Source organism: Oryzisolibacter sp. LB2S, from assembly GCF_040732315.1.
Classification (GTDB): domain Bacteria; phylum Pseudomonadota; class Gammaproteobacteria; order Burkholderiales; family Burkholderiaceae_C; genus Alicycliphilus; species Alicycliphilus soli.
The window spans coordinates 2,058,366-2,280,307 of record NZ_CP160388.1 but is presented as its reverse complement, the minus strand read 5'-3'; the positions used below and the strand labels follow the sequence as shown (position 1 = coordinate 2,280,307).

The window sequence follows — 221,942 nt, the reverse complement described above, 5'->3', positions numbered from 1 at the left end:
AGGCCACCCGCGGGCAGGTGGCCGCCGGCGAGCGCAAACAGGTTCTGTACCAGCGGCCAGGCGACGATGTGCGTGGTATTGGCGCTGAACACGGCGTCGTATGCGCCATCGGGCCAGTCGCCGTGGGCCAGGTCCAGCAGCAGCGGCGCGCGCAGATTGGGCGCGGGATGGGCGGCCTGCCAGGCGCGTATGCCGGCGTGGTTCTCGGCCAGGTCGCTGGTCTGCCAGACGAGGTGCGGCAGGCGCGGCGCGAAGTACACGCCATGCTGGCCCGTGCCCGAGCCTATCTCCAGCACCCGGCGGCGGTCGGCAAAGGCCTGCCGCAGCACGGCGAGGATGGGGGCCTGGTTTTTCTCGCAGGACTGGGAGAAGGGTAGATCGGGCGGAGGATGGGGGGATTGAGAGGCGGTCATGGTGGCTGGAGCATGCACCGCCCGATTATTCCCCCTGTCAGTACGCGGCGCTGGGCGGCGGCTCGGCGCCTGCGGGTTGGCCGGCGAGCTCTGCGCGGCGCTTGCGTGCCGCCTGGGTGAACAGCAGCACGTCCACGCCCACGGCGACGAAGGTGCAGCCCAGGTCCAGGTAGCGGCGCGCGAGTTTCGGGTCGGAGGTCAGCGTGCCCGCGGCCTTGCCGCTGGCGATGATGGTCTTCATGGCGGCCTCGATCGCGGCCTGCACCTCGGGGTGGCCGGGGTTGCCGCGGTGGCCCATGGATGCGGCCAGGTCCGCCGGGCCGATGAACACGCCGTGCACGCCATCCACGGCGCAGATGTCCGCCAGGTTGGCGAGCGCCGTGGTGGTCTCCGCCTGGACCAGCAGGCAGATGTCGTCGTCGGCCACGTCCAGGTAGTCGCTGCGGCTGCTCCACTGCGAGGCACGCCCCGTGGCGCTGCCCACGCCGCGCACGCCCAGGGGCGGGTAGCGTGTGGCGGCAGCGACGGCGCGGGCCTGCTCGGCCGTGTCGATCATGGGCACGAGCAGGGTCTTGGCGCCTATGTCCAGCATCTGCTTGATGAGGGCCGTGCTGCCCTCCACCACGCGCACCACGGGCTGGCCCGGGTGGGCGGCCACGGCCTGCAGCGCGGCCAGCGTGCTGCGCAGGTCGTTGGGCGCATGTTCGCCGTCGATCAGCAGCCAGTCATAGCCACAGGTGGCTGCGGCTTCGGCCAGGTAGGGGTCGGCCATGGACAGCCACAGGCCGATCTGGGGCTGGCGCGCGGCCAGGGCGGATTTGAAGGGGTTGTGTGCGGGCATGTTCAGTCCAGCTGGCCTTGGCAGACATATTTGGTGTGCAGGTAGTCGTCCAGTCCGTGCGTCGATCCCTCGCGCCCGTAGCCCGACTCCTTCACACCGCCAAAGGGTGCGGCCTCGGCCGAGATGGCGCCCTCGTTGATGCCGACGATGCCGGTCTCGAGCAGCTCGGCCACGCGCCAGATGCGGCGCACGTCTTGGCTGTAGAAGTAGGCCGCCAGGCCGAAGGGCGTGTCGTTGGCGGCCCGGATCACCTCGTCTTCGCTCTCGAACATGGTCAGCGGTGCCACGGGGCCGAAGGTTTCCTCGCAGGCGCAGGCCATGTCGGCGCTGGCGCCGGTGAGCACGGTGGGCGCGTAGTAGGTGGGGCCGAGCGCGGCCAGGCGCTGGCCGCCGGTGAGCAGGCGGGCGCCCTTGGCGATGGCGTCCTGCACATGGCGCTCGATCTTCTCGACCGCGCGGTCGTTGATCATGGGTCCGATCTGCGAGGCCGGGTCGCTGGCCGGGCCCACCTTGAGCGCGGCCACACGCGCGGCGAGCTTGTGCGCGAACGCGTCGAACACGCCGCGCTGCACGAACACGCGGTTGGGGCAGACGCAGGTCTGGCCGCCGTTTCGGAACTTGGCGGCCATGAAGCCTTCGACGGCGGCGTCCACGTCGGCATCATCGAAGACGATGAAGGGGGCGTTGCCACCGAGCTCGAGCGAGAGCTTTTTCAGCGTGTCGGCGCTGCGCCGCGCCAGGTGTTTGCCTACGGGCGTGGAGCCGGTGAAGGTGACCTTGCGCACGCGGCCGTCGTCGAGCCACACGTCCACCACCTCGGGCGTGTTCTCGCGCGAGGCGGTGACGATGTTGAGCACTCCCGCCGGCACGCCGGCTTCCTGTGCCAGCAGTACCAGGGCCAAGGAGGTGAGCGGCGTGTCCTCGGCGGGCTTGCAGACCACGGTGCAGCCGGCGGCCAGGGCCGGCGCAATCTTGCGCGCGATCATGGCGGCGGGAAAGTTCCAGGGCGTGATGGCGGCCACCACGCCCACGGGCTCGCGCAGCGCGAACATGCGCCGGCCCGGCACGGGCGCGGGGATGATCTCGCCGTTCACGCGCGTGGCCTCCTCGCCAAACCACTCGATGTAGCTGGCGGCGTAGGCGACCTCGCCCTTGCCCTCGGCCAGGGGCTTGCCCTGCTCCAGGGAGATCAGCCTGCCCAGGTCGTCCTGGTGTGCGAGCACCAGGTCATTCCAGCGCTTGATGATGGCCGCGCGCTGCCTGGCCGGTAGCCTGCGCCAGGCGGGGAAGGCAGCGTGCGCGGCATCGAGCGCGGCGCGGGCCTCGGCTGCGCCCGAGTCGGGCACCTCGGTGATGGTGGCGCCGGTGGCCGGGTCGGTGACGGCCAGGCGTGCAGCCGGTGTGGCGGTCCAGGCGCCGTTGATGAAGTTGGCGCTGCGGATCAGGTCGGTGCGGGTCAGGGTCAGAGGCATGAAATTGGTACCAAATGGGCCTCCAGCGCTTATTGGTAAAGCGCTATCAGCTATTAATAATGTAGCGATCAGCTGACGATGCCCAGATGCCAGGGCACGAACTCATTGTCCCCCAGGCCCAGGGCCTCGCTCTTGGTGGGTTCACCACTGGCGTGACGCAGGATCTGCTCGAAGATGCGTCCGCCCATCTCGGGCACCGTGCATTCGCCATCGACGATCAGGCCGCAGTTGATGTCCATGTCCTCCGTCAGACGCTGGTACATGGGCGTGTTCGTGGCCAGCTTGATCGTGGGCGCGGGCTTGCTGCCGAACATCGAGCCGCGCCCGGTGGTAAAGCAGATCAGGTTGGCGCCGCTGGCGATTTGGCCCGTGGTGGCCACGGGGTCGTAGCCGGGCGAGTCCATGAACACGAAGCCGCTTTCGGTGATGGGCTCGGCGTATTCGTAGACTGCGCGCAGCGGCGTGGTGCCGCCCTTCATGGCGCTGCCCAGCGACTTTTCGAAGATGTTGGCCAGGCCGCCGGCCTGGTTGCCATGGCCCACCACGCCGTTGAACTGCGCGTTCTGGCCGCTGGCATATCGTTCCCACCAGGCCAGCCGGTCGAGCAGCTTTTGGCCTACCTCGGGGCTGATGGCGCGGCGCGTGAGCATGAATTCCACGCCGTGGATCTCGGGCGTCTCGCTCAGGATGGCCGTGCCGCCGTGGCGCACCAGGATGTCCATGGCAGCGCCCAGCGCAGGGTTGGCCGTGATGCCCGAGAAGCCGTCCGAGCCGCCGCACTCCAGTCCGATCTTGAGGTGGCTGGCGCTCACCGTCTGGCGCGTGGCCAGATTGGCGATCGGCAGCATTTCCTCGACGGCGCGGATGCCGGCCTCGATGGTCAAGCGGGTGCCGCCCACTTCTTGCATCACCATGGTGCGCAGCAATCGGCCGTTGGCCGGGTCGTCCTTCAGGCCCTGCGACTCCACGAGCGCACTGACCTGGTTGCGCTCGCAGCCCAGGCCTACGATGAGCACGCCGGCCAGGTTGGGGTGGCGCGCATAGCCGGCCAGCGTGCGGCGCAGCACGTCGAAATGCTCGCTGGGCGAGGACATGCCGCAGCCGCTGGTCTGGGCAAAGGCCACGACGCCGTCCACATGGGGATAGGCCGCGAGCCGCTCGGGCGTGAAATGCGCTGCGATATGCCGGATTACCGTGGCCGAGCAGTTCACCGACGACAGAATGCCGATGAAGTTGCGCGTGCCCACCCGGCCGTCGGCGCGCACAAAGCCCTGGAAAGTCGCGCGTTCGCCCTCGGGTACGTAGTCCACGGGCCGCACATCGGCGCCGAAGGCCGGGTCGCGGTAGAAGTCCACGATCTTCAGGTTGTGGCTGTGCACGTAGTCGCCCGGCTCCAGATCGCGCGTGGCCACGCCGATCACGGTGTCGTACTTGCGCACCTGCTCGCCCTCGGCGATGCGGCGCGCGGCGATCTTGTGCCCAGGCGGCACCTGGGCGCGCGTGCGCACGCCCAGTTCGGGAATTTCCTGACCCAGCGCCAGAGCAGTCTTGGCGACGTAGACGTTGTCGTTGGGGTGCAGGTGCAGCAGGACGGGGCTGGTGTGGGGTGTGATCATTGTCGGAGGCCCGTGGGGGGAGAGGTCAGTTGCGCATCAGCTCACGCAGCCTGAGCTTGTCGATGAGCATGGTTTCCTTCTCATAGACCGCGTACACGTATTTTTCGTAGTCTGGGCCATCCAGGTAGAGCAGGGGCGCGTCGAGCTTGTCGGCCACGGCCTTGAACTCGGGGCTGGCCACGGCCTGACGGAAGGCGTCGCGCAGCTTGGCGAGGACGGCTGGATCCAGGCCCTTGGGTGCGCCTATGCCGTTGGGGGCATCGACCACCACGTTGTATCCCAGGTCCTTGAGCGTGGGCGTGTCCTTGAAGCGTGCCGTGCGCTGCTCGCCCCAGGTGGCCAGCAGGCGCAGCTTGCCGGCCTCGACATGCGGTGCCCAGGAGCTGGAGTCGGCGAGCGCATCCACGTGGCCGCCGAGCACGCCCTGCAGCGCCTCTGCGCCGCCCTTGTAGGGCACATGGTTGAGCTGTATGCCCGCGGCCAGGGCGAATTCCTCCATGCCCACATGGGTGGCGCCGCCCACGCCCGCGTGGGCGTAGGTCACCTGGCCGGGCCTGGCCTTGGCGGCGGCCACCAGATCCTGCAGCGTCTTGAACGGCGATGCGGCCGGAACGGCGATGCCGAAGGTCTGGCCCGAGGTGCGAGCGATGTAGCTGAAGTCCTTGCGTGGGTCGGCCTGTAGGGTGCCAAGCTGCGAGAAGCGCGTGACCGAGATCGGGATCTGGCCGATGGTGTAGCCGTCGGGCTTGGCCGACGCCAGGGCCTTGGCGCCGATCATGCCCGAGGCGCCGGCTCGGTTTTCCACCGCGATGGCCTGACCGAGTACGCGGCCAGCCACGGTGCACAGCGCGCGCATCGACTGGTCGGCCGTGCCACCCGCGGGCCAGGGGCAGATGAAGGTGATGGGGCGCTCGGGCCAGCCCTGCGCGAACAGGCGGGGGGAGGCGGCACCGAGGGTGGCGGCGCCAAGGGCGCCGAGGACGAATTGGCGGCGGTTGCTGCGTGGGGTCTGCATGGGGTCTCCTGTGTTTTTGTCTGCGGACGGACTCTGACCAAACGATCGGCCGGAGCGCATTGTTCGGCGCCGTGGCATAACAATCCAATGAAAATACGGACTCGCTTCATTGCAAAACAGTTATGAATATGACGACAGTCAAGAGAGCTTGGCCATGGCACAGATAGACCGCGTACTGCGCAGCAACCTCAAGCTGCGTCACCTGCAGATGCTGGTGGCGCTGGACCAGTTTCACCACCTGGGGCGGGCGGCGGAATTTCTTTCGCTCACGCAGCCGGCTGTCTCCAAGACGCTGGCCGAGATCGAGTCCCTGTTCGGCCTGCCGTTGTTCGAGCGCTCCACGCGCGGCACCCAGCCCACGGCCGCTGGGGCCAGCGTGGTGCGCTTTGCGCGCTCGGTGCTCGCGGGCTACGAGCGCACGCGCGACGAGATCGCCGCCGAGGCCAGCGGCGCCAGCGGCCGCACCAGCGTGGGCGCCATGGTGTCGGCCACGCCAGTGCTGCTGGTTCAGGCCGTGCAGCGGCTCAAGGCGCGCTCGCGCCGGGCCACTGTGCTCATCGAGGAGGGCGACTTGGCGCGCCTCCTGCCAAAGCTGCGCCTGGGAGAGCTGGATCTGTACGTGGGCCGCCTGGAGCCGGCCTACGCCTCGCCCGACCTTGAGACCGAGCCGCTCTACGAGGACCCCATGGTGGCCGTGGTGCACCCGGGCCACGCGCTTGCGCACCAGGGTGCCGTTCAGTGGGCCGATCTGGCCGAGCAGCCCTGCGTGCTGCCGCCGCCCTGGGCCTCGCTGCGTGTGAAGCTCGAGCAGCAGTTCTTCGCCCATGGTCTGCACCCGCCCGTGGACATCATCGAGTCGACCTCCTTTCTTTCGCAACTCAGCTTCATGCAGCAGCGCGGAGCCGTGGCCTTCGTGGCGCGGGCCGTGGCGCTGCACTTCGCAGAGCAGGGCATGCTGGATGTGCTGCGGCTCGACGTGCCGGTGGAGCTGCCACCCGTGGGGTTGATCACGCTGCGCGGCCAGCGGCCCACGCCGGTGACAGCGTTGCTGCTTGATTGTCTGAGGGAGGGAGTGACACGGCCCGCGCGGCGCAGGCGCCTCGCCCCATTACCGGAACTCCGAGCGCGTCGCGGGTTTCCAACCTGAGTCGATGAACACATCGGCGATGCCGGATACGCGGATACCTCGGCACCCAACGCCTACACAGCACGAGGAGTACGAACCATGACATTGCACATGTCGACCGGACTGATGGTCGTAGCCGCAGCCCTTACCCTGGGAGGTGCCACCGGCGCCTGGGCCCAGGTGACGCCCCGGCAGGAAGCTGCCGCCCAGCTCAAGGCCGACGAGGCCGCGCTGGCACGCGAACGCGGGCAGCTGACCCGGGACGCCAGGCAGCTCAAGGCCGACAAGGCCGAGGGCAGGATGGCCGCCGAGTCCAAGGATTCGATGCGTGTCTACCAGGACAGACAGGCGATCCAGGGCGAGAAGAAGGACATTGCCACAGACGGCAAGGGTTCTCTGCAGCGCAAGGAGGACAAGGCCGCGCTGACGCAGGACGAGGCCCGGCTCAAGGCCGATGCACGCCGTCAGCAGCATGACGACCGGCATGGGCGCATGGCCGCTACCTCGCCCGACGCCGAAAAGGTCTATCAGGACCGGCAGGCGATCAAGGGCCAGGAAAAGGCGATTACCGACGACCAGGCCCGGCTGCGCGCCGAGTGAGGTGAGCTCAGGGCGCGGCGCAGGAGTCGCCCAGCCCCGCCATGCCCGCGAGCTTCTGCAGCCGCGTGCGACTGTCCAGGCAGTCCTGTCGCCGCGCCTGCAGCGCCTGCTGCTGCGCCAGCTGTGCGGCCTGTGCGCGCTCGGTCTGCAGCTGGGCGATGCGCGTGCGCAGCTGCGCCAGGGCCGCCTGGGCGGCCTTTTCGCCCTCCCGGATGGCCTGGCGGCGCAGGTGGAAGTCCGTCGGGCCCATGTCCAGCACCTCGGGGCGTATCACCACGTCGGCGCGCGCGAGCTCGGCCTGGCCGAGCCTCTGACCCATGATGGCGATGGACTGGGTGAGCGCGCCCAGCATGTGCTCGGGGGCCTTGCCGCGCGCCTTGTTGGAGATGTCCACGGCCACCACCACGTCGGCGCCGAGCTGGCGCGCCGCATCCACGGGCACGGGGCTGACGATGCCGCCGTCGACGAAATGGAACTTGCCAATGGCCACGGGCTGGAACACGCCCGGGATGCTGCTGGACGCGCGCACCGCCTGGCCCGTGTTGCCGCGCGCGAACACGGTGCGCTCGCCGTCCTCGAGCCTCGTCGATACGGCCACGAAGGGTTTGGGCAGCTGCTCCAGGCTCTTGCGGCGCACCTGCTCGTTCACATAGTCCTCTAGCCTCTGGCCCTGCACCAACCCGCCCGAGGACAGCTGCAGGTCGCGGATGCTGGACTCGTCCAGGGCCACGGCCTTTCGCTGCAGCTCGGCGGCGTTCATGCCGCTCGCGTACAGCGCGCCGACCACGCTGCCCGCGCTGGTGCCGGCCACGACGGCCGGCGCCAGGCCGTTGGCCTCGAGCGTCTTGAGCACGCCGATGTGCGCAAATCCCTTGGCCGCGCCGCCGCCCAGGGCAATGCCGATCTTGATGGGGGCGGGGGCGGTGGCCACCGGGGCCGCCACGGGTGCGGGGTTGTGGCCTGTCGGGCTTCCGGCGCAGGCGGCAAGGCCGGCCAGGCCCAGATAGCTCAAGGGGCGCAAGAGGGCCGCCATGCGCATGGCGAGGGGCCCCGCTTCAGATCCTGTTTTCATCAGGGGCGGGAGTATAGGGCGCGGTGTTTTGCTCCCTTGCGAGCAAGGTTGTTGTGCTATGAAACACTGAGAAAAAATAGCCGCCAGCGCTTATATGGCAAGCGCTGACAGCTATCAATTAAGGAGCATATCAGCCCTTGGCGATCAGCGTCGCGATGGCCTCGCCCACCTGCGTGGTGTTGGCATCGCCGCCCAGGTCGGGCGTGCGTGGCCCGCTCCTGATGACCTCCTCGATGGCCGCGACGATGGCGTCATGCGCCTGCCGGCCCGCGCCCTGGCCGTGGGTCAGAAAGTCCAGCATGAGCGCGCCGGACCAGATCATGGCAATCGGGTTGGCGATATTGCGCCCGTAGATGTCGGGCGCCGAGCCGTGCACGGGCTCGAACAGGCTGGGGAAGGTCCGGTCCGGGTTGAGGTTGGCCGAGGGCGCGAGGCCAATCGTGCCCGTGGTGGCCGGCCCCAGGTCGGAGAGGATGTCGCCGAACAGATTCGTGGCCGCCACCACGTCGAAGCGCCCGGGCTGCAGCACGAAGCGCGCCGTGAGGATGTCGATGTGCTGCCTGTCCAGCGTCACCTCGGGATACTGCTGGGCCACCTCCTCGGCGCGCTGGTCCCACCAGGGCATGCTGATGGCGATGCCGTTGCTCTTGGTGGCGAGCGTCACATGCTTTCTCGCGCGGCTCTGGGCCAGGTCGAAGGCAAATTTGAGCAGGCGGTTGGCGCCGTGGCGCGAGTAGACCGATTCCTGGATCACGACCTCGCGGTCCGTGCCCTCGTACATGATGCCGCCGAGCGATGTGTACTCGCCCTCGGTGTTCTCGCGCACGACCAGGTAGTCGATGTCGCCGGGCTTGCGGCCCGCGAGCGGGCAGGGCACGCCCTCGAACAGGCGCACCGGGCGCAGGTTGATGTACTGGTCGAACTCGCGCCGGAACTTGAGCAGCGACCCCCACAGCGACACATGGTCGGGCACCGTGGCGGGCCAGCCCACGGCACCGTAGTAGATGGCGTCCATGCCCGAGAGCTGGGCCTTCCAGTCGTCGGGCATCATCTTGCCGTGCTGTTGGTAGTAGTCGCAGTGCGCCCAGTCGAAGGGGTGCAGCTCCAGCGCCAGGCCAAAGCGTGCGGCCGCGGCCTGCACGGCGCGCAGGCCCTCAGGCATGACTTCGCGGCCGATGCCGTCGCCGGGCAGGACGGCGATCTTGTAGGTGGTTTGCATGCGGTGGTTCTCCGGGATGTGATGACCGCCATTGTTCACTGATGACGGGATTCATACAATGTGCGATTCTGTGGTTGTACTGTTCACATATCGTGCAGAAAATCCCGCCCACCGACGACCTGCGTGTCTTCTGCACCGTGGTGCGCAAGGCCGGCTTTGCCGCGGCGGCGCAGGCGCTGTCGGCTTCGCCCGCCTACGTGAGCAAGCGCATCCGCCTGCTGGAGCAGGAGCTGGGCGTGCCGCTGCTGCATCGCACCACGCGTCGCGTCACGGTCACCGACCAAGGCGAGCGCGTGTTCCACTGGGCGCAGCGCATCCTCGACGACATGGACCAGCTCTTGCAGGAGGTGGCCGTCACGCGCCGCGAGCCGCAGGGGCTGCTGCGTATCTCCAGCAGCTTCGGCTTCGGGCGCAACGTGGTCGCGCCCGCGCTCTCGCGCCTGGTGCGGCGCCACCCGGGCCTGCAGGTGCGGCTGGAGGTCTTCGACCGGCTCGTTGACGTCGCGGGCGAGGGCTTTGACCTGGACGTGCGCGTGGGCGACGAGATCGCACCGCACCTGATCGCGCGGCGCCTGGCCGACAACCACCGCGTGCTCTGCGCCGCGCCCGAGTACCTCGCGCGCCGGGGCACGCCGCGCAGCCTGGCCGAGCTGCCCGCGCACGACTGCCTGGTGATCAAGGAGCGCGACCACCCGTTCGGCGTGTGGCGCCTGCGCGCGGGAGCGCAGGAGGAGACGGTGAAGGTGACCGGGCCGCTGTCGGCCAACAACGGCGAGATGGTGGTGCAGTGGGCCGTGGATGGCTGTGGTATCGCGCTGCGCTCGCTCTGGGACGTGGGCGCGCACCTGCGCGCGGGGCGTCTCGTGCAGGTGCTGCCCGAATGGCGGCAGGAAGCCAACGTGTGGGCCGTCTATCCCACGCGGCTGCAGCTTTCAGCCAAGGTGCGCGTGTGCGTGGAGTTTCTGCAGGAATACTTTGCGCAGGGGGTTGTGGCATGAGCCGTCCGGTGCGCTCCGCCCGCCTGCTGCAACTGCTGGACGAACTCCGCCGCCGCCGCAGGCCCGTCACCGCCGCCGCGCTGGCCGAGCGCCTGGGCGTGAGCCCGCGCACGCTGTACCGCGACATCAACACCCTGCGCGCGCAGGGCGCCGACGTGGCGGGCGATGCGGGCGTGGGCTACCAGTTGCGCCCCGGCTTCCTGCTGCCGCCGATGATGTTTCCGCCCGAGGAGCTGGAGGCCCTGCTGCTCGGCGCCCGGTGGGTGGCCGCCCACGCCGACCCGCAACTGGCCGCGGCCGCCACGCAGGCCATGGAGCGCATCGCTGGCATCCTGCCCGATGCCCTGCGGCTGGAGGTGGAAACCAGCGGCCTCTTCGCCCCGGGATGGCAGGGCCCGCCGCCCGAGCCCTGGGTCTCCACGCTGCGCCACGCCATCCGCGCGGGCCATGCGGTGCGCATGCGCTATGCCGACGCGGACGGAGCCGTCACCGAGCGGGTGGTGTGGCCCTTTGCCATGGCCTTCCTCGACCAGGTGCGGTTGCTGGCGGGCTGGTGCGAGCTGCGCGGCGACTTCCGCCACTTCCGCGCCGACCGGGTGCTGGCGCTGGAAGACACCGGCCGCCGCTACCCGGCGCAGCGCCACCAGTTGCTGCGGCGCTGGCAGCGGGAAAAGCTGCGCGAGACTGCTGACAGGAATTGACAGCGCCCCGGCGCAGACTGCGGTTCCTTCACCACTTGCAAAGGAGCCCACCATGCGCGACGACACCCTGACCTTCTACACCCATCCCATCTCCCGCGGCCGCGTCACGCGCTGGATGCTGGAGGAAACCGGCCTGCCCTACGAGGAGGTCATCATGGACTACGGCACCACGATGAAGGGGGCTGAATACCTGGCGATCAACCCCATGGGCAAGGTGCCCGCGCTGCGCCACGCTGGCGTGGTCATTACCGAGGGCGCCGCCATCTGCACCCACCTTGCCGACCTGGTGCCGCACAAGGCGCTGCTGCCGCCGCCCGGCACGGCGCCGCGCGGACTGTGCTACCGCTGGCTGTTCTTCGCCGCCGGGCCGCTGGAGTCGTTCCTCACCGCGCGCAAGTACGGCGCGCTGGCGCCCTCATCGCAGGCGGGCTACGGCAACGAGGCCGACCTGATGCGCACGCTGGAGCAGGCCGTGGCCGGCAGGGCGCACCTGGCGGGCGATGGCTTCACCGTGGCCGACCTCTACATGGCCTCGGTGCTCGGTTACTACATGCACTTCGGCATGCTCGAGCGCAAGGCCGTGTTCGAGGACTATGCGCTGCCCCACCTGCAGCGCCCGGCGGCCTTGCGCGCCAACGCCCGCGACGACGCGTTGGCGGCGGCGCATCCGCTTCCGGCGATGGTCGGGTGATCTTGGAGAGAAATGAGCCTGCAGGACCTGCCTATAAAGAGCGAGCAGCTATTTACTTGGTAGCTTTCAGGCGGTTGGATCGACGACCGTGGGCGTCCTCGTCCGCGTCACGGTGGCATGACGCCGTGGATGCCTGGCCCGGGCGCCGCGCCCCGGACTGCCCGCGCTGGGTGTGGCGTTCAGCCCGCCAGCGCGGCCTTGACGGCGGCGGACACCTGGCCCATGTCGGCCTTGCCCGCCAGGCGGGTTTTGACCACGCCCATGACCTTGCCCATGTCGCCCGGGCCCTTGGCGCCGACCTCGGCGACGATGGCCTTGACGGCGTCGAGGATTTCGGACTCGGACATGCGCTCGGGCAGATAGGCCTTGAGCACGTCCAGCTCGGCCTTTTCCTTGTCGGCCAGGTCCTGGCGGCCCGCGCCCTCGAAGGCGGCGATGCTGTCCTTGCGCTGCTTGATGAGCTTGTCCACGATGGCGACGATGGCCGCGTCGTCGAGCGTGATGCGCTCGTCCACTTCCTTTTGCTTCATGGCCGCCTGCAGCAGGCGGATAGTGCCCAGGCGTGCGCTGTCCTTGGCACGCATGGCGGTCTTCATGTCTTCGGTGATCTGGTCTTTGAGGCTCATGGCTGCTTCCGTGAATCAGTGAGTGGCAAACCCGCAAAACAAAAAACCCGCGCTTGGCGTCCCTAGCGCGGGTTGATGGGCGATCCGTGAAAGGACGGCGCCGAAACTGTGCTCAGTACAGCTTCTTGGGCAGCTGCATGCTGCGCACGCGCTTGTAGTGGCGCTTGACGGCGGCGGCCTTCTTGCGCTTGCGCTCGGCGGTGGGCTTCTCGTAGAACTCGCGGGCGCGCAGGTCGGTCAGCAGGCCCAGCTTTTCGATGGTGCGCTTGAAGCGGCGCAGGGCAACGTCAAAAGGTTCGTTTTCTTTAACGCGAATGGTGGTCATTAGCTAATGTGTTTCCAAAATGTGCCCACAGAGGGTTCCCAGGAAGATCGGGCCTGGGTGCCATGTGCGGCGGGTTCCCCGTCTTCTAACTAGTATCCGGCCGACGGGGTATTGCCAGCAAAGCCAAGCATTATAGGCTTACAGAGATTGTTGGCAAGGATTCCGTGGCATCCTGCGCACTGCGGAAATCCCTGATACCTTTACAGGGACAGTCCATCGGTTTGCCGAATTGGCAAAAGATTCATACGATATGAACATTTAAGACAGGCCGCAGCCATGACCTCTGAAACCGTCAACCTGGGCGCGCCGGATGCCGGCGCCGATGCCCAGTCCGTCCAGCAGGCCCCCGCGCTGGAGCAGGCCCTTGCACGCCCCTATCAGCATGGCTTCGTGACCGACATCGAGTCCGACAGCCTGCCGCCGGGCCTGAACGAGGACACGATACGCGCCATCTCGCGCAAGAAGAAGGAGCCCGAGTTCCTGCTCAACTGGCGCCTGGCGGCCTTGAAGCGCTGGCAGGCCATGGAGCTGCCCGACTGGGCGCGGCTGAAGATCGCGCCCATAGACTTCCAGGCGCTGTCCTACTACTCGGCACCGAAGTCCATGAAGGAAAAGCCCAAGAGCTTGGACGAGGTCGATCCGAAGCTGCTCGAGACCTACGAAAAGCTCGGCGTGCCGCTGCACGAGCGCGCGGCGCTCGCCGGCGTGGCCGTGGATGCGGTGTTCGACTCGGTCTCGGTGGGCACGACGTTCCGCAAGCAGCTGGCCGACGTGGGCGTGATCTTCTGCTCGTTCTCGCACGCGGTGCAGAACCACCCCGAGCTGGTCGAAAAATACCTGGGCACGGTGGTGCCGCAGGGCGACAACTTCTACGCCGCGCTCAACTCGGCGGTGTTCTCGGATGGCTCCTTCGTCTACATCCCCAAGGGTGTGCGCTGCCCCATGGAGCTGTCCTCGTACTTCCGCATCAACGCGCAGAACACTGGCCAGTTCGAGCGCACCCTGATCATTGCCGACGAGGGCAGCCAGGTCAGCTACCTCGAGGGCTGCACCGCGCCGCAGCGCGACGAGAACCAGCTGCACGCGGCCGTGGTCGAGCTCATCGCGCATGACGATGCCTTCATCAAGTACTCCACCGTGCAGAACTGGTACCCCGGTGACGAGAACGGTGTGGGCGGCATCTACAACTTCGTGACCAAGCGCGGTCTGGCCGCGGGCAGACGATCGCGCATCGCGTGGACGCAGATCGAGACCGGCTCGGCGATCACCTGGAAGTACCCGAGCGTGGTGCTGCGCGGCGACGAGTCCAATGGCGAGTTCCACTCGATCGCCGTGTCCAACCACTGGCAGCAGGCGGACACGGGCACGAAGATGATCCACCTGGGCAAGAACACCACCAGCCGCATCGTCTCCAAGGGCATCAGCGCGGGCCATGCGCAGAACAGCTACCGTGGCCTGGTGCGCGTCAATCCCGGTGCCGAGGGCGCGCGCAACCACACGCAGTGCGATTCGCTGCTCATAGGCAGCCATTGCGGCGCCCACACCTTCCCCTATGTGGACACGGCGCGCGCCGACGCCGTGGTCGAGCATGAGGCGACGACCACGCGCATCTCCGAGGAGCGGCTGTTCTACTGCGAGCAGCGCGGCATCGACGCGCAGGAGGCCACGGCGCTGATCGTCGGCGGCTTCTGCCAGGCCGTGCTCGAGGAGCTGCCCATGGAGTTCGCGCTCGAGGCCAAGGCCTTGCTCGCCGTGTCGCTCGAAGGCGCGGTCGGCTGATACCGAAATTTGAATAAAAAGCGGCTCCAGCGCTCATCTGGAAAGCGCGGTAAGCTATCAAAAATATAGGAACCCACATGACCCAACCCACCCCTTTGCTGCAAGTGCGCGACCTGCGCGTTCAAGTTGGCGAGCGCACCGTGCTGCACTCGGTATCGCTCGATGTGCAGCCCGGCCAGCTCGTCGTGCTCATGGGCGCCAATGGCAGCGGCAAGAGCACGCTGGGCATGGCGCTGGCGGGCCACCCGCATTACCAGGTGCTGGGCGGGCAGGCGCTGCTCGCCGGCCAGGACCTGCTGCAGCTGCCCGCGCATGAGCGCGCGCGCGCCGGGCTGTTCCTGTCCTTCCAGTCGCCGCCCGATGTGCCGGGCGTGAAGAACAACTTCTTCATCCGCACGGCACTGAACGCCATGCACGAGGCGCGCGGCCAGGAGCCGCTCGACGCCTTCGACTTCCTCTCGAGCGCCAAGAAGGCAGCCAAGGAGCTGGGCCTGCCCGAGGCCATGCTGAACCGACCGGTCAACGAGGGCTTCTCGGGCGGTGAGAGAAAGCGCAACGAGCTCCTGCAGCTGTCGCTGCTCAAGCCCCGCCTTGCCATGCTCGACGAGATCGACTCGGGCATGGACGTGGACGGCGTGCGCGCCGTCGTCGCCCTGGTGCAGAAGCTGCGCGCAAGCGGCACGGCCTTCATCGTCGTCTCGCACTATCTGCAGATGATCGAGCAGCTCGAGCCCGATACCGTGCTGCGCCTGGATCAGGGCTGCATCGCCGAGACCGGCGACCTCGAGCTCGCGCGCGGCATCGCACGCACGGGCTTTGCGCGCGCGCGCCAGACCGTGGAGGCCTGAGGCCATGGACAGCGCAAGAGCCGACATCCTCGCCGCGCGCCAGCACCTGGAGCAGCAGGGCTGGATCGCACGCCACAGCGAAGCCTTCCACCACCTGCCGCCGCCCGCGCTCGCACAGTGGCTGGGCGCGCAGCACGAGCAGGGCTGCGAGGCCCCGGCCCTCGACGGCTCGGGCTGGACGCTGCACCCCATACACAACCAGTTCGGCAACCACGCCTCCAGCGGCATCCACGCGCGCTGGCTCGATGCACTCGCCCCGGCCGAGCGCGCCGAGCTCTTCGCCGGCCTGCCGCTGCCCGGCGACGGCGAGGCCGCGCCCTTTGCCTGGGCGCACCGCGCGCTGTGCCGCCTGGGTCTGCGCCTGCGCATCAGCGCCACGCCCGGGCGCGAGCGCGAACCCGTCTGGCTCGAACTGCGCCACCTGCCGCGCGCCCAGGCCGAGGCGCCGCTGCTCGTGGTCGACGTGGACCCCGGCGTGCAATGCGTGCTCCTGGAAACCCATGAGCGCGAGGCCGGCGCCTGCCACCAGCAGGTCGCGCAGAACCTGCACGCCCATGTGCGCCTGGGCGCGGGCGCCACGATGCAGCACCTGCGCATCGTCCGTCCCGCGGCGGCCGACAGCGTGGCCCACCATGTGCATGTCAGCGTGGCCGCGGGCGCGCAATATGCCCAGGCCCTGGTCGCCACCAGCGGCGGCTACCACCTGCAGCGCAACCACATCACGCTGCAGGGCACGGGGGCACAGGCGCGCAGCTGCGCGCTGCTGCTCGCGGGCGCCGACAAGCTGGACCAGCAGTCCTACACCCGCATCGAGGCCGCGCATGGCGTAAGCAGCGTGCAGACCCTCGCGCTGGCCCAGGGCAGGGCGCATGTGGTGGCCAACGCCCACACCTGGATTGCGCCGGGCGCCGACGAGGCCGACGTGCACCAGCGCCTCACGGGCGTGCCGCTCGCGGGCAACCCGCGCCTGATCCTGCGCCCGCACCTGGAGATCCTGCACGACAACGTGCAGGCCGCGCATGGCGCCACCTGGGGCGCGCTGCCCGAGGAGGCGCTGTTCTACGCGCGCCAGCGCGGCCTGGACGAGGCCAGCGCGCGCGCCCTCATCATCGAGGGCATGGCGCGCGCGCTGCTCGAGCGCTGCCTGGGCTCTGAGGACAACGGCCTGCTGGCCCAGTGGCTGCGCGCCGGCTGGCTCACGCGCGCCGTCGCGGCGCAGCTGCAGGGCGAGGCGGAGGTGCACCATGGCTGAAGTGCTCTCCGTGGCCGATCTGCGCACGCAGTTCCCCATACTCGCCCAGAGCGTGCATGGCCAGCCGCTGGCCTATCTGGACAACGCGGCCACCACGCAGACGCCACTGGCCGTGCAGCAGGCGCTGCAGCGCTTCGAGCAGCATGACCGCGCCAACATCCACCGCGGCGTGCATACGCTGAGCCAGCGCGCCACCGACGCGTTCGAGGCCGCGCGTGTCGAGCTCAAGCGCTTCGTCGGCGCGGGCCGCGCGCACGAGTTCGTCTTCACGAGCGGCACGACCGAGGCCCTCAACATCGTCGCCCAGGGCCTGTGGGCCGCGGGGGCGCCCAAGGCCTGGCTGCGCGCGGGCGACCGCATCATCGTCAGCGGCCTGGAGCACCACGCCAACCTCGTGCCCTGGCAGCAGGCCGCGCGCATGACGGGCGCCGAGCTTGTCGTGCTGCGGCCCGACGCCCAGGGCCGTGTGCATGTGCGGGACCTGGAGGCCCTGCTCACGCCCGCCACGCGCGTGCTGGCCATCACCGCCTGCGCCAACGCCACGGGCGAACGCCCGCCGTACGAGCAGATGCTGAGCCTGGCGCGCGCCGCCGGCGCGCTGACGGTGCTGGACGCCGCCCAGGCCGTGGGCCACGAGATGCCGGCGATCGCCGACCTGGACTGCGACTTCATGGCCTTCTCGGGCCACAAGATCTATGGCCCCATGGGCACGGGCGCCTTGGTAGGCAAGCGCGAGGCGCTACAACTTCTGTATCCGCTGCGCCTGGGCGGCGACATGGTCGACTGGGTCAGCTATGAGGAGGCCGGCTGGGCCCCGCTGCCCGCGCGCCTGGAGGGCGGCACGCCCAACGTCGCCGGCGCCGTGGGGCTGGCGGCGGCCGCGCGCTTCATCGACAGCGTGGGGCGCGGCGCCATCGACGCGCACCTGCACGCGCTGCGTGCGCAGGCCGTGGCGGGGCTGTCGGCGATCGACGGCGTCACCGTGCTCGCGCCGCATGCCACGCAGGCCTCGCTCGTGTCCTTCGTGGCGCGCGACGTGCATCCGCACGACATCGGCACGCTGCTTGACGAGCGCGGCATTGCCGTGCGCACGGGCCACCACTGCGCCCAGCCGCTGCACGACCACCTGGGCCTGGGGCCGACCACGCGCGCCTCGTTCGCCCTGTACAACACCGCCGAGGAGGTCGACCGTCTGGTCGCCGCCGTGGCCCATGCCGTGAAGGTTTTTCAATGAGCAGTGCCGAGAACGACCTGTACCAGGAAGTGGTGCTGGAGCACAAGCGCGCGCCGCGCAACTTCGGCCACCTGGCCGCGCCCACGCACCAGGCACAGGGCACCAACCCCTCCTGCGGCGACCGCATCGCGGTGGAACTGCAGCTCGACGGTGACCGTGTGGCCGACATCCGCTTCACTGGCCAGGGCTGCGCCATCTGCATGGCGTCCACGTCCATGATGACCGAGGCCGTCAAGGGCCGCGACCTGGCCGTGGCGCAGGAGCTGCAGCAGCATTTCCGCGCCGTGCTCACGGGCGAGGAAGACCCCGAGGAGGCGCCGCTGGGCAAGCTCGTGAGCCTGTCGGGCGTGCGCCAGTACCCGAGCCGCATCAAATGCGCGCTGCTCGGCTGGCACGCGCTCATGCACGCCATTGCCGACAACGACGGCCAGCCCGTGTCGACCGAGGAGGGCCAGCCATGATGAACCGCCGCCACCGCGAGGACGTGCTGGTGCGCCGCAACGTCATGGTCGAGACCATCCCGAGCGGCCAGCCCGTGGAGCTCGAGCAGGGCATGCTGGCCCAGATCACGCAGGCGCTGGGCTCGTCGTTCACGCTGCTCGTCGAGGGCCAGCTCATGCGCCTCAAGGGCCAGGACGCCGACGCCATCGGCAAGCAGCCGCCCGAGACCGTCGCCGTGCCCGAGGACCTGCACATCGACGACCTGGAGCCGCTCATCTGGGACACGCTGCGCACCTGCTACGACCCCGAGATCCCGGTCAACATCGTCGATCTGGGACTGGTCTACCGCCTGGACTTCTCGCCGTCGGACGAGGCCGACAAGGTGCGCGTGGTCATCGACATGACGCTCACCGCCCCGGGCTGCGGCATGGGCGAGTCGATCGCCAACGAGGTCTGCGACAAGGTGCTGGCCCTGCCGCGCGTGGCCGACATCACCGTGAACCTGGTGTTCGACCCGCCCTGGGATCGCTCCATGATGAGCGAGGAGGCGCAGCTCGCGCTCGGGCTGTAGGGCTCAACCCTGCGCCAGCGCCTGGGCGCAGGCCGCGGCGCTGGCCCAGGCCCACTGGAAGTTGTAGCCGCCGAGCCAGCCCGTGATGTCAACCACCTCGCCGATGAAGTACAGGCCCGGCTGGGCCTTGGCCTCCATGGTCTGCTGCGACAGCGCGCGCGTGTCCACGCCGCCGAGCGTGACCTCGGCCTTCTTGTAGCCTTCGGTGCCCATGGGCGTGAGCTGCCATTGCGCCAGGCGCTCGGCCAGGCGCGCCAGGGCCTTGTCGCTGGCCTCGTTGATGGGGCGCTGCCAGTCGGCATCGGTGCTGGCCCAGGCCTCGGCCAGGCGGCTGGGCACGAGGGTGGCGAGCTCGTTGGCGATGCGCCTTCTCGACCGTGCCTTGGCCTCGCGCAGCGCCTCGGCCAGGTCCACGCCCGGCGCCAGATTGATGGTGAGCGGCTGTCCGGCCTGCCAGTAGCTCGAGATCTGCAGCACGGCCGGGCCCGACAGGCCGCGGTGGGTGAACAGCAGATCCTCGTGGAAGGCCATGCGCTCCTTCTTCGCGCCGGTGCTGATCTCCACCGGCAGCGCCAGGCCCGCCAGATGCGCATAGGGCGCCCAGTCCGCGCCGTCGAAGGTCAGTGGCACCAGGCCCGGGCGCTGCGCCACGAGCGGCAGGCCGAACTGGCGCGCGAGCCGGTAGCCCAGGTCGCTCGCGCCGATCTTGGGGATGGACAGGCCGCCCGTGGCAATGACCAGGCTGCGCGCCTGCACCGGGCCACGGTCGGTATCGATTTGATAGCTGCCAGCGATTGCCTGCTCTGCGCTGGAGGCCAAAAACGCCACATTCTTCACGCCGCAGGGCTGCCAGCGCTGCACGCCGCCGTCGGCGCATTCGGCGAGCAGCATGGCGATGATGTCCTCGGCCGAATCGTCGGCGAACAGTTGGCCCTTGTGCTTCTCGTGAAAGGCGATGCCGTGGCGCTGCACCAGCGCGATGAAGTCCTGCGGCGTGTAGCGCGACAGGGCCGAGCGGCAGAACTGCGGGTTCTGCCCCACGAAGTGCCGGTGCGGCGCGCGCACGTCGAGGTCGCGGTTGGTGAAGTTGCAGCGCCCGCCGCCCGAGATGCGGATCTTCTCCGCCACCTTGTCGGCATGGTCTATGAGCAGCACCTTGAGCCCGCGCTGGCCCGCCCGCGCGGCGCAGAACAGGCCGGCGGCGCCGGCGCCGATGATGACGGCGTCAAAAAAGGGTGTGGACATGGGGCGGTGCGTGCAGGCAAAGCCCGCCATTGTCGCCGCGTCGCGGCCTGCCAGTTTCTACAATGTTCCGCATGAACCTGCCCGCGCACCAACTCAGCATGACCGTGCTCATGTCGCCCGACATGGCCAACTTCTCCGGCAACGTCCACGGCGGCGCCATCCTCAAGCTGCTCGACCAGGTCGCCTATGCCTGCGCCAGCCGCTACTCGGGCTGCTATGTGGTGACGCTCAGCGTCGATCAGGTGATGTTTCTGCAGCCCATCCATGTGGGCGAGCTCGTCACCTTTCTGGCCAGCGTCAACCACACGGGCAAGTCGTCGATGGAGATAGGCATCAAGGTCGTGGCCGAGAACATCCGCAGCCAGGTGGTGCGGCATGTGAACAGCTGCTTCTTCTCGATGGTGGCGGTGGACGACGCGGGCAAGCCCACGCCCGTGCCGCCGCACACGCCCCAGGGCCACGACGAGCGCCGCCGCTGGGAGGCCGCCGTGCTGCGCAAGTCGCTGCGCCGCGAGCAGGCCGAGCGCTTCGAGCAGATCCGCCAGGCGGCACAGGCCAGCGCGGGGGCGTAAACGGATCCTGTCCCTGCGCTTGCCCCCAGATTTCCAGCAACGCAAGGGCTTCCCCACCTTTGCACGCATTACCTCTCCCTGAGATGGCTTCACCACTTTTTTGCGAGCGCCTCCGGCGCGAAGAGTCTCTACTTCTCAGCACGCTGGATTTGTGGGGGGGATTACCGCGCTTGTGGCTATTGCTCGTGCGTCACTTCGGTGCCATGCGGATGGCGCCGTCGAGGCGGATCACCTCGCCGTTGAGCATGTCGTTCTCGAAGATGTGGCGCACCAGCCGGGCATAGTCCTCGGGGCGGCCCAGGCGGCTGGGGAAGGGGACGCTGGCGGCCAGCGCGTCCTGCACCTCCTGGGGCATGCCGAACAGCATAGGGGTGCCGAAGATGCCCGGGGCGATGGTCATGTTGCGGATGCCGCTCTTGGCCAGGTCGCGCGCAATCGGCAGAGTCATGCCAACCACGCCACCCTTCGATGCCGAATAGGCGGCCTGACCGATCTGCCCATCGTATGCGGCCACGCTGGCCGTGGAGATGAGCACGCCGCGCTCGCCCGTGGCCTCGGGCTCGTTGCGGCTCATGGCCTCGGCCGCGAGGCGGATCATGTTGAACGTGCCCACGAGGTTCACGGCAATCGTCTTGCTGAAGCTGGCCAGCGCATGGGCGCCGCTTTTGCCCACGGTCTTCTCCGCGGGGGCGATGCCGGCGCAGTTGACGAGGCCCATGAGCTTGCCCATGGACAGGGCCTGGGCGACGACGGCCTGGCCGTCGGCCTCGCTGCTCACGTCGCAGCGCACGAAGGCGCCGCCGATCTCCCTGGCCAGTGTCTCGCCCTTGTCGGCCTGCATGTCGGCGATCACGACCTTGCCGCCTGCTGCGGCCAGCATGCGCGCCGTGCCTTCGCCCAGGCCCGAGGCGCCGCCCGTGACGATGAATACCTTGCCCTTGATCTCCATTCGCTGTCTCCTGTGGGTAACGTTGACGTAAACGTCAATTATGGCGGCGATGGGTCGCGTCGCGCAAAAGAAAACCCGGCCGGGGCCGGGTTGTGCAAGGGGGAGGGCCGCCGGATCAGCGGAAGCCGACGCGGTCGAGCATCTGCTGCACCTTGGTGGAGTTGGCGCCCACGGCGCCGATGGGAATGGTCTCGCTCTTGAACGGCTTGCCGCCGGTCATGGCCGTGAGGGCCGGGTTCTCGAGCACGACGCCCTTGGCCGCGGGCCACTCATTGTTGGCGTTGGCAAAGTAGTTCTGTGCCTCGGGGCTGGCCAGGTATTCCAGGAACTTGATGGCGTTGGCCTCATGCTTGGTGTGGCGTGCCACGGCGCCGCCGGCGATGTTCAGGTGCGTGCCCCAGGACTGTTGGTTGGGGAAGACCACACCGACCTTTTCCACGACGGCCTTGTCGGCGGGCTTGTCCGAGCGCATCAGGCGCGCCAGGTAGTAGCTGTTGCTGACCGCGATGTCGCATTCACCGGCCGCCACGGCCTTGATCTGATCGGTGTCACCGCCCTTGGGCCAGCGGGCCATGTTGTCGACCATGCCCTTGAGCCATTGCTCGGTCTTCTGCTCGCCCATGTGCTCCATGACGGCGCCGAACAGGCTCAGGTTGTAGGGGTGCGAGCCGGAGCGGATGCAGAGCTTCTCCTTGTTCTTGGGGGCGCCCAGTTCCTCGTAGGTGTCCACGTCCTCGCGGTTGACGCGGGCCTTGTTGTAGACGATGACGCGGGCCCGGGTGGACAGGCCGAACCACGAAATGCCGCCATCGGCCGTGGGCGTGGCGCGCAGGTTGGCCGGGATCGCGTCCTCGAGCACCTTGGAGCGCACCGGCAGGAACAGGCCATCGACCTCGCCGCGATACAGGCGTGCGGCATCGACGAGCAGGATCACGTCGGCCGGCGATGCAGAACCTTCGGCCTTCAGACGCGCCATGATGCCGGCGTCGTCGGAGTCCACGCGCTGGACCTTGATGCCCGTGGCCTTGGTGAAGCCGCTGTACAGGGCCTCGTCCGTGGGGTAGTGGCGTGCCGAATACAGGTTGATGACTTGCTCCTGTGCGCTGGCAATGCCTGCGGCTGCCAGGATGCCGATGGCCAGCAGGGATTTCACGGTTTTGGACATGAGGGTCGAATCTTTCTCGAAGTAGGCGACAGGGCGATGATAAGGCAAACGAGAATCGTTCTTAAATGTGCGGCGCGGCGCAAGGGGAATCCTGCGGACGCAAAAAAAAGGCCCAGTCTGCGACTGGGCCCTAAGGGATCCATGAAACGCGGAGTTTCGGAGGGATCCAAGGAGACAACTGGTGGGACTTGCCATCAGTGACGACAAGTCCGATGGATCAATTATAGGTGAAAACCCTTATCAACGCTTGCGGGCGGCAACGTCCACGGTCTTGGCGGCGTTGGTGGCCGAGCTGGTGACGGCGTTGAAGTTGGCTTCAGCCACGTCGCTGGCTTGCTTCACGGCCTTTTGCACGGACTCGAAAGCGTTGTTGGCGGCGGAGACGGCGCTCTTGAAGACGGCGACCGTGGTTTCGGAACCGGCAGGAGCGCTCTTGGCGGCGGTGTCCACCAGATTGCTGAAGTTGCGCTGTGCTTCGGCGGCCTGGGCTTCGAAGGCCTTGCTGAACTCGGCGCCGGTGCCCGAGGCGATCTCGTACACATGACGGCTGTAGGCGGCGGCCTTCTCGACCATGGGCTGGAACAGACCGGCTTGCAGGGCCAGCAGCTCTTGTGCGTCCTTGACGGACAGCACGGCCTGGGCGTGGGTGGCGGCCTCGGTCAGGGCGGCGCGCGAGGCGGCAACGTTCAGTTGAACGAACTTTTCCACGCCTTCGAAGGCCTTGTTGCCCAGACCGAACAGGGTCTCGACGTTAGCCTTGTGGGAAGCCAGGATTTGCTCGGGGGTCATCGTCATTTCATTACTCCAGTTGAATGCCCTGAAAGGGCGGGTTAAGAGATCTGCTCTGACTGACTCCTGAGTCATGTTGCAGTGCAGCATGGAGCGAATTTTAGGGATGTCTGCGCGATATGCAAGTCTTTTTTGTTGCGTTGCAACATTTTTAGGGCCGACACCCAAAAAAGGCACTGGCGCATCGGGGCGCGATGCTCTTGGCGCCTGCTGGCACAATGGCCGCCCCATGAGCGCCCACAGCAATTCCCCTCAGTCTCAGGCCTCGGCCGCAGCCGATCCGCGCCATCGTCCCGCGCCATTGCCCAGGCAGGCCTACCGCGTGTTCCGCACGCTCTCGACGCGCTGGATGGACAACGACATCTATGGGCATGTGAACAACGTCGTGTACTACAGCTGGTTCGACACGGCCGTGAACGCCTATCTGATTGAGCAGGGGGCGCTGGACATCCACGGCGGCGCAACCATCGGGCTCGTCGTGGAGACGCAGTGCAACTACTTTGCGCCGCTGGCGTTTCCGCAGCGCATCGATGTCGGGCTGCGCGTGGCGCGGCTGGGCGGCAGCAGCGTGCGCTACGAGGTCGGCATCTTTGCCGAGGGGCAGGAGATGAGCGCGGCCTGCGGTCATTTCGTCCATGTCTATGTCGGGCGCGAGGATCGCCGTCCATGCGCCCTGCCGCAGCGCCTGCGCGAGGTGCTGGCGCCGCTGTGCGTTGCGTCATAGGGCAACGCGGCGACTGGGGGATTGCCGGCTGAGCCAGAATCCCCACCGAGACATTTGCCCATCAGACCCCGGCGATGGCCCGTCGCCGATCCTCCGCGCCGGCCATGGCGCGCGCATCCATGATCATCACCAGCCTGCTCGACACCGACCTGTACAAGTTCACCATGATGCAGGTCGTGCTGCACCAGTTCCCGGGGGCGCAGGTCGAGTACCGCTTCAAGTGCCGCAACCCGGGCGTGCAGCTTGCACCCTATGTGGACGAGATCCGCAGCGAGATCCGGGCGCTGTGCACGCTGCAGTTCCGGGAGGCCGAGCTGGCCTACCTGCGCTCGCTGCGCTTCATCAAGAGTGATTTCGTCGACTTCCTCGGGCTGTTCAGGCTCAACGAGAAGTACATACGCGTGACGGCGCTGCCCTCGGGCGAGATCGACATCACCATCACCGGGCCCTGGTTGCACACCATATTGTTCGAGATCCCGGTGCTGGCCATCGTCAACGAGGTCTACTTTCGCAACCGGCAGAAGGTGGCGAACCTGGCCGAGGGCAGGGCGCGTCTGGCCGCCAAGATCGCGCAGCTGCAGGGCGATGGACTGGAGAGCCTGAAGATCGCTGACTACGGCACGCGTCGGCGCTTCTCGCGTGCCTGGCACGAGGAGCTGCTGCGCGAGCTGTGCACGCGCCTGGGCACGGACGATCGCCACAACGGCAGGGCGGGCCAGCTCGCGGGCACCAGCAATGTGCTCTACGCGATGAACCTGGGCCTCACGCCGCTGGGCACCATGGCGCACGAGTATCTGCAGGCCTGCCAGTCGCTCGGGCCGCGGCTGCGCGACACCCAGGTGTTCGGCTTCGAGATGTGGGCCAAGGAATACCGCGGCGACCTTGGTATTGCGCTGTCGGACGTCTACGGCATGAACGCCTTTCTGCGCGACTTCGACCTGTACTTCTGCAAGCTGTTCGACGGCGCGCGCCATGACAGCGGCGACCCGTTCGCCTGGGGGGAGCGACTGCTGCAGCATTACCGCGACAAGCGCGTCGATCCGCTGACCAAGACGCTGATCTTCAGCGACGCGCTCACCGTGCCGCGCATCATCGAGCTGTACCGGCGCTTTCATGGCCGCTGCCAGCTGGCCTTCGGCATCGGCACGAACCTGACCAACGACCTGGGCTACGAGCCGCTGCAGATCGTCATCAAGATGACGCGCTGCAACGGCCAGCCCGTGGCCAAGCTTTCGGACGCGCCCGGCAAGAACATGTGCGACGACGAGAAATACCTGGCCTATCTGCGCCAGGTATTCGACATTCCCAGTCCCACCTGATGGCTGGCGCCGATGCCCGGTGCCGGCCCGAAGAAGAACCCAGAGAAAAGCCAAGGAGTGACCGCATTCATGAAGCCCTTTCGTACCCCCGCCTTCATCGCCCTCGGGCTGATGCCGGCCCTGGCCGCTGCGGCGGACATCGATGGCAGCCAGCTCTCGGTACTCTGGGGCGTGCCGTTCGCGGGCATTCTGCTGTCGATCGCGCTGCTTCCGCTGCTGGCGCCGATGTTCTGGCACCACCATTTCGGCAAGGTGGCGGCGGCCTGGGCACTGGCCTTTCTGCTGCCGTTTGCCGTTGTGTATGGGCCGGGCGCGGCGGCGGCGGGCTTTGTGCATGCGCTGGTGGCCGAATACATCCCGTTCGTGATCCTGCTCACGGCGCTGTTCACGGTGGCCGGCGGCATCTACATTCGCGGCAACCTGCATGGCAGCCCCGCGCTCAACGTGGGCATCCTGGCCGTGGGGGCGGTGCTGGCCAGCTTCATGGGCACGACGGGCGCGTCCATGCTGCTCATCCGCCCCTTGATTCGCGCCAACGACAACCGCAAACACGTGGCCCATGTCGTGGTGTTCTTCATCTTCATCGTCTCCAACGCGGGCGGCTCGCTCACGCCGCTGGGCGATCCGCCGCTCTTCCTCGGCTTTCTCAAGGGCGTGGACTTCTTCTGGACCCTGAGCCACATCTTCCCCGAGACGCTGTTCCTCGTGGGCGTGCTGCTCGTGCTGTTCTATGTGCTCGACAGCTGGTTTTTCCGCCAGGCCGGGGAGCTGTCGCGCCGCGATCCCACGCCCGACTCGCAGCCCCAGGCGCTGGGCTTTGACGGCAAGATCAACTTCGCGCTGCTGCTGGCCGTGGTGGCGCTGGTGCTGATGAGCGGCGTCTGGAAGTCCGAGCGGCAATGGGACATTGCCGGCACCCCCGTGGGCCTGCCCGGACTGGTGCGCGACCTGGGCCTGATCGCAGTGACGCTGGCCTCGCTCGCGCTCACGCCGCGCCAGGTGCATGCGGACAACCAGTTCGGCTGGGGCCCGATGCAGGAGGTGGCCAAGCTGTTCGCGGGCATCTTCCTGACCATCATTCCGGTCATCGCCATGCTCAAGGCCGGTGTGAACGGGCCGTTCGGCGCCATCGTGTCCGCCGTCACGCGGCCCGATGGCACGCCCGAGCCGGCCATGTACTTCTGGGCCAGCGGCCTGCTCAGCTCGTTCCTGGACAACGCGCCCACCTATCTGGTGTTCTTCAACACCGCGGGCGGCGACCCGGCGGTGCTGATGACCACCCATGCGGCGACGCTGGCGGCGATCTCGGCCGGCGCGGTGTTCATGGGCGCCAATACCTACATCGGCAATGCGCCCAACCTCATGGTCAAGGCCATTGCCGAGGACCGCGGCGTGAAGATGCCGAGCTTCTTCGGCTACATGCTCTGGTCGTTCGGCATCCTCGTGCCGCTGTTCATCATCATGACCTTCATCTGGCTGCGCTGACAGCCCGGGAGTACCGCCATGTCCAAGCCCCGCATCCTGGTGACGCGCCAGGTGTTCCCCGAGATCATCGACCTGCTGTCGCAGCATTTCGAGGTCGAGACCAACCCCGACGACGAGATGTGGAGCCAGGAGGAGCTCGCGCGCCGCCTGGCCGACAAGGACGGCGCCTTCACCACCGGCAGCCACCGCGTGGACGCCGCGCTGCTCGCGGCCTGCCCGCGCCTGAAGATCGTGGCCAACATGGCCGTGGGCTACAACAACTTCGACGTTGACGCCATGACGGCCGCGGGCGTGCAGGGCACGAACACGCCCGATGTGCTCACCGAAACCACGGCCGACTTCGGCTTTGCCCTCGTCATGGCCACGGCGCGGCGCATGGCCGAGGCAGAGCACTATCTGCGCGCCGGCCTGTGGAAGAGCTGGCGCTACGACATGTTTGCCGGCGCCGAGGTGCATGGCAGCACCCTGGCCATCCTGGGCATGGGGCGCATAGGCCAGGGCATTGCCAGGCGCGGCGCGCATGGCTTCGGCATGCGGGTGATCTACCACAACCGCTCGCGCCTCGCGCCCGCGCTGGAGCAGGAGTGCAGGGCGCGCTACGTGAGCAAGGACGAGCTGCTGGCCCAGGCCGACCACCTGGTGCTGGTGCTGCCCTACACGGCCGAGTCGCACCACGCCATTGGCGCGGCCGAGCTCGCACGCATGAAGCCCACGGCCACGCTGGTCAACATCGCGCGCGGCGGCATCGTGGATGACGCGGCGCTGGCCCAGGCGCTCAAGGAGCGGCGCATCGCCGCCGCGGGGCTGGACGTGTTCGAGGGCGAGCCCACCGTGCACCCGGCGCTGCTCGAAGTCCCCAACGTCGTGCTCACGCCGCATATCGCCAGCGCCACCGTGCCCACGCGCCTGGCCATGGCGCGGCTGGCGGCGGACAACCTCATCGCCTTCTTCGACGGGCGCGGCGCGCTCACGCCCGTGAACAGTCCGGCAAAATCTTGATAAAAATCGGCTCCAGCGTCCCATGGACGGGCGCTGACAGCTATCAAAACTGAAGTTTCAAATGACCCTGGAAATGATGGTTGCGCTGGCCCTGCTGGCGCTCGTCGTGCTGTTGCTGTGCGTGCTGCTGCTGCGCCGCCCGCGTGTGGATCTGCCGCCCGAGTGGCCGGCGCGCCTGCAGGCGCTCGAATCCGCCGTACAGGCCACGCAGCTGGCCGTGGCCAAGAACGAGGGCGCGCTCGATGCCATGGGGCAGCAGCTGCGCGCCTTCACGCAGGGCACGCAGGCCCTGATCGATGAACGCCTGGCCCAGGCCGCGCAGGAGTCGCGCACCAGCCGCACCGAGCTGCAGGCCGCGTTCGGCGCGCTGCATGCGCGCCTGGAGCAGGAGCTGGCGCAGGCGCGCGCCGACGCCAGCGGGGCAAGGGGCGAGCAGACGCAGGCGCTCGCGGCCTTTCGCGCCGAGCTCACGCAGACCGCGCAGCTGCTCACGGCCGACAGCCTGCGCACGCGCGAGGCCCTGGCCGAGAGCACGCAGCAGTTTGGCCAGCGCATCCAGGAGCGCTTCGAGGCGCTGACCCAGGCCACGCGCGGCACGCTCGATTCGCTCAAGGGCGATGTGCTGGGGCAGCTCGCCGCCATGTCGGGCGCGCTCAAGGACCAGCTCGCCGGCAACACGCAGCAGCTGCGCAGCCAGTTCTCGGGCCTGCAGGAGGCGGTGTCGCAGCAGCTCACGGGCCTGGTGGCCAGCAGCCAGCACAACGCCGAGGCGCTGCGCGGCACGCTCAACGAGCGCCTGGCGGCGATCCAGGGCGACAACGCGGCCAAGCTCGAGGAGATGCGCCGCACCGTGGACGAGAAACTGCACGCCACGCTGGAGCAGCGCCTGGGCGAGTCCTTCAAGCTCGTCAGCGAGCGCCTGGAGCAGGTGCACAAGGGCCTGGGCGAGATGCAAACCCTGGCCGGCAGCGTGGGGGACTTGAAGCGCGTCATGACCAACGTGAAGACGCGCGGCACCTGGGGCGAGATGCAGCTCGGCGCCATCATCGACAACGTGCTCACGCCCGCGCAGTACGAGAAGAACGTCAAGACCCAGCCCGGCAGCGACGAGCTGGTCGAGTTCGCCATCCGCCTGCCGGGCAAGAGCGAGGAGCAGCCCGTGTGGCTGCCGATCGACTCCAAGTACCCGGTCGAGCATTACCAGCGCCTGGTCGATGCCCAGGAGCAGGCCGACAAGGCGGCGATCGCCGCTGCCGGCAACGCCTTCGAGGCTTCGATCAAGCTGGAGGCGAAAAAGATCTTCGGCAAGTACGTCGCGCCACCCTACACCACGGACTTCGCCGTGCTCTACCTGCCCACCGAGGGCCTGTTCGCCGAGGTCATGCGCCGTCCCGGCCTGGTGGAGGCGGTGCAGAACGACTGCCGCGTGATGATCACCGGCCCGGCCAACCTCGCGGCCATGCTCAGCAGCCTGCAGATGGGCTTCAAGACCCTGGCCATCGAGAAGCGCTCCTCCGAGGTCTGGGGTGTGCTCGGCCAGGTGAAGACCGAGTTCGCCAAGTTCGGCGACGTGGTCGAGGCCACGCGCCGCTCCATCGACGCGGCGGCCAAGAAGTTCGAGCAGGTGGACGTGCGCACGCGCGCCATCCAGCGCCGGCTGCGCGGCGTGCAGGAACTGCCCGCGCCCGAGGCGGGCGCGGGTGCCGTGGGCGCGGAGCAGGTGTCCGGGCTGCTCATCGAGGATGAGGGCGAGTGAACTGGGGCTTTGCGCGCCTGATCCTCGGCCAGATCTGCATCCATGCCGCCATGACCGGCATGCGCATGGCCGCGCCGCTGCTGGCCCTGCGCGAAGGCCACAGCGCGGCCGCCGTGGGCGTGCTGCTGGCGCTGTTCGCGCTCACCCAGGTGTTCCTGGGCCTGCCCGCGGGGCGCTATGCGGACCGGCATGGCCTCAAGCGCCCGGTGCGCCGCGCCGTGGCCGCGGCCATGCTGGGCGCCGGCTCTGCGGCCGTCTGGCCGGTGTTCCCGGTGCTGTGTCTGGCGGCCCTGCTCACGGGCGGGGCCACCGGCGTGGCGATGATTGCGCTGCAGCGTCACGTCGGCCGAGCCGCGCACGACGCCAGCCAGCTCAAGCGCGTGTTCAGCTGGCTCGCCATCGGGCCGGCGGTGTCCAACTTTCTCGGGCCGTTCTGCGCCGGGCTGCTGATAGACCATGCGGGCGCGCAGGCGGGCGCCACCACGGGCTTTCGCGCCGCATTTGCACTGCTGGCCCTGCTGCCCATGACCACCTGGCTGTGGGTGCGCGGCACGCAGGAGCTGCCCCCCGTGGAGCCCAAGGCCGGCGGCGCTGCGCGCGCCTGGGACCTGCTCGCCGAGCCGGGCTTTCGCCGCCTGCTCATCGTCAACTGGGTGCTGTCCTCCTGCTGGGACGTGCACACCTTCGTCGTGCCGCTGCTCGGCTATGAGCGCGGGCTGTCGGCCTCGGTCATAGGCTCCATCCTGGGCGCCTTTGCCATTGCCGCGACGCTGATCCGCATGCTCATGCCGCTCATCGCCGACCACCTGCGCGAGGCGGCCGTGATCACCGCGGCCATGGTGGCCGCGGCGCTGCTGTTCGCCGTCTATCCGCTGCTGCCCAGCGCACTGGCGCTGGGCGCCTGCTCGGTGCTGCTCGGGTTTGCGCTCGGCTCCGTGCAGCCCATGATCATGAGCATGCTGCACCAGATCACGCCCGCGCACCGCCATGGCGAGGCGCTGGGCCTGCGCCTCGTGGCCATCAATGGTTCGAGCGTGGTGATGCCGCTGCTGTTCGGCTCGGCCAGCGCGCTGGTGGGCGTGGCCGGCCTGTTCTGGGTCGTGGGCGCGGTGGTGGGCCTGGGCTCGCGCCTGGCGTGGCGGCTGGGCGCCGGCGCCGCGGCGCAGCGCCATTGACCCCCTGACTACAGCTCGTAAAACGCGCGGATGATCTCCCAGGCCTCGGCCGGGTCGTCCGTGTAGTGGAACAGCTTGAGGTCGTCGGCGGAGACCGTGCCTTGTTCCACCAGCGCCTCGAAGTTGACCAGGCTCTTCCAGAAGGCTGAGCCGAACAGCACGATGGGCGCGGGCTTGGCCTTGCCGGTCTGCACCAGGGTCAGCACCTCGAACAGCTCGTCGAGCGTGCCAAAGCCGCCGGGGAATACCACCAGGGCCTTGGCGCGCATCATGAAGTGCATCTTGCGCAGCGCAAAGTAGTGGAACTTGAATGACAGCGAGGGCGTGATGTAGCGGTTGCCGCTTTGCTCGTGCGGCAGCGTGATGTTCAGGCCTATGGTCGGCGCGCCGGCCTCGTAGGCGCCGCGGTTGGCGGCCTCCATGATGCCGGGGCCGCCGCCCGTGCAGATGTAGATGCGTTCGGCCGCCGGGCGGGTCTGGCTGTAGTCGGCCACCAGGCGCGCAAAGCGCCGGGCTTGGTCGTAGTAGAAGGCGTTCTTCACGGCGCGCTCGGCGCGCCGGATGCGCTCGGCGTCGCCGCTGGCGCGCGCCTGGGTCAGCTGCTCGGCCGCGTCCTCGGGGGCGACGAAGCGTGCGCTGCCATAGACCACCACGGTGTGCTCTATGCCTTGCTCGGCCTGCTCCAGATCGGGCTTGAGCAGCTCGAGCTGAAAGCGGATGCCGCGCGTCTCGCGGCGCAGCATGAACTCGGGGTCGGTGAACGCCAGGCGGTAGGAGTCGGGGTGCAGCGGGTTGCCCGCCACGGCGTAGTTGTGCAGCTCGGCCCAGGCGTTGGCGAGGCGGCTGTCTTGGAGGTCGGTGTTCGCTTGCATGATGAAGGTATCGGAGAAATGGCCGCCCGCTTGAACGGCGGTGCGTTGCCGCAGTGTACGCGGTGATTCTATGGAAACAGGCCTCCAGCGCTTGTGTATTAAGCCCGAGAAGCTATTGAAAAAGTAGTAATAATCAAAGTTTGACCGCGCCGCGCAGCAGGCCCCAGCTGTGCAGTCCGGCCCAGGTCAGGCACAGCGACCCGGCCACATGCAGCAGGCCCAGGCCGAGCGCCAGCGCCACGCGCTGCTGCTGCAGCAGGCCCAGCACCTCGGCCGAGAAGGTGGAGAAGGTGGTCAGTGCGCCCAGAAAGCCTGTGACGAGCAGCAGCCGCCAGGCCGGGTCGAGCTGCGGCAGGGAGTCAAACAGCCCCAGGCACAGGCCTATGAGGTAGCCGCCGATGAGGTTGGCCGCCAGCGTCCCCCAGGGCAGCAGCGTGCCCTGGGTGTTGAGCCACAGGCCCAGCCGCCAGCGCGCCAGGGCGCCGGCACAGGCGCCGAGGCAGATGGCAAGAGCGTGCAGCATCGCGGCATTGTAGGCAGGGGGGGCATGACCCTCCGGCCATCAGCGCGGCGCAATCTCCTGCCAGGCCTGCACGGCCGCGAGCACGGTGTGCATCTGCACCTCGTGGGCGAAGCGAAAGGCCGCGCCGCACACCGTCTCGTCGGGAAACTCGCTGATCAGCGTGACGGGCGCGTCGTGCGCGGTCTGTACCTGCATGCAGGCCGTGCCGTGCAGCACCTCGAAGGGCATGGGGCCGGCGTGGCGCTCATAGAGCGCGCGCTGGCGCGCGTTGAACTCGGCCAGGCCCGGCACCTCGGCCAGGCGCGCGCACACGGCCTCTAGCAGGGCGCGCGCCGGCTGCTGCCAGCCGGCGTGGTGGCGCAGGATGAGGAAGAAGCCCTTGGGCAGCATCCACTGCTCGAAGCCGCGCGGCACATAGCCCGACAGCGGCCGCGTCCACTCGTGCGCGGGGTAGCCGTGCAGGTTCACGTGCAGCCGGGCGCCCGACAGGGCCAGCGCCTGCTGGCGCGCCTCGCGCTCGTACAGCGGGGCGCCGTCGCGGCATTCCACGTCGTCGCCCAGGGCGGTGTAGCGCGCCGCGTGGTGCATGTGGCCCGGGTGCTGGCGGCACAGTTCGCGGTGCAGGGCGTAGCCGTCGGGGTTCTCGAGCGCGATCAGCGCGAAATGCGCGCTCGGCTGCGCAAGCAGCGCCTGGGCCGCGCGCAGCGCCCCCACCACGCCCGAGGTCTCGTTGGCATGCTGGCCGCCGCTGATGAACACCGGCTGCTGAGCGCCGCGCACATATTGCCCCCACACGGCGCGGCCCTGGCGCGTGCGCGCGCCAAAGCGCTCGCCGGGCCAGGCGTTCAGGGTGTGGGCGATGCCGTCGGGCGATGGCGCGGCGCTCAGGTCGGCAAGCGGCGTATTCAGTGCCTCTGCCGGTCCCTGGGCCAGCGCATCCTGCGCCGTGGCGTCAAAGGGCTGCAGGCTGACCTGCACGCGCACCTCGGCCGCGCCCAGGCGCACATCGGGCACGATCTGGCCGGGCTGCAGGCGCCGGTCGCCCACGGGGCGGCCGCTGTGCTGCTGGAAGAACTCGAGCAGCGAGAAATACAGGTCCTCGTGCAGCGCCTCGGCCGTGCTGATCGCCTCATCCGCCCAGGCGATGGGCTGTTCGTAGCCGGGCAGGTCCACGCGCATCTGCAGGCGCTCGAAGTAGGGCTCCTGCCGTGGCCAGGGGTGGTCGCGCACGGTCTGAATGATCTGGGCAAAGGCCTGCTCGTAGTCGGTCGTCTCGGCGCGGTCGAGCAGGTCGGCCGCACCGGCCTGCGTGCCCACGCGCAGCCAGCCCGTGGGCGAGAGCACGGCCGCGCCGGTCACGTCCTGGTGGCTGCGGTTGGGCGCCCACATCTCTTGGTGGATGCGCGTGCCGTCCTGCAGCAGCAGCTCGACGTCGTAGCGGGGCAGGGCGTCGGCGCGCGCCTCGAGCCGCAACGCGTCGCCCGGCAGCAGGGCCGCGAGAGGGTAGGCCTCGAGCCGAAAGCGCTGCGCCGGCCCGGTCTGCGCCGTGGGGTAGCGCACCAGGGCGGAGCGCAGGCGCGCGCAGTCCACCTGGTCGATGAAATGCTGCACCAGCGGCTTGTAGGCGCTGTGCAGGCGCGCATGCACGCCGGCCGCGGCCAGCTGCCGCTCGGCGGCGCGGCGCGCGGCCTGGCCCTCGAACAGCCAGCCCTCGACATGGCGGCCGCGCCATTCGGGCCGCGAGAAGCGCCGCACCCACAGGTCCAGCGTGCGCTCGATGCGCAGATCGAGCAGCGTGCTGCCCTGGTTGGCGTTGGTCATGGCATACCCTGCAGTTGGCGAGAGAGACGATTATGGGCGGCTATGCTGCGGGGCGGCGGCGCGGCCCGGCCGGGCCTGCATGGCGGGTAGATTCAATGCCAAAATGGCCTCTAGCACGCACCAGACAAGCGCGAGCAGCTCTACTTTTTGATTTTCAACAGGAGACCGTGAACATGAAACTCGACTTCCAGGGCCGCGTGGCCATCGTGACGGGCGCCGGCGGCGGCCTGGGCCGCCAGCATGCGCTGGCGCTGGCGGCGCGTGGCGCCAAGGTGCTGGTCAACGATCTGGGCGGGGCCGTGGACGGCAGCGGCGGCTCGGTCGGCGCCGCCCAGGCCGTGGTGGACGAGATCCGCGCCGCGGGCGGCCAGGCGCTGGCCAATGGCGCGTCGGTGACCGACTTCGCCGCCGTGCAGGCCATGGTGCAGCAGGCCGCCGACGCCTGGGGCCGCGTGGACATTCTGGTGAACAACGCCGGCATCCTGCGCGACAAGAGCTTTGCCAAGATGGACATGGCCGACTTCGCCCTCGTGGTGCAGGTGCACCTGATGGGCGCGGCGCATTGCTGCAAGGCCGTGTGGCCGCTGATGCAGGCGCAGAACTACGGCCGCATCGTCATGACGACCTCGTCGACGGGCCTGTACGGCAACTTCGGCCAGGCCAACTACGGCGCGGCCAAGCTCGCCCAGGTGGGGCTGATGCAGACCCTGGCCATCGAGGGCGCCAAGCATGGCATCCACGTGAACGCGCTCGCGCCCACGGCCGCCACGCGCATGACCGAGGGGCTGATGCCCGAAGAGGTGCTGGCGCGGCTCGCGCCCGAGGCCGTGGTGCCCGCCATGCTGGTGCTGGCGCACGAGAGCGCGCCCACGCGCACCATCCTCTGCGCCGGCGCGGGCAGCTTCGAGGCCGCGCACATCACGCTCACCCGCGGCATCCACCTGGGCCAGGGGGGCGATGTGCCCGAGCAGCTGGCCGCGCGCCTGGCCGAGGTGTGCGAGCGCGCGGGCGAGCAGGTGCCGGCCAGCGGCCTGGCCCAGGGCCAGAACGAGATCGGCCTGGCCATGGCGGCCGCGGTGCGGGCGTAGGGCGCAGAGTCCCCGCTGCGCGCCGGCGCTTGCGGCGGCCGTCAGCGGGGCAGCGGCCGGGCGTGCTATGTTCCAGCCCCTTTCAGAACAAGCCAAGCGCACACAATGAGCACATTGCAACAGCGAATCGCAGCCCTGCCGGCCGACCGCCTGGCGGGCATGCGCCGCGGCATGGAAAAAGAAGGTCTGCGCGTCCTGCCCACCGGGGGCCTGGCGCTCACGCCGCATCCGCAGGCGCTGGGCTCGGCCCTCACGCACCCGAGCATCACCACCGACTACAGCGAATCGCAGATCGAACTCATCACCGGCGCGCACCAAAGCGTCGAGGCCTGCCTCGACGAGCTCACCGAGATCCACCAGTACGTGCTGCGCACCCTGCAGCAGGAGGGCGGCGAGCTGCTGTGGGTGTCGAGCATGCCCTGCGGCCTGCCCACGGACGAGACCATTCCCATCGGCCGCTATGGCAACTCGCACATCGGCCGCGCCAAGAGCATCTACCGCATGGGCCTGGCGCACCGCTACGGGCGGCGCATGCAGACCATCTCGGGCATTCACTACAACTGGTCGCTGCCCGGCGTGACGAGCGAGGAATACTTTGCGCTGATCCGCAACTTCCGCCGCAACGCCTTCGTGCTGCTGTACCTGTTTGGCGCCTCGCCCGCGCTCTGCCCCTGCTTCGTCGAGGGCCGCGCGCACAGCCTACAGCCGCTGGGCGACGCGGGCCAGGCGCTGTACCTGCCCCATGCCACCTCGCTGCGCATGGGGCGCCTGGGCTACCAGAGCGACGCCCAGGCCAGCATCGACGTGAGCTACAACGGCCTGTCGGGCTATGCCGACTCGCTGCACGAGGCCTTGACGCAGCCCTATCCGGCCTACGAGGCCATAGGCATACGCAACATCGGCGGCGACTACAACCAGCTCGGCACCAGCCTGCTGCAGATAGAGAACGAGTTCTACGGCACCATCCGCCCCAAGCGCACCGTGCGCCGCGGCGAGCGCCCGCTGCACGCGCTGCGCGAGCGCGGCGTGGAGTATGTCGAAGTGCGCCTCATGGACCTGGACCCGTTCGAGAGCGTGGGCATCACGGCGCAGACCATGCGCCTGCTGGACGTCTTTCTGCTCCACTGCCTGCTGACCGACAGCCCGCCCGACACGCCTGCCGAAATCGCCGAGTGCAAGCACAACCAGCACCAGACGGCCGAACGGGGGCGCGAACCCGGCCTGCTGCTGCAGCAGGGCGGCCAGAGCGTTGCGCTGACCGAATGGGCCGGGCAGATCCTGTCCGAATGCGCGCCCATCGCCGCGGCGCTGGATCGCACCCAGGGCACGGACGACTACGGCCAGGCCCTGCGCCACGCCCAGGCCGTGCTGGCCGACAGCACGCTGGCGCCGTCTGCGCGCGTGCTCGCGGCCATGCGGGAGCAGCCCGGCTGCGGCTTCGAGGCCTTTGCCTTTGCGCGCTCGCAGCAGGCACGCGACCGGCTGCTGGCCCTGCCCTGGAGCGCGGCGCAGCAGGCGCGCTACGAGGCGCTGGCCGCGCAGTCGCTGGCCGACCAGAGGGACATAGAGGCGCAGGACCAGCTGCCCTTCGAGGAATGGCGCCAGCAGTACATGGACCCGCGCCAGCTCGGCTGACCCTTCAGCGACGCGCGCTACATTCGCGCCATGCCCCGCACCTTTGAATCCCGCCTGCGCACGGCGCGCCGCGTGCTGCTGTCGCACTACGTTGCCAATGGCGCCGCGGGGGCGCTGGGGCTGCTCGTCATCTCCACGCTGGTGCATGTGCTGCTCGGCAGCGCCGCAGCGGCCGCCGCCACGGTGGGCGTCATCGCCGCCATCCCGCCGGACACACCCGCGCCGCGCCGCGGCAAGCTGCTGCACATGCTGCCCGCGCCACTCCTGGCCATGCCGCTGTTCCTCGTGGTGCAGCGTCTGCATGACCAGCCCTGGCTGCTGGGCCTGGTCATCGTGCCCGCGGCCTTTCTGGCCTTTCTGGCCATGGCCTGGGGCAAGCGCGGTGCGCCCGTGGCCATAGCCGCGGTGCTGGCCATGGTGTTCTCCATGGCCGTGCCCCCACCACCCGAGGGCGAGGGCTGGCGCGCGGCCCTGGTGACCACTTCCCACTTCGCGCTGGGTGCGCTGCTGTTCCTGCCCGGGGCCGTGCTGGCCAACCACCTGCTCAACGGGCGCTACCGCGTGCAGCTCATCAGCGACGTGCTGCTCTCGCTCGCGGCGCTGATGCGGCTGCAGGCCGTGCAGTTCACGCCCGTGGTCGCCGTGGGCGAGCGCGACAACCCGCTCATGGGATCACTGCTGCTGCGCCAGGCCACGCTGGCCGACCAGCTGCAGTCGGCGCGCGACATCGTCTTCGAAACCCCCGGCAGTGCGCGCCAGCAGGAGCTCGCAGGCATGCTCTTGTGCGCGCTGGAGATGCGCGACCACCTGCTGGCCAGCGCCCTCGATCTGGAGCAGGTGCGCCGCCGCCCCGAGGAGGCCGGCGCCCTGGCGCTGCTGCGCACCGAGCTGCTGGCCCAGGCCGACGCCCTCGAGGCGTTGGCCGACGCGCTGCTGCTCGGGCGCAAGCCCGCGCCGCAGGACAGGCCGCGCCCCGACCTCGGCGCGCTGCAGGCGCCGGCGCAGACAGGCTTCAGCGCGGAGCGCCTGACACGCGCCATGGCCTACCGCATCGGCCATATCCACGACGAGGTGGGCCAGCTCATCGCCCTGGCGCGCGGCGAGCTGGCGCCCGACCTGGCGCTGGTGCGCGTGTACTGGCAGATGTTCGTCAGCCCCACGGGCTGGGGCTGGAAGCCCTTTCTGGGCCTGTGGCGCTGGCGCGCCGCGCCACTGCGCCACGCGCTGCGCGCTGCGCTGGCCATAGGCGCGGGCTTCGCGCTGTCGCAGCTGCTGCCTTGGCGCGAGCATGCCTACTGGATCGTGCTGACCATCGTCGTCGTGCTGCGCGGCAGCCTCGCGCAGACGCTGGAGCGGCGCAACGAGCGCGTGGCCGGTACGCTGCTGGGCTGTGTGCTGGCATCCGCCGTGCTTGCGGCCGAGCTGCCGCATTGGGCGCTGCTGGTCTGCGTGACCGTGGCCCAGGCCGTCACGCACGCGTTCACGCTGCAGCGCTACCTGATCACCGCCGTGGCCGCCACCGTGCTCGGCCTGGTGCAGGCGCATCTGCTGGGCGCGGGCGGCAGCCCGGCCTTCGTGCTGCTCGAGCGCATGGCCGACACGGTGCTCGGCGCCGGCATCGCCTGGGCCTTCGCCTATGTGCTGCCCTCGTGGGAGCGCCAGCAGATCCCGGCCCTGGTGGCGCGCACGCTGGCCGCGCAGACGCGCCACGCGCGCGAGGCCCTGGCCCTGGGCCAACTGCAGGCCGTGGACAACCGGCCGGAACTGGCCTGGCGCCTGGCCCGGCGCGAGGCCTACGACAGCCTGGGCGCCCTGGTGCAGGCCACCGCCCGCGCCTGGAAGGAGCCGCGCGCCGTGCGCCCGCCGCTGGCGCCGCTCGAGCGCATGCAGGCGCATTGCTACCAACTGCTGGCGCAGCTCACCGCCGTCAAATCCATGCTGCTGCTGCGCCGCGGCCACCTGCGCAGCGAGGATGTGCAGGAGCCGCTCGCCGCATCGGCCCAGCAACTGCAGGCCCTGCTGACCGGCGAGACCCAGGCCACCGCACCCGCCGCGGGGCCCGAAGAGGCGGACGGCGCGGCCCAGCTGCCGCCGCTGGTCGAGGCCGACCTGGCCCCCTGGCTGCTGCGCCGCCTGCGCCTGGCCGAGGAACTGGCCGGGCAGCTGCGCGAGGAGGCGATGGCGGTGGTGACGCCGCTCAGGGGCGATGACGCCCGCCCCAACGCCTGATGCCGTAGCGCACCAGCAGCGCACCCCCCAGCACCAGCGCAAACCACCCCGCCAGATACACCTGGGCCATGAGCTCGCGCACGTCGGGCGAGCGTGCCAGGTAGGGCGCGAGCAGGATGATGGCGCCGATCAGCGCGCAGACCGCGCCCTTGAGCAGCAGCTCGGAATCCTGTGTGCGCTTGTCGTGGGAGGTCATGGGGCGATTATCCTTGGCGCCTTCCCCCGTTTTGATCAGTGAAAGTACAGCCCCATGGCCATTCAGTGGTTCCCCGGTCACATGCACCTGACGCGCAAGGCGATAGGCGAGCGCATCAAGGACATCGACGTCGTGATCGAGCTGCTGGACGCGCGCCTGCCGGGCTCGAGCGCCAACCCGCTGCTGGCCGAGCTCACGGGGCACAAGCCCGCGCTCAAGGTGCTCAACAAGCAGGATCTGGCCGACCCCGCGCGCACCACCGCCTGGCTGGCCTGGTACAACGCGCGGCCCGAGACCAGCGCGATTGCGCTCGATGCCTCGGACACCGCGCCCGCGCGCCGGCTTATTGACGCCTGCCGCCAGCTTGCGCCCAATCGGCGCGGTCTCTCGCGGCCCATGCGGGTGCTGATCTGCGGCATCCCCAACGTGGGCAAGTCCACGCTGATCAACACCATGTCGGCCAAGCGCCAGGCCAAGACCGGGGACGAGGCCGGCATTACCAAGCAGGAGCAGCGCATCGTGCTCGACGATGACTTCTACCTCTGGGACACGCCCGGCATGCTGTGGCCGCGCATCATCGTGCCCGAGAGCGGCTATCGCCTGGCCGCCAGCGGGGCCGTGGGTCGCAACGCCTACGACGAGGAGGAGGTGGCGCTGGAGATGCTGGCCTACTTGAAGCACAACTACGCCGCGCTGCTCGATGCGCGCTACAGGCTGGGGCTGGACGCGGCCGCCCTGGCCGGCGTGCATGACGACGAGCTGCTCGCGCTGATCGCACGCAAGCGCGGCGCCGTGATGAGCGGCGGGCGCCTGAACCTGCAAAAGGCCGCCGAGATCGTGCTCACCGACCTGCGCAGCGCCGCCATCGGGCGCGTGACGCTCGAGAGCGTGCAGGACTACGAGGCCTGGCTGGCCGCCGCGCAGGTGCAGGAACAGGCCCGCGCCCAGCGCAAGGCCGAGCAGCGCAAGCGCAACGAGCGCCGCGCGCGCAATGCGCCGCGTGATGAGGCTTGAGGTTGGAGTTATTGGTCAAAACGGGCTCTGACGCTTTGCCAGCAAGCGCAATCAGCTATTGAAACAGTAGCTTTTCAGCCGTTGTCGTGGGCGACATCCGCATCCCCGCCGTCATCCCCGTGCAGGCGGGGATGACCTGGACGGATCAGCGCTTCATGGACTGCCCCGGGATGAAGCCCCGCCTGAGCACGGGTGGTGTGCGCTGCAAGCAGGAACGGGCATCGCCTGCGGCCACCGTCACCACAGGAGCGGCTCCGGCGCGTCGTCCCAGAAGATCAGGCGCCAGGCCTCGACATAGCGTGAGGTGCTGACCAGGTAGGGGTCGGTGGCGCTGCTTCTGCGCAGCAGGACCAGGTAGCCGCCGGCCGTGCCCACGGCCAGGCCGTGGCCGTCCGGTGCGGGGGCGATGTGGCGGATGGCGCCGCCGATCCGGTGGCGCCACAGCACGCCGCCGTCCTGGGCCAGGCCCAGCAGGTCGCCATCGGCGCCGCCGCGCAGCGTCACGCCATGGGCCATGGCCTCGGCTGCGGTGGGCGGGGTGGCCGGCCACTGGTCCCGGGGCAGGGGAGCCGGGCTCTGCCCATCGGCGCCGACCTGCCACCATGTGGATGCGGATTCGGATTCGGATGCAGATGCGGATGCGGCTGGCGATGCGGGTTCGGCCGCGCCCGCATGCGCCGCCACGCGGGCCAGCAGCGTGCCGTCTGCGCGCCACAGCAGCCGCTCCACGGCCCGGCCATGGCCGGCCGCATGGCGCTCATGGGCGCCGGGGGCAAAGCCGAAGCGGCGGTGAAAGCGCGCCCACAGGTCGGCGTCAGCGCGCGCGTGCACGGTGCGGGCCAGTTGCAGCACGGTCGGGGCCAGGGCGACGCGCGGGTCGGCCAGGGGCGGGGGAGCGTCTGCGCCCGGTGCCGAAGTGGCCGCATCGCCGGCAGCGGGCCGGTCCGCCCATTGCGCGCGCACCAAGGCCGCGTGGCTGCGGCCCATGGCCTGCCATTCGTCGGACAGGGCCATGACGGCCGGGCCCAGGACGGTGGCGTCCGGCGCATCCGGGGCATCAGGGGCCGAGGGCGACGGGCATGGCAGGGCCGGGGCGCGTGCGGCGGGATTGGGCTCGCAGGACTGCGGCGCCCGCTGCTCGCGCTCGTGCTCGGTGTGGAGCTGGCGCTCGATGTCGGTGAACAGGCGCAGCAGCCGCGCCATGTGCTGCACGGCGTCGTTGCCCAGCGGGCGGCGCGTGTCGCTCTGGCGCTGGCCGCAGCTGAGCAGCAGGCCCGGTGGGTGGGCCGTGCCCGGGGGCTGGGCGTCGTCGTCCAGCATGTCGATCTGGTAGCAGGCGTGGGCGTCGTCGTCTTCGTCCCCAGGCTGCTCGTTGCCGTTGCGCCAGCACAGCTTGAGCGCGCGGCCCCATTGGCGGGCACCTTGCTGGCCGGGCTGGCGCGCGCCCACCCAGACCTCGCCCTGCCACCAGCCATTGCGCTCGGGGTCGTACCAGTCGTTGTAGCGCAGCGTGAACACGGGCAGCAGCGTGAGGGCCCGCACGCGCTCGGGGGTGAGCGCGGCGTGCAGGCGCGCGCGCAGCGGCCGGCCCGCGCGGCGCTGGCCCTCGGCCAGGCGCCAGTAGTCGATGACGCCGCGCCAGGCCTGGGTGCAGGCCTGCAGGGCGTCGGCGCAGGCGGCGTCCTGCGCGAGCGGCTGCCAGGGGCCGGGCCGGCCGCTGGCGTCGTAGCGGCGGTACTGGCGCTGCAGGCCGTCGACGACTGCAGGCTGCACCGGCTGGCGCAGCCGGGCCCAGGCCTGGCTCAGCAGGTTGGCGCGCGCGGCGCCTGCGTCGGGCAGGCCGAGCCAGAAGTCCCAGCGCTTCCAGATGGTGATGAACAGGGCGTCGTGGTAGGCGTCCTGGTCCTCGTCCACATGGCGGCGCGTGAACAGAAAGTCCGTCTGCCCGAACCAGCCCGCGGCCTTGTGCTGGCCGGCGTCGGGCAGGGCCACGCGCAGCAGCCGGCGCAGGTGGTCGGCATGCAGGGCCTCGCCGGGGCAGAGGCTGTCGTCGCGCGGCAGGTCGGTGTCCTCGGCGTCGGGTGGAATGGGGGCGGCTGTGCGGGCTCGGGTGGGCATGGCGCTTGGGGCTCGGGGTCGGGACAGGGCAGTGCGGGGCGGGGCGGTGCCGTCAGGGGCAGAGCCAGGGCAGGCTGGCCAGGCGCTGCCAGTCCTGCCAGGGTGCGTCGCCCGGCCCCTGTGCGAGGGGCCAGGGCAGGCCGCTGTCTATGGTCAGCAATCGCCCATCCTGCGGGTGGGGCAGCTCCAGGCGCCAGGCATGCAGCCACAGCCGCTGCAGGCCCAGGCGCGCGGCCCACCAGCGGTTGAGCGGGCCCTTGCCATGTGTGGCGTCGCCGAGGATGGGGTGGGCGATGTGCTTGAGGTGCCTGCGGATCTGGTGGCGCCGGCCGGTCGTGGGCTCGGCCAGCACCAGGCTGGCGCGGGTGCTGGCGTGGCGCGCGTCGATGGCCTCGGGGTAGTCGAGCCGCGCCAGGCAGCGCACATGGGTGTGCGCGCTCTGCACCGGGGCGTCGGGCGGGGCGTCATCGGGGCGCAGCGGGTGGTCGACATCGGCGCTGGCCGGCGCCCAGCCGCGCACCAGGGCCAGGTACTGCTTTCTGACCGCGTGGCGCGCAAAGGCATCGGCCAGCGCGCGCGCCGCGGCCGGGTGCAGGGCCATGACGAGCACGCCGCAGGTGCCCTTGTCGAGCCGGTGCACGGGGTAGACATGCTGGCCGATCTGGTCGCGCAGGGCCTGCAGGACGAAGCGCGTCTCGCCGCCGTCGAGCCCGGTGCGGTGCACCAGCCAGCCCGCGGGCTTGTACAGGGCCACCATGTGCGCGTCCTGCCACAGCAAGTGCAGCGGTGGGTGGGGTGGTGAGGGTGGGTGCACGGCGGATGGGGGCAGGGCGGCGGGCACAATGCGCCGCCATGATGATGAGTTCACGTTCCACGATTTTGCCGCTGCCCCTGGTGGCCGCGCCCCACAACGACGACCCCCAACCCCTGGTGCTCTACCACGGCCGCTGCGCCGACGGCTTCTGCGCCGCGCTCGCGGCCTGGCGCTTCTATGGCGGGCAGGTCGAATGCCTGGGCCTGTCGCATGGCCAGGTGAGCTCGCTGGCCGACCTGCCGCCGCTCGATGGCCGCGCCGTCTATGTGCTGGACTTCGCCTTTGCGCCCGCGCTGCTGGCCGAGATCGACGCGCGCGCCGCAAAACTCGTGCTGCTCGACCACCACAAGAGCGCGGCCGAGGAGCTTGCGGGCTTTGCATGCCGCTGCGGCGCGCTGCACTTCGACATGGCCAAGTCCGGCGCGCGCCTGGCCTGGGAGTTCTTCCACCCCGATGCGCCGCTGCCCGACCTGGTGCGCTTTGTCGAGGACCGTGACCTCTGGGCCTGGCAATACCCCGAGACGGCGGGCTTTGTCGCGGCGCTGGACATGGAGCCGTTCGATTTTGCGCGCTGGCAGCAGATAGCGGATTTTGCGCCCGGCGAGACCGCGGCCTTCGTCGCGCGCGGCCAGGCCATGGACGAGAAGTTCCGCCACCTGGCGCAGGACGTGGCCGGCGGCGCGCGGCCCCTCGTCTTCAACGGTCAGCAGGGGCTGATGGTCAACGCCCCGGGGGCCTTTCACAGCCTGGTGGGCGAGATGCTGTCGCGCCAGAGCGGCAGCTTTGCGCTGATGTGGGCCGTGGGCAAGGACGGGCAGGTCAAGGTGGGCCTGCGCTCGCAGCGCGGCTACGACTGCTCGCCCCTGGCCGTGAGCATGGGCGGCGGCGGCCATGCCCAGGCCTGCGGCTTTCGCCTGCCGCCCGAGCGCCTGGGCGAGCTGCTCAGCGGGCGGTTCGATGCCTGAATCCGGTCAATGAGCGGTGGGTGTTGGCGAGAAAGCCGCCGTCATTTCCGCGAGCGCGGGGATCCCGGTGCCAAGCCGTTTTCTGCGTAGACCACGGCGCAGTCATCCCCGCGAAAGCGGGGATCCCGGTGCCGCCCGCGCCGTTGCTTCATGGCTTCTGTGGATCCCCGCTTGCGCGGGGATGACGGGTCAAACACCACGGCGCAGGGCACTTCGGTGGATCCCCGCTTGCGCGGGGATGCCGGGTCTTTTTGCAAGCCGAGCCAGGCAGATCGACAGGTTCTGCTGCTTGTGCCGTTTTGGCAATGAATAGGCCTCCAAGGCTTGTACGGCAAGCGCTGATAGCTATTTAATTGCTAGTGCGCTTGTACTGGCGCCGATAGTCCCAGGGCGCGAGCGGCCGCTTTTGTGACCACAGGCCCGTGCGCCGCCGGCGCGCCTGGCGCTCGAGCGCCACGAGGTCGGGGTGCTGCGCGGCCTGCGGCGCATAGACCCAGGCCAGGCCCGCGCCCACCTGGGCCGCGGCCACGTCGCGGCCCTGGCAGTGCACCTGGGCCAGGGTGCGGCCATAGTGGTCGTGGCCCAGGCGGTACAGGCGCGCCTGCTGGCGAAAGCACAGCTGGGCCAGACCCTGTCTTGCACGCTGGCCAAAGGCCTGGCGGCTCTCGGGCGCGTCGATGGCGGAGATGCGCACGCGCTCGCGCCGCCAGGCGCCGGGGCCGCCGCAGCGCGCGGTGAGGGTGTCGCCATCATGGATGGCGACGACGAGGCAGAGCAGGGCGGCGGCGGATGCGGGCATGGACAGGGCCAAAGAGACAGGCCAAAGAGACAGGCCAAAGAGACAGGCCAAAGGGGCGGCACTATACCCGCGCCAATGGGCTCCGCAGCGGAGCTGCGTGCCTGCCCGAAATTTGGGCAATGCGCCGCAAGCCAATACGGGCGCGGCCTGCGCGGGTTTGTCCCGGTGCTTGTCCACAGGTCGGCCCACAGCCGGTGGGCATAACTTGCGGCGCGATCGCCGACAATCACGGGCTTTGCTTCTTTGCCCCGTCTGCCGTGATCAAAGGCCTGGCCGCGTCCATCGTGGCGTCCGTTCTGTTTGGCGCCATGTACTACCTGGCGCCGCTGCTCGCGCCCCTTGATGGCGAGCAGATCTTTGGCTGGCGCGTGCTGGCCACGCTGCCGTTCACCACGGTGCTGCTGCTCTGGCGCGGGCAATGGCCGCGCGTGCGCCTGCTGGCCCTGCGCGTGCGGCGCCGGCCTGCTCTGGCGCTGGCCCTGCTGGCGAGCGCGGCGCTGCTGGGTGTGCAGCTGTGGCTGTTTCTCTGGGCGCCGCTGCATGGGCGGGCGCTGCCGGTGTCGCTGGGCTACTTTCTGCTGCCGCTGGTGATGGTGCTGGCCGGCAAGCTGATCTACCGCGAGCAGCTCTCGCGCCTGCAGTGGCTGGCCACGCTGCTCGCGGCCCTGGGCGTGGCGCACGAGGTGCTGCGCGCGGGCGGCATGTCGTGGGAGACCTGGCTCGTGGCGCTGGGCTACACGGTGTACTTCGTGCTGCGCCGGCAGCTGTCCACCGACCACCTGGGCGGCCATTGGCTGGACATGCTGCTGCTCGTGCCCGCGGCGCTGTGGTTTGTGCAGCGCGCGCCCTCGTCCGTCGAATTGGTGGCGGGCCATGGCCACCTCTGGGCCATGGTGCCGGTGCTGGGCGTGGTCAGCGCCGTGGCGCTGGCGCTGTACATGGCTGCCAGCCGCCTGCTGCCGCTGGGGCTGTTCGGCCTGTTGAGCTATGTGGAGCCGGTGCTGCTGGCGCTGGTGGCGCTGCTGCTGGGCGAGACCATTGGCCCCGAGCAATGGCCGAGCTACGGGCCCATCTTCGCCGCCGTGGCGGTGCTGGTGCTCGACGGTGCGCTGCGCCTGCGTTCTGCGCCAGAAAAATGAGAGAAAACGGCTTTGGCGCTTGTGGGGCGAGCGCTGTCAGCTATCGTTTTTGGTAGTGTGTGCGGGGCGCGACCACCGGTTTCACCTCGTCCCAATGCCCCGGCGCCAGGCCATCGAGTGTGTACGGCCCTATGGCCGCGCGCACCAGGCGCAGCGTGGGGTGGCCGACGGCGGCGGTCATGCGGCGCACCTGCCGGTTGCGGCCCTCGCGGATGACGAGCTCTATCCAACTGTCCGGGATGCTCTGGCGCACGCGTATCGGCGGGTCGCGCGGCCACAGGGCGGGTGCCGGGTCGAGCCGGCGCACGCGCGCGGGCAGGGTGGGGCCGTCGTTCAGGCGCACGCCGGCGCGCAGGGCGGCGAGCGCGGCGTCGTCGGGAATGCCCTCGACCTGCACCCAGTAGGTCTTCTCCATCTTGTGGCGCGGGTCGCTGATGCGCGCCTGCAGCGCGCCGTCGTCGGTCAGCAGCAGCAGGCCCTCGCTGTCGGCGTCCAGGCGCCCGGCCACGTAGACGCCGGGCAGGGCGATGAAGTCCTTGAGGCCGCGCCAGCGCCCCTCGGGCGTGAACTGGCTGAGCACGCCGTAGGGCTTGTTGAAGCGGATCAGGCGCGCCGTCATGCGGGCAGGAACAGGGCCGGGTCGACCATGGTGCGGTTGAGCATGACGCCCCAGTGCAGGTGCGGCCCGGTCACGCGCCCCGTGGCGCCCACGCGGCAGAAGGCGTCTCCGGTCTGCAGGCTGTCGCCCGGCCGGCAGTCCACGCCGCTCAGGTGGCAGTACATGCTGAGCAGGCCGCCGCCATGGTCGAGCCAGACCGTGCCGCCGTTGAAGAAATAGTCGCCCACGTCGATCACCCGGCCCGCCAGCGGCGCGACGATGGGCGTGCCCGTGGCGGCAGCGATGTCCATGCCGCTGTGCGGATTGCGCGCCTGGCCGTTGAACACGCGGCGCAGGCCGAAGCTGCTTGAGCGCCGGCCGGGCACGGGCTGGATCATCGTGAGCCGCTCGGGCAGCGGCGTGGAGAAGGTGGCCATGACCTGCTGCTGGTGCGCGCGCTCGCGCTCGTGGCGCGCGAGGTCCTCGGGCGCCAGATCCACGGTGCGCGGCGCCACGCTCAGGCGCTGCTCTCGGTACTGCTTGGCCGCCACGCGGTAGGTGATGCGACGCGCGGGCGCGCCGGCCGTCGCCTGCAGCGTCACATGGGCCTGGCCGACGCGGGCCGACAGCGGGATGCCGACGATGGCCGTCCAGGCCAGGGCGTCGCCCAGCACCAGCACCGGGACATCGCCCGCGCGCACCACGGGGCGCTCGGGCGCGGGGCCCAGGTCCAGCAGGGCCACGCCGCCGGGCACATGCAGCGCGCGGGGCCAGGCGTCATTGGAGGCGGGGTGGGCGTGCGCCGGCAGGGCCTGCGTGGGCAGCAGCGCCAGGCCCAGGGCCTGCAGCAGGCTGCGGCGCCGGGCGCCAGGGGGTGGAAGGGGGAGGGAGGGGCGGTCGGGCATGGAATTCACGGCGCGCAGTGTAGTACCCGCAATCACCGTGGTGGTGCATGAGGTTTCGGCGGCCCTGCGCGGCGATGCCTGGCCGATAATCCGGGCCAATGCCCCGGGTGCCAGGTGCCCGGGGCATTGTCACGTGTGGGGCGCGCAGCGCCCCGCTGGTTCAACCTTTTTGTCTGAAAGCAGATTCACCATGCGTCAAGAACATGACTTCATTGGTATCAAGACCATTCCTCCGGACGCCTACTGGGGCGTGCACACGGCCCGCGCCGTCGAGAACTTTCCCATCACCGGCCACAGCGTGGCCCAGATGCCCGCGTTGATCCGGGCCTTTGCCTTCGTCAAGAAGGCCGCCGCCCACGCCAATCTGCAGCTGGGCGTGATCAACACCACCCAAGCCGACGCCATTGCCAAGGCCTGCGACGACCTGATCGCCGGCCAGTTGCACGACCAGTTCGTCGTGGACGTGATCCAGGGCGGCGCCGGCACCTCCACGAACATGAATGCCAATGAGGTGATCGCCAACCGTGCCCTGGAGCACCTGGGATTGCCCAAGGGCCGCTACGACGTGATCCACCCGAACGACCACGTCAACGCATCGCAGAGCACCAACGACACCTATCCCACGGCCGTCAAGATGGCCACCTGGTTCGGCATCCAGGAGCTGCTCACGGCACTGGCGGCGCTGCGCGGCGCCTTCGAGACCAAGGCGCGCGAGTTCGCCACCATCCTGAAGATAGGCCGCACCCAGCTGCAGGACGCCGTGCCCATGACGCTGGGCCAGGAGTTCGAGGCCTTCGCCGCCATGGTCGCCGACGACGAGCGCCGTCTGCGCGAGTCCGCCTCCCTGATGTGCGAGGTCAACATGGGCGGCACGGCCATCGGCACGGGCATCAACGCGCCCGTGGGCTATGTGGACGTTGTCACGCCCCGGCTGGCCGAGCTCTCGGGCGTGCCCGTCAGGGCCGCGAGCAACCTGATCGCCGCGACCTCCGACACCGGCGCCTTCGTCGACATCTCGGGCGTGCTCAAGCGCATCGCGGCCAAGCTGTCCAAGATCAGCAACGACCTGCGCCTGCTGTCCTCGGGCCCGCAGGCCGGCGTGGCCGACATCAAGCTGCCCGCGCGCCAGGCGGGCTCGTCCATCATGCCGGGCAAGGTCAACCCGGTGATCCCCGAGGTGATGAACCAGGTGTGCTTCGAGGTGATTGGCAACGACGCCGCGATCACCATGGCCTGCGAGGCCGGCCAGCTGCAGCTCAACGCCTTCGAACCGCTCGTCGCCTGGGCGCTGCACAAGAGCCTGCACCACCTGGGCCGCGCCTGCCACACGCTGCAGGTCAACTGCGTGGAGGGCATCGTCGCCAACGAGGACCTGCTCGACGAGCGCATTGCCGAGTCCGTGACGCTGGTGACGGCGCTCAACCCGCTGATCGGCTACGAAAAGGCCGCGGCCATCGCCAAGGCCGCCATCGCCACGGGCAAGCCCATCGCCCAGGTGGCCGAGGACCTGGGCATCATGAGCCAGGCCGAGATGCAAAAGCTGCTGGTGGCCGAGCGGCTGACCCACGCTGGCGCCATCAAGTCCAACGACTGACGGACGGTGGGGCTGGGACCGCGCCACACAGCCGCACGCCGCGCAGCATGTCGGACGGCGCATCGAGCGTGGTGGCGGCGGTCATGAAGCCTCCCTGGTACGCACACCTGCCTGCGCACGCCGCCAGGCGCCCGGCGGCAGGCCCGTGGCGCGCTTGAAGGCGCGGGAGAACGCGGCCTCCGAGTCGTAGCCCACGTCGAGGGCAATGGTGGCCACGCTGGTGGGCGTTTCGCGCAGCATGCGCGCGCCGCATTGCATGCGCCAGTTGGCGAGGTATTGCATGGGCGCCAGTCCGGTCAGGGCGACAAAGCGCTCGTGCAGCGCCGAGCGGGACAGGCCCACGCGCTGGCCCAGCTCCTCCAGCGTCCACGCCTGCGCGGGGTCGCTGTGCAGCAGCCCGATGGCACGGCCCACGTGACGGTCGCGCAGCGCGCCCAGCCACCCCTTGGATTCCGGCGGCAGCGCATCGACGTAGCGCCGCGCGCCATCGACGAACACCATTTCACTCAGGCGCTGCAGCAGTGCGGCGCTGCCGGCACGCTGCGCGCCGGACTCGGCGACCGCCTGCTCCAGCACCGGCCCGACCCACGCGCCCAGGCCAGCGGCGGGCAGGTGCAGCAGCCTGGGCAGGGCGCTGACGAGGGGGTTGAAGGGGCGCAGGTCGCAGGCGATGAAGCCGCACACCATGATGGTGCTGGCCTCGTCGCGCGGCATCTGGCCCATCTCCAGCAGGCCGCCGCAGAAGGTCAGGGACAGCGGCTTGCCCGGCGTCATCTTGTCCAGCACCCAGCGGCCGTCGGGCGCTTCCGTCACGCCCGGTGCGCTGGAGATCATGTGCTCGTCGCCGTGCGGCAGCATGACCACGTCGCCCTCGTGCACCTGCAGTGGCGACTCGCCATCCACCGCGATCCAGGCGCTGCCTTTGACGAACAGGTGGTAGCACATCAGATGCTCGGCGTTGAATTCGAGGGCGGGTGCTGCCGTCTTCGCCGGCGGCGCCCACACGGCCCACAGGGCGCGGCAGCTCGCATGGAAGAACACCGCGCCGCGCAGCCGCACGCTGCGCAGTACGTCGGACAGCGGGTCGAGCGTGGTGGCGACGGTCATGGCATTCCCTTGCGCGCAGCGGCGGACGCCTTGCTTCTTGTCACGGCGTCTGCGCGAGCGCACGCAGCACCGCGCGCACGGGCGAGGCGTCGGCCGTGGTGAGTCTGAGCGGCAGGGCGATGAGTTCGTAGTCGCCCTCGGGCACGGTGTCGAGCACCAGGTTCTCGAGCACGCGCAGGCCGCGGCGGCGCAGCACCTGGTGGCTGGGCAGATCGTGGCTGTCGGCCGGATCCACGCTGGCCGTATCTATGCCGACCAGGACCACGCCGGCGTCGGCCAGGCGCTCCAGGGTCTCGGGCGCGATGGCGGTCAGGGCGCCGTCCCAGCGGTCCACGGGCATGCGCGCATAGGTGCGCAGCAGCAGGCGCGGCGGCAGGTCGGCGCCGATCGCGTGGGCGATGTGCTGCCAGCGCACGAACGGCCCGCAGCCCATGGCGTGGACCACGCGGCAGGGGCCGATGAAGGCATCGAGCGGCAGCTCGCCCACGGCCGCGCCGGCGTTGTCGTAGTGCAGCGGCGCGTCGGCATGCGTGCCCACATGCGGCGACAGCGTGAGGCGGCTGACGTTCACCGCGCTGTCCGGGCCCAGGGTGGCGCTCCATTGCTGCTCATAGGGCGCGTCGCCGGGAAACACGGGGCAGCCCTCATGCACGGGCGCGGAGATGTCCCACAGAGCCGTGTGGCGACCGGCATTCATGCGACGAGCCCCTCCAGCGGCGGCAGTTGGTGGCGCAGGCGCACGCGGTTGCAGGCGTCGCTGCCGGCCTCGAACTCACGGCAGGGCGAGGGGCGCCACTCGTAGATGCCGCAGGCCGCCCTCTGGCCCACCTGGCCGGTCAGCGCCGCGCAGCGCGGGCGTGCGTGGTCCGTGCCGCGCATGCGTGCGATGTGCTCGGTCACCTCCACCACCAGCCCCTGGGGCACGGGGCCACCGAGATCCTCGGTCTCATGCACCGAGAAGTCGACGCGGAAGCTCGCGCAGCAGGCGCCGCAGCTCAGGCAGGGATGTGCACTCATGGGGGCTGACAGGTCAAAGAACGGGATTGTGCAGCGCGGCGTGTCTTGCGGTGTATCAGAACGGCAATGGCATGGTTGCCATAAAATGAGAATCACTTTTATTCGGACGTTTCAAGAGATGCAACAGACAGGCAATGGCACAGCCCATGGTCAGCCCCAGGGGCTGGATACCTTGCCGCGCGGCGTTGCGGCCACCGTGGCCGGGCTGCGCCAGGCGCCCGACGGGGATGGGCGCGCACATGCCATGACCCTGCGCCTGATGGAGATCGGTTTTCTGCCCGGCGAGCCGGTCAGCGTGATTGCCAGGGGCTTTCCGGCCGCCGACCCGCTGGCCGTGCGCGTGGGCCAGGCCACGTTTGCGCTGCGCCGCCATGAGGCGGCCCAGATACTGGTGCATGTGAATGGGGCAGGGGGCGCGGCATGACGGGGCAGGCAATGGCCGCGTTCACCCATATCGCCCTGCTGGGCAACCCGAACTGCGGCAAGACGGCGCTGTTCAACGTGCTCACGGGCGCGCGCCAGAAGGTGGCCAACTATGCGGGCGTGACCGTCGAGCGCAAGGAGGGCGTGCTGACCACGCCCGGCGGGCGGCGCGTGCGTGTGCTGGACCTGCCCGGCGCCTACAGCCTGCATGCGCAGAGCCTGGACGAGGCCGTCACGCGCGACGTGGTCACGGGCCGGCGTCCCGGCGAGGCCCGGCCCGAGCTGCTGGTCTGCGTGACCGACGCCACGCATCTGCGCCTGAACCTGCGCCTGGTGCTGGAGGCGCGTGATCTGGGCCTGCCCATGGTGCTGGTGCTGAACATGAGCGACATGGCGCGGCGCCAGGGCATAGAGATAGACCGTGAGCTGCTGGCACGCGAGCTCGGCATGCCCGTGGTGGCCACCGTGGGCGTGCGCGCCGACGGCGCCGACGAGCTGCTGCGCTGGCTCGACGAGGCCAGGCCCGCCGCCGCACCAGCCACCGCCCCCATCCCTGCCCACATGCCCGCCGTGAACGCGCTGGAGGACGACCAGCCCCAGCGCGTGCAGCGCCTGCACCAGGAGGTGCGCCGCATCATCGGCCTGGCCGTGCGCGAGCCGGCCGTGCGCCTGCAGCGCGACGACCGCATCGACGCCGTGGTGCTGCACCCGCTGTGGGGCACGCTGCTGCTGGCCGTGACGTTGTTTCTGATGTTCCAGGCGGTGTTCAGCTGGGCCGAGCTGCCCATGGGCTGGATCGAGAGTGCGACGGCGCTGGCCGCCGAATGGCTCAATGCCCACATGGCCGAGGGGCCGCTGCGCAGCCTGCTGGCCGATGGCGTGATCGCCGGCGTCGGCGGGGTGGTGGTGTTTTTGCCGCAGATCCTGATCCTGTTCTTCTTCATCCTGGCGCTCGAGGAATCGGGCTATCTGCCGCGCGCGGCCTTTCTGCTCGACCGCGTGATGGGCACGGTGGGCCTGTCGGGGCGCTCCTTCATCCCGCTCTTGTCGAGCTTTGCCTGCGCCGTGCCGGGCATCATGGCCACGCGCTCCATTCCCGACTGGCGCGACCGCCTCGTCACCATCCTGATCGCGCCGCTCATGACCTGCTCGGCGCGCCTGCCCGTGTATGCGCTGCTGATCGCGGCCTTCATCCCCGAGCGCACCGTGGCCGGCCTGTTCAACCTGCAGGGCCTGGTGCTGTTCGCGCTCTACCTGGGCGGCATCGTGAGCGCGATGGCCGTGGCCGCCGTGGCGCGGCTGGCGCGCCGGGGCGCAGGCGCGGCGCCGCTGCTCATGGAGCTGCCGGCCTACCGCTGGCCCAGCCCGCGCAACCTGGCCCTGGGCCTGTGGGAGCGCGCGGGCATCTTCATGCGCCGCGTGGGCGGCATCATCCTGGCTGTCACGGTGCTGCTGTGGTTCCTCTCCACTTACCCGGCGCCGCCCGAGGGCGCCACGGGCGCGGCCATCCAGTACAGCTTTGCCGGCCGCCTGGGCGCGCTGCTGGAGATCATTTTTGCGCCGATCGGCTTCAACTGGCAGATCAGCATCGCCCTGGTGCCCGGCATGGCCGCGCGCGAGGTGGCGGTGAGCGCGCTGGGCACGGTATACGCCATCGCCGCCTCGGCCGACGACACGGCCGCGCAGCTCGCGCCCATGCTGGCCGCGCAATGGTCGCTGGCCACGGCGCTGTCGCTGCTGGTGTGGTTCATCTTTGCGCCGCAATGCATCTCGACCATTGCCGCCGTGCGGCGCGAGACCAACGGCTGGCGCTGGCCGCTGGTGATGACGGCCTATCTGTTCGCGCTGGCCTACGGCGCAAGCTTCATCACCTACCGCATTGCGCTCGCATTGCAGGGAGGCTGACATGCTGCAGGAACTCATCGTCGCGCTGATCGTCGTCGTGGCCCTGGCTTACGTGGCCTGGCGCTACCTGCCCGCCGCCTGGCGCCAGCGCCTGGGCCGCGTGCACCCGGGCCTGGCCGCGGGGCCCGGCGGCTGCGGCAGTGGCGGCGGCTGCAGCAGCTGCGGCGGCTGTGCCGCGGGCAGGACGACGCCGGCCGCCGAGGCGGCACGGGCGCATTCGAATACTCCTGAATAGATAGCTTCCAGCGCTTGATGGACGGGCGCTAGAGCTCATTTTCGCTTTAAATGCTATGCGGCCAGCGGATAGTCGTCCCAGGGCAGCTCGAGCGGCGGCAGACCATGGCGCTCTCGCGCCTCGTGGCAGCGCTCGCTGCCCATCTCGAAGGCGCGGCAGGCCGAGGGGCGCTGCGCGTAGATGCCGCAGATCGATTGCTTGCCGCAGCGCCCCATGAGCGCCATGCAGCGCACCGGATGGCGCTCCGTGCCGTCCATGCGCCAGCGGGTGCCATGGACCTCGTGCGCCAGCGCGTCGGGCACGCAGCCACCCATGGATTGCAGCTCGTAGACGGAAAATTCGACGCGGTACTCATGGCAGCAGGCACCGCAGGTGAGGCAGGGGTGATCGGATTCGGACATGATGGTGTGGCTGGCGGATGCCGCGCCATCGGTGTCGTGGGATGTGCCGGCAGACCAGGTGTGTGAGCAACGCGCGAGCGCTGCGGGAGGTGCACAGATGTCCGAAAAATTCAGGGTGGGCGACCGCGTGAGCTGGAACTCCGAGGCCGGGCGCGTGTCCGGCCGCATCATCGCCGTGCATGTGAGCGACTTCGACTACAAGGGCCACCGCCACCGCGCCACGCCCGAGCATCCCCAGTACGAGATTCGCAGCGACAGAACCGAGCACATTGCGGCGCACCGCGGCGAGGTGCTGACGCGCCTGTGACGCCGTGGCCCAGCCATTCTTCACCATAGGGCATTCGAGCCGCAGCCTGGAGGAGTTCCTGGCGCTGCTGTGCGAGAACGGCGTCGCCTGCCTGGTCGACATCCGCAAGCTGCCGGGCTCGCGCGCCCAGCCCCAGTTCAATGCGGCCAGCCTGGGCGCGGCGCTGGCCGGGCAGGGCATGGATTACCTGCATCTGGCGGCGCTCGGCGGCCTGCGCGGCAGAACCGCCGGCGTGGCGCCCGAGTGCAATGGCCTGTGGCGCAACGCCAGCTTTCACCGCTATGCCGACTACGCGCTCACGCCGGCCTTTCGCGCGGGGCTGGAGCAGCTGCTGGCGCTCGGGCGCGAGAGGCGCTGCGCGCTGATGTGCGCCGAGGCCCTCTGGTGGCGCTGCCACCGGCGCATCGTGGCCGACCATCTGCTGGCCCGTGGCGAGGCCGTGCTGCACATCATGGGTCCGGGCAGGCTGGAGCCCGCGCGACTCACGCCGGGGGCCGTGGTGGGAGAGGGTGGGGTGGTGAGCTATCCGCCGGCTTCTTCGGCGTAGGTTACGTTTCCCCGTCATTGCGGCGAAGGGTGAAATCCGGAAGCCGAGTCCCTGGACCCCGGCGTTCGCCGGGGTGACGGAGGGTATGTGCCCGATCAGGCCACCCGACCGAGCAGAAGGTACTCCATGAGTGCCTTCTGCACGTGCATGCGTTTGTGGCTTCGGCGCGCGGCCTGTGGCCGCTTCACATCCGCTGCGCGGATATGAGCCTGCGCCGAAACAGGCTGCCGGCGCTGCGCGCCGCCGGCTTGCATTTCATGCAACCCGGCCGAGCAGAAGGTACTCCATGAGTGCCTTCTGCACGTGCATGCGTTTGTGGCTTCGGCACGCGGCCTGTGGCCGCTTCACATCCGCTGCGCGGATATGAGCCTGCGCCGAAACAGGCTGCCGGCGCTGCGCGCCGCCGGCTTGCATTTCATGCAACCCGGCCGAGCAGAAGGTACTCCATGAGTGCCTTCTGCACGTGCATGCGTTTGTGGCTTCGGCACGCGGCCTGTGGCCGCTTCACATCCGCTGCGCGGATATGAGCCTGCGCCGAAACAGGCTGCCGGCGCTGCGCGCCGCCGGCTTGCATTTCATGCAACCCGGCCGAGCAGAAGGTACTCCATGAGTGCCTTCTGCACGTGCATCCTGTTTTCAGCCTCGTCCCAGACGACGGATTGGGGGCCGTCGATGACGTCGGCCATGACTTCCTCGCCGCGGTGGGCGGGCAGGCAGTGCATGAACAGGGCGCCTTCCTTGGCGGCGGCCATCATCTCGGCGTCCACGCACCAGTCGGCAAAGGCCTTGCGGCGGGCCTCGTTCTCGGCCTCGTAGCCCATGCTGGTCCAGACGTCGGTGGTCACCAGGTCGGCATCCTTGCAGGCATCCATGGGGTTGGCAAAAACCTTGTAGCAGCCCGCGCGCGGCTGGCGGCCGCCGAAGGCCAGTTTCTCATCGACCTCGTAGCCGCCGGGCGTGCTCACATGCACCGTGAAGCCGAGCAGATCGGCCGCCTGCAGCCAGGTGTTGGCCATGTTGTTGCCGTCGCCCACCCAGGCCACGACCTTGCCGGCAATCGAGCCGCGGTGCTCGATGAAGGTGAAGATGTCTGCCATGATCTGGCAGGGGTGGAACTCGTTGGTCAGGCCGTTGATGACGGGCACGCGCGAGTGCTCGGCAAAGCGCTCGATCTTGTCCTGGCCGAAGGTGCGGATCATGACCAGGTCGGTCATGCGGCTGATGACGCGCGCGCTGTCCTCGATGGGCTCGGCGCGGCCGAGCTGGCTGTCGCCCGTGGTCAGATGCACCACGCTGCCGCCGAGCTGGTACATGCCGGCCTCGAACGAGACGCGCGTGCGCGTGCTGGCCTTCTCGAAGATCATGGCCAGCGTGCGGTCGGCCAGCGGGTGGTACTTCTCGTAGCTCTTGAACTTGCCCTTGATGATGGCCGCGCGCGAGAACAGGTAGTTGTATTCGTCGGCGCTGAAGTCGGAGAACTGCAGGTAATGCTTCATGGTGCGGGGTGCTTTCATTCGGCGAGGAAGGCCTCGACCACAGGGGTGAGCAGGGCGACGATTTCGTCGGCCTCGGCACGCGTGAGCGTGAGGGCGGGCACCAGGCGGATGACGCGCTCGGCCGTCACCGACAGCAGCAGGCCGGCCGCGGCCGCGCGCTCGATCAGCACGCCGCAGGGGCGGTCTAGCTCCACCCCGATGATCAGGCCCTGGCCGCGCACCTCGGTCACGCCGGCAAGTGGCAGCAGGGCCTTCTCGAGCGCGCTCTTGAGGTGCTCGCCCACGGTGGCGGCGTTGGCCAGCAGCCCGTCCTCTTCCATGATGCGTATGGTCTCCACACCGGCGCGCATGGCCAGCGGGTTGCCGCCGAAGGTCGAGCCATGGTTGCCGGGCTTGAGCACCTCCGAGGCCGCGCCATGCGCCAGCACCGCGCCCACGGGCACGCCAGAACCCAGGCCCTTGGCCAGCGTCATCACATCGGGGCGGATGCCGGCCCACTGGTGGGCAAACCACTTGCCGGTGCGGCCCATGCCGGCCTGCACCTCGTCGAGCATGAGCAGCCAGCCGTTGGCATCGCACAGCCTGCGCACCTGCTGCAGGTATTCGGCACGCATGGGGTGCAGGCCGCCTTCGCCCTGGATGGGCTCCATGAGCACGGCGACGACGTTGGGGTTGCCCTCGGTGGCCTCCTGCAGCGCCTCGATGTCATTGGGCGCGACGCGGATGAAGCCCTCGAGCAACGGGCCGAAGCCGTTGCGCACCTTGGGGTTGCCCGTGGCCGTCATGGTGGCGATGGAGCGGCCGTGGAAGGCGTGGTCATAGACCACGATCACGGGCTTTTCGATCCCCTTGTCCACGCCGTACTTGCGCGCGATCTTGATGGCGCATTCGTTGGCCTCCAGGCCCGTGCTGCAGAAGAACACGTTGGTCATCTGCGCGCGCTCGGTCAGCAGCCGGGCGAGCTGCTCCTGGCCGGGCACATGGTAGTAGTTGGAGGTGTGGATGAGCCGGGTGAGCTGGTCCTGCAGCGCCGGCACCAGCTTGGGGTGGTTGTGACCCAGCGTGTTGACCGCAATGCCGCCCAGACCGTCGAGGTACTGCTTGCCGTTCACGTCCCACACGCGTACGCCCTGGCCGCGCTCGAGCGCGATGGGCACGCGGCCATAGGTGTTCATCACATGGGGCGATGCGGCCTCAATGAAAGCGGTCATGCGGACTTCTCCTGACAAGAGCGGAACGGAAACTCACAGGCCCTGCGGGCCAAAAGGAAAGCCTGGATTCTAGGGCGTGGCCTGCGGCGCACCATTGAAGAATGCGCATCACAGTCATGCATGGGCGCGGCGCAGTGGTGGGCCTGTCCGCATGCTTCCAGACGTGATCCATCGGGGCTTTGCGGGCCAGCTCTTATATAAGAGTTAGAATCCGCGCCACGCGGGCGCACGAGGCCCGCGCAGCATTTTCGACCGGATCCAGATGGTTGCTCCCACCTCCAAAGAAGTCTTCATCCAAGGCATAACCCATGATGGGAGAACCTTTCGCCCCAGCGACTGGGCAGAGCGCCTGGCCGGCGTCATGAGCCAGTTCCGCCCCGGCGGCGCACGCCCGGGAAGCCACCTGAGCTATTCGCCCTGGTGCGTGCCCACGGCCATGAACGGCGTCAAATGCGTGGTGGTGCACCGCGATCTGCAGGACTACGAGCCCATGGCCTGGGACTTCGTGCTCAACTTCGCCAGGGACAACAACCTGCAGGTGGTCGAGGCCTGCCTGCTGCCCGACGCCCCCGGCTGACGTCCTGGGCAACGCCAACAGCCCCCCAGCCCACAGTCTTCGCCGCTCAACAGGCACAAAAAAACCGCCACGAAGGCGGTTTCCTTGCTTTGCTGACAGCGCACCCGTTACAAACGGCGGGCGGCTGGGCCACCCGGGCTGTTTGCCTGAAGCGTTCAGGCGGCGATTAGGCTGCGGCGGGTGCCAGGGCCTTGACCTTGGCGGACAGGCGGCTCTTGTCGCGAGCGGCCTTGTTCTTGTGGAAGATGCCCTTGTCGGCAATGGTGTCGATGACGGACTGGGCCTTGGCGAACAGCTCGGTGGCCTTGGTCTTGTCGCCGGCCAGCACGGCCTTCTCGACGTTCTTGACTGCCGTGCGGTACTTGGAGCGCAGCGAGGTGTTGGCGGCGTTGAGCTTGACGCCCTGGCGCGCGCGCTTGCGGCCGGAGGCGAGGCGGGGATTCTTCTTGACTGGCTTACCAGATGCCATGATGTGTATTCCTTGTGTCTGAGGATGATGTCAGCAAAGCCGGCAATTATAGCGCGCCTGCTGGTTCGAGGCCAGCGCGGCGCCAAGCGAATACACTTCGCCGGGTGTCACTGCTCAAAGCCGCTTCCACCGTATCCCTGCTGACCCTGGCCTCGCGCGTGACGGGGCTGGTGCGTGATCTGCTCATGGCCTCCATCTTCGGGGCCAATGTGCTCACCGACGCGTTCAACGTCGCGTTTCGCATTCCCAACCTGTTTCGGCGCCTGTTTGCCGAGGGCGCCTTCAGCCAGGCCTTTGTGCCCGTGCTCGCCGCCCACAGGACGCAGCATGGCGAGCAGGCCACGCATGGGCTGATCGACGCCGTGGCCACGGTGCTGTTCTGGGTGCTGTTGCTGACCTGCACGCTGGGCGTGGTGGGGGCGCCGCTGCTGGTCTGGGCGCTGGCCAGCGGGCTGCGCCAGGATCCCCAGGGCTTTGACGCCGCCATCGTCATGACGCGCTGGATGTTCCCCTATATCGGCTTCATGTCGCTGGTGGCGCTGTCGGCCGGCGTGCTCAACACCTGGAAGCGCTTTGCCGTGCCGGCGGCCACGCCCGTGCTGCTGAACCTGTGCATGATCGCCGCGGCCTGGTTCGGTGCGCCGCAGCTCGAGGCGCGCGGCATCGAGCCCATCTATGCCATGGTGGGCGGGGTGATGGCCGGCGGCCTGCTGCAGCTGGGCGTGCAACTGCCCGTGTTGCTGCGCCTCGGGTTGCTGCCGCGCATAGGCATGAGCTGGGCGCGCGTGCAGAGCGCCTGGCGCGACGAGGGGGTGCGGCGCATTCTCAGGCTGATGGCGCCGGCGCTGCTGGGTGTGGGCGTGGCCCAGATCTCGCTCATGATCAACACCCAGATTGCCTCCTATCTGACGCCCGGCAGCGTGACCTGGCTGTTCTACGCCGACCGGCTCATGGAGTTTCCCACGGCCCTGCTCGGGGTGGCGTTGGGCGTGGTGCTCACGCCGCAACTAGCATCGGCCCGGGCTGCGGGCGACGGGGAGCGCTATTCGGCCATGCTCGACTGGGGACTGCGCATCGTGGTGCTGCTGGCCGTGCCCTGCGCCGTGGGGCTGCTGGTCTTTGCCATGCCGCTGGTGGCGACCCTGTTCCACCATGGTGCGCTGACCGATGCCGACGCGAGGCAGATCTCTGTCGCGCTTGCGGGCTATGGCGTGGGCCTGCTCGGGCTGGTTGCCATCAAGGTGCTGGCTCCGGGCTACTACGCCAGCCAGGACATCCGCACGCCGGTGCGCATCGCCATCGTGGTGCTGGTGGCCACGCAGCTGATGAACGTGCTGCTGGTGCCGGTCCTGGCACATGCCGGGCTGGCCCTGTCGATTGGTCTGGGCGCCATCATCAACGCGCTGTGGCTGCTTACCGGGCTGATGCGCCGCGGCAGCTACCGGCCGCTGCCGGGCTGGGGGCGGCTCGGCCTGCAGGTGGCGGCGGCGGGCGCTCTGCTGGCCGTGTTCCTGGCCTGGGCATCGATGCATTTCGACTGGCTGGCGCTGCGTGCCCACAGCATGCAGCGCGTCGGGCTGCTGGCGCTGTTGCTGTGTGCGTCGGCGCTGCTGTACTTTGGCGCCCTGTGGGCCTGCGGCCTCAAGCCGCGCGAGCTGCTGCGCAGGTAGACTGCGGCGCAAGGAGCCCCATATCGCATGACCCTGAGCTACCCCGTACCCACTCCGCTGGAATATTTCGCTTCTCTGGTGCAGGTGGGGCAGGGCGAGGCGATTGCGCTGCTGGAGGCCGCGGCCTGCATCGCGCATGATGCCCATCCCAACATGGATGTGCAGGCCTTTCTCGACGAGATGGACCGCCTGCAGGCCAGGCTTGCGCGGCGCATGCCCGCGGACGCCGAGCCGCTGCTGCGGCTGAACGTGCTCAACCGCTTCTTCTACGGTGAGCTTGGCTTTGGTGCCAATCTCAACGATTTCTACGCGCCCGAGAACAGCTACCTGCACCTGGTGCTGGGCACGCGCCGCGGCATTCCGATCTCGCTGGCCGTGCTGTGGCTGGAGCTGGCCCAGGGTGCCGCGGATCTGAAGGCCTATGGCGTGTCGTTTCCCGGGCATTTCCTGGTCAAGGTGCTGCTGCCGGGCGGGCAGGCGGTGCTCGATCCCGTGACCGGCCATTCGCTCTCGCGCGAGGCGCTGGGCGAGCGGCTCGCGCCGTTTCGCGCGCACGAGGGGGCGTCTGCGCAGGAGGATGTGCCCCTGGGCCTCTACCTGCAGGCAGCCTCGACGCGCGACATCCTGGCGCGCATGCTGCGCAACCTCAAGGAAATCCATCGCACGCGCCAGGATTGGAATGCGCTGGTGGCCGTGCAGCATCGGCTGATCATGCTGCTGCCCGATGCCTGGGATGAGTGGCGCGACCGCGGTCTTGCCTACGCCGAACTCGGCCAGCCATTGCTGGCGCTGGAGGATCTCGAGGCCTATCTGGCGCACGCGACGGGCGCGAGCGATGTGCCGGCCATTGCACGCCATGTGAAGGCGCTGCGCGCCGCGGGTTGATCGGCGCCGGACGCTGCACCACAAAGCAAAACGCCCGCCATGGGGGCGGGCGTTGGAGGGGATGGCCCGCGGCGATCCAGCGGCGATCAGCTGCTTGCCTTGACGGCCAGCACCGGGCAGTCCACGTTGAGCAGAATCTCCTGGGCCATGCTGCCCAGCAGCAACTTGCCCACGGGTGAGCGCTTGCGCAGCCCGATCACCAGCACCGAGACCTGCAGCGCGGCGACCAGCTCCTCGATCTCCTCGATGGCGCTCTTGCCGCGCACGAACTGGCGGAACTCGGCCGTGATGGGCAATGTGGCTAGGCGCTCCTCGACGCGCTCGGCCTCATAGCCGTTGACGATGCTGGGATCTTCCTGGCGACCGCCAGGGCCGGCGTTGATGACGACCAGACGCTCATTGCGCCGGGTCGCGATCTCGATACCCTTGTCCAGCGCGGCCCGGCCCTCGGGGCGGGGAACGTAGGCGACAAGAATGGTCATGCAGCTGTCTCCGTTGTGTGGTTTCGATGGTTGCTGGTGTCCTGGCACCAGAGCCGAAAAGGCTGGAGTGAGTTTACCGCTCGTCAGCCGAGCCTGGGGGCAAGACGCGTCGCCCGTCAGATCAGCTGCGCCGCCTTGAGCTCCTTCTTGAGATAGGCGTAGAACAAGGGAGCGGCCACCAGGCCGGCGGGGCCGAAGATGGCCTCGGCGACGAACATGACCGACAGCAGCTCCCACACGCCGATGTGCGTGCGCCGGCCCACCACCTTGGCGTTGATCACGTATTCGGCCTTGTGGATCAGGATCAGAAAGGCCAGGCAGGCCACCGCGGCGGCCGGCGATACCGACAGGCCGACGACGGTGAGTACGGCGTTGCACAGCAGATTGCCGACGATGGGCACCAGCCCCGCCACAAAGGTCAGGGTGATGAGCGCGGGGGTGTAGGGCAGCTTCAGGTCCCACAGCGGCAGCAGCAGGATCAGAAAGATGGCCGTGAGCACGGTGTTGAACGACGCGATCCAGAACTGCGCGGCCACGATCTGCCGAAACGCCTCGCCCATGCGCGCCACGCGCAGCACGAGCTGCTGGGTGAGCCGGCCGCGCGCCGTCTCCATGCTGCGCACGGCCGCCAGGGCTCCGATCACCAGGCCCACATAGGCATAGAGCAGGCCCGTGAGCCATGCGCGGCCGGCCATGGCCAGGGCGCCGGCCTTGGCCGCCAGGTAGGAGGCGAGGATGCGCTGGATCTCGGCCGTGCCCTCGGGCAGCTGGGCCGCGATGTCGGGCGGCAGCTTCTGGCGCAGCTCCAGCACCGTGCTGGCCAGGAAGTCCAGCAGCTCACGATACTGCTGGGGCGCATCGACGATGTAGGTGCGCGAGTGCGACAGCGCGAACGCCACGAGCAGCAGCGGCGACAGCATGACCAGGGCTGCGGCCACGCTCTGACCGCTGTGGGAGGCATGGCCGCGCCCGCCAGGGAGCAGCCGGCGCAGATGTACCAGCCGCGGCGCCAGCCAGCGTGTGAGCAGAAAGCCCACGCACACGCACAGCAGGCCCGGCAGCAGGCCGTAGCACATGACGAGCAGCAGCGCGGCGGCCATCAGCACATAGCTTGCAATGGCCACGCCGCGAGCGGCGTAGGCGCCCCTGGTCACGGGCATGGGAAAGGCCTCGGGGCCGCGTTGCGGCGTGTGTCCCGACGACATGGCGGACGACCCTGCAGGAGATGCTGGGTCAGGCGACGACGACGGCCGCGCCGGCACCCCGCTCGGCAATCGCGCCAATGGTGTAGACCTGCTCGCCCAGCGCGCGCAGCGTGGCGGCGGTGGCGTCGGCGGCTTCCTGCGGCACGATGACCACCATGCCGATGCCGTTGTTGAAGGTGCGGTTCATTTCCTGGTCGTCGATGCCGGCGGTCTGCTGCAGCCAGGCGAACAGCTCCGTCTTGGGCCAGCTGCCGGCCTTGAGGTGGGCTGCCAGGCCGTCGGGCAGCACGCGCGGGATGTTCTCCAGCAGGCCACCGCCGGTGATGTGCGACAAGGCCTTGATCGGGTGCTGCGCCAGCGCGGCCAGCACGTTCTTCACGTACAGGCGGGTGGGCTCCATGATGGCAGCCTTGAAGGGCTTGCCATCGAGCTGCTCGGGCAGGCTGCCGCTCGCGCTGGCGCGCTCGATGCACTTGCGCACCAGCGAAAAGCCATTGGAATGCACGCCGCTCGAAGCCAGGCCCAGCACCACGTCGCCGGCCTGCACGTTCTGGCCCGTGAGAATCCTGGACTTCTCGACGGCGCCGACGGCAAAGCCCGCCAGGTCGTATTCACCGGCCGGGTACATGCCGGGCATCTCGGCGGTCTCGCCGCCGATGAGGGCGCAGCCCGAGAGTTCGCAGCCTTTGGCGATGCCGCCGACCACGGCTGCGGCCGTGTCCACGTCGAGCTTGCCGCAGGCGAAGTAGTCGAGGAAGAACAGCGGCTCGGCGCCCTGCACCAGCACGTCGTTGACGCTCATGGCGACGAGGTCTATGCCCACGGTGTCGTGCATGTTCCATTCGAACGCCAGCTTGAGCTTGGTGCCCACGCCGTCGGTGCCGGAGACCAGCACCGGCTCCTGGTAGCGCTTGGGCACCTCGAACAGCGCGCCAAAGCCGCCGATGCCGGCCATCACGCCTTCGCGCAGGGTCTTCTTTGCCAGCGGCTTGATGCGCTCGACCAATGCGTCGCCCGCGTCGATGTCAACGCCGGCGTCCTTGTACGAAATGGGTGGGGTGGCAGAGGAGCTCATGAAATTCCAAAGGGGTGGGCGGATCGAACCAAACCCGCGATTTTAGTCGGCAGGGCGCTGGCGCTGCCCATATATGCCTGTGACTATGCCTGCGGCGGGGTGAGGGACGCCACAAAAAGGCCCCGCCAGCGGACGGGGCCTTGGGGTTGCAGCGGGGCTCGCGTGGCCTCAGAGCGAGCCGTCTCCGAGCACGATGCCCTCGCGCCGCGGGTCGGCGCCGCCTTCCAGCAGGGTCTTGCCGTCTTTCGTCACGCGCATGATGGTGGCCACGCCGCTCGACTGGGCGTTGCCGTTGACCGTATGGCCCTTGGCCTTGAGCTCATTGATCAGCGCCGACAGATCCAGCGTGGTGTTGGAGCCATCCACGCCCGTCGTGGGGTTGTTGCTTGCGCCGAAGTTCACGAGGGAGGTGGCCTGCTGCGCGTCCAGCCCCCAGTCGAGTGCGCCGACGAGGGTCTTGGTCACGTACTGGATGATGGCGCCCCCGCCGGGCGAGCCCGTGGCCATGACGAAGTCGCCCGGCGCGCTGCCCCTGAAGACCAGCGTGGGCGCCATGGTGCTGCGCGGGCGCTTGCCCGGTGCGACGCGGTTGGCCACGGGCAGGCCATTGGCGTCCACGGGGCTGGCGGAAAAGTCCGTCAGCTGGTTGGTGAGCAAAAAGCCCTCGACCATGTGGAACGAGCCCATGCTCGATTCCACCGTGGTCGTCATCGACACCACGTTGCCATAGGCGTCGACCACGGACAGGTGGGTGGTGCCATGTTCGTCGGTCTTGTCCACGCCCTGCGGCACGGGGCCGAAGTCGCCGGGTGTGGCCGTGCCCATGCTCTTGTCCGGGCTGATGAGGGCGGCGCGCTGCCTGAGGTAGTCGGGGGCGAGCAGCGAGGTCAGGCCCTGGGCCGGCAGCGGCACGAAATCGGTGTCGGCCACGTACTTGTCGCGGTCGGCGTAGGCCAGGCGCTCGGCCTCCGAGACCAGGTGCACGCCCATCACACTGGGCACGCCGCCCTCGTTGCCCGGGTTGGTGGGGCCGTATTGCGCGAGGTTGAACTGGCCGAGTATGCCCAGCGACTGCGCGATGGCGATGCCGCCGGACGAGGGTGGCGACATGGTGCACACATGGTAGGTGCCGCGGTAGTTGGTGCAGACCGCCTCACGCTTCTTGGCCTTGTAGCCGGACAGGTCGGCAAGCGTCATCAGGCTGGGGGTGATGGGCGTCTTTGCGGCATCGTCGCCCACGGACTGCGCGGCCTTGGCGACGATGGCCTTGGCCAGGTCGCCGCTGTAGAGGGCGTCCGCGCCCTGGGTGGCCAGGGTTTTGAGCGTCCGGGCATAGGGCAGGTTGGTCATGGACTCGCCGGTCTTGCGCGGCGTGCCGTCGGCGTGGAAATAGGTGGCCATGGCGTTGGCGTCGAGCGCCAGGTTGTTGGCATTGCTCGCGATGGCCGCGCCCAACCGGCCCGGGATCAGAAAGCCGTCGGTCGAGAGCTTGATGCCCTGGTCGAACAACTGGCTCCAGGGCAGCTTGCCATGCTCCTTGTGCGCCATGTCGAGCATGCGCATCACGCCGGGCACGCCGATGGAGCGGCCGCTGCGCCGCGCACTCGGCACGGGGGCGGGCGAGGCCGCGTCGTCCTGGTTCTGCCGCACGAGGTAGTAGTTGGTGGCGGCGGCCGGGGCGGTCTCGCGGCCGTCGTAGGCGACGACCTTTTTGCTCTTTGCGTCGTAGTAGATCATGAAGGCGCTGCCCGCGATGGTGCTCGACTGGGGCTCCACCAGCCCCAGCACGGCCTGCATGGCCACGGCGGCGTCCACGGCGGAGCCGCCGGCCTTGAGAATCTCGCAGCCTGCCTTGGTGGCCAGGGGCGTGTTGGCGATGGCCATGTATTTGCTCGAATGCTTGGCCGTGAGCCCCAGGCGGTAGCCCGATGCGGCCTCCGGCGCAGCCGGGTCGCCGCTGACGCCCGAGCCGACGACGACGGCCGCCCCGCCACTGCCGCGCACCGTGCAGCTGGTCGGGTCGCTGTCGACGATGAGCCGGTCGCTGCTGCCACCGCAGCCGGCGAGCAGCGCCGCCGCGGCCAGGGGGGCCAGGGCCCACAGGGTTTTCTGGGACATGTTTCACCTCATGCGTGACGTGTGCGGGGCTGCCTGCGGAGGGGCCGAGGGTGGCTGCCCGGGCAGGCATCCCCGACAGGGTCCCGGGCTTCGTCTGCGCGAAAGAGGCCAAGCTAAACCATGCAGGGCGCGAGCCATGTTGGTGGATACCCTGGCGAACCGTCCTGTGCCGCCGGCGTGCGGTGGGCACCGGGCCGGCGCGTCGCCGACAGACTAGAATGCGTCCCTTTGCCGCCTGCGCGCGGCATGATCAGTCCGGGCTGGGCCTTTCCCTTTCAGTCCGCGACCGCCCTCCTGCACATGCCCATATTTACTGCGCCAGCCGATGTTTGGGGGCTGGCATCCGATTCATGAAGCAACTGGCGCTCGACATCGGCCTGGCGACCGGCCCCACGTTGGGCAACTTCCACGCCGGGCCCAATGCCCAGGCGCTGCAGCATCTGCGCCTGTCGGTGGGCGACGGCGCGGCGCCGCGCTCGCCCGTGCCCACCTATCTGTGGGGCGATGCCGGCACGGGCAAGACGCATCTGCTGCGCGCCACCTACGAGGCCCTGCGCGACCAGGGCGCCAGCGTGGGCTGGCTCGACCCCTCGGTCGCGTTGCCGTCGGCGTTCGACGAGCGCTGGAGCGCCGTGCTGCTCGACGACGTGCAGCTCTACACCACGGCGCAGCAGGCGGCCGCCTTCAACTGGTTCGTCAATGCCATCAACCCCACGGCCGGCGCGCCGCGCTGGGTGCTGGCGGCGGGCGCGCTGCCGCCGGCCGACCTGCCGTTGCGCGACGACCTGCGCACGCGGCTCGGCTGGGGCCATGTGTTCCAGCTGCAGCTGCTCGATGAATCCGAGCGCCGCGCGGTGCTGCGCGAGCAGGCCGACGCGCGCGGCATCCATCTGGCCGATGAGGTCATGGACTACATGCTCACGCGCTTCTCGCGCGACCTGGGCAGCCTCATGCAGCTGCTCGACCGGCTCGACAGCTTTGCCCTGCGTGCCCAGCGTGCCATTACCGTGCCGCTGCTCAAGACCATGCTGCAAAGCGAATAGCGCGCAGGCGTCGTCGCAGCCCGGCCATCTTCCCTCACATCGACTCGCATGACATCCACCCCTTCGGTACCACGCAAACGGCTGGCGCTGTTCGACCTGGACCACACGCTGCTGCCGCTCGACTCGGACTACGAGTGGGGCGAGTTCACCATCCGCATCGGCTGGACCGACCGCGAGGAGTTCGGCCGCCGCAACAAGGCCTTCTACGAGGATTACCTGGCCGGGCGCCTGGACGTGCACGACTACGTGCGCTTTGCCACCGAGGCAGTGCGCCTGCGCGGCGCGGACGCCGCGGCCCAGGCCCATGCGCAGTTCATGCGCGAGGTGATCGCGCCGGCCATCCACGGCGAGGCGCTGGCGCTGCTGCAAAAGCACCGCGACGCGGGCGACGAGGTGCTCATCATCACCGCCACCAATGAATTCATCACCCGCCCCATCGCCCAGGCGCTGGGCGTGGAGCAGCTGCTGGCGCTCGAGCTCGAGCGCGACGCCGATGGCTGGATCACCGGCGACATCCGCGGCGAGCCCACCATGCGCGAGGGCAAGGTGCGGCGCATGCAGGCCTGGCTGGCCGCGCGCGGCCTTTCCTGGGGCGACGTGGACAGCACCTTCTACAGCGACTCCATGAACGACGTGCCGCTCCTGGAGAAGGTCAATCACCCCGTGGCCACCAACCCCGACCCGCGCCTGCGCGCCCTGGCGCAGGAGCGCGGCTGGCCCATCCTGGACCTGTTTGCCTCACAACAACAATGATCAAGACCTTCATCGACAAGCTGCTGGGCAAGGGCGGCGGCGCGGGCCGCGCGGCCAAGCGCCGCTTTGGCAAGCGCGAGGAGCTGCCCGCCTCGGTGCACGGCATCAACCCCGAGCTCGTGGACCGGCGCGCCACCGACGTGGTGCGCACGCTCAAGCAGGCGGGCTTCGAGGCCTACATCGTCGGCGGCGCCGTGCGCGACCTGCTGCTGGGCCTCAAGCCCAAGGACTTCGACGTGGCCACCAACGCCACGCCCGAGCAGGTCAAGGGGCTGTTTCGGCGCGCCTTCATCATCGGCAAGCGCTTTCGCATCGTGCACGTGGTCCATGGGCGCGGGCGCGAGCATGAGGTGATCGAGGTCTCCACCTTCCGCGCCTATCTGGACAACGCAGCGGCCGAGCAGGTCAGCGGCAACGAGCGCACCAGCAAGGCGCAGCTCGCCGGCATGCAGCACGCCGTGGACGCCAGCGGCCGCGTGCTGCGCGACAACGTCTGGGGCCCGCAGGACGAGGACGCCACGCGGCGCGACTTCACCGTCAACGCCATGTACTACGACCCCGAGACCCAGGTCGTGGTGGACTTCCACAAGGGCCTGGACGACGCCAGAAAGCGCGTGCTGCGCATGATCGGCGACCCGGCCACGCGCTACCGCGAGGACCCGGTGCGCATCATCCGCGCCGTGCGCTTCGCCGCCAAGCTCAGTGCGCTGGGCTTCGCCCTCGAGCCCAAGACCGCCAAGCCGCTGCTGGCCTGTGAGCCGCTCTTGCAGGACGTGCCGCAAAGCCGCCTCTTCGACGAAATGCTCAAGCTGCTGCAGACCGGCCATGCGCTGGCCTCCATCGCGCAGCTGAAAAAGCTCGGGTTGGAAAAGGGCATCTACCCGCTGCTCGACGTGGTGGTCGAGCGTGCCGACCATCCCTTCGTGCAGGCGGCGCTCGCCGACACCGACCGCCGCGTGGGCGAGGGCAAGACCGTGGCGCCGAGCTTTCTGCTCGCCTGCGTGCTCTGGCAGGACGTCAAGGCCGGCTGGGAGCAGCGCCTGGCACGCAACGAGCACGCCTTCCCGGCGCTGCAGGATGCCATCGACGAGGTGTTCGACAAGCGCATCGGCGACGTGTCCGGCCGCGGCAAGCTGGCCGCCGACATGCGCGAGATCTGGGTCATGCAGCCGCGCTTCGAAAAGCGCTCGGGCAGCACGCCCTTCAGCATGGTGGCCCATATCCGCTTTCGTGCGGGTTTTGACTTCCTGCGCCTGCGCGCCGACGTCGGCGAGGTCGAGGAAGGGCTGGCCGAATGGTGGCAGCAGTTCTCGCTGGCCGATGATGCGCGCCGCGAGGACATGATCGAGCAGGTGCGCGAGGAGCAGCGCGCCCGCCAGCGCAAGGCCCAGCCCGTGGTGCGGCGCGTGCCCAAGCCCACCGGCGCCGCACCGGCCGAGGCCCCCGCCGAGCCCGACGCCCAGGGCGACGGCGCCGCGCCCAAGAAGCGCCGCCGCCGTCGCCGCAAGCCGGCCGGTGGTGCCAGCGGCCCCGCGGCGGGCGAGGGCGCTTGAGCCCGACCCAGGCGCCGCGGGCCGAGGCCGGCGTCACGGCCTGGATAGGGATGGGCGCCAACCTCGGTGACGCACGCGCCGCCCTGCGCGGCGCCGTGCAGGCCATGGCCGCGTTGCCGGACACGCAGGTCAGCCAGGTCTCGTCGCTGTACCGCAGCGCCCCCGTGGACGCGGGCGGGCCGGACTATCTCAACGCCGTGGCCGTGCTGCAGACCCGCCTTGCGCCGCTCGCGCTGCTGCACGCGCTGCAGGCCCTGGAGCAGGCCGCCGGGCGCGAGCGCCCCTACCGCAACGCGCCGCGCACGCTGGACCTGGATCTGCTGCTCTACGGCGACCTGCGCCTCGAGGGTGCCGAGCTCACCGTGCCCCACCCGCGCATGAACGAGCGCGCCTTTGTGCTCCAACCCCTGGCCGAGCTGGCGCCCGCCATGGTGGACGCCACACGGCTTGCCGCCGTGGCCGATCAGCGCATAGAGCGGGTGCTGGCACCGGCCTGGTGGTGTTGAGGGTGCTCACGGATTCACAGCGCTTTGCACTTGTCAGTAGCCAGTTTCCGCTGACAATCAGATGAAAACGACCGTAGGCTAAGCGCAGACAGCTGGCATTTTTATTGCCCACAGCGGCCGCGATCGATTCGCGTGACCACGGGGCCTGGCACCGCCGAGTCCGTCATCCCCGCGCAGGCGGGGATCCAGAGGCCAGCCCCGCGCCATGTGTTCGTCGCTGCTGTGGATCCCCGCATGCGCGGGGATGACGGCGGTCGTCTGGGATGGAAGCCCCCGTGTATCAAGCGCGAACAGCTATCAATTTTGTATTCAACTGCGGCAACGATGGATTCGCGTGACCCGCCTGGCGCCGCCGACCCCGTCATCCCCGCGCATGCGGGGATCCAGGAGCACATCCCAGTCGATTCATTCGTCGCCGCCGTGGATCCCCGTCCCGGATCAATGTCCGGGATGTCGTTCCTGCGTGGGGATGACGGCGGGCGCGTGTCGGATGGAATCCTCAGTCGACCTTGGCGCCCGAGGCCTTCACCACCTGCTGGTACTTGGCGCGCTCGGCGGCCATGAAGGCGTCGAACTGTTCGGGCGTCGTGGCCACGGGCTCGGCCATCAGGGCCTCGAAGCGGGTCTTGGTCTCGGGGGTCTTGAGTGCGTCGGTGAAGGCCTTGTTGAGTCTGGCGATCACGGGCTTGGGCGTGCCCGCGGGCGCCACCAGGCCCCACCAGGTGTCGATGGCAAAGCCCTTGAAGCTGTTCGACAGCGGCGGCACGCCGGGCAGCATGGGGCTCGCGGCGAGCGAGGTCACGGCCAGGGCCTTGAGCTTGCCTGCCTTGATGTTGGGCGCCGCGGCGGCCAGGTTGTCGAAGTTGAAGTCCACCTCGCCGGCCAGCAGTGCCAGCTGCGCGGGGCTGGCGCCCCGGTAGGGGATGTGCAGCGCGAAGATGCCGGCCTTCTGCTTGAACATCTCGCCCGCCAGATGGCCGGCGCTGCCGTTGCCGCCGCTGCCGTAGTTGAGCTTGCCCGGATTGGCGCGCGCGTAGGCGATCAGATCCTGCACGCTGTGGATCTTGAGCTGCTCGGCGCGTGCGGCGTTGACCACGAGCACGTTGGGCACGCGCACCATCTGCGTGATGCCGGCAAAGTCCTTGGCCGCGTCATAGGGCACGCGGCTGAAGAGCCAGGGGTTGACGGCATGCGTGGCCGTGGCAGCGATGCCAATGGTCAGCCCGTCCGGCGCGGCCTTGGCCACGAGGTCGGCGCCGATGTTGCCGCCCGCGCCGGCCTTGTTGTCCACCACCACGGTTCCCAGTGCGTCGCGCACGCGCTCGGCCAGGACGCGCGAGGTCACGTCCAGCGGCCCGCCCGGCGCGTAGGGCACGATGAGACGGATGGGGCCGTCCTGTGCGTGGCTGAGCGGGCTTGCAAGGGCCGCGCCCAGGGCGGCGAGCGAGAGAAGGTGGCGTCTGCGGTTCATGGATGGTGCGGGTGATGAAAAAATGGTGGGCGGCGCGTCAGCCGCCATGCTTGTCGGCCTCGGAGGTGAAGGCGTCGGCGTAGAACTCCTCGGGTGGCAGGCCGCGCTCGGCGCTGTAGGCCACGCGCGCCGAGTCGACCACGATGGGCGCGCCGCAGGCATAGACTTGGTGGCCGGAGAGATCGGCAAAGTCGTCCATCACGGCCTGGTGCACAAAGCCCGTGCGGCCCGTCCAGCCGTCCTCGGGCAGGGCGTCGGAGACCACGGGCACGTAGCACAGCTGCGGCATCTCGGCCAGGCGCTCGCGCACCCAGGCGTCCATGTACAGGTCGTGCGGACGGCGCCCACCCCAGTAGAGCGTGGCGGGGCGCGCGATGGCCTTGTGCTGCATGTGCTCGATCAGCGCCTTGATGGGCGCAAAGCCCGTGCCCGAGGCCAGGAAGATCATGGGCTTGTCCGAGTCCTCGCGCAGGTAGAAGCTGCCGAACGGCCCCTCCACGCGCAGGATTTCCTTCTCCTTGAGGGCGCCGAACACATGGGTTGTGAACTTGCCTCCCGGCATGTGGCGTATGTGCAGCTCCACGCCGGGCGCGGCCTCCTGGTGGTGCGGCGCCGTGGCCATCGAATAGGCGCGGCGGCTGCCGTCACGCAGGATGAATTCCATGTACTGGCCCGCGTGGTAGCGGAAGATGTCATGCGCCGGCAGCTGCAGGCGCAGCTGCATCACGTCGGGCGAAAGGCGCGTGAGGGTGCTGACGCGTACGGGCAGCTTGCGGATGGGGTAGGCGCTCTCGTCCGTCACCTGGCGCGATTCGAGCACCACGTCGGTCAGGGGCCTGGCGCAGCAGGTGAGCACGTAGCCCGCCTCTTCTTCCTCGACGCTCAGCGCCTTGTGCTGGTGCTCGCCATGCACCACGGATCCGCTCAGCTTTCTGCATTTGCATGAGCCGCAGGCGCCATCCTTGCAGCCGTAGGGCAGGCCCACGCCGCTGCGGATCGCGGCCGTGAGGATGGCCTCGCCGGCCTGGGCCTCGAAGCTGCGGCCGCTGGGCTGTACGCTGATCTGGAATGCGGTCTCGGCGCTGGTCATGACAGTGGGTATCCTCGGGGGCGTTGTCTGGCTATAAGCAAAGCGACCGATTTTGCCCTCAAACCAAAACCCTCTCGGCGCATTACCGGCGCGCTTTCGGCGCCAGCGCCTGCTCATCATCGGCTGCGGCGACGTGGGCCTGCGCGTGGCGCGTGGCCAGGGTCCGCGCGGCCCGCGCGTACTCGCGCTGACCTCCACCCCCGCGCGCTTGCCCGAGCTGCGCGCCGCGGGCATCACGGCGCTCCTGGGCAATCTGGACGACGCGGCCACGCTCGCGCGCCTGGCGGGCCTGGCCACGCGCGTGCTGCACCTGGCGCCGCCACCGGGCCAGAAGGAGGTGGGCCCGCACTGGTGGCTGGACCCGCGCAGCCAGGCGCTGGCGCAGGCCCTGCGCCGGCGCCAGCTGCCGCGGGCGCTGGTCTATGCCTCCACCAGCGGCGTGTATGGCGACTGCGCGGGAGACTGGGTGGCCGAGTCGCGCCCCCTGGCGCCGGCCACGCCGCGCGCCCAGCGCCGCGCGAACGCCGAGGCCGCCATGCGCCACCTGGGGCGCGCGGGTGTGCGCGTGAGCATTCTGCGCGTGCCCGGCATCTATGCGCCGGACCGCGAGGGCGGCACGCCCGAGGCGCGCCTGCGCCGCGCAACACCCGTGCTGGCCGCGCCCGACGATGTCTACACCAACCACATCCACGCCGACGACCTGGCGCGCGCCTGCCAATTGGCCCTGTGGCGGGGGCGCCCCCAGCGCATCTACAACGTGGCCGACGACAGCCAGATGAAGATGGGCGACTACTTCGACCTGGCGGCCGATCTGTACGGCCTGCCGCGCCCCCCGCGCGTGCTGCGCAGCCAGGCGCAGGAGCTGCTGCCGCTGTCGCTGCTGAGCTTCATGGGCGAGTCGCGCCGCCTGGTCACCACGCGCATGGCGCGCGAGCTGCGCCTCGTGCTGCGCTACCCCACGGTGCGCGAGGGATTGACTGCCGCGCCCGATCAGCGCGGGTAGACGTTGCCCTTGCCGTCGTAGCAGCGAAACACGTTGCAGTTGACGATGTCGCGCCGCGGCGGTGGGGCCGGGCGCGGCGGCACGACCACCACGGGCGGGCCGTAGTACGGCGGTTGTGCGGGCTGGTAGCCGCGCCGCTGCTCGGCCCTGGCGTAGTCGGCGGGGCTGAGGCAGGCCAGGTCCGTCTGGCGCTGGGCCGCATCGAGCCGCGACTGTTCGTCATACATGCCACGCCCCAGCGTGGCCAGCACGTCTTGAAGGTTCTGGCGCGCCTGGCGGCATTCGATGGACTGGGAGGGGTCGTTGTGCGGGCGTGTGTGTGCGGCCGCGCGCTCGGCCTGCTGCGACGCGCGGCGCTGCTCGGCCTCGAACAACTGGCGCTCATGCTTGCGCTGCAGGGCCTCGGCCGCCTGGGCGCGTTCCTGGGCGATGTCCTGCGGGCTCCTGCGCGGCTCGACCTCGCGGGCCGCGTCGCCGCGTGGGCAGCCACCATCGGTGTAGGTCACGCCGCCGGTCACGGGGTCGGTGCAGCGCACCACCTGGGCCGCGGCCGGCAGGGCGCAGCACGCGACCAAGAGCAGGCCCAGGCCAAGCGTCATGCGGCGTGGTGTCGGGGCATTCATGCGGTGGATGGCAGGGGCGGCCATGCGGGTCTCAGCGCCAATCGGGGCGCGGCCCGCCCGGCACGAGCCTGATGCCCTGCGGGGGGCGCTGGCCCTGGGGTTCGCGATCGGGGCGCTCGGGGCGCTGGCCTTGCCAGAGATTGGGGCGGGGTCTCTGCGGGCGCTGTGCCTCGCCACGCGGGGGCTCGCCCCCCTGCGGGCGGTGCCCCTCCCAGCGGCCGTCATCATGGCGGTGCTCGTTGTGCCGGTGGCGCTGGGCCTCGCGCCACTGGCGTTCGCGCCAGGCGTCCTCACGCCAGCCGCGCGGCGGCGGTGGGTAGGCGCGCCAGCCCAGAGGGGGAGGCGTGTAGATCACGCCGGGCTGCTCGTACACCGTGATCGACGAGGAGACGCCACCGTAATAGCCGCCGGAATGGCCGCCGTAGCCGCCATATGCGCCGTCGCCATAGTACGGATCGCCGGGCAGCGCCACGCAGCCCGCGGCCAGAAGGCCGGGGGCGCAGATTGCGGCGAGGCGCAGCAGGGGCTGTCGAAACAGGGGCATGGACATCTCCGTTGCCATCACAAACAGGGGCTCGTCGTTGTGAGACGCGCCGCCGTGCCAATTGGTTGACCGGTCGCCACCTGTTGCGACAGGTTTTGCGCGGCCTTCAATATTGTGTCCTGTTGTGTCCTGCGCCGGGGCCCCGCTGTGGGCATGGAGGTCAGTCCAGGGTGAGCTTTTGCTTGTCGACGACGTTCTTGTAAGCCTGGTACTCTGCCTTGATCTCCTGGGCGAACTTCTCGGGCGTGTCGGCGACGATGAGCGAGCCCGTGTCCTCGATGCGCTTGCGCACCGCGGGGTCCTTGAGCACCTTGTGCACGGCGGCGTTGACCTTGTTCACGATGTCCTTGGGCAGGCCCTTGGGGCCGACGATGCCGTAGTAGGCCATGCGGTTCACGTTGGGCAGGCCTTCCTCGGCCAGCGTCGGCACGTCCGGCAGCACGGCCAGGCGCTGGGGCGCGGCCACCACGAGGGCGGTGAGGCGCTTGTCCTTGATGAATGGCAGGGCCGAGGGCAGGTTGTCGAAGGTCAGCGGAATCTGTCCGGCCACGGCGTCGTTCAGGGCCGGGCCCGAGCCGCGGTAGGGCACATGGGTGATCTGTGTGCCCGTCTCCAGCATGAACATTTCCATCATCAGGTGGCCGATGCTGCCGGTGCCGGGTGAGCCGAACGAGTACTTGCCGGGATTCTTCTTGACCTCGGCGAGGAAGGCCTTGTAGTCCTTGCCCGCGAACTGCGGGTTGGCGGCAATCACGTTGGGCGTGGCGGCGATGTTCACGACGGGCGTGAAGTCGGTGAACACGTTGTAGGGAATCTTGGGGTTGATCGCCGGGTTGGTCGCCGTGGTGGAGACGGTGGCCACGCCCAGGTTGTAGCCGTCGGGTGCGGCGCGCGCCGTCTCGGCCGCGCCGATGGCGCCGCCGCCACCGCCCTTGTTCTCCACCACCACGGGCTGACCGAGCTCACGGCCCAGGGGCTCTGCGATGACGCGGGCGATCAGGTCCGTGGTGCCGCCTGCGGCAAACGGCACCAGCAGGCGGATGGGTTTGTTGGGGTAGCCCGACTGCGCGTGGGCGGCGCTGCCCAGCAAGGCCAAAAGGCCCAGGGTGAGGGCGCTGCGACGGATCATGCTTTTGTCTCCTGTTGTGAAATGTGCGAGCACTGTAATGCCGGTGACGGCGGGTTGGGGCGCCGGCTGGCCGGCGCGAAGAAATCAAATCGCCCGCTGCGCCCTGAGCTCGGCGATGGCGCCGGGGCTCAGGCCCAGCTCGCGCAGCACCTCGTCGGTGTGCTGCCCCAGGCCAGGCGGCGCGCTGCGGTAGCTGACGGGTGTGGCCGACAGGCGCATGGGGTTGGCCACGGTGGCCACGCTGGCAATGCCGTCGCCGGCCGTGCGCGGCAGGTCCACGCGCAGGCCGCGCGCGCGCACCTGCGGGTCGTCGAAGGCCTGGGCGATGGTGTTGATGGGTCCACAGGGCACGGCCTTGTCCTCGAGCAGCGCGATCCAGTCGGCGGTGGCGCGCGTGCGCATGAGCGGTTCCATCAGCGCGAGCAGTGCGCCGCGGTGGCGCACGCGTGCGGTGTTGGTCGCAAAGCGCTCATCGCGGGCCCAGGCCTCGTGGCCGACGGCGGCGCAAAAGCGTGCGAACTGCCCGTCGTTGCCAATGGCCAGCAGCACGTTGCCGTCGCTCGTCGCGAAGTCCTGGTAGGGCGCCAGGCTGGGGTGGATGTTGCCGGCGCGGCCCGGTGCCTGGCCCGTGGCGAGAAAGCCCGCGGCCTGGTTGGCGAGCACGGCCATGCCCACGTCCAGCAGCGCCATGTCGATGTACTGGCCCTGGCCGCTGCCGCTGCGCGCGTTGTCACGGGCATTCAGCGCGGCCAGGATGGCGTTGCTGGCGTACAGGCCCGTGAACACGTCGACCACGGCCACGCCGACCTTGAGCGGGCCGCCGCCGGGCGTGCCGTCGGCATGGCCGGTGATGCTCATGAGGCCGCAGGCGGCCTGCACCATCAGGTCGTAGCCGGCGCGCTCGGCGTAGGGGCCGTCCTGGCCGAAGCCGGTGATGGAGCAGTAGACCAGGCGCGGGTTCAGGTCCTTGAGGCTGGCGTAGTCCAGGCCGTATTGGGCCAGGCCGCCGACCTTGAAGTTCTCCACCACCACGTCGGCCTCGGCCGCCATGCGGCGCAGCAGCGCCTGGCCCTCGGGGTGGGCCATGTCCACGGTGATGCTGCGCTTGTTGCGGTTGCAGGCGGTGAAGTAGCTGGCCTCGCGCGTGTCGTTGCCCGCGTCGTCCTTCAGGAACGGCGGGCCCCAGTGGCGCGTGTCGTCGCCGGCCGCGGGGCGCTCGACCTTGACCACGTCCGCGCCCAGATCGGCCAGCATCTGGGTGCACCAGGGGCCGGCCAGCACGCGCGACAGGTCCAGCACCTTGATGCCTGCCAGCGCGCCGGTGGATGCTGTGCTCATGATTTGAATAAAAAGTGCCTCCAGCGCTTGTGTGACAAGCGCGGGAAGCTATGGTTTTTTATCAGTTGGCGAAGGCCGCAATGCCGGTCTGGGCGCGGCCCAGGATGAGGGCGTGCACGTCGTGCGTGCCCTCGTAGGTGTTGACCACCTCCAGGTTCACCAAGTGGCGCGCCACGCCGAACTCGTCGCTGATGCCGTTGCCGCCCATCATGTCGCGCGCCAGGCGGGCGATGTCCAGGGCCTTGCCGCAGTTGTTGCGCTTGATGAGGGACGTGATCTCGACCACGTTCTGGTGCTCGTCCTTCATGCGGCCCACGCGCAGCGCGGCCTGCAGGCCCAGGGTGATCTCGGTCTGCATGTCGGCCAGCTTCTTCTGGATGAGCTGGTTGGCGGCCAGCGGGCGGCCGAACTGCTTGCGGTCCAGCGTGTACTGGCGTGCCGTGTGCCAGCAGAACTCGGCCGCGCCCATGGCGCCCCAGGCGATGCCAAAGCGTGCGCTGTTGAGGCACGTGAACGGGCCCTTCAAGCCACGGATCTCGGGGAAGGCGTTTTCCTCGGGCACGAACACGTCGTCCATGACGATCTCGCCGGTGATGGACGCGCGCAGGCCCACCTTGCCGTGGATGGCCGGGGCCGACAGGCCCTTCATGCCCTTGTCGAGGATGAAGCCGCGGATCTGGCCCACGGTGCCGGATGCCTCGACCTCCTTGGCCCAGACCACGAACACGTCGGCCACGGGGCTGTTGGTGATCCACATCTTGTTGCCCTTGAGGCGGTAGCCGCCATCGACCTTGTAGGCCCGCGTGGCCATGCTGCCGGGGTCGGAGCCATGGTCGGGCTCGGTCAGGCCGAAGCAGCCGATGTATTCGCCCGATGCCAGCTTGGGCAGGTATTTCTGCTTCTGCGCCTCGGAGCCGAACTCGTTGATCGGCACCATGACCAGGGACGACTGCACGGACGCCATGGAGCGGTAGCCCGAGTCCACGCGCTCGATCTCGCGCGCCACCAGGCCGTAGCTCACGTAGTTCAGGCCGGCCCCGCCGTATTGGGTGGGGATGGTCGGGCCAAGCAGGCCGAGCTCGCCCATCTCGCGGAAGATGGTGATGTCGGTCTTCTCGTGGCGGAACATGTCCTGCACGCGGGGTGCGAGCTTGTCCTGGCAGTAGGCGTGGGCGGCGTCACGGATGGCGCGCTCATCGTCCGTGAGCTGCTGGTCGAGGTGGAAGGGGTCGTCCCATTGGAAGGCTGCGCGGGTCATGGTGTCTCCGGTGTGAGTGCGGTTGACGAAAAGGGATGCATGCATTGCAGGCATGGCATCGGCATGGGTGGCATCGTATCCCCGTGATATGCCGCGGTGCAAGCGAGTAATTCGCATCCAGAAATGAGTAGGATGAATATCTGACTAAGATGTGCCCATGCGAAGACATCTGCCATCCACCCAGGCCCTGGCCTGCTTCGAGGCCGCGGCGCGGCACGAGAGCTATACGCGCGCGGCGCAGGAGCTCGCGCTCACGCAGAGCGCGGTGTCGCGCCAGATCCTGGCGCTCGAGGACCAGCTGGGTGTGCAGCTGTTTCGGCGCACGCGCCACGGCGTGCTGCTCACGCCCGCGGGGCGGCACTACGCGCGCCAGGTTGCGCGCCGGCTGCAGGGGCTGGAGCAGGACACGCTGGACGTGATGGCGCACCAGGGCCATGGCGGAGCGCTGTCGCTCGCGGCCGTGGCGACCTTTGCCACGCGCTGGCTGATCCCGCGCCTGCCGCTCTTGGCCGAGCGCCACCCCGAGATCGTGGTGCATATCGAGACGCAGACACGGCCCTTTTTGTTCAGCGACACGGGCTTTGACGCCGCGCTCTACGCCGGTACGCCCGAGCAGGTGGCCAACTGGCCCGGCGTGCAGGCCCAGCTCCTGATGCCCGAGGACGTGCTGCCGGTCTGCAGTCCGCGCCTGCTGGAGCAGGCCGCGCAGCTCTCGGGCATGCCGCGCGGTACCGGGCGCGCGCACCAGGGCGTGGCGCCGCAGGTGCTCGCGCGGCTGCCTTTGATCCAGCAAAGCACGCGGCCCCATGGCTGGCGCCAATGGTTCGACGCCATGGGCGTGCAGGATGCGCCGCGCGCGCTCGACGGGCCTCGCTACGAGCTGTTCTCGATGACGGCCGTGGCGGCGGCGCACGGCCTGGGCGTGGCGCTGATGCCGCCCATGCTCATCGAGGCCGAGATGGCGCGCGGCGAGCTCGTCGTGGCCTGCCAAAAGCCGCTGCGCGGCGAGCGCGGCTACTACCTCATCACCCCGGCGCAGCATCCGCCGCCGGTGCTGCAGGCGTTTGCCGACTGGCTCAGGGACATGGCGGCCACGGGGTAGCGGTCGGTCTGCCTGGGCAACTACAGCCAGGCTACGAAGAGCGGCACCAGCACGGCAGTTGCCACGCCGTTCAATCCCATGGCCAGCGCCGCAAAGGCGCCCGCGGCAGGGTGGGTCTGCAGCTCGCGCGCCGTGCCGATGGCATGGGCCGTGAGGCCCACGGCAAAGCCGCGCACGGCCGGGTCCTGCACGCGCAACAGGCGCAGCAGCGGATCGGCCAGCACGGCGCCCGCAATGCCCGTGATGGCAACGGCCACGGCAGCGAACGAAGGCAGCCCGCCCAGGCGCTCGGCCACGGGCAGGGCGATGGGCATGGTGGCGGACTTCGGCGCGAGCGACAGCAGCGTGTCCATCGACGCGCCCAGCGCCCAGGCGATGCCCACAGCCGAGACAATGGCCGCGCTGCAGCCGGCCAGCAGTGCCAGGCACAGGGGCCGCCACATGGCGCGTATGCGCTGGCGCTGCTCATACAGGGGTAAGGCCAGCGCCACCGTGGCCGGGCCGATCAGAAAGCTCAAAAGCTCCACGCCCTCGCGATAGGTGGCGTAGGGGGTGCCCGTGGCCAGCAGCACGGCGACGATGAGCACGACCGCCGTGAACACCGGAATCAGCAGCGGATGGGCGCCGCTGCGCCGGTACAGCGCCAGCGCGGCCGCATAGGCCAGCAGCGTCAGCAGCAGCCAGGGCAGGGGCGACGCGGCCAGCCAGGGGCCGAGGGCGGATGATGTGGCCATCATCGCCCCTCGGGCGCGTCGCCTGACGGCGCCCCGTGCAGCAGGCGGCGCAGCGTCCAGGCCGTGACCACCAGCGTGATGGCCGCGCCTGCAATGCAGGCGAGCAGAAAGGGCAGCCATTCGCGTGCGATGCGGTCAAAGTGCAGCATCACCCCGGCGACCGCGGGAATGAACAGCAGCATCATGTTGCGCAGCAGGACGCTGGCCGTCTGCTCGAGCGCGTGCGGCACCCGTCCCCCCAGTACCAGGGCGGCGAGCAACAGCAGCATGCCCGCCAGCGCGCCGGGCAGAGGCAGGCGCAGCAGGCGCACCAGGAGTTCGCCAAGCAGCTGGAAGGCGAGGAGGGCGGTGAAGGCGTAGAGCATGAGAGCAGATGTACCCCGAATGGGCCATGAAGGGGCTGCGATCATGGCCCATGCGGCAAGACATGGCGACTTCCCGGGTGATTGGCCGCTTGCGGTCTGCGCCCAGCCGCAATACCCTGACGTGCGTGGCGCCTGACCTGCAGGTGTTGTTGCTGGAACGCATGGGCTGCCACATCATCCAAGCACAGAAGGAGAACACATCATGGCCACTGCCCAGCCCATGTACCACGCACCCACCTTCGAACCCACGGTGGACGAGATCGCCACCCTCAAGCAGCTTGAAATGGGCGAGGCGATTGCCGTGCCGGACGCGCTCAAGCATCACCTGTCCGGGCGCCTGCTCGAATGGGGCTACATCGAGAAATCGGCGGCCGGTGTCTTCAAGATCACCGACATGGGGCGCAAGCTGATCCGGCGCCAGGACAATTGATGGGCCGGGGGCTGCCGACCATGCGTGCACAGCCCGCATCCAGCCACCGTCAGCCGGCCGAGCCGGCCGAGCCGCCCGTGGAGCCCGATGTGCCGGCGCCGCCGCCCGAGCCGGCGGACAAGCCGCCCTACGCCATGTGAGGTCGGGGCCGCGTGCAGGCCACAAAAAAGGCCGCGCAGTTCTGTGGACTGTGCGGCCTTCTGTATGGTGCCGGGGCCGTTTCCAAACTATGCCTTGAAACCCGCATGGATCCTTGATAGTGTCTGAGCCCGGGCGAAATGTGCCCCCAAATATGCCCCCAAACTGTCGAGGATACCCCCCATGAAGTTGACTGATGCCAAGATCCGAACACTGACCGAGCCCGGCAAATACTTTGACGGCGCCGGGCTGTACCTGGAACTCACAAGGGCGGGCGGGAAGTACTGGCGACTGAAATACAGGTTTGGCGGCAAGGAGAAGCGCATGGCGTTTGGCGTGTATCCCGCCGTGGGCCTGAGGGACGCCCGAGCCCTGGCAGCGGCTGCACGCGAGGCGCTACAGGCTGGCGACGACCCGGGCCAGCAACGCAAGGCCGATAGGGCAAGGGTTGCTCATGAGTCGGCCAATACCTTGCAGGCCGTAGCCGCCGATTGGATGAAGCACCAGGCCAGCCGCTGGGAGGCGGAAACCGCCTGCCGTATTCGCGCATCGCTGGAGGCGGATGTATTCCCGACCCTGGGAGCGCGCCCCATGGCAAGCATCAAGCCCGGCGAGGTTATGTCCATGGTGAAGAAGATCGAGGCGCGGGGGGCGGGAGACCAGGCGGGCCGCGTGTTGCAGCGGGTAAAGGCTATCTACCGCTGGGCCGTCACGCATGAGCGGATAGAGGCGAACCCAATGCTTGACTTGGTGCCCGCTGAAATCCTCAAGCCCCGCGAGGTGCAACACCGCGCCGCCCTGGCGCCTGCCGAGCTGCCCGCGTTCCTGGCGAAGCTGGATGCCTATGAGGGCGAGCCCACCACGGTACAGGCCCTGCGCATGGTCATGCTGACGGCCGCCCGGCCGGGCGAGGTGCGCGGCGCCCGCTGGGCAGAATTCGACCTGGCGGCGGCGCTGTGGGTCATCCCCGCCGATCGCATGAAGATGCGCAGCGAACACCGCGTACCGTTGTCACGCCAGGCCCTTGGGGTGTTGGAGGTCATGCAGCCCCTGAGCGGGCATCGGGACCTTGTGTTTCCAAGCCCTACCTATCCCAGCAAGCCCCTAAGCGAAAACACCTTCAACTCGGCTATGGCGCGCATGGGTTACAAGTACACGGCCACAGCCCACGGGTTCCGGGCACTGTTTTCCACGGTGGCGAACGAGTGCGGTTGGAACCCTGACGTGATTGAGCGCCAGTTGGCACACGTGGAGCGCAACAAGATTCGAGCGGCCTATCACCGGAGCACCTACATGGATGAACGCGCCAGGTTGATGCAGTGGTGGGCGGATTACCTGGAAGGCCGCAAGGCCGGCAACGTGGTTCCATTCCCCCAGCGCGCGGCCTGAACACGCGACGACGCAGGCCCCAGAACAACACCCATCGCCCGCCCCGCTGCATGCCAGCCGGGCGGTTTTTTTATGCCCGTGCGCCTGTTTCAGCGGCCTTCACCTGGCGTAGGCGTTGATTTTTGGTGAGACAGTGAGAACAAACCCAAGAATCAAGGATTCATGCGGCCTAGCGGGCAATTTCCAATGTGAACAGAGTGAGAACAGAATGAGAACAGAGTGAGAACAAATCATATTATGAAAAAAATATGTCTCATTCTTGCCAATTTGACCCGTTCAGACCGTCACCCGTCACCCGTCACCCGTCACCCGTCACCCGTCACCCGTCACCCGTCACCCGTCACCCGTCACCCGTCGCCCGTCACCCGTCGCCCGTCACCCGTCGCCCGTCACCTGCGCCCGTCACCTGCGCCCGTCACCTGCGCCCGTCACCTGCGCCCGTCACCTGCGCCCGGCGCCCGGCACCCGGCGCCCGGCGCCCGGCACCCGGCACCCGGCACCCGGCACCCGGCACCTGTGCCCGTCGCCCGTCGCCCTTCGCCCTTCGCCCTTCGCCCGGCGCCTCGTTTGTGGCCGTACTGTTTTGGCCTTTCTCGCACATGCGCGGAATCGAGCGCAAAAGGGGTTCCCCGTGGCGCCTCGGTCAGCCGGCCGTCTGGCGCATGTGCAGGGTGCAAGGCGTTCCGGGGTGCATGCACACGCGTGCACGATGCGCGATGTGTCGCTGTGGATAACTTTTTACGCTGATGTGCTGAAAAAAACAGCAAAACGCAGACGGTCGTAACCCCGCGTGAATACTCATGTTTCCCGGTAAGGTGCAAAAGTTGTCCACATCGCACATTCAATACGACGGGCGTTATGTTAAATACGGTGCGACTTTTGTTTATTGTGCACCGTTACGGGCTTTGTGTCAGAATCCCGAACACCATGAAGGACGCATCTATGACCGTTGATGAATTTGACGCGGCGCTCGCGGCGCTGGGCTGGAAGGTGAGTGAGTTTTGCCGGGCTACGGGCCTGCATCGCAACACCCCCAGCCGCTGGCGCAATGAGGGCGTGGAGATACCCGCCTGGGTGCCCCAGCACCTGGGTTTGCTGTTGGACGTGCGGCGCCTGCATGCCGCTTCCCTGGTGCCTGCCAGCCCCAAGGCAGAGGGCTGGTTGGTGCAGGACCTGGCGCGCCTGTATGCGGCCTATCTGACCCCGCACAGTGGTGGCGATGATGCGGTGTAGGGCTGGAAGGTGCTGGCATGCAGGGTAACAACGTAGGGGAGTGGCGGCTCTACAGCGGTGGGTTTTTCATGCGCACCAAGGAAGGCGAGGGCGGGGAACTTGCCAGGCTGGCCGATGTGCGCGATTGGTTGATGCATCGGTATGCATGGCCCATGGATCGCGCTGCTGATGAAATCATTGGCAAGTTGTGCTACGCAAACAGATCTGGCCTAACTCTGTTCATTGCCGACAAGAAGCGATACGCCACACGGCTGCGACCGGACCAGAGCATGCTGAGTCCTCAGGCGCTCATGGAGCGCGGGGGGCTGCGCGACCTTGATCCACGCTTGCTAGGTTTTGAAGGCGTGTGCAATGCGATTCTGAACGGCTGGATTGGCGAGTATCGCGGGTACACGGAAGTTTCGGCGCGCGTTGATGCTGTATGCGTGCTCGTCGCTGTGGCCGCTGAGCTGTGGGGCTGGGGGACTGTTGCCGAGGCTGGTGGCTTGTCACCATTCAATTTGGCCGACTGGCCTGCACTGGTGGCTTACCGCAAGGCGAACCGCGGCAGTGGTTGGGGTAGAGGGAATCAGATTGACATTCTCGAGGCTGAACTGCGTAGACGGACGGATGCCGGCCAAAACAAAAGCGATGCCCTTGACGCGATGGCGAAGGAACTTGGCTATGCAGGGCGCAGAGCCCTGGAAAATGTTCTCAGTAGAACAAAGGCGGGCCGCAAGCGTGACCAGAAAGCAGCGCCAGCGTTCGCCGTCACCAAGGTGAGAGACGGGCGCAAGATCGCATAGCGCTTGCCCTACGCGCCCGCGCCGCGTACACTACGCGCAAGCCGAAAGGCCCGGTGCTTCAAAACACCTTTTCGCAAAGCGTTGCAGCCCCCACGACAGCGGGGTTTTGTCACGTCTGGATTTCTGCAAATACGGCGCTGTGCCGTGTTTCATGGTTTCGGGCGGGATGGCCAGTCTGGTAACACCTGGCGCACGTCTTTGCGCGTGTTTTGAACATCCCGTCCACCTGCTGCGCTTCAAAACGTGGCCGGTGGTTTCAAGTCTCGCAAAGGAGCATGAAACCATGTCCATGGTGATCCACCTGGCCAGCCGCACGGCTGCGCCGCATCGGCCCGAGCTGGCCACAGCCCACGACCCCGTTCGACTGCATGCCGAGGCGCATAACGCGCTGTCCATGGCCCTGCACTACCTGCGCGAGCCCCAGGACAACACCCGCAGCGCCATGCGCAAGGCCGTGCAGGCCCTGGCCGCGCTGCGCCGCCTTGATGTCCTGCTGCAAAGGGGGGCGGCATGAGCGGAATAACCTTTACCCGTCGCGTTGATGGCGACTTTGGCCGCGTGCGCGAGTCGTCCGCAACGCTGCCCAGCGGTGAGTTTTTGACCATCGGCGCCAGCCTGCACAGTGATCGCATTGATCTGGGATTGATGGGCGACATGGCGCAATGTTGGATGGTGTTCACCGTCGAGCAAGCGCGCAGCGTGGCCGCTGAATTGGTGGCCTGTGCCGATGCGCGCGATGCGGCGCAGGGGAGGGCCTGAGCTATGGCGCGCACGGCAAAACCTACAGCACCCGACGCACTTGCGCGCGGGCCGGTCAACAAGGTTGGCACATCGCCCATCTTTGGCAAGGCGGCCGCCCTGGTGCTGGCCCGGCAGGGGCTTGCCCTGGTGGCTCACAGCCTGCGGCGGCTTGCCGACGAGCGGGCCGATCTTGATCGCCAGGGGCAATGGGACGATGCAAACCTAGGTTGCGCGCTGGCGCTGGAAGTAGTTGCGGACCGTGTTGCCGTTCTGCTCAGTGCCCCACCAACGGAGACCGGCGCGGCCGTGTCGGAGTGGTACCGATTGGGCGCTGTCGTGGCGCTGGCCGCGCGCAGCTACAGCCAGCCGAAAAGCTTCTACGGGCTTTGCCTCGCGGCCCTGGTCAATCACTTTGAGAGCCTGCCCGAGTTGTGGGTCGTGGTTGAAGTGCCGAGAAGATCGTGAACGTGCAGCGAAGGGATATGCCATGAACGAACCAACATCCGTCATCGGGGCTGTCGGCTACCTGGCTGAACGTTGGCCCAATTTGAACGCAGCCGGGCCGGCCGTCATCGTCAACCCCGCCGCATCGCCGGCCGATGTGCTGGCCTGGTGCTGGGGCGAGGTGCAAAGCCTGGCGTGTGCAGCAGAGGCCATTTCAGCGTCACGAAACGGATGCGATGCCGCCGAGTTTGGCGCCGTCTTTGTGCACCGTCTTGGGCCGCTGTCGCGGGTCATGGAACGGGCCGTCACGGCGCTTTCGCAGCAGCCGGCGCATTTGGCGTCACCGGGTAACAAGGCGGGCGAGTAATGGCGGGCAAGTCTGCTGCATCGCGCCGGGCCACGTGGGTTTCGGCGGTGCGGCGGACCGTGTTCCTTGCTCATGGCGCCGCGTTGGGTTGCAAACGCGTGGCATTTGCGTGGCAAACGTGCTGCGCGCTCGCCACGGGTGCGGCCGATCTTCACTCTGTGCGGACGCAGACGCACGCATGCCACGCAAGTGCCACGCGACTTTTTAGCGTGGCATGTCCGACAGTCCTTTCACGCCCGCCGATCCATGTTGGATGTGCGGGAGCTTCAACGGAAAGGAAATCACCGATGCAAGTAGTCCACCAATCCCGCCCGGTCGTCCCGCGTGACCGCCTGGTGCGTTTGCCCGAAGTCGAGGGAATGACGGGGTGCAAGAAGTCCACCATCTATCAGCTCATGAAAGACGGTAAGTTCCCCCGTAGCGTGCGCCTGTCTGCGCGCCACGTGGCTTGGCCAGAGACTGCGGTGTTGCAGTGGGTACAGGACCGCATCGCGGAGGTGCAGTAATGCGCGCCGGGTCCATGAATGCCATGCAGCGCGCAGCGCATCGTATGGCCTGGAACAGTGCCGCCCGCCGTGAGTTCGACGTGCTGGGGTTGCCCCACCTTGCCCCGGAGCAGCTTCAAGAGGCACAGCACAAGGCGCGCTCGCCCTGGCTCAAGGCTGAATATGACGCGACGAAGTGCCTTGAGGCTTTGCGCACCCATCTGCGCACCAATCTGCACACGTGTGCACAGCCGGACCCCAGCGAGGCATTGCGGCTGCTGGATAGGCTCGCCCGGGCAATTTCTGAGGCCGATCATCACGCAAGTGCAATCCGTGCGCTCGTTATCTTGGAGCTCGATTACCTGCGGCCCCTGTGCTTTGGATTTGAGCCGCGCGGTTGAGAGACAGAAAAAGAATGACAACTCCCATTACGCCCGATCTGATCCGCGCCGCCCTTGGACACATCCCTGCAAACCTGCCGCGTGATGAATGGGCGCGGGTGGGGATGGCGATCAAAAGCGAATACCCCGACGAAACAGGCCGGGAACTGTTCGACGGTTGGAGCGCCACGGCAGACGGATACGATGCCAGCGCCACGGCCAGCACCTGGCGCAGCATCAAGGCGGGCGGCGGCGTGACGGTGGCCACGCTGCTGCATATTGCCAAGCAGCACGGGTTTGAACTTCCCAAGGCTGGCAAAGCGCCGGCCGCGCCCAGCGCTGCCGACCAGGCCCGGCGAGATGCCCAGCGCCAGCAGGCTGCACGGGCTGACGCCCAGCGCCAGCAGGCAGCGCACGCGGCCGCCGCCGATTCGGCCCGCGCCCTGTGGGAGAGTGCCAGCCCCACGGGCGCAAGCCCCTACCTCGCACGCAAGAACGTGCAGCCCTACGGCCTGCGCTTCCTGGCCGATGAAACGGCGCTGGTTCCCATGAGGGATGCCGCTGGCGTGCTGTGGAACGTGCAACGCATTGCCCCCGAGCGCCCCGCCAATGGAACGGACAAGCTGTTTCAGAAGGGCGGGCGCAAGTCGGGGCTGTGGCACATGCTGGGCGAGCCCGGCCAGGCGCCGGCCGTGGTGCTGGTGGGCGAGGGGTACGCCACATGCGCCAGCCTGCATGAAGCAGGGCAATGTCTCGGAGGCTGGCCCGTGGCTGTGGCCTTCGACGCGGGCAATCTGTCGCACGTGGCCCGTGAACTGCGGCGCCTGTACCCTGCTGCCTTGCTGGTGCTGTGCGGTGACGACGATCGCGTCACCGAGGCGCGCACCGGCACCAACACCGGCCGCGTGAAGGCCGAAGCCGCCGCCCGTGCTGTACAAGGGCTGGCGGTGTTTCCTGTGATGCCGGCCGACGACGATGCGCCCGGCAATGTGGACTTCAACGACTTGCACCAGGCGCAGGGCCTGGACGCCGTGTGCCAGGCGGTGCGGGCTGTGATAGACGCCCACCAGGCTGACACCGATGCAGCCGCGGCCGCAGGCCAGTACTTCCCGCCCGCCACGCCTGCCACGCCTGCCGGCGCCGATGCCGGCGAGGTACACGACCCCTTCACTGTGGATGATGGCGGCGTGTACTACCACGGCCGTGGCCGCGACGGCGAGCCGCTGCGCCCGCTGTGGCTGTGCTCGCGTCTTGATGTGTCGGCCCTGACCCGCGACCAGGACGGAAACGGCTGGGGCTACCTGCTGCAATTCGCTGACCCGCTGGGCCGTTCCAAGCAGTGGGCCATGCCCTCGCGCATGCTGTCTGGCGATGGTGGCGAGTACCGCGCGGCGCTTCTGAATATGGGACTGCGCATCGCCACATCGCCCACGGCGCGTAACCGCCTTACCGAGTACATACAGACCCGCCGCCCGAGTGAGTTTGCAAGCTGCACTGATCGCATCGGCTGGCACCCTACCGAGGGCGGCGCCGCCTACGTGCTGCCGCACCAAACCATAGGCGACGATGCCGAGCGCATCGTGTTTCAGTCTGACAGCCAGATGGAAAACACCTTTCGCGTGCGCAAGGATGTTGCGGCCTGGCGTGATCGCATCGGCGCCCTGTGCGCTGGCAATAGCCGCTTGGTGTTCGCCGTGTCCTGCGCCTTCGCTGGCCCGCTGCTGCGCCCGGCGAGCATGGAAAGTGGGGGCTTTCACCTGCGCGGCGACAGCAGTAGCGGCAAGACAACCGCGCTACGTGTGGCCGCAAGCGTGAACGGCGGCCCGAGCTACATGCAACGCTGGCGCACCACCGATAACGCCCTGGAGGCCATTGCCGCACAGCACTGCGATGCGCTGCTGATACTTGACGAGCTGGCGCAGGTTGACGGCAAGGTGGCCGGCGAGTGCGCCTACATGCTGGCGAATGAGCAAAGCAAAGCGCGCGCTACGCGTGGTGGTGCGCCACGTGCCCGCCTGTCCTGGCGTCTGCTGTTCTTGAGTGCTGGCGAGCTGGGGTTGGCTGACCACATGGCCGAGGGCATGAAGCGCGCCCGCACCGGCCAGGAGGTGCGCATGGCCGACATACCCGCCGATGCTGGCGCTGGAATGGGCGCCTTTGAGCACATTCATAACCACGCCAGCCCGGCCGCGTTTTCCAGCCATTTGACCCGCGAGGCGCCGGCATGCCACGGCGCCCCGGGGCTGGCCTTCATTGAGTGGGCCTGCGCCCATTGGGCCACGCTGCCGCGTCGCTTGCGCGATGGCGTGCAGGCACTGACGGCCCAATGGCTTCCCGAGGGCGCATCGGGCCAGGTGCAGCGGGTTGCGGCCCGCTTCGCCTTGGTTGCCATGGCGGGCGAGCTGGCGACCGAAGCCGGGTTAACCGGCTGGGATTCCAGTGAATCGGAATGGGCTGCGCGTGCGTGCTTTGACGCGTGGCTCGCGGCCCGAGGTGGCGCCGGCAATGGCGAGGTGCGCAACATGCTGCGCCAGGTGCGGCGCTTCCTTGAGGCGCACGGGGAGGGCCGCTTTACCTGGTGGCACAGGGCGTCAGATGACCACAATGCCAAGACGCTACACCGGGCGGGGTACAGGCGCATGCTGAACGAGCATGGCGAGCCCATCAAGAGCAACGGACAGCACCTAAGCGAGTTTGGCGAAAAGATGCCCGTCGTCCTGGGGGAGGGCGTCAGCGTGGAGTACTTCATTCTGCCCGAGGTGTTCCGGTCCGAAGTCTGCCAGGGCTTCGACTATCAAGCTGTGTGCCGCGTCCTGTTGGAGCATGGCGCCCTTGTGCCTGGTGCTGGCCGTGCCTTCGACTGCCGCCAGCGCCTGCCGGGCCATGGCTTGGCGAACTGTTACCGCATCGCACCCGCCCTGTTTGAGTTGGACATGTAGCGGCCGACCAGGCCGGGCATGCACACGCGAGTACAGCGCCAGCGCCTGGGGCAACGGCCGTTTACTACTCGGTGGCCCGAGTGCACGGCCTGGCCGTGCGTTGCCGGGCGCCTGGTGGGGCGCGGAGCGGGGGCGTCCTTCGCGCCAAAATCAGGCCGATCAATTCTCCAGACTGTGCAACATGGGCGCGGGCCATGCTTCTCACGTGCGATGCCCGCCGATGGCCTTGCATCGTGCGCGCTTCCCGCATATGTGCAAATGCCGTCCATTTCTCCCGTGTTTGTTCACATTGCCCGCGTGAGTGAGAACAGGGTGAGAACAAGAAAACCCAGCATTCATGCGGTTGTCTCACTGTTCACACTGTTCACACGCAAAAACGCGCCCCCCCGAAGGGTTGCATTGATGGCTTGTCAGTGCATAGGCCCTACTTTGCCCGGGAATGTGCATGTGGCGCTCGCTGTGCGCCGGCTGTCGGCTGTCCGAACTGCTGCGGCTGGTGCCCTCGCAAGGCGCTTTGCCGTGCCGCGCCTGGTGCTGTGGCCTGGCGTCCTGTCGGTGTTGTTGGCTAGGCGACTGAGGGCGCAGGCGGGGCGCTGATGCTGCCCGTGGACTGTGGCCTGCTGTGGGCGCATAGCGCATGACAAGCGGGGCCAGTGCGCCGCGCCGGCCGGCATGGGATAGGGGGGGCTAAAAGTCCACCCGCACCCCCCGGAAACCGACCGGTTCCTCTAATTTTTGTGTGCGCAGGTTTTGGGGGGTGGGGGTATTGGTTGCGGCGGGCGATGTGCCCCCAGTTTCACGATTGATGCCCCCGAATGTGCCCCCATATGCCCCCGGATTGCGGCGCACTTCTATGCGCCGATGCGCACGACACAGCAAGGCGCTACAGAGGGGGAAAAGAAAAAGCCGCACGTTCTGGGAACTGTGCGGCCTTGTCTTTGGTGCCCGGGGCCGGAATCGAACCGGCACGCCTTGCGGCGGGGGATTTTGAGATTGAATCCCGAGACTAGCATGAGACTACGCTGGAACCCGCAGAGCCTTGCTGCGCTTGGTTTTCCAAGAGGCTAGTCCCGTTTAGCCTTACGCCTAGACCAGACCGATTGCGGCAGACATTCCGATGCCGTGGCTCCTGGCTGGTTCCTGCGTTCGATCCCGAACTAGGAGGCGTCATGGCCAAGATCAAACTCACCAAATCCGCTGTTGATGCGGCGGAAGTCACCGGCAAGGACTACGAACTGCGGGACACCATTGTCCCTGGCTTTCTCTGCAAAGTGACCGCCCACGGCCGCAAGGTCTTCATGCTCCAGTACCGCACGAACTGGGGCGAGCGTCGCAAGCCGAAGATTGGCCAGTTCGGCGAGCTGACCGTCGAGCAGGCGCGGTCGATCGCGCAGGACTGGTTGGCCGACGTGCGCAAGGGCGACGACCCCAGCGCCGCCAAGCTGGCCGCGCGCATGGCCCCTACGGTCAAGGAGTTGTGCGAACAGTTCATCGAGGAATACTCCAAGCCGCGCAACAAGCCCCGGACGGTCGAATCCTACAAGGCCAACATTGATCGCTACATTCTTCCAGCCTTGGGCAAGCTCAAAGTGCCTGATGTGACGCGGGTGCACATCACAACACTGATGCGGGATATGGCGCGGATCGCCGTCACGGCCAATCGGGTTCTGGCCTGCCTGCGCAAGATGTTCAACTTGGCCGAGGTGTGGGGCTATCGGCTCGACGGTTCGAATCCGTGCCGCCATGTTCCCAAGTACCGGGAAGATGGCGAGACGCGGTACATCACCAACGAGGAACTGGCGCGTCTTTATGCCTATCTTGACCGCGCGGATGCCGAGGGGCTGGAGCATCCAACTGTGACACTGGCGGTTCGCCTGCAATTCGAGTTCTCGGCGCGTATGTCGGAAATCCGCACGCTCGAATGGGAATGGGTCGATTTCTCGAATCGCCGCGTCGTCTGGCCGGACAGCAAGACCGGAAACATTTCCAAGCCGATGAGCGAAACGGCGTATCAACTCCTGTCGAATGCCCCTCGTATCGACGACTCGCCCTATGTGTGCCCGGCCATCTTCGATGCCAGGAAGCCGTTGCCCGACAGCACTTATTACAACGGCTGGAAACGCATCCTGGGCCGCGCGGAGGTGGCGCACGTCGGAACGCATGGCATCCGCCATCGTGCAGTCACCGACATTGCCAACTCCGGTATCCCAATCAAGGTCGGTATGGCGCTGAGCGCGCACAAGACCGTCACTATGTTCATGACGTATGTACATGCGGAGGACGACCCCGTTCGGGCTGCCGCCGAGAAGGTGGCGAGCCTGCGCCGGGACGCCATCGACGGCTGGGTGCCAGCGACGCCGGCTTTCCCATTGACGACGGCCCCCGTCGGGGATGGTGAAAAGACCCGCACGAGCCAAGGCAACTATCGGCCCTATCGCCATCGCAAGAGTCCGACACGCGCCGTGCCGCCCGGCACGAAGCGGGCCGGCAAGCCGGCGTCGCAGGCATTGGAGGTGGTCGTCGGCTGAGCCACGGGAACTGACCCGCTGTTCTTTCGCTTCTTGACTTAAATTCGTATATAAACGAAAATATTCATGTACCGAATTGAGCACTACCTGACGGCCGACAGGCAAAAGGACCTCTACACCGACTGGCTGCGACGTTTGCGGGACATGCAGGCCAAGGTGGCGGTCATCCGGCGCGTGGCTCGCATCGAGCAGGGCAACTTCGGCGACCACAAGTCCTGCCGCGATGGCGTGTGGGAACTGCGCATCGACGTTGGGCCGGGCTACCGGGTGTATTACGGCCAGGCGGGCCGGCGGCTCGTGCTGCTGCTTTGTGGTGGTGACAAGCGCACGCAGGACGCCGACGTAGACCGAGCGGTGGGCTACTGGCAGGACTGGCAACGGAGATTGGATGATGAGAAGCAGACCCCATGACGAAGCGATGGCCGAGCTGTACCGCAGCGATCCGGCACTCGCACTCGAAGTCATCAACGGTATCCTGGTTGATGGTGACCAGGCCGAGCTGATGACCGTGCTGCGCCAACTCGCGCAGGCGGTCGGTGGTGTGCAGATAGTGGCCGAACAGGCGCACCTGAACCCGACACAGCTTTACCGAACGCTGTCGCCGAAGGGCAATCCTGCCCTCAACAGCTTGACCGCCATCCTGAAGGCGATGGGCCTGCGCTTGGCGGTGCAGCCGCTGGCCTCGCCGCCGTCCGCGCACGCGGCTTGATTTTCGGTAGGGAAACGTCCACCGAATTGCGTATCACTGATACGAAAATTCAGAAGCAACTGCCGTTCCTTCGTGCCCTCCATACAGTGGAGCAACAGTGGGGCAAATTCACTGATGGTAAAATTTTCTCGGATGTCCGCTCGAAGCAACCCGTGAAGAAACTGCCGCAATGAATGTAGGCCAAGCCATTCGACTGTGCCGGACGCGGCGGGGAGCATCGCAAAGTGTGATTGCGAATCGGGCCAATTGTTCTGTGTCGTACCTCTCTATGCTTGAAAACAACAAGCGCGATCCGACACTTTCGACGGTCACCAAGATTGCCGAGGCATTGCAGGTGCCCGTCGGGCTGCTGTTCGTTCTGGCGGCCGAACAGAACGAACTGGGTGCGATCGACGAGCACGTCGCCGATCAGTTGATGCAGTCTGCGCTGGAATCGCTGGGAACATCGGGCAACATGACAGCGCAGGTGGGAGGCCACTATGGCTAGTGCCGAACAACTCAAGGCGTTGGTGAAATCCCACATCGAGCGGGATGACCGGCACTTCTATTCCGTTGCCATGCAGGTTGCTGCCCGGGAAGCCAAGGTGGGCCACGGCAAGCTCGCCCAAGAACTGCGCGACATGATCGACGCGGCTAAGGCACGGGTCTCACCGGCTGATGTGGCGGGAAATCTTGTGCCGCTGGCGCGTCCTCGTGGCGAACTGGCGAACCTGCTGACGGTCGCCTATCCGAAGAATCGGCTGGCGGATATGGTGCTCAGCGAGGAAGTGGCCGAGCAGCTCGATCGCATACTGAAGGAGCAGAAGCACCATTCACGCATCCGCGAACACGGCTTGTCACCGCGACGCAAGCTGCTGTTGGTGGGGCCGCCCGGCACGGGCAAGACGATGACGGCCTCCGTGCTTGCGGGTGAGCTTGGCATTCCCTTGTTCTCCGTTCGGCTCGATGCGCTGATTACCAAGTTCATGGGGGAAACGGCCGCCAAGTTGCGCCAGATATTTGACGCTATCAACGAGGTTCGTGGCGTTTACTTTTTCGATGAATTCGATGCCATCGGTTCGCAGCGAGGACTCGCCAACGACGTGGGCGAAATCCGGCGGGTGCTGAACAGCTTTCTGCAGATGATCGAGAGCGATCAGTCCCATAGCCTGATCCTCGCTGCGACCAACCATGTGGAGATACTTGATTACGCGCTTTTCCGTCGATTCGACGACGTGATCGAATACCGGCTGCCGACCGGACCGCAGGCCGCCAAGCTTCTGCAGGCGCGGCTCGGGAAGTTCGCTCCCAAGCCCTTTCCGCTCAAGGCTCTCACGGCGAAGGCGGAGGGGTTGAGTTACGCGGAAATCAGGCGCGCCGTGGACGAGTCGATCAAGGAGGCGGTGATGCACGACGAGGACCGCGTGGAGACGGCCGCGCTGACGCGGGCCTTCGATGAACGCCGGAAATTCAGCATCAGAATGAAGAGGGCCATGCCGAACCATGCCGGATCAACCGCAAGCTAAGCGTCCACACCTCATTCTTCGAGACACATCACGAGCAGTTGAATTCACGGCGAAGTCTTCGCCCGTGAGGCAGATGGACGTCCCGGCTCAGCCCAGGCAACAGCATGGCGCCTCCCTTCAAGCGCAGATCGAGGACTTGAAGCCTGTAGCGGCCGAGGCCGTGCGCGTCCAGCAGGCACTGCAACTGGAAAGCGGGCTGGGCCTGCAGATCCAGTTCACCAGCCAGCCGGATGTTGCGCTGGCGTTCGAGAGCCTGGCGAATGCGACCAAAAAAATCGAACTTCTGAGCGTCCGCGAAGAAGGCAACTGCACCCTCGCCAACGTCTTTGTTCCAGACGGAAAGCTCGCGCACTTCGAGCAGTACGTAGCAGACTACCTGGCAAAGAAGAAAGGCGTCAACGATCAGGCACTCGACCATCGGAAGTTGCTCGACGCCATCGAATCCATCCGGGCAGCCGAGATCAGGGCGTTGTGGACCGATGCGCCTGAATTGCTGCCAGCCGATCCAGCCGCTGCTTTTTGGTGGGAGGTGTGGCTTCCGGTTCGAGGCGCGGGACAGCGGCAGGCTGTGGTGGAGGATTTCAAGAAGCTCGCCCGCCTGGCGGAATGCGTGGTCAGCGACAAGCAGGTCAACTTTCCTGAGCGTACTGTGCTGTTGATGTATGGCTCGCAGCAGCAGCTTTCGCGTTCGGTGATGACCTTGAACTGCGTGGCCGAGCTTCGCTATGCCAAGGAGACCGCCGAGTTCTTCGACGGCATGGATGTGGGAGAGCAGCGCCAATGGGCGGACGATCTGCTGCGGCGCGCCCAGTTGCAACCAGCGGACGATGCGCCGCGGGTCTGCCTGCTGGATTCGGGCGTCACCCGCGCGCACCCGTTGCTGGAGCCCTTGATGGATGCAGGCGACCTGCATACCGTGGAGCCTGCTTGGGGCGTGGATGACCAGGCGGATCACGGCACGGGCTTGGCTGGCCTGGCCGCCTATGGCGACCTGGCAGATGCCTTGTCTTCTGCAGACGCGATCAGCGTCCCGCATCGGCTGGAGTCGGTCAAGTTGGTTCCGGCGGAAGGCACCAACGAGGGCGATGCGCGCCACCATGCCTACCTTTTCATGGAAGGTGTCGCGCGTCCGGAAATTGCTGCTCCGGATCGCTTCCGCGTGTTCACGTCGGCCGTGACGGCTTCGGACTACCGGGATCGGGGTCGGCCCTCGTCATGGTCGGCTGCCGTTGATGGCCTCGCGGCGGATGCGGATGGCGCGGGCGAGAACCCGCGTTTGTTCGTGCTCTCCGCCGGCAACGACCGTGATACTCATGCGTGGGCCACGTATCCCGACTGCCTGGCCACCAACCTTGTGCATGATCCAGGGCAGGCATGGAACGCCATCACCGTGGGCGCTTGCACCAACAAGATCGACACGCAGGGGCATCCGTCCTTAAGGCCCATTGCGGGAGCGGGTGGCCTCAGTCCGTTCACCACCACGACGCGAACCTGGGATCGCGCGTGGCCGCTGAAGCCTGATGTGGTGCTGGAAGGTGGCAATGCGGCCAAGGATGATCGCGGCGCGTCGTGGATGACCAGCCTTAGCCTGTTGACCACCCACAATCAGCCGCAGGAGCGCTTGTTCACGACCAGCAATGCCACGAGCGCGGCATCGGCGCTGTGTGCGGGCATGGCGGCCCGGATCATGGTAGCCTACCCACATCTTCGACCGGGGACCGTACGTGCGTTGTTGGTGTATTCGGCGCAATGGAGCGATGCCATGTGCGCGATGTTCTTGCCGGCCGCGCCGAACAAGGATCACTACGTCAACCTGATCCGCCATTGCGGGTGGGGAGCACCAGACTTGGACCGCGCATTGTGGAGTGCGGGTGATTCCTTGACCCTGGTGGTTGAAGACTTAGTGCATCCTTATGCGAAGGTTCCTGGCAAGGTTGTGACGCGCGATATGAATCTGCATTCCTTGCCGTGGCCGAAAGATGAACTGGAGGCATTGCAGGACACGCCTGTTGAGATGCGCGTCACGCTTTCGTATTTCATCGAGCCCAACCCATCAGCACGGGGTGTTGCGTCGAAGTACCACTACCCTTCGCATCGGCTGCGCTTCGACGTGCAGCGTCCGCTGGATGCGTCCACCGATCAGTTCGTTGCACGGCTGAATGCCGCCGCGCAGCGTGAAGACGATGGCGATGGCGATCCGGTTAATTCTTCCGATCCGAAGTGGCTGCTGGGTGGCCAGCGGCGGCACCGCGGCTCGTTGCACCAGGACATTTGGACAGGCACGGCTGCCGAACTAGCCAGCCGTGGGTTCATCGCCGTCTATCCTTCCGCCGGTTGGTGGCGCACCCGGCCCGCACTGGAGCGCTATGCCTTGCCAGCGCGATATAGCCTCGTGATTTCAATCCGGACGCCACGGACGGACGTAGACCTCTATGCCGCCGTGGCTCAGAAGATCCCCGTGGTCAACGCTGTTGCCGTGGGAACATAAGGCACATCCCGGCGTTCCACCGTCGGGCTCGCGGGCTGCGCCCCGCGCTTCGTGCCGAATCGCGGCCATTCGGCTTTGATCCCTGACGCCTTCGGCCCTCGCGGGCCTGCGCGCTGCGCTTGCCCGAAAGCCATCTGTGTGCAGTGGGCGGGTGTGGGCGGTCTGGCTGTTCCCTTCACCGTATCACGGCGTTCTCGCCGTCAAGGGCGGCGCGCGCTTGTGCGCGCTTGCGTCCTGGCGGCCGTCTGCGACCCCTGACTGCTTGCGCTGCGCCGTGCTGGTCACGGTTCCGGGCAATTCCGCCCGAGCAACCGGAGCACGATCATGTCGCAACTGTCCTTTTCCTCGTTCGATGCCTCGTTGATGGTGCGTGACGCACAGGGGCGCTACCTGCTGGCGACAACTGACCAGATTCTGGAGGCCGCGCGCCAGGCCATCGAGCACAAGATGCGGCGCGGTGCATCGTTCAGTTCGCCGGTGGCGGTCAAGGAGTACCTGAGCGCCAAGTTGGCTGGTTTTGAGCATGAAGTCTTCGCAGTACTGTTCTTGGATACGCAGCATCGCCTGATCGAATACTGCGAGCTTTTCCGAGGCACCATCGACAGTGCATCGGTGTATCCACGCGAGCTGGTCAAGGAGGCGCTGCGGCTCAATGCGGCAGCGGTCATCGTTTCGCACAACCATCCGAGCGGCAATCCAGAGCCGAGCAGGGCCGACGAGGAACTGACCCAGCGGCTCAAGGAGGCGCTGGCGCTGGTGGATGTGCGCACGTTGGATCACATCATCGTGGCGGGCAGCAGCATCACATCGTTTGCCGAACGCGGTCTGATTTGAGCGAGGGGGCTTCGGCCCCCTTTTTGCTGCGATGGGTGGCACGCTCGGGCGCCATCAGCCGTCGGGCATCGGGTTGTTGAAACAGCGCGGTGTCGATATTGGGCAGGTCGATTCTGGATTCAGACACGGCGGCCCTCCGCGTCCACGACGGCTTCGCCATCTTCCTTGCTAAAAGCGCCGCGCTGCGGCTGGGGCAGGATGTCCAGCACCGCTTCCGAAGGTCTGCACAGCAGTGTGCCCAGCGGCGTGGCCACGATGGGGCGGTTGATGAGAATGGGGTGCTGGAGCATGAATCCGATCAACTGCTCGTCGCTCCATTTCGGGTCATCGAGACCCAGCTCCGCATAAGGCGTACCCTTCTCGCGCAGGACGGTGCGTACCGGCACGCCCATGGCGGTGATCAGCGCCGTCAACGTGGCCCGGTCGGGCGGTATCTTCAGGTACTCGATGACGACAGGCTCCTCGCCACTGTTACGAATCATGGCGAGCACGTTGCGCGATGTGCCGCAGGCGGGGTTGTGATAAATAGTGATTGGATTCATTGCTGTATGCCGACTCAGAAATTCGTAGGGTTGGAGATCTGTGTTCCCGTGGCCCAGGCGTATTCGATGGCGGCCAATATGCTGAGCAGCCCAAGTATGAGGTGACCCAGGGCTGGGCCGCTCGGAACGTACAGCGCCATCCAAAGCGGCAGGTAGCGTTCGAATCGGCCCATAGGCGAGGCAGCGTGGGCCATGACACTCTCCTGCTCGCCAAGGTCCACAGGCGCTTTAGTACCCACCGGCTCTTCAGTCATGAGAAATGCGACGGCGTGGTGCCCGGCTTGATGGCTTCGATCGTGGCCGAGACGACGAAGTCGGTGACCTTGCGTCCCGGCGCCCAGTCCTCGATGAAGGTCTTCGACTCGTCTTTCGGCTGGATGCGGATCTGCTCGAATCCGGCGGCACGCATCATTGCCTCCAGATCGGCGATCAGCGATGCGTTGCCCATGCACCCGGTAACGAGCGCGGCGTCATTGCGCATGTCCTCGGGCAGTGGGGCGGTCGCGACCACGTCGGAGATGGCCAACCGCCCTCCGGCCTTAAGGACGCGCCAAGCCTCGCGGAACACCTGGGGCTTGTCCGGCGACAGGTTGATGACACAGTTGGAGATCACCACGTCGGCAGCACCGTCGGCGATGGGCAGGTGCTCGATCTCGCCCAGGCGGAACTCCACGTTCCCGTACTGCCCCTTCAGAGCGTTGGCACGCGCCTTGGAGACCATCTCCGGGGTCATGTCAACGCCGATCACCTGGCCGCTGCGCCCCACCTCGCCAACGGCCAGGAAGCAGTCGAAGCCGCCACCCGATCCCAGATCGACGACTGTTTCGCCCGGCTTCAGTGCGGCAATGGCCTTGGGATTGCCGCAGCCCAGACCCATATCGGCGCCAGCAGGCGCCAGATCCAAGTCGGCCTGGCTGTAACCCAGACGGGTGGAGATGAGCGTGTTGATGGCGCCATCGTCGCTGACGCCGCAGCAACTCGAAGCATTGCCGCCGCTTTGTCCTTTGCCGCTGACCTGAGCCACCTGGGCATAGGCATCTCGCACGGTACGGCGATGCGCATCGTCACTCATTGACGTCAACGATACGTTGGGCTGCGCCGCAGAGGCGCAGCAGGCATTCGGCTTGTCCATAGATGGGCTCCTTAGGTGAGAGGTTCCAGATACCCGTTTGCCGACATTCGTCATAACGCTGCAAAACGCACGCGCGTGCGGTTGGCAAAAGCCACCAGGGACAGCATCACTGGCACCTCGACCAGCACGCCAACCACGGTGGCCAGCGCCGCGCCCGAGTTCAGGCCAAACAGGCCAATAGCCACGGCCACCGCCAACTCGAAGAAGTTGGACGTGCCGATCATTGCGCAGGGTGCGGCAATCGGGTGCGGCAGGCGCCAGGCCCAGGCCCAGGCATAGCCCAGGGCGAAGATGGCGTAGGACTGGATCAGGATGGGCAAGGCAATCAGCGCAATCAGCGTGGGCTGGGCCAGGATCACCGGGCCCTGAAAGCCGAACAGCAGCACCACGGTCAGCAGCAGCCCGAGCATGGAAGCAGGCTTGATGCGCGCGGTGAAGTCCGAGACGGCCGCCTCGCCACCCTGGGCGGTCAGGCGCTTGCGCGTCCACCAGCCGGCGATCAGGGGTAGCACGATGTAAAGCACCACCGACAGCACCAAGGTTTCCCAGGGGGTGGCGATTTCGGTGACGCCCAGCAGCAGGGCGACGATGGGTGCGAACGCCACCACCATCACCAGGTCGTTCACCGAGACCTGCACCAGCGTGTAATTCGGATCGCCCCGAGTCATTTGTGACCACACGAAGACCATGGCGGTGCAAGGCGCGGCGCCCAGCAGGATCAGGCCGGCGATGTATTGCTGAGCATCACCCGGGTTGATCAGATCAGCCAACAGATACTCAAAGAACAGCACCGCCAGCGCCGCCATGGTGAAGGGCTTGATCAGCCAGTTGATCGTCAGCGTGATCACCAGCCCCTTTGGTCGCCGGCCCACGGCCTTGAGCGAACCCAGATCAATGGCGATCATCATCGGGTACACCATGGCCCAGATCAGCACGGCGACGATGAGGTTGACCGAGGCGTATTCGATGGCTGCCAGTGCACTGAACAGCTCTGGCATCAGGTTGCCCAGAGCCAGCCCGGCCAGGATGCACAGCGCGACCCAGAGCGTCAGGTAGCGCTCGAACAGGCCCATGGGCGAGGCAGCGCGGATCATGAAACCCTCCAATTCGCCAAAGCCCGCAGGCGTTCCACACCCACCGGTTCCTCCGTCAGCAGCGGCACGATGGCGTAACGCTGCGCGTGCTTCGTGGCCACAGCGTCGATCTCGCGCAGCTCGTTGCGCGCGCGCTGGCGCAACAGCGGGGAATGCGGGTGCGCGGCCGCCACGCTGTTGTTGACGACCCACGCCCACGGCTCGATACCTGCACGACGCAGGTCGTCTTGCAGGTTGGCCGCTTCCAGCACCGGTGTGGTCTCGGCGAGCGAGACGATGAGCACCTTCGTCTGCTTGGGGTCTTGCAACTGCATCATCGGCGTCGTGAAGTGAACGCCCGTCTCCCCCATCTGCCGGGCAATGTCGCGGTGGTAGGCGCCGGTGGCGTCGAGCAGCAACAAGGTGTGGCCGGTGGGCGCGGTGTCCATCACCACGAACTTCCGTTTCCCTTCGCGGATGGCGCGGGAGAACGCCTGGAACACCGCGATTTCCTCGGTACAGGGCGAACGCAAGTCTTCTTCCAGCAGGGCGCGGCCTTCGGCATCGAGCTGCGCGCCCTTGGTTTCCATCACATGCTGGCGGTAGCGCGCCGTAGCTTCCTGAGGGTCGATACGGCTGAGCGCCAAGTTGGGAAGCGAGCCTTCCAACGTATCGGCCAGGTGCGCGGCCGGGTCGGAGGTGGTGAGGTGCACGGGCAAGCCCCGGCTCGCCAGCTCCACGGCGATGGCAGCGGCCAGCGTGGTCTTGCCCACGCCGCCCTTGCCCATCACCATGACCAGTCCATGTCCATCGGCGGCAATCTCGTTGACCAGGGCGGACAAGTCTGGCGCATTGATCTGGTCGGGCAGCTGGATGGCATCGGCGCCATGCGTGGCGTCGGTATCGACCAGCAGGTGACGCAGGGCATCGAGGCCGACGAGGTTGAACGGCTTGAGCGCGATTTGATCCCGAGGCAAGGCCTGCAGTGCCTGCGGAATGGTGGCCAGTGTGGCTTGCTCTCTTTGGTAGATGGCGGCGGCGAGTGGGTCGTTTTCGGCCTCGCCGGCGGGGAAGACACCGTTGATGACCAAGTGTTGCTGCGACAGGCCGATGGCGGCCAGTTCTTCATGGGTGCGTGCCGCCTCGCGCAGTGTGGGGCGCTGCGCACGGGCCACCAACACCATGCGGCTGCGCAAGGGGTCGGCCAGTGCCTCCACCGCAGCCTTGTACTGACTGCGCTGTTTTTCCAGGCCCGCCAGCGGCCCCAGGCACGACGCATCGCCCTTGCCCGCTTCCAGAAAACCGCTCCACGCGCCCGGAAGTTGCAGCAGGCGGATGGTGTGGCCGGTAGGGGCCGTGTCGAAGATGATGTGCGCGTAATCCTGCGTCAGCGCCGAGTCGGTCAGCAAGGCCGTGAACTCGTCGAAGGCGGCGATTTCCGTGGTGCAGGCACCCGACAGGGATTCTTCGATGCCGCGCACCACGTCGTCGGGCAGCACGCCTCGCACCGGGCCGACAATGCGGTCACGGTAGGCTTGCGCTGCCGCCTGTGGGTCGATCTCCAGCGCCCATAGGTTCGGTACGGCGGGAATCGCCGTGATGTGGTTGCCGATGCGTTCGCCGAAAACCTGCCCCACGTTGGAAGCCGGGTCGGTGCTGACGAGCAGCACGCGCTGGCCCTGGGCCGCCAGTTGTACGGCCGTTGCGCAGGCGATGGAGGTCTTGCCGACGCCCCCTTTGCCGGTGAAAAACAGGAAGCGAGGCGGCTGGGTCAGAAAGTGCATGGGATCTCCTTATTTAGCAGCAGCGGTCGCCAGAGCAGCAGGCGTTTTGGGCTGGCGAGGCTTCGGGCGCCTCAATGCCAGCCCAGCGGGTCAATTCGCTTCGGCTGGGATAGCGGCCGGCCAAAGCCACCTCACCATCGACCAGAACCAGGGGCAGCGCCTCTTGGCCCGAGCGTTGTAAAAAGCCTTTCACTGTCGGGTTTTCGGCGAAAGCGAGGGGTTGCTGTGCCAGGTTGAAACGTTCGACCTGAGCACCGTTTTGCTTGGCCCAATCCACATCGGCGGCGAAGTTCACCAAGTTTTGATCCACTTCAACGCCACATACGCCGGTGCTGCAACACAGCGTCGGGTCGAAAATCTGGATGTTTGGCATGGGGTGTCCTTTCAAGTCTGGTTGTTGATGAGGTGACGCTCTTCACTCTTGGTCGATGTTTCGCAACTCACGGTTCAGGCCATCGACGTGCAGGTGGACGTGGAAGCGCTTCATGGAGAGTTCCTTTCAGCAGGAGGCACAAGTGAAGGGAGATTCAGTGACTTCGCATACGCCGCCCTGGCAGCAGTGCTCGGTCATGTAGCCAAGCAGACTATTCATCTGCGTGAAGTCGGCGCGGTAGATCAGGTTGCGGCCTTGCTGTTCGATAGTGACGAGGCCGGCATGGGCCAGTTCCTTCAAGTGGAAGGACAAAGAGTTGCGGGCCACGTCGAGCTGGTCGGCGAGGACGCTGGGCGTCAGCCCCTCGGAGCCTGCGACGACCAAGGCGCGGAATACGCGCAGGCGTTGGGTGTGAGCTAGGGCGCCGAGGGCGGAAACGGCTTGATCTTCGTTCATGGTTCCATAGTACAACGTTTGTTGAATTATAGCGCAAGCAACCTCATGGCGTCCCGGCGTGCCGCCGTCGGGTTCGCGGGCTGCGCCCCGCGCTTCGTGCCGAATCGCAGCCATTCGGCTTTGGCCCCTGACGCCTCCGGCCCTCTCGGGCCTGCGCGCTCCGCTTGCCCCGAAAGCCGACTGTGTGCAGTGGGCGGGTGTGGGTGGTCTTGCTGTTCCCTTCACCGTATCACGGCGTTCTCGCCGTCAAGGGCGGCGCACGCCATGCGCGCTTGCGTCCGGCTACGCCCCCTGACTGCTTGCGCTGCGCCGTCCTGGCGACGGTTCCGGGCAATTCCGCCTGGTAACCTTTCAGGAGTTCACCATGAACAACGCACTCATCACTGACGAGCAGCGCGTCGTGCTGCTGGCCAATGGCCGCGAATCGCTGGAGAACCCGGACTTCGATCCGGCGCCCGTGGTCAAGCTGTTCACGCCGGATGCCGGCGCGACCTGGCTGCTGACGGAGATTGATCCCGACGACCACGACCACGCCTTTGGTCTTTGCGACCTGGGCCTGGGGATGCCGGAAATCGGCTGGGTCAGCCTGGGCGAACTGGCGACGGTGCGCGGCGGGCTGGGCCTGCCGATCGAGCGCGACCTGTCGTTCCGCGCCGAGAAGCGATTGAGCGCCTATGCGCGCGATGCGCGGCTAGCCGGGCGGGTCATCGTCTGACCCGGCCTTGGGGCGTCGCGGGACGCCCCCTCGCATCGCGCCCATGTGACGCGATGCCTGCGCGCCTTCGGCTTGCACTCCAGGGGAAAGCCCTGCGGGCTATCCCCGCCGCGCAGGCTTGGCGCCTTTGAACACCGCCGACCCGGCTGCGCCGGATCGGCCAGATTCCATTCGCAGCAGATCCACGACGCCTTGCGTGTGCTCGTCCTGATTCTGTTGCATCTTCGGCTTTGAAGGCTGTGCGTCCCCGGCCACCTGGGAGATGGCCGGTCGCGCTGTCGTGCGCGTAGCGCATCGAGCCGCCTGCGGTGTCTCGCCCCTTCGGGCTTCCATCGTTCCCTCGCTCCGCTCGGCTGACGCCTCCGGCCCGGCTTCCAGCTTCGGGCCTGCGCGCTTCGCTTGCCGTGCGGTTCGGCACACAGGGAGGGCCGTTGCCATGTCCAGCCGTCTTCCCTGACCTCATCACCTTGTCCGCGACTGTAGCCCGCGCCCGTGCGCCGTCAAGGCGCGCAGGGCCGTGTCCTCGCTTCGCTGCGGGCCGCACCAACCCTGCGCTTGTCTCCTTGACGGCGCCCGTTCGCGCGCTCCTGACCGTCGCGGGCGATGAACTCAGGAAAGACGGTGGCAACAGGGCCAACCGGGTTCCTCGTGCCGACCGCACCGAACAGCCGAAAGGCTGGGCTCCGAATCTAGGAATCCGGTGTGCGGTGTGAACAGCAAACCTCTTTTCGTCAGGAGAATGACCATGCAACTCGCAAACCGTTTCGCTCCCCATTCCCCGGCACTGCGCAGCGCATACCCGCTGTCCGATGACCAGATTCGCAGGGTGGCCCCGTCCATCTTCGCGGATGCCCCGCACCAAAGCCGTTCCGAGCGGTACGCCTATATCCCCACGGCTGCCGTGCTGACCGAGCTTCGCAAGGAGGGGTTTCAACCGTTCATGGTGACGCAGACCCGCGTGCGCGATGAAGGCAAGCGCGAGCACACGAAACACATGCTGCGCCTGCGCCATGCCAGCCAGATCAACGGCGCGGAAGCTAACGAAATCGTGCTGCTGAACTCCCATGACGGCACGAGCAGCTATCAGATGCTGGCCGGCATGTTCCGCTTCGTTTGCAGCAATGGCCTTGTGTGTGGTGACACCGTGGCCGATGTGCGCGTACCCCACAAAGGCGACGTGGCCGGTTCCGTCATCGAAGGCGCTTTCGAGGTGTTGAGCGGCTTCGAGCGCGTGAAGGAATCCCGCGATGCCATGCGCGCGATCACGCTGGACGAAGGCGAAGCCGAAGTGTTCGCCCGTTCCGCGCTGGCCCTCAAGTACGACCCCACGGACAACAAGCCCGCGCCCATCACCGAATCGCAAATCCTGATGCCGCGCCGGTTCGACGACCGCCGCCCCGACCTGTGGAGTGTGTTCAACCGCACGCAGGAGAACTTGACCAAGGGCGGATTGCATGGCCACAGCGCCAACGGACGCCGCCAGCAAACCCGACCGGTGCAGGGCATTGATTCCGATGTGCGCCTGAATCGCGCCCTCTGGATGCTGGCCGATGGCCTGCGCCAGTTGAAAGCCTGAACCGTTCCCCCGCTGGAGGGGCGGTTCCCCTCCATTCCCTTGCTTCACACGATTGGAGATTCACCATGAACGCCGTTACTCAAACCGAAACCCGCGCCGTCAATACCGCCGCCGCTATCCCGCTGGAAGCTGCCGACCCGACCAAGAACCTGATTCTGGTTCCGCTGTCGCGGCTGGTGCTGCGCCCCACGGGCCGCAACGTGCGCAAGACCCCGCGCATGTCCATCCACGAGCTGGCCGCGAGCATCCAGCGCGTGGGCCTGCTGCAAAACCTGATCGTGATTGCATCCGCCGATGGCGAGCATTACGAAGTCGTGGCCGGTGGCCGACGCCTCGCCGCGTTGAAGCTGCTGGCGAAGAAGCACCGCATCAGCAAGGAATGGGAGGTGCCTTGCCTGCTGGTGGCCGATGGCACCGCCCGCACGGCCAGCCTCACCGAAAACGTGCAGCGTGAAGCCATGCACCCTGCCGACCAGTTCGAGGCTTTCGCCGCGCTGGTGGCCGAAGGCCGACCCATCGAGGACATTGCGGCGGATTTCAGCGTCACGCCGCTGGTGGTGCAGCGCCGTTTGAAGCTGGCGAATGTCTCGCCGCGTCTGATGGCGGACTATCGGGCCGACGCCGTGAGCCTTGACCAGTTGATGGCCCTTTCTATCACCGACGACCACGCCGCGCAGGAAAGCACGTTCTACGATGCGCCGCAGTGGCAGCGCCACCCGTCGCACTTGCGCGAACGCCTCACCGAGCGCGAAATCAACGCTTACCGGCATCCGCTGGTGCGCTTCGTCGGGCTGGACAGCTACGAAGCCGCAGGCGGCGGCATCCGCCGTGACCTGTTCGCGGAAGGCGATGCGGGCGTGTATCTGACCGATGCCGCGCTGCTGGAACGACTGGCGCAAGACAAGCTGGCAGGCATCGCCGCCACTGTCCGCGCCGAGGGTTGGGCGTGGGTGGATGCCACGCCGGGCGTGACCCATGCCGACCTGCACGCCTTCCAGCGTGCGCCGAGGGAACGGCGCGAGCCGAACAAGCGCGAAGCCGCACGCATCGAGAAGCTGCAAGCCAAGATGCAGGAAGTCGCCGAAGCGGTGGATGCCGCGATGGACGCCGACGACGAGGACAAGGTCGACGCCTTGCAGGAGGAAGGCGAAACCCTGGGCGAGCAGTTGCAGGCGCTGGAAGATGGCTTGCAGGGCTACGGCGCGACCGCGCGCGCCGCAGCCGGTGCGATCGTCACCATCGACCGCAGCGGCGAGGCCGTCATTCATCGCGGCTTGATGCGCGAGGCCGAGGCCAAGGCGCTGCGCACACTGGAGCGGCTGCGCCAAGGGTTCAGCGGCGAGGACGCCGAGAACGACGACGAAGGCGAGGACGACGAGCAATCCAAGAGCGCCGCCATGTCTGACCGGCTGGCGCAGCGCCTGAGCGCGCACCGCACCGCCGCGCTGCAAATCGAAGTCGCCCGGCATCCACAAGCGGCGCTGGCCGCTGTGGTGCATGGCATGGTGCAGACCGTCTTGCAGGAAAGCCGCTACGGCCTCAACCGTGATTCTTTGCCGCTGGGCGTGAGCCTGAAAGTGCAAGACCGGCTGGAAGGCATGGCCCCGGACTGGCCGGAATCGCCCGCCGCCGTGGCGCTGCGCGAACTGCAACAGGCGGCGGGCGAAGCCTTGCCGGAGGACAGCGCCGAACTGTTCGCCGCGCTGCTGGCGAAGCCGCAAGACGACCTGGTCAAGCTGCTGGCCGTGTGCGTGGCTTCCACGGTGGACGTGGTGACGCCCCGCGCCACACCGCACCAGCCCGGCGCGGAACTGGCGCAGGCCGTGGGCCTCGACATGGCCGCATGGTGGCAGCCGACCGCCGAAGGCTACTTCAAGCACGTTTCCAAGGCCGTGATTCTGGATGCCGTGGGCGCGTTTGCACCGGAATCCGTCACCCGGCTGGCGAAGCTCAAGAAGGCTGACATTGCCAGCGAGGCCGAGCGGCTGGCCGATGGCACGGGCTGGATGCCCGCCATCTTCAAGGCCGCAGGCCCGCAGGATGCCGCGCAGGAGGCAGGCACGGAGCAGGACGCCCCGGAGGGTGCCGAGGCAATGGCCGATGAACCCGCCGAGGCGCTAGCCGCTTGACCCACGCCGAAGGCAAGCGCCCCGGCCTCGACCGGGGCGCTTCGCTGCAAGGAGAACCCCCCATGACCCGAACCACCACCAGCCACCCGCGCATGGCGGCGATCTACTCTCCCGGCACGGTACGCGCCCGCCGCTGGCACGGCGAGGGCGATGTGCGCGGCTACCGCCCGCCCTCGGGCTGGACGGCCCGTGCCGACCTCACCGACATTCACCCCATCACTGAGCGCGCCTTGCCGCGTGCCGTGTGGTGGATCATCGAGACGAAGGAATAACCGCGTTCAGCACCGCGCCCAGACCGTTCCGTCCTGGGCGCGGTGAAACGCAGAAATCCGGGCGCGGCAGTGGCCGCGCCCGGTGTTCAAGGAAAATCGCCAAATCAGAATTGCGCACTGCAACCATGCGCTCCTTAAAAAGCGGCACCTAAATCACTGAATATTTTGGCTAGATCATCCGAGCCTATAGGCCAATTCTCTCGGGTCTGGGCAGGCGTTTTCTCTGCGAGGAAGTACGCCAGGAGCACAGCAGGTTGATTGAAGAAATGTCGCTGGCCGTTTTGCTCTTTGATCTTTTCAAAAACGTAGTTCTTGGCCGTCAGGAATTCGTCGATGCGAGCGGTGGCGTCCTGTGGCAGAAACTCCATGAAGGCATCGACCACGAGCTGATTGGATCGCTCCTGACCAGGTTCCAGACCAGTGCCCTTCCTGTAGGCGGTACTCAGGTAGTCCAAGAGTTGCCGCTGGGGCTCGCTGGCAGCGGCGAGGTCCTTCATGGCTTGCTCGAAGAATTCGTCCGTAGCCTCGATCAGAGCCATGCTCTTGGCAACAGTGCGCTTGATCGAGGGCTTGGCGGTGGTCTTGGGCTTGTAGAGGGTGTCGTGGGTTAGTTCACTGTGAGCATGCTGCAAGAGCGTGCGGATTTGCACCTCACACGCAAGGCCCTCGGGGAGATTCACCCCATCGATGGACGCCCCCGCCTTGGACCGCAGCACGTAGTGAACCGACTGGTAGGAGAACTCCAAGGGCTTGGCCAGCCGTTCCTCCTCGTAATCCTTGTCCTTGGACCATGACCAGAAGGTTTCGCACTCGGGGCTTTCGATGATCGAGCAGAACGTGTTGATGTGCGTGGTCAACAGTACCACGTACCGCATGCCCACCTTGTCGGTGATGTCCTCATACGGGTTCTTGTAGGGCTTGCTACGGTACAAGGCCTTGTCGATCAGGCTGGTGTCGCCTTTGAGGCGAGGCACCATGGGGACCTTCAAGAAATAGTCCAAGGGCGTGGGAGCAACGATGGGCACAAGTCGCCCTTCGATTTCCTGACTGATGAGTTTGGCCCAAGCCCTATACAAGGGCTTGTCGGCCTCCCACCGCGCAAGGATTTCTTGTTCGTTCACTCTTGGTCTCGGATGTGGTCGCGCACCGTGATCTTGGTCCACTTGGGCACGTTGCCGTGCTCATCGGCATCGCCGTCGATGGACTCGATTCGCACGTAGTTCTCAAACTGATCCGCAGGGGCCGTGAGCTTGATGTCATGCCCGAAGGTGAGTTTTCGCAGCCGCAATTGGCTTTGAACTTCGGAGAGATCCTTGTGGATGGCTGTATTGGGGAAATTCTTTTGCCCCATGTAGGCCGTGTATGCGTCTTGCAGAGCCGCGTCCCCCAGATAATTTTGGGAGAACACATCCACCTGAATCGTGGTAGCCTGATCCGCCTTCAAATAGGTGGTTAGAGCATTTAAGAGGTCGATTTTCTTTTCCGAATCGACATTGGCATTGCGGATGAAATCTTTGGTCAGTGCATGGAATTGTTTGGTCTGAAATGCACTATTGGATGGGAATGCCAGCCCCAAAAAGGACTCGTAAAAATACTGTGCTGCAGAAAGCTTGTTGCCCTGAGTAATCAGATCGTCAAACAAAAAGGCCCTCCAGCCATTGGTGGGCTCTTGGGCCGTAGCTGCCGCAGGGTCTTGTCGCAGGAAGGCTCCGATCTTGTAGAGCTTAGCCTGAGGCGTGAGAATGAGTTCCTTGATGTACTCCAAGGTCAAATGCCCGCCCGCTTGTCGCTTGGTGAAGCCCCCATGAGGCTCGGCTTTGATGACGCACATGAAGGACTTGGCGGGGTTGCCGCAAGTGCCTTCGATGACCACCACGATACCGCCAGGAATGGTGCGATTGGTCTGGGCAACCGCCAGCTTGCTGGCAATGTTTTGGGAGAGATTTACGAATTGGACATCGTTGCCCTGCGCCTGGATGATTTCCTTGGCTTTGTGCCAAGTGCTGTCAGCCCCGGTCTCTCGGATCGTCATTTCGACGCCGTGAGATGATTTCCCGAGAGCATTCGTGATGCGGGCTTGCAAGGCATCCCTCGCGTCTTGAGGGAGCACCAAGAGCTGGTTCCCGTAAGTCGGCTGAACCAAGGCCCTGTCCGCGCCTCGTGCAAAGACTTCGTGGATGATCAGACGGCCAATCGAGAGATTTTCAAAGGACATGAGATTTGGCTGAAAGTATCTTGATGCAACAAAATTTGCATCAAGGATACAACGATGCACCTATGCAGCGAACTTCTGGGCACTCGGTTCGCTGCACGTTTTCACTGATGTGAGCGTGTCGGCGCACTGCGCCGCCGGGCTTTCGGGCTGCGCCCCGTGCCGCCTTTGCTGTCACGGCCATTCGGCTTCAATCCCTCACGCCTTTGCGCCTGCGGCGCTGCGCGCTTCGCTTGCCTCCAGGGGAAAGCCCTGCGGGCTATCCCCGCCGCGCGATGCTTGGCGCCCCTCGATGCCGCCGACCCGGCTGCGCCGGATCGGCCCGGCCTGCGCCCCGCCGCAATGGGCGGGATGCTGGCGAACACGCTGGAGCTGGCTGCGGCAGGTTGTGCAGATGCGTGCCGTCCTCAACGCTGGCGGTTCCTGTCCATCGCGTCACGCAGGACGGTTCACGGACAACCCGCCCGGCATCGCTATGGAGCTTCCACATCGCGCCTCAAGACCGGCGCCGCAAGGTGCGGCAGGGGTTTTCTCGCCTGTCGTCGGGTGGCTGACCTGGTCCGCGTCAAGAAGCGCACCGGAGAAGCCTTCGTGCGGGGATGCCGAGTCGGTCCCATCTCCTTTCGGAGCGGTTCGGCCCAAGGCGTCCTTGTGTTGTTGTGAATCCTGGCGGTGGCGCGGCTGCGCCTCGGGCTTCATGGCTGCAACCGTCCAGCGAAAACAATTTCCCCGCCGCTGCGCGGCTTCCTCGCGCAGCAAATTCTTTTCGCCTTCCGGTTCTCCACTGCGTTGCGACCGCAAGCGGTGCAGCCAGCCCGTCCCCCGCCGGCCGGATCACAACAAGGACGCGATGGGCGCGAACCTTGTTCAACCGAACGGAGAAAACATCATGGCCAACATCGGCACCTTCACCGCAGACAAAGACGGCTACACCGGCACGCTTCGCACCCTGACGCTCAACGTCAAGGTCAAGCTGACTCCCAACGACAAGGGGGACAACGATAAAGCCCCGGACTTCCGTCTCCAGGCCACCAGCCACGATATCGGCGCGGCGTGGAAGAAGACCAGCGAGGCCGGGCGGGAATATCTGTCGGTGACTCTCGACGATCCTTCCTTCGCAGCAACGGTCTATGCCCGCCTGATCGAAGGCGAGAACGGCACGCACGACCTGATCTGGTCGCGTAGCAAGCCCCAGGCGGCGTAATCGCCGCAGCGCCCCGTCCGTTGTGGCGGGGCGCTGTGCAGCTTTCGCAGCAGGGCATGAAGGCAATACCGTCGCTGGAGCGTGGCCCGTGTCGGCCTGCTTCCCGTGTTGAAACTGTGGTTGCACGGACAGCATGGCGTGCCGGTGCTTTGCACCGTCGGGCTTTCGGGCTGCGTCCCGTGCCGGCTACGCCGTCACGGCCATTCGGCTTCAATCCCTCACGCCTTCGCGCCTGCGGCGCTGCGCGCTTCGCTTGCCTCCAGGGGAAAGCCTTGCGGCTATCCCCGCCGCGCAACGCTTGGCGCCCCTCGATACTGCCGAACCGGCGTGCGCCGGATCGGCCAAGCCAGCGACTACGAGCGGCCCCCTGCGAGTTGGCCTTCGGTCTGGCTCATCAGCACCGCTGTGCTGCATTCGAGCGCACCGGCGATCTTGAAGATGATCGCGAGCGTAGGCATATGCTCACCGCGCTCGATCTTGCCCATGTGCGAACGCTCGATGCTGGCCTGGTGCGCCAGTGATTCCTGCGCAATTCCGCGCTCCATCCGCAGCGCACGCACCGCCGCGCCGAAGGCGTGAGCCAACTCGGCGTCATAGGTGGTGGAGCCAGTCGGTCGGCCGCGCTGGACGGATCGCTTCTGCATAGACAGAAGCGTCGAGTCGCAGCACAATTAAAACCACGTTATCTTTAACTCATTCGGTGCAGTCTCACTCTTTTGCGCTTCTACAGAAATCCACATTCACAGATCTCGACAAAGGCGCGCAGCCACGGAATCACATCGGGATGCCGGCGCAAGGCACCGTCAAGCTGTCCGATCTGGCCGGCATCGTCGGGCCGCGCCAGCAGCCTGTGATGCGTGACCGCTACTTCCGCCCCACGCGCACGCTGTCGGAATACACCCGGCTGGCCGAGCGTGATGGAGCCATCCCGGACTGAATACGGCCTACTGTGGCTTTTCCAGTCTGGTGTCATGCCGGGCGGGTCTCAATCGGGATTCTTGCGGCAGAGCCGCTCCAGTCTGATCCAAATAGCCATGATGCCCAGCGCGGGCTGCGATAGCTTGGTCTGTACGGCGTCCCATGGTCGGGACACTGTCGCCGCGGCAAACGCAACGCATCGGAGCCAATCGGACAGACCATCTACCTTCTCAACCCATGACGTTTCGACGATGGCGATGTAGCGCGTAGTCCCCGCCGTGGCGGCGATTCCTGTTCGCAGGAGGAGGCGTCATGGTCGATCCTCACCACGTCGCGCATTGGTATCCGACCGCTGCGTACTTGTATGTCCTTTGGCTGGATGCGCTCGCGCTCGCTTGGGAGTACCTGCGCAGGCATCCCGACTACCGGCTCGACTGGCTGCGCCATCGTCGCCGGCCGCGGGCGGCACAGCAGGCGGCGCAGCGCTGGGGCTTGCGCCTGCTGGAAGACCCGGCACTGGATGCGCGCGACGCGCAACCGGCCTGGCTGCCCGGCCACGATGCCGTGGTGCAGCTCTACCCGGATGCCGATCCGCCCATGGATGTCGAGCGGTTCGCCCTCTGGCGCATCCCCGGCCACAAGCAACTGCTCCACGACGGTAAGAGGCTGGCGCTGATCGCGCGCACCCCCGGCCATTTCCTGCGCTTCTCGTTGGCGCCTGGCCTGGAAGACGGCATGGCCGTGGCCTATGCCTATCGCGGTCGTGGCGCCACGCATGCGCCCGACACGCCCGCGCCAATGGCCCGGCCCAGGCCGCCCCCCCGCCGCACTGCTGGAACTGCACACCTTGCAGGCGCTCGACGCGACCCTGGCGGGCGCGTCCTTGCGCGAGGTTGGCGAAGGCTTATTCGGCGCCGACGCCGTGGCCGATTGGTACAGCGACGGCGGCCTGCGCTCCAAGGTGCGCCGCCTGGTGCGGCGCGGCGATGCGCTGATGCGCGGCGGCTATCACCGCCTAGCACAACTGCCTCCGTTTGAGAAGGGTCGTTTTGATGAGGGTGCAAAACGACCCTGAGCAGGACAGCCGCGTTTTCTGAGACTGCCTCCATCCGGTTGCGCTGTGTGGCCGGAGCCCTGCAACCGATGGAGGTTTTCGCCATGCGTCCCGCTCCCTTGCGGCCTGCCGCCACTGTCTCGACCGCTGCCGCGCAGCCCCAACGCTATCTCACCAACGACGAAGCTGCCGAATACCTGCGCCTGTCGCCGCGTACGCTGGAAAAGCAGCGCGTGATCGGCGGCGGCCCGCGTTTTCGCAAGTTCGGCCGTCGCGTGATGTACGCCGTGGCCGATCTCGATACCTGGGCCGCCGACCGCAGCTTCGAGACGACCTCCGATCCCGAATACGCCGAGTACCACTCGGCCGACAGCCGTGCGCGCTGATCGGCGGCGTGCGGGGGGCCTTCGCCGTGTCCAAACCGTCGCAGGAGCGCGAACAGCTCGACCTGTTCCGCGCTTTGCCCGGCGACATGGCACCGCGCGACAGCCAGGACTTGATGGCCTATCCGTTCTTCTCACTCGGCAAGTCCAAGCGGGTCAAGCCCATCAACTTCCGTGCGGGCAACGTGATGATCCGCGTGGAAGGTACGGCCGAGCATGGCATCGCCACCATTTGGGACGCCGACATCCTGATCTGGGCCGCGAGCCAGATCATGGAAGCCAAGGACGCAGGCCTGCGGCCGTCGCGGCTGATGCGCGCGACGCCCTACGAGATCCTGCGCTTCATCGGGCGCGGCAAGTCGCTGCGCGACTACCAGCGGCTCAAGGCGGCGCTGGATCGTCTGCAATCGACCACCGTGGCTACGTCGATTCGCGAGACGACCGGACGGCGCCTGCACCGCTTCTCGTGGATCAACGAGTGGAAGGAGCTGGCCGATGCCAGCGGCACGCCGCTGGGCATCGAATTGATCCTGCCGGACTGGTTCTATGCCGGCGTGCTCGACGCCGCCCTGGTGCTGACCATCGACCCGGCGTATTTCCGGCTGACGGGCGGCATCGAGCGGTGGCTGTACCGCCTAGTGCGCAAGCACGGTGGCAAGCAGGCATACGGTTGGCAGTTCGATTTTCGCTACCTGCACCAGAAATCGGGCAGTACCGCGAAGCCTTACGACTTCGCCTGCGACCTACGCGCGCTGGTCGCGCGGCAGTCGCTGCCCGGCTACGTCCTGGGCATCGAGCGGATGCCGGACAACGGCATGGAGCTACTGACGTTCCGGCCCGTGCCGCAGACGGCACGGGGATAACTCCGGGAGAGCCTGTGAATGGCGTCGTGCTATTAGGCGTGCGGGGTATCGTGCTATCAGGCGTGGAACTATCGTGCTATCAGGCGTGCCGATCGTCCGCAAACCCGCGCCAGCATTGGGTTTGCGCGCCCTCTAACTTCCCTAACTCAATTTCTCTAACTTTTAGTAGGAAAGCGCCGCTGCGGTGGACAACCGCCACGCGGCCGCAAGCGCAGGAGCAAAAGCCCGGCTTTCCAACGCGGAGGGCCGCGCCATGATCGTCGCTCTGCTCAACCAGAAAGGCGGCGTGGGCAAAACCACGCTCGCCACCCACATCGCCGGCGAGCTGGCGATGCGCGGCCAGCACGTCGTCCTGCTGGATGCCGACCCGCAGGGTTCATCGCTGGACTGGACACAGCGCAGAAGCCAGCAAGGCTTGCCACGGCTGTTCAGTGCCGTGGGCCTCGCACGCGAAACGCTGCACCAAGAGGCGCCAGAACTCGCCAGGCGGGCCGATCACGTCGTCATTGACGGGCCACCACGCATCGCCGCCTTGGCGCGCTCCGCGCTGCTGGCGGCCGAGCACGTGCTGATCCCTGTGCAGCCCAGCCCCTACGACCTGTGGGCCAGTGCCGAGATGGTGGCGCTGATCCGCGAAGCGCAGGTGTTCCGGCCTGCGCTGCGCGCGGCCTTCGTCATCAATCGGCGCGTCAGTACCACGGTGATCGGGCGCGAAGCGCGCCAGGCGCTCGCAGAACAGCCGCTCCCTGCGCTGCGCGCGGAAGTGCATCAGCGCATCGTGTTCGCCGACAGCGTGGCCGCTGGGCGGCTTGCACGCGAGACGGCGCCGGACAGCGCTGCCGCCCGCGAAATCACCGCCCTGGTGGACGAACTGCTGCGGTGGCCGACATGACCGAGAAACCGCTGCCGAACAGCAAACGCACGGCAAAGCGCGTCGGCATCGGCACGCGTCCGCCTGTGAATCCGCATGCCGAGGCGTGGATTCGTCAGGGCGACGCCGATGCGCTGGGCAAGGGCGACCTCTACACGGCTCGCCTCACGCTCGACATCACGCCCGCGATGCGCGCGCGCATCAAGGTATCGGCCTTCACGCAAGGCGTGACCGTGGCCGATCTGCTGCGCGGCCTGCTGGAGCGCGAGTTTCCAGAACACCGCAGGGAGAGCACGCCATGACCGCATTCGCTTCGCCTGCCGCTGTCGCGGCCACGGCTGCGCTGCAACCATCACCGGCCGCGCTCGCTGGCCAGCCTGCCAGCGCACTGCTGACGCGCGTGGCGCTGGCCTACATCGAGCCACGCTTCAAGCTCTATCTGCGCTTCGGCGAGCCTGCGCGCATCATCCGGCTCGACCGCTGGCGGCGCTGCGCCGTATTCCTGCCGAACGCGGTTCTGTGCCGTGTCCGCTGGCAGGCCAACGACTACGGCACCGTGCGCTGGCAGCTCATGGTGATGCAGGCTTGCACGCCGCTCGATGCGGCGCAGCGCATTCCCGGCGTGCAGCCGGGCGCACGCCTGTTCTTGCACGCCGAGGGCGAGAACCAGGTGCGTGCGGTGCTGGAGCGCATCGACGCCATCGAGGCGCTGGGTATCACGCCGTCCGCCGCTTCGCCTGCGTACTGGCGCACGCTCGCCAACCGGCTTGCGGCGCACTTGGCGCTGCCCGAATACAGCGCTGAGCGGCACGCCGCCTGGCTGGCCGGGAGGGCGCTGCCATGACGGCCCATCCTCGCTCCCGCGTGCGCGCTCGCCTCGTACTGGCAGGCCTGTCCGCCTGCGGCCTCGCTGCGCTGGCCTGGGCGTCCTTCGTGCAGCCGCTGCCGCGCCTGATCTACAACCCGTCCGACAGCGTGGCGGTCGGCTGGTATCGCGTCGATCCGCTGAGCCACGGCGCCGGCTCGCTGCCACGTCCCTTGTCCGTGGGCAGCATCGTGCTGGTGTCGCTGCCCGCAGAGGCTGCCGCGCTCGCTGCGCAGCGCGGCTACCTGCCGACACGCGTGCCGCTGCTCAAGCGCGTGGGCGCCGTCGCGTCGCAGGAGGTGTGCATCATGGGTCGCGTCGTCCGCATCGACGGTGTGCCTTCGGCCACCGTGCTGCCCACCGACCGCTGGGGTCGGCCGCTGCCGTCCTGGCAGCAGTGCCAGCGCCTCGAACCCGACGAACTGTTCCTGCTCAGTGTGACCAATCCGGCTTCGTTCGACAGCCGGTATTTCGGGCCGGTCAGCGCAGCCGCCGTGATCGGCGTTGCGCGCCCGGTCTGGCTGGAGTCACGCCCATGATCGCCGCCGATTCGCTGCGCATCATCGTGCTATCGGGCGTGTCGTTCTGCTGGCGGACTCTGTGGTTTGGGCCGTGTCGTCGCGCGTGCAGTGCGGGTGCATTCGCACCGCACTTCGCGCTGCCTCCGGCGCAGCCGTCCAACGTGCAGGCGTCTTGCCTCGAACGCGGCTGGCCTACGGCCATCGCCGTGTTCGCCGGGGTGCTGGCTGCTCACGCAGCAGCGCCACCGGGCCGCCGCTGCCCGGAGCGCCAGCGAGGGGCAAAGGCGGAAGGCAAGACAAAAGGACGCGGCACCGGGCCGCGTCGAAAGCCAGTCTGCACGTGGGGGTTGCGCGGCACGCAGCAGCTTCGCCGCCGTGCCGCGTCGGGTGCGAGGCCCGCGCCGATGCAGGCATGTCCGCGTGCTTCGCACGCCCGGACACGCCATAGCTTGCAGGGAGAGCGGCCATGACCGACCGCCGCGACGACGATTTTCGGGTGCGTCCGAGCGCCCCGAAGAACCGAGGCAAGGGCCAGGGCTTCGTCTCCAAGGTGCTCAAGCAGGCGGGCAAGGTCAGCGGCGGCAAGTCCACGGTGCGCCGCCCTGGTGGCAGCGGCAAGGGCGCCGGCACCGGCCAGCGGCCCGGCTCGCGCCTGGGGCGCGGCCATACGGCGGCGCGCTTCGCGGGCGCGAAGCTCACGCCCATGTCGCGGCGCGTGACCATCAAGACCCTGCTGGTCAATCAGCGCAACGCCAGCCCCCAGTCGCTCGCCAAGCACCTGCGCTACATCGAGCGCGATGGCGTGGGCCGCGATGGCGAACCAGGGCAAGCCTACGGGCCGCAGACCGATGCCACCGACCTCGACGCCTTCAAGGAACGCTGCGCCGACGACCGGCACCATTTCCGCTTCATCCTCTCGCCCGAGGACGGCGCGGAACTGGAAGACTTGCGCACCTATACGCGGCACCTCATGGGCCGCATGGAAGCCGACCTGGGCACGCGGCTGGAATGGGTAGCGGTCGAGCACTGGAACACCGACAATCCGCACACCCACCTGATCGTGCGCGGGCGCGACGACACCGGCAAAGACCTCATCATCGCGGGCGACTACATCGCCGATGGCTTCCGTCATCGCGCCGCCGAACTGGCGACCGAATGGCTGGGGCCGCGCACCGAGCTGGAGATCCAGCGGACCTTGCAGCGCGAGGTGGAGCAGGAGCGCTGGACGAGCCTGGATCGCACTCTGAAGCGCGAGCTTGGCGACGACGGCCAAGTGCAGATTGAACGCTTCAACGAACCGCGGCTGCAACGCCAGCGCCTGCTGCTGATCGGTCGCCTGCAACGCTTGCAGCACCTGGGCCTGGCCGACGAGGTGCAACCGGGAACCTGGGCCGTCCGTGCCGATGCGGAAAAGACGCTGCGCGCCCTGGGCGAGCGTGGCGACATCATCCGCACCATGCAGCGGGCCATGCGCGGCGAGCCGCGCGAGCTGGCGGTGTTCGAGCCGGGGGACGACGGCCGCACCATCCTCGGCCGCGTGGCCGCGAAAGGACTGGCCGACGAACTGCGCGACCGGGGCTATCTAGTTGTCGTTTCCCAAGAGGTTGTTCACCCGAGGTGAAGGAAGATGGCGGTTCTCACGCCAACCAGCTTTCTTCAGGACTCCCCGGATGAACATCCACAAGAATGCCTCATTGACGCCCAAAGGGCGAGCACACTTGATGCAAGAGATCGATCGCATTGGCCTGATGCCGGCGGCCGCGGCCGCCGGCATCAGCACGCACACGGCCCGCAAGTGGCTACGTCGCTACGCGGCCGAGGGCGCTGCCGGTCTGATCGATCGTAGCTCGCGGCCCCGGCGCAGCCCCCGACGCAGCCTGGCGAGCAAGCTCGAGCGTGCCGTGGCGCTGCGACGAATCCAGCGATTGACCTATGAGCGCATTGCCGAGCGCGTGGGCTTGTCGCGCAGCACGGTGGCGCGTGCCTGCAAGGCTGCCGGCGTTACCCATCTGCCTGCCCTGCAGCAGGCGGTGCCTGTGCGGCGCTACGAGCGCGCAGCGCCTGGTGAGCTGCTGCATCTGGACACCAAGAAACTCGCTCGTTTCGACAGACCGGGGCACCGCGTCACGGGTGACCGCACCCAGAACACGCCACATGCGGGCTGGCAAGCGCTGCATGTGGCCATCGACGATCACTCGCGTGTGGGCTTCAGCCTGGTGCTGGCCGATGAGACGGCCAAGAGTGCGTGCACCTTCGTGCTGGCGGCGCTGCGCTACTACAAGAGCCTGGGCGTGAAGATCGAGCAGGTGATGACGGACAACGGCTCGGCCTACAACTCGCGCCGCTTTGCCAAACTGCTGCGCCGCCTGGGCATCCGGCATATCCGCACCCGCCCGTACACGCCACGCACCAACGGCAAGGCTGAGCGCTTCATCCAGACTCTGCTGCGCGAATGGGCCTATGCGTTCGTCTATCCCAGCTCAGAGCTGCGCGCCCGTGAGTTGGCTCCTTGGATGTACCACTACAACTTCAACCGGCCACACTCTGCTACTTCCGGCAAACCGCCCATCACACGCCTCGGCTTCGATGGAAACAACGTGGTGAGAAACTACATCTAGTCATCGACGGCGTGGACGGCAAGGCCCACTACGTCGCGCTCAATGCCCGCGACGAGCTGGCGAACTATCCGACTGGAGCCGTGGTGGAGGTGAAAGGATCGGCCGACGTGCGCGCGGCCGACAAGAACATCGCCGCGCTGGCGAGCGATGGCCTGTACCGCGCCGACCATCACCTTGCCATCGCGCAGGGCCAGGCGGTGCCTGGCCGCGATCCGCAAGAGGTGGTAGCAACCCACGTCCGCCGCCTCGAAGCCCTGCGCCGCGCAGGAATCGTGGAGCGCGTGGCCGAGGGACTATGGAAGGTGCCAGACGACCTGGCCGAACAGGGCCGCCGCTACGACGCACAGCGCCTGGGCGGCGTGGCCGTGGAACTGAAATCGCACCTGCCCATCGAGCGGCAGGCCCGCGTGATCGGAGCCACCTGGCTCGACCAGCAACTGATCGGTGGTGGCTTAGGGCCTGTTAACACATCCGAAGCCCATCAGCGACGAGTACAAAGCTGATGAAGCCGAGGAACATGATGTCGAGTTTCTCGAACCGCGTGAAGATGCGCCGGAAGCCCTTGAGGCGGCGGAATAGACGCTCAACCTCGTTGCGGCGCTTGTACATCTCGCGGTCGTACTCCCAAGGCTCGACGCGGGTACGCAGCGGTGGCACGACGGGGATGTAGCCCAAATCGAGCGCCAACTGGCGCGTCTCGTTGCCCTCGTAGGCCTTGTCCATGAGCAGGTGCAGCGGCCGGTTCGGGGCGCCCAGGCTGGCGAGCAGTTCGCGCCCTTGTGGGGCATCGCCGGCCTGGCCCGGCGACAGTGAGAACGTTATGGCCGTTCGAGCATCCGCGGCAACCATATGAATCTTGGTTGTCCATCCACCTCGAGACTTGCCGATGGATTGGGGGCCGTTTTTTTTAGCGCGCCCGTGCCGTCTGGGTGCACCTTGATGCTTGTGGAGTCCAGTGACACCGCCTCGATCTTGATGCGCACAACCTGAGCCTTCTGCAGTTCCTCGAACATTCTGTCGAGGACCCCAGCCTTGGTCCAGCGGTTCATGCGCGTGTAGATCGTGTGCCAGTTACCGAAGCGCTTGGGCAGTCCACGCCACTTGCAGCCATGCTCGGCTACGTAGAGGATGGCGTTGACGACCTGCAAGTTGCTCAGGCTGACGTTTCCTCGCTGCGTGGGAAGGCAGTGCTCGATCTTGGCGAATTGTTCTGGCGTTATCTCCATGGCTGCCAGTCTGTGCCATGGCGGGCGCAAAAACAATTAGTGTTAACACGCCCTAGGGCTGGGTGGCCTGGGCTTTGGTAGTGAGGTCAAGGACGCACTGCAGAAGCGGGTCGATTTCCTCGCCGAACAGGGACTGGTCGAGCGACGCGGCCAACGCGTCATCCTCGCCCGCAATCTGTTGAACACGCTGCGCAGCCGCGAACTGGCCCAGGTCGCGAAGGATATTGCCGCCGAAACTGGCCTCGAGCATCGCCCGGTGGCCGACGGCCGGCGCGTGGCGGGGATCTACAGGCGTTCCGTCATGCTTGCCAGCGGACGCTACGCCATGCTTGATAACGGCATGGGGTTCAGCCTGGTGCCGTGGAAGCCGGTGATCGAGCAGCGGCTGGGGCAGCAGATTGCGACGACTATGCGCGATGGCGTTGCGTCGTGGGATATGGGGCGGGGACGTGGGATGTCGATCAGATGAACTGAGCGAGAACATAACGTGCAGTCTCAAGCTGCAAGAGGGTTTTGTGCCCATTAATTTCGTCCTTTCTTGTTTCTGAATTCATCGAACACTCAGGTTCCGGCAAGATTCTTGCGGCAGTGCAGCGGCTGGGATGGGAGCAAGGCCTCTGGCACCGAGATGCCAGAGGCCGAGGCAACGATCATGTGCACCGCTCAAATGGATGGAGCCGACTCTCTCGCCACTGTCGACAAGGGCGCTGAGTGCGCCGGTGTCGCGCGCCGCAGCAGCCGCATGGCATTGGCAATCACGATCAATACCGAGCCTTCGTGGAACAGCATGCCGGCGGCCATGGTCACCCCACCCATCAGCACACCGGCCAGCAGGAGGCCGACGGTCGCCAGAGCGATGACGATGTTCTGGCGGATGTTGGAGAGCGTGCGCCGCGCCAGCGAGATGGCCTCGGGCAGCTTGAGCAGGTCGTCGCCCATCAGCGCGATGTCGGCGGTCTCCACCGCCACGGCCGAGCCGGCTGCGCCCATGGCCACGCCGACGTCGGCGGTCGCCAGCGCCGGGGCGTCGTTGACGCCGTCGCCGACCATGGCGACGACGTGGCCGGCGCGCTGCAGGTGGGCGACGATGTCGAGCTTGTCCTCGGGCAGCAGGCCGGCGTGCACCTCGTCGATGCCGGTGGCGGCGGCCACCGCATCGGCCACCGGCTTGACGTCGCCGGTGAGCATGACGACCTTCTTCACACCCGCCTTGTGCAGCGCGGCCACCATGGCGGCGGCGTCGCGCCGGATCTCGTCGGCCACGGCGATCACGCCCAGCACCTGGTCGTCCACGGCAACGATCATGGGCGTGCGCCCCTGGGTGGCGAGTTCGTGTGCCTGGCGGTCCGCGCTCACCGTATCGGCGACGCCAAACTGTTCGAGCAGGGCCAGGTTGCCAATCAGCACCCGCTTGCCATCGACGTGCGCGGTGATGCCCTTGCCGATCACAGGCTCGATCTTCTCGGGCAGCGCGGCCACCGCGATGCCTGCTTGCTCCGCCGCTTCCAGGATGGGACGAGCCAGCGGATGCTCGGAGCCGGCCTCGGCGCGAGCGGCCCAGGCCAGCACCTGGTTCTTGTCCATGCCCGGGGCCAGCGCCACGACGTCGGTGAGCTGTGGGCGGCCCTTGGTCAGCGTGCCGGTCTTGTCCACGGCCACGACGTCGATCTTTGCCGCGGTCTCCAGGAACTCGCCACCCTTGATCAGGATGCCGTCGCGCGCCGAGCGGCCAATGCCGGCGACGATGGATACGGGAATGGAGATTACCAGCGCCCCGGGGCAGGCCACCACCAGCAGGGTCAGGCCCAGCACCACGCTGCCGCTGATGAGGCCGGCCAGCAGCGCCAGCACGACCACGGCGGGGGTGTACCAGGACGAAAACCGGTCCATGAATTTCTGCGTGCGCGCCTTGGCGTCCTGCGCGTCTTCCACGCGGTGAATGATGCGCGCCAGCGTGGTGTCGGCGCCGATGCCGGTGGCCAGCACCTGCAGGAAGCCGCCGCGCGAGAGGGTGCCGGCAAAGACGTGGTCGCCCTTAGACTTCTCCACCGGGATGGATTCGCCCGTGATCGACGCCTCGTCGAGCGCGCCGGTGCCGGCGATCACCTCGCCATCGACCGGCACCTTGGCACCGTTCTTCACCAGCACCACCTCGCCCATGGCGACGCTGGCGGCGGGGATTTCCACCTGCTCGCCCTTGCGCATCACCACGGCCGTGTCCGGCGCCACGGCGATCAGCTCGGCCAGCGCCGCGCGGGTCTTGTTCAAGGTGGCCGATTCCAGCGCGTGACCAATGGCAAACAGGAAGGTGACGGCCGCCGCCTCCCAATACTCGCCGATGATCAGCGCGCCGATGGCGGCAATGCTCACCAGCAGGTCGATGCTGATGTGGCGCACGGCGAGCGCACGCACGGCGTTGCGCACGATGGGCGCGCCGGCGACGATGGCGGCGGCGACCATCAGCCATTGGGCCGCGAGGATGGCGCCGTAGCCCTTGGAGGCGGTGAATGAAGCCAGGATCAGCAGGCCGGACAGGGCGGGAGTCGTCCAGCGGCCGTTGATCCATGCGTTGATCTTGTTCATGGGGTTGGCCTCCAAAGGTGGTCAAGCGGGACAGGGGCAGCCGCCACCGCCGGGCGCGGCGGTGTGCTGCTCGTGGAGTGAGCGGCGCGGGGGCCGTGGTGGTGCGTCAGAACGCCGAGGCGCGCGCGGTGTAGCCCACCTTGGCGACGGCGGCGATGAGATCGTCCGCGCTGACGGTCTCGGGGTGGTGATCGACTTCAATGCGCGCCGACGCGAAGTGCACCTTGACGTGGCTCACGCCAGCCATCGCACCGACGCTTTTCTTGATCTTCGTCACGCAGGATGGGCAGGAAAAGCCCTCGGCGCGCAAGGTGGTGCGGGTGTTGCTGTTGGTGTTGGTCATGGTTTTCTCCTTGTATGACGGTCTGGTTGAGGGATGCCTTCACTGTAGGCAGACCCGCCGGATTGCTCCATGAGAAACGTCAATCAACAGCAGCCGACTTTGGCGCTGACTCAAACCATGCCGTCGCGCACTTGCTCCAGGCGCGCTGCATCGACGATGGCGACCCAGCGCCGGCCGGCGTCGATCCAGCCCGCGCGCTGCCACTGGCTGAGCAAGCGGCTGACCGATTCGGTGGCCGCACCGGCCATGGCGGCCAGGTCCTCGCGCGCCAGCGGCACGTCCAGCAGCATGGCCCCGTTCCAGCGCTTGCCGGCCTTGTCGGCAAGAACCAGCAGCAAAGCTGCCAGGCGCCGCTCCAGCGGCGCCCCGGCCAGTATGTGAATGGCGTGCTGCGACTGCGTCAGCCGGTGCGCTACGCCCTTGAGCGTGGCCACGGCGACTTGCGGAATTTCTTGCAGGATGGCGTCGTACTCAGGTGCATCCAGGCCCAGCAGGCAGGCCGGCGTCAGGGCGGTGGCGCTGTCGACGTAATGCTTTTGCCCCAGCACCGGCAGGGCGCCAAAGAAGTCGCCAGGGGTGAGCAGGTCGATCAGCGACTCGCGCCCATCGGCTGCCAGACGCGTGGTCTTGACGGCGCCGATGGCCACCACGTACAGATGCGTCGCGGCATCGCCCTCAAGGTAGATGGATGCGCCGGCGCCGACATTCCGCGCATGGCAATGCCGGTTGACCTGCGCCAGCTGCTGCGCATCGAGGTCGGCAAAAAGCGGCACTTTTTGGCAGACGGCAATGCGCATGGCCAGCGAACAGGCCTGTGGGTCAGGGTCCGGCATGGACAGGGGGATGTGGCGGCGTTTGTTCATGGCCTCACATCATCGCGCACGCTGTCGCCGGGCCGCCCCTCACGCACCGGCCGCATCTACGCGCGCCGGCTGCTGCGCCGCGGCCACCCAGTGCAGGCCCTCGCCCTGGCTGAGGTAGTAATGGCCGTCGGGGCTGATCACCACCGCATGGGGGGCAATCGGGTCGAAGAAGTACTGCCAGCCGAACCCGGGCATGCCGGCCTGGGCCGCGTTGGCGATGGCCTGCCAGGGCGCCGTTGCCGTTTCCGCTGCTGGCTGGGCTGCGGCGATCCAGCGCAGCCCCTTGCCGCGACTGAGGTAGTAATGGCCATCGGGGCTGATGACGACGGCGCGCGCTGCCTGCGGGTTGAAGAAGTATTGCCAGCCATGACCGGGCGTGCCCGCCTCGGCTGAGTTGGGAATGGCCTGCCAGGGTGCGTTCAGCGCTTCGATGCGCTCGGCGCGGCTGGCGTGGCGCTGCGTGCGATCAGCGTGATCGCCGGCCAGGGCGGTGTTGCCCATCAGGGCGGCGGCGATGCCGATAGAGGCGATGGTGGTGGCGACTTGCATGACGTTCTCCTTGAGGTGCACTGCAGTCACGATCGACTGTGGCTGCAGTTTGCGCCGGTGCCGGTGAACTGACGCTGAACGCGTCATTCACCGCGCGTTCATGCCGTACCCGCCGGTGCGGCTGCGGCGAAGCGGCCCGAGCCCAGCTCAACCAGTGCCTCGCCCCGGCGCAGCAGCCACAAGGCCTCCAGGCCGTGCCGATGCGCCAGCGCCAGGCCCTGGCCAGGGCCTGCCACCAGCAAGGCGGTGGCCCAGGCGTCGGCATCGATGCAACGGGGCGCCAGCACGGTGACGCTGGAGACGCCGTTGTTCACCGGCTTGCCGCTGCGCCCGTCCATGCTGTGCGCCAGGCGTGCCTGGCCCACCTGGACGAAGTGCCGGTAATCGCCCGACGTGGCCACGGCCAGATCCTGCAGCTCGATCACGCCGTGCGCGGCGCGCAGGCCTGCACGCGGGCTCTCCAGTGCCACCGCCCAGGGCGCGCCACTGGCCTGGGGGCCGATGGCGCGCAGCTCGCCGTCCAGTGCGACCAGGGCGTGGCACACGTCGTGTCCGGTGAGCACGGCACACATACGATCCACGGCATAGCCCTTGGCGATGCCGCACAGATCGAGCTGCAGTGGCGAGTGCTTGCGCGCCAGGCCCGCGGCCAGATCCAGCTCAAGGGCTTGCGGTGTCGGCAGGCGTTCGGTATTGCGAGCGGCGCGGATGGCCTCGGCGTCCGGCGCGTCGCGTGCCGCGCCAAAGCCCCAGGCATCGACCAGTGCGCCGACGGCGGGATCAAACGCTCCGTCGCTCAGGCGGCAGACTTCGAGCGCGCGGGCCAGCACCTCAAGGATCTGCGCCGGCAGTGCCAGCCAATCGCCTACCGGCGACCGGTTGAGCTGATTCAGTGCGCTTTCCGGCTTCCAGGGCGACATCTGGGCATCGACTTGTACGACCGCTTCAGCCAGCGCCTGGCGCAGCGCATTCGCGTCCAGCGCCGGCGGCACGTCGCAGCTCACGGCCCAGCGCGTGGCCATGGTCGGCCCGTGCAGTTGCAGCCGGTGCAAGGGCTCAGAACAGGTCTTCGGCATAGCGCCCCTTGGCTTTCAGCGCGTTCACGTCGAGGCCCAGCGGCGCCAGCAGCGCATCAAGCACCTGGGTCACGCCCTGGGCCATGGGGCGGCTGCCGCACACGCGCACGGCGGCGCCGGCGGCCAGCAACTTGCGCAGGCGTTCGGCGTCGCGGTGCAGGACTTCCTGCACGTAGCCGCCGCCGGGCACGCGCGAGAAGATGGTGTTGACGCTGACCACGCGCTGCTCGGCCTGCCAGCGCTCGATCTCGGCCCCAAAGTAGTAGTCGGTGGCCGGGTCGCGCGCGCCGAAGTACAGGTGCATCGGCGTGCGCCCGTCGTTGCGCCGGATGAAGCCGGCCAGTGGCGCCACGCCGGTGCCGGCGCCGATCAGCAGCACGCTCGGCGGCCGACCGCTGAGGGCAAAGCCCGGGTTGGCGCGGATGAAGGCCTGCGTGCTGTCGCCCGGCCTGAGCCCCAGCAGGTGCGTCGAGCACACGCCGTCGGGCCATTGGCGCACGCATATTTCCAGAAAGCCGTCGGCGCTGCCCGACGCCAGCGAGTAATAGCGCGCCACCGCGTCCCCCGGCGGCACGATGCCCACCAGGTCGCCCGCCTCGAAGCGGCCCAGGCCGCGGCCGAGCAGACGCGCAAACCACGGCTGGCGTGGCCAGGCAAAGCGCAGGATGGCCGTGGGCCGATCGGCCTGTCCGGGGTAGTCGCGCCGCTCGACCAGCGTCAGCGCGGTGGTGGCGGGCAGGCGCGGCCGATAGACTATCGCCAGCGGCTGGCCCAGCGCCTTGGCCAGCGCCTCGCCCCAGCGGGCGAATTGTTGCGCCGACTGTTGGTGGATCAGCTCCAACGGCAGTAGCGCGGGATGGCCCTGGGCGCGCAGCGCCTGGTCGATTGCGTGAGCATAGGCGCAAAACGCCGGGTACTGGCGATCGCCAAAACCCAGCACTGTCACCGGCACCGGCTCGCTGCTGCGGCCCTGCGCGGCGATGCGCTCCAGAGCATGGCGCGCATGCGCCGGCGGCTGGCCATCACCATGCGTGGCCGCCAGGACAAATACCTGGCGCGCGCCCGGCGTGATCTGGAAGTGCTCCAGTGCACCGCTGTGCACGCGCCGCCCGGCCTGCACCAAGGCTGCATGCAAGGCCTGGGCAAAGCCCCAGGTGCTGCCGCCCTCGCTGGCGACGAAGATCAGCACGTCGGCCTGCTGCAGCGCGCTGTTGTCATCGATGCGTATGGAGTTCTGCCGAGCCTGCCACCAGATCAGCACTCCGCTCAGCCAGAACAGCAACACGGAGAGGCCCGCGAGGCCCATCACGACGGCCCACGGCCAGGCGCTCTCGCCGGTGTGCAGTACCCGAGCCCAGTGGTCCAGGCGCTGCGCCAACGTCGCGTCCTGCCAAGCCAAGGTATCGCCGCTGTGGCGGTCGATCCAGCCCTGGCCGCGCGTGGTCGCCACCTGCCAGGTGTCGGTGGGGTCGCCCGCATCGGGGAGGTTGACGCGGCGCAGCTCGCCGACGCCGAGGTCGCGCAGCAGCGGCAGCTGCGCAGGCGTCAGGTCGGCCCCCGCGCCGGCGCTGGAAACAACGTCGGGCTCGGACCCGGCTTCCAGCTCGAGCAGGCCGAGGGTCGAGGCGCTCATGGCGAGCGCCGTGATCGAAGACAGCAGCAGCAGGGCCACGACCACCCGGCCCGCCAGCACGTGCAGGCGCTGCGCCAGCGTGCCGCGCACCCGGCCTGCCACATGGTGCCAGCCGCCCATGCGGCGCAGCAGTAGCACCAGGCCTGAGATCGAGAGCAGCGCCATGGCCAGCGCCGTCGCCGCCGCGCCCCAGCGCCCGCCATCGCCCAGCAGCAGCGCGCGGTGCAGGTTCTTGACCCAGCGCGGCATGCTGGAGGGCTGGTAGTTGCCAAGCAGCTGGCCGCTGCTTGCATCGACGTAGCGCGCCTGCGCTTGGTCGCCGTCGAAGCCGAAGGCGGCGACGGCGCCCGAGGGCAGGCGACGGATTTCCTCGACGCCGGGCATCACCTGCTGCACCTGTTGCACCAGCGTGGCCACCGGCAGGTCGGCCGGTGCTGTCGGCGCCTGCCAGGCCTCTTGCACCGGGTCCAGGGCCAGCAGGGCACCGGACAGGCCCAGCACCAGGGCCACGGTGCCCAGGCTCAGACCCAGCCATCGGTGGACGGCTTTCCAGTTCATGCCTTGCTCCTTACTTCAGCTGGAAGCTGGCCGACTGGATGTACTGCTTGCCCGCCTGCGCCTTGCCGGCGTTGGCCGCCGTCAGGGGCAGCCGCACCTCGGAGGGGCTGTCGCGCATGTCCTCCACGGCGGCGTCGATGCGGATCTCGTAGCCGGCGTCGATCAGCGCGTCGGCCAGATCGGCCGTCACCTTGAGCGTGCGGCCCGCGCCGACGCTGGCGCCGGTCACGCCCTGCAGGCGCTTGGCATCGCCCGCCGACAGGCGGTTCCAGTCTGCCAGGTGCTTGTAGTACTTGGCCTTGCCGCCGGCCACCCAGAGCGTGCCGGCGTAGGCGCCCTTGGCATCGGTCAGGTAGACTGCCAAGTAGGCGCCGTCGCCGCCGTAATTCTTGAGCTGGGTGGCGATGGTGACTTCGCGCGCCTGGCCGAGGGCGGGCACGGCAAGCGCGCAGGCTGCGGCAATGGCGGTGATCAGGGGTCTGGACATAGGGTTCTCCTGGAAAGAGGGGAGGCGATTCATTGCACCTGGCCGCGCGGCGCGCTGCCCGGGGTAAAGAGGGGTGAGGAAGGGGCAGTGTCCGCATCCTGCGGCGTGTGGTCGCGCCGGCGCTCGCGCTCCCGCTCCCGGTCCTTGTTGTGGTCATCGCGCTCGCGCAACTTGATCTTCAGCACCTGCAGGGTCTCAGGATCGAGCTTGGCCTTGAAGCGCCGGCCCTGGACGTCAGTGCCACGGATTTCGTAGCAGCCGTCGTCAATCTTCAGTCGCTCGATCTGCCAGCCCTGCTGCGCCGCCATCTGGCGCACCGCCTCGCGCGACTGCCATCGCGAGGCCGGGGCGTCGCAGTCGCTGGATGCCACCGCCGGCAGCGCCGCGACGGCCAGCACCAGGGTGGCCAGCCGGGGCTTGAAGTGTGGGTTTCGTTTCATCGTCGGTTCCTTTCACAGCATCAGAGCTGTTGATGCCAATAATTTTGACTAACCGGGGGTGAATCAACACTGAACCTTCTGTTCACCTCGTGTTCATCCGATTAAGGCAATGGTCAGTTCACGTTGCCACATGCCGCCATCGGACGTATTGATGAGAAGCATGAAGCGAACCGCGAGTCTTGCTGGACTGACGAAGACGGGTTCGTCAGGGCTTGCCCGAAGATGGAACTTTTGCGCGCCCCGCTCGTTGACACTGGCAATGCCCCCCTTGAGCCAGCCCGATGAAGCCGACTGCATTGCCCGCGCCCAGCGCGGGGAGGTTGCGGCGTTCTCTGAGCTGGTGACGCGTTACCAGGATCGCATCTACCGCTTTCTGGTGCGCATGACTCGGTCACAGGAGGATGCGCGCGAATTGACCCAGGAAACCTTTCTGAGCGCCTACCAGGCGCTGCCCCGCTGGCGCCCGCAGGCGCAGCTGTCCACGTGGCTGTTCCGCATCGCGCGCAACCAGGCGCTGGACCGGCTGCGTCGCGCGCGGCACCTGGAGTTCGTGGCGTTGGATGACGCGCTGCATGAGCAGGTACCGGCGGATACGCCCACGCCCGAGGCCATGCTGCAGGCGCGCCAGCGCATCGCGGAGCTGGAGCGCGCGCTGGCGCGGCTGTCGGTGGAGCACCGTGAGATCCTGCTGTTGCGCGACATCGAGGACATGCCCTACGAGGACATTGCCGAGGTGCTGGGCATTGGCCTGGGCACCGTCAAATCCCGCATCGCCCGCGCGCGCGCCGGGCTGCTGCAGCACATGCCACGCTGACCGTAAGGAGCCACCATGACCTGTCCTCGCACCGAAGATCTTTCCGCCCTGGTCGACCACGTGCTGTCTGCCCGGCGGCAGGCCGCGCTGCAGCGCCACCTGCGGGCCTGCCCTGTCTGCAGCCGGCAGCTCGATGCGCTGCGGGCGCTGCGCCAGGAACTGCTCGCCCTGCCATCGCCCACGCTGGGCTTCGATCTCGCGGCGCAGCTGCAGGAGCGCCTGCGCGACCGGCGGCCATCGCGCGCCGCCAAGCCCCGGCGTGCCGGCTGGGACCTTCTGGGCTGGATGCCCACGGGCCTGGCGGCTGGCGCGGCGCTGGCCTCGGGCCTGTGGCTGGGCGGGCTGCTGCTGGGCACGGGGGCAGCCATTCCTACCACGTTTGCGGCCGCCGACCCCGCCATGGCGCGCGTGTTCGACCCCGTGCCGCCGGGCGGGCTGTGCGCCGCCACCGAGATTTGCCGACTGCCAAGGAATCTGCCATGAAACACCCCACCTGGATCCGCACCCTGCTGGCCGTCTCGCTGGCGCTCAACCTGGGCATTCTTGCGGCGCTGGTGCTGCGCCCTGCCCGCGTGGCGCCACCCCCAGTGTCGGCCGTGAATCTGCCGGACTACCTGGCGCTCACGCCCGGGCAACGCATGCGCTGGGACGCGCTGGAGGCGCCGTTCCTGCACGACCTGTCATCCAACTGGGACGACATACGCCACCGCCGCGAAGCCCTGGTGCGCCACATCTTCGCTCCCGCACCCGACCGTGCGGCCATCGACGCCGAGCAAGCCGCCATTGCCCGCCTGCAGGCCGCGCAGCAGCAGCGCGTGATCACCCAGTTGCTGGCCGAGCGCGAGTTGCTGGATACCGCCCAGCGCGAGCGCCTGCTGCAGCTGTTGCTGGGTCGCTACGCGCAGGAGGCGACGGAGGAGGAGCTGCTGCACCGCAAATAGGGCCGTGCACCAAAGATGCAAAACACATGGAACATTCAGACGCGCGCTTCGTTGAAGAGGGCAAGGCAGCCAGGCAACCCGCACGGCCACCTTGCATGGTTCAACTTTCAACGGAGCATTTCCATGAAACAACTCACCACACTGCTGCTGGCCGCCGCCCTGGCAGTCCCTCTGACCTCGATGGCCGCGAGCGCGCACGACAGCCACGGCAGCGCCGAAACCCACCAGTTGCAACTCAACGCCGGCAAGAAATGGGACACCGACGCGCCGCTGCGCCAGGCCATGACGGCCGTCCATGCATCGGTGACGAAAATCCTGCCGGCGGCTCATGCAAACAAGGCCACGGCGGCCGACTACGACGCCTTCGGCAACGCCGTCGGCCAGCAGGTCGCCTACATGGTGGAAAACTGCAAGTTGCCCCCCGAGGCGGACGCCCAGCTGCACATCATCGTGGCCGACCTGGTGGCGGGCGCCGAGGCCGCCCAGGGCAAGCAAGGAGAAGGCAAGCGCGCCGCCGGCGTGGTGCAGGTCGCGCAGGCCTCCAACGCCTACGGCAAGTATTTCAGCCACAGCGGCTGGAAGGCCGTCAAGCTGCCCCATTGAAGGACATGCCACGCAGGGTGAGGGTATGCCCAAGGCAGGCCCATTCGCCCCCGTGCAAAGTGTCTAGCCACGTTCGGGCACTTGGAGGCACCACGCCGTACCAGCATCATGGAGCGCGTAGTCGAAGGACTGTGGAAGGTGCCGGACGATCGGCCCGAGCGTGGCCGTCAGTACGACGCGCAGCGCCTGGGAGGCGTGACCGTGGAACTGAAATCGCACCTGCCCATCGAGCGGCAGGCCCGCGTGATTGAGGCCACCCGGTTCGAATGGCAGCAGGGCGGGCCTGAGCAACCTGGGCTCCGGTGGTGAAACCAAGCAGGCGATGCAGCAGCGCGCCGACTCCCTGGACGAACAGGGACTGGATAAGCGGTGCAGGCGATGCGTGATCCTGGCATGCAACCTGCTGGGCACGTTGCGCAGTCGAAAACTGGCGCAGACCGCGAAGGACATCGCCTCCACCGGCCTGGAGCTGCCGGGGCACTTCATGACCGGCACAGGATTCGCATACCTGACTCACGGGCTCAATAGATCTTTGGGATCGCCGGTGCCATCAAGAGCCGCGCGTTGTGCATTGTCGAGCAGTGCTTTGCGATTCCAGCCGACCATGGTCGCTGCGGCATCCACCGTATGTGCCCAGGTGCAGCGGTTGGCGAACAGCATGCCGGGGACATCGAAGGTGCCGCCGCGGCTGATGTAGCCGAGGGCATGCGTCTTGGTCGGGCCGTTGTCGATGCGGCGCAGAATGCCGAGTATGGGCTCGGGGCGCGTGTGGCTGAGGATGACGCGCGGCAGGCCTTGCGGGAACAGCGCGCTGACGGTGGCGTCGTCATCGACGAATTCCGCTTCCATGGCATCGCGCGGGATGCGCAGGCGGCCAGGTTCCAGGATGACGGTGACGCAGGCGCGCTTGTCCATCCCGGCAAGGTGCTGCTGCGCCTTGATCGCCTCGTCGAGTTGGTAGGCACCCAGCGCGATGAGCTGCACTTCGGCCTCGGCGGGGTCACCGATCAGATGGGCCGCGCCGTCACGGATCAGGCGTTGCGCCGATTCGGCATCGAAACGGTTCTCCACGTCGCGCTTGGAAACGATGAGGCAGGCCAGTTGCCCGCGTCCGGCATAGACGTCGCGCAGCGCGGCGACGGCGGTGTTGCCATCCACTGGGAACAACACGCGCGAGGTGTCCGACATCTCGCCCAGCAGCGCTTCGCCAACGGTCGGGTCTTGGTGCGACTGTTCGTTTTTGGCGTTCTCCCAGGTGTGCGAGGTGACGATGAGTGGCACCGACAGCCAGCCGGCGGGCCGGTCGACCTGACGCAGGTGGCGGGCGAAGATGATTTCCTGCCGCATCAGGCCGAGCATTTTTACGGCGAAGGCCTCGTAGCTGACGATCAGGTTCAATCCACCCTTGTTGCCGAGTGCGGCGGCGGCCACGGCCTCTTCGTTGAGCGCGGTGATGACGGCGCCGTGCAAATCCTCAGGCACACCGGGTTCGGGCTCGTTGACGCGGTGCTTGAGCAGCGCCAGCGTGCCGCCCATCTTGTTGCTGGCCAATTCGTCAGGGTTGCCGATGCGCATGCGCAGCTCGGGATTGGCTTTGGCGAATTCAACGAACCACTGATCCAGCGCCGTCATCGCACTGCCTTCGCTGCCTGATATTTCCCAGCGCGGTTCGGGCAGCCTGGGCGCAGCGGGGTGGCGGTGCGCCATCGGATGCGCGCTTTCCAGCGGGCGCTGCTGGGCGGCGTGGGTTGCGAAGGCGGTGAGCGCGGCGTCGAGTTCAGCCGGCGCAACGAACAGTGCCGCCGCGCTTTCGTTGAACCGCCCACGCATGGCGGCATCCGTGTGGGGGTTGCCGCCCAGCGGCAGGTTGTGCGCGGCGTTGCTGCCAGCACCGGGAAAGCCGAAGCCCTTCTCGGTCTCGGCGATCACGTAGGGGAGGGGCGCCGGATACCGACGATCCGGGCTGGCGGCAAACGCCCGCAGCGCGCCCTCGGATTCGACAATCGCCCAAGCGATCGCGGCCGGGTCGCGGCCATCGACGATCACCGGGTTGAAGCCGTTGTGGCGCACGTCTTCGGCCAGCCATTGCGCACCCCCTTCCTGCATGATCTGGGTGCGCTGCTCGATGCGGCGGCCGTTGAGGATCATCACCGGCACAGCGAAGCCGCTGTCTTGCGCGCGCCACCAGCGCGGCGCCCAGTCCGGGCCGCGCTGCTCCTCGAAGGCGCCGTCGCTGAGGAATGCGACCAGCGATTCACCAGGCAGCGGCATGTGGATGTACTGCAGTTCGGCGAAGCCGAGGTAGCCGCCTTCAGACACGGCGCCGGCGGTATTGGGGCCAGCATGGCTGCCCAGCGGCACGGCCGGGCGGCCTTGCGCATCGATGGCATAGGAATAGAAATCGGCACACAGGCGCGACAGGCCTTCCTCGCTGCGGTTGTAGCGGCCCCGCTGCGCGGGCGAGACATCGCCGGTCAGCGCATTGACGGCTTCGATGGCGGCGACGCAATGGCCCTGGCCCATGATCCAGCCGCGCGTGCTGCCGGTGAGCACGTTGGCCAGCAGGTAGCCGACGAAGGCCTGCACCATGTTCAACGAGCCGCCGATGTGGCCTTCGGGCGTGGGCTTGAAGTCTGCGTCTGACAGCGCTGCGCCGGAAAGATCGATGCGGCGCGCATAGGTCATGTGCGCGACCACGTTCATGGCCACGCAGCTCAGGCGGTCGGCGGCGGCAAGCAGGGTGTAGGCCGTCGTCTCGTCGGCAACACGGCCTTCAGCAATCAAACGGGTCACCAGGATTTCCATGCGTTCGACGGTCTCGTCGCCATGGACGATGGGGCCGTGGCCGGCAAGCCAGAGCTGGCGGATGGTGGAAGCAGTGGTCATGCGATTTCCCCTCTTTTATGTCGATGAATCCCTGCGTGGCTACAGAGTCAGTTGAGCTGAACGCGCTCGGCCTGGCTGGGACATCACGCGGCGCCCATCAATTCCTGCGTATAGCGCGCGGCGATCCATTCCTCGTTGGTAGGCTCCACCGCGACCAGCACGCGGCTGTCGGTGGTGGAGATGACCGGGGCATCAATGGCGTTGGCATCGGCATCCAGCTTGATGCCGGCAAAGGCCAGGTCGCGGCAGACGCGCTCGCGCACGAAGGCGTTGTGCTCACCGACACCGGCAGTGAACACGAGTAAATCCAGGCCACCAAGGACTGCGGTCAGTGCGCCAATCTCCCGCACGATACGGCGCACGTAGAGCGCCAACGCGATGCGGGCGCGTTCGCCGATTTCGCCGGAATCGCTCTCGTGCTTCACCACCACGCGCGGTTCGGCCGAAATCCCGGAAACACCGAGCAGGCCGGACTGGTTGTAAAGCGTGCGGCCCACTTCTTCCAGCGAGAGCTTTTCGATCTCCATCAGATAGAGCAAGGCGCCCGGATCGAGCGAACCGGCACGGGTGCCCATCATCAGACCGTCGAGTGCGGAAAATCCCATCGTGGTGGCGATGCTTTGCAGGTTCTGCATTGCGCACAGGCTGGCCCCGCTGCCGAGGTGTGCAACGATGGTGCGGCCGCGCGCCAGATCCCCGTGGCGCTCGGGCAGAACGTGGCTCATGTAGTCGTATGAAAGGCCGTGAAAGCCGTAGCGGCGCAGACCGCGTTCCCAGGCCGAGTACGGCAGCGGCAGGATCTGCTCCACCTTCGGCACCGTGCGGTGAAAGGCTGTATCGAAACACGCTACCTGAACAATTCCGGGCCACTGCTCGAACAGCAAACTCATGGCCTTCAGGGGAAAGGGTTGATGCAACGGCGCCAAAGGAATCAAGGCCCGCAGCTCCGCGATGGTGCCATCGGTCACCACGGTTGGCTCGAAGTACCTGCTGCCGCCATGGACGACACGATGCGCGATGGCCACGATGCGGCGGCCATCAAGTCGGGCCACGATGCGCGCTTGAATCAACGCCAGAGCGGCGGTGTGAGGGTGTTCGTGATCCAGATGGATGCGCTGCTGCGCAGTGCCACTGTCGCTGTACTCAGGCGCGGGCCCAGCAATCCCTTGCACCTTGCCGTGCCACAGCGGCTGGCGCGGCAACAGGCACGCCTGTGCATCGAACAAGGCGAACTTGATGCTTGAGGAGCCGCAATTGAGCACCAGGATGAGGCTCGGTTGTGAGTTGCTCATCGTGACGCTCCCAATCGTGATGTTCCATGCAAACCGATCTGGGACAAGTGCGTGTCAGCGGTGCCCATAAAACTGCTCCACGAACGATTGCCGGAAGCTTTGGTGGCAAGCGAGGCAGCTTTGCTGCGTCTTGGAGAATGCGGCGATCACGGCCTGGCCGTCGCCGCGCTTGGCGGCATCCCCCATGGCGCTCGCAGCGTCCTGGACCTGCCCGTCGAAACCCCGAAACTTCCCGGCATCCGTGCCAAGCCAGCCAAGAATGCGCATTTTTTCGCCCAGGGGTGGCTCGGCATGCTTGGCGATTTTTGGCGCCAACTCGGCGACCAGCGTCCATTCCTCCTTGGAAATCGCACCGGTAACGGCTTGCATGTCACGGCCAAGTCGCTCCATGACGCTGCGAAGCGCCATCGGCTTTGCAGCCTCGGCGGACTGCGCGCCCTGTCCCGTGGCGGCGGTAGCCAAGGCTACCGACAAGGCGATGGTCAAAAGCTGTCGAGGGTTCAAGAGGTGACTCACGGGATTCTCCATGGAGGTTGTTGGTGAATGCTTCGCAGGCGGGCGCGTGGCTTCGGGCTTTCAAAATTCCATGCTCAGCGCAATCGATCCGAAGGCGTGATGGCCGATCTGCTGGTCGAACTCGCGGGTTCTCCAGACGCGCATCACGGCAAGCCGCACGCCATGCCCGGCAACAATCCATTGGCTGCTGATGCCAATGGCTGCCTGAGCGACCCAGGGCCGTCGACTGACGTGATGGCTGTGCCGAAACAGATTCCCGTCGAGCGAGAAATCCCAGGCAACGGCTTTGGCCTCCAGATTCAGGAATGCATGCGCTCCGGGTTTGGGCGCGCGCGCTGATTGAGGCTCTGTTCTGCGCAGGTCGGAAACGCCCGAGGGCGGGCGGTTCTCCGCGCCGGGACGAATCGGATAGCTGCCGAAGTCATTGGGGATGTTCCAGCCAGCACGCAGCTCGACACCGGTGCTGGCTGCGGTTTCGATGTTTCCGATCCGCAGGGCATAGCTGCCGATCACGTCGCCGCTCCACCCCGGCCGGACGGCACCCTCTGTGTACGACTTGAACTTGCGCTCCATCGCCATCTGGAACGCGGGTTCGTTGCGCAACTGGTTGTCCCAGCCGCGAAAACGATCGATGCCCCGCACCCGATGCACCAGATCCTGCGATTGCTCCGCCAACGACCAGGGGCCAATCACACCCAGGGTCAGTTCGCGCACATCCAGCATTTCATAGCTGGCGGCCTGTGGGTGGACGCGGCGATTCCATGCCAAGCCCAGGTACAGCAGGCCGGCGTATGGGCGATCGTCGGAAATCAGATCGGTGCGCGTCTTGTCCTCGGGCGTGTACATGGACTGACCGAAGCGCACGACGATGTTTTGCGATGCCGACTGGGCGCCGGAGTCGCGCCAGAACTCGGGATCAGCCCAGCCGATGAAGCGGGTGTACCAGGCAATCGGTTGGGGTAGACACTCCGGGCGGAGCGTGCCTTGCAGATCGCGCGAAACCACGCTCAGCGCCACACCGTTGGTGTAGTTGCGGTCGGTGCCCGTGAACAAATCGTTCTCCAGGCGCAGCGTGCCACCGCGCCAGTGCAAGGTTTGCTCCGGTGTACAGCTTTCATTCTGGCTTGGCTGCAAGGGCTCAGCGGCACGACCGACTACGGTGGCGGTGACGGCCGAACTTGCCAGGAGCAAAAAAGCGAGACAAGACACCTTGCTTGCGTAAGCCATGCCAGCCTCACCTTGCTGACACTGTGCGTGCCGTGAGTCGTGCCATGACAAGCCTCAACAGCTCCAGCCACGCCAGGCACAGCGCCAGCAGCGCGGCCATGGCCGCCAGCTTGGCCAGGCCAGCGCCCTCCAGCCCCAGCAGCCGGCCCAGGGCGGGAATGGCCAGCAGCGCCGCCAACAGCAGGCCCACGGCCGCCGCCATGGGGCGCAGCCAGGGATTGGCACCGCCACCGGGCCGCCACAGCGGCCGCGCCGGGTTGCGCTGCGCCAGGATCAGCAGCGGCACGCACGCCAGCAGCACGCCGAACACCACCGTGCGGCCCTGGGCCTGGCTCCAGCCTTGGGCCAGCAGCCAGGCCTGCGCGGCCAGCAGCAGCGCGGCGATGCCGGCGCCCTGCAGCAGCGGCAGCAGCAGGGCGCGCAGCGCGAAGGGCGAATCATCCACCGGCCGCGGCGGGCGCTGCATCAAGTCGTCCGCCGCGGGCTCGGCCTCGAAGACGATGGAGCAGGCCGGGTCGATCAGCAGCTCCATCAGCACGATATGCACCGGCAGCAGCAGCGCCGGCCAGTGCGCCAGCGTGGGCACCAGCGCCAGCGCCACGATGGGCAGGTGCACGGCGAAGACGAAGCGCGTGGCCTTGCGCAGGTTGGCGTCGATGCGCCGGCCCTGTGCCACGGCGGCGACGATGTGGGCAAAGCTGTCCTTGAGCAGCACCAGGTCGGCCGCCTCGCGCGCCACGTCGGTGCCGCGCTCGCCCATGGCGATGCCCACATGCGCGGCCTTGAGCGCGGGCGCGTCGTTCACGCCGTCGCCGGTCATGGCCACCACGGCGCCGCCCGCGTGCAGCAGCTGCACCAGGCGCAGCTTGTGCTCGGGCTTGAGGCGCGCGCACAGGTCTACATGCTGCAGGCGTTCGCGCAGCGTGGCGTCGTCCAGGCCCTGGATCTCATCGCCGGTGATGACCTTGGGCCGCTCCGACAGGCCCACCTGGCGCGCGATGGCGCGCGCCGTGGCCGGGTGGTCGCCGGTCATCATGACCACGCGCACGCCGGCGGCGCGGCATTCGGCGATGGCCGCCGGCACCTCGGGGCGCGGCGGGTCGGCCAGGGCCAGCAGGCCCAAGAACTCGAAGTCGAAGTCGTGCTGGCTCGGTGGCCAGGCCTGCGCCTGGGCGCCCTGGCCCGTCCAGCGTCCGCAGGCCACGCCCAGCACGCGCAGGCCGCGCTCGGCCAGGGCCTGGACCTGGGCGCGCACGGCGGCCAGGCGCGGCGTGTCCAGGTGGCACAGGTCGGCCACGGCCTCGGGTGCGCCCTTGGTGGCCAGCAGGTGCTGGTCGGGCGCGCCGCTGGCGTAGACGCGCGTCATGGCCAGCATCTCGCCCGACAGCGCGTACTCGAACACCGGCTCGCGCCCGTCGTGCACATGCTCCGTGCCCTGCAGCCAGTCGTGGCCGAAGCGCTGTATGGCCTGCTCCATCGGGTCGAACGGGTCGGCCGGGGTGGCCAGCAGGGCGAATTCCACCAGCCGGTGGTAGTCCTCGGGCAGCTCCTGCGCGCCCGGTGCCTGCCAGTGGCCGGTGGGCGTGGCCAGCTCGGCCACGGCCATGCGGTTCATGGTCAGCGTGCCAGTCTTGTCCACCGCCAGCACGGTGATCGCGCCCAGGGTCTCCACGGCGGTGACGCGCCGCGTGAGCACCTGCAGCCGCGTCAGGCGCCAGGCGCCCAGCGCCAGGAACACGGTGAGGATGACGGGGATTTCCTCGGGCAGCAGCGCCATGGCCAGGGCGATGCCGGCCAGCAGGCTGTCGAGCAAGGGCCGGCCGTTCCACCACCAGCCCAGCAGCACCTGCGCCGCCGCCAGCGTGAGCGCCAGCGCGCCCAGGCCGCGCACCAGCCGGCGCGAGCGCTGCTGCAGCGGCGAGGGCGGCGCCTCGGCCCTGGCCAGGTCGGCGCCGATGCGGCCCACCGCGGTGCGCCCGGCCGTGGCCAGCACCCGCGCCAGGCCCCGGCCGCGCGTGATCACGGTGCTGGCGAACAGGTCGGGGCCGTCGCCCGGCTCGACCGGGGCGCCTGCCAGCTTGGCCACGGGCACGGACTCGCCCGTGAGCAGCGATTCGTCCACCTCCAGCTCGCCCTGCAGCAGCCGTGCGTCGGCGGCGATGCGGTCGCCCTCGTGCAGCAGCAGCAGGTCGCCGCAGACCACCTCGGCGCCGGCGATGCGCCGCTCCACGCCGTCACGCAGCACCAGCGCGCGCGGGGCCGACAGTTCGCGCAGCGATTCCAGCGCGCGCTGCGTGCGCCGCTCCTGCACCAGGGTGATGCCTATGACCACGAAGACGAAGCCGAGCAGGAACAGCGCTTCGCCCTTGTCGCCCAGCGCCAGGTAGATGCCGCCGGCGGCCAGCAGCATCAGGAACATGGGCTCGGTGAGCACCTCGCGCACGATGGCCAGGTTGGACTTGGGCTTGCCGCCGGGCAGCTGATTCGGGCCGTCCTGCGCCAGGCGCCCCGCGGCTTCGGTGCTGCTCAAGCCTTGCAAATCGGGACTGATGGATGGGGACTGGTCTGTCATGGAGTCAGGTTCCAGTCTCGCGTTTTTTTGACATGCCTTTCACCATGGAATTTGCGTGAAAGCGCTCCAAGGCGGCAATGATTTCGTCGGCATCGTCAGCGTGCTCGAACAGGTCGGTGTCCTCGGCGTCGATGTAGCCCTCGTCGATCAAATAGTCGAAATTGATTGCGCGACGCCAGAACCTGCGCCCGACAAGAACCACCGGAATCCGTTGCATCTTCCCGGTCTGGATCAGGGTCAGTACCTCGAACAGTTCGTCGAGCGTTCCATAACCACCGGGGAAGGCCACCAAACCTTTCGCATGCAGCAAGAAATGCATTTTGCGCAGCGCGAAATAGTGGAACCGGAACGCCAGCTCCGGACACATGTAGGGGTTCGGCGCTTGTTCGTGCGGCAACGTGATGTTGAGGCCGATCGAGCGAGCCCCTGCATCGAAAGCACCGCGATTGGCGGCTTCCATGATGCCTGGGCCGCCACCGGTGATAACGACGAAATCGCACCGCCCCTCCTGCTGGAAACGAGCAGAGATCAGTTGAGCGAAGCGCTGTGCCTCTTCGTAATAGCGTGCCTGTCCCACGCGGCGACGGGCCAAGGCCAGTTCCCGCCCAAGCGTCGGATTCCCCGGCATGGTGCCCGCTCGCTGCTCCAACACATCGAGCCTGTCGCGTGCGGTGACAGCATCGCTTACGCGCGCACTGCCAAACACCACCACGGTCGAATGCACGCCTTGCTCACGCAAGACACGTTCGGGCTTGAGCAGTTCGAGTTGGAGACGCAGCGGGCGCAGATCGTCCTGGCCAAGCAAATCGATGTCTTCATACGCAAGGCGGTATGTGGGTGAATCGAGGATGGCGCGCAGGTGCTCGTCAGGAGCAGCGGGCGGTGTCATCGCTCGACCACCAGAAAATCCGGCCACGGAACGACCCGACCGTGCTCGGGCACCGAGACCTGCCAGCCAAGCTGCTGTTGCAGGAGTTCAGCCAAAGCCTGCGCGGCGGACGACTCCCCATGCACCACGAACGTTTGCTTCGGGGCTTGCTTGAAGCCTCGGGCCCAGGCCATCAGGGCTGGTTGGTCGGCGTGCGCCGAGAGCCCATCGACACTGTGGATCGCCGCGCGCACCGGAATGTCGTCGCCGAAGATGCGCACGCGCGCCGCGCCATCGACCAGTTGGCGGCCCAGTGTTCCCTGCGCCTGGAAGCCGGAGAACAGGACGCTGCACTCCTTGCGCGGCAAATTGTGGCGCAGGTGGTGCCGGATGCGTCCCGCGTCGCACATGCCGCTGGCGGAAATGATGATCGCGCCCGAACGAATCTGGTTCAGCGCCATGGACTCCTCGGCGCTTTCCGTGAAATGCAGATACGGCAGGTTTTCGCCGCGGGCGTGCCATCCAGCCAGGCGCTTGGCCTGCTCATCGAACAGCTCAAGATGCTCGCGCGTGATGCGAGTGGCCTCCGTGGCCATCGGTGAATCGACGAATACCCTCGGCTGCCGCAGCCGCCCCTCGCTGGTGAGACGGTGCAGGTGGTACAGGACTTCCTGGGTTCGACCGACCGCGAAGGCCGGCACGATGACGTTTCCACCGCGTTCGAACAGGGTTTTCTCGACGATGCCGATCATCTCCTCTTCGGTTGCCGAAAAATTCTTGTGCTGGCGGTTGCCATAGGTGGACTCGATGACGAGGATGTCGGCGTCCTCGATGGGTGTCGGGTCGCGCAATATCGGGCGTCCCGGCTGGCCAAGGTCGCCGCTGAATACCAGTTTTGTCGGGTAGCCGTACTCGGTGACCCAGACTTCGATGATGGCCGACCCGAGGATGTGCCCGGCATCGCGAAAGCGCGCGCGCACCCCGACCCGGGGCGCGAACTCCCGGTCGTATTCGATGCCTCGCACCTGCTGCAGGCATTCGCGCGCATCCTGCAGCGTGTACAGCGGCGGCAGTGGGTCCTTTCCGCGGAACCGCTTGGCACTGCGTTTTGCATCGCTCTCCTGGATGTGGGCACTGTCGGGTAGCATCACTCCCAGCAGATCAACCGTGGCGGGAGTGGTGTAGATGGCCCCTTTGAACCCGGCGCGCGTGAGTTTGGGCAATAGCCCGCTATGGTCGATGTGGGCATGGGTCAGGAGCACGAAATCGATAGCTGCCGGGTCGAACGGAAATGGCTCGCGGTTGCGCGCCGCCGCCGCAGATCCCCCTTGAACCATGCCGCAATCCACTAGGAAGCGCAGGCCCGCCGCCTCCACCAGGAAGCACGACCCGGTGACTTCGCGCGCAGCGCCCAGAAAATTCAGTTTCATGGGATGCTCACTCGGGCTTTTTCTGGTGCATCGGGCAGGTGTTCACGCCGAGCAGGCGATAGCCCGGACAGCGGCCCGCCAGGCCGGTGGCGAGCGGCATGATTCCAATGAGCCCCAGCCAGCGCCACGGTGAATCCAGCCACAACGGCAAGCTGAGCAGGATCAGGCCGATGACGACGCGCGCGATGCGATCGAGGTTTCCTACGTTCGTTTGCATGGAGACACTCCTTGATGGTGGGATGAAACGGGTCCGGGAAATCACGCCGACGGCTACATGGCCGCCGCGAAAATGGCACTGATTTCCTCGTGCGACGCCTGTATGGGATTGGTCAGTCCGCACGCGTCCTTGAGCGCATTGGTGGCCAGGGTGGGAAAGTCCTTGGCCTGAACGCCAAGCTGTGACAGCCCGTCAGGAATGCCGATATCGGCGGACAGTCGGCGAATTGCTACCAGGCACAGATCTGCTGCTGCATCGTTGCTCAGGCCATCGGTCTTTTCTCCCATCGCGCGGGCGATGTCGGCGAGGCGTCCTGCAGCAACCTGCTTGTTGTAGGCCTGCACGTGCGGCAGCAGAACGGCATTGCACACACCGTGCGGCAGATCGTAGAAGCCCCCCAATTGATGCGCCATGGCGTGCACGTAACCCAGCGAGGCATTGTTGAAGGCCATGCCGGCGAGAAACTGTGCATAGGCCATTTGCTCGCGTGCTTCGACGTTTCGCCCGTTAGCCACCGCCTCGCGCAGCCATTGGCTTATCAGTGTCACGGCCTTGAGTGCGCAGGCATCGGTGATCGACGTGGCGATGGTTGAAACATAAGCCTCCACCGCGTGCGTAAGAGCATCCATGCCGGTGGCGGCGGTCAGGCTGGCTGGTTTCAGCAGCATGAGCTCAGGATCATTCACCGAGAGAATGGGCGTCGTGTGCTTGTCGACAATCGCCATCTTCACGTGGCGTGCCTCGTCGGTGATGATGCAAAAGCGGGTCATCTCACTGGCCGTGCCGGCCGTGGTGTTGATCGCCACCAAGGGCAACTGAGGTTTGGCCGATTGGTCAAGGCCTTCGTAATCCTTGATCGTTCCGCCATTGGCAGCGACCAGTGCGATGCCCTTGGCGCAGTCGTGCGGCGAACCGCCGCCGAGTGAGACGATGAAATCGCAATCGTTTTCGCGCAGTTGCTTCAGTCCATCGGCCACGTTCTTGGTCGTCGGGTTGGGCTGCACTCCATGAAAAACAAAGACATCCACGCCGTGGCTGACAAGGAGGTCGCGCACCTTGCCGACCAGTCCGAGACGAACCAAGGGAAGGTCGGTCACGATCAGCGCTTTCCTGAAGCCATAGGACTGGATGGCCTTGGCTGCATCACGAAGACAGCCCGCGCCCATCAGGTTCACGGGCGGAATGAAAAAGGCGGTGGTGGTCATGGCTTGGCTCCTTCGGTTGGCCTGTTGATGATCAAGTGGGCAAGGGTTTCGCGATCCGCGCTCTGGCTTGCGAGATGTTCCATCGCGGCGTCGCTTGCAGGGCTGCCCAAGCGACTTGCACGAGGCGTGGGTGCGGCGGCGCCTGTAGGCGAATGGGCAGCGCTTGGCGTCGTGCTGGATACCTCCCAGCCACCCCCAAGCGCCTTGTACAGCGCCACCAATTGCACGGCGGCGCTGGTATGCGCACGTGCGGCCGCAGTCTCGGCTTCGTGCAGGCTGCGCTGGGCGGCCAGCAGCTCCACCAGTGCCACATCGCCCGCGGTGTAGCGGGCCTTGGCGTAGCCGTAGCTGGTTCGTGCCGCATCCAGGGCCATGGCACGGCGCTCCAACGTGTCCAGCCCGCCGTGATAGTCGCCCAGCGCACGCTCGGCGTCGCCCAAAGCCGCCAGCACCGCCTGCTCGTAGGCGAGCGCCGCCTGCTGCTCGGCGGCCTCGCGTGCCCGAATCTCGGCACGCACGCGACCGCCGTCGAACAGGCGCCAGGAAATCAGCGGCAGGATGGAGAAACGCGAACTGGATGCATCGAACCAGTTGCCCGTGCTGAGCGCCTGAAACCCGCCGCCGACACCGATGGAGAGTTTGGGGAACAGCTCGGCCGTGGCCACGCCGATGTCGGCGGAACTCGCCGCCAGACGCCGTTCCGCGGCCAGCACGTCAGGGCGGCGGCGCAGCAGGTCGGCACGTTCGCCCACCGGTAGGGCCAGCAGCCTCCACGGTGCCAAAGGGCCGTCGAGCAAGGCCAGTTCACGCTCGGGTGGAGCGCCCAAGAGCACGCCCAGGCCCAGCACTGCGGCGCGCTGGCGTGCCTGGATGTCCGGCAGCAGTGCGTTGACGGCAGTCCACTGCGCATAAGCCGCCTCCACATCGGCGGCGGATGCGTCCCCCAATGCATGCCGCAGGCGCACCAGCTCCAGGGTCTGCTGCAGCGTATCCAGCGTGGCTTGTTGTGCATGCAGTTCGTACCTAGCACCAACGGCGGTGAACCAGGTGCGCGCGACCTCGGCCACGATGCGCATGCGCACACCCTGTGCTTCGACTTCGGTGGCTTGCAGGCGGGCGCTGGCGCCTTCCAGCGCACGGCGCTTGGCGCCAAACAGATCGGCCTCCCAGGCCGCGTCAAAGCCTGCGTCGTAGATGGTCTGCGTGGCGTCCATGCCGGGAATCGAGCCCACGGGCAAGGGGCCGTTTTCGCTTTGACGGCGCCGATTGACGCTGGCCCCAGCGCCGACGGTGGGAAGACGCTCCCCGGCCACGCGATCGCGCAGGGCACGCGCTTCATCGATGCGTGCAGCTGCCTGACGCAGATCCAGGTTCTGCGCCAGCGCCGTATTCATCAGGCGATCGAGAATCGGATCGTCCAGCACGGACCACCAGCGGGCCAGGTCCGCGGACTGCGATTCGCTCGCCAGAGGCAAGGTCCAACCGCTGCCGATGTCCACAGGAGGCGGCTCGCGGTAGTCGGGGCCCACGGCCGCACAGGCGGTCAGCAGCACGCAGGACAGGGCCAGCGCGAGCGGGCGCAAGCGCCTGGACGCCGGCGGTGCGGCTGGCGTGCGCGAGGAGAGGTGGCGGGTTTTGGTTTTCATTGCAGGCGTCCTCGGACGAATACGGTGGCCATCGTCAGCGTGGCGAGGGCGATGACCGCCAGCGGCCACAGGCTGGCGAGAATGTCGCCGGGCGGCATGGCCTTGAGGAAGCTGCCTTCGACGATGATGAGGAAGTGGGTCAGCGGAATGGCTTGGGCCATCCATTGCAGGACGATGGGCATGTTTTCCACCGGCGTCGCAAAGCCCGACATCAGCACCGCCGGCACGCCAATGGCGAACGCCCCCAGGATGGCCTGCTGCTGGGTCATGCTGACCGCGGAAATCATCAGGCCGATACCGACCACCGACAGGATGAACAGCACCAGGCTGGCGAGCAGCAGCGCGAACGAGCCGGTAAACGGAATGCCGAACAGGAACACGCCCGCGCTGATCATGAACAGGCCCAGCAGCGTGCCGATGGCCAGCGCCGGTAGTGATTTGGAGATGATGATCTCCGGCGTCGAGGTGGGCGATACCAGCAACTGGTCGAAGGTGCCCAGTTCGCGTTCGCGCGCGATCGACAGCGAGGTGATGAGCAGCGCGCTGAACAGCGCCAGGATGCCCGTGAGCCCAGGCACGATGAACCAGCGGTAGACCAGGTTCGGGTTGAACCAGTGACGCACGACCACGGGCGTTGGCGCCTGCGCGTCGGGCACGACCTCGGCACCGACATCGGCGGCGATGGTGGACAGGTAGGCGACGGTGATCTGGCCCGAGTTGCTGCGCCGGCCATCGACGAGAACCTGTGCCTGGCCGCTGCCGCCTGCGGCGATGGTGCGCGAGAAGTCCGCGGGAATGGCGAGCGCGGCGATCACCTCACCCCGGTCGATCATCTCGTGCAACTGCCGCTGGCTGTCCACATGCCGGACGTGGGTGATGAAGCGAGCGCTGTCCAGGCGCTGCACCAGTTCGTGCGACCAGCGCCCCGCGTCCTGGTTGTAGACGGCGATGTCGACGTTGCGCACTTCCAGCGTGGCGGCAAAGGCGAATACCAGCAGCTGCAGGATGGGCGGCACGAACACCACCATGCGGCTGCGCGGGTCGCGCAGCACGCTGAGCACTTCCTTGATGAACTGGGCGCGCAGGCGGGTGAACGAGAAGGCGGAGGTCAACATCGCGTCACTCCAGGTTCTTGCGCGTGGCGCGCTTGGCGATCAGGAAGAACAGCGCCCCGATCGCCGCCATGGCCGCCAGGTTGGGCAGGAACACGGCCCAGATGTCGCCGGCCAGGAACACGGTCTTGAGCGAATCGACGAAGTAGCGCGCCGGAACCGCCAAGGTGATGGCACGAATCGGCGCCGGCATCGCATCGATCTCGTACAGAAAGCCCGAGAGCATGAAGGCCGGCAGAAAGCCCGTGAACAACGCGATCTGTGCCGCCAGGAACTGGTTGCGCGCCAGTGACGAAATCAAGAGACCCTGGCCCAACGCCGGCACCATGAACACCGCCGACAAGAGCAGCAGCGCCGCCAGCGAACCGCGCAGCGGCACGCCAAAGACGAACACCGCCAGCGCCGCCGCGCCGAGTGTGGACAGCATGCCCAGCACAAAGTAGGGCAGCAGCTTGCCGATCAATATCTCGGCCACCGACGCGGGCGTGGACAGCACCGCTTCCATGGTGCCGCGCTCCCATTCGCGCGCCACCACCAGGGCCGTGAGCATGGTGCCAATGATGGTCATGACGATGGCAATGGCCCCGGGAATCAGCGCGCGGCGGCTCTCCAGTTCGGGGTTGAACCAGTAGCGCGGCTCCAGCACGACGGACTGCGCGGGTGCCGCGACATCGAGCCCGGCACGCCAGGTCTGCACCACGCCGCGGGCGTAGTTCTCGACGTAGTTGGCGGTGTTGGGATAGGAGCCATCGGTGATGATCTGCACCAGCGGTTCTGCTCCGCGCTGGGCCAGGCGTTGCTCGAAATCCTGAGGAATGACGACATAGCCGCGCAGCGCGCCGGAGACGAGTTGGTCGGCCACTTCGCGCCGGTCATGGACGAAGTGCGTGTTCAGGAAGCGGGTGCCCGAGAAGGCGGCAGCCAGCGACTGCGCCGATGCGCCGGGCGATTCCAGCACCACGCCGACACGAACCTCCTTGGCATCCAGCGACACCGCATAGGCGAACAGCAGCAGCAACACCACCGGCAGCACGAAGGCGATCAAGAGCGTCGAGGGGTCGCGCAGCGCCTGATAGCTTTCCTTGGTCACCAGGGCCAGCAGGCGCCGCAGGTCAAAACGGCGCAAGTCGGGCTGCATCGAGGCAGCTCCTTTCTTGTCTTGTGCACCCGCGATCATGCGGCCGCCTCCATCTCACGGTCGGCAGACTCCACCAGGTGAATGAAGGCGTCCTCCATGGTCGGATCGGGGTGTTCGGCATTGGCGGCGGCACGTTTGAGCGCGTCGGGCGTGTCCAGCGCGATCAGGCGGGCGCGCGAGAGCATGGCGACGCGGTCGCAGTACTCGGCTTCGTCCATGAAGTGGGTGGTGACCATGATGGTCACGCCCTTGCGCGCCAGGCCGTTGATGTGGGTCCAGAACTCGCGCCGGGTGATCGGATCCACGCCAGAAGTAGGCTCATCGAGGAACAGCACGGGTGGCCGGTGCATCAGCGAACAGGCCAGCGCCAGGCGCTGCTTGTGCCCCAGCGGCAGGGAATCGGGCGTGGCGGACAGCCAGTCCGAGAGATCGAAGGTCTCGATCATTTCCGCTATGCGCTCGCGCCGGGTGTTGCCCTCCAGCCCGTAAACGCCGGCGGAGAATTCCAGGTTCTGCTGCACCGACAGCAGGCCGTAGAGCGAGAACTTCTGCGCCATGTAGCCCAGCCGACTCTTGGCTGCGCCGGTGGCGCGGCGCAGATCATGGCCCACCACATGCGCTTCACCAGCAGTGGGTTTCAACAGACCGCACAGCATCTTGAAGGTGGTGGACTTGCCGGCGCCATTGGGGCCGAGCAGACCGAAGATTTCGCCCTTTTGCACCTCGAAGCTGACGTTGTCGGTGGCGGTGAATTCGCCGAAGCGTTTCGTGAGGTTGCGGCAGGACACGGCAATGTCGGAACCCAGTTCGACCGGTGACAGACGCTCGGCCAGTGTCGAAGTACCGCCGGGGCCGCCGCCAAGCAAATCGATGAAAGCGTCTTCAAAGCGTGCGGGCACCGGGGCCAGCGCTACGCGCGCACGATCAGCCAGCGACTGGATTTGGCTTGCCTGCGCACCGTCCCGCAGTACCACACGCACCCCGGCGCCCTGGATCACGCCATCGCTCACGCTTTCCAGGTCGAGTGCCTCGGTCAGAACCGCCCGGCGCTCGGCGCCGACGTTTTCCAGGCGGAAGCTGCGTCCTTCAAGCTGCGCGGTGAGTTGCTGCGGCGGGCCATCGAACAAGAGCCGCCCCTGGTTCAGCAGCAGCACGCTCTCGCAGCGCTCGGCCTCGTCGAGGTAGGCGGTGGACCAGACCACGGCCATGCCCTCGTCGGTCAGTGCCTGCACCATGCGCCACAAGTCCTGGCGGCTGACCGGATCGACACCGACGCCCGGCTCGTCGAGCAGCAGCACCTTGGGCCGCGCCATGAGTGCACAGGCAAGGCCCAGCTTTTGCTTCATGCCGCCGGAGAGCTTGCCGGCCAAGCGCTTCGTAAAAGGCCCCAGCCGCGTGAAGTCCAGCAACTCGGCAAACAGATCGGCATTGCGATCCGCGTCCATGCCGCGCAGCTGCGCGTACAGGCGCATGTTCTCCATCACCGACAGGTCTTCGTACAGGCCAAAGCGCTGCGGCATGTAGCCGCTGGCGACATGGATGGCGTCGTTGTCCTTGACCACGTCGAAACCCGCCAGTGTGACGCGACCGGCGTTGGGCACCAGCAGGCCGGTCAGAATCCGCATCAGCGTCGTCTTGCCGGCGCCGTCCGGGCCGACCAGACCGGTCAACCGTCCGTAGTGGATGTGTGCGCTCAAGCTGCGTAGGGCCTGCACCTTGCCGAAATGCTTGTCCACCCCTTCGATGACGACGGCGGCAGCGGCGACAGCGCTTGCCGGCGTGGCGGCCATGGCGGTGTCTGCCTGCATCTCAACGCTCCCCCGCGCGCGCGCCGGAGACCGGCTTGGCATCGACCGCGATCGTCACCGGCATGCCCTGGCGCAGGGCGGCATCGCTGTCGGCCTCGTCGATGACGATGCGCAGGCGGTACACCAGATCCGTGCGCAAGTCCGTTGTCTCCACCGTCTTTGGCGTGAACTCGGCGCGCGGCGAGATGAAGCCGACCTGGCCGCGATAGACCTTTTCCCCGGAATCGCTCTTGACGTGCACCACGGTGCCCGGTGCGATGCGGCCCAGATCCCGCTCGCCCACGTAGGCGCGCACGTACACGGGCTTGTCCAGACTCAGGCTGTAGACCGTGCTCTGGCTGGCCACCATGCTGCCGGGCTCGCGCACCCGCGCGATGATGGTGCCGTTGCTGGGTGCCGTCAGTTCGGTGTCCGCCAGGGAAGTGGTGGCCTGCGCCGCGGCTGCCTGCGCGGCTGCAAGGCGAGCCTGCGCTGCCTCAATGTCTTCCTTGCGAAAGCCTTCGGATGCTTGCGACAGGGCGGCCTTGGCGGATTCGACACCCGCGGCCGCCTGATCCCTGGCAGTGCGTGCGGCATCGACCGTGCGCTGGCTGCTGGCACCCGACGCCAACAGGCTGCTCTGGCGCTGGAAGTTGCGCTCGGCGTCAAGCGCCTGCGCCTGCGCTTGTCTGAGCGCCTCGCGTGCCTGGGTGATTTCCTGCGGCCGCAGGCCGCGGCGCAGCTTGCCCAGCTCCGCTTGGGCTACCTGTACCTGGGCTTGTGCGGCTGCCAGGGCGTCCCGATACGGCTGCGCATCGAGCGTGGCCAGGCGCGCGCCGGTGGTGACGGCATCACCCTCATCGAAAGCCATTTGCGTGATGCGCCCCGGCTGGCGGAAAGCCAGTTGAACCTCGCGGATGTCGACGTTGCCGTAGAGGCGCAATGCATCCTGGTTGTCATGGCCGCGCGTGAACCAGAACGCCAGTGCACCGCCAAGGGCGAGCAGGGCAACAATGATCACGGCCCAACGGGCTTTTCTTACAGGGAGGTTTGGAGTTGTCATTGATGGGTTTCCGCTGGAAAGAGATGCTCACTGCTCGCGCGTGGTCGGTGCATGCGCTGTTGATCGACGCCAAGCCATGGCCGCGATGCCAACCCACACCAACGTGCGCAGCGTCATGGCAATGAGCGTGCGCCGCTCCCAAGCGCCATCCAGCGCCACATGCAATCCGAAGGCCAGGAATACGAGCGCCGTTGCCACCGCGATAGCCATCGCCATCCATGCGGCCCAGCGCCGGCGCATCCACAACCCGGCGCCAGCGATGACGTAGGTAAACCCGGCCAGGAAGTTGAACCAGAGCACGAACGGCACGTAGCTTCCGGCTGCGGCACGCGCCGCGCCGTCAAAAAACAGGACCGCGCCGCCTTCCCTGATGGTCAGCAGACCAAATGCGATGGCAATCAGGGCGATCACACGCATCAAGATTCCGCGCCCGCTGTGTGCAGTCATGTTCATGGCTCCCGGTTCTTTGGAGGGTTTGCTGGATCGTCGTGCCGCTTGTGGACTGGACGGGTGCTTCATGTGCCGCTTTCGATGCCACGGCGATAGATGGCGAACACGGCGGGCGCATCGCGACGAATCCGGCTGACCTTGCCGGCCAGCAGCGACTGCATGACCAGTCCCTGGATCGTGCCGATGAACAGCACGGCGGCGGCGTCCACGTCCAGCTCCGCGCACAGCTCGCCCTGCGCCTTGCCCGCTTCCATCAGGCGGCGCAGGCGCTGCTCGTACTGGCGGATCAGGGTTTGCACCATGCGCTTGGCGAGCGTTTCGCCAGAGCGCTGCAACTCCCCGAACAGCATGCGTGGCACGCCCGGGTGCTTGGACACGAAGTCGATGTGCGTCATGAACATCGCTTCGAGCGCCGCGGCAGGAGATGCGGCGCCCTCGGCTGCTTTGTCCACACTGACCAGAAGACGTTCGCCGACCCAGGACATCGTGGCTTCCACGATCGCTTCTTTGGTGGGGAAGTGGCGAAACAGTGCGCCCTGTGTCAGGCCCATTCGGTCGGCAATCGCCGTGGTCGTGATCTCGGCCGGGTTCTGCTCGGCTGCCAGATCAACCACGGCTTGCACTGTGGCCGCGCGCCGATCTTCGGCGGACAGGTACTGGGGGCGTTGACTCACGATTTGGACTCCATGTAGTTAGTGATCTATTACTATCGTAACACGCAAAATGACCATGACGCAAGATCGGAAACTTGTCGGATGAGGCAGGACTGCGGGCCCTTTCCTGGGGAGAACGGATCGGTCAACTTGATGCAACTCAAGAAGCTGTATCGCCTTCCATGCGGATCGAAGGTGCTTGATCGTTGGGGCTGCAGTTTCAGCATCGGTAGTGATTGCGCTTGGGACGGCTGAAAAATTTGGTGCCCCTGCGGAAGGCTTGCAACTTTTCCTGTACGCGATAAGATAGTAATATGTTACTAGCTAAATGAAGGGCTGAAGATGAGCATCGTCGCAACACATGGCAAGGCCGATCTGGCGCAGCCCGAAGCCTGTCGCCCTGACGCCCTGGATACGCTTGCGAACGCCTGGCGGGCGCGCAGCACGGGTGGGTTGTCACCGGCGGCCGGACTGCTGGCCTGGTACGACTGGGCGTTGCACCTGAGCCTTTCCCCAGGCAAGCAACGCAGCTTGATCGAAAAGGGTTTGCACAAACAGCAGCGCCTTGCGCGCTATGCCTTGCGCGTTGCCAGTGCGCACGATTGCCCGACCTGCATCGAGCCGCTGGAGCAGGATCGGCGCTTTGCCGCCCCGGCTTGGCAGCAGTGGCCTTTCAACGTGATTCACCAGGGCTTTTTGCTGCAGCAGCAGTGGTGGCACAACGCCACCACGGGCGTGCGTGGCGTGTCGCGCCATCACGAGAACATGGTCACTTTCGCCGGGCGGCAGTGGCTGGACATGTGGTCGCCTTCGAATTTCATCTGGACCAACCCCGAGGTGCTGCACGCCATCACGCAAAGCGGGGGCGCAAACCTGTGGCGCGGCGCCATGAACTTTCTGGAAGATGCAAGGCGCCTCGCGCTCGACGATGCGCCTGCAGGGGTCGAAGGGTTCGAGGTCGGCAAGGACGTGGCGGTCACCCCAGGCAAGGTGGTGTTTCGAAATCACCTGGTCGAGTTGATTCAGTACTCACCCACGACGCCGGATGTGCATGCGGAGCCGGTACTGATCGTGCCGTCCTGGATCATGAAGTACTACATCCTGGACCTGTCGCCGCACAACTCGATGGTGAAGTACCTGGTCGATCAGGGGCACACGGTGTTCATCCTTTCATGGAAGAACCCGACCGCGGCCGATCGCGACCTCGGCCTGGAGGATTACCGCTGGCTGGGGGTCATGGACGCATTGGATGCGGTCACGGCCATCGTGCCCAAACGCAAGGTGCAGGCGGTCGGCTATTGCCTGGGCGGCACCTTGCTCGCGATCGCCGCCGCCGCGATGGCGCGCGATGGCGACGAGCGTCTGCAAAGCCTGACGCTGCTGGCATCGGAGACCGATTTCCGCGAGTCGGGCGAGATCGCGCTTTTCATCGACGACAGTCAACTGGCTTGGCTGGAAGCCGGCATGTGGGACAAGGGCTATCTCGACGGCAAGCAGATGGCTGGCGCGTTCCAGATGCTCAACTCGCGCGACCTGATCTGGTCACGACGGGTGCGCGAATACCTGTTGGGCGAGCGCCAGACCTTCAATGACCTGATGGCCTGGAATGCCGACGTGACCCGCATGCCGTACCGCATGCACAGCGAGTACCTGCGGCGCCTGTATCTGGACAACGACCTGGCCGAGGGGCGCTACCGCGTCGGTGGGAGACCCGTGGCGCTGGCCGACATCGAGGTGCCCATGTTCATCGTCGGCACAGTGCGCGATCACGTCGCCCCCTGGCCGTCCGTGTACAAGATGCACCTGCTCAGCGATGCGGAACTGACCTTTGTTCTCACCAGCGGCGGGCACAACGCTGGCGTCGTCAGCGAGCCGGGACACCCCCGGCGCAGCTTCCAGATGGCGACCCGCGCGGCCGGCGATCGCTATATCGATCCGCAACTGTGGCGTGCCGAGACCCCGCTGAACGAAGGCTCCTGGTGGCCGGCATGGCAGCAATGGCTGGCACAGCGCTCGGCCGGGCGCGTCGCGCCGCCCGCCATGGGCGGGACGCAAGCACCGCTTGGTGATGCACCGGGAACCTATGTGGCCATGCGCTGACAGGACAAAACGCCGCCACGAATACACCCTCAACTTTCATCGGGCCGTTGCGCAGGCATGGCCTACACCCGCCCCGGAGGGGCACATCATGACCGTGGAGCATTGACATGAACAACGAACTGCCCATCCAACTCTACAAGGCCAATGCCGAGTTGCAGCTTCAGATCACCCGCTTGCTTCAAGAAAGCGGCCACCACTGGCTCGAAGCCATGCAGCAGCTCAGTGCCGGTGGCGTGATGGAGACCACCTCGCGCATCCAGAACCTCCAACAGGCAGCGGACTGGCAGGCGCTTGCCACCTTGCCGTCCGAGGTGTTCTGGCGCCTGTGCCAAGGCCGTATGGGCGACACACAGGCGGTCGGCCAGGCTGCTGCCAAGAGCCAGGCGGCATTCGCCGATGGCCTGCGCGAAGCGCTGACCACCTGGCAGGCATCCGTCTCCGAGGTATTCGGCGCCAGCGACGGCACAGCCTCTTTCGCGCAGTTTTGTCAGCAATGGACACAGCCCTGGACTGCGCCAGGCGCCGCGCCTCAGGGCAAGGCCAAAAAGTGAGGAGGCGCATATGAGCAGTTCGGGACGAACCGCCCTGGTCACTGGCGGCAATCGCGGCCTTGGCGCGGCCATTGCCCGCGCGCTGGACGACGCGGGCCACCGCGTCATCATCACGCACACGCCCGGCAACGACAAGGTCGCCGCCTGGCTTGACGCGCAGGATGCCAAGGGCTACCGGTTCACGGCCTACGGCGTCGATGTCGGCAACTGGGAATCGACCCAGGCTTTGGCGCGTCAGATTCAGGCGGACGGCCACCACGTTGACATCCTGGTGAACAACGCCGGCATCACCCGCGACGCGACCCTGCGCAAGATGGACAAGGCCGGCTGGGACGCCGTGCTGCGCACCAACCTGGACTCCATGTTCAATGTCACCAAGCCATTCATCGATCCGATGGTGGAGCGTGGCTGGGGGCGCATCGTCAACGTCTCGTCCATCAACGGCAGCAAGGGTCAGTTCGGCCAGACCAATTACTCGGCGGCCAAGGCCGGCGTGCATGGCTTCACCAAGGCGCTCGCGCAGGAGGTGGCACGCAAGGGCGTGACGGTCAACACCGTCTCGCCGGGCTATCTGGCCACCGAAATGGTGATGGCGGTGCGCGAGGACGTGCGCCAGAAGGTCATCGAAGCGATTCCGGTGGGTCGCCTCGGCCAGCCGGATGAGATCGCGGCGCTGGTGGCCTTTATCGCCAGTGAGGCTGCTGCTTTCATGACGGGCAGCAACATGGCGATGAACGGTGGCCAGCACATGTCATGAGTCGGGAGAGCCCGCAGCCCTTGCGGGCGGTTTCCCGCGCGGCAGTCAACGCCTCCCGGAGGAGTTCCATGTATTCCCGATTTCTGGTGCCGCTGGACGGCAGTCCCACATCCTTCCTGGCGCTCGATCATGCGGCAGAACTGGCACGCCTGAGCGGCGCCACCGTGATCTTGCTGCATATCGTCGAACCAACGCGCCACAGCACGGGTTTCGAGCGCCCCGAGGTCTACATCAAGGATGTCCGCCCACGCTTCCTCAAAGCCGGCCAGGCGTTGCTGGATGAGGCTGCAAGTCGGCTCCGTCGGGAAGGAATTGCCACAGAGACGGTGCTGCTTGAAAGCGGCACCGAACGCGTGTCGGAACAGATCGCGCAGCAGGCCGAGGTGAGCGATTGCGACTTGATCATCCTGGGCACTCACGGGCGTCGCGGCGTGAACCGGCTGCTGCTGGGCAGCGATGCGGAGCAAGTAGCGCGCATTGCGCCAGTTCCGGTAATGCTGGTGCGCCAGTCGAGCCGAGATGGTGGTCAGCCATCTTCAGCCGCACGGGCGCCAGTCAAGGCCAGCGACAACACCGGTACGTCAGGCTGGCGTCCAACTGGCGCAAGCAAGGTGAAGAAATCACATGAATGAACAAGCCCCAGAGGGCGTTCGCCCCGATCCTCCAAGTGGTGTCGAGCGTCTTATCGCCCATGTCAAAACCATGGCCCCGGTTCGCACCGCGGTGGTGCACCCTTGTGACGCGCTCAGCCTGGGCGGTGCCTTGGACGCGCGCGATGCCGGCGTCATCACACCAGTATTGGTGGCGCCGCTCGCCAAGTTGCGTGCCGTTGCGGCCGACATGGGGTTGGAACTGGGAGACACCGAGGTCGTCGATGTGCCGCACAGCCACGCCGCAGCAGCAGCCGCCGCCCGGCTGGCTGGCAAGGGCGAGGTGCAGGCGCTGATGAAAGGCAGCTTGCACAGCGATGAGTACCTGGGTGCCATCCTGGCGCCCGAAGCCTGCCTGCGCACCGAGCGTCGATTGACGCACTGCTACATCATGCAGACGGCCAGCTACCCTCGGCCCTTCATCATCACCGACGCCGCCATCAACATCGCTCCGACGCTCGAAATCAAGGCCGACATCGTGCGCAACGCCATCGACTTGGCGCACGCCATCGGTATTGCCGAGCCCAAGGTGGCGATCCTCGCGGCGGTCGAGACCGTCAACCCGCGCATGCTTTCGACCCTGGATGCCGCGGCACTGTGCAAGATGGCCGATCGTGGCCAGATCACCGGGGCTGTGCTCGACGGGCCACTGGCCTTTGATAACGCCGTCTCTCCCGATGCCGCGCGCGTCAAGGGCATCAAGTCCACCGTGGCCGGGCAAGCCGACATCCTGGTCGTTCCCGACCTGGAAAGCGGCAACATGCTGGCCAAGCAACTGGAATACATGGGCCAAGCCGACAGTGCGGGGATCGTGATGGGCGCGCGCGTACCGATTGTGCTCACCAGTCGCTCGGACTCGCGCCGCACGCGAATAGCTTCATGCGCCATTGCGCTGATTTTGGCGCATCGCCAGCGTGCTCTTGTTCAGGGCAAAGAGAACCGCGCATGAAATGCAATTTCACGGGCAATGTTCCGTTCATTTCAGGTAATGATTCTGCAGTGCCGGTACGCAGCTCTCGATCGTGAGGCATATGCTCCTTGCATCTCTCTGGCGTTGGTTGATCGTGATTACCGCCGCGTTTGCACTTGGTGGTTGCGCGGTCGTCAGTGAATTCAAACCTTCTGTCGCTGTACGCGCGATGACGCCGGATGAATACGTTGCCCTACGACGCGGCGATCTCCTCGGCAGAGGCAAACTCAGTGCACCGACCTTGCAGACGATCCGCGTTACCGGGCTCGATGAGCGCGTTTGCGCAACGAACACCTCGCTCACTTGCATCGAGGCGTTGACCATGATGAAGGACTTGGACGGCGAAACGAGGCTGTCGGCACTGGCTGAACTCTGGTTGCAGCATGCCATGTCGGTCTCGACGGCAGTCCCAAATAGTCGCATCGCTTCTACTTCCGCCTGGATCGAGACGGCTCGGCACGCTTACGCGTATCTCTTTTTCACCAGACGCTCGCCCGGCGAGCGCGCGTTTGAGGAGCGGCAGACGCAGGTGCGCGATTGGTACAACTATGCGGTGCAAAAAACGGTCACGCAATTGTTTGGCTTACAGCACCAAGCACTTCGTGTACATGCTGACGAATCGAAAACGGGATTCCGCGTTGGTGACTGGACTTTGCGAGTCGACTTGAACGCCCGGCTGCCCAACGATGCGACCACGCCACGCGAGTTGCTGCCTGCGAACACTCTGGCATTCCAAGGCCTGCGCGGCATCTATCGCAGGGACGGCTTGGGTGCCGAATTGGTGGCTGTAACGGATGAAGAACCCAAGTCACTGGACGAATCAGGCGAATATTCCGCCGGTAACGAGCGCCCAAGGGTATTTCCCGCCTGGAGCGAAATGCCAACGCCCAACGTGACAGTAATGCTTCGTTTTGATGCACTCACTGTCGATGATCTGCTTGCCTCGCATGAACTCATCGTCGGTGTGTATGACCCCTTGGTACAGGACTATCTGCAACTCCACGGCCAACGCGTTCCACTGGCGGGTAACTTCACGGCTGGCTACGGCTTATGGTTGGCGCGTTCGGGATTCAACCAGCAATCCTTGCGAGGGCTTTTTGGGCGTGAGCATGGCATCGATCAGCCGCATCTGTATCTGATGCAGCCGTTCGACCCGCGGCGGCGCATCATCGTGATGGTGCATGGACTGGCGAGCAGCCCCGAAGCATGGGTCAACGTCGCCAATGAGCTTCTGGCTGATGAAGAGCTGCGATGCGAATTCCAAGTGTGGGAGATCTATTACCCCACGAATATGCCTGTACCAGCCAGTCATGCAGCAATCCGCCAAGTTCTGGCGGCAGCTTTGCATCACTTCGACCCTGATGAGGAAACCTTGGCTTCCCACGGGCTGGTGTTGATTGGACACAGCATGGGAGGAATGCTGGCGCGGCTGATGGTCTCCACGGCTGACCAGCAACTGTGGGAGTGGGCTGCATCGGATCCCAGGATCGATCTGGACGGTCTTGGGAGCACCCGCTCCCGCCTTGACCCCCTTTTGCGCTTTCAGCCATTCCCAGGTGTTGATCGCGTGATATTCGTTGCAACACCGCACCGTGGAACCGTGGTTGCCGGGCAGGGACTTGGGCGTTGGGTGGCCGGATTGATCCGCTTGCCATTGACGCTGCTGTCAACCCTCGGCGACGCCTTCCCGGCTCGCGCGGAGACCATGGCCACGGCACAGGCCACGATCTTGCAGAACATCCCCAACAGCATTGACCAACTCGACGAAAACGATCCTTTCGTCAAAGCTACGAGCGAGCTTCCGATTTCGGATCAGGTGTCCTATCACTCGATCATTGCCAGGCGGCAGGCTAACGGCCCTCTCGCTGAATCGGACGATGGTTTGGTTCCCTATCGAAGCGCGCATCTGGAGGGTGCCGAGTCGGAAAAAATCATCGTGTCCGGACACAGCGTGCAGGAGACCGCCGCATCCATCGTCGAAATCCGGCGAATCCTGCGCGAGGATATTTCCAAGCATCGGTTGACAGCCGCTGATTCGTCTTCCGTCCGGAGAGGGAGTTGCCCACCCCAACGATGAGTTCAGTCATTGATTTTTCGAAGCATAGTAAGTAACATATCACTTACTATGTAGTCTTGGCTGAATCGCTTGCATCGCACCGTGGACATTTTCGGTTTGGAAGGGCGGCGTCCTTGGTGTTCACACACGAGTGGAGCATCCGGCTGCATCCCACGGAACGTGGATGAGCTGACACGCTAGGAAGGACAGAAGTGGAGCTACGCCACCTTCGATGTTTTACCGCAGTCGCGGAAGAGCTTCATTTTGCTCGGGCCGCTGAACGGTTACACATCGACCAATCGCCGCTGTCTCGCACCATCAAGGAACTGGAAGAAGACCTTGGTGCGCGCCTGTTCGTTCGCACTACTCGCAGCACGCAATTGACCCGTGCGGGTCGATTGCTGTTGGAGCACGTACCGCGCATCTTCGCTGCGCTGGAGCAAGCACGCGATAGCGTCAGGTCTGCCTCCAATGGCTATCACGGGCAATTGCGCATTGCCTTGTCCGACGGCATCACGCCATCACGCTTGCCGGCGCTACTTGCGCAGTGCCGCGAAGAAGACCCCGAGGTCGAGGTTCGGTTGTTCGAAGTTTCGATGGCCCAACAAATCAAGGGTCTGCACGATGAGCTATACGACGCAGGATTTTCGATGGCCGAAGACGTAGGTGATGGCATCGTGGTTACGCCTGCCTGGGAGGATGAGTTGATGGTGGCGGTGCCCGCTCGCCATCCTGTTCTGGCCTTCAAGCAGATTCCGCTGGAGGAGGTTCTGCACTACCCGCTGGTGCTGGGCGACCCATTGATTTGCGAAGGACATGCACGTCAGGTCGATCGAATCTTGCGCAAGTACGAACGAGAGCCGCTCATCGTTCAGCACGTTGCCTCTTTTGACCTCATGATGACCTTGGTTTCCGCCGGGCTGGCCTTGGGCTTGGCCGGAGCGGCACACGTCGCGTCCAGCCGTGAGCTTGGTGTAGTGGCTCGGCCGTTGGCGGGTAAACCGCCAATGCTGACGACCTATCTACTGTGTCGCGATACAGAGGCTCCAGAGATGTTGGCCCGATTCATCGACCGGGTGGCCTCCATTGATTCAGCAGAAGCTCTGAGCAGCATCGGGAATCCACGATCCACTCGATGAAAGGATTGATCCCATGAACAAAGTGATGCTGCTGATGGTGGTTGCTGCGCTGACCGCATGCGGCCCCTCCCAACCTTCGGAAACCGTGGATGCGCTCGCCGCCAATCCCGACCGCATCAAGGAGATCCAGCGCCAATGCAGGGAAGATCGATCGAAGGTCGGCGACGAACTCTGCTTGCGTGCGGCAGAAGCCGCCAACCGGCGCTTCTTCGGTGATCGGCCTGAGCAAAAATCCAAGTAACTTCCTTGTCGTCGTTTTACCGCACGAAGTTCTCGCTGATACCTCACCACGCCGCAACGCGCTCGCGCCTGTGGTGTTTCTATTGCTTTCGCTTCCGCGCGAAATCTGGCTCTTTCAGCCTCAATCACCGCCATAACGGCCTTTGACCGGCACTGACCCGGCACCGATCCTGACGCCTGTGGCACGTCCTTAGTGCCGCTTCTTCTATGAGCAATCAGCGTAGGAGGAATCGGAGGCCAGGTCATGCAAGGGACGAACGTGCTGTTCGGTCAGATCGCCGTGGTATTCGGCATCGTGATCGTCGGAGTGTGGGCAGCCACACAATGGACAGCCACCGCCCTGGGCTACCAGCTACGCTTGGGCTCACCCTGGTTCGACTTTCTTGGCACGCCGGTCTACCACCCGTGGAAGCTGTTTGAGTGGTGGTTCGTCTTCGATGCCTACGCGCCGGAAGTCTTCAACACTGGCGGCATGATGGCGGGCGGCAGCGGGCTCGTCGCCGTGCTGGTTGCCATTGGCATGTCGGTCTGGCGCTCGCGGCAATCGCGCCTGGTCACGACCTTCGGCTCGGCACGCTGGGCGAACGCGCAGGACATTCGCAAGGCCGGCCTCACACAGCCGGCCGGCGTGTTTCTCGGCCAGCACGATCACCAGTACCTGCGCCATGAAGGCCCGGAACACGTCCTGACCTTCGCGCCCACGCGCTCGGGCAAGGGCGTGGGCCTGGTGGTGCCGACACTGCTTTCCTGGCCTGCATCCGCCGTCATCCACGACATCAAGGGCGAGAACTGGCAGATCACCGCAGGCTGGCGCAGTCGGTTCAGTCACTGCCTGCTGTTCAACCCGACCGATGCGAAGTCGGCCGCCTACAACCCGCTGCTGGAAGTGCGGCGCGGCGCGCATGAAGTGCGCGACGTGCAGAACATTGCGGACATTCTGGTCGATCCCGAAGGCGCGCTGGAGCGGCGCAATCACTGGGAAAAGACCTCGCACGCGCTGCTGGTCGGCGCCATCCTGCACGTGCTCTACGCGGGCGAAGACAAAACGCTGCGCGGCGTCGCCAACTTCCTCTCCGATCCAGCTTGCCCGTTCGAGCTGACGCTGCATCGGATGATGACCACGCCGCACCTCGTGAACGAGGAAGGTGGTGGCCCGCATCCCGTGGTGGCATCCGCTGCACGCGAAGTCCTCAACAAGAGCGACAACGAGCGCTCGGGCGTGCTGTCCACGGCCATGTCGTTCCTCGGCCTGTACCGTGACCCCACGGTGGCCGAAGTCACCTCGCGCTGCGATTGGCGCATCGCCGATCTGATCGCGGCAGAGCATCCGGTGTCGCTGTACCTGGTAGTGCCGCCTTCGGACATCTCGCGGACGAAGCCGCTCATTCGCCTGATCCTCAACCAGATCGGACGGCGGCTCACCGAATCGCTCGACGGCTCCGATGGCATCGAGCGCCGCCACAAGCTGCTGCTGATGCTCGACGAGTTCCCGGCGCTGGGGCGCCTCGACTTCTTCGAGACGGCGTTGGCCTTCATGGCCGGCTATGGCATCCGCAGCTTCCTCATCGCCCAAAGCCTGAACCAGATCGACAAGGCGTATGGGCAGAACCATTCCATCCTCGATAACTGCCATGTCCGCGTGACGTTTGCGACGAACGACGAGCGCACCGCCAAACGGATCTCCGAGACGCTGGGTACGGCCACCGAGTTGCGCGCCCAGCGCAATTACGCGGGCCACCGGCTCGCGCCGTGGCTGGGGCATCTGATGGTGTCGCGCCAGGAAACCGCGCGCCCGCTGCTGACGCCGGGCGAAGTGATGCAGCTTCCGCCCGACGAAGCCGTGGTGATGGTGTCCAGCGTGGCGCCGATCAAGGCCAAGAAGCTGCGCTACTACGCGGACAGCAATTTCAAGCGTCGCGTGCTGCCGCCGCCCGTGCTTGCCGCCGGGCGCTATGCCGACGTGCCGCCCTCGCGGGCCGACGACTGGAGCGGGTTGGCGATTCCCGCCATGCCTGCCGCACCGGCTTCGGCTCCCGTTCCCATTGATGAGCTGGGCAGTGCCGACGACGGCGGCGGCCCGCGCCGTCAGCCCGAACTCTCCGAAACCTTCGCCTACGACCCCGAGCTGGCCGCGCCCGCAGCCGACCTCGGGTTGCTCGATGACGACGACGACCTGCCGCTTCCCCTTCCTCGCCAGCTTGATCCGGCCATGCAGCGCACGGCCCGGCTGGCTTCCCTCGACCCCAACGACGGAATCGAGCTATGAGCCACTACCGCCTCAACCTGTTCATCCAGCCGGAGCACGCCACGCGACTCGACGAGCTGGCCGCCAAGAAAGGCGTGTCCAAGTCGTCCATCGTCGCCGCTGCCTTGGCGTCCTGGCTGTCTCCGGACGCGGCAGACCAGCGCGAGGCTGCCATCGCCAAGCGGCTGGATCGCCTGTCGCGCCAGGCCGAGCGCATGGAGCGCGACCAGAACATCCAGATCGAGACGCTGGCGCTGTTCATCCGCTACTACCTCACGGTCAGCACGCCAGTTCCCGAGGCGCACCAAGACGCGGCGCGCGCCCAGGGCAAGGCGCGGTTCGAGCAGTTCGTGGAGCAGTTGGGCCGTCACCTGCTGCGCGGACGCAGCCTGGTGCGCGACGTGGTGGAGGAACTGCATCCCGATCCGATGCGGATGGATGACGCGGCGGCAGTTGCCGAAGCGCAGGAGCGCGCCTCATGAGCGCCGCGCCTTCGTCCTTCGCCACCTCGCTCGACCGCCGCATCCAGATGCTCCGCACGGCGATGGGGCCGCTGATCGCTGCCGCGCTCGAAGACCCGGACGTGGTGGAAGTCATGCTCAATCCTGATCGCACCCTTTGGGTGGATCGGCTTTCATCGGGCCGCGCACCGATGGGCGTGGAGCTGTCCGAGGCGGACGGCGAGCGAATCATCCGCCTTGTCGCCGCCCACGTTGGCGCAGAAGTCCATCGCGGCCAGCCGTTGCTGTCGGCCGAGTTGCCCGAGACGGGCGAACGCTTCGAGGGCATTTTGCCGCCGGCAGCTCCGGGGCCGGCCTTCGCGCTGCGCAAGCGCGCCATCGGCGTCATTCCTCTGTCGCGCTACATCGAAGACGGAATGATGACCGCCGAGCAGGCGGGCTTTCTCGTTCGCGCCGTGCGCGAGCGCCAGAACGTCCTGATCGCCGGGGCTACCAGCAGCGGCAAGACCACGCTCGCCAATGCGCTGCTGGCCGAAATCGCCGCGACGGGCGACCGCGTGCTGGTGCTCGAAGACACGGTGGAGCTGCAATGCGCGGCCCGCGACCACGTTCCGCTGCGCACGCGCGCAGGCGTGGTGTCCATGACCGAGCTGGTGCGCTCGTCCATGCGCTTGCGCCCGGATCGCGTCGTGGTCGGCGAAGTGCGCGGCGCCGAGGCACTGGATCTCATCAAGGTATGGGGCACTGGCCATCCGGGCGGCATCGCAACTATCCACGCCGGCTCCGCGCTCGGCGCGCTGCTGCGCCTGGAGCAACTGATTCTCGAAGTGGCGCTGAACCCGCCCCGTGCGCTGATCGCGGAAGCGGTCAACGTGGTCATCCACATCGCCGGGCGCGGACGCAAGCGCCGCATCGAGAGCATCGCCCGCGTCGTCGGCTTCGACGGCGTGGGCTATCAACTGGCGGATGCGCTGGAAGCGCCGTTTCCCGAGCTGCTGCCGCAGTCCGACCTTTCTTCCCTGTCCCCTGACCATCCTGGAGAACTGCCATGACGCAGATGCAGGTTCCTGCTTTCCGTTTTTCTGTAAATCCGGCTTTCCGCCTTGCGCGGCTGCGCAGCCTGGCCCGCCCTGCGGGGCAAGGGTTGCTGCTGGCCGCGCTGTTCCTGTTCCTCGCTGGAACCGCACAGGCCGCCGGCTCCTCGATGCCCTGGGAAGGCCCGCTGCAATCCATCCTTGAATCCATCCAAGGGCCGGTGGCGCGCATCGTTGCGGTCATCATCATCATCGCCACGGGCCTCGCGCTCGCCTTCGGCGATACGTCGGGCGGCTTCCGCAAGTTGATCCAGATCGTCTTCGGTCTGTCCATCGCCTTCGCCGCGTCCTCGTTCTTCCTGTCGTTCTTCAGCTTCTCGGGCGGGGCCGTCGTATGAGTGCCCCGGACACCTTCGCGGCCGGGTTCGAGGTGCCGCTGCATCGCTCGCTCACCGAGCCGATCTTGCTGGGCGGCGCACCGCGCACCGTGGCGATCGCCAACGGCACGTTGGCCGCCGCTGTCGGGCTGGGCCTGCAACTGTGGATTCCCGGTGTCGTGCTTTGGATCGTCGGCCATTCGCTGGCGATGTGGGGCGCGCGCGTCGATCCGCAGTTCATGGCCGTGTTCGCGCGGCACATCAAGCACCGCCCGCTGCTCGACGTGTGAGGGGAGGACGCCACGATGCTGAACGTCGCCGAATACCGCCAGCGCCCGGCCTTGCTCGCCGACTGGCTGCCCTGGGCCGGGCTGGTGGCGCCGGGCGTAGTCGTGAACAAGGACGGCAGCTTCCAGCGCACGGCGCGCTTTCGTGGCCCCGACCTCGACAGCGCGACGCAAGGCGAGCTGATCGCCACATCGGCGCGCTTGAACAACGCGCTGCGCCGCCTGGGTTCGGGCTGGGCGCTGTTCATCGAAGCCGAGCGCCGGTCTGCCGCCGACTACCCGCACTCCGATTTCCCCGAACCGCTGTCCTGGCTGGTCGATGAAGAACGCCGCGCCGCTTTCGAGGATTCGGGCAACCACTTCGAGAGCGGCTATCACCTGACGCTGGCCTACCTGCCGTCCGAGGAATCCCGTGCCCGCGCCGCGGGCCTGCTGTATGAAAACCGGCCCACCGAAGGCGTGGATTGGCGCGAACGGTTGCACGCCTTCGTCGCTGAAACGGATCGCATCTTCGACCTGCTCGATGGCGTGATGCCGGAAATCGCGTGGCTCGATGACAGCCAGACGTTGACCTACCTGCATTCGACCGTCTCGACGCGCCGCTACCGCGTGGGCGTGCCCGAGGTGCCGTTCCACATCGACGCGCTGCTGACTGACTCCGCGCTGGTCGGTGGCCTGGCACCCATGCTGGGCGATCAGCACCTGCGCGTGGTGTCGGTGCGCGGTTTCCCGACCTCGACCTGGCCGGGGATTCTGGACGACCTCAACCGCCTGGGCTTCGCGTATCGCTGGAGTACGCGCTTTCTGTGCCTGGACAAAGCCGAGGCGGGACGGGAATTGGGACGCCTGCGCCGCCAGTGGTTTGCGAAAAGGAAGAACGTCATCGCGCTGCTGCGCGAGACGATCTTCCAGCAGGAAAGCCCGCTGGTCGATACCGACGCCAACAACAAGGCCGCCGACGCCGATGCTGCCTTGCAGGAACTGGGCAGCGATCAAGTCGCCTTCGGCTACCTGACGGCGACCGTCACCGTCATGGACGCGGACGCCGCCGTGGCCGACGAGAAGCTGCGCATGGTGGAGCGCGTCATCCAGGGCCGGGGCTTCGTCACCATCCCCGAAACGCTCAACGCCGTGGATGCGTGGCTGTCCTCGATCCCCGGCAATGCCTATGCGAACGTGCGCCAGCCCATCGTCTCGACGCTGAACCTGGCGCACATGATGCCGGTGTCGGCGGTATGGGCCGGCCAGGAGCGCAATGCGCATCTCGATGGCCCGCCGCTGATCGTCACGCGCACTGACGGCGCCACGCCGTTCCGACTGGTGACGCACATCGGCGACGTGGGCAACACTCTGGTGGTTGGCCCCATCGGCATGGGCAAGTCGGTGCTGCTGGCGACGATGGCGATGCAGTTCCGCCGCTATCGCGGCTCGCGCATCTTCGCCTTCGACATGGGGCGCTCGATCCGTGCGGCCATCCTGGGAATGGGCGGCGAGCACTACGACCTGGGCGCGGATGACGAGATCGCCTTCCAGCCGCTGGCTCGCATCGACCGCGAGGGCTACCGCACCTGGGCCAGCGAATGGGTGGAAGGTCGCCTGCTGCACGAAGGCGCGGCCGTCGGCCCGGACGAGAAGGCGGCCATCTGGTCTGCGCTGGGGAGCTTGGCCAGCGCGCCGGTGGAGCAGCGCACGCTGACGGGCCTGACGGCCTTGCTGCAATCGAACACCTTGCGCCAGGCACTCGCGCCCTACGTCCTGGGCGGTGCGCACGGCAGGCTGCTGGATGCCGACCACGACCGCCTCGGCACGGCCGACGTGCAGGCGTTCGAGATGGAGGAGCTGATGCACAGCAAGGCCGCTGTGCTCGCGGTGCTGCGCTATCTGTTCGCGCGCTTCGAGGAGCGGCTGGATGGTGCGCCCACGTTGCTGATCCTTGATGAAGCGTGGCTGTTCCTCGATGACCCGGTATTCGCGGCGCGCATCCGCCAGTGGCTCAAGACGCTGCGCAAGAAGAACGTCAGCGTCATCTTCGCTACGCAGTCGCTCGCGGACGTGAAGGACTCGGCCATCGCACCCGCAATCATCGAAAGCTGCGCGAGTCGGATTTTCTTGCCGAACCCGCAAGCGACCGAACCGCAGATTCGCACGATCTACGAAGGCTTCGGCCTCAACAGCCGACAGATCGAGATTGTCGCCACCGCGCAGCCCAAGCGCGACTACTACTACCAATCCCGCCTCGGCAACCGCGTGTTCGACCTCGACCTGGGGCCGGCGACGCTGGCCTTCGCGGGCGCTTCCACGCCGCAAGACCAGCGCGCCATTGATGAGGTTCTTGGCCGCGTGCCGCAGGACGCTGGCGTGTCCGGCTTCGCGGGCGCCTGGCTGCGCCATCGCGGCCTCGATTGGGCGGCTGACCTGCTGCCCTCGTTCCCCGGCCTCGCGCCGGGTTCCCTCCGTACCGCTGACCACCCCCAGGAGAACCAACCATGAAATTGCATACCCCCAAACTCGCCGCGCTGACCGCTGCCTGCGTGCTCGCCTTCGGCATCGCACAGCCTGCGCACGCGCTGTTCGGCGTCGGCGACATCGTGCTCGATCCGACCAATCTGGTGCAAAACACGCTCACGGCGGTTCGCACACTGGAGCAGATAAATAACCAGATCCGCCAGCTCCAGAACGAAGCGCAAATGCTCATCAACCAGGCGCGCAATCTGGCCAGCCTGCCGTCCAGTGTGGTCGGCCAGTTGCGCGAGAACCTGGCGACCACCCAGCGACTGATCGCGCAGGCCAAGGGCTTGGCCTACGACGTGACAAGCATCGACCGCGAATTCGCGCGTCTGTATCCCGAGAAGTACGCCGCCACGGTGAGCGGCAATCAGATGTACCTCGATGCGCAGGAGCGTTGGAAGAACACGCTCAACGGCCTGCAAACCACCATGCAGATGCAGGCCCAGGCGTCGCAGAACCTGAGCGATGACGAAAGCGTGCTGACCGACCTCGTGGGCAAGAGCCAGTCGGCCGAGGGTGCGCTGCAAGCGATGCAGGCCATGAACCAGTTGCTGGCCTTGCAGGCCAAGCAGTCGATTCAGACGCAGCGGCTCCAGATCACGCAAGACCGCGCGGCCTCGCTGGAACTGGCGCGGCAGGCGGCGGCCACGGAGCGCGGGCGCGAGGTGACGCGCCGCTTCCTGGGCGAAGGCACGCCGTACACGCCGCAGCCCGTGAACTTCTACAACCGCTGACGGAGGCTGCCATGCAACGCACGCCCGTCGTGTTCGCCTTCGCCGTTCATGCGCTTGTGCTGGCCGGCTGTGACCGGCCGCAGCAGGTGCCGGTGAATGCGCTCGCCGCCGACCCGGCCCGGCTGCACGCGCTGCGCGCGCAGTGCCGCGCGGGTGCGCACGACGGCGCGTTTTGCGCGCAGGTGGCCCAGGCCGACCTGTGGCGCTTTCTCTCCGGCCAGGCCGGGCCGGGCGAGTACCAGACGTTGGCCGACCTGCCGCCGATCCCACCCAGCTTCGATGAACCCGCCGATGGCGGTGCGGCAGTCGCTCTGCTTGGGCAGGAGGCCTCGCCATGAACGACGTGACGATCATCGACCGCTTCCTCGATACCTTTTCGCGCTACATCGACTCGGGCTTTGGCCTGTTGCACGGCGAAGTGGCGTTTCTGACCGCCACGCTGATCGTCATCGACATGACGCTCGCCGGGCTGTTCTGGGCGATGAGCCATGCCACCGGCCAGGGCGAGGACGTGATCGCCAAGCTGATCCGCAAGGTGCTGTACGTCGGCGCCTTCGCCTACATCATCGGCAACTTCAACTGGCTGGCCGGCATCGTGTTCCGCTCCTTCGCGGGCCTGGGCCTGACGGCCAGCGGCTCGACCCTGAGCATGGAGAACTTCCTGCAACCAGGCCGGCTGGCGAAAGTCGGCATCGACGCCGGGGCGCCGATCCTGAAGCAGATCGGCGACATGGCGGGCTTTCCCGAAGTGTTCGTGAACATCACGCCCATCGTCGTAATGTTCCTCGCGTGGCTGATCGTCCTCTTGTGCTTCTTCGTGCTCGCGATCCAGCTTTTCATCACGCTGATCGAGTTCAAGCTGACCACGCTCGCAGGCTTCGTGCTGGTGCCGTTCGCACTCTGGAACAAGACCGCGTTCCTCGCCGAGAAGGTGCTAGGCAATGTGGTGTCCTCGGGCATCAAGGTGCTGGTACTCGCGGTGATCGTCGGCATCGGCTCGGGGTTGTTTGCCGAGTTTCAGGTACAGCCAGTCGAGCCATCCATCGACCACTCCGTGGTCGTGATGCTGGCCTCGCTGACGCTACTGGCCTTGGGCATCTTTGGGCCAGGCATTGCGACCGGGCTGGTGTCGGGCGGGCCGCAGCTCGGCGCGGGTGCGATGGCCGGTGCCGCGCTGGGTGCGGCCGGTGCTGCCGTTGCCGTGGGCGCTGCGGCCACGGGCGTCGGTAGTGCGGTAGCTGCCGGGGCGCGTATGGCGCCCGCAGCCGCCAAGCTGGCCGGCAGCGGAGCGCGTGCCGCTACCGGAGCGGCCAGCAGCGCTCGGTCAGCGTTTCAGGCGGGTTCTGCATCCGCCGGTGGCGGCCTCAAGGGTGCTGCCGCTGGTGTCGGCAATGTCGCCAAGACCGGCGCACAGGCGGCCGGGCAGAAGGTGGCCGAAGGCGCGCGCTCGATGAAGGAGCGTGTCGCCGCTGCCTTCCGGCCCGACGACGCCGGATCGGCGTCGGGGGCCGGTGCCGCGCACGCGGCAAACGAGCCAACCCCATCCGCTGCGCAACCCGCCTGGGCCAAGCGCCTGCATCGCAGGCAGCAGCTCACCCATGCCGCGACCACCGCTGCCCACACGCTGCGCGGGGGCGACGGTGGCAGCTCCAGCCAGGGGCCAAGCCTGCGCGATTCCGATTCCTGATCCCCAAGGAGAACACCCATGCGATTCAAACGACCGCAGGTGCGCTATGCCGATACGCCGCAGCCTGCTACCCCGTACCAATCCGCCGCCCAGGTGTGGGACGAGCGCATCGGCTCGGCCCGCGTGCAGGCCAGAAACTGGCGCTTCATGGCCTTTGGCTGCCTCACCTTGGCCGTGCTGATGGCCGGTGGCCTGGTCTGGCGCTCCGCGCAATCCATCGTCACCCCTTACGTCATCGAGGTGGACAACGCGGGCCAGGTGCGCGCTGTCGGCGAAGCCGCCACGCCGTACCGGCCCAGCGATGCGCAGATTGCCTACCACCTGGGCCGCTTCATCGGCCTGGTGCGCTCGCTGTCCATCGACCCCATCGTGGTGCGGCAGAACTGGCTCGATGCCTATGACTACACGACCGACAAGGGGGCCGTGGTGCTCAACGAGTACGCCCGCGTGAACGATCCGTTCGCGCGCATCGGCAAGGAGTCGGTGACGGTGCAGATCAGCAGCGTGACCCGCGCCAGCGACACGTCTTTCAACGTGCGCTGGACGGAGACGCGCTTCGTCAATGGTGCGCTGGATCGCACCGAACGCTGGAACGCGGTGATTTCCACGGTGCTGCAAGCCCCGCGCACCGAGCAACGCCTGCGCAAGAACCCCTTGGGCATCTACGTCAACGGCCTGTCGTGGAGCCGTGAACTGGAAGCGAATGAAGGAGCAAAACCATGAATGATCTTTTCCGTAAATCCGCCTTGCCGGTGATGCTGCTGGCCTCGATCGTCCTATTTGCAGGCTGCGCTTCGCAGGGCAAGCCGCCGCCGTCCATTTCGCTCGATGAGCCGGTGCAGGCCCAGCCACTGCCCGAGCCGCCGAAGCCGGTGGAAGTGGTGGCCATGCCCGAGGTTCTGCCGATGCCGGCGCAGATGAAGCCTGTGCCGGATGCCAAACCCGCCGCAGAACCCGCCGATGAAACCGTGCGCGTGTCCCGCGCCAATGCTGAAGCGCGCATTGCGCCCACGCGCGAGGGCTACGTCAACGCAATTCAGGTGTGGCCGTTCACCGATGGCGCGCTGTACCAGGTCTATGCGGCCGTGGGCCGCGTAACGGTGATCGCGCTCCAGCCGGGCGAGGAGCTGGTGACGGTGGCCGCTGGCGATACCGTGCGTTGGATCGTGGGCGACACGTCGAGCGGCAGCGGTGAGGCGCTGCGCGTCAACGTGATGGTCAAGCCGATCCGCTCAGGCCTGAAGACCAATCTCGTCATCACCACCAGCCGCAGGACGTACCTGCTGGAGCTGACCTCGACCGAGAAGACATGGATGGCGTCGGTGTCCTGGGAGTATCCGAAGGACAAGATGCTGGCCTTGCAGCGCCAGTCGCAGGCGGCCAGCGCCGCCGCGCCGGTCGATAGTGGGCTGTCGCTGGAGAAGATCCGCTTCCGCTACGCGGTCAGCGGCAGCAATCCGCCGTGGAAACCGCTGCGCGCCTTCGATGATGGCGAGAAGGTCTATATCCAGTTCCCGCCGGGCATCGCCCAGGGCGAGTTGCCGCCGCTGTTCGTCATCGGCGCGCAGGGCGACGGGCAACTGGTGAATTACCGCTTTCGTGCGCCGTACTACATCGTCGATCGCCTGTTCGGCGCCGCCGAACTGCGCTTGGGCGGCGACAAGGGCGACGTCGTGCGGATCGAGCGCACAGATGGCGTTTCTGGTGGCACGCGGAGGAACTGACCATGAGCCAGGACGACACTCCCGACCTTGCCACGCCACAGGCGGACAAGGTCGCGCCCGAGGCGGTCGCGCTGCGCGCCCAGCCGCGCCCGGTCACGCGCCTGAACCGACGCACGCTGGCCATCCTCGTCGGCGGCCTGTCGGTCGCCGTGCTCGGGGCCACGATCTGGTCATTGCAGCCGCATCGGCGCGGCGCCGGCGAGCAGACCGAGCTTTACAACGTCGATCGCGTCTCGAAGTCCGAAGGGCTGGATGGCCTGCCTTCGGATTACTCCAAACTGCCGCGAAAGGTGCCCGAACTGGGGCCGCCGCTGCCGGGCGATCTTGGCCCGGCCATCATGAAGTCGCAGCAGCCGGTGACGCCGACGTATGCGCCACCGGGCCATGACCCGGAGGATGCGCGGCGCAAGGAGGCTGATGCGGCGGCGGGTTCGTCGGTGTTCTTCCGCTCGGGCGCTCAAGGCAAAGCCGCCGCGCAGGGAGGGGCACAAGTCGCCACCGCTGGTTCGGCATCCAGCTTGGCGGGCTTCGACCCACTCGCCGCAGGCCCGGCCTCGACGGCGGCCCAACCTGCCGACCCGACTGCTGTGCAAAACCGGCAAGATCAGAAAGAGGCTTTCCTGAAAGGCGGCTTTACGGAAACCCGTAATTCCGGCAATCTGCAAATGCCGTCCTCGCCGTATCAGGTCATGGCGGGAACAGTGATCGCCGGGGCGCTGGTGACGGGCATCAAGTCGGACTTGCCGGGCGACGTGATCGCCACGGTGACGGAGCCGGTCTATGACACGGCCACAGGCAAGTTCCTGCTGATCCCGCAGGGATCGCGCATCCTGGGCAAGTACAACAGCCAGGTCAGCTATGGGCAGAGCCGCGTACAAGTGGTGTGGAACCGCGTCATCCTGCCGGACACGTCATCGCTGAAGCTCGACAACCTCGCCGGCACCGATCCGGCAGGCTACTCCGGTCTGGAGGATGGGGTCGATTGGCATTGGGATCGCGTCTTTGCCGGCGCGGCGCTGACCACGCTGCTGGGCGTGGGCGCAGAACTGGCCGCGCCGGAGAACCGGCAGGATGGCAACCGCATCGTGATCGCCGGGCGCGACGGCGCGCAGGACAGCATCAATCAAGTCGGCCAGGAGATGACCCGGCGCAACATGAACATCCAGCCGACGCTGACCGAGCGGCCGGGCCTGCCGGTGCGGATCATCGTCAACCGTGACTTGGTACTAAGTCCGTACCAGCCGTTGTTCTTCAACCGTGGAGTTGCGAAATGAACACCACCAAGACGCTGCGGCTGGGGCCGTTGCCCAAGACCGAGAGCACGAAAATCACGTTTTCTTGCCCGATCAGCTTGAAGGCTGAACTCGACCGCTACGCTGCGCTGCACGCGCAGGCGTATGGGGATGCGGTTGATGCTGTGACGCTGATCCCGTACATGCTGGATGCCTTCATGGCGGGGGATAGGGGGTTCAGGCGCAGGCAAGCCAAGAACGAAAAAGCCACCCTTGCGTGAACAGGGGTGGCTTCCGAATTGGTGCCCGAGGCCGGAATCGAACCGGCACGCCTTGCGGCGGGGGATTTTCTTCCCACTTCGGCTTTCGCCGCCGCCGTCTCCGAAGAAACGGCGTTCGTGGGCTGGAGCACGCCTTCACCATAGCCTTTCGGCCGTAGGTGCCCGCCGTCTGCTCTCTACACCTTCCGAGGAACCTTTCGGCTCCAGGGCTTGGCTCGGTATTAGCTCGGACTTGCGTCCAGGGCCTTCGCCGAGTTTGACGGGCTTCACCTCTGGGGTTTCCCCCGGAGGGCTCAAATTTGGTCTGAGTCCCCTGCGTCTACCAATTTCACCACTCGGGCATGACGCACGATGCTACTTCAACTACCTACTCCTCACTAGGAGCCAGCTTGCATCGTCCTGGCTCCTAGTTGGCTCCTGGCTCGAAATGCGGGCATCCCGATCAAGAAGCGATTTATCACTCAATCCCTTGTTCCATGCAGCTTGGCAGGCAGTGGCCTCAAACAAGACCTACGTAGAAGTCCCTATTTTTGAGTCCCCTGCGTCTACCAATTTCACCACCCGGGCTGGCTTGGAAGCGAAGTCGCAAATTATGGCACAGTAGCGCGGTATGAAAACCTATCCGACGATTGAAGACGCCATCGGGCGCACGCCGCTCGTTGCGTTGCAGCGTATCGGGGCGCAGGACAACGCGGCGCGCGGCAACGTCATCCTGGGCAAGCTCGAGGGCAACAACCCCGCAGGTTCGGTCAAGGACAGGCCGGCCCTGTCCATGATCCGGCGCGCCGAGGAACGCGGCGAGATCCGACCTGGTGACACGCTGATCGAGGCCACCTCGGGCAACACCGGCATTGCGCTGGCCATGGCCGCTGCGATTCGCGGCTACCGCATGGTGCTCATCATGCCCGAGGATCTGTCGGTCGAGCGTGCCCAGACCATGAAGGCCTTTGGCGCCGAGCTCGTCCTCACACCCAAGAGCGGGGGCATGGAATACGCGCGCGACCTGGCCGACCAGATGGTGGCCCAGGGCAAGGGTGTAGTGCTGGACCAGTTTGCCAACCCGGACAACCCGCGCATCCACTACGAGACCACGGGCCCCGAGCTGTGGGAGCAGACCGAGGGGCGCATCACCCACTTCGTGAGCGCCATGGGCACGACGGGCACGATCACCGGCGTGGCGCGCTTCCTGCGCGAGAAGAACCCTGCCATCCGCATCGTCGGCGCCCAGCCGCGCGAGGGCTCGCGCATCCCGGGCATACGCAAGTGGCCCGAGGAATACCTGCCCAGGATCTATGAGCCCAACCTGGTCGATGAACTGGTCTATGTGAGCCAGGACGACGCCGAGGACATGGCCCGGCGCCTGGCGCGCGAGGAGGGCATCTTCGGCGGCATCTCCGCCGCCGGGGCCTGCTGGGTGGCGCAGCAGATTGCCGCGCAGACGCAGGACGCCACCATCGTGTTCGTGGTGTGCGACCGGGGCGACCGCTACCTGTCCACCGGCGTGTTTCCGGCCTGAGCGGCGCGGCCATCGTCATGCACTACGAGACGCGCTTTTGCACGCATTGCGCCACGGCGCTGGCCCCCATCACGGTGCTGGAAGACAGTGGCGAGAAGGAGCGGCTGCGCTGCCCGGCCTGCGGCTGGACGCACTGGAACAACCCCACGCCCGTGCTCGCCGCCATCGTCGAGGTCGATGGCCGCGTGCTGCTGGCACGCAACGCCCTGTGGCCGACCAAGATGTTTGCGCTTATCACAGGCTTCATGGAGGCGGGCGAATCGCCCGAGCAGGGCATAGTGCGCGAGGTCAAGGAGGAAACCAACCTCGACGCGCGCAGCGTGCGCCTGGTGGGCGCGTACGAGTTCCTGCGCATGAACCAGGTCATCATCGCCTACCACGTCGAGGCCGAGGGCGAGGTGCGGCTGTCGCCGGAGCTGGTCGACTACCGCTTCTACGAGCTCGATGCGCTCAAATGCTGGCCCGCAGGCACGGGCTATGCACTGGCGGACTGGCTGCGTTCGCGCGGGCACGAGCCGGTGTTCTTCACGGCCGAGGAAAACGCCGAGCGTCGCCGTGGACTCGACGACGTGCAAAAGGATTGAGAAGAATGGACATCCACAAAGAAATCGATACCCGGGGCCTCAACTGCCCCCTGCCCATCCTGAAGGCCAAGAAGGCCCTGGCGGACATGGAAAGCGGCCAGCTGCTCAAGGTCGTGGCCACCGACAGCGGATCCATGCGCGACTTCCAGGCGTTCGCGCGCCAGACTGGCAACGAGCTGGTGGAGCAGCAGCAGGTGGGTGAGGAGTACATCCACGTGCTGCGCAGGCGCTGAAGACAAAAAAGGCCTCTGGCGCTTGATGGGCAAGCGTCAGAAGCTATACAAAATATAGCTTTCTCCGAGGTGTGCAGCCGCTCAGAGCGCCAGTGAGCGCAGGTAGTCGCGGAATGTCTCTCCCACCTGCGGGTGCTGCAGTGCCAGCTCCACCGTGGCCTCGAGAAAGCCTTCCTTGCTGCCGCAATCGTAGCGCTTGCCACTGTACTGGTACGCGTAGACGGTCTCGTGCGCCATCAGGCGGGCGATGGCGTCGGTGAGCTGGATCTCGCCGCCCACGCCGCGTGGCTGGTTGCGGATTTCGTCGAAGATGCGCGGCGTGAGCACGTAGCGTCCGGCCACGCCCATGCGCGACGGTGCCACCTCGGGCGCGGGCTTTTCGACGATCTCGTCCACGCGCAGCAGGGGGCCGCCTGCGGCTTCGCCCTTGACGATGCCGTAGCGCTTGGTGTGCTCTTGTGGCACCTCCTGCACGGCCAGCAGCGAGCGGCCCTGCTTGGCAAAGGCGGCGGTCATCTGCGCCATCACGCCGGGGCCGCCGCTCTCGCCCACCATCAGGTCGTCGGCCAGCAGCACGGCAAAGGGGTCGTTGCCGACGAGCGGCTCGGCGCACAGCACGGCGTGGCCCAGGCCCAGGCTGCGCGGCTGGCGTACGAACAGGCAGTTCATGTCCTCGGGGGCGATGCTGCGCACCAGGGTCAGCATCTCGTGCTTGCCGGCCTGCTCCAGCTCGTTCTCGAGCTCGTAGGCGGTGTCGAAATGGTCCTCGATGGCGCGCTTGCTGCGGCCGGTGACGAAGATCATGTCGCGTATGCCGGCCTCGTAGGCCTCTTCCACGGCGTATTGGATCAGGGGCTTGTCCACCACCGGCAGCATCTCCTTGGGCGATGCCTTGGTGGCGGGCAGAAAGCGCGTGCCCAGGCCGGCGACGGGGAAAACGGCCTTGCGGATGGGGGCGGGGAGTGTCAATTGAGCTTCCTCACAACAATGGATCAAGGGTCGAGGGGCACAGGCCGCGTGGGGTCATGGCTCCACGCGCGCTATGCGTTCCTGCAGCGGCAAGGCCATGGGGCCATTCTGGCTTTGCGTGCGGATATGGTCCGCGAGTGCGTCCAGGTCGAGCATGCCGCCGGTGACGTCCTGGCCCTGGGTGAAGACGCTGAAGCCGTCGCCGCCCGTGCCCAGATAGCTTTGCAGTCCGACACGGTAGCGTGTGGTCGGCTCCAGGGGCTGGCCGTTGAGTCGCATGTCGCTGACGCGCTGGCCGGCGGGCCGGCGGCGGTCGAAGCGATAGCTGAATCCCTGGGATACATGCAGTATGCGCGGTGATTCGACGGTGTTGCTGCCGCCGTCGAACTGCTGCTCCAGCACCTGGCGGATCTGCTCGCCGCTCAGGCTCAGCACCATCAGCGTGTTGCCGAACGGCTGCACGCGGAACAACTGCCCATAGGTCACGCGGCCGTCGGCGGCGGGCACCAGATCGGCGCGCACGCCGCCGGGGTTCATGAACGCGAGTTGCGCGCCGCCGGCGGCGGCATCGCGTGTGGCGGCCAGGATGGAGTCGGCCACGATGCGGCCCATCACGCTCTCGCCGTTGGACTGCAGCGTCCGGCTCGCTGGGCCGGCCAGGCGGCCGGCCTGGGCAGAGGCCAGGGGCTCGGCGGCCTGCTTGTAGCGCGCCACCAGCTGGGCGACCTGGGGCTCGGGGCTGAACACCGGAAACTGCGGCTGCAGCGCTACAGGGCCGGAGCGGCCGTGGTAGGCCTCGCCTTGCACGATGTGCTGGCGCGCCGACCTGTCGGTGATGCGTCTTGTGCGGCCATCGACGGTGAGCCGCACCTCGGTCAGCAGCGTGCCGTACAGGCCGGCGCTGGTCAGCAGCAATGGCTTGCGCGGGTTGATCTTGGCGTAGTCGCAGATATAGGAGCGATGCGTGTGGCCCGAGATGACGACGTCCACTTCGGGCGAGAGCGCTTCCACGATGGGCACGATGTCGCCCGACAGGCCCCGGCAGCTGTCGTCCTGCAGGCCGGATGTGGTGCTGCCGCCCTCATGGATGAGCACCACGATCACGTCCGCCCCCTGGGCGCGCAGTCGGGGGATCAGGGCGTTGGCCGTGCTGGCCTCGTCGGCGAAGGTCAGGCCCTGCACGCCCGAGGGGCGCACCATCAGCGGCGTGTTCTTCAGCGTCATGCCGATGAAGCCCACGCCTATGCGCATGCCCTGCTCCTCGAAGAACTTCACCCCCGTGGCGGGCAACAGGGTCTGCCCGTCGCTGCGCAGGGTGTTGGCCGCCAGGTATTGGAAGGTGGCGCCGGCAAACGGCCTGCTCAGCTGGCAGGGCTGTTTGGCGGTGAACTGCTCGCAGCCGCCATGCTGCATGCGCAGCAGCTCTGCATGGCCCTGGTCGTACTCGTGGTTGCCGGTGGCGGCAAAGTCCACCTGCATGAGGTTGAGCGCCTCTATGGTGGGTTCGTCGAGGAACAGTGACGAAACCATGGGCGAGGCGCCGATCATGTCCCCGGCCGTCACCAGCGCCACATGGCGGTTGGCCGCGCGGCGCTCGGCGATGGCCTGGGCCAGATAGGCCGCGCCCCCTGCGGGCACCGCCACCGGCCGGCCCTGGGCATCCTGTGCCAACACCGATTGCTGGGGTGGCTCCAGGTTGCCGTGAAAGTCATTGAAGCCCAGCAGCGTGATTTCCATGCTGCCCGGCTGCAGGAGCTTGCCGCCGCCACAGGCCGTGAGCAGCAGCGCCAGCAGGCCCGCGCCCAGGCTGCGCAACATGGTGCCGCGCGGCCTGCCGGCAGATGTCGTCGGTGGCGGCATGTCGTGCACGGCAGGCGATCAGCCCAGGCGGGCGAGTTGCTCCTGGATGCGTGCGAGCGTCGCGCCAAAGTCGGCCACGCGCTTCTTCTCCTGCTCGATCACGGCCGGTGGCGCCTTGGCCACGAAGGCCTCGTTGCCGAGCTTGGCGTTGGCCTTGGCGATCTCGCCCGACAGGCGCGCGGCCTCCTTGGACAGGCGGGCCTTCTCGGCCGCCACGTCGATCTCGACGAACAGCGCCAGGCGCGCCGCGCCCACCACGTTGACCGGGGCGTTCTGCGCCTCTTTGGCCCAGGCGGCTGCGTCGTCAAACACCTTGACCTCGCTGAGCTTGGCCAGGTTTTGCAGCACGGCGGCGTTGGCGCGCAGAAACTGCGCCTCATCGGCGTTGTCGGCCACGGCCAGGAGCGGCAGGCGCTGGGCGGGCGATACGCCCATCTCGCCGCGCAGCTGGCGGCAGGCGTCCACCATGGCCTGGATGCGCGCCACATAGGCTTCCGCGCCCTCGTCGATCTTCTGCTCCTGCGCCTGGGGGTAGGGGGCGATGGCAATCGACGCGCCCGCGCGGTCCGCCAGCGGGGCCACGACCTGCCACAGCGCCTCGGTCACGAACGGGATGATGGGATGGGCCAGACGCAGAATGGCCTCGAGCGTGCGGATCAGTGTGCGGCGCGTGGCGCGCTGCTGCTGCACGTTGCCGGTCTGGATCTGCACCTTGGCGATCTCCAGGTACCAGTCGCAGAACTCGTTCCAGACGAAGTCGTAAATGGTGTTGGCGACGTTGTCCAGGCGGTACTCGGCAAAGCCCCTGGCCACCTCGGCCTCGACCTTCTGCAGGCGCGAGGCAATCCAGCGGTCCGGCTGGCTGAACTGCATGTAGGCCTCGGTGCATTCCGCCTGCGGATCCAGGCCGCAGTCGTAGCCCTCACAGTTCATCAGCACAAAGCGCGACGCGTTCCAGAGCTTGTTGCAGAAGTTGCGATAGCCCTCGCAGCGCTTGCTGTCAAAGTTGATGCTGCGCCCCAGGCTCGCGAGCGCGGCGAAGGTGAAGCGCAGCGCGTCCGCGCCATAGGCCGGAATGCCCTCGGGGAATTCCTTCTCGGTGTTCTTGCGCACCTTGGGCGCGGTCTCGGGGCGGCGCAGGCCCTGGGTGCGCTTTTCCAGCAGGGGCTCGAGGGCAATGCCGTCGATCAGGTCGACGGGGTCGAGCACGTTGCCCTCGCTCTTGCTCATCTTCTTGCCCTGGGCGTCGAGAACCAGGCCGTGGATGTAGACATGCCTGAACGGCACGCGGCCCGTGAAATGCGTGCTCATCATGATCATCCTGGCCACCCAGAAGAAGATGATGTCGTAGCCCGTGACCAGCACGGAGGAGGGCAGGTAGAGGTTGTAGTCGTCGGTGGCGCTGTCCGTCTGGTGGGGCCAGCCCAGCGTCGAGAAGGGCACCAGCGCGCTGGAATACCAGGTGTCGAGCACGTCGGGGTCGCGCTTGAGCGTCTTTCCGGGCGCCTGCGCCTGCGCCTCGGCCTCAGACTTGGCCACGTAGACATGGCCGTCCTCGTCGTACCAGGCCGGAATCTGGTGGCCCCACCAGAGCTGGCGCGAGATGCACCAGTCCTGGATGTTGTTCATCCACTGGTTGTAGGTGTTGACCCAGTTCTCGGGCACAAAGCTGACCTGGCCGCTGGCCACGGCATCGATGGCCTTCTGAGCGATGGACTTGCCCGTGGCATCGCCCGTGCCGTCCTTGGCCACCTTGTTCATGGCGACGAACCACTGGTCGGTCAGCATGGGCTCGATGACCTGGCCGGTGCGCGTGCAGATCGGCACCATGAGCTTGTGCTTCTTGGTCTCGACCAGCAGGCCCAGGGCCTCGAGGTCGGCCACCACGGCCTTGCGCGCGGCAAAGCGGTCCATGCCACGGTATTTCTCGGGCGCCTGGTCGTTGATGGTGGCCGCGAGCGTGAGCACGCAGATCATCGGCAGGCCGTGGCGCTGGCCCACGGCATAGTCGTTCTGATCATGCGCGGGCGTGACCTTGACCACGCCGGTGCCGAATGCCTTGTCCACGTAGGCGTCGGCAATCACGGGGATTTCGCGGTCGCACAGCGGCAGCTTCACCATCTTGCCGATCAGATGCTGGTAGCGCTCATCCTCGGGGTGGACCATCACGGCCACGTCGCCCAGCATGGTCTCGGGGCGGGTGGTGGCCACGATCAGCTGGCCGCTGCCATCGGCCAGGGGGTAGGCGATGTGCCAGAGCGACCCGTCCTTCTCCTCGTTCTCCACCTCCAGGTCGGAGACGGCCGACTGCAGCACCGGGTCCCAGTTGACCAGGCGCTTGCCACGGTAGATCAGGCCCTGCTCATACAGCTTGACGAAGGTCTCGGTGACCACCTTGGAGAGCTTGTCGTCCATGGTGAAGTACTCGCGGCTCCAGTCCACCGTGTCGCCCAGGCGGCGCATCTGCGTGGTGATGGTGTTGCCGGACTTTTCCTTCCACTCCCAGACCTTCTTCACGAACGCGGGGCGGCCCAGGTCGTGGCGGCTCACGCCTTGCTCCTGCAGCTGGCGCTCGACGACGATCTGCGTGGCGATGCCGGCATGGTCCGTGCCCGGAATCCAGGCCGTGTTGTGCCCGACCATGCGGTGGTAGCGCGTCAGGCTGTCCATGATGGTCTGGTTGAACGCGTGGCCCATGTGCAGCGTGCCGGTCACATTGGGCGGCGGCAGCTGGATGCAGAAGGCTGGCGCGCCGGCATCGGCCTGGCCGCTTCCGCGCACGCCGGCGCTGCCATAGCCGCGCCTTTCCCACTCGGGGCCCCAATGCGCTTCGAGGGCGGCGGGTTCAAAGGATTTGGACAGGGATTGCAGGCCGGGTTGTGCTGGGGTGTCGCTCATGGCAATGAAAAACGGCATCCCGTGGGATGCCGTCAAAGGCAATGGTTCGGAGGATGAGGGGATTTTATTCGCTTGCAACCATGCTCTTGAGTTGATAGCTGTCGGCGCTTGTTCTGCAAGGATTAGAGGCGTATTTCGCTTGAAATGCGTCTACAGCGCCTGAGCCAGTTCCGGCACGGCCACAAACAGATCGGCCTCCAGCCCATAGTCGGCCACGCTGAAGATGGGGGCCTCGGGGTCCTTGTTGATGGCCACGATGACCTTGCTGTCCTTCATGCCCGCCAGGTGCTGGATCGCACCCGAGATGCCGCAGGCGATGTAGAGCTGGGGCGCGACGATCTTGCCCGTCTGGCCCACCTGCAGGTCGTTCGGTGCATAGCCCGCGTCCACGGCCGCGCGGCTCGCGCCAATGGCCGCACCGAGCTTGTCGGCCAGCGGCGTGATGACCTCGTTGAACTTCTCGCTTGAGCCCAGCGCGCGGCCGCCCGAGACGATGATCTTGGCGGCGGTGAGCTCGGGCCGGTCGCTCTTGGTGACCTCGCAGCCCACAAAGCGGCTCTTGCCCGCGTCCTGCACGGCGGCGATGGTCTCGACCTGGGCGCTGCCACCGGTGGCAGCGGCCGCATCAAAGCCCGTGCCGCGCACGGTGATGACCTTCACGGCGTCGGCGCTTTGCACGGTGGCAATCGCGTTGCCCGCGTAGATGGGGCGCTCGAAGGTGTCGGGGCTGTCGACGCGGGTGATGTCGCTGATCTGCGCCACGTCGAGCTTGGCGGCCACGCGCGGGGCCACGTTCTTGCCGCTGGCCGTGGCCGGGAACAGGATGTGGCTGTAGCCGCCGGCAATGGCGAGCACCTGGGCGGCGAGGTTTTCCGCCAGGCCGTCCTTCAAGGCGGCGCCGTCGGCGTGCAGCACCTTGGCGACGCCGGCGATCTGGGCGGCGGCCTGGGCGGCGGCGCCAGCGTTTTCTCCGGCGACAAGCACATGGACCTCGCCCCCGCAGGCGGCGGCGGCCGTGACGGTGTTGAGGGTGGCGCTCTTCAGGCTTGCGTTGTCGTGTTCTGCAATAACAAGTGCGGTCATTTCAGTCGTCTTTCTCTTGAATCGTGGATGGTGCCGCGCATCGCCCGCGACCGTGGAGACTGGCGCGGCCCAGGCGGGAGACACCGAGGAAGGGCCGCCCCGCACCGAAGGTGTCGTCCCCCTGGGGGGAAGACGCGAAGCGGCTCAGGGGGGCCTCAAATTACCTTGGCTTCATTCCTGAGTTTGGCGACCAGCGTGGCCACGTCGGGCACCTTGATGCCGGCGCCGCGCTTCGGGGGCTCGGCCACCTTGAGGGTCTTCAGGCGCGGGGCCACGTCCACGCCCAGGTCCTCGGGCTTGACGGTCTCGAGCGGCTTTTTCTTGGCCTTCATGATGTTGGGCAGCGTGACGTAGCGCGGCTCGTTCAGGCGCAGGTCGGTGGTGATGACGGCCGGCTGGCTCAGCTCCAGGGTTTCCAGGCCGCCGTCGACCTCGCGCGTGACGTTGACCTTGTCACCTGCGACCTCGACCTTGCTCGCGAACGTGGCCTGGGGCAGGTCGGCCAGGGCCGCGAGCATCTGGCCGGTCTGGTTGGCGTCGTCGTCGATGGCCTGCTTGCCCAGGATCACGAGGCCGGGCTGTTCCTTGTCGACCAGGGCCTTGAGCAGCTTGGCCACGGCCAGGGGCTGGAGCTCGGCATCGGTCTCGACCAGGATGGCGCGGTCGGCACCAATGGCCAGGGCGGTGCGCAGGGTTTCCTGGCATTGGGTGACGCCGCAGGAGACGGCGATGACCTCGGTGGCGGCGCCCTTTTCCTTCAGGCGCACGGCCTCTTCGACGGCGATCTCGTCAAAGGGGTTCATGCTCATCTTGACGTTGGCGATGTCCACACCCGTGCCGTCCGACTTCACGCGGACCTTCACGTTGTAGTCCACCACGCGTTTGACGGGGACGAGGATTTTCATATCGGGCTTTCTCTCATGCAAAAACAGCGAACTGGCCGAGACTTTGGCGCAAAGGATGCTCGCAGGATGCGTCCAAATGGACGATGTTGCGCGCAGGGGTTTTTCCACAATGGCTGCAGCTGTCACTCATAAGCAAGAGATCCCCACATGGCCAACCCCTACGCTTCCCTGCTCCAGCCCGGCCGCATCGGCTCGCTGGAACTGCGCAACCGCATCGCCCTGGCGCCCATGGGCGAGAACTTCGGTGGACTGGACGGGCACGCCACCGAGCGTACCCAGGCCTACTACGAGGCGCGCGCGCGCGGCGGCGCGGGCCTGGTCATTCTGGGCACGACGGCCGTGTCCTGGCCCAGCGGCACCAGCGAGCCGCATCAGCTCGGCATCTCCAAGGACGAGTTCATTCCCACGCTGGCCGAGGTGGTGCGCCGCATTCATGCGCATGGCGCCAAGGCTGCGATTCAGATCAACCACAGCGGCAAGGTGGCGGCCAACGACCGCGCGCACGGGCGTGAGATGTGGGTGCCCTCGGTGCCGCCGGCGCTGCCGCCCAATGCGTCCATGGGCACCATCACGCCGCAGGAGCTGTCCACCTTCGTCGGCGTGGGCCCGCATCCGGACCGCTATCGCGTGATGGACGAGGCCGACATCGCCCAGATGATTGAGTGGTATGCCGCGGCCGCGGTGCGCGCGCAGCAGGCGGGCTTTGATGCGGTCGAGGTGCATTGCGCGCACAACTACATCATCGCGGGCTTTCTCTCGCCGTACTTCAACCAGCGCCAGGACGGCTACGGCGGCAGCTACGAGAACCGCTCGCGCCTGATGCGTGAAATCCTCACCGAGGTGCGCCGGCGCGTCGGCCCCGACTATCCCATCTGGGTGCGCCTGGACGCGCAGGAGATGCACACGCCGGGCGGCATCGAGCTCGAGGAGGCGCTCTCGAGCGCGCGCCTGTGCGAGCAGCTCGGCGTGAACGCCATCAGCGTCTCGGCCTATGCGCGCCTGACCTGCGGCAGCGACTTCACCGATGCGCCCATCCCCCAGCAGCCCGGTGCCTACCTGGACTATGCCGGGGCCTTCAAACGCGCGGTGAGCCTGCCCATCATCGTGGCCGGTCGCGTGGAGCCCGAGGCCGGCGCCGCGGCCATTGCGGCCGGTGACGTGGACTTCATCGCCATGGGCCGCAAGCTGCTGGCCGACCCGGACCTGCCCAACAAGCTGCACGAGGGCAGGGCGCAGGACATCCGCCCCTGCATCTACTGCTATGCCTGCGTGAGTGAGATCTTCGTCAACCGCGGCATCAAGTGCGCCGTGAACGCGCAGACCGGTCACGAGCACGAGGCGCCCATCACGCCGGCGGCAACGCAGCGCCATGTGCTCGTCGTCGGCGGCGGGCCCGCGGGCATGGAGGCCGCGCGCATGGCGGCACTGCGCGGCCACCGTGTGACGCTGGTCGAGCGCAGCGACCGCCTGGGCGGCACGCTGTTCTTTGCCGGCCTGGCCTATCCGGAAAACGGCCGCCTGCTCGACTATCTGGTGCGCCAGATGCAGCACCCGCGCATCGAGGTGCTTCTGGGCACCACGGTGGATGCGGCGCTGCTCGAGCGGATCAAGCCCGACGAGATCCTCGTGGCCACCGGCGCACGGCGCGCGGCCCCGGCCATCGAGGGAGCGGAGCAAAACCATGTGTGGAGCGGCGACGAGCTGCGCCGCCTGATGACGGGCGACCGCGCCGACGAGGTGGCCAAGGCCAAGCTCAGCATGGCCGAGCGCGCGCTGTTCAAGGCCGGCGGCATGCTGGGCGTGACCGACAGCGCGGCCGCGCTGCAAAGCCTGTCAAGGCTGTGGATGCCCCTGGGCAAGCGCGTGGTCATCATTGGTGGTGGCCTCGTGGGGCTGGAGCTGGCCGAGTTTCTGCTGGCGCGCGGGCGTGAGGTCACGGTGCTCGAGCCCGGCACGCATCCGGGTACGGAGCTGCCCATCGTGCGCCGCTGGCGCGTGTTCGAGGCCGTGCGGGCCCATGGCAAGCTGCAGCTGCAGGCCCAGGTGCAGCGCATAGAGCGCAAGCAGGTGGTCTGGCTGGACCGCAAGGGCCAGGAGCAGCGCACCGACGCCGACTCCGTGGTGCTGGCCCTGGGCGCCGAGCCCGACGCGGGTGCGGCCGAACAGCTGCAGGCGCTGACCCGCGTGCCGGTGCGGCGCCTGGGCGACAGCGCGGCGCTGGGCTACATCGAGGGCGCCATGCACAGCGGCCACCATGCGGGGCGCACGGTGTAGTGCGCCGCGCTGGTTTGCACTATGAAAAAAGGAGCCTTCGGCGCTTGATGGGCGGCGCTGGAGGCCTGAAAGGCTCAAATCAACCCGAGTCGATCAGGCCCGAGTCAATCCTTGGCGCCCAGCCAGGCGACGCTGTTGAGGAAGATGCGCACCAGCTCCATCTGACGGCGCACGCCGGTCTTGGAGAAGATGGAGCGCAGATGCGCACGCGCCGTGTTGCGGCGGATGTTGAGCGCCTCTGCGGCCTCTTCGAGCGACATGCCATTGGCCAGCTGTATGGCCAGCATGGTCTCTGCCGGGGTCAGCTGAAAGAGCTGCTGGGCTAGCTTGACGGGCGGCTGGGTCTTGCTCTCGGAGTCGCGCACGAACACGGCGACGGCTGGGCGCTGCTTGCCCTCGGTCCACTCGTCGGGTGAGATGCTTTGCACGACCACGCCCCAGGCGAGCTGGCCCGAGGGGCGGCTGACGGACAGGGCCTCGGTCAGACCCATTTTCTGCTCCGTGGGTTGGAGCGCGTCCTTGATCATGCGCTGCAGCTTGCGGTTGTCGTTGGCGTAGGTGGCCTCGAGCTGGTGCCCCACGACGCGCAGCCCGTCCTGCATGTCCAGGATGGACTTGGCGGCCGGATTGCACTCGATGACGTTGCTGTCCTTGTCCAGCACCACCACGCCCACGAGCAGCTGCGCCATGGCCCGGCTGTAGAGCGAGAGCACCTTGCGGTCCTGGTGGATGGACAGGTGCAGATTGAGCGCGCGCTTGATGTGCGGAATCAGGCGCCGGCCCAGGTCCTTCTCGGCCTCGCCGAAGGGGGGATCCTGCTCGCTGCGCGTGACGCGAAAGCCATAGACCTCGCCGTCGCGCGTGCCGATGTCGGCCGCCATCACGTGGTAGACACCATGCGGCGCGCACCAGTCGCGGTAGTAGGCCGAGGCGCGCCATTCGCTGTCGGAGATCACGTCCGCATTCGTCACCAGCCGGTCCGGCTGCACACCCGTGAACGGGCTGACGTTGAGGTTGGGCGTGACCTGTTCGAGGGTCCGGCGGTCCTTGCTGACAGAGACGATGAGCCCCGTGTCCTCGGCCGTCACGGTGCGCACGATGAGCGACACATAGTTGCCGCCCAGCTCGTCGCGAATGGCGTCCAGGCAGCCTTCCCAGCCGTCGGGGTTCAGCGCTGCATCGTAGAGCTTGTCAAGAATCTGGCTGAACCTGTCCAGGGTGATGGGACTGCTTGCGGTGCCGGAGGACGGCGGAAGGTCGGACATGGGCAGCTGACGGCAAAAAAACGGGGACGCGAAAGTCTAACGGTGGTCGGACCTCGCGCCGCGACAATGGTGTACTGGTTTACACCAGTTCGAACAACCCTGCCGCCCCCATGCCGCCGCCGATGCACATGCTCACCACGGCGTAGCGCACGCCGCGCCTGCGGCCCTCGAGCAGCGCATGGCCCACCAGGCGCGCGCCCGACATGCCGAACGGGTGGCCGATGGCAATCGCGCCGCCGTTGACGTTGAGCCGGTCGTTGGGAATGCCCAGCTGGTCGCGGCAGTAGAGCACCTGGCAGGCAAAGGCCTCGTTGATCTCCCACAGGCCGATGTCGGCCACGGTCAGGCCGTGGCGCGCGAGCAGCTTGGGGATGGCGAACACCGGGCCAATGCCCATCTCGTCGGCGCCGCAGCCGGCGACGGCCAGGCCACGGTAGGTGCCCAGGGGCGTGAGACCGCGTTTTTGCGCCTCGGCGCGGCTCATGAGCACGCTGGCGCTGGCGCCGTCGGACAGCTGCGAGGCATTGCCCGCGGTGATGAACTCGCCCTGCGGCACCCACTGGCCGTTCTTCCACACGGGCTTGAGCGCGGCCAGGCTCTCGAGCGTGGTGCTGGCGCGGTTGCCCTCGTCCTGAGCGAGCGTGACCTCCTCGCGGCCGGTCTCGTTACCCTCCTTGTCGAACAGCAGTTTGCTGGTGGTCAGCGGCACGATCTCGTCGGCAAACAGCCCGGCGGCCTGGGCCGCGGCCACGCGCTGCTGGCTTTGCAGCGAGTACTCGTCCTGCGCGGCGCGCGAGACGTCGTAGCGGCGGCTCACGATCTCGGCCGTCTCGATCATCTGGATGTAGGCCGTGGGCATGGCCGCCAGCACCGCCTTGGACTGGGCGCGGTAGCTGTTCTTGTGCTTGTTCTGCACGAGGGAGATGGACTCCAGGCCGCCGGCCACGGCGATGTCCATCTCGCCCGTCATGATGCCCTTGGCGGCCGTGGCGATGCTCACCAGGCCCGAGGCGCACATGCGGTCGATCGCCATGCCGCCCACGCTCTCGGGCAGGCCGGCCGTGTAGGTGCACAGGCGCCCCAGGTTGTAGCCCTGCGTGCCCTGCTGGGCGGCAATGCCGAGGATGACGTCGTCCACATCCTTGCCGTCCACGCCGGCCTTGGCCAGCGCCGCGCGGATCACATGGCCGCCGAGCACCGGGGCCTCGGTGTCATTGAAGGCGCCGCGGTAGGCCTTGCCTATGGGCGTGCGGGCGGTGGAGACGATGACGGCGTCTTGCGGGTTCTGGCTCATGGAATGTCTCTTTCTGGGAATGATTTAGAAAAACAGGCGGCTGATGGTGTCCACCACGCAGCCGGGCTTGTCCGATCCTTCGACCTGCACGGTGATGCGCACCGTGGCCTGCACGCCGTCGCCCTTGACGGGCTCGGCGGCCACCACCAGGCCATGGCCGCGCACGCGCGCGCCCACGGGCACGGGGGCGGGGAAGCGCACCTTGTCGCAGCCGTAGTTCACGCCCATCTTCAGACCCTCGTACTGCAGCAGCTGGGGCAGGAACAAATTGGCCAGCGACAGCGTGAGGTAGCCGTGCGCAATGGTCTTGCCGAACGGCCCGTCCTTGGCGCGCACCGGGTCCACGTGGATCCACTGGTGGTCGCCCGTGGCGTCGGCAAAGGTGTCGATGCGCTCCTGCGTGATGGTGAGCCAGTCGGTCGTGCCCAGATCCTGGCCCACGGCGGCCTGCACGGCGGCGGCGGAGTTGAAAACCTGCGCCATCGTTCAAGCCCTCTGCGAGCTGACGGAGACCACCTCGCCGGTCATGTACGAGGTGTAGTCGCTGGCCAGCATGATCATCACGTTGGCCACCTCCCAGGGCTCGGCGCCGCGGCCGAACGCCTCCTTGGCCGAGAGCTCGTTGAGCAGCTCCTCGGATGCGGACTTCTTCAGAAAGGCGTGAATCGCGATCGACGGCGCCACGGCGTTGATGCGCACGCCGAACTCGGCCGCCTCCATGGCGGCGCAGCGCGTGAGCGCCATCACGCCGGCCTTGGCGGCCGCGTAATGCGCCTGCTCGACCTGCGCGCGCCAGCCCAGCACCGAGGCGTTGTTGACGATCACGCCACGTCCGCGTGGCTGCATCACCTGCAGCGCGGCGCGCGTCATGCGGAAGGTGCCGGTCAGCGTCACGTCCAGCACCTTGTGCCATTCCTCGTCGGGCATGTCGATGAGGCGCCGGCTCGTGCCCAGGCCGGCGTTGTTGATGAGCACGTCGATGCCGCCGGTCTTGTCCTCGGCAAAACGGATCAGCGCATCGACCTGGGCCTGCTGGCTCACGTCGCAGAGCTGGCCATACACGTCTTGCAGGCCGGTCTTCTCGCGCAGCATGGCCACGGCCTCGTTCAGGCGGCGTTCGTGCACGTCGGACACCACCAGGCAGCGGCAGCCTTCCTCGGCCGCGCGCTGGGCAGCGGAAAAGCCGATGCCGGCGCCGGCGGCGGCGGTGATCAGGACGGACTTGCCGCGCAGCAGGCCGTGCGCGGGAACATATTCGGGGGAGGGCTTCATGGGCATGGGTTCCAGTCGTTGGTTCTGCCCACATGGTGAAGGCCGCCGCGTGCGCGCGCATCGTCCGCAAGGACGATGGGCCGGCGCTTCAGCGCGGCATGCCGAGGGCCCGCTCGGCCATCAGGTTGAGCTGGATCTCGTTGCTGCCCGCATAAATCGTGTCGGCGCGGCTGCCCAGCCAGACATGGCGCAGGCCGTCGTGCAGCGGGTTGCCATCCTGAAGGTCGGCCGCGGGGCCGAGCACGTCCATGGCCAGTTCGCCCAGGCTGCGGCGCCAGTTGGACCAGGCGTACTTGGACACGCTGGCCGCGCGCGGGTCGGCCTGCTCGCCGCTGGTGCGCAGCGCGTGGCTGCGCAGCGTGTCCAGGCCCAGCGCGGCCTGGGCAATGCGCTGGCGCAGCACGGGGTCGCGCGCGGCGCCGTTGGCCTGTGCCACGCGGATCACGTCCTGCAGCTCGGCGCGGAAATGCGCCTGCTGGCCCAGCGTGGAGGCGCCCCGCTCGCAGCCCAGCAGGTACATGGCCACCTTCCAGCCGTCGCCGGGCGCGCCCAGGTGCAGGCCGGCCTCGGTGCGCGCGCCGTCGAAGAACACCTCGTTGAACTCGCTGCCACCGGTGATCTGGCGGATCGGGCGTACCTCCACGCCCGGCTGATCGAGCGGCACGAGCAGGAACACCAGGCCCTTGTGGCGCGGCTGGTCGGGCCTTCTGTCCTCGCAGCGCGCGAGCACGAAGATCCAGTTGGATTCATGCGCCCAGGAGGTCCAGACCTTTTGCCCGTCGATGACCCATTCGCCGCGCTCGGCGTCGAGCCGCGCGCGCGTGCGCACGCCGGCCAGGTCCGAGCCCGCGCCGGGCTCGGAATAGCCCTGGGCCCAGTAGTCGGTGCCCGCGAGCACGCCGGGCAGAAAGCGCGCCTTCTGCTCGGGCGTGCCCCAGGCCATGAGCGTGGGGGCGAGCAGCGTCTCTCCGATATGGCCTATGCGCCCCGGGCCGCCGCAGCGCACATATTCCTCGTGGAAGATGATTTGCTGCGCCAGCGGCAGGTCGCGCCCGCCATGCTCCGTGGGCCAGCCCAGGCCGGTCCAGCCGCCGCGCGCGAGCTCCTGCTCCCAGCGCTTGGCGAGTTGCGCGTCGTAGTCGGGCGAGCTCAGGCCGGCGGCGCCGCGCAGCGGGGCGAACTCACCGCACAGGTGCTGCTCCATCCAGGCGCGCACCTCGGCGCGGAAGGCCTGGTCCTGGGCGGTTTCGTGCAGGTTCATGGGGTCAGCTCCTGGTGAAGGGATAGGGTTCTATGGATTTGATAGCTGTTCGCGCTTGTTTGGCGTGGGTTTTATGCCAGTTTGCCCAATCAACGCTCTGCTCCTGGTCGCCGTCATTCCCGCGAAGGCGGGAGTCCAGGAGTCTCATGAACTGGCCAAAGCGCTTTGTGGTCACGCGCAAATAGCTATGAAATCAGGAGTCGTTCATGGCCTGGGCATCAAGCAACTGCCGCGCCACCTGCTCGCGCCACCAGTGCGGCGCGGCCAGGCGCTGGCTGCTGGCCTGGGCGCGGCGGAAGAACAGGTGCGGGTCGTACTCCCAGGTAAAGCCCACGCCGCCATGCAGCTGTATGGATTCGCGCGTGCAGTACAGGGCGGCGTCGGTGGCCTCGGTGATGGCATGGGCGGCGGCGCGCAAGAGTGCCTCGGGCGCCGGCTGCGTGTCGGCCAGGCAGGCCGCGCCATAGACGGCCGAGCGCGCGGTCTCCACGGCCACCAGCATCTGGCCCGCGCGGTGCTTGACGGCCTGAAAGCTGGCCACGGGTTTCTCGAACTGCTGGCGCTCGAGCGTGTAGGCCAGCGACAGATCGAGCGCCTGCTGCGCCACGCCCACCTGCTCTGCGGCCAGCGCTATCGCCGCCACGCAGCGCGTGTGCGCCAGCACGGCCTGCAGCGCCGCGTCATGGGCAATGTGCTGGGCGGCGCGCAGCACCAGCCCTTCGGCGGTGACCAGGCCGTGCAGGCGCGTGGCGTCCACGGCCTGCTGGGCGGTGATGTGAAGGCCCGGCGCGTCGGCCGGCACCATAAACAGGGCCCAGTCGCCATCGTCCTGCAGCGCGGGCAGCAGCAGCTGCTGGGCCACGGGGGCCGAGCCCACCTGGGGCCAGCGGCCGTCGAGCCGCCAACCGTCGCCCTGCTGCACGGCGCGCGCGGCCGGTGGCGCGTCCACGGCCGGCAGTGCCAGGGCAAGGCGCTGTTCGCCGCTGGCAAGTTGCTGCAGCGCGCCGGCGGCCTGGGGCTGATCGGCCAGCGCCGTCAGCGCCGTGGCGGCCAGGGCCACGCCGTCGAAGAAGGGCACGCAGGCCAGGCGCCGGCCCTGTTGCTCCATGAGGAGGGCTAGCTCCACCACACCCAGGCCCAGGCCGCCATGGGCCTCGGGTGTGTGTATGCCGCACCAGCCGAGCTCGGCCATGCCCTGCCACAGGGCAGAGTCCCATCCGCCGGGCTGGGCGCTGACCTTGCGCACCTGCTCGCTGCTGCTGTGCGCGGCCAGGAATTCGGCGGCGCTGTCGACGATCAGGCGTTGTTCTTCGCTGAGGTTCAAGTCCATGAAGGGGCTCCGGGTAGTCTTTCCCTCTCCCACGTGCGGGAGAGGGCAGGGTGAGGGTGCTGGCGTGGCCGGCCGGGCGCCGGTGCACCCCCTCACCCCAGCCCTCTCCCCCACGGGGGAGAGGGAGTGGGCATGGCGCCCGTCTCAGGTACCGTAGACCTTCTGCGGTGCCGGGCCCTGGGCGATGAGCTCGTCGACCACGGCCGTGAGCTCGGCCGGCTCCCAGCGTGCGCCCTTGTCGCGAATGGTGCCGGTGTGCCAGCCGTCGGCCACCGAGATCTCGCCGCCCTTGGCCTCGAAGCAGCGCCCCGTCACATGGGCCGACAGCGGGCTGCCCAGCCAGACGACGATGGAGGCCACGTTCATCGGGTCCCAGACGTCAAAGCCGCTCTCGGGCTTCTTCACCAGGTCGGGCATGGCGCCCTCGGTCATGGAGGTGCGCGCGGCCGGCGCCAGGCTGTTGGCGGTGATGCCGTAGCGGGCCAGCTCGGCCGCCTGCACCAGCGTCAACCCGGCAATGCCGGCCTTGGCCGCGGCGTAGTTGCTCTGGCCGATCGAGCCCTGCAGGCCCGCGCCCGAGCTGGTGTTGATGATGCGCGCGTCCACGGCCTTGCCGGCCTTCTTCTCGTCGCGCCAGTAGCGGCCGAAGGTGTTGCCCATGCAGTAATGGCCGCGCAGGTGCACGCGCATCACGGTGTCCCAGTCCTCCTCGGTGAGGCTCAGGAACATGCGGTCGCGCAGCACGCCGGCGTTGTTGACCAGCACATGCACGTCGCCAAAGGCGGTGACGGCCGCGTCCAGAATCGACGCTGCGCCGGCCAGCGTGGTGATGTCGCCGGTGTTCGCGATCGCCTGGCCGCCGGCGGCCTTGACCTCATCGGCCACGGCCTCGGCGGCCTCCTGGCGGATGTCGTTGACGACCACGTTTGCGCCCTCCTGCGCAAACGCCAGCGCATAGGCGCGGCCCAGGCCGCCGCCGGCGCCGGTGATGACCACGGTGCGTTGGGTGCAGATTGCCATGTGAGTTCCTTGGGTTCTTGAATGGTGGTGGTGTAGGCGGCCCCCTCTCCCCGACCCTCTCCCGCGAGGGGAGAGGGAGAGGAGGCAGGTCAGGCCTTGAAGGGGGTGAGATCGGGCATGCGCTGCGCCCAGGGCATGGCCTGCTCGAGCTGCGCGGCCAGGCCCAGCAGGCGGTCCTCGCGCCCGTAGGGGGCGACGAAATGCGCGCCCACGGGCAGGCCGTCGGCCGTCCAGTGCGCGGGCACGGACATGGCGGGGTGGCCGCTGATGTTGAACAGCGAGGTGAAGGCCGACGAGTTCATGGCCTCGTGCGCATAGCTCTCGAAGGGCTGGTCCAGCGTCAGCACGCCCAGCCTTTGCGCGGGCACGGCCGTGGTGGGCGAGAGGATCAGGTCATAGCCCGCGAAGAACTCGTCGATCAGCCGGCCCGCCTTGTCAAAGCCCAGGCGCGCGGCGTAGAGCTGCTGGGCCGTGGCCTTCTTCGCCTGTTGCAGCGTGGCCCAGTCCAGCGGCTCCATCTCGTCCTCGCGCACGGCGCGGCCGAGCAGCTTCTCGCGCCGCTCAATCGTGTGGAGCATGGACGCGCCCATGGCGACGCCCATGCCGCCGTAGATCTCCTGCACGGGCAGCTCGGGCATTTTTTCCTCAAGCTGGTGGCCCAGGGCCGCGCAGGCCTTGGCGGCCGCGTCCATGGCCGCGAGGCAGTCGGGGTGCACGGGCACGCCAAAGTAGTTCTTGCGCCACAGGGCGATGCGCAGCTTGCGCGGCGGCTGCAGCAGCGCCTGCAGATAGCTGCCGGGTGCGCCGCCCGGCGGGCGCACGCGCGCGCCGGCCTCGGGGCCGGCCGTCAGGTCCAGCAGCAGGGCGCTGTCGCGCACGCTGCGGCTGATGGCGTGGTTGATCGACAGGCCCATCGAGCCCTCGAGCACGTCCGGCCCGCCGGGCACGCGGCCGCGGCTGGGCTTGAGGCCAAACAGTCCGCAATGCGCCGCCGGGATGCGGATGGAGCCGCCGCCGTCGCTCGCGTGCGCGAGCGGCACGATGCCGGCCGCGACCGCCGCGGCCGTGCCGCCCGAGGAGCCGCCCGTGGTGTGGGCCGCGTTCCAGGGGTTGGGCGTGGCGCCGTACAGGCGCGACTCGGTGGTCGTCGTCATGCCGAACTCGGGCGATGCGGTCTTGCCAAAGATGTTCAGGCCCGCCTTCTGGTAGCGCTCGACCAGCGTGGTGCTGTGCGTGGCCACGGCGTCCTTGAAGAAGGCGCAGCCATTGGTGGTCACCGTGCCCTGCAGGTACTGGCCCAGGTCCTTGAGCAGGAAGGGCACGCCCCACAGCGGCGCAGCCTTGGTGGCCTGGGCGCGCTCGGCGCGGCCCAGCGTGGACATTTTCTGTGCCTGCGCGCGCGCGCGCTCAAAGTCGCGGATGACCACGGCGTTGAGCTTGGGCAGGGCCTCGACGCGGGCGATGGCCGCGTCCAGCGCCTCGAGGGGCGTGACCTCGCCGCTGCGCAGCTGCTGCGCCCAGGCGGTGGCGTCCTGCGGCGCGGCGGTTGTGTTCTTGGCACCGGCCAGGCCGGGCAGGGCCAGGCCGCCGGCGGCGCTGCCTGCGGCGCCCTGCAGCAGCAGGCGGCGCTGAGGGTTGGGGGCGATGTGATCCGTCATGGTGCTGATCCTGGGCACGGTGTGGTGTTTGCTCCCTCTCCCGCAGGCGGGAGAGGGTGGGGTGAGGGCTACAGCCGCTCGATGATGGTTACGTTGGCCTGACCGCCGCCCTCGCACATGGTCTGCAGGCCGTAGCGCCCGCCCGTGCGCTCGAGCTCGTGCAGCAGCGTGGTCATGAGCTTGGCGCCCGAGGCGCCCAGCGGGTGGCCCAGGGCGATGGCGCCGCCGTTGACGTTGGTGCGCGCGGGGTCGTAGCCGGTTTCCTTGAGCCAGGCCATGACCACCGAGGCGAAGGCCTCGTTGATCTCCACGAGGTCGATGTCGTTCATGGTCATGCCGGCCTTCTTGAGCGCATGGGCCGTGGCCGGGATGGGGGCGGTCAGGTGCCAGATCGGGTCGTCGGCGCGCACGCTCATGTGGTGGATGCGCGCGCGGGGCTTGAGGTTGTAGCGCTTGAGCGCGGCCTCGGACACCACGAGCACGGCGGCGGCCGCGTCACAGGTGGAGCTCGAGACGGCGGCCGTGATCTTGGGGTAGGTGGGGTCCACGGGCTCGAGCGTGGCCATCTTCTCCAGCGTGCTCAGGCGCGCGGTCTCGTCCATCTTGAAGTCACCATAGGGCACGACCTCGCGGTCGAAGCGCCCCTCTGCGATGGCCTTCAGCGCCTTGTCGTGGCTGTGCTTGGCAAACACCTCCATGTCGGCGCGGCTCGCGCCCCAGTGGTCGGCGATGCGCTGCGCGGCGTAGAACTGGTTCACCGGCGCGTCGCCAAAGCGCGCCTGCCAGCCCTGGCTCTGCGCGAACGGCGTGGTGAAGCCCAGCGGCTGGCCCGCAATCATGGCCGAGGAGATGGGAATGGCGCTCATGGTCTGCACGCCGCCGGCCAGCACCACGTCCTGCGTGCCGCTCATCACCGCCTGGGCCGCGAAGTGGATGGCCTGCTGCGAGCTGCCGCACTGGCGGTCCACGGTGGTGCCGGGCACGTTGAGCGGCATGCCCGCGGCCAGCCACGCGGTGCGCGCGATGTCGCCGGCGAGCGAGCCGATGGTGTCCACGCAGCCGAAGATCACGTCGTCGTATTCGGCGGCGGGAATGTCGTTGCGCTCGACCAGCGCGCGGATCACATGCGCGCCCAGGTCGGCGCCGTGGACATGGGCGAGCGAGCCCTTGCGTTTGCCCGTAGGCGAGCGCAGTGCGTCAACGATATAGGCTTGGGGCAGGGCCATCTGGGCACTCCTTGTCAGACGGATTCGGTGTTGAAGGTGGCGCCGGGGCCGAGCAGGGCGTCTTGCGTGAGCAGGGCATCGGTCAGGCGGGACTGGTGGAAGGCGCGGTCGCCCCAGGCGGCGTTCAGGGCCCAGGCGCGCTTCATGAACATCTGCAGGTCCACCTCCCAGGTGTAGCCCATGGCGCCATGCACCTGAATGCCCTTGCGCGCGGCCAGCAGCGCGGCCTCGCCGCAGACCAGCTTGGCGTGGGCCACGCGCGCCGAGCGGCCGTCCTCGCGGTGCGCGAGCGCATGGGCCGCGCGGTAGAGCACGGGCTTGGCGAACTCGATGGCCGTGAACACATCGGCCAGATGGTGCTTGACGGCCTGGAAGGCGCCTATGGGCTTGCCAAACTGCTTGCGCTGGCCGGCGTAGTCCACCGTCATGTCCAGCATGCGCTGGGCCAGGCCCACGAGCTGGCCGGCAACGCAGAGCGCGCCGCGCTCGAGCGCCTCGTCCCACAGCGCCTGGCCGGTCTTGCCGTCGGCAACGCGCGTGGCGCTGCTCGCTTCCCACTGCACCTGGCACAGGCGGCGCGAGGCGTCGATGCTGCGCTCTGTGGTGACGCGTGCGGCGTCGGCGGGCACGGCGTGCAGCTCCAGACCCTCGGGCGTGGCGTGGGGCAGCAGCAGCAGGTCGGCCAGATGGGCATCGGCCACCCAGGGGTTGATGGGGTGGCCCACGGCGATGCGCACGCTGCCGTCGACCACGCGTGGCAGCCATTGGCTGCGCACGGCGTGGCCCTCGGGCAGGGCGGCGAGCATGCCGGTGGCGATGTAGGCCACGTCGGTGAGCGAATCGGGGATGGCGTAGTAGCCCAGCTCCTGCGTCATCAGGACCCAGTCGATGTCGCCCAGACCCAGGCCACCCTCGGCCTCGGGCACGGACAGGCCCGTGAGGCCCTGCTCGGCAATCTTCTCGCGCAGCTGCGGGCTGCGGCCGGCATCGGTCTCCCAGATCTCCCGCAGCAGCTCGGGCGGCGCCTCGGTCATCAAGAAGCGGCTGACGGAATCGCGGAACGCGATCTGGTCTTGGGTAAAGGTGAATTCCATGGAGCTTTCTCCCAGAAAAACGGTGTTAGGTGCGCCTTGGGGCGCAGCGTGGAAGCTGGGCGCGCGGCAGGCCAGCAGACGCCGCGCAAGGGCCGCCCCGCCGCGTTGGCGTCGTCTCCCTTCCCGCGCGCAAGCAGCGAGAGAAGGGCGAAGCGGCGCAGCCGCACAGGGGGGTGTTCATGCTTTCGGCATGCCCAGGACGCGCTCGGCAATGATGTTGCGCTGGATCTCGTTGCTGCCGGCGTAGATCGGGCCGGCCTGGGCGAACAGAAAGCCTTCCATCCAGTCATGCGTCTCGGCATCGTCCACGAGCTCGGCGCGTGCCGCCAGGATGCGCAGTGCGGTCTCGTGCAGCAGCAGATCGAGCTCGGACCAGAAGATCTTGTTGGTGCTGGCCTCGGCGCCTATGCTGCCGCCCTGGGCCAGCTTGGCCACCGTGTGGTAGGAGGCCTGGGTATAGGCCTCGGCACCCATCCAGGCGCGGTTCACGGCCTCGCGGATGCTGGGGTCGCGGTCGGCCGCCGCCTGGTGCTTGCGGTAGAGCTGCACGAGCTTTTGTGCCGTGCGCTGGTAGCGCGCGGGCGAGCGCAACAGCAGGCCGCGCTCGAAGCCGGCCGTGGCCATGGCCACATGCCAGCCCTGGCCCTCGTCGCCGAGGCGGTTGGCCACGGGCACGCGCACGCTGTCGAAGAAGATTTCGGCGAACGCCTCCTTGCCGTTGAGCGCGCGGATGGGGCGGATGGTGATGCCCGGTGCATCGAGCGGCACGAGCAGATAGGTCAGGCCATGGTGGCGGTAGGAGTTGGGGTCGGAGCGGAACAGGCCGAACAGCCAGTTGGCAAACACCGCGCGCGTGGACCAGATCTTCTGCCCGGTCACGACGTAGTGGTCGCCATCGCGTATCGCCTTGCTGGAGATGGCGGCCATGTCCGAGCCCGCGTTGGGCTCGCTCCAGCCCTGGGCCCACATGTCGTCGCAGCGCGCGGTGCTCGGCAGAAAGCGTGCCTTCTGCTCGGGCGTGCCGAACTCCATCAGGGTCGGGCCGAACAGCAGAATGCCGTTCTGGTTCACGCGCTGGGGCGCGTCAACGGCCCAGTACTCCTCCTCGAAGATCAGCCATTCGATCAGGTCGCAGCCACGCCCGCCCAGCTCCTTGGGCCAGGTCACGCTGCTGAAGCCGGCACTGGCGAGCCTGGCCTCCCACTGGCGGTGTTGTTCAAAGCCCTCGCGTGTGTCGTAGCTGGCGAAGGATTCCTTGGGTGCGTTGGCGCGCAGCCAGTCGCGCACCTCGGCACGGAAAGCCTGTTGGGCGGGGGTGTAGCGAAGGTCCATGGTGTCGGTCCTGGCGGGTCGAGGTCAAAGGGTCAGAATTTCGCTTCGCGCTTGTCCACGAAGGCCTGGCGCGTTTCGGCGGAGTCGGGGCTCATGTAGGCCTGCAGGGTAAAGCCTTGCTCCCAGCGGTACTTGTCCTCGAGGTTGCCGTCCTCGATGCCGTTCAATGCCTCCTTGGCAATGCGGATCATGGCCGGGCTCTTGGCTGCGATCTTTGCGGCGATCTCCAGCGCGGTGGTGCGCAGGGCGTCCTTGGGCACCACGCGCTCTATGGCGCCGAGGCGCAGCGCCTCGGCCGCGCCGATCATCTCGCCCGTGAAGAACAGGTAGCGCGTCTTCTGCACGCCGAACATGCGCTGCAGATGGGCTGCGCCACCCATGGCGCCGCGGTCCACCTCGGGCAGGCCGAAGGTGGCGTCGTCGGCCGCGATCACGATGTCGGCCGCGCCGCAGATGCCTATGCCGCCGCCGAGTACAAAGCCATGCACCGCGGCGATCACCGGCACGGGGTTGCGGTGCACGGCCTTGAAGGTGGCGTAGTTGCCCGCGTTGACGCTGACGATGAGCTTGTCGTTGGCGGCCAGCTCCTTGATGTCCACGCCGGCGCAAAAGCCGCGGTTTTCGGCGCGGATGACGATGACGCGCACCTCGGGGCGCTGGCCCAGGGCGGCGATCTCGGCGGCCAGGCCGTTCCAGCCCGCGGCGTTGAGAGCGTTGACCGGGGCGCGGTCTATGACCAGTTCGGCCACGCCGTTGTCGTGCACCTGGGAATAAAACTGCTGCTGGCTCATGGAGGGGCTCACTGGGTGGATAGGTCGGTTGCGAAGATCTGCTGTGAAAGCTGCTGCTGGCGCTGCTGCGCCTGGGCGACGATGCCGTGGATGACCTGCTCGCAGGAGTCGAGCCTGCCGATCAGCGCGGCCACCTGGCCCGCGGACATCACGCCCTCGGCGGGCTTGCCCTCGACCATGGAGCGCTGCAGCAGCATGGGGGCGTTGGCGGCCATCACGGTCTGGGCGACGCTGGCCGGGTCCTCGCGCAGCGCCTGCCACAGCACCGACAGCGCGTGGCCCGTGGTCATGCCGGTCTGGGCCTTCCACTGCATGGCGAGCGAGAGCGCGATGCGCACGCGCTTGAGCGGCGAGGCCTTCTCCAGCATGGACAGGTATTCGTTGGGAATCATGCGCTGGGGCATGCCGTCGATCAGGTGCGAGATGCGGATCTGCTCGGCGTCCTTCGTGGCCAAGTAGCGCGCGAGCGTGGCCTCGGGCACGCCCGAGTCACTGGTCATGAGAAAGCGCGTGCCCATGGCAATGCCCTGGGCGCCAAAGGCCAGGGCCGAGAGCAGGCCGCGTCCGTCATAGAAGCCACCCGCGGCCACCACGGGCACCTGCACGGCATCGACCACCTGGGGCAGCAGCACCGTGGTGGGTACGCTGCCGGTGTGGCCGCCGCCCTCGCCACCCTGGATGGTGATGGCGTTGGCGCCCATCTCTATGGCCTTTTGCGCATGCTTGAGCGCGCCCACCGTGGGCATGCAGACGATGCCCGCGTCGCGCAGGCGGCCAATGGTCTTCTTGTCGGGCCCGCGGCCATAGCTCACGGCGCGAATCCGGTATTTCACGGCCAGGTCCAGCAGCTGCTGTGCATTGGGCTGGAACATGTGGAAGTTGAGACCAAAGGGGCGGTCGTCGGTGAGCTTCTTGACGCGCAGGATCTCGGCCTCGATGCGGTCGGCGGCAATCGTGGCGCCGGCCAGAAAGCCAAAGCCGCCGGCATTGGTGGTGGCCGCCACCAGGCTCGAGCCTGCGACCCAGCCCATGGCCGTCTGCACCACCGGGTAGTCGCAGCCCAGCAGCTCGCACAGCGGCGTGCGCAGGGTGGGGCGGGTGCTGGAACTGTCGTTCATGCACCGGCTCCCTGCTTGTTGGCCTGCACCATGCTCTTGGCATCCTGGCCGCCGAGCTGGCCGGCGCCCAGCACCTGGCTGTGGGCGTGCGAGAAATGGTGGTAGCCAAAGGCCATGTCCATGGTGGCGCGCAGGCCCTGCAGCTCCTCCACGCGGTTGATCACGGTCTTGGTGAGCGAGAGCCCCAGGCGCGGCTGGCTCGCAATCTTGGCGGCCCAGGCGTAGACGGCGGCCTCGAGCTCGTCGCGTGGCACGACCTTGTTGACCATGCCCATCTGGTGGGCGCGCTCGGCGCTCATGCGCTCGCCCAGGAACAGGAATTCCTTGGCGATGCGCGGGTTGAGTTCATGCGCGTGGGCAAAGTACTCCACGCCCGGGATGCCCATGCGCACCACCGGGTCCTGGAAGAAGGCGTCGTCGCTTGCGACGATGAGGTCGCAGACCCAGGCCAGCATCAGGCCGCCGGCCACGCAGGCACCCTGCACCATGGCAATCGTCGGCTTGGGGATGTCGTGCCAGCGCCGGCACATGCCCAGGTACACCTCTTGTTCGCGCGCATAGAGCTGCTCGCCGCCGGGCTTGTTGGTGTGGTCCCACCACAGGTGCTTGCGCTCGAACGGCTTGTTGATGTCGCGCCCCGGCGTGCCGATGTCGTGCCCGGCGCTGAAATGCTTGCCCGCGCCGCGCAGCACGATGACCTTTACGGCGTCGTCGCTGACGGCGCGGTAGAAGGCCTCGTCGAGCGCATAGGTCATCTGCGAGTTCTGCGCGTTGTTGAAACTCGGGCGGTTCATGGTCACGGTGGCAATGCCATCGGCCACGGAGTACAGCACGGGCTCGTCGGTCTCGTACACCGACTTGTCTTCGCGCTGCACCAGCGCATCACCGGGGTGGGGGGAGGTCATGGCTTCAGGCTCCAAGCACGCTGGCGCGCAGGTTGTGGGGGTCGAGCTCGGCCAGCAGCGCGAGTTGCGCGGGCGTCGGGTCGGCCGTGGTGGGTACCTGGTCGGGTATGTAGAGCGGGAAGCCCGTGGCCTCCTGCACCTGGGCCGCGGTCACGCCGGGGTGCAGCGACACCAGGCGCGCCTGATGGTTCGGGCCGCCGAAGTCCATCACGCACAGGTTGGTGAAGACGTAGCGCACGTCGGCCACTTCCTCGAGGCTCCAGCCCTGTTCCAGCCGCGCCGGGTTGTAGCCCACCGAGGCGACCATGTCGACCTCGCCGCTCACGAACACCTTGGTGCTGTGGTTGGGCACGAAGAAGGAGTTGGCGTGGTTGATGGAGTTGCCCGGAAAGCCGCGCACGCCCAGCATCATGGACTTCGGTTTGGCGTAGTCGCTGCCCACCATGGAGATGTTGCCCTGGCCGAAGCGGTCCACCTGGGTGGGGCCGACCATGGCGTGGCGCTTGCCGCCCCAGACGTTGTCGAAGATGCGCGCAAAGCCCATGTGGCTTTCGCGCTTGACCTGATAGCCGCCGCGCGGGCCAATCGGCACGGGCTCCTGCACGATCCAGGCCTCGGAGTCGGTCATCATCAGGTCGGTGTTGATGGAGCGCATGCACAGCGACGCGGCCAGGCGCGGGACTATGCCGATGCCGGTGGCCAGCACCTCGCCGTCGTCCTTCCAGACCTGCGCGGCGGCGCAGATGATGCGGTCCACCAGGGCGATTTCACTCATCTCTATTTCCTTTCTGGTCAGAACACCGGCAGCGGCAGCTTGGCGATGGCCTCGGGGCCGCCCACGCGCTCCAGGTACTGTTCCTGAGAGCACTGCACGTAGCGGTCAAAGTAGTTGGCCCAGCCGCCTTCCTCCTTGGCGCTGGCGGCGTATTCCTTGAAGTGCTTGGTGTCAAAGCCATAGAGCGGCGCGCAGGAACTCGGGTGTGCGCCATAGGGTAGGTGCACTACGCCTGTGGTCTCCGAGCGCTCCCAGGGTACGTAGCGCGCCTCCTCGCCCTGGGCGAAGTGGCTGCTCTCGACGAGCTCGTCGCAGCTGACAAACGTGCTCTTGGCGGCGCGCGCGAACAGGTCGTCCATGTACAGGTCCGGGCCCTTGACCTGGCAGACGCCGCGCGCGTCGGCGCGGTCCACATGCAGCAGGGCCACGTCCAGCGGCAGGGCGGGCATGGCCACCCAATGCTTGCCGTCGTAGGGCGAGGGCACGAGCTTCAGATCCGGGTTGTGCTTGAGCACATCCGTGCCCAGGCCTATGCGCGTGGGGATGAAGGGCACGCGCATGGCCGCTGCCTTGAGGCCGAGCATGAACAGGCCCTCGTCAACCTCCATGACCTCGATGGCACCGCTCTGGCGGGCCTGGCGGAAATAGGGCTCGAGCGGGATGAAGTCGAGCGAGACGAAGGCAAACACCAGCTTCTTGACCTTGCCCGCGGCGCAGAGCATGCCCACGTCGGCGCCGCCATAGGCGACCACGGTGAGGTCCCGGGCGGGGCTGCGCAGCAGCTCGCGCACCAGGGCCATGGGCTTGCGCCGCGGTCCCCAGCCGCCGATGCCGACGGTCATGCCGTCCTTGATCTGGGCGACCGCCTGTGCCGCGCTCATGAGTTTGTTGGCCATGGCGATCACGCCTCCTTGTCCAGTAGCTGTTGTTGCGACACGCTGAAGTCGTGGCCCCAGAGGCTCACACGCGTGAATTCATGGGCGATGTGCTCGCTCCAGTCGATGACCGCGCCGTTGTAGCCAAACTCGATGTCGAAGTTCGACGGCGTGCGCATGTAGAACGAGATCATCTTGTCGTTGGTGTGCTGGCCCAGGGTGGCGGTCTGCTGCACCTTGTGCTCGCGCATGCGGTCCATGGCGCGGCCGACCTCGGGCATGTCCTCGACCTCCACCATCACATGCACGCAGCCGCTCTCGACGGGGAAGCCCGCGATCGCCAGGCTGTGGTGGCGGCCGTTGTTGCAGTGCAGGAAGTGGATGGGCAGCACCACGCCCTCGGTGCCCGGAGGCTCGAAGTTCATGATGTCCGACAGGCCAAAGCCCATCACGTCCTTGAAGAACGCCGCGGTCTTGGCAAAGTCGGGGCAGGGCAGCACGGTGTGACCCATGCCGATGCCGCCCGTGATGAAGCGCGACACCCCCTTGGGCGAGGCAAAGTGTGCGAAGTCGGACTTGAAGCCCCAGACCACCTCGTGGCGGTTGCCCGAGGGGTCAGAGAAGCTGACCGCCTGCTGCACGCAGCGCTGGCGGCAGAAGGCCGCGTCCTCGAGCACATGGGCCACGTCGGCGGCGCGCAGGGTCTGCACGGCGGCGTCGAACGCGGCCTGGCCGGCCACCTCCCAGCCCGAGGCCACATAGGCGTCGCGTGCGCCGGGCTCGACGGCAAAGCGGAACTGGCGCTCGTCCATGCGCACCAGCAGGCCGCCGCCCGCGCTGGGGCTGGTCATCATGCCGAGCACGTTCTCGGCAAAGTTCTTCCAACGTGGCACGTCGGTGGTCTGTGCCACCACGTAAGCCAGTCCGCGAATGTCCATCATGATCGGTCCCTTCTCGTTCCCATGGATTGGGGGATGAAGGGCATTCTGGCCAACGCGGGCGGTGGCAACATCGTCCGTTGAGACTAACGCAGCAGCGTTGGCAAGCGCCCTCGATAGGCCTGTCGCAAATGCGACAAGGCACCGCCGGCCGGGGCCGGAGGTGCCTTGCCTGGAGGCTTGGGCCTCGTTCAGCCGATCAAGGTTCAGAGACCGGCACGGCGCGCGGCCTCGGCGCCAAAGTCCTTCTCGGTGAGCTTGCCGGTGTTGAGCGTGTAGCCGTTGCGCTGCTCGTTGACCAGGTTGAACGCCAGGTAGGAGCCGGCCTGCAGGTCGTGGTAGAGGCCCACGCCGGCCTGCCAGGTGTTGGCCTCGTAGGCGTAGAAGTAGTTCATCATCGAGGTGCGCCACAGGCCGCCGCGGGCGTCGTAGTTCTCGCCCATCATCATCAGCCAGCTGTCCTCGTCGATGTACATCACGCGCTTGCCGTAGAGGTGGCGAAAGCCCTCCTTGAGCGTGCCCTCCAGCACCCAGACGCGGTGCAGCTCATAGCGCATCACCTCGGGCTTGATGTGGCCAGGAGTGAGCATGTCGGCGTACTTGAGCTTGTCCGAGTGCAGGCGGTAGGTGTTGTACGGGATGTACATCTCACGCTTGCCCACGATCTTCCAGTTGTAGCGCTCGCCCGTGCCGTTGAACAGGCGCACCTCGTCCACCGTGATCGAGCCGCCCGAGCCGGGGAAGGACATGTCGAAGCCATAGCCGGGCGACTGGCGCACGCGGCGCGTGCCGGGGTCGTAGCGCCAGCTCTGGCGCGGCTTGGTCTTGAAGTTCCACCACTCCATGCCGGTGTTGATCTCGCCCTTGTCGCGCTCGGGCAGCAGGGTCTCGTTCAGGTAGAACGAGGACTGGTTGTTGTCCGCGGTGTTGTGGTGCTTCTTGGGGTCGAGGTGCGATGCCAGGTTGCGCGACTTCACGCGCCCCCAGTTGATCTTGCCGTCAGCCAGCACATAGGCGTTGTCCGAGATCAGCTCCTCGGTGAAGGGACGGAAGGTGAAGACCGAGGAGGTCCAGAGCAGCTCCAGGCCGGTCTTTGGGAACGGGAAGGCTATGCCGCCCGTGGTGGCGAGAATGCCCTCGCCGTCGTCGATCAGCTCGGCCTTGGCGGCGTTCTCCTTGGTCACCTCGCACACCGAGTCGGGGAAGCGGAAGTCGCGCCGGCTCTGGTAGATGGGCATTCTGAAGGTCTGCGGGTACTTCTTGAACAGCGCCTTCTGCCCGTCGGACAGGCGATTGGCGTACTTGTCCATGTTGGCCGCGGTGATCTCGAACAGCGGCTTGTCCTCAGGGTAGGGGTCTACCGGATGCGAGCCCGTGCCCTTGAAGTCCACATGTGGTGGCTTGCCCAGCCATTTGCCGCTCCAGGCCGGGATGCTGCCGTCGGCATTGGCGCCGCGCTCGGCCCCCACGCAGGTCAGGTCCTTGCCCAGGCGGGCCATTTCCTCGGCCGTGGCCTTGGCGCTGGCCTGTCCTGCGAGCAGGCAGGCCGCGGCAGCGGCCACAGAGAGAAGGTGCAGTTTCTTGGTCATCGTTGCGTCCTCGGGTTTCAGAAGGTGTACTTGGCGTTGAGCGTGACGTAGTCGCGGTCCGCCATGGTGCGGCCGGCCTTGATGTCGGCCGAGCCCAGATAGTTGACCCAGGTGATGCCCAGGGTGAGGTTGCCCAGGTACTTGAAGTCGGCGCCCAGGGTCAGGCGCTTCTCGTCACGGCCCATGCCGCTGACGGCGCTGCCCTGGATGTTCTGCGTCCAGATGGCCTTGGTGCTCAGATCCCAGCCATTGAAGATGTTCGGGTAATCCATGATGGCGCCAATGCCCAGCAGCGTGGAGCCGCGCGTCTGTCCGTCATACACATACTTGGAGAACGTGCCATCCGTGCCCGGCCCGCCGCCGGTGACTGTGAGCGTGTCCGCGCCCATGATGCGCTGGTGCATCAGCTCGCCCATCAGCGTGGTCTGGTGGGCCAGGGCGCTCGGGCCCATCATGTAGACGGCGTTGACGTTGCCCTGCAGATAGCGCCCGCGCGTGGCGGAGCCGTTCTCCAGGTACACGGGCGCGCCGTCGCGATAGCTCAGGTCGCCGCCGAACTGCACGCTGTCGCCGAGCTTGCTGCTGAAGCTGACGCCGGTGAGCTTGATGTCCTCGAAGTAGCCGAGCTTGTAGTAGGGCACGCTGCCAGGAGATGCGTGGCTTGCGAACTTGCCGAAGGACGAATAGCTCGTGGCCCCCGAGAAGTCGAAGAACATCGCTCCCACGCGATCGTGGTAGCGGTAGTGGAACAGGCCGAGCTCCAACGCGTCCGTGGCCTGATAGCGCAGGCCCAGACCCCACTGGCCCGAGTCCTTGGGCTTGAGTTCGCCGGCGAAGTTGGCCACGGCGAAGCTGTGGTCGGGCAGGCTGGTGATGACCCCGGGGGCCAGGCGCATGAACTGCGCGCCGGGTCCGAAGATGTCCGAGCCGAAGAAGTCACCCACGGGGTTGAGCAGCGTCTCCTTCCACTTGAACTGGTAGTAGCCGGTGACCGTCAGGTCATCGGTCAGGGTCAGGCTCGCGGAGATCTGCGGCACGGGCAGGTAGGACTCCTTGGCCTCGGTGCCGGGCACGTTGAACTTGGTGGCGTCCACAGGCAGTTGGCCCTGACTGATGTTGGGCCAGAACATGCTCTCGCCCCAGGCCACGACATGCTGGCCGAGCTTGACCGACAGATGCTGGTCGTTGCCCACCACCCAGTTGCCGTAACCATAGAAGTCGAGGATGCGCCCATCCTGGCCGCTGCGCTTGCGCGTGGCGGACACGAACTCGTTGTGTGCTCCGATCTTGTTGACCGTACCGGGCGAGTCGTTGTCGTTGCTGCCGCGGTAGACGCTGTCGTAGAAACCCGTGCCACGCATCAGAAAGCCGAGGTTGTCGCGCTTGAGGCGCACCTCGCCGAGCACGCTTGCACGGTTGTTGATCAGGGCTCCCTTCTTGAAGTTGCGCGTGGCATCGTCGTTGTTGATGTCGGCGAGGTAGGCGCCCGCGGGCGACATCGTGCGCGCCGAGGCCGCATAGGACAGTGTCAGCGAGTAGTCCAGCGTCGTGTCATCTGACAGATAGATTGTCTGTCCGGCCTGTGCTGCGCTGCCGAGCACGCACAGCGACAGCGCGGCCGCCTGCGATACCAGGGTTCGTGCGGGCGCTCTGCCCTGGCGGGCAGGGGGGGAGAATTCCATGGCTCCACTCCTATGGGGTTGGGATGTTGTGAGATAGGCCTGTCCCCGTGGGGCAGCGGCGGCAGGCGTTCTGGGGCCTGCGCGGCAGAACCGGGCAACCCACGAGGCTCCTGATCCCGCAGCCATGAGTCCGCAATGCACGGGCGCAAGGGCTGACGCCGTCGCGCGGGTGCAGTGCCGTCAGGGCGTGGGTAGTTGCCGCATGTTCCGGTCGTTGCTGAACAGGCGCGTGAAAGATGCCTGCAGCGGTCCGCTTTGGCATACCTTATTTGGACGACAGGGCAAACCCCGAACCATGGCCCGCGCCCTGTTCGTCCTTTTGGACGATGCTCCAATGCGCACGCGCAACCAACAATGCACGCGCCCTTGCTACCGATTCGTGCCTGCCATGTCCACTACCACACCACTCTCACGCACCGACGCCTTTGTCGCCACCATGGCGCGCGCATTGATTCATCTGCGCAAGCCGCTCGGGGCGTTCTTTCTGCTGTTGACCCTGGCCCTGGGCTTCTCGGCCATGCACACGCGGCTGGATCCGGGCTTCAACAAGCTCATTCCGCTCAAGCATCCGTACATGGCGGCGTTTCTGCAGCACTCGGCCACCTTCTCGGGTGCCAACCGGGTGCTGGTGAGCGTGCAGTGGAAGGGGGAGGGCGACATCTACAACCCTGAGTTTCTGAACGTACTGCGCAAGGTGCACGACGAGGTGTTCTTCATCCCGGGCGTGAACCGTGGCAGCGTGCGCTCGATCTTTGCGCCCAATGTGCGTTACATCGAGGTCACCGAGAACGGTTTCACTGGCGATGTGGTCATCCCATCTCGTTTCAGCGGCGACGCCGAGAGCATTGCGGGCGTGCGCAACAATGTCGCCAAGTCCGGAGTGGTGGGCCAGCTCGTGGCCAAGGACCTGAAGTCCGCCCTGGTGCAGGCCGATCTGCTGGAGGTCAACCCCGAGACCGGCGCCCATCTGGACTATGCCCAGGTAGCGCAGGACCTGGAGAAGATCCGCAACGAGTTTGCCAAGGGGCCGATCGACATCCAGATCGTCGGCTTTGCCAAGGTCATGGGCGATGTCATGGACGGCCTGTTCACCGTGGTGCTGTTCTTTGCGATCGCCTTTGCCGTCACCACCATCCTGCTCTGGCTGTACTCGCGCTCGCTCAAACTCACGACGCTGGCGATTGCCGTGGCGCTGCTGCCCGTGATCTGGCTGCTGGGCATATTGCCGCTGATCGGCTATGGCATCGACCCCATGTCGGTGCTTGTGCCGTTCCTGATCTTCTCCATCGGCGTGTCGCACGCGGTGCAGATGACCAACGCCTGGAAGCAGGATGTCATGGCCGGCCAGAGCGCGCGCCAGGCGGCCGAGAACGCGTTCCGCAAGCTGGCCATCCCCGGCATCATGGCGCTGCTGGCCAACGCCCTGGGTTTCATGGTGATCATGGTGATCGACATTCCCATCGTGCATGAACTGGGCCTGACGGCCTGCCTGGGCGTGGCGCTGATGATCATGACCAACAAGATGTTCATGCCGATCATCCTGTCGCACCTGCGCCTGGAGTTCACCGCGCAGCAGGCGCCCGACAATGCCCACAGGCGCCATCCGCTGTGGTGGAGCGTGTCGTCGCTGGCTCAGCCGCGGCCGGCGCTGGCCACCTTTGCCGTCATGCTGGTGCTGCTCGCCGGGGCCACCTACTACTCGCGCCAGTTGCAGACGGGTGACATCGGCAGCGGTGTGCCGGAGCTGCGCGCCGAGTCGCGCTACAACCAGGACAACGCCAAGATCATCTCGCGCTATGCCATCGGCATGGACGTGCTGTCGGTCTATGTCGAGACCAAGAACCTCGAGGAGGCCTGCCTGAACTGGGAGGTGATGAACGCCGTGGAGCGCTTCGACCAGCACATGCGTGGCGTGGCCGGCGTGCAGTCCATCCGCACCATCGCGGGCCTGACCAAGCTCTACGCATCCGGCAACAACGAGGCCAACCCCCGCTGGGCCGTGCTGCAGCGCAGCGAGGCGGGTCTGCGCGCCGGCGCGCGCGCCGCCAACCCCGAGAACGGCTACAACACCGACGGTTGCAAGCTCATCCACATCGCCATCTACCTGACCGACCACGAGGGCCGCACGCTCAAGCATGTGGTCGACGAGGTGCAGCGCTTCATCGACGCCAATCCCTTGTCCAATGCCACCTTCCGTCTCGGCGGCGGCAATGCCGGCGTGGCGGCCGCCACCAACGAGGCGGTGGAGAAGGCCGAGGTGCAGATGCTGATCTCCATCTTTGCCGCCATCTCGCTGCTGTGCTGGCTCACCTTCCGCAGCTGGCGTGCCGTGCTCTGCGTGATCGTGCCGCTGACGCTGGTCACCATCATGTGCAACGCCCTCATGGCCCTGCTGGGCATCGGCCTGAAGGTCGCGACGCTGCCCGTGATTGCGCTGGGCGTGGGTGTGGGTGTGGACTATGGCATCTATATCTTCGAGTCCATGCAGCACGAGATGCGGGGGCGTGGTCTTGCGCTGCGCGAGGCCTTCTACGAGGCCATGCGCCAGCGCGGCACGGCCGCCGTGTTCACGGCCGTGACCATGTCCATCGGTGTCGGTACCTGGGCCTTCTCCGCCCTCAAGTTCCAGGCGGACATGGGCATTCTGCTGGCCTTCATGTTCCTCGTGAACGTGCTCGGAGCCATCTTCCTGCTGCCGGCCCTGGCCTGCTGGCTGGGTGTGGAGGAGGAGCAGGAGCGCAAGAACGCGGCGCATGGCCATCATCCCGCCACCGCGTGATGACACCCACCGGCATGGGGGCCGCCGAGGCGGCCTTCCAGATCACGCAGCTGCTGTACCGCTACGCCGAGCATATTGACGGGGGGCAGCTCGAGCAGGCCGCGGCCATGTTCGAGCGTGCCCGCATTCAGACGGGAGCGGCCCGGCCGCTGGATGCGCAGGCGCTGCTGGCGCTGTGGCGGCGCATCCTCATCCTCTATCCGTGCGGCACGCCGCGCACGCGCCACCTGATCACCAATCCCATCGTCGAGGTGGCCGGGGACGGCCAGACGGCCAGTGCCAGGTCGTGCTATACGGTCCTGCAGGCGGTCGATGGCTTTGGCCTTCAGGTCATCGCCAGCGGCCGCTATCTCGACCGCTTTGCCTGCACGGAGGGCGTCTGGCATTTCACCGAGCGTGACTATCGGCAGATGGACTTCCAGGGCGACCTGAGCCGCCATCTGCGCGTCACAGTGAACCCCTTGCCGGCCGAGATGTGCGGGTAACGCGAATCCAGCCCCGAAAGCAAAACGCCCCGATCGTCGGGGCGTTTTGCCTTGGGGGCGGCGGGGACTTCAGGCGGTGGTGGTGGTGGTCTCTGCGGCGATGGCGGGGTAGTCGTTGTAGCCGGCCGCTCCTGGGGTGTAGAGCGTGCGCCGGTCGAACTTGGCCAGAGGTTGGCCTGTGCGCAGGCGCTGCACCAGATCGGGGTTGGCGATGAAATGGCGCGCGAACGATATCGCCTCGCCCTGATGGGCTTGCAGGGCCGCCTCGGCGCTCACGCCGTCAAAGCCGTCGTTGAGGATCAGCGGGCCGCCGAAGTTCTCGCGCGCGAGGGCAAAGGCGTCGATGTCCTGGGCCGGCGCGCGCATCACGTGCAGATAGGCCAGTCCCAGCGGGCGTGCCTGGCGCATCAGCTCGGCGTGGGTCGCGCCCGAGTCCTCGTCGGCCGTGTCGTTGTAGGTGTTGCCCGGGTTCAGGCGCAGGCCCACGCGCCCGGCGCCAATGGCGTCGGCCATGGCGGCCAGGCACTCTGCCGCGAAGCGCGCGCGCGCGGCGGCATTTCCGCCGTATTCGTCCTGGCGCTGGTTGGTCGCCGAGCTCAGGAACTGCATGCTCAGGTAGCCGCTCGTGCCGTGCAGCTCCACGCCGTCAAACCCAGCCTCGCGGGCGCGCAGCGCGGCCGCGCGATGCTCGGCAATCGCGGCCTTGACCTGCTCGGTGCTCAACGCCTGGGGCTGGTCGAAGGGTTGCATGCCGGCCGCATCGGTCCAGACCTCGCCGCGCGCCTGCAGGGCCGACGGGGCCACCGTCGGCACGCCGGTGGGTTTGATGTGCCGGCTGCCGATGCGCCCGCTGTGCATGATCTGAAGCACGATGCGGCCACCGCGCCGGTGCACGGCATCGGTCACGCGGCGCCATCCGGCGACATGAGCCGCGGTCTCTATACCCGGCTGGCGGCAGTAGGCCTGGCCCGTCACCTCGGGCCAGGTGCCCTCGGCAACGATGAGGCCGGCATCGGCGCGCTGGGCGTAATGCTCGACCATCAGATCATTGGGCGTGCCGTCGGGATCGGCGCGGTTGCGCGTCATGGGCGCCATGACGATGCGGTTGGCCAGTTGCAGGTCGCCCAGTGTGACGGGCGTGAACAATTGCTGTGTCATACCAGTGGGGCGGCTTCAGCGCACGCGCATTTTGGGCGCGGGCGTGCCGCGCCGGATGGTTTTCAAAAACTGCTCCAGCGGCGCGGGCGCGGCCACCTCGGGCAGGCTGTCCTTGTCCGGGCGCTGGGCCCAGAATTCCTTCCAACTCGGGAACAGGTCGTGGAACGTGCCCCAGTAGGGCTCGCGGCCGGGCCAGCGCATCTTCATGTCGCCGATCGGCGGCTTGTTCAGGTCGGTGGCATACCAGTAGCAGGGCAGGCGGCGGCGAAAATACCACTGACCGTCGATGCGCTCGTAGTCGTCCCAGTACAGCATTTGCATGATCACCCACTCGGGGCCGCATTCATGCTCGTTCTTGGAATAGACGACGCCGGTGGCGTGGTCGCGGTCCACGAACTCGATGATGTGCTGGCCCAGGTGGTGCGAGGTGCCGGTGAACTGGTCGCGCAGGGTCTGGTCCTGCCAGGCCTTGAAATGGGCCCGGCCGACCTTGTCCTTGCCCACGCGGATGTCGGGGGCGAAGAGGTTGACATGGGCGTCCATGTCGCGCATGTCCAGCGACAGCGAGTATTTGCCGGCGAGCTGGCGGATGGCATCGATAGATTCGAGCCGGTCGATGCGCTCCTCGAGCGTGCCGGGCCAGGAGTTGCTCATGGGGGAACTCTCTTTCACAGCGCCGTCACCAGCACGGCCGAGCGGCCGCCATCGACGGGCAGCGATGCGCCGGTGATGTAGCCGGCCTCGTCGCTCGCCAGGAACACGATGGCGTGCGCCAGATCGTCGGGCTGGCCGACACGGCCCATGGGGATGAGCTTCTCCGTGGCCTTGCGGCTCTCGTCGGTCGCGAGCATGCTGGCCGTCGCCGGGGTCTCGACCACGGCAGGAATCACCACGTTGACGCGCACGCCGTGGGGGGCTCCTTCAGCGGCCGCGGCGCGCGAGAAGTTGTCCACCGCCGCCTTGGCGGCGCTGTAGCCGGCCATCCAGGGAACGCCGACCTGCCCGCAGATCGAGGACACGTTGATGATGGAGCCGCCCTTGTCCTTCATCAGCTTGAGCGCCGCGCGCGTGCCCCAGAAGGTGCCGTCCACCGTGGTCTGGAAGTTGGCATGCCAGTCGGCCGTGGTCATGGCATCGATGGCGCCCCAGGTGTAGGCCATGGCGTTGTTCACCAGGATGTCGAGCCTGCCGTGGCGCTTTGTCGCGTCCTCGATGGCGCCCACGTACTGGGCCTCGTTGCCCACATCGGCGATCACCGCCTCGGCCTTGCCGCCGGCGGCGCGGATCTGCTCCACCACGGCGTCGAGCGGCTCCTGGCGGCGACCGCAGATCACCACCGTGGCGCCTTCGAGCGCCATGCGCCGCGCCGTGGCCGCGCCAATGCCGCTGCCGCCACCCGAAACAAAGGCCACCTTGCCTTGCAGTCGATTACCCATTGATTCTCTCCTTGTTGGATTACAGGAAGGCGCTGCCGCCGTTGACGGCCACGCTCTGGCCGGTGACAAATCCGCTGTCGTCGCTGGCCAGGAACACCGCCACCTTGGCGATGTCCTCGGGCTCGGCCATGCGGCCCATGGGCACGCCGGCGATGATGGCGTCGGCCCATTCCTGGGGGATGCCCTGCATCATGGGCGTGTTGGTCGGGCCGGGCACCAGGGTGTTGACGCGCACGCCGCTCTTGGCGAGCTCCTTGGCCATGACGCGCGTCAGGCCCTGGATGCCGGCCTTGGAGGTCACATAGTGCGCCGGGCCATCGCCGCTCACCGACGAGGTGCTGCCCACGTTGACCACCGTGCCGCCGCCCGTCTTGAGCATGGCGCGCACCGCCGCGCGCGCGCAGTAGAAGGCGCCGTTCAGGTTCACGCCGATGACGCGGGCCCAGGCCTCGTCACTCATCTCGGTGAAGCTGTCCATGCCACCCGTGCCGGCGTTGTTCACCAGCACATCTACGCGGCCGAGTTTGGCGACGACCTCGTCGACAAGGGCGTTCACGGCCGCCGAGTCGGCCACATTGAGCGCGCGCGCCAGATGCTTGCCACCGAGGCCCTCCAGCGTCTGTTGTGCGGCCTCGACGTTCAGGTCCAGCGCCACGACGGTCGCGCCTTCGGCGGCAAAGCGCTGTGCAATCGCACGGCCCATGCCCTGGCCGGCGCCGGTCACCAGCGCCACCTTGTCCTTGAGTTTCATGTTGTGCTCCGAATGTGATGCGGGTACCAGTGACCCGAACGTCTCAAGGGTAGGCAGGCAGGGCGATTGCGCCATCGTCCGATGGGACTACAGGCCGCGCAATCGATCAAATGGACGATGCCTGTCGGTGGTGTGACGGCTACCTTGCGGGCACGCATTCCACCAGGTCCCTCAGCATGCATTTCACCGCCCACCGCAGATTCTTCATGACACAGCAACTGCTGCCCGGCCTGATCAACGGTCTGCTCAATGGTGGCATTGCCTGGGCCGCGCACCGCGGCGAGAGCGCGATCGGCCTGTGGGACAGGGGAGCCTATGCCTCCGACCTGCTGGCGACGGGCCTTCTGCTGCCGGGGATCAGCTGGTTCATCCTGCGGCCGCTCTTACGCCGGCAGGCCCAGGTGGGCAAGGCGCCCGTGCTCGACGGCCTCGCGGCGCCCTGGCTTGCGCGCTGGATGAGTCCGTCGCTGTGGGGCGGCGGCCTGGCCATAGGCCTGATGGGGTTTGCGCTGCTCGGTGGTGGCTCCGTGCTGGCGATGCAGGCGCTGGGCGCGCCCGAGTTCGACGGCAATGGCTATGCCTGGTTCAAGGGCGCGTATGGAGCCCTCGTGACGGTGATCCTGCAGCCCGTGATGGTGTTCGCGGCGCTGCGTCGTTGAAGCAGCGCCGCTCGCTCCGGGCGGCGTGGGCGTCAAAGCGCGGGGTTGCTGCTGGCAAACTGGCTTGCCCAGCGGTAGTCGGCCTTGCCCGCGGGGCTGCGCTGTATGCGATGGGCCAGAAACACCGCCTTGGGCACCTTGTAGCCCGACAGGTGTTCGCGGCAGATGCGGTCGAACTCGGCCGCATCGAAATGCTGGCCGGGCGCCACCTCGATCACGGCCGACACCTTCTGGCCCCAGCGCTCGTCGGGCAGGCCCACCACGAGCACGTCGGCAACCGCGCCGTAGCGCCGCGCGACCTCCTCGACCTCTTCGGGGAAGACCTTTTCGCCGCCGGTGTTGATGCACTGCGAGCCGCGGCCGAGCACGACGATGTCGCCGGACTCGTCGATGCGTGCGCTGTCACCGGTCAGCACCCAGAGCCGGCCATCGATGGTGATGAAGGTCGCTGCCGTCTTCTTCGCGTCGCCGTAGTAGCCCACGGGCGTGTAGCCCGTGCGCGCGAGAATGCCCTGGGCACCGGGCTCTGTGACGATGTGGTGCTGGTCGTCGATGACCGCCAGGTCGGGGCGTGGCGTGATGCGCATCAGGCCCGAGCCCTGCACGGGCTTTTCGCCGCCACCCACCATGCCGGCCTCGGACGAGCCCATGCCGTTGTTGATCATGATGTGGGGCAGCAGGGTCTTGATGCGCTCCTGCAGATGTCCCGAGAACACCGCGCCGCCGTTGCCGAATATGGCGACCTTGGACAGGTCCCAGCGGCCAGGATGGGCCTCGAGCGCCTGGATCAGCGGCAGCGCCATGGCGTCACCGACGATGGACAGGATGTTGACCCCGTCGCGCACCACGATGTCCCAGACATGTTCGGCGTCGAAGTTCTTCTGGTCGTTCACGGTGACCGTGTGGCCCGACAGCAGGCTGATCAGCGATGCCCACATTGCCGCACCATGCATCATGGGCGCGAGCGCGATATAGGTCAGCGGTGGTCCGTGGGGGACGAACTCGGCGAGCTCCTCGGGCGTCTTGACCGGTGGCCGGCGAAAGAAGATGCCGCCGCCGCCCAATGCGCCCATGAACAGCGACTTGTGCGGCCACATCACGCCCTTGGGCAGGCCGGTGGTGCCGCCGGTGCACAGCAGGTAGAGATCGTTGTCGCTGCGCTCGGGGTCGTCGAGCCGCGCCTCGCCCGAGGCGAGCAGGGCGTCATAGTCGAGCGCGCCGGCGGGACGGGCAGCACCCGCGCCAGCGCACACCAGCAGCTTGAGTGTGGGCACGCGCGGCGCGACCTTGGCCACCTCGTCGGCGAAATCGGCGCCAAACACCAGTGCCTTGAGCTCGAGCGAGGAAAACAGATGCTCGAGCTCGTCGGCCACATAGCGGTAGTTGATGTTGGCCGGCGCCGCACCGATCTTGCAGCAGGCGAGAAAGGTCTCCAGATACTCGGCCGAGTTGTGCAGCTGGATGCCGACGTTGTCGCCGCGTTTCACGCCATGCGCGCGCAGGGCCGACGCCAGCCGGGTGGCGCGCTCGTCGAGCTCACGATAGCTCAGCCGCTGCTGGCCGCAGATGAACGCGGTGCGTTCCGGCACTACGTTGGCGACCACTTCGAACAGGTCTGCGAGGTTGAAGGTTCTTGCCACGCGCTTGTCTCCTGTGAGGGAATAGTTATGTGTGGATGGGCACCATGGTTCACCCATCGGGCGCCGCGATCATCGTCCGAATGTAGTAGTGGATTGGCCCTCATGCCCGGGCCGGGGACAGGGGTGCGGTCGGCTGGGGGGCTGCCACCGGTCTGGCGCGCTCGCTCGCGTAGGGGCTGAGGGCGCGGATGAAGGCCACGATGCCCAGCAGAAAGGATGCGGCCGTGGCGATCGCCAGCGCCCAGCGCAGCGCCTCGTTGCCAAACTGCGGCACCAGCACATCGCTGAGCATGCCCACGAGCAGAGGACCGAGGCCGCTGCCCACCAGGGTGATGATCATGTTGAAGATCGCCATGCCCGATGTGCGGCGGTGCGCGGGGATCAGTTCGGCCAGTGCGGCATAGGCCGGAGCCGACCACCACACGGCGGTAAAGGCAAACATCAGGTAGAAGGCCACGGCATGCGGTACGACCAAGCTGCCGATATGCCAGGCATTGCCCGCCGGAAGGATGTAGAAGGCCACGCCACTGGGCAAGGTCAGCAGGCAGCCCAGCAAGGGCACACCAATGCGCCAGCGCGCATCACGTCTGGCGAGCTTGTCGCACAGCCAGCCGCTGGTGAGCGCGCCCGCGGCCGCAAACACGCCGCCGATCAGGCCCATGACGACACCCGCGTCCTGCAGCGACATGCCATGCGAGCGCACGAGAAAGGCCGGGGTCCAGATGCCGATGCCGTAGCCAACGAAGGTCATGAGCATGCAGGCGAGCGTGATGCGCACGAAGGCGCGCGAGGCCCAGAGGTCGCGCAGCAGCACGCCCAGGGGCTCGGTGGCGGCGCCCGCGGGCGAGCCGCCGGCGCTGTCCCACTGGCCGCGGCGCGGCTCGATGGCGGTGAAGCGCAGCAGCAGCGCGACCACCACGCCCGGGACGGACATGACCAGAAACGCGGCGCGCCAGCCATGGTGATGGGCGATCCAGCCGCCCAGCGTGAGGCCCAGCAGCAGACCGATCTGCGGACCGAGCATGTAGACACTCAGGGCGCGTCCGCGCTGCTGCGGCGGGTAATGGTCGGTGACCATGGAGATCGACGGCGCGCCGCCGCCGGCCTCGCCCACGGCCACGCCCATGCGCGCCAGCGCCAGCGACACAAAGCCCGTCGCCATGCCGCACAGCGCCGTCATCACGCTCCAGGCGGCGCAGCAATAGGCCACGAAGTTGCGCCGGTTGGCCCGGTCGGCATAGCGGCCGAACGGAATCGCGAGCACGGTGTAGAACAGGCCGAATGCCAGCCCGGTCAGCAGGCCCATGGCGGTGTCGGATACGCCGAACTCCTGCTTGATGGGCTGCACCAGGATGCTCATGATCTGCCGGTCTATGAAGCTGACGGTGTAGACGAGCAGCAGCAGTATCAGGGCGTAGTGGCTGCGCCAGCCATGGGCGGGTTGGGACATGAATGAGCCTTGGTCGTTGAGGTGGCGATGGGCCCGTACCAGGCCGCTCGGGCCGGCTTTGCGCTGCGCGCGATGCCGGTGCTGGCGGCTCGATCATGGGGCGTTGCGGGCATTCTTTGGCAGTCGCCGGTCCCGGGCATCGTCCGCTCAGACGATGTGCGGCCACCCAGGCCAACGCCCTGCGGGATAGTCCTAGGTTTTGGATTGAAATTGGCCGTTTGCACGCTTGGGTATTGCGCTGGCAGCTATCAATATTGAAGCCAATGGAGGCCGTCTCATGGTCCATTGCGTGGGCTCGTGTATCCATAGTCCATGCGGCCGATGCCATGGGGGCGGGCGCAAAGGAGCATGCGGCCCCACAAGGAGGCAACATGGCTTTTGCATTGACGGGGTTTGACGGCAAGGTGGCCGTGGTCACGGGCGCGGGGCGCATGCGCAGCATAGGCCGCCCGATTGCGCTGGCGCTTGCGCGCGCCGGCTGCGACGTGGTGCTGACGGGCACCGGGCGCGCGCCGCAGACCTATCCGGAGGATGAGCGGCGCGCGGGCTGGCGCGACATCGAGTCCGTCGCCGAGGAGATCCGCGCCATGGGCCGGCGCGCCCTTCCCGTCGTCACCAGCGTGGCCGACCCCGAGGCTGTCGATGCGCTGGTGACGCGGGTCACGCGCGAGTTCGGCCGCGTGGACTTCCTGATCAACAACGCGGGCGCGGCGCGCGGTGGCGACCGCGTGCCCGTCACCGAGCTGTCGATAGACACCTGGAAGCGCGTGATGGACACCAACCTCAACGGCACCTTCTACATGTCGCGCGCGTTTGCCCGGCGCATGAGTGAGCAGGGCGAGGGCGGCGCCATCGTCAACATCTCCTCGCTCGCGGCGCGCCTGTTGGCACCTGACACCGCAGCCTACGCCACGACCAAGATCGCCATCAACGGCCTGACCACCATCATGGCCGGCGAACTCGGGCCCAGGAAGATCCGCGTCAACTCCGTGGCCCCCGGCATCATCGACACCAGCCGGCTCGACGATGTGCCGCGCGGCAAGGTCTGGGACGACATGGTCGCCGCCTTCATCCCGCTGGGCCGCGCGGGTACGGGCGAGGACGTGGCGAACATGGTGACCTTTCTGTGCAGCGAGCAGGGCGCCTGGGTCACGGGCCAGCATATCTACGTCGACGGCGGCCATGGCGCCACGCCGCGCCGCCCGACGTCCAACTAGCGGCGCCGGCCCCGGCCACGGTCGCGGCCGGGTGGCGCCAGGCGCTACTCGCCGTGCGTCCAGGTCTGGCAATTGCCCCAGCCCGTGGCGCCGGTGACGGGGTCATGGACCTCGATCAGGGCGTCGCGGAACTGATTGAGCCGCGCCACGGCCTCGGGCGTCGAGCAGTCGGCGCAATATTCGCCTTCCACCAGCAGCGGCCCGCGCCACTGGCCGTGGTAATGGCCGTCGAGCCCGTGGTAGAGGCCGGCGCCAAGGTGAAAGCCGGTGTCGCCCAGCACCTTGATCTGCAGCACGCGCTGGCTGCCGTCCATCAGGGTCAGGCCCACCTCGCCGCCGAGCAGGCGCTGGTTGCGCGGGTCAAAGCGCAGCCGCGGCTCGATGCGGCGCAGCCCCTCGCGGCGCCCGTCGGGGTACTCGAAGCCGCCCTGCATCTTCTCGTGCTGCCAGCCCTCGCCCGCGTAGAGCAGGTAGTACTGGTGAAAGCCGTAGTGGCTGCCGTCGGGCCGCTGAAACAACAGCGGGTTCCAGACCGCGAGGATGCGCGGCGCGAGCGCATCGACCGGGTCGGGCTGCAGGTCGGTCAGCGGGGCGCCGACGGCGGGGCGTATGCCCCAGGAATGGTCGCGCGTCATCACCCAGTCCTCGGGCGTGACCTCGTGGCGCACGCCCTCGACCTCGATCCAGCCGCGCGCGGTGCCCGTCTGGTGGTAGCGGATCTGGTTGGCGCTGTGGCGGTAGCCGTTCAGGGTACGGCGGTCCTCGCGTTCCTCCACCATGCAGGGCAGCACGCCGTCGAGCACCAGGTCGTAGGCGATCGGCTGGTGCTCCGTGGCCTCGAGCACCACCCGTACCTGACGCAGCGGGGCAATGACCTCGTAGCGCAGCGGGCCGACGTTGATGCTGTTGACATCGCTGTCGAGCGCGCGGCTGGCGCGCACCGTCCATTGCTCGACACCGCGCGAGACGCCGCCGTAGCCGTCGACCACGTTCCGATTCACATACTTGCCAAAGCCGAAGCCCATCGACAGGCGGCCATCGCGCGCGGCCACCATGCCGCAGACCTTTTCGGTCCAGGACAGATCGCTCTGCTGCACGCTGGCAAAGGTATCGACGATCTGGTGGGTGAAGAATTCGTCCGCTTCGACCAGCGGCCCTATGCTGTGGCTCATGGTGTCGTCCTCAGAAGTGGTGGAGTTCGGCCAGCAGCTCGACGAGGCGGCTGCCGCCATTGCGCAGATCCATCTCGGCCTCGGGCGGCACCCAGCCGCGCTCGGTGAAGATGCGGCCGATGCGCGTCATGAGGATGGAGAAGCGCCAGGCCGCGAACACCTCGTAGTAGGGCAGGTGGCGGGCGCTGAAGCCGCTGGCGCGCTCCCAGTGGGCGACCGTCTCCTCGCGCGTGGGCAGGCCTGCCAGGCGCGGCACGCCGTAGCCCGTGGAGAGTGAGTCGTCGAGCATCAGCCACCACGCCAGGTCGTCCACCGGGTCGGACAGCGCCGGGCGTTCCCAATCCAGCATGCCGCTCAGGCGGCCCTGATCGAACACGCAGTTGCCGAGCTTGGCGTCGCCCCAGCTCAGCGCGACGGCATCGCTGTGCGGCTGATGGGCCACGAGCCAGCCATGGGCGCGCCACAAGAGCGGGTAGCCGTGCCCGGACAGGCCCTCGCTCCAGCGCAGCATGTCCTCGTGGTAGCGCAGCTGCTCCTGCAGCGGCGTCACGCCCTCGGGCGGCAGCAGGAAGGAAAAGCCCAGGGCGCGCCAATCGAGACGCGCCAGCGCCGCAATGCCGTCTATGCCCGCAAACCAGTGGCGGCGCAGCTCCTCGGGCGGCAGGTCGTGGAACCAGCCCTCCAGGTGGTAGAGCGGGTTCTCGTCGGGCACGCGGCCGTCCAGGCGCCCCATGATGAAGAACGGCGCGCCCAGCACGCTCACGTCGAGCTCCAGCCCGAGCAGCGGCGGCACGGGCAGGCCCGAGCCCTGCAGCAGCTCCATGGTGCGGTACTGCGTGGCCACGTCGCAGTCCGGGAACACGGCCGCGCCCTCGGGCTGTATGCGCACCACGACGCGCTGTGCCTGCGCGCCCGGGCCGCTGCGGATCTCGCCGAGCAGGGTGATGTTCGAGTAGCCGCCTGCCGAGCGCTGCAGCGCCAGCACCTCGGCGCCGCTCTGCCCGCGGGCCTGCAGCCACGCGCCGAGCCGCTGCGCCACGGCCGTCATATCGTCCAGCATGTTGTCTCCTGGCTTGTGATTCATTGCACGCGCGGCGGGGGCTTCAGCGCCGGCGGCCGCGATCCCATTCGCGGTACAGGTCGTGGCTGTATTCGTCGCAGTCGATCTGTATGGTGTGGCTTTCCGAGCGCGTGAAGCCGGCCTTGATGCCCTCGTGCATCGCGCGCAGCTCCACCTCCATGGTCTCGCGCGTGGGCAACTCGTAGCCGCCGCACAGCAGGTCGGCGATGAAGCTCGACTGCAGCTCGGCGATGGGCATCATGGCGCACTTGGGCTGCACCAGGCCGACAAAGAACAGGCCGGGGTGGCGCGGATCGATCATGCGCTGCCACAGGGCTATGTCGTTGCCCGGCGCGCTCAGCAGCTCGGGGTCCAGAAAGGGAAAGCTGATGCGGTAGCCGCTGCAGTGGATGAGCACATCCACGGGCTCGATGCTGCCGTCCTCGAAGCGCACGCGGTCGCCCAAGAGCTCGGTGATGTTGCCGCGCGGCGTGATGTCGCCGTGGATCAGCCGTGCGTGAATGTCCTGCGACACCGTGCCGTGGCGCTGCGAGAAGCGTTCCCTGGGCGGCTTCAGGCCCACGCGCTGCGGGTCTCCGGTGACGCTGCGCAGCAGATGCTCTGCCAGCATGTTGTAGGCCGCCAGGCGCCAGCTGCGCGGAATGAAGCGGCGGCGCAGCCTCTCCCACCGGCCCGGGCGCTTCATGGGGTGGCGCACGGAGCGGTCCTGCGGCCGGTTGCCCAGCACCTTGGGCGCAATCCACACGCCCGAGCGCTGCGACAGAATCACGCGCGCCGGCCCCTGGCCCGAGCCCGCGTGGGCGCGCACCGCCTGGCCGAGCTCGCAGGCGATGTCCATCGCCGAATTGCCCGCACCAATCACGACCACGCGCTTGCCCGCGAGGGCGTGCGGCTGGTGCAGGTCGATGTAGTGGTGCGCGTGGAACTGCACGCCGTCGAAACGGCCCGGAAAGTCGATCATGCGCGGGTCCCAATGGTGGCCGTTGGCGACCACGACATGGCTGAAGCGCTGCGTGCTCTCGCTGCCATCGCTCTCGCGCAGCCGCAGCTGCCAGCCGCCCTGTTCGTGCTTGTCGACGCGCAGCACCTCGGTGTTGAAGCGGATCGCCTCGCGCACGCGGAAATGATCCACATAGGACTCGAAGTACTCGATGATCTCGGCGTGGCTCGGAAACTCGGCCATGTGTTCGGGCATGGGGTAGTCCGACAGCTCCATGACCCGCTTGCTGG

211 protein-coding genes and 8 pseudogenes (2 of these 219 cut by a window edge) are annotated in these 221,942 nt (G+C 67.3%); 108 read left to right on the top strand and 111 right to left on the bottom strand.

Translation table 11 applies throughout. The features are described 5' to 3' along the window. The 5 genes from ABUE11_RS10780 to ABUE11_RS10760 form a co-directional block, all read right to left on the bottom strand. A protein-coding gene (locus ABUE11_RS10780; RefSeq protein WP_367065323.1) for a DUF938 domain-containing protein crosses the window boundary here: on the bottom strand, window positions 1-413 show its 5' portion. 232 nt of this gene lie to the left of the window's left edge; the window shows 413 of its 645 coding nt (coding positions 1-413); its start codon is at window positions 411-413; its stop codon lies beyond the left edge, outside the window. A gap of 37 nt (window positions 414-450) precedes the next feature. Beyond that, window positions 451-1,254, bottom strand: a complete 804-nt coding sequence (locus ABUE11_RS10775) for an HpcH/HpaI aldolase/citrate lyase family protein (protein WP_367065322.1) — start codon at window positions 1,252-1,254, stop codon at window positions 451-453. Between the two features lie 2 nt (window positions 1,255-1,256). After that, entirely contained in the window at window positions 1,257-2,726 is a 1,470-nt protein-coding gene (locus ABUE11_RS10770; protein WP_367065321.1) for an NAD-dependent succinate-semialdehyde dehydrogenase, read from the bottom strand. A gap of 68 nt (window positions 2,727-2,794) precedes the next feature. Next, window positions 2,795-4,342 (bottom strand): altronate dehydratase family protein, encoded by a 1,548-nt coding sequence (locus ABUE11_RS10765; protein ID WP_367065320.1) that lies wholly within the window; start codon window positions 4,340-4,342, stop codon window positions 2,795-2,797. 25 nt (window positions 4,343-4,367) lie between these two features. Next, window positions 4,368-5,357 carry a tripartite tricarboxylate transporter substrate binding protein gene (locus ABUE11_RS10760; protein WP_367065319.1) on the bottom strand — a complete coding sequence of 330 codons (990 nt, stop codon included), beginning with the start codon at window positions 5,355-5,357 and terminating at the stop codon, window positions 4,368-4,370. A gap of 154 nt (window positions 5,358-5,511) precedes the next feature. Here ABUE11_RS10760 and ABUE11_RS10755 point away from each other — a divergent pair, with 154 nt between their 5' ends. Together ABUE11_RS10755 and ABUE11_RS10750 are read left to right on the top strand one after the other, a co-directional pair. Then, on the top strand, window positions 5,512-6,504 hold the full coding sequence (locus tag ABUE11_RS10755) for a LysR substrate-binding domain-containing protein (protein ID WP_367065318.1): 993 nt from the start codon (window positions 5,512-5,514) through the stop codon (window positions 6,502-6,504). Window positions 6,505-6,582: 78 nt separating this feature from the next. After that, the gene (locus tag ABUE11_RS10750) at window positions 6,583-7,083 is read left to right on the top strand and encodes a hypothetical protein (protein WP_367065317.1); all 501 of its coding nucleotides are present in this window, start codon (window positions 6,583-6,585) and stop codon (window positions 7,081-7,083) included. 7 nt (window positions 7,084-7,090) lie between these two features. On the opposite strand, the gene ABUE11_RS10745 is transcribed toward ABUE11_RS10750, so the two are convergent. Both ABUE11_RS10745 and ABUE11_RS10740 read right to left on the bottom strand, forming a co-directional pair. Beyond that, a complete protein-coding gene (locus tag ABUE11_RS10745) occupies window positions 7,091-8,122 on the bottom strand; it encodes a patatin-like phospholipase family protein (RefSeq protein ID WP_367068802.1) in 1,032 nt (343 codons plus the stop codon). 163 nt (window positions 8,123-8,285) lie between these two features. Continuing rightward, the gene (locus tag ABUE11_RS10740) at window positions 8,286-9,374 is read right to left on the bottom strand and encodes a tartrate dehydrogenase (protein WP_367065316.1); all 1,089 of its coding nucleotides are present in this window, start codon (window positions 9,372-9,374) and stop codon (window positions 8,286-8,288) included. 92 nt (window positions 9,375-9,466) lie between these two features. On the opposite strand from ABUE11_RS10740, the gene ABUE11_RS10735 reads away from it, so the two are divergent. Genes ABUE11_RS10735 through ABUE11_RS10725 form a run of 3 tightly spaced genes read left to right on the top strand, consistent with a single transcriptional unit; the run spans window position 9,467 to window position 11,764 of the window. Then, the gene (locus ABUE11_RS10735; RefSeq protein ID WP_367065315.1) at window positions 9,467-10,372 is read left to right on the top strand and encodes a LysR substrate-binding domain-containing protein; all 906 of its coding nucleotides are present in this window, start codon (window positions 9,467-9,469) and stop codon (window positions 10,370-10,372) included. Beyond that, window positions 10,369-11,073 carry a YafY family protein gene (locus ABUE11_RS10730; RefSeq protein ID WP_367065314.1) on the top strand — a complete coding sequence of 235 codons (705 nt, stop codon included), beginning with the start codon at window positions 10,369-10,371 and terminating at the stop codon, window positions 11,071-11,073. Before ABUE11_RS10735 ends, ABUE11_RS10730 begins: the two co-directional genes overlap by 4 nt. Before the next feature lie 52 nt (window positions 11,074-11,125). Further along, complete coding sequence (locus tag ABUE11_RS10725; protein ID WP_367065313.1) at window positions 11,126-11,764, top strand: glutathione S-transferase family protein; 639 nt, start codon at window positions 11,126-11,128, stop codon at window positions 11,762-11,764. A gap of 179 nt (window positions 11,765-11,943) precedes the next feature. Here ABUE11_RS10725 and ABUE11_RS10720 read toward each other — a convergent pair whose 3' ends face one another. Together ABUE11_RS10720 and rpsU are read right to left on the bottom strand one after the other, a co-directional pair. Beyond that, window positions 11,944-12,390, bottom strand: a complete 447-nt coding sequence (locus ABUE11_RS10720) for a GatB/YqeY domain-containing protein (RefSeq protein ID WP_367065312.1) — start codon at window positions 12,388-12,390, stop codon at window positions 11,944-11,946. Between the two features lie 112 nt (window positions 12,391-12,502). Continuing rightward, window positions 12,503-12,715: a 30S ribosomal protein S21 gene (gene rpsU, locus ABUE11_RS10715; protein ID WP_007833691.1), complete on the bottom strand. Its 213-nt coding sequence runs from the start codon at window positions 12,713-12,715 to the stop codon at window positions 12,503-12,505. 276 nt (window positions 12,716-12,991) lie between these two features. On the opposite strand from rpsU, the gene sufB reads away from it, so the two are divergent. From sufB to sufT, 6 genes are all read left to right on the top strand, one after another. Then, complete coding sequence (gene sufB, locus ABUE11_RS10710; protein ID WP_367065311.1) at window positions 12,992-14,494, top strand: Fe-S cluster assembly protein SufB; 1,503 nt, start codon at window positions 12,992-12,994, stop codon at window positions 14,492-14,494. 77 nt (window positions 14,495-14,571) lie between these two features. Then, window positions 14,572-15,342 (top strand): Fe-S cluster assembly ATPase SufC, encoded by a 771-nt coding sequence (gene sufC, locus ABUE11_RS10705; RefSeq protein WP_367065310.1) that lies wholly within the window; start codon window positions 14,572-14,574, stop codon window positions 15,340-15,342. A gap of 4 nt (window positions 15,343-15,346) precedes the next feature. Next, complete coding sequence (locus ABUE11_RS10700; RefSeq protein WP_367065309.1) at window positions 15,347-16,594, top strand: SufD family Fe-S cluster assembly protein; 1,248 nt, start codon at window positions 15,347-15,349, stop codon at window positions 16,592-16,594. Next, on the top strand, window positions 16,587-17,828 hold the full coding sequence (locus ABUE11_RS10695; RefSeq protein WP_367065308.1) for a SufS family cysteine desulfurase: 1,242 nt from the start codon (window positions 16,587-16,589) through the stop codon (window positions 17,826-17,828). The genes ABUE11_RS10700 and ABUE11_RS10695 overlap by 8 nt, the downstream gene beginning before the upstream one ends. Further along, entirely contained in the window at window positions 17,825-18,289 is a 465-nt protein-coding gene (sufU, locus tag ABUE11_RS10690) for a Fe-S cluster assembly sulfur transfer protein SufU (RefSeq protein ID WP_367065307.1), read from the top strand. The genes ABUE11_RS10695 and sufU overlap by 4 nt, the downstream gene beginning before the upstream one ends. Next, complete coding sequence (gene sufT / locus ABUE11_RS10685) at window positions 18,286-18,840, top strand: putative Fe-S cluster assembly protein SufT (protein ID WP_367065306.1); 555 nt, start codon at window positions 18,286-18,288, stop codon at window positions 18,838-18,840. Before sufU ends, sufT begins: the two co-directional genes overlap by 4 nt. Window positions 18,841-18,843: 3 nt before the next feature. On the opposite strand, the gene ABUE11_RS10680 is transcribed toward sufT, so the two are convergent. After that, window positions 18,844-20,085, bottom strand: coding sequence for an NAD(P)/FAD-dependent oxidoreductase (locus ABUE11_RS10680; protein WP_367065305.1), 1,242 nt, complete (start codon window positions 20,083-20,085; stop codon window positions 18,844-18,846). 71 nt (window positions 20,086-20,156) lie between these two features. Here ABUE11_RS10680 and ABUE11_RS10675 point away from each other — a divergent pair, with 71 nt between their 5' ends. After that, a complete protein-coding gene (locus ABUE11_RS10675; protein ID WP_367065304.1) occupies window positions 20,157-20,657 on the top strand; it encodes an acyl-CoA thioesterase in 501 nt (166 codons plus the stop codon). Between the two features lie 190 nt (window positions 20,658-20,847). Here the strand turns inward: ABUE11_RS10675 and ABUE11_RS10670 are convergent, their stop codons facing one another. The 3 genes from ABUE11_RS10670 to ABUE11_RS10660 form a co-directional block, all read right to left on the bottom strand. Beyond that, on the bottom strand, window positions 20,848-21,606 hold the full coding sequence (locus tag ABUE11_RS10670; protein WP_367065303.1) for a 3-hydroxyacyl-CoA dehydrogenase: 759 nt from the start codon (window positions 21,604-21,606) through the stop codon (window positions 20,848-20,850). Between the two features lie 115 nt (window positions 21,607-21,721). After that, the gene (locus tag ABUE11_RS10665; protein ID WP_367065302.1) at window positions 21,722-22,771 is read right to left on the bottom strand and encodes an extracellular solute-binding protein; all 1,050 of its coding nucleotides are present in this window, start codon (window positions 22,769-22,771) and stop codon (window positions 21,722-21,724) included. A gap of 240 nt (window positions 22,772-23,011) precedes the next feature. Further along, a complete protein-coding gene (locus tag ABUE11_RS10660) occupies window positions 23,012-23,566 on the bottom strand; it encodes a phasin family protein (RefSeq protein WP_367065301.1) in 555 nt (184 codons plus the stop codon). Window positions 23,567-23,789: 223 nt separating this feature from the next. On the opposite strand from ABUE11_RS10660, the gene ABUE11_RS10655 reads away from it, so the two are divergent. The 6 genes from ABUE11_RS10655 (at window position 23,790) to ABUE11_RS10630 (ending at window position 31,018) form a co-directional block, all read left to right on the top strand. Beyond that, window positions 23,790-24,284 carry a thioesterase family protein gene (locus ABUE11_RS10655; RefSeq protein WP_367065300.1) on the top strand — a complete coding sequence of 165 codons (495 nt, stop codon included), beginning with the start codon at window positions 23,790-23,792 and terminating at the stop codon, window positions 24,282-24,284. A gap of 119 nt (window positions 24,285-24,403) precedes the next feature. Then, window positions 24,404-25,603 carry a nicotinate phosphoribosyltransferase gene (pncB, locus tag ABUE11_RS10650; protein ID WP_367065299.1) on the top strand — a complete coding sequence of 400 codons (1,200 nt, stop codon included), beginning with the start codon at window positions 24,404-24,406 and terminating at the stop codon, window positions 25,601-25,603. Between the two features lie 69 nt (window positions 25,604-25,672). Continuing rightward, a complete protein-coding gene (locus ABUE11_RS10645; RefSeq protein ID WP_367065298.1) occupies window positions 25,673-27,088 on the top strand; it encodes a sodium:proton antiporter in 1,416 nt (471 codons plus the stop codon). Between the two features lie 18 nt (window positions 27,089-27,106). After that, window positions 27,107-28,087 carry a D-glycerate dehydrogenase gene (locus tag ABUE11_RS10640; protein ID WP_367065297.1) on the top strand — a complete coding sequence of 327 codons (981 nt, stop codon included), beginning with the start codon at window positions 27,107-27,109 and terminating at the stop codon, window positions 28,085-28,087. A 61-nt stretch (window positions 28,088-28,148) separates the two neighbouring features. Then, entirely contained in the window at window positions 28,149-29,843 is a 1,695-nt protein-coding gene (gene rmuC / locus ABUE11_RS10635) for a DNA recombination protein RmuC (protein WP_367065296.1), read from the top strand. Next, window positions 29,840-31,018 (top strand): MFS transporter, encoded by a 1,179-nt coding sequence (locus tag ABUE11_RS10630; RefSeq protein ID WP_367065295.1) that lies wholly within the window; start codon window positions 29,840-29,842, stop codon window positions 31,016-31,018. Before rmuC ends, ABUE11_RS10630 begins: the two co-directional genes overlap by 4 nt. Before the next feature lie 8 nt (window positions 31,019-31,026). Here ABUE11_RS10630 and ABUE11_RS10625 read toward each other — a convergent pair whose 3' ends face one another. From ABUE11_RS10625 to ABUE11_RS10615, 3 genes are all read right to left on the bottom strand, one after another. After that, window positions 31,027-31,890 (bottom strand): TIGR00730 family Rossman fold protein, encoded by an 864-nt coding sequence (locus ABUE11_RS10625; RefSeq protein WP_367065294.1) that lies wholly within the window; start codon window positions 31,888-31,890, stop codon window positions 31,027-31,029. Window positions 31,891-32,023: 133 nt separating this feature from the next. After that, the gene (gene crcB, locus ABUE11_RS10620; protein ID WP_367065293.1) at window positions 32,024-32,413 is read right to left on the bottom strand and encodes a fluoride efflux transporter CrcB; all 390 of its coding nucleotides are present in this window, start codon (window positions 32,411-32,413) and stop codon (window positions 32,024-32,026) included. Window positions 32,414-32,452: 39 nt separating this feature from the next. Then, window positions 32,453-34,234: a peptidase M14 gene (locus ABUE11_RS10615; protein ID WP_367065292.1), complete on the bottom strand. Its 1,782-nt coding sequence runs from the start codon at window positions 34,232-34,234 to the stop codon at window positions 32,453-32,455. A gap of 173 nt (window positions 34,235-34,407) precedes the next feature. Between ABUE11_RS10615 and ABUE11_RS10610 the strand changes: the two genes are divergently transcribed. The 3 genes from ABUE11_RS10610 to ABUE11_RS10600 all read left to right on the top strand — a co-directional run bounded on the left by ABUE11_RS10610 (window position 34,408) and on the right by ABUE11_RS10600 (window position 39,186). Continuing rightward, window positions 34,408-35,322, top strand: a complete 915-nt coding sequence (locus tag ABUE11_RS10610) for an SDR family NAD(P)-dependent oxidoreductase (protein WP_367065291.1) — start codon at window positions 34,408-34,410, stop codon at window positions 35,320-35,322. A gap of 105 nt (window positions 35,323-35,427) precedes the next feature. Then, a complete protein-coding gene (gene gshA, locus ABUE11_RS10605) occupies window positions 35,428-36,957 on the top strand; it encodes a glutamate--cysteine ligase (RefSeq protein WP_367065290.1) in 1,530 nt (509 codons plus the stop codon). Between the two features lie 30 nt (window positions 36,958-36,987). After that, on the top strand, window positions 36,988-39,186 hold the full coding sequence (locus tag ABUE11_RS10600; RefSeq protein ID WP_367065289.1) for an FUSC family membrane protein: 2,199 nt from the start codon (window positions 36,988-36,990) through the stop codon (window positions 39,184-39,186). Here ABUE11_RS10600 and ABUE11_RS10595 read toward each other — a convergent pair. Further along, a complete protein-coding gene (locus tag ABUE11_RS10595) occupies window positions 39,155-39,382 on the bottom strand; it encodes a hypothetical protein (RefSeq protein WP_367065288.1) in 228 nt (75 codons plus the stop codon). The genes ABUE11_RS10600 and ABUE11_RS10595 overlap by 32 nt on opposite strands. A 54-nt stretch (window positions 39,383-39,436) precedes the next feature. Between ABUE11_RS10595 and ylqF the strand changes: the two genes are divergently transcribed. Next, a complete protein-coding gene (ylqF, locus tag ABUE11_RS10590) occupies window positions 39,437-40,396 on the top strand; it encodes a ribosome biogenesis GTPase YlqF (protein WP_367065287.1) in 960 nt (319 codons plus the stop codon). A 237-nt stretch (window positions 40,397-40,633) separates the two neighbouring features. Here ylqF and ABUE11_RS10585 read toward each other — a convergent pair whose 3' ends face one another. Then, a complete protein-coding gene (locus tag ABUE11_RS10585; RefSeq protein ID WP_367065286.1) occupies window positions 40,634-42,514 on the bottom strand; it encodes a hypothetical protein in 1,881 nt (626 codons plus the stop codon). 52 nt (window positions 42,515-42,566) lie between these two features. Then, window positions 42,567-43,271 (bottom strand): pseudouridine synthase, encoded by a 705-nt coding sequence (locus ABUE11_RS10580; RefSeq protein ID WP_367068801.1) that lies wholly within the window; start codon window positions 43,269-43,271, stop codon window positions 42,567-42,569. Window positions 43,272-43,366: 95 nt separating this feature from the next. On the opposite strand from ABUE11_RS10580, the gene ABUE11_RS10575 reads away from it, so the two are divergent. Further along, on the top strand, window positions 43,367-44,293 hold the full coding sequence (locus ABUE11_RS10575; protein WP_367065285.1) for a DHHA1 domain-containing protein: 927 nt from the start codon (window positions 43,367-43,369) through the stop codon (window positions 44,291-44,293). Between the two features lie 349 nt (window positions 44,294-44,642). On the opposite strand, the gene ABUE11_RS10570 is transcribed toward ABUE11_RS10575, so the two are convergent. Beyond that, complete coding sequence (locus ABUE11_RS10570) at window positions 44,643-45,092, bottom strand: thermonuclease family protein (protein WP_367065284.1); 450 nt, start codon at window positions 45,090-45,092, stop codon at window positions 44,643-44,645. A gap of 257 nt (window positions 45,093-45,349) precedes the next feature. Between ABUE11_RS10570 and rarD the strand changes: the two genes are divergently transcribed. Further along, entirely contained in the window at window positions 45,350-46,231 is an 882-nt protein-coding gene (gene rarD, locus ABUE11_RS10565) for an EamA family transporter RarD (RefSeq protein ID WP_367065283.1), read from the top strand. Window positions 46,232-46,271: 40 nt separating this feature from the next. Here the strand turns inward: rarD and ABUE11_RS10560 are convergent, their stop codons facing one another. Together ABUE11_RS10560 and ABUE11_RS10555 are read right to left on the bottom strand one after the other, a co-directional pair. Further along, on the bottom strand, window positions 46,272-46,850 hold the full coding sequence (locus ABUE11_RS10560) for a pseudouridine synthase (RefSeq protein ID WP_367065282.1): 579 nt from the start codon (window positions 46,848-46,850) through the stop codon (window positions 46,272-46,274). Continuing rightward, window positions 46,847-47,734, bottom strand: a complete 888-nt coding sequence (locus ABUE11_RS10555; protein ID WP_367068800.1) for a peptidoglycan DD-metalloendopeptidase family protein — start codon at window positions 47,732-47,734, stop codon at window positions 46,847-46,849. The genes ABUE11_RS10560 and ABUE11_RS10555 overlap by 4 nt, the downstream gene beginning before the upstream one ends. 190 nt (window positions 47,735-47,924) lie before the next feature. On the opposite strand from ABUE11_RS10555, the gene ABUE11_RS10550 reads away from it, so the two are divergent. Next, window positions 47,925-49,328 carry an aspartate ammonia-lyase gene (locus ABUE11_RS10550; protein WP_367065281.1) on the top strand — a complete coding sequence of 468 codons (1,404 nt, stop codon included), beginning with the start codon at window positions 47,925-47,927 and terminating at the stop codon, window positions 49,326-49,328. An 81-nt stretch (window positions 49,329-49,409) separates the two neighbouring features. Here the strand turns inward: ABUE11_RS10550 and ABUE11_RS10545 are convergent, their stop codons facing one another. The 3 genes from ABUE11_RS10545 to ABUE11_RS10535 are packed head-to-tail and all read right to left on the bottom strand — an operon-like array spanning window position 49,410 to window position 51,452. After that, on the bottom strand, window positions 49,410-50,435 hold the full coding sequence (locus tag ABUE11_RS10545) for an AraC family transcriptional regulator (RefSeq protein ID WP_367065280.1): 1,026 nt from the start codon (window positions 50,433-50,435) through the stop codon (window positions 49,410-49,412). Window positions 50,436-50,475: 40 nt separating this feature from the next. Next, entirely contained in the window at window positions 50,476-51,132 is a 657-nt protein-coding gene (gene kynB / locus ABUE11_RS10540; protein ID WP_367065279.1) for an arylformamidase, read from the bottom strand. Then, window positions 51,129-51,452, bottom strand: a complete 324-nt coding sequence (locus ABUE11_RS10535) for a YkgJ family cysteine cluster protein (protein WP_367065278.1) — start codon at window positions 51,450-51,452, stop codon at window positions 51,129-51,131. Before ABUE11_RS10535 ends, kynB begins: the two co-directional genes overlap by 4 nt. Before the next feature lie 118 nt (window positions 51,453-51,570). On the opposite strand from ABUE11_RS10535, the gene ABUE11_RS10530 reads away from it, so the two are divergent. The 3 genes from ABUE11_RS10530 to ABUE11_RS10520 are packed head-to-tail and all read left to right on the top strand — an operon-like array spanning window position 51,571 to window position 54,015. Then, window positions 51,571-51,876, top strand: a complete 306-nt coding sequence (locus tag ABUE11_RS10530; RefSeq protein ID WP_367065277.1) for a FeoA family protein — start codon at window positions 51,571-51,573, stop codon at window positions 51,874-51,876. 11 nt (window positions 51,877-51,887) lie between these two features. Further along, entirely contained in the window at window positions 51,888-53,780 is a 1,893-nt protein-coding gene (locus tag ABUE11_RS10525) for a ferrous iron transporter B (RefSeq protein ID WP_367065276.1), read from the top strand. Window position 53,781: 1 nt separating this feature from the next. Continuing rightward, entirely contained in the window at window positions 53,782-54,015 is a 234-nt protein-coding gene (locus ABUE11_RS10520; RefSeq protein WP_367065275.1) for a hypothetical protein, read from the top strand. A gap of 53 nt (window positions 54,016-54,068) precedes the next feature. On the opposite strand, the gene ABUE11_RS10515 is transcribed toward ABUE11_RS10520, so the two are convergent. Then, window positions 54,069-54,416: a YkgJ family cysteine cluster protein gene (locus ABUE11_RS10515; protein ID WP_367065274.1), complete on the bottom strand. Its 348-nt coding sequence runs from the start codon at window positions 54,414-54,416 to the stop codon at window positions 54,069-54,071. A 97-nt stretch (window positions 54,417-54,513) separates the two neighbouring features. Here ABUE11_RS10515 and ABUE11_RS10510 point away from each other — a divergent pair, with 97 nt between their 5' ends. After that, window positions 54,514-54,723, top strand: a complete 210-nt coding sequence (locus ABUE11_RS10510) for a DUF2945 domain-containing protein (RefSeq protein WP_367065273.1) — start codon at window positions 54,514-54,516, stop codon at window positions 54,721-54,723. Between the two features lie 4 nt (window positions 54,724-54,727). After that, entirely contained in the window at window positions 54,728-55,270 is a 543-nt protein-coding gene (locus ABUE11_RS10505; RefSeq protein WP_367065272.1) for a DUF488 domain-containing protein, read from the top strand. 575 nt (window positions 55,271-55,845) lie between these two features. Here the strand turns inward: ABUE11_RS10505 and argF are convergent. Both argF and ABUE11_RS10495 read right to left on the bottom strand, forming a co-directional pair. Further along, entirely contained in the window at window positions 55,846-56,766 is a 921-nt protein-coding gene (gene argF, locus ABUE11_RS10500) for an ornithine carbamoyltransferase (RefSeq protein WP_367068799.1), read from the bottom strand. Window positions 56,767-56,780: 14 nt separating this feature from the next. Then, the gene (locus tag ABUE11_RS10495) at window positions 56,781-57,977 is read right to left on the bottom strand and encodes an aspartate aminotransferase family protein (protein WP_367065271.1); all 1,197 of its coding nucleotides are present in this window, start codon (window positions 57,975-57,977) and stop codon (window positions 56,781-56,783) included. A gap of 262 nt (window positions 57,978-58,239) precedes the next feature. Here ABUE11_RS10495 and ABUE11_RS10490 point away from each other — a divergent pair, with 262 nt between their 5' ends. Further along, window positions 58,240-58,554 (top strand): DUF3579 domain-containing protein, encoded by a 315-nt coding sequence (locus ABUE11_RS10490; protein ID WP_367065270.1) that lies wholly within the window; start codon window positions 58,240-58,242, stop codon window positions 58,552-58,554. Window positions 58,555-58,720: 166 nt separating this feature from the next. On the opposite strand, the gene rpsT is transcribed toward ABUE11_RS10490, so the two are convergent. Next, complete coding sequence (gene rpsT / locus ABUE11_RS10485; RefSeq protein ID WP_367065269.1) at window positions 58,721-59,023, bottom strand: 30S ribosomal protein S20; 303 nt, start codon at window positions 59,021-59,023, stop codon at window positions 58,721-58,723. Window positions 59,024-59,127: 104 nt separating this feature from the next. Here rpsT and murJ point away from each other — a divergent pair, with 104 nt between their 5' ends. Continuing rightward, complete coding sequence (murJ, locus tag ABUE11_RS10480) at window positions 59,128-60,693, top strand: murein biosynthesis integral membrane protein MurJ (RefSeq protein ID WP_367065268.1); 1,566 nt, start codon at window positions 59,128-59,130, stop codon at window positions 60,691-60,693. A 27-nt stretch (window positions 60,694-60,720) separates the two neighbouring features. After that, entirely contained in the window at window positions 60,721-61,578 is an 858-nt protein-coding gene (locus tag ABUE11_RS10475) for a tetratricopeptide repeat protein (protein WP_367065267.1), read from the top strand. An 86-nt stretch (window positions 61,579-61,664) separates the two neighbouring features. Here the strand turns inward: ABUE11_RS10475 and ABUE11_RS10470 are convergent, their stop codons facing one another. The 4 genes from ABUE11_RS10470 to ABUE11_RS10455 all read right to left on the bottom strand — a co-directional run bounded on the left by ABUE11_RS10470 (window position 61,665) and on the right by ABUE11_RS10455 (window position 66,458). Further along, on the bottom strand, window positions 61,665-62,060 hold the full coding sequence (locus ABUE11_RS10470; protein ID WP_367065266.1) for a universal stress protein: 396 nt from the start codon (window positions 62,058-62,060) through the stop codon (window positions 61,665-61,667). Between the two features lie 116 nt (window positions 62,061-62,176). Next, window positions 62,177-63,220, bottom strand: coding sequence for an AI-2E family transporter (locus ABUE11_RS10465; RefSeq protein ID WP_367068798.1), 1,044 nt, complete (start codon window positions 63,218-63,220; stop codon window positions 62,177-62,179). Between the two features lie 73 nt (window positions 63,221-63,293). Next, window positions 63,294-64,340: a phosphoribosylformylglycinamidine cyclo-ligase gene (gene purM / locus ABUE11_RS10460; RefSeq protein WP_367065265.1), complete on the bottom strand. Its 1,047-nt coding sequence runs from the start codon at window positions 64,338-64,340 to the stop codon at window positions 63,294-63,296. 168 nt (window positions 64,341-64,508) lie between these two features. Continuing rightward, the gene (locus ABUE11_RS10455) at window positions 64,509-66,458 is read right to left on the bottom strand and encodes a gamma-glutamyltransferase family protein (RefSeq protein WP_367065264.1); all 1,950 of its coding nucleotides are present in this window, start codon (window positions 66,456-66,458) and stop codon (window positions 64,509-64,511) included. Window positions 66,459-66,808: 350 nt separating this feature from the next. Here ABUE11_RS10455 and hda point away from each other — a divergent pair, with 350 nt between their 5' ends. The 4 genes from hda to folK are packed head-to-tail and all read left to right on the top strand — an operon-like array spanning window position 66,809 to window position 70,313. Beyond that, a complete protein-coding gene (hda, locus tag ABUE11_RS10450; protein WP_367065263.1) occupies window positions 66,809-67,501 on the top strand; it encodes a DnaA regulatory inactivator Hda in 693 nt (230 codons plus the stop codon). 48 nt (window positions 67,502-67,549) lie between these two features. Beyond that, window positions 67,550-68,254, top strand: coding sequence for an HAD family hydrolase (locus tag ABUE11_RS10445; protein WP_367065262.1), 705 nt, complete (start codon window positions 67,550-67,552; stop codon window positions 68,252-68,254). Then, complete coding sequence (pcnB, locus tag ABUE11_RS10440; RefSeq protein WP_367065261.1) at window positions 68,251-69,807, top strand: polynucleotide adenylyltransferase PcnB; 1,557 nt, start codon at window positions 68,251-68,253, stop codon at window positions 69,805-69,807. Before ABUE11_RS10445 ends, pcnB begins: the two co-directional genes overlap by 4 nt. Window positions 69,808-69,857: 50 nt before the next feature. Continuing rightward, a complete protein-coding gene (folK, locus tag ABUE11_RS10435) occupies window positions 69,858-70,313 on the top strand; it encodes a 2-amino-4-hydroxy-6-hydroxymethyldihydropteridine diphosphokinase (RefSeq protein WP_367068797.1) in 456 nt (151 codons plus the stop codon). Between the two features lie 499 nt (window positions 70,314-70,812). On the opposite strand, the gene ABUE11_RS10430 is transcribed toward folK, so the two are convergent. Further along, window positions 70,813-71,784 carry a tripartite tricarboxylate transporter substrate binding protein gene (locus tag ABUE11_RS10430; protein ID WP_367065260.1) on the bottom strand — a complete coding sequence of 324 codons (972 nt, stop codon included), beginning with the start codon at window positions 71,782-71,784 and terminating at the stop codon, window positions 70,813-70,815. A 37-nt stretch (window positions 71,785-71,821) separates the two neighbouring features. Beyond that, complete coding sequence (locus ABUE11_RS10425) at window positions 71,822-72,874, bottom strand: CDP-6-deoxy-delta-3,4-glucoseen reductase (RefSeq protein WP_367065259.1); 1,053 nt, start codon at window positions 72,872-72,874, stop codon at window positions 71,822-71,824. 52 nt (window positions 72,875-72,926) lie between these two features. On the opposite strand from ABUE11_RS10425, the gene ABUE11_RS10420 reads away from it, so the two are divergent. Beyond that, window positions 72,927-73,877 (top strand): SDR family oxidoreductase, encoded by a 951-nt coding sequence (locus ABUE11_RS10420; protein ID WP_367065258.1) that lies wholly within the window; start codon window positions 72,927-72,929, stop codon window positions 73,875-73,877. Here the strand turns inward: ABUE11_RS10420 and ABUE11_RS10415 are convergent. From ABUE11_RS10415 to ABUE11_RS10395, 5 genes are all read right to left on the bottom strand, one after another. Continuing rightward, entirely contained in the window at window positions 73,865-74,524 is a 660-nt protein-coding gene (locus ABUE11_RS10415) for a DUF4124 domain-containing protein (protein ID WP_367065257.1), read from the bottom strand. The genes ABUE11_RS10420 and ABUE11_RS10415 overlap by 13 nt on opposite strands. Window positions 74,525-74,531: 7 nt before the next feature. Further along, window positions 74,532-75,044 carry a hypothetical protein gene (locus ABUE11_RS10410; RefSeq protein WP_367065256.1) on the bottom strand — a complete coding sequence of 171 codons (513 nt, stop codon included), beginning with the start codon at window positions 75,042-75,044 and terminating at the stop codon, window positions 74,532-74,534. 160 nt (window positions 75,045-75,204) lie between these two features. Further along, on the bottom strand, window positions 75,205-76,173 hold the full coding sequence (locus ABUE11_RS10405; RefSeq protein ID WP_367065255.1) for a tripartite tricarboxylate transporter substrate binding protein BugE: 969 nt from the start codon (window positions 76,171-76,173) through the stop codon (window positions 75,205-75,207). 84 nt (window positions 76,174-76,257) lie between these two features. Next, on the bottom strand, window positions 76,258-77,511 hold the full coding sequence (locus ABUE11_RS10400; RefSeq protein WP_367065254.1) for a CaiB/BaiF CoA-transferase family protein: 1,254 nt from the start codon (window positions 77,509-77,511) through the stop codon (window positions 76,258-76,260). Between the two features lie 61 nt (window positions 77,512-77,572). Further along, on the bottom strand, window positions 77,573-78,769 hold the full coding sequence (locus ABUE11_RS10395; protein ID WP_367065253.1) for an acyl-CoA dehydrogenase: 1,197 nt from the start codon (window positions 78,767-78,769) through the stop codon (window positions 77,573-77,575). Window positions 78,770-78,926: 157 nt separating this feature from the next. Between ABUE11_RS10395 and ABUE11_RS10390 the strand changes: the two genes are divergently transcribed. After that, window positions 78,927-79,871 (top strand): LysR substrate-binding domain-containing protein, encoded by a 945-nt coding sequence (locus ABUE11_RS10390; protein ID WP_367065252.1) that lies wholly within the window; start codon window positions 78,927-78,929, stop codon window positions 79,869-79,871. A gap of 20 nt (window positions 79,872-79,891) precedes the next feature. Here ABUE11_RS10390 and ABUE11_RS10385 read toward each other — a convergent pair whose 3' ends face one another. Both ABUE11_RS10385 and ABUE11_RS10380 read right to left on the bottom strand, forming a co-directional pair. Further along, a complete protein-coding gene (locus tag ABUE11_RS10385; protein WP_367065251.1) occupies window positions 79,892-80,608 on the bottom strand; it encodes an LrgB family protein in 717 nt (238 codons plus the stop codon). Beyond that, window positions 80,605-80,970: a CidA/LrgA family protein gene (locus ABUE11_RS10380; RefSeq protein ID WP_367065250.1), complete on the bottom strand. Its 366-nt coding sequence runs from the start codon at window positions 80,968-80,970 to the stop codon at window positions 80,605-80,607. Before ABUE11_RS10380 ends, ABUE11_RS10385 begins: the two co-directional genes overlap by 4 nt. Before the next feature lie 202 nt (window positions 80,971-81,172). Here ABUE11_RS10380 and ABUE11_RS10375 point away from each other — a divergent pair, with 202 nt between their 5' ends. The 18 genes from ABUE11_RS10375 to radC all read left to right on the top strand — a co-directional run bounded on the left by ABUE11_RS10375 (window position 81,173) and on the right by radC (window position 98,365). Then, window positions 81,173-81,400: a hypothetical protein gene (locus ABUE11_RS10375; RefSeq protein WP_367065249.1), complete on the top strand. Its 228-nt coding sequence runs from the start codon at window positions 81,173-81,175 to the stop codon at window positions 81,398-81,400. A gap of 321 nt (window positions 81,401-81,721) precedes the next feature. After that, window positions 81,722-82,927 (top strand): integrase arm-type DNA-binding domain-containing protein, encoded by a 1,206-nt coding sequence (locus ABUE11_RS10370; protein ID WP_367065248.1) that lies wholly within the window; start codon window positions 81,722-81,724, stop codon window positions 82,925-82,927. 942 nt (window positions 82,928-83,869) lie between these two features. Next, window positions 83,870-84,160 (top strand): hypothetical protein, encoded by a 291-nt coding sequence (locus tag ABUE11_RS10365; RefSeq protein WP_367065247.1) that lies wholly within the window; start codon window positions 83,870-83,872, stop codon window positions 84,158-84,160. Between the two features lie 17 nt (window positions 84,161-84,177). Continuing rightward, window positions 84,178-84,945 carry a hypothetical protein gene (locus ABUE11_RS10360; protein ID WP_367065246.1) on the top strand — a complete coding sequence of 256 codons (768 nt, stop codon included), beginning with the start codon at window positions 84,178-84,180 and terminating at the stop codon, window positions 84,943-84,945. Between the two features lie 283 nt (window positions 84,946-85,228). Continuing rightward, window positions 85,229-85,459: a hypothetical protein gene (locus ABUE11_RS10355; protein ID WP_367065245.1), complete on the top strand. Its 231-nt coding sequence runs from the start codon at window positions 85,229-85,231 to the stop codon at window positions 85,457-85,459. Beyond that, the gene (locus ABUE11_RS10350; protein WP_367065244.1) at window positions 85,456-85,704 is read left to right on the top strand and encodes a hypothetical protein; all 249 of its coding nucleotides are present in this window, start codon (window positions 85,456-85,458) and stop codon (window positions 85,702-85,704) included. Before ABUE11_RS10355 ends, ABUE11_RS10350 begins: the two co-directional genes overlap by 4 nt. A 3-nt stretch (window positions 85,705-85,707) precedes the next feature. Continuing rightward, window positions 85,708-86,151 carry a hypothetical protein gene (locus ABUE11_RS10345; protein WP_367065243.1) on the top strand — a complete coding sequence of 148 codons (444 nt, stop codon included), beginning with the start codon at window positions 85,708-85,710 and terminating at the stop codon, window positions 86,149-86,151. Between the two features lie 22 nt (window positions 86,152-86,173). Next, entirely contained in the window at window positions 86,174-86,497 is a 324-nt protein-coding gene (locus tag ABUE11_RS10340; RefSeq protein WP_367065242.1) for a hypothetical protein, read from the top strand. Next, window positions 86,497-87,003: an AlpA family transcriptional regulator gene (locus ABUE11_RS10335; protein WP_367065241.1), complete on the top strand. Its 507-nt coding sequence runs from the start codon at window positions 86,497-86,499 to the stop codon at window positions 87,001-87,003. The genes ABUE11_RS10340 and ABUE11_RS10335 overlap by 1 nt, the downstream gene beginning before the upstream one ends. 14 nt (window positions 87,004-87,017) lie before the next feature. Further along, window positions 87,018-87,383: a hypothetical protein gene (locus ABUE11_RS10330; protein ID WP_367065240.1), complete on the top strand. Its 366-nt coding sequence runs from the start codon at window positions 87,018-87,020 to the stop codon at window positions 87,381-87,383. A gap of 14 nt (window positions 87,384-87,397) precedes the next feature. Continuing rightward, window positions 87,398-90,301, top strand: coding sequence for a DUF927 domain-containing protein (locus ABUE11_RS10325; RefSeq protein WP_367065239.1), 2,904 nt, complete (start codon window positions 87,398-87,400; stop codon window positions 90,299-90,301). 1,169 nt (window positions 90,302-91,470) lie between these two features. Further along, window positions 91,471-92,829, top strand: a complete 1,359-nt coding sequence (locus tag ABUE11_RS10320; protein WP_201395678.1) for a site-specific integrase — start codon at window positions 91,471-91,473, stop codon at window positions 92,827-92,829. A gap of 66 nt (window positions 92,830-92,895) precedes the next feature. Next, the gene (locus ABUE11_RS10315) at window positions 92,896-93,240 is read left to right on the top strand and encodes a type II toxin-antitoxin system RelE/ParE family toxin (protein ID WP_201395677.1); all 345 of its coding nucleotides are present in this window, start codon (window positions 92,896-92,898) and stop codon (window positions 93,238-93,240) included. Further along, window positions 93,221-93,538, top strand: a complete 318-nt coding sequence (locus ABUE11_RS10310) for an addiction module antidote protein (RefSeq protein WP_201395676.1) — start codon at window positions 93,221-93,223, stop codon at window positions 93,536-93,538. Before ABUE11_RS10315 ends, ABUE11_RS10310 begins: the two co-directional genes overlap by 20 nt. A gap of 169 nt (window positions 93,539-93,707) precedes the next feature. After that, complete coding sequence (locus tag ABUE11_RS10305; RefSeq protein WP_201395675.1) at window positions 93,708-94,025, top strand: helix-turn-helix transcriptional regulator; 318 nt, start codon at window positions 93,708-93,710, stop codon at window positions 94,023-94,025. After that, on the top strand, window positions 94,018-95,043 hold the full coding sequence (locus ABUE11_RS10300) for an AAA family ATPase (RefSeq protein ID WP_201395674.1): 1,026 nt from the start codon (window positions 94,018-94,020) through the stop codon (window positions 95,041-95,043). Before ABUE11_RS10305 ends, ABUE11_RS10300 begins: the two co-directional genes overlap by 8 nt. Then, on the top strand, window positions 95,021-97,531 hold the full coding sequence (locus ABUE11_RS10295; RefSeq protein ID WP_367065238.1) for a S8 family peptidase: 2,511 nt from the start codon (window positions 95,021-95,023) through the stop codon (window positions 97,529-97,531). Before ABUE11_RS10300 ends, ABUE11_RS10295 begins: the two co-directional genes overlap by 23 nt. A 324-nt stretch (window positions 97,532-97,855) precedes the next feature. Next, a complete protein-coding gene (radC, locus tag ABUE11_RS10290) occupies window positions 97,856-98,365 on the top strand; it encodes a DNA repair protein RadC (protein ID WP_201395672.1) in 510 nt (169 codons plus the stop codon). Between the two features lie 31 nt (window positions 98,366-98,396). On the opposite strand, the pseudogene ABUE11_RS10285 reads toward radC, so the two are convergent. The 8 genes and pseudogenes from ABUE11_RS10285 to ABUE11_RS10250 form a co-directional block, all read right to left on the bottom strand. Next, window positions 98,397-98,492, bottom strand: a pseudogene (locus ABUE11_RS10285) (arsenical resistance protein ArsH); the annotation flags it as partial. Next, entirely contained in the window at window positions 98,485-98,907 is a 423-nt protein-coding gene (gene arsC / locus ABUE11_RS10280; protein ID WP_201395671.1) for an arsenate reductase (glutaredoxin), read from the bottom strand. The gene arsC and the pseudogene ABUE11_RS10285, both read right to left, overlap by 8 nt. 14 nt (window positions 98,908-98,921) lie before the next feature. Then, a complete protein-coding gene (locus tag ABUE11_RS10275) occupies window positions 98,922-99,161 on the bottom strand; it encodes a hypothetical protein (protein ID WP_367065237.1) in 240 nt (79 codons plus the stop codon). After that, complete coding sequence (locus ABUE11_RS10270) at window positions 99,158-100,039, bottom strand: arsenite methyltransferase (protein WP_367065236.1); 882 nt, start codon at window positions 100,037-100,039, stop codon at window positions 99,158-99,160. The genes ABUE11_RS10275 and ABUE11_RS10270 overlap by 4 nt, the downstream gene beginning before the upstream one ends. Window positions 100,040-100,089: 50 nt before the next feature. Further along, complete coding sequence (arsB, locus tag ABUE11_RS10265) at window positions 100,090-101,133, bottom strand: ACR3 family arsenite efflux transporter (RefSeq protein ID WP_367065235.1); 1,044 nt, start codon at window positions 101,131-101,133, stop codon at window positions 100,090-100,092. Continuing rightward, window positions 101,130-102,896: an arsenical pump-driving ATPase gene (gene arsA / locus ABUE11_RS10260; RefSeq protein ID WP_343198065.1), complete on the bottom strand. Its 1,767-nt coding sequence runs from the start codon at window positions 102,894-102,896 to the stop codon at window positions 101,130-101,132. Before arsA ends, arsB begins: the two co-directional genes overlap by 4 nt. A gap of 13 nt (window positions 102,897-102,909) precedes the next feature. Continuing rightward, window positions 102,910-103,269: an arsenite efflux transporter metallochaperone ArsD gene (gene arsD / locus ABUE11_RS10255; RefSeq protein WP_367065234.1), complete on the bottom strand. Its 360-nt coding sequence runs from the start codon at window positions 103,267-103,269 to the stop codon at window positions 102,910-102,912. A gap of 126 nt (window positions 103,270-103,395) precedes the next feature. Beyond that, window positions 103,396-103,725, bottom strand: coding sequence for a metalloregulator ArsR/SmtB family transcription factor (locus tag ABUE11_RS10250; protein WP_367065233.1), 330 nt, complete (start codon window positions 103,723-103,725; stop codon window positions 103,396-103,398). A 364-nt stretch (window positions 103,726-104,089) separates the two neighbouring features. Between ABUE11_RS10250 and ABUE11_RS10245 the strand changes: the two genes are divergently transcribed. The 4 genes from ABUE11_RS10245 to ABUE11_RS10230 all read left to right on the top strand — a co-directional run bounded on the left by ABUE11_RS10245 (window position 104,090) and on the right by ABUE11_RS10230 (window position 108,417). Continuing rightward, the gene (locus ABUE11_RS10245; RefSeq protein ID WP_201395668.1) at window positions 104,090-104,440 is read left to right on the top strand and encodes a DUF2958 domain-containing protein; all 351 of its coding nucleotides are present in this window, start codon (window positions 104,090-104,092) and stop codon (window positions 104,438-104,440) included. Window positions 104,441-105,185: 745 nt separating this feature from the next. Beyond that, window positions 105,186-106,016, top strand: a complete 831-nt coding sequence (locus ABUE11_RS10240) for a DUF932 domain-containing protein (RefSeq protein ID WP_201395667.1) — start codon at window positions 105,186-105,188, stop codon at window positions 106,014-106,016. Between the two features lie 65 nt (window positions 106,017-106,081). Beyond that, window positions 106,082-108,145 (top strand): ParB/RepB/Spo0J family partition protein, encoded by a 2,064-nt coding sequence (locus tag ABUE11_RS10235; RefSeq protein WP_201395666.1) that lies wholly within the window; start codon window positions 106,082-106,084, stop codon window positions 108,143-108,145. A gap of 62 nt (window positions 108,146-108,207) precedes the next feature. Then, the gene (locus ABUE11_RS10230; RefSeq protein ID WP_201395665.1) at window positions 108,208-108,417 is read left to right on the top strand and encodes a hypothetical protein; all 210 of its coding nucleotides are present in this window, start codon (window positions 108,208-108,210) and stop codon (window positions 108,415-108,417) included. A gap of 134 nt (window positions 108,418-108,551) precedes the next feature. Here ABUE11_RS10230 and ABUE11_RS10225 read toward each other — a convergent pair whose 3' ends face one another. Continuing rightward, window positions 108,552-109,538, bottom strand: a complete 987-nt coding sequence (locus tag ABUE11_RS10225; RefSeq protein ID WP_201395664.1) for a GTP pyrophosphokinase family protein — start codon at window positions 109,536-109,538, stop codon at window positions 108,552-108,554. Beyond that, the gene (locus ABUE11_RS10220; RefSeq protein WP_201395663.1) at window positions 109,535-110,632 is read right to left on the bottom strand and encodes a nucleoid-associated protein; all 1,098 of its coding nucleotides are present in this window, start codon (window positions 110,630-110,632) and stop codon (window positions 109,535-109,537) included. The genes ABUE11_RS10225 and ABUE11_RS10220 overlap by 4 nt, the downstream gene beginning before the upstream one ends. An 886-nt stretch (window positions 110,633-111,518) precedes the next feature. On the opposite strand from ABUE11_RS10220, the gene ABUE11_RS10215 reads away from it, so the two are divergent. After that, entirely contained in the window at window positions 111,519-111,833 is a 315-nt protein-coding gene (locus tag ABUE11_RS10215; RefSeq protein WP_201398491.1) for a DUF736 domain-containing protein, read from the top strand. A gap of 353 nt (window positions 111,834-112,186) precedes the next feature. On the opposite strand, the gene ABUE11_RS10210 is transcribed toward ABUE11_RS10215, so the two are convergent. Continuing rightward, complete coding sequence (locus ABUE11_RS10210) at window positions 112,187-112,477, bottom strand: helix-turn-helix transcriptional regulator (protein ID WP_367065232.1); 291 nt, start codon at window positions 112,475-112,477, stop codon at window positions 112,187-112,189. A gap of 134 nt (window positions 112,478-112,611) precedes the next feature. Here ABUE11_RS10210 and ABUE11_RS10205 point away from each other — a divergent pair. The 11 genes and pseudogenes from ABUE11_RS10205 to ABUE11_RS10155 form a co-directional block, all read left to right on the top strand. Further along, window positions 112,612-112,770 (top strand): annotated as a pseudogene (locus ABUE11_RS10205) (DUF2958 domain-containing protein); the annotation flags it as partial. A gap of 293 nt (window positions 112,771-113,063) precedes the next feature. Beyond that, window positions 113,064-113,826, top strand: a pseudogene (locus tag ABUE11_RS10200) (DUF2285 domain-containing protein). An 83-nt stretch (window positions 113,827-113,909) separates the two neighbouring features. Further along, window positions 113,910-114,191 (top strand): helix-turn-helix domain-containing protein, encoded by a 282-nt coding sequence (locus ABUE11_RS10195; protein WP_201395660.1) that lies wholly within the window; start codon window positions 113,910-113,912, stop codon window positions 114,189-114,191. Window positions 114,192-114,277: 86 nt separating this feature from the next. After that, window positions 114,278-115,051: a replication initiator protein A gene (locus ABUE11_RS10190; protein WP_236598397.1), complete on the top strand. Its 774-nt coding sequence runs from the start codon at window positions 114,278-114,280 to the stop codon at window positions 115,049-115,051. A gap of 253 nt (window positions 115,052-115,304) precedes the next feature. Beyond that, on the top strand, window positions 115,305-115,943 hold the full coding sequence (gene parA / locus ABUE11_RS10185; protein WP_201395658.1) for a ParA family partition ATPase: 639 nt from the start codon (window positions 115,305-115,307) through the stop codon (window positions 115,941-115,943). Further along, on the top strand, window positions 115,940-116,224 hold the full coding sequence (locus ABUE11_RS10180; protein WP_154352404.1) for a chromosome partitioning protein ParB: 285 nt from the start codon (window positions 115,940-115,942) through the stop codon (window positions 116,222-116,224). The genes parA and ABUE11_RS10180 overlap by 4 nt, the downstream gene beginning before the upstream one ends. Further along, a complete protein-coding gene (locus ABUE11_RS10175) occupies window positions 116,221-116,766 on the top strand; it encodes a DUF2840 domain-containing protein (RefSeq protein ID WP_201395657.1) in 546 nt (181 codons plus the stop codon). Before ABUE11_RS10180 ends, ABUE11_RS10175 begins: the two co-directional genes overlap by 4 nt. Next, window positions 116,763-117,326 carry a S26 family signal peptidase gene (locus tag ABUE11_RS10170; protein ID WP_201395656.1) on the top strand — a complete coding sequence of 188 codons (564 nt, stop codon included), beginning with the start codon at window positions 116,763-116,765 and terminating at the stop codon, window positions 117,324-117,326. The genes ABUE11_RS10175 and ABUE11_RS10170 overlap by 4 nt, the downstream gene beginning before the upstream one ends. 448 nt (window positions 117,327-117,774) lie before the next feature. Continuing rightward, a pseudogene (locus ABUE11_RS10165) lies at window positions 117,775-118,899 on the top strand (relaxase/mobilization nuclease domain-containing protein); the annotation flags it as partial. Window positions 118,900-118,978: 79 nt separating this feature from the next. Then, window positions 118,979-119,926: an IS481 family transposase gene (locus tag ABUE11_RS10160; protein WP_367065231.1), complete on the top strand. Its 948-nt coding sequence runs from the start codon at window positions 118,979-118,981 to the stop codon at window positions 119,924-119,926. Next, window positions 119,920-120,384 (top strand): annotated as a pseudogene (locus tag ABUE11_RS10155) (DUF3363 domain-containing protein); the annotation flags it as partial. The gene ABUE11_RS10160 and the pseudogene ABUE11_RS10155, both read left to right, overlap by 7 nt. Before the next feature lie 4 nt (window positions 120,385-120,388). On the opposite strand, the gene ABUE11_RS10150 reads toward ABUE11_RS10155, so the two are convergent. Continuing rightward, window positions 120,389-121,152 (bottom strand): IS5 family transposase gene (locus ABUE11_RS10150; RefSeq protein ID WP_367065164.1). Its coding sequence is split into 2 segments (ribosomal slippage): window positions 120,389-120,837 and window positions 120,837-121,152, totalling 765 coding nucleotides; the frame shifts between segments, so codons are not numbered across the junction. Between the two features lie 55 nt (window positions 121,153-121,207). Between ABUE11_RS10150 and ABUE11_RS10145 the strand changes: the two are divergent. Further along, window positions 121,208-121,621: pseudogene (locus ABUE11_RS10145) on the top strand (DUF3363 domain-containing protein); the annotation flags it as partial. A gap of 194 nt (window positions 121,622-121,815) precedes the next feature. Here the strand turns inward: ABUE11_RS10145 and ABUE11_RS10140 are convergent. The 8 genes from ABUE11_RS10140 to ABUE11_RS10105 all read right to left on the bottom strand — a co-directional run bounded on the left by ABUE11_RS10140 (window position 121,816) and on the right by ABUE11_RS10105 (window position 129,684). Continuing rightward, complete coding sequence (locus tag ABUE11_RS10140) at window positions 121,816-123,735, bottom strand: cation-translocating P-type ATPase (protein ID WP_201395654.1); 1,920 nt, start codon at window positions 123,733-123,735, stop codon at window positions 121,816-121,818. A 106-nt stretch (window positions 123,736-123,841) separates the two neighbouring features. After that, window positions 123,842-124,078 carry a heavy metal-associated domain-containing protein gene (locus tag ABUE11_RS10135; protein ID WP_367065230.1) on the bottom strand — a complete coding sequence of 79 codons (237 nt, stop codon included), beginning with the start codon at window positions 124,076-124,078 and terminating at the stop codon, window positions 123,842-123,844. Between the two features lie 110 nt (window positions 124,079-124,188). After that, the gene (locus tag ABUE11_RS10130; protein WP_201395652.1) at window positions 124,189-124,941 is read right to left on the bottom strand and encodes a Crp/Fnr family transcriptional regulator; all 753 of its coding nucleotides are present in this window, start codon (window positions 124,939-124,941) and stop codon (window positions 124,189-124,191) included. A 39-nt stretch (window positions 124,942-124,980) separates the two neighbouring features. Then, window positions 124,981-125,490: a hypothetical protein gene (locus tag ABUE11_RS10125; protein ID WP_201398550.1), complete on the bottom strand. Its 510-nt coding sequence runs from the start codon at window positions 125,488-125,490 to the stop codon at window positions 124,981-124,983. A gap of 98 nt (window positions 125,491-125,588) precedes the next feature. Then, entirely contained in the window at window positions 125,589-126,566 is a 978-nt protein-coding gene (locus ABUE11_RS10120) for an FAD:protein FMN transferase (protein WP_201395651.1), read from the bottom strand. Beyond that, window positions 126,547-128,757, bottom strand: a complete 2,211-nt coding sequence (locus tag ABUE11_RS10115) for a PepSY domain-containing protein (protein WP_201395650.1) — start codon at window positions 128,755-128,757, stop codon at window positions 126,547-126,549. The genes ABUE11_RS10120 and ABUE11_RS10115 overlap by 20 nt, the downstream gene beginning before the upstream one ends. Before the next feature lie 10 nt (window positions 128,758-128,767). Continuing rightward, window positions 128,768-129,244: a DUF2271 domain-containing protein gene (locus ABUE11_RS10110; RefSeq protein WP_201395649.1), complete on the bottom strand. Its 477-nt coding sequence runs from the start codon at window positions 129,242-129,244 to the stop codon at window positions 128,768-128,770. Window positions 129,245-129,273: 29 nt separating this feature from the next. Then, complete coding sequence (locus tag ABUE11_RS10105) at window positions 129,274-129,684, bottom strand: PepSY domain-containing protein (protein WP_201395648.1); 411 nt, start codon at window positions 129,682-129,684, stop codon at window positions 129,274-129,276. A gap of 259 nt (window positions 129,685-129,943) precedes the next feature. On the opposite strand from ABUE11_RS10105, the gene ABUE11_RS10100 reads away from it, so the two are divergent. The 5 genes and pseudogenes from ABUE11_RS10100 to ABUE11_RS10080 form a co-directional block, all read left to right on the top strand. Then, the gene (locus tag ABUE11_RS10100; protein ID WP_201395647.1) at window positions 129,944-130,498 is read left to right on the top strand and encodes a sigma-70 family RNA polymerase sigma factor; all 555 of its coding nucleotides are present in this window, start codon (window positions 129,944-129,946) and stop codon (window positions 130,496-130,498) included. Window positions 130,499-130,513: 15 nt separating this feature from the next. After that, the gene (locus ABUE11_RS10095) at window positions 130,514-130,981 is read left to right on the top strand and encodes an anti-sigma factor (RefSeq protein ID WP_201395646.1); all 468 of its coding nucleotides are present in this window, start codon (window positions 130,514-130,516) and stop codon (window positions 130,979-130,981) included. After that, entirely contained in the window at window positions 130,978-131,439 is a 462-nt protein-coding gene (locus tag ABUE11_RS10090) for a Spy/CpxP family protein refolding chaperone (RefSeq protein ID WP_201395645.1), read from the top strand. The genes ABUE11_RS10095 and ABUE11_RS10090 overlap by 4 nt, the downstream gene beginning before the upstream one ends. Window positions 131,440-131,562: 123 nt before the next feature. Next, window positions 131,563-132,042 (top strand): hypothetical protein, encoded by a 480-nt coding sequence (locus tag ABUE11_RS10085; protein ID WP_201395644.1) that lies wholly within the window; start codon window positions 131,563-131,565, stop codon window positions 132,040-132,042. Between the two features lie 81 nt (window positions 132,043-132,123). Then, window positions 132,124-132,577, top strand: a pseudogene (locus tag ABUE11_RS10080) (DUF3363 domain-containing protein); the annotation flags it as partial. Here the strand turns inward: ABUE11_RS10080 and ABUE11_RS10075 are convergent. The 16 genes from ABUE11_RS10075 to ABUE11_RS10000 form a co-directional block, all read right to left on the bottom strand. Beyond that, entirely contained in the window at window positions 132,556-134,928 is a 2,373-nt protein-coding gene (locus tag ABUE11_RS10075; RefSeq protein ID WP_201395643.1) for a xylulose 5-phosphate 3-epimerase, read from the bottom strand. The pseudogene ABUE11_RS10080 and the gene ABUE11_RS10075 overlap by 22 nt on opposite strands. Window positions 134,929-135,011: 83 nt before the next feature. Further along, window positions 135,012-136,220, bottom strand: coding sequence for an acetate/propionate family kinase (locus ABUE11_RS10070; RefSeq protein ID WP_201395642.1), 1,209 nt, complete (start codon window positions 136,218-136,220; stop codon window positions 135,012-135,014). Between the two features lie 54 nt (window positions 136,221-136,274). Beyond that, entirely contained in the window at window positions 136,275-136,748 is a 474-nt protein-coding gene (locus ABUE11_RS10065; protein ID WP_201395641.1) for a cytochrome c, read from the bottom strand. 48 nt (window positions 136,749-136,796) lie between these two features. Beyond that, window positions 136,797-137,963: a lipid A deacylase LpxR family protein gene (locus ABUE11_RS10060; RefSeq protein WP_236598208.1), complete on the bottom strand. Its 1,167-nt coding sequence runs from the start codon at window positions 137,961-137,963 to the stop codon at window positions 136,797-136,799. Window positions 137,964-137,970: 7 nt separating this feature from the next. Next, window positions 137,971-140,535 (bottom strand): cation-translocating P-type ATPase, encoded by a 2,565-nt coding sequence (locus ABUE11_RS10055; RefSeq protein WP_201395640.1) that lies wholly within the window; start codon window positions 140,533-140,535, stop codon window positions 137,971-137,973. A gap of 4 nt (window positions 140,536-140,539) precedes the next feature. Beyond that, the gene (locus tag ABUE11_RS10050; RefSeq protein ID WP_201395639.1) at window positions 140,540-141,424 is read right to left on the bottom strand and encodes a TIGR00730 family Rossman fold protein; all 885 of its coding nucleotides are present in this window, start codon (window positions 141,422-141,424) and stop codon (window positions 140,540-140,542) included. Further along, entirely contained in the window at window positions 141,421-142,833 is a 1,413-nt protein-coding gene (locus tag ABUE11_RS10045; RefSeq protein ID WP_201395638.1) for an MBL fold metallo-hydrolase, read from the bottom strand. Before ABUE11_RS10045 ends, ABUE11_RS10050 begins: the two co-directional genes overlap by 4 nt. A 7-nt stretch (window positions 142,834-142,840) precedes the next feature. Beyond that, window positions 142,841-143,050 carry a DUF2892 domain-containing protein gene (locus ABUE11_RS10040; protein WP_201395637.1) on the bottom strand — a complete coding sequence of 70 codons (210 nt, stop codon included), beginning with the start codon at window positions 143,048-143,050 and terminating at the stop codon, window positions 142,841-142,843. Between the two features lie 53 nt (window positions 143,051-143,103). Continuing rightward, window positions 143,104-144,255, bottom strand: coding sequence for an L-threonine dehydrogenase (yiaY, locus tag ABUE11_RS10035; RefSeq protein WP_201395636.1), 1,152 nt, complete (start codon window positions 144,253-144,255; stop codon window positions 143,104-143,106). After that, window positions 144,252-145,901 (bottom strand): efflux transporter outer membrane subunit, encoded by a 1,650-nt coding sequence (locus ABUE11_RS10030; protein ID WP_201395635.1) that lies wholly within the window; start codon window positions 145,899-145,901, stop codon window positions 144,252-144,254. The genes yiaY and ABUE11_RS10030 overlap by 4 nt, the downstream gene beginning before the upstream one ends. Continuing rightward, a complete protein-coding gene (locus ABUE11_RS10025; protein ID WP_201395634.1) occupies window positions 145,898-147,016 on the bottom strand; it encodes an ABC transporter permease in 1,119 nt (372 codons plus the stop codon). Before ABUE11_RS10025 ends, ABUE11_RS10030 begins: the two co-directional genes overlap by 4 nt. 4 nt (window positions 147,017-147,020) lie before the next feature. Beyond that, the gene (locus tag ABUE11_RS10020) at window positions 147,021-148,190 is read right to left on the bottom strand and encodes an ABC transporter permease (RefSeq protein WP_201395633.1); all 1,170 of its coding nucleotides are present in this window, start codon (window positions 148,188-148,190) and stop codon (window positions 147,021-147,023) included. Beyond that, window positions 148,187-149,959: an ATP-binding cassette domain-containing protein gene (locus ABUE11_RS10015; RefSeq protein ID WP_201395632.1), complete on the bottom strand. Its 1,773-nt coding sequence runs from the start codon at window positions 149,957-149,959 to the stop codon at window positions 148,187-148,189. Before ABUE11_RS10015 ends, ABUE11_RS10020 begins: the two co-directional genes overlap by 4 nt. A 1-nt stretch (window position 149,960) precedes the next feature. Further along, window positions 149,961-150,959 carry a secretion protein HlyD gene (gene hlyD, locus ABUE11_RS10010; protein WP_236598206.1) on the bottom strand — a complete coding sequence of 333 codons (999 nt, stop codon included), beginning with the start codon at window positions 150,957-150,959 and terminating at the stop codon, window positions 149,961-149,963. A gap of 69 nt (window positions 150,960-151,028) precedes the next feature. Beyond that, on the bottom strand, window positions 151,029-151,448 hold the full coding sequence (locus ABUE11_RS10005; RefSeq protein WP_201398490.1) for a hypothetical protein: 420 nt from the start codon (window positions 151,446-151,448) through the stop codon (window positions 151,029-151,031). Window positions 151,449-151,516: 68 nt separating this feature from the next. After that, window positions 151,517-152,125 carry a TetR/AcrR family transcriptional regulator gene (locus tag ABUE11_RS10000; RefSeq protein ID WP_367065229.1) on the bottom strand — a complete coding sequence of 203 codons (609 nt, stop codon included), beginning with the start codon at window positions 152,123-152,125 and terminating at the stop codon, window positions 151,517-151,519. A 321-nt stretch (window positions 152,126-152,446) separates the two neighbouring features. On the opposite strand from ABUE11_RS10000, the gene ABUE11_RS09995 reads away from it, so the two are divergent. From ABUE11_RS09995 to ABUE11_RS09880, 24 genes and pseudogenes are all read left to right on the top strand, one after another. Further along, on the top strand, window positions 152,447-154,204 hold the full coding sequence (locus ABUE11_RS09995; RefSeq protein ID WP_201395629.1) for an alpha/beta fold hydrolase: 1,758 nt from the start codon (window positions 152,447-152,449) through the stop codon (window positions 154,202-154,204). 107 nt (window positions 154,205-154,311) lie between these two features. Then, window positions 154,312-154,755: a phasin family protein gene (locus ABUE11_RS09990; RefSeq protein ID WP_201395628.1), complete on the top strand. Its 444-nt coding sequence runs from the start codon at window positions 154,312-154,314 to the stop codon at window positions 154,753-154,755. Window positions 154,756-154,765: 10 nt separating this feature from the next. Beyond that, window positions 154,766-155,512: an acetoacetyl-CoA reductase gene (gene phbB / locus ABUE11_RS09985; RefSeq protein WP_201395627.1), complete on the top strand. Its 747-nt coding sequence runs from the start codon at window positions 154,766-154,768 to the stop codon at window positions 155,510-155,512. A gap of 68 nt (window positions 155,513-155,580) precedes the next feature. After that, window positions 155,581-156,144, top strand: coding sequence for a universal stress protein (locus ABUE11_RS09980; RefSeq protein ID WP_201395626.1), 564 nt, complete (start codon window positions 155,581-155,583; stop codon window positions 156,142-156,144). Window positions 156,145-156,181: 37 nt separating this feature from the next. After that, a pseudogene (locus tag ABUE11_RS09975) lies at window positions 156,182-157,111 on the top strand (bifunctional enoyl-CoA hydratase/phosphate acetyltransferase); the annotation flags it as partial. An 82-nt stretch (window positions 157,112-157,193) separates the two neighbouring features. Next, entirely contained in the window at window positions 157,194-159,209 is a 2,016-nt protein-coding gene (locus tag ABUE11_RS09970) for an alpha/beta fold hydrolase (RefSeq protein ID WP_236598205.1), read from the top strand. 191 nt (window positions 159,210-159,400) lie between these two features. Beyond that, the gene (locus tag ABUE11_RS09965; protein WP_201395623.1) at window positions 159,401-160,327 is read left to right on the top strand and encodes a LysR family transcriptional regulator; all 927 of its coding nucleotides are present in this window, start codon (window positions 159,401-159,403) and stop codon (window positions 160,325-160,327) included. 13 nt (window positions 160,328-160,340) lie between these two features. Continuing rightward, window positions 160,341-160,568 (top strand): EexN family lipoprotein, encoded by a 228-nt coding sequence (locus ABUE11_RS09960; protein ID WP_013519655.1) that lies wholly within the window; start codon window positions 160,341-160,343, stop codon window positions 160,566-160,568. A gap of 243 nt (window positions 160,569-160,811) precedes the next feature. Continuing rightward, window positions 160,812-162,833, top strand: a complete 2,022-nt coding sequence (locus ABUE11_RS09955; protein WP_201395622.1) for a conjugal transfer protein TraG — start codon at window positions 160,812-160,814, stop codon at window positions 162,831-162,833. Next, complete coding sequence (locus tag ABUE11_RS09950; RefSeq protein ID WP_201395621.1) at window positions 162,830-163,294, top strand: CopG family transcriptional regulator; 465 nt, start codon at window positions 162,830-162,832, stop codon at window positions 163,292-163,294. Before ABUE11_RS09955 ends, ABUE11_RS09950 begins: the two co-directional genes overlap by 4 nt. After that, window positions 163,291-164,325, top strand: a complete 1,035-nt coding sequence (gene trbB, locus ABUE11_RS09945; protein WP_201395620.1) for a P-type conjugative transfer ATPase TrbB — start codon at window positions 163,291-163,293, stop codon at window positions 164,323-164,325. Before ABUE11_RS09950 ends, trbB begins: the two co-directional genes overlap by 4 nt. Next, entirely contained in the window at window positions 164,322-164,705 is a 384-nt protein-coding gene (locus ABUE11_RS09940) for a TrbC/VirB2 family protein (protein WP_201395619.1), read from the top strand. Before trbB ends, ABUE11_RS09940 begins: the two co-directional genes overlap by 4 nt. Beyond that, the gene (locus ABUE11_RS09935; RefSeq protein ID WP_020230337.1) at window positions 164,702-164,974 is read left to right on the top strand and encodes a VirB3 family type IV secretion system protein; all 273 of its coding nucleotides are present in this window, start codon (window positions 164,702-164,704) and stop codon (window positions 164,972-164,974) included. The genes ABUE11_RS09940 and ABUE11_RS09935 overlap by 4 nt, the downstream gene beginning before the upstream one ends. A gap of 15 nt (window positions 164,975-164,989) precedes the next feature. After that, window positions 164,990-167,461, top strand: a complete 2,472-nt coding sequence (gene trbE, locus ABUE11_RS09930; protein WP_201395618.1) for a conjugal transfer protein TrbE — start codon at window positions 164,990-164,992, stop codon at window positions 167,459-167,461. After that, window positions 167,458-168,213: a P-type conjugative transfer protein TrbJ gene (gene trbJ / locus ABUE11_RS09925; protein WP_201395617.1), complete on the top strand. Its 756-nt coding sequence runs from the start codon at window positions 167,458-167,460 to the stop codon at window positions 168,211-168,213. The genes trbE and trbJ overlap by 4 nt, the downstream gene beginning before the upstream one ends. 11 nt (window positions 168,214-168,224) lie before the next feature. Next, window positions 168,225-168,551 (top strand): hypothetical protein, encoded by a 327-nt coding sequence (locus ABUE11_RS09920; RefSeq protein ID WP_201395616.1) that lies wholly within the window; start codon window positions 168,225-168,227, stop codon window positions 168,549-168,551. Next, window positions 168,548-169,900: a P-type conjugative transfer protein TrbL gene (trbL, locus tag ABUE11_RS09915; RefSeq protein WP_201395615.1), complete on the top strand. Its 1,353-nt coding sequence runs from the start codon at window positions 168,548-168,550 to the stop codon at window positions 169,898-169,900. Before ABUE11_RS09920 ends, trbL begins: the two co-directional genes overlap by 4 nt. Before the next feature lie 18 nt (window positions 169,901-169,918). After that, window positions 169,919-170,623 carry a conjugal transfer protein TrbF gene (gene trbF, locus ABUE11_RS09910; RefSeq protein WP_201395614.1) on the top strand — a complete coding sequence of 235 codons (705 nt, stop codon included), beginning with the start codon at window positions 169,919-169,921 and terminating at the stop codon, window positions 170,621-170,623. Beyond that, on the top strand, window positions 170,620-171,624 hold the full coding sequence (gene trbG, locus ABUE11_RS09905) for a P-type conjugative transfer protein TrbG (protein WP_201395613.1): 1,005 nt from the start codon (window positions 170,620-170,622) through the stop codon (window positions 171,622-171,624). Before trbF ends, trbG begins: the two co-directional genes overlap by 4 nt. 2 nt (window positions 171,625-171,626) lie before the next feature. Then, window positions 171,627-172,898, top strand: a complete 1,272-nt coding sequence (locus ABUE11_RS09900; protein ID WP_201395612.1) for a TrbI/VirB10 family protein — start codon at window positions 171,627-171,629, stop codon at window positions 172,896-172,898. Beyond that, entirely contained in the window at window positions 172,895-173,137 is a 243-nt protein-coding gene (locus tag ABUE11_RS09895; RefSeq protein WP_201395611.1) for a DUF2274 domain-containing protein, read from the top strand. The genes ABUE11_RS09900 and ABUE11_RS09895 overlap by 4 nt, the downstream gene beginning before the upstream one ends. A gap of 610 nt (window positions 173,138-173,747) precedes the next feature. Further along, on the top strand, window positions 173,748-174,653 hold the full coding sequence (gene cysM / locus ABUE11_RS09890; protein ID WP_367065228.1) for a cysteine synthase CysM: 906 nt from the start codon (window positions 173,748-173,750) through the stop codon (window positions 174,651-174,653). Between the two features lie 17 nt (window positions 174,654-174,670). Then, window positions 174,671-175,237, top strand: coding sequence for an NUDIX hydrolase (locus tag ABUE11_RS09885; protein WP_367065227.1), 567 nt, complete (start codon window positions 174,671-174,673; stop codon window positions 175,235-175,237). Between the two features lie 5 nt (window positions 175,238-175,242). Then, window positions 175,243-175,470 carry a sulfurtransferase TusA family protein gene (locus tag ABUE11_RS09880; protein ID WP_367065226.1) on the top strand — a complete coding sequence of 76 codons (228 nt, stop codon included), beginning with the start codon at window positions 175,243-175,245 and terminating at the stop codon, window positions 175,468-175,470. Between the two features lie 81 nt (window positions 175,471-175,551). Here ABUE11_RS09880 and galU read toward each other — a convergent pair whose 3' ends face one another. The 5 genes from galU to ABUE11_RS09855 all read right to left on the bottom strand — a co-directional run bounded on the left by galU (window position 175,552) and on the right by ABUE11_RS09855 (window position 183,185). Further along, window positions 175,552-176,439, bottom strand: coding sequence for a UTP--glucose-1-phosphate uridylyltransferase GalU (gene galU, locus ABUE11_RS09875; protein ID WP_367065225.1), 888 nt, complete (start codon window positions 176,437-176,439; stop codon window positions 175,552-175,554). 54 nt (window positions 176,440-176,493) lie between these two features. After that, window positions 176,494-178,257 carry a bifunctional metallophosphatase/5'-nucleotidase gene (locus ABUE11_RS09870; RefSeq protein ID WP_367065224.1) on the bottom strand — a complete coding sequence of 588 codons (1,764 nt, stop codon included), beginning with the start codon at window positions 178,255-178,257 and terminating at the stop codon, window positions 176,494-176,496. 60 nt (window positions 178,258-178,317) lie between these two features. After that, entirely contained in the window at window positions 178,318-181,197 is a 2,880-nt protein-coding gene (locus ABUE11_RS09865; protein WP_367065223.1) for a valine--tRNA ligase, read from the bottom strand. 150 nt (window positions 181,198-181,347) lie between these two features. Continuing rightward, window positions 181,348-182,280, bottom strand: a complete 933-nt coding sequence (locus ABUE11_RS09860; protein ID WP_367065222.1) for an electron transfer flavoprotein subunit alpha/FixB family protein — start codon at window positions 182,278-182,280, stop codon at window positions 181,348-181,350. 155 nt (window positions 182,281-182,435) lie between these two features. Continuing rightward, window positions 182,436-183,185 carry an electron transfer flavoprotein subunit beta/FixA family protein gene (locus ABUE11_RS09855; protein ID WP_367065221.1) on the bottom strand — a complete coding sequence of 250 codons (750 nt, stop codon included), beginning with the start codon at window positions 183,183-183,185 and terminating at the stop codon, window positions 182,436-182,438. Window positions 183,186-183,332: 147 nt separating this feature from the next. Here ABUE11_RS09855 and ABUE11_RS09850 point away from each other — a divergent pair, with 147 nt between their 5' ends. Beyond that, entirely contained in the window at window positions 183,333-185,459 is a 2,127-nt protein-coding gene (locus ABUE11_RS09850) for an FAD-dependent oxidoreductase (RefSeq protein WP_367065220.1), read from the top strand. Window positions 185,460-185,563: 104 nt separating this feature from the next. On the opposite strand, the gene ABUE11_RS09845 is transcribed toward ABUE11_RS09850, so the two are convergent. The 19 genes from ABUE11_RS09845 to ABUE11_RS09755 form a co-directional block, all read right to left on the bottom strand. Beyond that, entirely contained in the window at window positions 185,564-186,724 is a 1,161-nt protein-coding gene (locus ABUE11_RS09845) for a helix-turn-helix transcriptional regulator (RefSeq protein WP_367065219.1), read from the bottom strand. A 79-nt stretch (window positions 186,725-186,803) separates the two neighbouring features. Further along, the gene (locus ABUE11_RS09840) at window positions 186,804-188,018 is read right to left on the bottom strand and encodes an acetyl-CoA C-acyltransferase (protein WP_367065218.1); all 1,215 of its coding nucleotides are present in this window, start codon (window positions 188,016-188,018) and stop codon (window positions 186,804-186,806) included. Between the two features lie 24 nt (window positions 188,019-188,042). Continuing rightward, window positions 188,043-188,501 (bottom strand): MaoC family dehydratase, encoded by a 459-nt coding sequence (locus tag ABUE11_RS09835; protein WP_367065217.1) that lies wholly within the window; start codon window positions 188,499-188,501, stop codon window positions 188,043-188,045. Window positions 188,502-188,504: 3 nt separating this feature from the next. Then, a complete protein-coding gene (locus tag ABUE11_RS09830) occupies window positions 188,505-189,290 on the bottom strand; it encodes an SDR family oxidoreductase (protein ID WP_367065216.1) in 786 nt (261 codons plus the stop codon). Window positions 189,291-189,378: 88 nt separating this feature from the next. Next, a complete protein-coding gene (locus tag ABUE11_RS09825) occupies window positions 189,379-190,551 on the bottom strand; it encodes an acyl-CoA dehydrogenase family protein (RefSeq protein WP_367065215.1) in 1,173 nt (390 codons plus the stop codon). A 193-nt stretch (window positions 190,552-190,744) separates the two neighbouring features. After that, entirely contained in the window at window positions 190,745-191,881 is a 1,137-nt protein-coding gene (locus ABUE11_RS09820; RefSeq protein ID WP_367065214.1) for an acyl-CoA dehydrogenase family protein, read from the bottom strand. A gap of 144 nt (window positions 191,882-192,025) precedes the next feature. After that, complete coding sequence (locus ABUE11_RS09815) at window positions 192,026-192,901, bottom strand: SDR family oxidoreductase (protein ID WP_367065213.1); 876 nt, start codon at window positions 192,899-192,901, stop codon at window positions 192,026-192,028. An 89-nt stretch (window positions 192,902-192,990) separates the two neighbouring features. Continuing rightward, window positions 192,991-194,559: an amidase gene (locus ABUE11_RS09810; RefSeq protein WP_367065212.1), complete on the bottom strand. Its 1,569-nt coding sequence runs from the start codon at window positions 194,557-194,559 to the stop codon at window positions 192,991-192,993. Window positions 194,560-194,627: 68 nt separating this feature from the next. Continuing rightward, window positions 194,628-195,785, bottom strand: a complete 1,158-nt coding sequence (locus tag ABUE11_RS09805; RefSeq protein ID WP_367065211.1) for an acetyl-CoA C-acetyltransferase — start codon at window positions 195,783-195,785, stop codon at window positions 194,628-194,630. A gap of 14 nt (window positions 195,786-195,799) precedes the next feature. Further along, the gene (locus ABUE11_RS09800; protein WP_367065210.1) at window positions 195,800-196,879 is read right to left on the bottom strand and encodes an acyl-CoA dehydrogenase family protein; all 1,080 of its coding nucleotides are present in this window, start codon (window positions 196,877-196,879) and stop codon (window positions 195,800-195,802) included. 177 nt (window positions 196,880-197,056) lie between these two features. Then, a complete protein-coding gene (locus ABUE11_RS09795; protein ID WP_367065209.1) occupies window positions 197,057-198,211 on the bottom strand; it encodes an acyl-CoA dehydrogenase family protein in 1,155 nt (384 codons plus the stop codon). 32 nt (window positions 198,212-198,243) lie between these two features. After that, window positions 198,244-199,002 carry an enoyl-CoA hydratase family protein gene (locus ABUE11_RS09790; RefSeq protein WP_367065208.1) on the bottom strand — a complete coding sequence of 253 codons (759 nt, stop codon included), beginning with the start codon at window positions 199,000-199,002 and terminating at the stop codon, window positions 198,244-198,246. A gap of 8 nt (window positions 199,003-199,010) precedes the next feature. After that, window positions 199,011-200,120, bottom strand: a complete 1,110-nt coding sequence (locus ABUE11_RS09785; protein WP_367065207.1) for a nitronate monooxygenase — start codon at window positions 200,118-200,120, stop codon at window positions 199,011-199,013. Further along, window positions 200,117-201,025 carry an enoyl-CoA hydratase gene (locus ABUE11_RS09780; RefSeq protein ID WP_367065206.1) on the bottom strand — a complete coding sequence of 303 codons (909 nt, stop codon included), beginning with the start codon at window positions 201,023-201,025 and terminating at the stop codon, window positions 200,117-200,119. The genes ABUE11_RS09785 and ABUE11_RS09780 overlap by 4 nt, the downstream gene beginning before the upstream one ends. A 4-nt stretch (window positions 201,026-201,029) precedes the next feature. After that, the gene (locus ABUE11_RS09775; RefSeq protein ID WP_367065205.1) at window positions 201,030-201,800 is read right to left on the bottom strand and encodes a ketoacid CoA transferase; all 771 of its coding nucleotides are present in this window, start codon (window positions 201,798-201,800) and stop codon (window positions 201,030-201,032) included. Between the two features lie 17 nt (window positions 201,801-201,817). Further along, on the bottom strand, window positions 201,818-202,696 hold the full coding sequence (locus ABUE11_RS09770; protein ID WP_367065204.1) for a CoA-transferase: 879 nt from the start codon (window positions 202,694-202,696) through the stop codon (window positions 201,818-201,820). Window positions 202,697-202,701: 5 nt separating this feature from the next. Further along, window positions 202,702-203,616, bottom strand: a complete 915-nt coding sequence (locus ABUE11_RS09765; RefSeq protein WP_367065203.1) for a VOC family protein — start codon at window positions 203,614-203,616, stop codon at window positions 202,702-202,704. Window positions 203,617-203,819: 203 nt separating this feature from the next. Continuing rightward, on the bottom strand, window positions 203,820-205,202 hold the full coding sequence (locus tag ABUE11_RS09760) for a DUF1329 domain-containing protein (protein WP_367065202.1): 1,383 nt from the start codon (window positions 205,200-205,202) through the stop codon (window positions 203,820-203,822). Between the two features lie 17 nt (window positions 205,203-205,219). Continuing rightward, complete coding sequence (locus tag ABUE11_RS09755; RefSeq protein WP_367065201.1) at window positions 205,220-206,884, bottom strand: DUF1302 family protein; 1,665 nt, start codon at window positions 206,882-206,884, stop codon at window positions 205,220-205,222. A gap of 388 nt (window positions 206,885-207,272) precedes the next feature. Here ABUE11_RS09755 and ABUE11_RS09750 point away from each other — a divergent pair, with 388 nt between their 5' ends. Continuing rightward, window positions 207,273-209,663, top strand: coding sequence for an efflux RND transporter permease subunit (locus tag ABUE11_RS09750; protein WP_367065200.1), 2,391 nt, complete (start codon window positions 207,273-207,275; stop codon window positions 209,661-209,663). Beyond that, entirely contained in the window at window positions 209,663-210,148 is a 486-nt protein-coding gene (locus ABUE11_RS09745) for a nuclear transport factor 2 family protein (RefSeq protein ID WP_367068796.1), read from the top strand. The genes ABUE11_RS09750 and ABUE11_RS09745 overlap by 1 nt, the downstream gene beginning before the upstream one ends. A 69-nt stretch (window positions 210,149-210,217) precedes the next feature. Here the strand turns inward: ABUE11_RS09745 and ABUE11_RS09740 are convergent, their stop codons facing one another. Genes ABUE11_RS09740 through ABUE11_RS09725 form a run of 4 tightly spaced genes read right to left on the bottom strand, consistent with a single transcriptional unit; the run spans window position 210,218 to window position 213,493 of the window. Continuing rightward, entirely contained in the window at window positions 210,218-211,306 is a 1,089-nt protein-coding gene (locus ABUE11_RS09740) for an alkene reductase (protein ID WP_367065199.1), read from the bottom strand. A gap of 15 nt (window positions 211,307-211,321) precedes the next feature. Further along, on the bottom strand, window positions 211,322-211,960 hold the full coding sequence (locus ABUE11_RS09735) for a nuclear transport factor 2 family protein (RefSeq protein WP_367065198.1): 639 nt from the start codon (window positions 211,958-211,960) through the stop codon (window positions 211,322-211,324). Between the two features lie 14 nt (window positions 211,961-211,974). Next, window positions 211,975-212,742, bottom strand: a complete 768-nt coding sequence (locus ABUE11_RS09730; protein WP_367065197.1) for an SDR family NAD(P)-dependent oxidoreductase — start codon at window positions 212,740-212,742, stop codon at window positions 211,975-211,977. A gap of 19 nt (window positions 212,743-212,761) precedes the next feature. Further along, complete coding sequence (locus tag ABUE11_RS09725) at window positions 212,762-213,493, bottom strand: 3-oxoacyl-ACP reductase family protein (RefSeq protein WP_367065196.1); 732 nt, start codon at window positions 213,491-213,493, stop codon at window positions 212,762-212,764. 206 nt (window positions 213,494-213,699) lie between these two features. Here ABUE11_RS09725 and ABUE11_RS09720 point away from each other — a divergent pair, with 206 nt between their 5' ends. After that, window positions 213,700-214,152 (top strand): hypothetical protein, encoded by a 453-nt coding sequence (locus tag ABUE11_RS09720; RefSeq protein ID WP_367065195.1) that lies wholly within the window; start codon window positions 213,700-213,702, stop codon window positions 214,150-214,152. A 32-nt stretch (window positions 214,153-214,184) separates the two neighbouring features. On the opposite strand, the gene ABUE11_RS09715 is transcribed toward ABUE11_RS09720, so the two are convergent. Together ABUE11_RS09715 and ABUE11_RS09710 are read right to left on the bottom strand one after the other, a co-directional pair. Beyond that, window positions 214,185-215,792, bottom strand: coding sequence for an acyl-CoA synthetase (locus ABUE11_RS09715; RefSeq protein ID WP_367065194.1), 1,608 nt, complete (start codon window positions 215,790-215,792; stop codon window positions 214,185-214,187). 100 nt (window positions 215,793-215,892) lie between these two features. Then, on the bottom strand, window positions 215,893-217,242 hold the full coding sequence (locus tag ABUE11_RS09710) for an MFS transporter (RefSeq protein ID WP_367065193.1): 1,350 nt from the start codon (window positions 217,240-217,242) through the stop codon (window positions 215,893-215,895). A gap of 371 nt (window positions 217,243-217,613) precedes the next feature. Here ABUE11_RS09710 and ABUE11_RS09705 point away from each other — a divergent pair, with 371 nt between their 5' ends. Further along, entirely contained in the window at window positions 217,614-218,459 is an 846-nt protein-coding gene (locus ABUE11_RS09705) for an SDR family oxidoreductase (protein ID WP_367065192.1), read from the top strand. Window positions 218,460-218,503: 44 nt separating this feature from the next. Here ABUE11_RS09705 and ABUE11_RS09700 read toward each other — a convergent pair whose 3' ends face one another. The 3 genes in view from ABUE11_RS09700 to ABUE11_RS09690 are tightly spaced (at most 43 nt apart) and all read right to left on the bottom strand, a layout consistent with a single transcriptional unit that may run on beyond the window. Next, the gene (locus ABUE11_RS09700; RefSeq protein WP_367065191.1) at window positions 218,504-219,631 is read right to left on the bottom strand and encodes a hypothetical protein; all 1,128 of its coding nucleotides are present in this window, start codon (window positions 219,629-219,631) and stop codon (window positions 218,504-218,506) included. A 10-nt stretch (window positions 219,632-219,641) separates the two neighbouring features. Then, window positions 219,642-220,691, bottom strand: a complete 1,050-nt coding sequence (locus ABUE11_RS09695) for a phosphotransferase family protein (protein WP_367065190.1) — start codon at window positions 220,689-220,691, stop codon at window positions 219,642-219,644. Window positions 220,692-220,734: 43 nt separating this feature from the next. After that, window positions 220,735-221,942, bottom strand: the 3' portion of a protein-coding gene (locus ABUE11_RS09690; protein ID WP_367065189.1) for an NAD(P)-binding domain-containing protein. It continues 208 nt past the right edge of the window; the window shows 1,208 of its 1,416 coding nt (coding positions 209-1,416); its start codon lies off the right edge, out of view — the gene reads right to left on this strand; the stop codon is at window positions 220,735-220,737.

What these genes read in the sequence shown, in the direction of transcription:
- ABUE11_RS10315 (WP_201395677.1), top strand. Translation starts at nt 92,896, where the DNA reads ATGTACCGAATTGAGCACTACCTGACGGCCGACAGGCAAAAGGACCTC.
- ABUE11_RS10040 (WP_201395637.1), bottom strand. Translation starts at nt 143,050, where the DNA reads ATGCAAACGAACGTAGGAAACCTCGATCGCATCGCGCGCGTCGTCATC.
- ABUE11_RS09980 (WP_201395626.1), top strand. Translation starts at nt 155,581, where the DNA reads ATGTATTCCCGATTTCTGGTGCCGCTGGACGGCAGTCCCACATCCTTC.
- ABUE11_RS10405 (WP_367065255.1), bottom strand. Translation starts at nt 76,173, where the DNA reads ATGATCCGTCGCAGCGCCCTCACCCTGGGCCTTTTGGCCTTGCTGGGC.
- ABUE11_RS09795 (WP_367065209.1), bottom strand. Translation starts at nt 198,211, where the DNA reads ATGGACCTTCGCTACACCCCCGCCCAACAGGCTTTCCGTGCCGAGGTG.
- ABUE11_RS10310 (WP_201395676.1), top strand. Translation starts at nt 93,221, where the DNA reads ATGAGAAGCAGACCCCATGACGAAGCGATGGCCGAGCTGTACCGCAGC.
- cysM (WP_367065228.1), top strand. Translation starts at nt 173,748, where the DNA reads ATGAAAACCTATCCGACGATTGAAGACGCCATCGGGCGCACGCCGCTC.
- ABUE11_RS10180 (WP_154352404.1), top strand. Translation starts at nt 115,940, where the DNA reads ATGACCGAGAAACCGCTGCCGAACAGCAAACGCACGGCAAAGCGCGTC.
- ABUE11_RS10230 (WP_201395665.1), top strand. Translation starts at nt 108,208, where the DNA reads ATGACCCGAACCACCACCAGCCACCCGCGCATGGCGGCGATCTACTCT.
- ABUE11_RS10025 (WP_201395634.1), bottom strand. Translation starts at nt 147,016, where the DNA reads ATGTTGACCTCCGCCTTCTCGTTCACCCGCCTGCGCGCCCAGTTCATC.
- ABUE11_RS09720 (WP_367065195.1), top strand. Translation starts at nt 213,700, where the DNA reads ATGACACAGCAACTGCTGCCCGGCCTGATCAACGGTCTGCTCAATGGT.
- folK (WP_367068797.1), top strand. Translation starts at nt 69,858, where the DNA reads ATGGGCGCCAACCTCGGTGACGCACGCGCCGCCCTGCGCGGCGCCGTG.
- ABUE11_RS10720 (WP_367065312.1), bottom strand. Translation starts at nt 12,390, where the DNA reads ATGAGCCTCAAAGACCAGATCACCGAAGACATGAAGACCGCCATGCGT.
- ABUE11_RS10045 (WP_201395638.1), bottom strand. Translation starts at nt 142,833, where the DNA reads ATGAAACTGAATTTTCTGGGCGCTGCGCGCGAAGTCACCGGGTCGTGC.
- ABUE11_RS10060 (WP_236598208.1), bottom strand. Translation starts at nt 137,963, where the DNA reads ATGGCTTACGCAAGCAAGGTGTCTTGTCTCGCTTTTTTGCTCCTGGCA.
- ABUE11_RS10235 (WP_201395666.1), top strand. Translation starts at nt 106,082, where the DNA reads ATGAACGCCGTTACTCAAACCGAAACCCGCGCCGTCAATACCGCCGCC.
- ABUE11_RS10070 (WP_201395642.1), bottom strand. Translation starts at nt 136,220, where the DNA reads ATGAGCAACTCACAACCGAGCCTCATCCTGGTGCTCAATTGCGGCTCC.
- arsA (WP_343198065.1), bottom strand. Translation starts at nt 102,896, where the DNA reads ATGCACTTTCTGACCCAGCCGCCTCGCTTCCTGTTTTTCACCGGCAAA.
- ABUE11_RS10085 (WP_201395644.1), top strand. Translation starts at nt 131,563, where the DNA reads ATGAAACAACTCACCACACTGCTGCTGGCCGCCGCCCTGGCAGTCCCT.
- ABUE11_RS10600 (WP_367065289.1), top strand. Translation starts at nt 36,988, where the DNA reads ATGCCCCGCACCTTTGAATCCCGCCTGCGCACGGCGCGCCGCGTGCTG.
- ABUE11_RS10510 (WP_367065273.1), top strand. Translation starts at nt 54,514, where the DNA reads ATGTCCGAAAAATTCAGGGTGGGCGACCGCGTGAGCTGGAACTCCGAG.
- ABUE11_RS09880 (WP_367065226.1), top strand. Translation starts at nt 175,243, where the DNA reads ATGGACATCCACAAAGAAATCGATACCCGGGGCCTCAACTGCCCCCTG.
- ABUE11_RS10345 (WP_367065243.1), top strand. Translation starts at nt 85,708, where the DNA reads ATGGCGCGCACGGCAAAACCTACAGCACCCGACGCACTTGCGCGCGGG.
- ABUE11_RS10400 (WP_367065254.1), bottom strand. Translation starts at nt 77,511, where the DNA reads ATGAGCACAGCATCCACCGGCGCGCTGGCAGGCATCAAGGTGCTGGAC.
- ABUE11_RS10770 (WP_367065321.1), bottom strand. Translation starts at nt 2,726, where the DNA reads ATGCCTCTGACCCTGACCCGCACCGACCTGATCCGCAGCGCCAACTTC.
- ABUE11_RS10740 (WP_367065316.1), bottom strand. Translation starts at nt 9,374, where the DNA reads ATGCAAACCACCTACAAGATCGCCGTCCTGCCCGGCGACGGCATCGGC.
- ABUE11_RS10725 (WP_367065313.1), top strand. Translation starts at nt 11,126, where the DNA reads ATGCGCGACGACACCCTGACCTTCTACACCCATCCCATCTCCCGCGGC.
- ABUE11_RS09735 (WP_367065198.1), bottom strand. Translation starts at nt 211,960, where the DNA reads ATGAGCAACTCCTGGCCCGGCACGCTCGAGGAGCGCATCGACCGGCTC.
- ABUE11_RS09800 (WP_367065210.1), bottom strand. Translation starts at nt 196,879, where the DNA reads ATGGAATTCACCTTTACCCAAGACCAGATCGCGTTCCGCGATTCCGTC.
- ABUE11_RS09950 (WP_201395621.1), top strand. Translation starts at nt 162,830, where the DNA reads ATGAGCCACTACCGCCTCAACCTGTTCATCCAGCCGGAGCACGCCACG.
- ABUE11_RS09730 (WP_367065197.1), bottom strand. Translation starts at nt 212,742, where the DNA reads ATGGGTAATCGACTGCAAGGCAAGGTGGCCTTTGTTTCGGGTGGCGGC.
- ABUE11_RS10560 (WP_367065282.1), bottom strand. Translation starts at nt 46,850, where the DNA reads ATGACGGCGCGCCTGATCCGCTTCAACAAGCCCTACGGCGTGCTCAGC.
- ABUE11_RS10240 (WP_201395667.1), top strand. Translation starts at nt 105,186, where the DNA reads ATGCAACTCGCAAACCGTTTCGCTCCCCATTCCCCGGCACTGCGCAGC.
- ABUE11_RS10765 (WP_367065320.1), bottom strand. Translation starts at nt 4,342, where the DNA reads ATGATCACACCCCACACCAGCCCCGTCCTGCTGCACCTGCACCCCAAC.
- ABUE11_RS09705 (WP_367065192.1), top strand. Translation starts at nt 217,614, where the DNA reads ATGGCTTTTGCATTGACGGGGTTTGACGGCAAGGTGGCCGTGGTCACG.
- ABUE11_RS09695 (WP_367065190.1), bottom strand. Translation starts at nt 220,691, where the DNA reads ATGCTGGACGATATGACGGCCGTGGCGCAGCGGCTCGGCGCGTGGCTG.
- ABUE11_RS10355 (WP_367065245.1), top strand. Translation starts at nt 85,229, where the DNA reads ATGTCCATGGTGATCCACCTGGCCAGCCGCACGGCTGCGCCGCATCGG.
- ABUE11_RS09700 (WP_367065191.1), bottom strand. Translation starts at nt 219,631, where the DNA reads ATGAGCCACAGCATAGGGCCGCTGGTCGAAGCGGACGAATTCTTCACC.
- sufC (WP_367065310.1), top strand. Translation starts at nt 14,572, where the DNA reads ATGACCCAACCCACCCCTTTGCTGCAAGTGCGCGACCTGCGCGTTCAA.
- ABUE11_RS10335 (WP_367065241.1), top strand. Translation starts at nt 86,497, where the DNA reads ATGGCGGGCAAGTCTGCTGCATCGCGCCGGGCCACGTGGGTTTCGGCG.
- trbE (WP_201395618.1), top strand. Translation starts at nt 164,990, where the DNA reads ATGCTGAACGTCGCCGAATACCGCCAGCGCCCGGCCTTGCTCGCCGAC.
- ABUE11_RS10515 (WP_367065274.1), bottom strand. Translation starts at nt 54,416, where the DNA reads ATGTCCGAATCCGATCACCCCTGCCTCACCTGCGGTGCCTGCTGCCAT.
- trbB (WP_201395620.1), top strand. Translation starts at nt 163,291, where the DNA reads ATGAGCGCCGCGCCTTCGTCCTTCGCCACCTCGCTCGACCGCCGCATC.
- arsD (WP_367065234.1), bottom strand. Translation starts at nt 103,269, where the DNA reads ATGCCAAACATCCAGATTTTCGACCCGACGCTGTGTTGCAGCACCGGC.
- ABUE11_RS10580 (WP_367068801.1), bottom strand. Translation starts at nt 43,271, where the DNA reads ATGGTGGCCCTGTACAAGCCCGCGGGCTGGCTGGTGCACCGCACCGGG.
- sufU (WP_367065307.1), top strand. Translation starts at nt 17,825, where the DNA reads ATGAGCAGTGCCGAGAACGACCTGTACCAGGAAGTGGTGCTGGAGCAC.
- ABUE11_RS09770 (WP_367065204.1), bottom strand. Translation starts at nt 202,696, where the DNA reads ATGGCCAACAAACTCATGAGCGCGGCACAGGCGGTCGCCCAGATCAAG.
- kynB (WP_367065279.1), bottom strand. Translation starts at nt 51,132, where the DNA reads ATGAATGCCGGTCGCCACACGGCTCTGTGGGACATCTCCGCGCCCGTG.
- ABUE11_RS10695 (WP_367065308.1), top strand. Translation starts at nt 16,587, where the DNA reads ATGGCTGAAGTGCTCTCCGTGGCCGATCTGCGCACGCAGTTCCCCATA.
- ABUE11_RS10275 (WP_367065237.1), bottom strand. Translation starts at nt 99,161, where the DNA reads ATGACTGAAGAGCCGGTGGGTACTAAAGCGCCTGTGGACCTTGGCGAG.
- ABUE11_RS10170 (WP_201395656.1), top strand. Translation starts at nt 116,763, where the DNA reads ATGACGGCCCATCCTCGCTCCCGCGTGCGCGCTCGCCTCGTACTGGCA.
- ABUE11_RS10130 (WP_201395652.1), bottom strand. Translation starts at nt 124,941, where the DNA reads ATGAACAAACGCCGCCACATCCCCCTGTCCATGCCGGACCCTGACCCA.
- ABUE11_RS10575 (WP_367065285.1), top strand. Translation starts at nt 43,367, where the DNA reads ATGATGATGAGTTCACGTTCCACGATTTTGCCGCTGCCCCTGGTGGCC.
- ABUE11_RS10135 (WP_367065230.1), bottom strand. Translation starts at nt 124,078, where the DNA reads ATGACCAACACCAACAGCAACACCCGCACCACCTTGCGCGCCGAGGGC.
- ABUE11_RS09920 (WP_201395616.1), top strand. Translation starts at nt 168,225, where the DNA reads ATGCAACGCACGCCCGTCGTGTTCGCCTTCGCCGTTCATGCGCTTGTG.
- ABUE11_RS10640 (WP_367065297.1), top strand. Translation starts at nt 27,107, where the DNA reads ATGTCCAAGCCCCGCATCCTGGTGACGCGCCAGGTGTTCCCCGAGATC.
- ABUE11_RS10520 (WP_367065275.1), top strand. Translation starts at nt 53,782, where the DNA reads ATGCTGCAGGAACTCATCGTCGCGCTGATCGTCGTCGTGGCCCTGGCT.
- ABUE11_RS10530 (WP_367065277.1), top strand. Translation starts at nt 51,571, where the DNA reads ATGCAACAGACAGGCAATGGCACAGCCCATGGTCAGCCCCAGGGGCTG.
- ABUE11_RS09825 (WP_367065215.1), bottom strand. Translation starts at nt 190,551, where the DNA reads ATGAACCTGCACGAAACCGCCCAGGACCAGGCCTTCCGCGCCGAGGTG.
- gshA (WP_367065290.1), top strand. Translation starts at nt 35,428, where the DNA reads ATGAGCACATTGCAACAGCGAATCGCAGCCCTGCCGGCCGACCGCCTG.
- ABUE11_RS10445 (WP_367065262.1), top strand. Translation starts at nt 67,550, where the DNA reads ATGACATCCACCCCTTCGGTACCACGCAAACGGCTGGCGCTGTTCGAC.
- ABUE11_RS09725 (WP_367065196.1), bottom strand. Translation starts at nt 213,493, where the DNA reads ATGAAACTCAAGGACAAGGTGGCGCTGGTGACCGGCGCCGGCCAGGGC.
- ABUE11_RS10585 (WP_367065286.1), bottom strand. Translation starts at nt 42,514, where the DNA reads ATGCCCACCCGAGCCCGCACAGCCGCCCCCATTCCACCCGACGCCGAG.
- purM (WP_367065265.1), bottom strand. Translation starts at nt 64,340, where the DNA reads ATGAGCTCCTCTGCCACCCCACCCATTTCGTACAAGGACGCCGGCGTT.
- ABUE11_RS10215 (WP_201398491.1), top strand. Translation starts at nt 111,519, where the DNA reads ATGGCCAACATCGGCACCTTCACCGCAGACAAAGACGGCTACACCGGC.
- pcnB (WP_367065261.1), top strand. Translation starts at nt 68,251, where the DNA reads ATGATCAAGACCTTCATCGACAAGCTGCTGGGCAAGGGCGGCGGCGCG.
- ABUE11_RS09900 (WP_201395612.1), top strand. Translation starts at nt 171,627, where the DNA reads ATGAGCCAGGACGACACTCCCGACCTTGCCACGCCACAGGCGGACAAG.
- ABUE11_RS10655 (WP_367065300.1), top strand. Translation starts at nt 23,790, where the DNA reads ATGAGCGCCCACAGCAATTCCCCTCAGTCTCAGGCCTCGGCCGCAGCC.
- ABUE11_RS10410 (WP_367065256.1), bottom strand. Translation starts at nt 75,044, where the DNA reads ATGCCCCTGTTTCGACAGCCCCTGCTGCGCCTCGCCGCAATCTGCGCC.
- ABUE11_RS09790 (WP_367065208.1), bottom strand. Translation starts at nt 199,002, where the DNA reads ATGAGCCAGCAGCAGTTTTATTCCCAGGTGCACGACAACGGCGTGGCC.
- parA (WP_201395658.1), top strand. Translation starts at nt 115,305, where the DNA reads ATGATCGTCGCTCTGCTCAACCAGAAAGGCGGCGTGGGCAAAACCACG.
- ABUE11_RS09810 (WP_367065212.1), bottom strand. Translation starts at nt 194,559, where the DNA reads ATGACGGATCACATCGCCCCCAACCCTCAGCGCCGCCTGCTGCTGCAG.
- pncB (WP_367065299.1), top strand. Translation starts at nt 24,404, where the DNA reads ATGATCATCACCAGCCTGCTCGACACCGACCTGTACAAGTTCACCATG.
- ABUE11_RS10340 (WP_367065242.1), top strand. Translation starts at nt 86,174, where the DNA reads ATGAACGAACCAACATCCGTCATCGGGGCTGTCGGCTACCTGGCTGAA.
- ABUE11_RS10245 (WP_201395668.1), top strand. Translation starts at nt 104,090, where the DNA reads ATGAACAACGCACTCATCACTGACGAGCAGCGCGTCGTGCTGCTGGCC.
- ABUE11_RS10100 (WP_201395647.1), top strand. Translation starts at nt 129,944, where the DNA reads ATGCCCCCCTTGAGCCAGCCCGATGAAGCCGACTGCATTGCCCGCGCC.
- ABUE11_RS10105 (WP_201395648.1), bottom strand. Translation starts at nt 129,684, where the DNA reads ATGAAACGAAACCCACACTTCAAGCCCCGGCTGGCCACCCTGGTGCTG.
- ABUE11_RS09860 (WP_367065222.1), bottom strand. Translation starts at nt 182,280, where the DNA reads ATGACCGCACTTGTTATTGCAGAACACGACAACGCAAGCCTGAAGAGC.
- ABUE11_RS10350 (WP_367065244.1), top strand. Translation starts at nt 85,456, where the DNA reads ATGAGCGGAATAACCTTTACCCGTCGCGTTGATGGCGACTTTGGCCGC.
- ABUE11_RS10095 (WP_201395646.1), top strand. Translation starts at nt 130,514, where the DNA reads ATGACCTGTCCTCGCACCGAAGATCTTTCCGCCCTGGTCGACCACGTG.
- ABUE11_RS09775 (WP_367065205.1), bottom strand. Translation starts at nt 201,800, where the DNA reads ATGAGTGAAATCGCCCTGGTGGACCGCATCATCTGCGCCGCCGCGCAG.
- ylqF (WP_367065287.1), top strand. Translation starts at nt 39,437, where the DNA reads ATGGCCATTCAGTGGTTCCCCGGTCACATGCACCTGACGCGCAAGGCG.
- ABUE11_RS09870 (WP_367065224.1), bottom strand. Translation starts at nt 178,257, where the DNA reads ATGTTGCGCAGCCTGGGCGCGGGCCTGCTGGCGCTGCTGCTCACGGCC.
- ABUE11_RS10115 (WP_201395650.1), bottom strand. Translation starts at nt 128,757, where the DNA reads ATGAACTGGAAAGCCGTCCACCGATGGCTGGGTCTGAGCCTGGGCACC.
- radC (WP_201395672.1), top strand. Translation starts at nt 97,856, where the DNA reads ATGTCGCAACTGTCCTTTTCCTCGTTCGATGCCTCGTTGATGGTGCGT.
- ABUE11_RS10525 (WP_367065276.1), top strand. Translation starts at nt 51,888, where the DNA reads ATGGCCGCGTTCACCCATATCGCCCTGCTGGGCAACCCGAACTGCGGC.
- ABUE11_RS10050 (WP_201395639.1), bottom strand. Translation starts at nt 141,424, where the DNA reads ATGACACCGCCCGCTGCTCCTGACGAGCACCTGCGCGCCATCCTCGAT.
- ABUE11_RS09815 (WP_367065213.1), bottom strand. Translation starts at nt 192,901, where the DNA reads ATGGCAATCTGCACCCAACGCACCGTGGTCATCACCGGCGCCGGCGGC.
- ABUE11_RS10395 (WP_367065253.1), bottom strand. Translation starts at nt 78,769, where the DNA reads ATGACCCGCGCAGCCTTCCAATGGGACGACCCCTTCCACCTCGACCAG.
- ABUE11_RS10745 (WP_367068802.1), bottom strand. Translation starts at nt 8,122, where the DNA reads ATGCGCATGGCGGCCCTCTTGCGCCCCTTGAGCTATCTGGGCCTGGCC.
- ABUE11_RS10490 (WP_367065270.1), top strand. Translation starts at nt 58,240, where the DNA reads ATGGTTGCTCCCACCTCCAAAGAAGTCTTCATCCAAGGCATAACCCAT.
- ABUE11_RS09835 (WP_367065217.1), bottom strand. Translation starts at nt 188,501, where the DNA reads ATGGCGCAGGTTTTCAACTCCGCCGCCGCCGTGCAGGCCGCCGTGGGC.
- ABUE11_RS09765 (WP_367065203.1), bottom strand. Translation starts at nt 203,616, where the DNA reads ATGATGGACATTCGCGGACTGGCTTACGTGGTGGCACAGACCACCGAC.
- ABUE11_RS09840 (WP_367065218.1), bottom strand. Translation starts at nt 188,018, where the DNA reads ATGAGCCAGAACCCGCAAGACGCCGTCATCGTCTCCACCGCCCGCACG.
- ABUE11_RS10075 (WP_201395643.1), bottom strand. Translation starts at nt 134,928, where the DNA reads ATGACCACTGCTTCCACCATCCGCCAGCTCTGGCTTGCCGGCCACGGC.
- argF (WP_367068799.1), bottom strand. Translation starts at nt 56,766, where the DNA reads ATGAAGCATTACCTGCAGTTCTCCGACTTCAGCGCCGACGAATACAAC.
- ABUE11_RS10220 (WP_201395663.1), bottom strand. Translation starts at nt 110,632, where the DNA reads ATGTCCTTTGAAAATCTCTCGATTGGCCGTCTGATCATCCACGAAGTC.
- ABUE11_RS10625 (WP_367065294.1), bottom strand. Translation starts at nt 31,890, where the DNA reads ATGCAAGCGAACACCGACCTCCAAGACAGCCGCCTCGCCAACGCCTGG.
- ABUE11_RS10330 (WP_367065240.1), top strand. Translation starts at nt 87,018, where the DNA reads ATGAATGCCATGCAGCGCGCAGCGCATCGTATGGCCTGGAACAGTGCC.
- ABUE11_RS09895 (WP_201395611.1), top strand. Translation starts at nt 172,895, where the DNA reads ATGAACACCACCAAGACGCTGCGGCTGGGGCCGTTGCCCAAGACCGAG.
- ABUE11_RS10730 (WP_367065314.1), top strand. Translation starts at nt 10,369, where the DNA reads ATGAGCCGTCCGGTGCGCTCCGCCCGCCTGCTGCAACTGCTGGACGAA.
- ABUE11_RS09780 (WP_367065206.1), bottom strand. Translation starts at nt 201,025, where the DNA reads ATGACCTCCCCCCACCCCGGTGATGCGCTGGTGCAGCGCGAAGACAAG.
- ABUE11_RS10210 (WP_367065232.1), bottom strand. Translation starts at nt 112,477, where the DNA reads ATGCAGAAGCGATCCGTCCAGCGCGGCCGACCGACTGGCTCCACCACC.
- ABUE11_RS10380 (WP_367065250.1), bottom strand. Translation starts at nt 80,970, where the DNA reads ATGCTCTACGCCTTCACCGCCCTCCTCGCCTTCCAGCTGCTTGGCGAA.
- ABUE11_RS10475 (WP_367065267.1), top strand. Translation starts at nt 60,721, where the DNA reads ATGACCCTGAGCTACCCCGTACCCACTCCGCTGGAATATTTCGCTTCT.
- ABUE11_RS09820 (WP_367065214.1), bottom strand. Translation starts at nt 191,881, where the DNA reads ATGGACTTGAACCTCAGCGAAGAACAACGCCTGATCGTCGACAGCGCC.
- trbG (WP_201395613.1), top strand. Translation starts at nt 170,620, where the DNA reads ATGAATGATCTTTTCCGTAAATCCGCCTTGCCGGTGATGCTGCTGGCC.
- ABUE11_RS10370 (WP_367065248.1), top strand. Translation starts at nt 81,722, where the DNA reads ATGAAGTTGACTGATGCCAAGATCCGAACACTGACCGAGCCCGGCAAA.
- ABUE11_RS10495 (WP_367065271.1), bottom strand. Translation starts at nt 57,977, where the DNA reads ATGACCGCTTTCATTGAGGCCGCATCGCCCCATGTGATGAACACCTAT.
- ABUE11_RS10120 (WP_201395651.1), bottom strand. Translation starts at nt 126,566, where the DNA reads ATGCCGAAGACCTGTTCTGAGCCCTTGCACCGGCTGCAACTGCACGGG.
- ABUE11_RS10160 (WP_367065231.1), top strand. Translation starts at nt 118,979, where the DNA reads ATGAACATCCACAAGAATGCCTCATTGACGCCCAAAGGGCGAGCACAC.
- ABUE11_RS10755 (WP_367065318.1), top strand. Translation starts at nt 5,512, where the DNA reads ATGGCACAGATAGACCGCGTACTGCGCAGCAACCTCAAGCTGCGTCAC.
- ABUE11_RS10465 (WP_367068798.1), bottom strand. Translation starts at nt 63,220, where the DNA reads ATGCCCGTGACCAGGGGCGCCTACGCCGCTCGCGGCGTGGCCATTGCA.
- ABUE11_RS09855 (WP_367065221.1), bottom strand. Translation starts at nt 183,185, where the DNA reads ATGAAAATCCTCGTCCCCGTCAAACGCGTGGTGGACTACAACGTGAAG.
- ABUE11_RS10015 (WP_201395632.1), bottom strand. Translation starts at nt 149,959, where the DNA reads ATGCAGGCAGACACCGCCATGGCCGCCACGCCGGCAAGCGCTGTCGCC.
- ABUE11_RS09995 (WP_201395629.1), top strand. Translation starts at nt 152,447, where the DNA reads ATGAGCATCGTCGCAACACATGGCAAGGCCGATCTGGCGCAGCCCGAA.
- yiaY (WP_201395636.1), bottom strand. Translation starts at nt 144,255, where the DNA reads ATGACCACCACCGCCTTTTTCATTCCGCCCGTGAACCTGATGGGCGCG.
- ABUE11_RS10090 (WP_201395645.1), top strand. Translation starts at nt 130,978, where the DNA reads ATGAAACACCCCACCTGGATCCGCACCCTGCTGGCCGTCTCGCTGGCG.
- ABUE11_RS09990 (WP_201395628.1), top strand. Translation starts at nt 154,312, where the DNA reads ATGAACAACGAACTGCCCATCCAACTCTACAAGGCCAATGCCGAGTTG.
- ABUE11_RS10065 (WP_201395641.1), bottom strand. Translation starts at nt 136,748, where the DNA reads ATGGAGAATCCCGTGAGTCACCTCTTGAACCCTCGACAGCTTTTGACC.
- sufB (WP_367065311.1), top strand. Translation starts at nt 12,992, where the DNA reads ATGACCTCTGAAACCGTCAACCTGGGCGCGCCGGATGCCGGCGCCGAT.
- ABUE11_RS10140 (WP_201395654.1), bottom strand. Translation starts at nt 123,735, where the DNA reads ATGAACAAGATCAACGCATGGATCAACGGCCGCTGGACGACTCCCGCC.
- ABUE11_RS09935 (WP_020230337.1), top strand. Translation starts at nt 164,702, where the DNA reads ATGAGTGCCCCGGACACCTTCGCGGCCGGGTTCGAGGTGCCGCTGCAT.
- rmuC (WP_367065296.1), top strand. Translation starts at nt 28,149, where the DNA reads ATGACCCTGGAAATGATGGTTGCGCTGGCCCTGCTGGCGCTCGTCGTG.
- arsB (WP_367065235.1), bottom strand. Translation starts at nt 101,133, where the DNA reads ATGATCCGCGCTGCCTCGCCCATGGGCCTGTTCGAGCGCTACCTGACG.
- ABUE11_RS09940 (WP_201395619.1), top strand. Translation starts at nt 164,322, where the DNA reads ATGACGCAGATGCAGGTTCCTGCTTTCCGTTTTTCTGTAAATCCGGCT.
- ABUE11_RS09960 (WP_013519655.1), top strand. Translation starts at nt 160,341, where the DNA reads ATGAACAAAGTGATGCTGCTGATGGTGGTTGCTGCGCTGACCGCATGC.
- ABUE11_RS10535 (WP_367065278.1), bottom strand. Translation starts at nt 51,452, where the DNA reads ATGAGTGCACATCCCTGCCTGAGCTGCGGCGCCTGCTGCGCGAGCTTC.
- sufT (WP_367065306.1), top strand. Translation starts at nt 18,286, where the DNA reads ATGATGAACCGCCGCCACCGCGAGGACGTGCTGGTGCGCCGCAACGTC.
- ABUE11_RS10360 (WP_367065246.1), top strand. Translation starts at nt 84,178, where the DNA reads ATGCAGGGTAACAACGTAGGGGAGTGGCGGCTCTACAGCGGTGGGTTT.
- ABUE11_RS10595 (WP_367065288.1), bottom strand. Translation starts at nt 39,382, where the DNA reads ATGACCTCCCACGACAAGCGCACACAGGATTCCGAGCTGCTGCTCAAG.
- ABUE11_RS10555 (WP_367068800.1), bottom strand. Translation starts at nt 47,734, where the DNA reads ATGCCCGACCGCCCCTCCCTCCCCCTTCCACCCCCTGGCGCCCGGCGC.
- ABUE11_RS10175 (WP_201395657.1), top strand. Translation starts at nt 116,221, where the DNA reads ATGACCGCATTCGCTTCGCCTGCCGCTGTCGCGGCCACGGCTGCGCTG.
- ABUE11_RS10030 (WP_201395635.1), bottom strand. Translation starts at nt 145,901, where the DNA reads ATGAAAACCAAAACCCGCCACCTCTCCTCGCGCACGCCAGCCGCACCG.
- ABUE11_RS09885 (WP_367065227.1), top strand. Translation starts at nt 174,671, where the DNA reads ATGCACTACGAGACGCGCTTTTGCACGCATTGCGCCACGGCGCTGGCC.
- ABUE11_RS10195 (WP_201395660.1), top strand. Translation starts at nt 113,910, where the DNA reads ATGCGTCCCGCTCCCTTGCGGCCTGCCGCCACTGTCTCGACCGCTGCC.
- ABUE11_RS10110 (WP_201395649.1), bottom strand. Translation starts at nt 129,244, where the DNA reads ATGTCCAGACCCCTGATCACCGCCATTGCCGCAGCCTGCGCGCTTGCC.
- ABUE11_RS09955 (WP_201395622.1), top strand. Translation starts at nt 160,812, where the DNA reads ATGCAAGGGACGAACGTGCTGTTCGGTCAGATCGCCGTGGTATTCGGC.
- ABUE11_RS10295 (WP_367065238.1), top strand. Translation starts at nt 95,021, where the DNA reads ATGCCGGATCAACCGCAAGCTAAGCGTCCACACCTCATTCTTCGAGAC.
- ABUE11_RS10570 (WP_367065284.1), bottom strand. Translation starts at nt 45,092, where the DNA reads ATGCCCGCATCCGCCGCCGCCCTGCTCTGCCTCGTCGTCGCCATCCAT.
- ABUE11_RS10020 (WP_201395633.1), bottom strand. Translation starts at nt 148,190, where the DNA reads ATGATCGCGGGTGCACAAGACAAGAAAGGAGCTGCCTCGATGCAGCCC.
- ABUE11_RS10385 (WP_367065251.1), bottom strand. Translation starts at nt 80,608, where the DNA reads ATGATGGCCACATCATCCGCCCTCGGCCCCTGGCTGGCCGCGTCGCCC.
- ABUE11_RS09845 (WP_367065219.1), bottom strand. Translation starts at nt 186,724, where the DNA reads ATGTCCGACCTTCCGCCGTCCTCCGGCACCGCAAGCAGTCCCATCACC.
- ABUE11_RS10610 (WP_367065291.1), top strand. Translation starts at nt 34,408, where the DNA reads ATGAAACTCGACTTCCAGGGCCGCGTGGCCATCGTGACGGGCGCCGGC.
- ABUE11_RS10055 (WP_201395640.1), bottom strand. Translation starts at nt 140,535, where the DNA reads ATGACAGACCAGTCCCCATCCATCAGTCCCGATTTGCAAGGCTTGAGC.
- ABUE11_RS10375 (WP_367065249.1), top strand. Translation starts at nt 81,173, where the DNA reads ATGGCCACTGCCCAGCCCATGTACCACGCACCCACCTTCGAACCCACG.
- ABUE11_RS10550 (WP_367065281.1), top strand. Translation starts at nt 47,925, where the DNA reads ATGCGTCAAGAACATGACTTCATTGGTATCAAGACCATTCCTCCGGAC.
- ABUE11_RS10250 (WP_367065233.1), bottom strand. Translation starts at nt 103,725, where the DNA reads ATGAACGAAGATCAAGCCGTTTCCGCCCTCGGCGCCCTAGCTCACACC.
- rpsU (WP_007833691.1), bottom strand. Translation starts at nt 12,715, where the DNA reads ATGACCACCATTCGCGTTAAAGAAAACGAACCTTTTGACGTTGCCCTG.
- ABUE11_RS10670 (WP_367065303.1), bottom strand. Translation starts at nt 21,606, where the DNA reads ATGGAGATCAAGGGCAAGGTATTCATCGTCACGGGCGGCGCCTCGGGC.
- ABUE11_RS09755 (WP_367065201.1), bottom strand. Translation starts at nt 206,884, where the DNA reads ATGGAATTCTCCCCCCCTGCCCGCCAGGGCAGAGCGCCCGCACGAACC.
- ABUE11_RS10125 (WP_201398550.1), bottom strand. Translation starts at nt 125,490, where the DNA reads ATGCAAGTCGCCACCACCATCGCCTCTATCGGCATCGCCGCCGCCCTG.
- ABUE11_RS09785 (WP_367065207.1), bottom strand. Translation starts at nt 200,120, where the DNA reads ATGAACGACAGTTCCAGCACCCGCCCCACCCTGCGCACGCCGCTGTGC.
- ABUE11_RS10700 (WP_367065309.1), top strand. Translation starts at nt 15,347, where the DNA reads ATGGACAGCGCAAGAGCCGACATCCTCGCCGCGCGCCAGCACCTGGAG.
- ABUE11_RS09745 (WP_367068796.1), top strand. Translation starts at nt 209,663, where the DNA reads ATGACACCCACCGGCATGGGGGCCGCCGAGGCGGCCTTCCAGATCACG.
- ABUE11_RS10320 (WP_201395678.1), top strand. Translation starts at nt 91,471, where the DNA reads ATGGCCAAGATCAAACTCACCAAATCCGCTGTTGATGCGGCGGAAGTC.
- crcB (WP_367065293.1), bottom strand. Translation starts at nt 32,413, where the DNA reads ATGCTGCACGCTCTTGCCATCTGCCTCGGCGCCTGTGCCGGCGCCCTG.
- ABUE11_RS09970 (WP_236598205.1), top strand. Translation starts at nt 157,194, where the DNA reads ATGCTCCTTGCATCTCTCTGGCGTTGGTTGATCGTGATTACCGCCGCG.
- ABUE11_RS10470 (WP_367065266.1), bottom strand. Translation starts at nt 62,060, where the DNA reads ATGACCATTCTTGTCGCCTACGTTCCCCGCCCCGAGGGCCGGGCCGCG.
- ABUE11_RS09865 (WP_367065223.1), bottom strand. Translation starts at nt 181,197, where the DNA reads ATGAGCGACACCCCAGCACAACCCGGCCTGCAATCCCTGTCCAAATCC.
- ABUE11_RS10190 (WP_236598397.1), top strand. Translation starts at nt 114,278, where the DNA reads ATGGCACCGCGCGACAGCCAGGACTTGATGGCCTATCCGTTCTTCTCA.
- ABUE11_RS10305 (WP_201395675.1), top strand. Translation starts at nt 93,708, where the DNA reads ATGAATGTAGGCCAAGCCATTCGACTGTGCCGGACGCGGCGGGGAGCA.
- ABUE11_RS09830 (WP_367065216.1), bottom strand. Translation starts at nt 189,290, where the DNA reads ATGAAGCCCTCCCCCGAATATGTTCCCGCGCACGGCCTGCTGCGCGGC.
- ABUE11_RS10615 (WP_367065292.1), bottom strand. Translation starts at nt 34,234, where the DNA reads ATGACCAACGCCAACCAGGGCAGCACGCTGCTCGATCTGCGCATCGAG.
- ABUE11_RS10425 (WP_367065259.1), bottom strand. Translation starts at nt 72,874, where the DNA reads ATGACCAGCGCCGAGACCGCATTCCAGATCAGCGTACAGCCCAGCGGC.
- ABUE11_RS10270 (WP_367065236.1), bottom strand. Translation starts at nt 100,039, where the DNA reads ATGGACAAGCCGAATGCCTGCTGCGCCTCTGCGGCGCAGCCCAACGTA.
- ABUE11_RS10760 (WP_367065319.1), bottom strand. Translation starts at nt 5,357, where the DNA reads ATGCAGACCCCACGCAGCAACCGCCGCCAATTCGTCCTCGGCGCCCTT.
- ABUE11_RS09850 (WP_367065220.1), top strand. Translation starts at nt 183,333, where the DNA reads ATGGCCAACCCCTACGCTTCCCTGCTCCAGCCCGGCCGCATCGGCTCG.
- ABUE11_RS09710 (WP_367065193.1), bottom strand. Translation starts at nt 217,242, where the DNA reads ATGTCCCAACCCGCCCATGGCTGGCGCAGCCACTACGCCCTGATACTG.
- ABUE11_RS10005 (WP_201398490.1), bottom strand. Translation starts at nt 151,448, where the DNA reads ATGACTGCACACAGCGGGCGCGGAATCTTGATGCGTGTGATCGCCCTG.
- ABUE11_RS10680 (WP_367065305.1), bottom strand. Translation starts at nt 20,085, where the DNA reads ATGTCCACACCCTTTTTTGACGCCGTCATCATCGGCGCCGGCGCCGCC.
- hda (WP_367065263.1), top strand. Translation starts at nt 66,809, where the DNA reads ATGAAGCAACTGGCGCTCGACATCGGCCTGGCGACCGGCCCCACGTTG.
- ABUE11_RS09740 (WP_367065199.1), bottom strand. Translation starts at nt 211,306, where the DNA reads ATGACACAGCAATTGTTCACGCCCGTCACACTGGGCGACCTGCAACTG.
- trbF (WP_201395614.1), top strand. Translation starts at nt 169,919, where the DNA reads ATGCGATTCAAACGACCGCAGGTGCGCTATGCCGATACGCCGCAGCCT.
- ABUE11_RS10750 (WP_367065317.1), top strand. Translation starts at nt 6,583, where the DNA reads ATGACATTGCACATGTCGACCGGACTGATGGTCGTAGCCGCAGCCCTT.
- ABUE11_RS10415 (WP_367065257.1), bottom strand. Translation starts at nt 74,524, where the DNA reads ATGGCCGCCCCTGCCATCCACCGCATGAATGCCCCGACACCACGCCGC.
- ABUE11_RS10545 (WP_367065280.1), bottom strand. Translation starts at nt 50,435, where the DNA reads ATGACCGTCGCCACCACGCTCGACCCGCTGTCCGACGTACTGCGCAGC.
- phbB (WP_201395627.1), top strand. Translation starts at nt 154,766, where the DNA reads ATGAGCAGTTCGGGACGAACCGCCCTGGTCACTGGCGGCAATCGCGGC.
- ABUE11_RS09805 (WP_367065211.1), bottom strand. Translation starts at nt 195,785, where the DNA reads ATGGCCCTGCCCCAAGCCTATATCGTTGACGCACTGCGCTCGCCTACG.
- ABUE11_RS09760 (WP_367065202.1), bottom strand. Translation starts at nt 205,202, where the DNA reads ATGACCAAGAAACTGCACCTTCTCTCTGTGGCCGCTGCCGCGGCCTGC.
- ABUE11_RS10300 (WP_201395674.1), top strand. Translation starts at nt 94,018, where the DNA reads ATGGCTAGTGCCGAACAACTCAAGGCGTTGGTGAAATCCCACATCGAG.
- trbL (WP_201395615.1), top strand. Translation starts at nt 168,548, where the DNA reads ATGAACGACGTGACGATCATCGACCGCTTCCTCGATACCTTTTCGCGC.
- ABUE11_RS10390 (WP_367065252.1), top strand. Translation starts at nt 78,927, where the DNA reads ATGCGAAGACATCTGCCATCCACCCAGGCCCTGGCCTGCTTCGAGGCC.
- ABUE11_RS10665 (WP_367065302.1), bottom strand. Translation starts at nt 22,771, where the DNA reads ATGTCCAAAACCGTGAAATCCCTGCTGGCCATCGGCATCCTGGCAGCC.
- ABUE11_RS09750 (WP_367065200.1), top strand. Translation starts at nt 207,273, where the DNA reads ATGTCCACTACCACACCACTCTCACGCACCGACGCCTTTGTCGCCACC.
- ABUE11_RS10675 (WP_367065304.1), top strand. Translation starts at nt 20,157, where the DNA reads ATGAACCTGCCCGCGCACCAACTCAGCATGACCGTGCTCATGTCGCCC.
- ABUE11_RS10325 (WP_367065239.1), top strand. Translation starts at nt 87,398, where the DNA reads ATGACAACTCCCATTACGCCCGATCTGATCCGCGCCGCCCTTGGACAC.
- arsC (WP_201395671.1), bottom strand. Translation starts at nt 98,907, where the DNA reads ATGAATCCAATCACTATTTATCACAACCCCGCCTGCGGCACATCGCGC.
- ABUE11_RS10455 (WP_367065264.1), bottom strand. Translation starts at nt 66,458, where the DNA reads ATGTCCCAGAAAACCCTGTGGGCCCTGGCCCCCCTGGCCGCGGCGGCG.
- ABUE11_RS10645 (WP_367065298.1), top strand. Translation starts at nt 25,673, where the DNA reads ATGAAGCCCTTTCGTACCCCCGCCTTCATCGCCCTCGGGCTGATGCCG.
- ABUE11_RS10365 (WP_367065247.1), top strand. Translation starts at nt 83,870, where the DNA reads ATGACCGTTGATGAATTTGACGCGGCGCTCGCGGCGCTGGGCTGGAAG.
- ABUE11_RS10775 (WP_367065322.1), bottom strand. Translation starts at nt 1,254, where the DNA reads ATGCCCGCACACAACCCCTTCAAATCCGCCCTGGCCGCGCGCCAGCCC.
- ABUE11_RS10660 (WP_367065301.1), bottom strand. Translation starts at nt 23,566, where the DNA reads ATGACGATGACCCCCGAGCAAATCCTGGCTTCCCACAAGGCTAACGTC.
- trbJ (WP_201395617.1), top strand. Translation starts at nt 167,458, where the DNA reads ATGAAATTGCATACCCCCAAACTCGCCGCGCTGACCGCTGCCTGCGTG.
- ABUE11_RS10430 (WP_367065260.1), bottom strand. Translation starts at nt 71,784, where the DNA reads ATGAACCGCAGACGCCACCTTCTCTCGCTCGCCGCCCTGGGCGCGGCC.
- rpsT (WP_367065269.1), bottom strand. Translation starts at nt 59,023, where the DNA reads ATGGCATCTGGTAAGCCAGTCAAGAAGAATCCCCGCCTCGCCTCCGGC.